This is a genomic window from Streptomyces sp. NBC_00704 (genome assembly GCF_036226605.1).
GTDB lineage: Bacteria > Actinomycetota > Actinomycetes > Streptomycetales > Streptomycetaceae > Streptomyces.
Genome location: NZ_CP109000.1, coordinates 6,730,959 through 6,958,152, shown reverse-complemented (window position 1 = coordinate 6,958,152; position 227,194 = coordinate 6,730,959). Strand labels below are relative to the sequence as shown.

Here is a 227,194-nt window from a genome sequence, read left to right as displayed (position 1 = left end):
CGTGCTGTGGCTCGGGGCCCTCGCGGACGCCGACGACTCCCCCGTGCTGCCCGACATGTTCCCCGTGCTGAAGGCCGCCCTCGCGCACGAGCCGCGCGTGCTGCTGGCCGTCCGCCGCGCCGACGACGAGAGCCCCGACCCCCGCACCGCGGGGCTGCGCGGACTGTTCCGGACGGTGGCGCGGGAGTATCCGCAGACCGTGGCCCGGCTGGTCGAACTCGCCGACGCCTCGCCGCCGGCCGTCGCGGACGCCGTCGTCGCCGAGGCCGTCGCGCCGGACCGGACGCCCGTCGTGCTGCGGACGGCGGCCGGGAGGCACGGATTCGAACTGGTCGCGGCGCCGCTCGGCACGCTCGGCGCCACGGGCGCGGGACCGGCCGGGGAGGGCGCCGCGGAGGCGGCCGCGCTCGGCCTGGACCGGGACTCGGTGGTGCTGCTCGCGGGCGGGGCGCGCGGCATCACGGCGCAGTTCGCCGCCGCGCTCGCCCGCGCCGCCCGCTGCCGGCTGGAACTGCTCGGCCGCACCCCCGCCCCCGACGGCCCGGAGGCCGCGGACACCGCGTCCGCCCGCACCCCCGCCGCGCTGCGGGCGGCGCTCGCCGCACGCGGCGGTCTGCGGCCGGCCGAGATCAACCGGGCCGCCGAACTGCTGCTGGCCCAGCGGGAGATCACGGCCACCCTCGCCGAACTCGGCGCCCTGGGCAGCCGGGCCCGCTACCGCTCGGTCGACTTCCGTGAACCGGAGGCGGTGCTCCAGGCGGTCAAGGAGATCCACGCCGAGCACGGCCGGCTCGACGGCGTGGTGCACGCGGCCGGCGTGATCGAGGACCGGCTCCTCGCGGAGAAGAGCCCCGAGTCCTTCCGCCGTGTGTACGGCACCAAGGCGACCGGCGCGCACGCCCTGCTCACCGCGTTGGAGGAGCTGCCGGCGGCGCCCGCGTTCACCGTGCTGTTCGGGTCGGTGTCGGCCGTGCTGGGCAACCGCGGCCAGGTCGACTACGCGGCCGCCAACGACGCGCTGGAGACCCTCGGAGCGGCCTTCGCCGCCCGCACCGGCCGGCGTGCGGTGACCGTGCACTGGGGACCCTGGGCGCCCTCGGCCGGGCACGCGGGCATGGTCGGGGCGGAGCTGGCCCGCGAGTACGCCCGGCGCGGCATCCGGCTGATCGACCCCGAGGAGGGGACGGCCGCGCTGCTGCGGGAGCTGGCCTGGGGCGACGAGTCCGCGACCGCCGTCGTCTACACCGCCTCGGGCTGGTGACCGGCGCGGTGCGAGCGCCCGGACACGGCGAAGAGGGCACGGTTTTGACGGCGCGTCAGGTTCCGGTCGCCATCGTCGGGATGTCGGTGCTGCTGCCGGGCGCCCCCGGCCTGGACGCCTACTGGCGCAACCTGCGCGACGGCGTGGACGCGATCGGCGAGGCGCCGGAGGGGCGCTGGGACGCCGGGTTCTACCGGCCGGGCACCGCCTCCGCCCCGGCCGTCGCGGACCGGGTCTACGCCCGCCGGGGCGGATTCGTGGACGGGCTCGCGCAGGTGGAGGTCACCCGGTTCGGGATCATGCCGAACTCGGTGGCCGGTACCGAGCCCGACCAGCTGATCGCGCTGCACGTGGCCTCGGCCGCCCTCGACGACGCGGGCGGCGCGGACCGTCTGCCCGACCGGGGGCGGGTCGGCGTGATCCTGGGCCGGGGCGGCTATCTCACGCCCGGTCTGGTCCGGCTCGACCAGCGGGTGCGCACCGCCGGGCAACTGGTGCGCACCCTGGGCGAGTTGCTGCCCGACCTGACGGGTGACCAACTCGACCGGGTGCGTGCCGCGTTCACCGAGCGGCTCGGCCCGGACAGTCCCGAGTCGGCGATCGGCCTGGTGCCCAACCTCGCCGCCTCCCGGGTCGCCAACCGGCTCGACCTGCGCGGCCCCGCCTACACGGTGGACGCCGCCTGCGCCTCGTCGCTGATCGCCGTGGACCAGGCGGTGGGCGAACTCGCCTCCGGGCGCTGCGACATGATGCTCGCCGGGGGCGTCCACCACTGCCACGACATCACGCTGTGGAGCGTCTTCTCCCAGCTGCGCGCCCTCTCGCCCAGCCAGCGCATCCGCCCCTTCCACCGGGACGCCGACGGCATCCTGATCGGCGAGGGGACGGGGGTGGTCGTCCTCAAGAGGCTGGCCGACGCCGAGCGGGCCGGCGACCGGATCTACGCCGTGATCCGGGGCACCGGCGTGGCCGGCGACGGCCGGGCGGCCGGACTCGTGAACCCCGATCCGGGCGGCCAGGCGCGGGCGGTGCGGCAGGCCTGGCGGGCGGCCGGACTCGACCCCGCCGCACCCGGCTCGATCGGCCTGCTGGAGGCGCACGGCACCGCGACCCCGGCCGGTGACGGCGCCGAACTCACCACGCTGGCCGACGTGTTCGGTCCCGGTGACGCGGACGCCGTGCTGGGGTCGGTGAAGTCGATGATCGGGCACGCGATGCCGGCCGCCGGGGTCGCCGGGCTGGTCAAGGCCGCGCTCGCCGTCCACCACCGCACGCTGCTGCCCACCCTGCACTGCGACGACCCGCACCCCGCCCTGGCCCGCACCCGGTTCCGCACCCTGGAGAAGGCGGCCGACTGGGAGACCACCGGGCGCCGGCCCGTGCGCCGTGCCGCCGTCAACGCGTTCGGGTTCGGCGGGATCAACGCGCACGTCGTGCTGGAGGAGGCGCCGGGCGCCCGCGCGAGACGTACGGACGTGCAGGCCCGCCCGGCCCTTCGGGTCGCCGAACCCGAGCGGGTGCTGCTGCTGGCCGCCGACTCACCGGCCCGTCTGGCCACCCTCCTCGACGCCGACGACTCCGCCGTACGGGCCGCCGGACTCGACGCGGACCGGCCGCACCCGCAGGCGGGGCCCGCCCGGCTCGGCGTCGTCGACCCGACCGCCAAGCGGCTCGCCCTGGCCCGTCGCGCGGTGACCCGCGAGCGGCCCTGGCACGGCCGCAGCGACGTCTGGTTCCGGCCCGGCCCCCTGCTGGGCGCCGGGCACGACGGGCCGGCGTTCCTCTTCCCCGGCCTGGAGGGCGACTTCACCCCGCAGATCGACGACGTGGCCGCCCACTTCGGCCTGCCCGCGCTCACGCTCGACGCGGGCCGGGCGGACGACGTGGGCCGGCACGGCTTCGGCGTCGTCGCCGTCGGCCGCCTCCTCGACGCGGCGCTGCGCCGCGCCGGGATCGTGCCGGGCGCGGTCGCCGGGCACAGCGTCGGCGAGTGGACGGCGATGACCGCGGCCGGGCTGTACTCGGGGGACGAGGTCGACGCGTTCATGAGCGCCTTCGACCCGGACTCGGTGACGGTGCCCGGCCTGGCCTTCGGGGCGATCGGGGCGTCGGCCGAGAGCGTCCTGGCCGCCCTGCGCGACGAGGACGGGGACCGGGCGGGCCTGGTCCTGTCCCACGACAACGCGCCCGGCCAGTCGATGGTGTGCGGTCCGCAGGCCGCGGTGGAGGCGTTCGTGCGGGCGCGGCGCGCCCAGGGCGTCCTCAGCCAGGTGCTGCCGTTCCGGTCGGGCTTCCACACCCCGATGCTGCGCCCCCATCTGGCGCCCATCGAGGAGGCCGCCCGCCGGTTCCGGCTGCATCCGCCGCACACCCCGCTCTGGTCGGGCACGACCGCCGCGCCGTTCCCCGCCGACGAGGCGGGCGTGCGGGCCCTGTTCGTGCGCCACCTGCTGGAACCGGTGCGGTTCCGGCAGCTGACCGAGGCCCTGCACACCGCGGGACACCGGGTGTTCGTGCAGGTCGGGCCGGGTCAGCTCGGTTCCCTCGTGGGGGACACGCTGGGCGCTCGCGACCATCTGGTGGTCGCCGCGAACTCGCCCCACCGCGGCGGACTCGCGCAGTTGCGCCGGGTGGCCACCGCGCTGTGGACGGCGGGCGCGGCGGTGTCGCCGTCCCTGCGCCGCGCCGGGACGGCGGCCGGGGGCCGGCGCCCGCCGGTGCGGCTGGACCTGGGCGGCGCGCTGGTCTCCCTGGCCCCCGGACGGCTCGCCGAACTGCGGGCCGAACTGCGCGTAGGACCGCGCGGCGAGTCCTACCGGGATCCGGGTGCGTCCGCCCCCGCGCCGGGCCCGGGCGGCCCGTCGCCGCTGGACGCGCTCGCGAACGGCTCCCCGATGGCCGCCGAACTGAGCGCCCTGCTGCGCGAGACCGCGGACACGGCCGCCGCCCTCATGTCCGCGCGGACGACGGGTCCGACGGGCCCGGCGCGGACGGCGGGGACGGCGGGGACGCCGGGGACGCCGGGGACGCCGGGGACGCCGGGGACGTCGGGGACGTCGGGCCCCGCGCGGACGTCGGGGACGCCGGGGACGTCGGGCCCCGCGCGGACGTCGGGGACGCCGGGGACGCCGGGGACGTCGGGCCCCGCGCGGACGTCGGGGACGCCGGGGACGCCGGGGACGTCGGCGCCCGCCGCCTCGCCGTCGCGGGGGCCGCGGCGCACGACCGTCCGCGTCTCCCCCGACACGATGCCGTACCTGCTGGACCACTGCTTCTTCCCCCAGCGGCCCGGCTGGCCCGAGACGGCCGACCGCTGGCCGGTCGTCCCGGCGACGACGATCGTGCAGCACATCGTGGACGCGGCCCTGGAGACGGCCCCCGGCGCGGTGGCAGCCGCCGTGCACGGCGCGCGCTTCGAGGAGTGGCTCACCGCCACCCCGGCCGTCGACGTGCCGGTCACCGTGACGCCCGAGGAGCCGGGCCGCCTCGCCGTCTCCTTCGGTCCGCGCGCCCGCGCCACGGTGGAACTCGCCGCCGCCCATCCCGCGCCGCCGCCCGCGCCCTGGCCGGTCGACCCGCGCGACGAGCGCACCCCGGACCACACCGCCGCCCAGCTGTACGCCGAGCGCTGGATGTTCCACGGACCGGCGTTCCAGGGGGTCGCCGAGCTGACCGCGATCGGCGAACGCCATGTCCGCGGACGTCTGCGCACCCCTGCCGCTCCGGGCGCCCTGCTGGACAACGTCGGACAGATCCTCGGCTACTGGATCATGGCGACCCGGGCCGAGCGGACCGTGGTGTTCCCGGTGGGGATGCGGGAGATGCGCTTCTACGGGCCGCATCCGGCGCCGGGCACGGAGGTGGGCTGCCTGGTGCGGATCGCCTCGCTCACCGACACGCTCCTGGAGGCGGACGTCCAGCTGACGGCCGGGGGGACGGTGTGGGCGGAGCTGTACGGCTGGCAGGACCGCCGCTTCGACAACGACCCGCAGACCCGGCCCGTCGAGCGGTTCCCGGAGCGCCACACCCTGTCCGAGGCCCGGCCGGGCGGCTGGATGCTGCTGCACGAGCGGTGGCCGGACCTGGCGTCCCGCGAGCTGATCATGCGCAACTCCCTGGGCGGCGCGGAGCGCGCCGAATACGCCCGGCACGCGCCGCGCGGTCGCCGGCAGTGGCTGCTGGGCCGGATCGCCGCCAAGGACGCGGTGCGCCGGTGGCTGTGGGACCAGGGCGAGGGCCCGGTCTTCCCGGCGGAGCTGCGGGTGCACAACGACGACGCGGGCCGCCCGTACGTCACCGGGGTGCACGGCCGGGCCCTGCCCGCGCTGGACGTCTCGCTGGCGCACTGCGCGGAGGCGGCCGTGGCGATCGTGCGGCCGCACCGGCCCGGCCCCGGACCGGGGATCGACGTCGAGGAGGTCGTCGAGCGCGCCCCGCAGGCCATGGCTGCCGCCCTCGGCGACGGCGAACTGCGGCTGCTGCGCCGCCTGTCGGAACAGACGGGCGACGGCGAGGCCCTGTGGTTCACCCGGTTCTGGGCGGCGAAGGAGGCCGTCGCCAAGTCCGAGGGCTCCGGATTCGGCGGCCGGCCACGGGACTTCGCCGTGCTCGACGCGACACCGGCCGGCGACCGGCTGACCGTCGCGGGCCGCCTCGCACGCGCCTGCACGGTGCACTGCGCTCCGGCCGCCAACCCGCCCCGGCTGCCGGAGCGCGCCTACGCCGTGGCATGGACGACGGGACAACCGACCGCTGAGGAGTACGACGCCCGATGACAACCCCCGCCCCCCGCACCCCCGTCACCCCCGACGAGGCGTCCGTCCTCGCCGACCTCACCGCCATGCTGGCGCGCCTCCTGGAGGACGAGTACGGCCTCGACGACGTCGAGATCGGCATGGCGACGACCTTCAACCGCGACCTGGAGCTGGAGAGCATCGACCTGGTCACCCTTGCCGGCCTGCTCCAGGAACGCTACGGCGAGCGCGTCAACTTCGCCGAGTTCCTGGCGGACATGGAGTTCGACGAGATCATCGAGCTGACCGTCGGACGGCTGGTCGAGTACGTCGTGACCAGCCTGAAGGCGACGGAGGCGAGCTGAGCCATGGCGATGGTCGACACCGGCGCCGTCCGGTTGCACGTCCAGCGGATCGGCCCCCGGGCGGGCCGGCCGGCCACCGCCACCGTGGTGCTGGTGCACGGTCTGCTCACCGACAGCCTGGCGAGCTACTACTTCACCGTCGCGCCCGCGTTCGCCGCCGCCGGGCTCGACGTCGTCATGTACGACCTGCGCGGGCACGGGCGCAGCGAGCGCCCGGCGCGGGGGTACACGCTGGACGACAACATCGACGACCTGGAGGCCCTGCTGGACCGGCTGGCGGTGACCGGCCGCGTGCATCTGGTCGGCAACTCCTACGGCGGCACGATCGCGTTCGGTTTCGCGGCCCGGCGGCCGGAGCGGGCGGCGAGCGTCAGCCTGATCGAGTCGGAACCGGCCACCGCGGCCTGGGCCGTGAAGCTCGGCGGCATCCTGGACCGGGTCGTCACCCAGCTCGCCCACAACGAGCCCGACGCGATCCGCTGGATCTCCGCGCACCGCGGGCACAACACCGCCCGGCTGGCCAAGGGCGCGGCCCGGCTGGCCCGCGACACCAGCCTCGGCCGGGACATCCCCGCGAGCCGGGTGCTGACGCGGGGGCAGATCGCGGCGGTGCGCTGCCCGGTGCTCGGGGTGTACGGCGGCGACTCCGACCTCGCCGCCCTGGCGTCCGAGCTGGAGGCGGCGCTGCCCGACTGCCGGACCGTGGTGATCCCGGGCCACGAGCACTCGGTGCTGGTGGAGGCGTCCGGGACGGTCGGCGGGCACGTCCTCGGGCTCGTCGAGGAGGCCGGGCGCCCGTCCGGACGGGTGGCGGCGGAGGCGGCCGGATGAGCCGCTTCCTGTTCGTGGTGCCGCCGTTGACGGGGCACGTCAACCCGGCCGTCGGCGTCGCCGCCGAACTCGCCGCACGCGGCCACCGGGTGGCCTGGGCCTGCCCCGACCCGGCGCTGGTCGCCCGGCTGGCGGGCCCGGCGGCCGGAGAGGTCATGGCCTGCTCCGGAGCGCCGCGGGGCGAGCGGCCGGCCGAACTGCGCGGGCCGGAGGCGCTGAAGTTCCTGTGGGAGTGGTATCTGCTGCCGCTGGCCGAGGCGATGGCCCCGGGGGTCCGGGCCGCGGTGGAGGCGTTCCGGCCGGACGTCGTCGTCGCCGACCAGCAGGCCTTCGCCGGCGCGCTGGTCGCGGAGCGGCTGGGCGTGCCGTGGGCGACCTCGGCGACCACATCGGCGGAGTTCACCGACCCGCTCGCCGGACTGCCCAAGGTCGCCGCATGGCTGCGGGAGCGGCTGGCCGCGCTGCGCGAGTCGGTCGGCGATCCGGCCGCGAGCACCGACCCGCGTTTCTCCCCGCACCTCGTCCTCGCCTTCAGCACCCCGGAGCTGGCGGGCGGCTCGCATGACGGGGTCTGCTGGGTGGGGCCGTCGATCACGTCCCGGCCGGCCGCGGCGGGCTTTCCCTGGGAGTGGCTCGACCCCGGCCGCGGCACCGTCCTGGTCACTCTGGGCACCGCGAACGCCGACGTCGGCGGCCGGTTCCTCGACGTGTGCCGCACCGCGTCGCGGGAGCGGGCCGACCGCGTGCAGACGGTGATCGCCGATCCCGGCGGCACCCTGGCCTCGCCCGGCGGGGCACACGGCGGGGCACAGGGCGACAAGGACGTGCTGATCGTCCCGTCCGTGCCCCAGCTCGCCCTGCTGGAGCGGGGAGTCGACGCGATGGTGTGCCACGGCGGGCACAACAGCGTGTGCGAGGCCCTGTGGCATGCGACACCGCTGGTGGTGGCCCCCATCCGGGACGACCAGCCGGTCGTGGCCGGGCAGGTCGTGGCCGCGGGGGCCGGGGTGCGGGTGCGGTTCGGCCGGGTCGCGCCCCGGCAGCTCGGCGCGGCCCTCGACGCTGTCCTCGACGACCCCGCGCACCGCGCCGCGGCCGGCAGGATCGGCACGGCGTTCCGCGCCGCGGGCGGCGCCCCGGCCGCCGCGGCCCGACTCGACGAACTGGCCAGGGAGTCCCGATGAGCGACAAGAGCGAGCGCACCGCGCGGATCGCCGCACTGCGGCCCGGCTACCAGGCGGACCTCGCCGCCGGAGCGGACCGCTTCTTCGAGCCCCGCCGCACCGACTGCCCCTGGTGCGGCTCACCGCAGCTGGCCACCCGGCTGCGCACCACCGACCTGCTCCAGCACAAGCCGGGCCGGTTCGTCCTCGACCGCTGCGGGGACTGCGGGCACACCTTCCAGAACCCCCGGCTGAACGAACAGGGCCTGGAGTTCTACTACCGGGACTTCTACGACGGGCTCGGCGAGAAGAAGCTCGGCGACACCTTCGGGGGCCGCACGGCGATGTACCGGGGGCGGGCGGAGTCGATGCTGCCGCACGATCCCGCGCCGAAGACATGGCTGGACGTCGGCACCGGGCACGGCCACTTCTGCGCGGCCGCGCGCGAGGTGCTGCCCGGCACCGCCTTCGACGGGCTCGACTTCACCGACGGCGTCGAACTCGCCGAGCGGGAGGGCCGCGTGGAGCGCGGCTACCGGGGCGACTTCCCCGGCCTCGCGCCCGAACTCGCGGGCCGCTACGACGTGGTGAGCATGTTCCACTACCTCGAGCACAGCACCGACCCCGACCGCGAGCTGCGCGCCGCGCACACGGCGGTACGGCCCGGCGGACACCTGCTCATCGAGGTGCCCGACCCCGAGAGCCGTTACGCGCGCCTGCTGGGCCGCTGGTGGCTGCCCTGGCTGCAACCGCAGCATCTGCACTTCGTGCCGGTGGCCAACCTGCGCGCACGGCTGCGGGAACTGGGCTTCACGGTGGTGGCCGAGCAGCACGCCGAGCCGCACGACCCGGTGGACCTGCTGGCCGCCGTCTGGCTGGCGCTGGACCACGCGGCCCCGCGCGACGACGCGCCCTGGCTGCCCGCCCCGCCGAACGCGGCACGGCGCACGCTGCGCGCGGCGCTGCTGCTCGCGGGCGTCCCGGCGCTGGTGGCGGGCACCCTGCTCGACCGGTTCGCGGTACGGCCGCTGTCCCGACGGCTGGGACTGTCGAACGCGTACCGCCTCGTGGCCCGACGCGAGTGAGGGCCGGGGGCCGGTGAGGGCCGGGCCGGCGAGGGCCGGGTGCCGGTGAGGGCCGGGTGCCGGCGAGGGGCCGGGCCCGGTGACGGGCCGGGCGACGGTGACGGGCCGGGCCCGGTGACGGGCCGGGCCCGGTGACGGGCCGGGCGACGGTGACGGGCCGGGCGGCGGTGAGCGGCCAGATCCCGGCGAGCGGCCAGGCGACGGCAGCGGCCAGGCGACAGCAAGCGGCCAGATCCCGGCGAGCGGCCAGGCGACAGCAAGCGGCCAGATCCCGGCGAGCGGCCAGGCGACAGCAAGCGGCCAGATCCCGGCGAGCGGCCAGGCGACGGCAAGCGGCCAGATGCCGGCGAGCGGCCAGATCCCGGCAAGCGGCCAGGCGACGGCGAGCGGCCGGATCCCGGCGAGCGGCCGGGCGACGGCGAGCGGCCGGGCGCCGGTGAGCCGCGGATGCCGGTCGGGGTGACGGGTGGGGGCGCGGGGCCGCCCGCCGGGCACCTCTGCACCTCGGCGCCTGTGGGCGACGGACTGCCGTCCTCGGAGCGTCCGGACCACACACGGTGTCCACTCCGCGGCGGCGGGTCGGGTCGTTAGGGTCGCCGCATGACTCACAGCTTCGCTCTGCACGTCCCCGACGCCGACCTCGAACCCGAGCCGCTCGACCCGGGGCAGATCGTCTCCGGCGCTCCCGAGGTCAGCGGGAAGGTGGTGTGGGAGTCCGCGGACGGGCGGCAGCTCCGGGGGATCTGGCAGATCACGCCCGGCGTGGTCACCGACACCGAGGCGGACGAGCTGTTCGTCGTGATCAGCGGGTCGGCGACGATCGAGGTCGAGGGCGGGCCCGTGCTGACGGTGGGCCCCGGTGACATGGCCGTGCTGCGCGAGGGCGACCGCACGACGTGGACGGTCCACGAGACGCTGCGCAAGGCCTACGCGATCAACCGGTGAGCGGCGCGGCCGCCGGAGCCGTCGTCCCGCGGATCTCCAGCTGCGGGGCGGCCAGTCGGACCCGCCCCGCGCCGCCCCCGCCCCCCTCGATCCGGTCGAGGAGGCAGCGCGCCGCGCGCCGTCCCACCTCGTGACCGGCGTTGTCCACGGTGGTCAGCCACAGGTGGCGCAGCCGCGACGTGCTCGTGTTGTCGTAGCCGACGACGGAGAGGTCGCCGGGCACGCTCAGGCCCAGGTCCTCGGCGGCCGACAGCGCGCCCACGCAGGCGATGTCGTTGACGGCGAACACGGCGGTCGGCCGGTCCGCGCGGGCCAGCAGCCGCACGGCGGCGCGGTGCCCGCCCTCCTCGGTCATGTCGCTGGGCTCGACCACGGCCGTCCCCGCCCCGTGGGCCCGCATGGCGGCCTCGAAACTGCGCCGGCGCAGCTCGCCCACCGCGCCGTAGCCCGCGATGTGGGCGATCCGGCGGTGGCCGAGCGCGAGAAGGTGCTCGGTGGCCAGCCGCGCGCCCTGTTCGTCGTCCCCGGCGACGACGTCGACGCCCGGCGGGACGGGTTCGCGGGCGCCCGCGACGACGACCGGGATCCGGGCGGCGACCGCGTCCAGCGCCGCCGGGTCGGGCAGGGTGCCGACGACCACCAGCCCGTCCGCCCCCAGGTCCAGGAAAGAGCCGGCCGGGTCCTGGCCGACGCGGCGGTTCAGACGGGCGTCGGCGAGCAGCATGTGCAGGCCGCTCGCGTGCAGCACGGAGTTGAGGCCGTCCACGAGGTCGACGTACCAGGGGTTGCGCAGGTCGTGCAGGAGGACGCCGACGAGGGGCGTCCCCGTCCGGGCGCCGGGACGCGGACGGGCGGAGGGGAGGTCGCGCCTCTCGGCCACGGCTCGGGTTGCGGCGGGGGCACGGGTCTCGCCGACGGCCAGGGCCTCGGCAGGGGCGCGCGTCTCGCTGAGGGCGCGCGCCGCCGCGTTGGGACGGTAGCCGAGTTCCCGTACGGCGCGCAGCACGGCCTCCCGCTTCTCCGCGCGCACCTGCCCGGAGCCGCGCAGCACGAGGGAGACCAGTGATTTGGACACGCCCGCGCGTGCGGCGACGTCGCGGATGGTCGGTGGCCTCATGGCTTGGACCGTTCCATGCGGTTGACCGGTTGTCAAACGGGGGTACGGCCCTTGACACCCTGTTCGGAGCGGCTTCAGGGTGGGGCGGTCAGGACATGGACAGAGCAGGACAGAACGTGGACCGGTCTAATACGCCGCTCCGGGCTGAGAGGAGCCGTCATGGTGGACGCGCTCGGTGTCGCCGTCGTCGGGTTCGGCTGGATGGGCCGGGTGCACACCCAGGCCTATGCCCGGGTCCGGCACCACTACCCGGAGCTGGCCCTGCGTCCGGAGCTGGTCGTCGTCGCCGAGGAGGTGCCCGGCCGGGCCGAGGAGGCGGCCGAGCGGTTCGGCTTCACCGCCACCACCCGCAACTGGCGGGAGGTGGCCGCCGACCCGCGCGTGGGAGCGGTCAGCGTCACCGCGCCGAACTTCCTGCACCGTGAGATCGGCGTCGCGATGGCCGGGGCCGGCAAGCACATCTGGATCGAGAAGCCCGTGGGCCTCACGGTCGACGACGCCCGCGCGGTGGCCGACGCGGTCGCCGCGGCGGGCGTGCGGGGCGCGGTCGGCTTCAACTACCGCAACGCCCCGGCCGTCGAGGCGGCCCGCGACCTGATCGCGTCCGGCGAGCTGGGCGCGGTCACCCATGTCCGCGTCCGGCTCCTCAGCGACTACGCGGCCCATCCGGACGGCGCTCTGACCTGGCGGTACGAACGCGAGCGGGGCGGCAGCGGGGTGCTGGGCGACCTGGCCTCGCACGGCGCGGACCTGGCCCGCTTCCTGCTCGGCGAGATCACCGCGCTGACGGCCGACACGGCGGTGTTCGTGCCCGAGCGGGCCCGCCCCACGGCCGCGACGGCGGGCCACGCCCGGGCCTCCGGCGGCGCGCTCGGCCCGGTCGAGAACGAGGACTACGTCAGCTGCCTGCTGCGCTTCGCGTCCGGCGCACGGGGCGTGCTGGAGGCGTGCCGGGTCTCCGTCGGCGAGCAGAACAACTACGGCTTCGAGGTGCACGGCACGAAGGGTGCGGTGTTCTGGGACTTCCGGCGGATGAACGAGCTGGGCGTCAGCCGCGGCACGTCCTACCAGGACCAGCCCGTCAGCACGGTGTACGTCGGCCCGGGCGACGGCGAGTTCGGGGCGTTCCAGCCGGGCGCCGCGAACGCCATGGGCTACGACGACCTCAAGGTCGTCGAGGCGTACCGGTTCCTGCGCTCGGTCGCCGAGGGCGTCCCGCACGGGGCGACGCTCGCCGACGCCGTGCACAGCGCGCGCGTGCTGGACGCGATGACGCGCTCCGCGCACAGCGGCGGCTGGGCGGACGTGCACCCCGACGGGTGTCCTTAGCACCACCCCGGATCCGGTCCCCAGGCCCAGGGACGGCGGACCCCGCGGAACGGCACGCTTCAGGGGCCGGCGAGCACACGGACGCCGGCGCCGGAACCGCCACACCGAGACCTCGGGGAAATCCCATGACCGAAGCACTCGCCCGCCGCACGACCGGCCTCGCGGCCCTCGTCGCCGCGATCGCCCTGATCGTGGAGGTGCCGCTCTACTTCGTCTACTCCGGCCCGCCGCCGGACGCGAACGTCCTGTCCCGGCTGCTGCTGGGGATCGTCGCGCTGGCCGGCCTGGTCGTGTTCTTCACCGCGTTCCGCGAACTCGTCGCCCGGGTCGCCCCGGAACACGGGTGGCTCGGCTCGATGGTGTTCTCCACCGGCCTGGTCTACGCCACCGTCACCCTGGTCTCGATGGGGCTGGAGGCCGGCGCGGTCATCGCCGTGGACCACCCGATCGACCCGACGATCGACGTCAGCGGCACCTACATCCTGTACGGGACGATCTCCCGCCTCATGATGGGCCTGTGGCTGGCGGCGTTCGGCCGCGCGGTCACCCGCAGCGGTGTGCTGCCCCGCTGGACCGGCCGCTGCGCCTACGTCCTGGCGGGCGTCAGCCTCCTGTTCGTGCCGTCGCTGTTCTTCGGCAACGACCCGGCGTTCTTCTACGCGGCGAACGGCTGGGCCACGACGGCGATGGTGGGGGCGTTCCTCAGCTACTGGCTGCTGGCCGTGGGCGTCGCGGCGGTCCGCCGCTCGGCCCGGGTCGCCGCCCCGGCGGCCGCGTCCCCGGCGCTGCACCACTGAGGAGCCCTGCCCGTCCACCCGGCGCCGGGACCGGACGCCGTACCGAGAGCCCCCGCCGCGGGGGCGGCCGCGTCAGCCGGCCGCCTCCCGCGGCGGCATGTTGTACGGGGTGACCACCTGGATCGCCGACGGCAGCCGGGGTCCGGCCGGGGGCAGCGCGCCGTGCGCCCGCATCACGGTGTGGCAGGCCTCGCGCACGTCGTGCCGCAGGTCGTGGTGGAGGACGGCGGACAGCCGGTGCTCGCGCAGCAGCCCGGTGTTGTCCTGGTCGAGGTCGTGGGCCACGAACACGTCGCACGCGCGCCCGAGGTCGGCGAAGGCCCGCAGGGTGGCGATGTTCCCGCCGCCGATGGAGTACACGGCGCGGATCGCCGGATCGCGTTCCAGCGCGGCCCGCACGAGGTCGTACTGGGTGGCGTCCAGGCCCTGTCCCCCGGCGATCTCGACGAGCGAGCGCCGCGGACGGCGGGCCCGCATCAGGCTGCGGAACCCCATCTCGCGCTCCTCCTCGTTGCGGAAGGAGCCGCTGCTCAGGCTGGTGAGCACGTTCCCGGGGCGGTCGCCGAGCCACTGGCCCATGAGGTAGGCGGCGGTGGCGCCGGCGGCGCGGTCGTCGATGCCGACGTAGGCGAGGCGGGCGCTCGCGGGCAGGTCCGTGACCAGGGTCACGACCGGGATGCCGGCGGCCACCAGCCGGCCCACGGCGGCCGTGACCTCGGGGACGTCCGGCGCCTTGAGGATGACGCCCTGCGAGCCGCGCCGGGCCGTCCGGTCCAGGATCTCCACCAGCTCCCGCACCGGCCCGGTCTCGCGGAAGTGGAAGCGGGAGCGCAGCACGGCCGGGTGCAGCGACGGCAGCTCCGCCTCCAGCGCGGACCGGACGGCCGTGGTGAAACGTTCCGGCGCCTGCATCACGATGTCGACCATGAAGGTGCGGCCGACCAGTCTGACCTGGGTGCGCTGCCGGTCGAGGTCCGCGATGGCCCGGCGCACCTCCTGCGCGGTGGAGTCCCGCACCCCGCCCCTGCCGTTGAGGACCCGGTCCACCGTGGCCTCGCTGAGACCGGCCTGACGTGCGATCTCCCGCAGCGGGAAGGGGTGGCCCACGGAGGCTCCTGGAAGGTCGGCTTGAGGGGTTTTTGACGGCCGCGTGCTGGTTGTTCGACGGGTTTGTACTGACAAGAATGACAGCACCGAGCCGCCGCTGTCACCGAGCTGTCATCGAAGGGACGACGATGTCCTTCACCTCCACCCGAGACCGTGCCTGGCCGGCCGGCCGGCACTGCGACATCGACGACCTGCGCGCCCTCGTCGAGCGCGGCACCGACCTCGCGGACTACCCGCACGCCGCCTCCGTCGAGGACGGCGTCCTCGTCTACGACAGCGAGCGCCTGCGCGCGGCGGACGCCGGGGCGGACCGGGCCGTCCGCGCCGAGCTGGTGCGCGCCTTCGCCGACGGTCCCGGCGTCGTCGTCTTCCGCAACGCCTTCCCCGACCCGGCGGTCGTCGACCGCGCCACCGCCGTCTTCGAGGCGCTGATCGCCGAGCAGCGCGCCTCGGGCGCGGCCGCCGGCGACCACTTCGCCGCGCCCGGCGCCAACGACCGCGTCTGGAACGCCCTGGAGAAGACCGCCCTGTACGACCCGGAGACGTTCGCGGACTACTACGCCAACGACGTCCTCGCGCTCGCCTCGCGGGCCTGGCTGGGCCCGGGCTATCAGGTGACGGCGCAGGTCAACGTGGTCAACCCCGGCGGTGCGGCCCAGCGCGCCCACCGCGACTACCACCTGGGGTTCCTCTCCGAGGAGACGGCCGCCGCCTATCCGGCGCACGTCCACCGGCTCTCCCCGGTGCTCACGCTCCAGGGCGCGGTCGCGCACTGCGACATGCCGGTGGAGACCGGCCCCACCCTGTACCTGCCGTACTCGCAGACCTACGAGCCGGGCTATCTGGCCTGGCGGCTGCCGGAGTTCCAGGCCTACTTCGACGCCCACCGCGTGCAGATCCCGCTGGCCAAGGGCGACGCCGTGTTCTTCAACCCGGCCGTGCTGCACGCGGCGGGCCGCAACCGCACCGCCGACGTGCGCCGCACGGCCAACCTGCTCCAGGTGTCCTCGGCCTTCGGGCGGGCGATGGAGACGGTGGACCGTGAGGCGGTGGCGGGTGCGGTCTTCCCCGTCCTGCTGCGACGCCGGGCGCAGGGCGCGGACGAGGACTGGCTGGAGCGGGTCGTCGCCGCGAGCGCGGAGGGCTACCCCTTCCCCACCAACCTCGACGCCGACCCTCCCCTCGACGGTCTCGCACCGCCCTCGCAGGCCGACCTCGTGCGCCGGGCGCTGCACGAGGAGTGGACCCCGCGCACCCTGCGGGACGCGTTGCGGACGGCCGCCCAGCGCCGCACCAGCTGAGGGAAGGGGGCGGGCATGGGACTTCCCCACGACGACATCGTCCGCGCCGGCCACGGCAGCCGACGCGCGGGCCCGGTGCGGCCGGGCCGGCATCGCCGACGCGTGGTCGGGACGGTCCCGGCCCGGCCGGGCCATCACCACCGGCCCCACGCCTGCGCTCCCCCACCCCCACGTTCCTCCCTCCCGCCCGCCCCCTTCCGGCCCGTCTCCCTGCCGCCCGTCCCCGTCCGGCCCGCCCTTCCCCGGCTCGCCTCCCTACCGCCCGTCCCCCTCCGACCGGTCCTTCTCCGGCCCGCCTCCCTACCGCCCGTCCCCCTCCCGTAAGACCCTCAAGGAGCTGCACGTCCCATGCGCATCGGAATCCTCGGCCTCGGCCGCATCGGCGCCTTCCACGCCGAGACCCTCTTCGGACTCGACGCCGTCGAGTCGCTCGTCGTGGCCGACCCGTACGCGGAGGCCGCCAAGACCGCCGCCGAGCGGTTCGGCGCCGACGTCGCGGACTCCCCCGAGGCCGTGCTGGCCGCCGGGGTGGACGGCGTCGTGATCGCGGCGGCGACGGACGCCCATCCGGGGCTGATCCGCTCCGCCGTCGAGTCGGGCGTCCCCGTCTTCTGCGAGAAGCCCGTCGCCAGGACGATGACCGAGGGCGTCGCGGTGCTCGACGCCGTGCGGGGCAGCGCCGTGCCGATCCAGATCGGCTACAACCGCCGCTTCGACGCGGGCTTCGCCGCCGCGCGGGCCGCCGTGCGGGCTGGCGAGCTGGGCAAGCTGCACACCGTCCGCTCGACGACCCTGGACCCGGCCCCGCCGCCGGCCGCCTACGTCGCCGCGTCCGGCGGCATCTTCCGGGACTGCTCCGTGCACGACTTCGACATCATCCGCTGGGTGACCGGCCGCGAGGTGACGGAGGTGTACGCCGTCGGCGGCAACCGGGGCGCCGACTACATCCGGGAGGCGGGCGACGCCGACACCACCGGGGCGGTCCTCACCCTCGACGACGGCACGATCGCGGTGGTCTCCAACTCCCGCCACAACGCCAGGGGTTACGACGTCCGCATGGAGCTGCACGGCTTCACCGACTCCATCGCGGTCGGTCTGGAGGACAAGCTGCCGCTGCGCTCGGTGGAGCCCGGCGTCACCTTCCCGGCCGGTGTCCCGCACGACTTCTTCATGGACCGCTTCACCGCCGCCTACCGCGCCGAGCTGACCGCGTTCACCGAGGTCGTGGCGGGCTCCCGGCCCTCGCCCTGCACGATCGAGGACGCCCTGGAGGCGGGCTGGATCGCGGAGGCGTGCACGCTGTCCCTGCACGAGCACCGGCCGGTGACGATCGCCGAGGTGCGGTCCTCCTGAGACGACGGGCCCGCCCGACGGGGGCGGCCGGGGAGAAGTGCTTCCCCGGCCGCCCCCGTCGGCTCACAGGCCGTACCGGATCGCGAACTCGTCCGGGTCGTAGGCGTCCCGCGCCGGGTCTCTGGGCATCGCCGGACGCTCCTCCACCAGGTCCTGCGGGCGCACCCGCTCGGGCAACGCGCCGAACCGGGCCCGACGGCCCGCCTCCACGGCGTCGTCCACCCCAGCGCCTTCCTCCGCAGCGCTTTCTACGGCAGCGCCCTCCGGCGGCACGCCGTCCTCCGCGACACGGCCCTCCACCGCGGCGACTTCCCGCTCCTGCTCCTGCTCCGGCTCCTGCTTGCGCATCTCACCCTCCCCGTGCACGGACCGACTCGGCCCGGACCGTCGGACACCCCGCACCCCGCGGACGTCCGACACCCCGCACCCGTTCCAACGTCCCGCTCTCGCCGTGGGTTCCGCCGCAGGCCGGGAAGCCGAAAGAAGGACGCCGTGAGCGCGGCACCCACGGGGTGCCGCGCTCATGGTTCGCCGGACTCGGGGCGGGGCGCCCTCAGGGCCGTGTCAGGACTTCTCCTCGGCCGGGGCCGCCGCCACCGGGGCGGTGAGGTCCTTCTCCTCCGGGAGACGGTCCACGTCCACCCCGCGCACCTGGGACAACTCGTGCTTCAGGGCCGCGAGTTCGGTGCCGCCGGCCATGTGGTTGGTGAGTTCCTCGAGGCTGACCTGGTCGCGGGAGGCGGTGAGCTCCATGGTGCCCAGGCGCAGGACGCTGAAGTGGTCGCCGACCATGTAGGCGTGGTGCGGGTTGTGGGTGATGAAGATGACGCCGAGGCCGCGGTCGCGGGCGGCGGCGATGTACTTCAGCACGACGCCGGACTGCTTGACGCCGAGGGCCGCGGTGGGCTCGTCCAGGATGAGGACGCGGGCGCCGAAGTAGACGGCGCGGGCGATCGCCACGCACTGGCGCTGGCCGCCGGAGAGCGTGCCGATGGGCTGCTCCAGGTCGTCCAGGACGATGCCCATGTTGCGCAGTTCCTCGTCGGCGGTCCTCTTCATGCCGGCGATGTCGAGGCGGCGCAGCGGCCCGGAGCCCTTGGTCATCTCCGAGCCGAGGAAGAAGTTCCGCCACACCGGCATCAGGGGCACGGTGGCCAGGTCCTGGTAGACGGTGGCGATGCCGCGGTCGAGGGCCTCGCGCGGGGAGCCGAAGCGCACGGGGACGCCGTCGACGAGGAACTCGCCCTCGGTGTGCTGGTGCAGCCCGGAGACGATCTTGATGAGGGTGGACTTGCCGGCGCCGTTGTCGCCCAGGACGCAGGTCACCCGGCCGGGGTGGACGGTCAGGCTGACGCCGTGCAGAGCCCGGATGTTGCCGTAGGACTTGCCCGCGTTCCGCAGTTCGACGATCGCCCCCTCGGCGCCCTCGGCGGCGGCGTCCGCGATGACGGCCCCGTGGGCGCCGTGGTGGTTGCTGGATGTCATGGGGGTCACCTCCGGGTCGCCGTGCGGCTGACCCACAGATTGATCAGGACGGCGCCGAGGAGCATCACGCCGAGGAAGGCCTTGAACCAGTCGGGGTTCCAGCCCGCGTAGACGATGCCCTGCTGGACCATGCCGAACATGAACGCGCCGAAGACCGGGCCGATCGCCGAGCCGGCGCCGCCGGTCAGCAGACAGCCGCCGATCACGGCCGCGGAGATGTAGATCAGCTCCTGGCCGACGCCCTCGCCGGACTGCACGGTGTTGAAGGTGAACAGCTGGTGCATGCCGACGAACCAGGCGCCGAGGCCGACCAGCATGAACAGCGAGATCTTGGTGAAGGTCACCGGCACGCCGACCGCCCGCGCCGACTCCTTGTTGCCGCCGACCGCGAAGATCCAGTTGCCGTACCGGGTGCGCAGCAGCACCCAGGTGGCCAGGGCCGCGAACACCAGCCAGTACACGATCGTGATCTTCACCTGGACGCCGCCGACCTCGAACGACGAGGCGAAGACCTTCTTCGCCTGGTCGAAGCCGTCCATGTCGCTGATGTCGTCGGTGGCCACGTTGTCGGTGACCAGCTTGGTGACGGCCAGGTTCACGCCCTGGAGGATCAGGAACGTGCCCAGCGTGATCAGGAAGCTGGGCAGGCCGGTCCGGACGACCATCCAGCCGTTGAAGAAGCCGACGCCCAGGGAGACGAGGAGCGCGACGACCACGCCCACCCAGACGTTCATGGTGAGCTGGTAGCTGAGCATGCTCGCGGTGAGCGCCGAGGTGATCACCGCGACGCCGGCCGACAGGTCGAACTCGCCGCCGATCATCAGCAGCGCGACGGGCAGCGCCATGATCCCGATGGTCGACGACTGGTAGAGGATGTTCGCCATCGCGCTGCCCTCGCGCACCGGCGGCGCCGAGATCAGGAAGAAGACGTACACCGCGACCGCGCCCAGGAAGACGCCCACCTCGGGGCGGGCCAGCAGGCGCAGTGCCAGGGGGCGTTGCGCGGTCCGGCCGTCGCTCTCTCTGGGGCCGGGGGCCGGCGGTGTTCCCACCGCCGGCTCGGCGTGGCGAGTCATGCTCATCACCGGGTGCCCTTCGCGGCGTAGGCGGCCACCGCGTCGACGTTGGACTTGTCCACGAAGGCGGGCCCGGTCAGCACCGGCTGCTCCCCGCCGCCCATGTAGTTGCCGTTGTTCTTGTAGAGCCACAGCGAGTCGATCGCCAGGTAGCCCTGGAGGTAGGGCTGCTGGTCGACCGCCAGCTCGACGGTGCCCTTGCTGATGGCCCCGGTCAGGTCCTTGTTGAGGTCGAAGGTGGCGATCTTGGCCTTGCTGCCTGCGTCGGCGACGGACTGCGCCGCGGTCAGCGCGATGGGGGCGCCGAGCGTGACGACGTGGTCGACGCCCTTGTCCTGGCTGAGCTTGGCGGTGATCGTCGACTTCACGGACGGCATGTCGGTGCCGTTGACGTAGAGGTTCTCCACGGATCCGGAGAACGTCTTCTTCACGCCGTCGCAGCGCTGGGTCAGGCCGATGTTGCCCTGCTCCTGGATGACGCAGACGACCTTCTTGGAGCCCAGCGAGTTCAGCTTGTTGCCGAGGGCCTCGCCGGCGACCGTCTCGTCCTGGCCGAAGAACTCCAGCAGGCCGAGCTTCTTCCACTCGCTGACGCCGGAGTTGAGGCCCACCACGGGTATCTTCGCGGCCGTCGCCTTGGCGATGACGGCCTTGAGGGCGTCGGGCTTGGCGAGGGTGACCGCGATGCCGTCGACCTTCTGGTCGATCGCGTTCTGGATCAGGTTGGCCTGTCCGCCGGCGCTCGGGTCGGCGGAGTACACCAGTTTGACGTTGTCCTTGTCGGCGGCGGCCTGGGCGCCCTTGCGGACGATGTCCCAGAAGGTGTCGCCGGGCGACTGGTGGGTCACCAGGGCGACGGTCATCTGCGGAGTGCTCGCCTTGCCCGCGGAAGCGCCGTCCGCGCTCTCCTCGGACTTCTTTCCGCCGGAGCTGCTGGAGCAGCCCGCGAGGGTCAGGGCCACCGCCGCGGCCATGGCCACGACCGGGGCGATTCTGCGCGAGCGGGAGGGAGAAGAGCTGTCCATCTTTCCTGCACCTCACTGTGCTACGGGGAAAACGACGAGGAAGGGGGGAGTGCGATCGCGAGGATCAGGGGGCCCGTTTCTCCTCAGATTGGGGCCATGGGGCCGAGTCCGCGACTGTTCAGGTGTCCCGGACCCGGCCCGTGCGCTGCTGGGACGGGATCCAATCCCGTGCCGGGCCGCCTGTCAATACTTTGTTAAGACATCATTTCACGATCAGGTCCGAATGTTAGAACAAACTATTGACACCGGGGGTCCCACGGACCTACACCTGGGGGACGCCGGGCCCCCCGGCCACCGTGAGGAGCGGGTCGTACGACCGTACCTGTCCGGCCACGGCGTTCGATCACGAGGGGGCGCATCAAGATCGATCCCTACCCCCCGGCGCGGGCGCGTACCCCTGGGACGCGCGCCCACCGAACCGAGGAGGCGCTCCGATGGCGAAGACCGGCGAACGCGTCCGTGCGGTGTCCGGCTCCGCGCTCGACGCGCTGCACTTCGCGCTGGACCGCTCGAGCCCGGTACCGCTCTACCACCAGCTCGCCCAGCAGCTGGAGGCGGCGATCGAGCACGGGGCCCTGGCCCCCGGCAACCTGCTGGGCAACGAGATCGACCTGTCGACCCGCCTCGGCCTGTCCCGCCCGACCGTCCGCCAGGCGATCCAGTCGCTCGTCGACAAGGGACTGCTGGTGCGCCGCCGCGGAGTGGGCACGCAGGTGGTGCACAGCCAGGTCAGACGGCCGCTGGAACTGAGCAGCCTCTACGACGATCTGGAGGCGGCCGGGCAGGGCCCCACCACCGCCGTCCTGCGCAACGAACGCGTGCCGGCGAGCGCCGAGGTGGCGGTCGCGCTGGGCATCGGGGAGGGCGGCGAGGTGACCCTGCTGGAGCGGCTGCGCGCCACGCACGGGCAGCCGGTGGCGTTCCTGCGCAACTACCTGCCCCCGGCGGTGGCGGACCTCGACACCGGACGCCTGGAGGCGACCGGCCTGTACCGGCTGCTGCGCTCGGCGGGCATCACCCTGCACAGCGCCCACCAGAGCGTGGGGGCCCGCTCGGCCACCGCGGAGGAGGCCGCCCTGCTCGCGGAACGCGAGGGAGCGGCCCTGCTGACCATGCGGCGCACGGCGTACGACGACACCGGCCGGCCGGTGGAGTACGGGACGCACGTCTACCGCGCGTCCCGGTACTCCTTCGACTTCCAGCTGCTGGTCAGACCCTAGGCGTACCGGGCCGCAGGCCCGGAGATGCTGCCCGGGAGCTACCTGGGGGCCATCCGCAGGGCGCCGTCCATCCGGATGGTCTCGCCGTTGAGGTAGTCGTGGTCGACGATCGACAGGGCGAGCTGCGCGTACTCCTCGGGGCGGGCCAGCCGGCGCGGGAAGGGCACCCCGGCCGCGAGTCCGGCCCGGAACTCCTCCGACACCGTCGCCAGCATCGGCGTCTCCACGATGCCCGGGGCGATGGTGCACACCCGGATGCCGTACTGCGCGAGGTCGCGCGCGGCGGGCAGCGTCAGGCCGACGACCCCGCCCTTGGAGGACGCGTAGGCCGCCTGGCCGATCTGGCCGTCGTACGCGGCGATGGACGCGGTGTTGACGATGACGCCCCGCTGGCCGTCCCCGTCCGTCTCGGTCTCGGCGATGGCCTCGGAGGCGAGGGCGAGCACGTTGAACGTGCCGACCAGGTTGATCTGGATCACCTTGGCGTACAGGCCCAGGTCGTGCGGGCCCTTCTTGCCGAGGATCCGCGCCGACGGGCCGATGCCCGCGCAGTTGACCACCGTCCGCAGCGGGACGCCGGACCCGGCCGCGGTCTCCACGGCGGCGCGCACCTGCTCGGGGTCGGTGACGTCGGCGGGGACGTAGGTGACGCCGTCGACCGCGGGCGCCTTGTCGACGCCGTCCTTGAGGTCGAGGGCGAAGACCCGGGCGCCCCGGCCGGCGAGGGCCTTCGCGGTGGCCGCGCCGAGGCCGGACGCACCGCCGGTGACGAGGGCGGCGGTGTTCTCGAGCTGCATCATCACTCCTTGCCGAGGACGGTGAGCACACCGCCCTCGTCGCGGTCCAGCGCACGGGAGATGATCATGCGCTGGATCTGGTTGGTTCCTTCGAAGATCTGCATGACCTTGGCCTCGCGCATGAAGCGCTCCACCGGGAAGTCACGGGTGTATCCGTACCCCCCGAGGACCTGCACGGCGTCCGTGGTCACCTTCATGGCATTGTCCGTGGCCACGAGTTTGGCGATGGACGCCTCCCGTGTGAAGGGCAGGCCGATGTCCTTCAGGCGGGCGGCGGACAGCGCGGCGGCCCGCGCCGACTCGATCGCGGCGCTCATGTCGGCGAGGACGAACGCCAAGCCCTGGTGCTCGATGATCGGCTTGCCGAACGTCTCCCGCTCGCGGGCGTAGCGCACCGCGTGGTCCAGGGCGCCCTGGGCGAGGCCGGTGGCGACGGCCGAGATGCCGAGCCGGCCGCAGTCGAGGGAGGCGAGCGCGATCTTCAGGCCCTGGCCCTCCTCGCCGATCCGGCGCTCCACGGGCACCCGGACGCCGTCGAGCCGCATGGTGGCGGTCGCCGAGCCCGTCAGGCCCATCTTGCGCTCGGGCGGGTCGGCGCTCAGTCCGGGGGCGTCGGCCGGGACCAGGAAGCAGGAGACGCCGTGGGTGCGGTCGTCGGAGGTGCGGGCCATCACGGTGTAGAAGTCGGCGTAACCGCCGTGCGTGGTCCAGGCCTTGGAGCCGTTCAGCACGTAGGAGTCGCCGTCGCGGACCGCGCGGGTGAGCATGGCCGCCGGGTCGGAGCCGGCGTGCGGCTCGGACAGGCAGTACGCGCCGAGCAGCTCGCCGCCCAGCATGTCCGGCAGCCATGTGCGCCGCTGCTCGTCGGTGCCGAAGCGGGCCAGCGGGAAGCAGGACAGGGCGTGCACGGAGATGCCCACGGCGACGCTCGACCAGACGGCGGCCACCTCCTCCAGCACCTGGAGGTAGACCTCGTACGGCTGGTCCGCCCCGCCGAACTCCTCGGGGAAGGGCAGCCCGAGCAGGCCGCTGCGCCCGAGGGTGCGGAACACGTCCCGGGGGAACGACCCGTCGGCCTCCGCGTCGGCGACCCGGGGTGCGAGTTCCTTGGCGGCGAGGGTGCGCGTGAGCTGGATGAGCTCGACGGCCTCCTCGGTCGGCAGGGCGCGAGTGGCAGGCATGGTGACCTCCACGTAGAAGTGCTGTCAGTACCGAGAATGATACTGACGTGTGTACGAACGTATCATCCACGGTACTCCACCTGGCTGCTCCACGGCACCCCGCGCAGGGCGTCGAGCAGGGTGAAATCCGGAAAACGCAGCGGAATGTCAGGCAAGAGGGAGACGGGCGGACCGCCGGGCGTCAGGACGGGCCGGCGTGCACGATCAGGACGACACGGCGTGCACGATCAGCGAGGCGAGCTGCTCGTAGGCCTCGGCGTCGGTGAGCCCGGTGCGCGCCTTCAGCTCGCCCTGCTGGATCTGGCGCATGGTCGCGGCGGCGACCTCGCCGACGAACGCGGTGTGCACCTCGCGGAAGGCGCCGTCCGAGACGCCCTCGGCGATCAGCCGGCGCACCCGCTCCGCGGCCATCCGGGTGTTGGCCTCGTACACCTCGCGGGCGGGCGGGAAGTCCGCGACGTCCTCGAGGAACCGGCGCGAGAGCGGCCGCAGCTGCTCGGCGACGGCGCTGAGGTAGACGCGGACCCGGTCCGAGGGGTCCACGGTCTGCCCCACCCGCTTCTCGACGGCCTCGGTGGCCCCGCGGAAATAGTGCTTGACGGCCTCCACGACCAGCCCCTGCTTGCTGCGGGCCAGCTGGTAGAGGGTCGTCTTCGAGCAGCGCAGCCGCTCGGCGAGGTCGTCCAGGGTGAAGTCCGAGAACCCCTCCGCCGTCAGCAGCGCGACAAGTCGTTCCAGCAGCTCGGACTGTCGGGCGGTACGACGGGGGGACGGCATGATCCCAGCCTAGCCTCCCCGGTTACCGCCCGGTCACCCCCCGGACCCGGTGCGCGGCGTCCGGCCGGGAGCGCCGCCGCCCGGTCGGCTCCGGGCCGGCGGCTGCGGGGTTCCGCGTCGGCCGCGGCGTCGATGCCGGCGCGAAGTGCGCCCGCGCGCAAGGGTCCTGGCGGGACCGGCGGGAGTGCTGCCACGGCCGCGAACGGGCCCGGACGCACCGAAGCCGCCTTCTCTGTGTGAGAAAGCGGCTTCCGACCTGCCGTGAAGCTGGTCGGGACGACAGGATTTGAACCTGCGACCCCTTGACCCCCAGTCAAGTGCGCTACCAAGCTGCGCCACGTCCCGGTGCGCTCTCCACGGTTGTTCGCCGTGTTGATCGCGCGAACAGCACTTTACCCCACGCCGGGCGCTGCGCCGAAAGCGGGCCGGGCGCGGGACAATCGCCGTATGGAACACAGGGTCGGCACAGGAGGCACGAGCGGCGGCCGGGGCGCCGCCGGGCGGGACCGGGACGGCGAGGGGCGGGCGCGCAACGCCCGGCCGCGCGACGGGCTGGGGCGGCCCCTGCCGTACGGCGCGGAGGGGGTGGAACGGCAGCCCGAGGGCGTCGTGCGCACCCCTCCGGACACGGTCGCCGAGGCCCAGGCCCTGCTGGACGCCGGGAAGCCCTTCCACGCGCACGAGGTCTTCGAGGACGCCTGGAAGTCGGGCCCCGACGGCGAGCGCGCCCTGTGGCGCGGCCTCGCCCAGCTCGCGGTGGGCCTCACGCACGCCGCCCGGGGCAACCTCGCGGGCGGGGCGCGGCTGCTGCGGCGCGGCGCGGCGGCCGTGTCGCAGTGGGCCGGGGGCAGTGGCGAGGACCGGCCGTACGGACTGGACCTCACCGGACTGGCCCGCTGGGCGCGGGAGCTGGCGGAGACGGTGGAGCGCACCGGCACGGCCGTGGACGCGGCGGCCGTGGCGCCGCGGCTGCGCTGACCCGGCGCGTCCGCCGCGAGAGGGGTACGGCAGACTCGTCGCGTGCGAAGCATTCATGTCATCGGCATCGGCGCGGGCGACCCCGACCAGCTGACCCTGCAGGCCGTGCGGGCGATGCGCGACACGGACGTGTTCTTCGTCCTGGACAAGGGCGAGGTGAAGAGCGACCTGACGCGGCTGCGTCACGACATGCTCGACGCCCATCTGCCCGGGGGCGGCTACCGGGTCGTCGAGGCGCGGGATCCGGAGCGCGACCGCCGGGCCGGCGGCGCGGACTACTCCCCCGCCGTCGGCGACTGGCGCAGCGCCCGCGCCGACATCTACGAGCGGCTGATCGCCGAGGAGCTGGGCGAGGACGAGCGCGGCGCGTTCCTGGTGTGGGGCGACCCCGCGCTGTACGACAGCACGCTGGCCGTCCTCCAGGAGGTCCTGGCGAGGGGCTCGGTGGACTTCGCGTACGACGTGGTGCCCGGCATCAGCAGTGTCTCCGCGCTCGTCGCCCGGCACCGCACGGGGCTGAACCGGGTCGGGCGGCCGGTGCAGATCACGACCGGCCGGCGGCTCGCCGAGGGCTTCCCCGAGGGGGTCGACGACGTCGTGGTGATGCTCGACGCCCACCAGGCCTTCCGGCAGTACGCCGGGGACGACGTCGACATCTACTGGGGGGCCTACATCGGCACCCCGGACGAGATCCTCGTCGCGGGCCCGATCGCCGAGGCCGGGCCCCGCATCGAGCGGCTGCGCGCCGAGGCCCGCGAGCGCAAGGGCTGGATCATGGACACCTATCTGCTGCGCCGCGCCCCGGACCGGGAGTAGCGTCCGGCGCCTCCGTCCGCCCTGGGCCGTCGTGCCCGTCCCGTCCGGCGGTCCCGGGCCGCGCCGGCGCCCTTCGCCGCTCAGGGCGATACCCCTAGGTCTCCCTAGGTCAGCAGCAGTTGGACGCCGCCCACGATCGTGGCCGCGATCACCAGCTGCTCGAACAGCCGCTGGTTGATGCGGTGCACCGCCCACTTGCCGAGCAGCGCGCCCGGGACGACGAACGCGACGAGTGCGAGGTCCAGGAGCAGCGAGTGGCCGTCGATCAGGCCGAGGCCCGCGCTGAACGGCACCTTGACCAGGTTCACGATCAGATAGAAGAAGGCGGAGGTGCCGAGGAAGCCGAGCTTGCGGAAGCCGGCCGAGAGCAGGTACAGCGACATCACCGGGCCGCCCGCGTTGGCGACCATCGTGGTGAAGCCGCCGAGGACACCGTAGGAGCGGGCCTTGATGCGGCCCGAGCGGGTGGCGACGGCTTCGGGTTCGTCCGTCGCCGCGGTCGTGCGGCGCCGCCACAGCGTGACGCCGGCCATCAGCAGCAGGATCGCGCCGATGGACGTGCGCACGACGCCGTCGCCGGCCCACAGCAGGAACAGCGTGCCGAGGACGAGGCCGACCGCGACCGCCGGGAAGAGCCGCCACAGCGTGGGCCAGTGGGCGTGGCGCCGGTAGGTGAGGACGGCCAGGACGTCGCCCGCGATCAGGAGCGGCACCAGGACGCCGGTGGAGGCCCTGGCGGGCAGGACCGCCGCGAAGATCGCGAGGCTGACCGTGTTGGCGCCGCTGACGGCCGTCTTGGAGAAGCCGACCATCAGGGTCGCCAGGGCGAGCGCGGCGAACCCCCAGCCGGTGATGTGCCACAACGTCATCATGTTCATGCGGAGGTCGATGCTACGCACATCCGTTCCGCGCCCCCTGCCCGTCTCGCCTGGTGACCGGCCGGGCCGCGCGGCCCGGTTCCGCCCGATGACCGCTCGGGCCCGCGGGCCCGGCCCGGTTCCGCCGGGCCGGGCGGGACCGGGTCCGTCAGTGTCGTTCGACCAGGACCGCGCTGCCCTGGCCGACGCCCACGCACATGGTGGCGAGTCCGCGCTCCGCTCCGGTGCGGCGCATGCGGTGCAGCAGGGTGGTGAGGATGCGGGCGCCCGAGCAGCCGAGCGGATGGCCCAGGGCGATCGCGCCGCCGCTGGGGTTGATCCGGTCGGCGTCGATGCCGAGCCGGTCGACGCAGGCGAGCACCTGCGCGGCGAACGCCTCGTTGAACTCGGCCTCCTGGACGTCGTCGACGCTCCACTCGGCACGGGCCAGCGCCTTGCGGGTGGCCGGGACGGGGCCGATGCCCATCACGTCGGGGTGCACGCCGGCGGAGGCGCCGGCGACGTAGCGGCCGAGGGATTCCAGCCCCAGCTCGTTGAGCGCCTCCTCGCTCACGAGGAGCAGGCCGGCGGCGCCGTCGTTCATCGGGGAGGCGTTGCCCGCGGTGACGGTGCCGCCCTCCCGGAAGACGGGCCTGAGCCCGGCGAGCTTCTCGGGGGAGGTGTCCTCGCGGATGCCCTCGTCGGCGTCGACGACGACGCCGTCCGCCCGCGTCACGGGCAGCAGTTCGTCGTCGAAGTGGCCCTCCTTGCGGGCCAGCGCGGCCAGCCGGTGGCTGCGCAGCGCGAACGCGTCCTGGCGTTCGCGCGTGATGCCGTACCGGGCGGCGACCTCCTCGGCCGTCTCCCCCATCGCGAGCAGCCCGTGCAGGTCCTTCATCGCGGGGTTGACCAGCCGCCAGCCGAGCCGGGTGTCGACGGTCTCCACGCGGTGCGGGAGCGCCTCGTCCGGGCGGGCCAGCACGAAGGGAGCGCGGCTCATCGACTCCGAGCCGCCCGCGAGCACGATGTCGGCCTCGCCCGCGGCGATGGCGCGGGCCGCGGTCGTGACGGCCTCCAGGCCCGAGGCGCACAGCCGGTTCACCGTGGCGCCGGGAACGGTCTCGGGCAGCCCGGCGAGGAGGGCGGCCATGCGGGCGACGTTGCGGTTGTCCTCGCCCGCCTGGTTGGCGGCGCCCCAGTAGACGTCGTCGACGCGGGCCGGGTCGAGGGCGGGCACGTCGGCGACCAGACCGCGGATGACGGTGGCGGCGAGGTCGTCGGGCCGGACGGAGGACAGGGCCCCGCGCAGTCTTCCGACGGGGGTGCGGCGGGCGGCCGCGAAGTGGACGGGACGCACGAGCGGACTCCTTGATTAGCACTGCTAGTTTTCGACTATAGACCCCGGCCCGACCCCCTGGGAAGATCCCCGCAGACTTCGCCGACACCGCTGGAGACACGATGCCCCGACACGTCCTCGCCGGGACCCGCGGCGCGATCGCCGTGCTGGAGCGGTCCGGCCCGCACCCGCGGTACACGGCCCTCCTGGCGCACGGCTACGGCGAGCACGGCGGCCGCTACGCCGAGGTCGCCGGCGTTCTCGCCGCGCACCACGCGGCCGTGTACGCCCCCGACCACGCGGGACACGGCCGGTCGGCGGGCGAGCGGGTGCTCGTCGAGGACTTCGAGGACGTCGTCGACGACCTGCACCGCGTCGCCGAACTGGCCCGCCGCGCCCGGCCCGGCCTTCCCCTCGTCGTCGTCGGGCACTCGATGGGCGGCCTGATCGCGGCCCGGTACGCCCAGCGCCACGGCGACCGGCTCGCCGCGCTCGTGCTGTCCGGCCCGGTGATCGGCGCGTGGGAGCTGCCCGGCCGCCTGCTCGCGCACGACGAGATCCCCGACGTCCCCGTCAGCCCCGCCGCCCTCTCCCGCGACCCGGCGGTCTGCGCGGCCTACGCGGCGGACCCGCTGGTGTGGCACGGGCCGATGAAACGGCCGACGCTGGAGGCCTTCGCGCGGACCCTGGACACCGTCGCCGGGGGCGGCGACGTCCGCCCGCTGCCCGTGCTGTGGCTGCACGGCGCCGACGACCGGCTGGTCCCGCAGGCCGGCAGCCGCGTCGGAGTGCTGCGGCTGACCGCGGGCACGCACACCGAGCGGATCTACCCGGGCGCGCGGCACGAGGTCTTCCAGGAGACGAACCGGGCGGAGGTGTTCGCGGACGTCACGAGGTTCCTGGACGACGTCGTCCCGTCCTGAACCGGACTGCCCGTCCTGAGCCGCACTGCCCGTCCTGAGCCGCACTGCCCGCCCTGAGCCGCACTGCCCGTCCTGAACCTGACCGCGGGCGCATGCCGGGCGGGTCCGGGCGGGACGGCCGCCGAGCTGCGGCGGATCTCGGGCGGACCGGCGGCGGAAACGGCGGACGTCCTGTTTGCGGCGGTGCGCCCGGGGCACCCGCGCCCCCATGGAGTGGTTGCGCGCTGCCGCCTGTGTGGGCGAGGACCCGGAGTTGTTCTTCCCCGTGGGCACGACCGGGCCGGCGCTGCGGGAGGCCGCCGAGGCCAAACGCGTGTGCGCCCGGTGCCCGGTCGGCGCCGACTGCCTGTCCTACGCCCTGGACACCGCACAGACGTCGGGGGTGTGGGGCGGCGTGGACGAGGCCGAGCGCGCGGAACTGCTCCGAGCAGCCAGGAATGACGCGAAGAGGAGGACTCCCGTATGACTGTCGTGAAGAGCCCGCTCCCCGAACCCGCCCGCCAGGTCACCTTCGACGCGTTGCAGAACACCCTCGTGGACCTTCTGGGCCTCTCCCTGATCGGGAAGCAGGCGCACTGGAACATCGTGGGCCCGCGCTTCCGCTCGATCCACCTCCAGCTGGACGAGGTCGTCACCACGGCCCGCGGCTTCGCCGACACGGTGGCCGAGCGCGCCGCCGCGCTGGGACTGCCGCCGGACGGCCGCCCCGAGACGATCGCCTCGGCGTTCACCCTGCCCTCCCCCAAGGACGGCTGGCTGCGCGACGAGGACGTCGTCACGGTGATCGCCGAGACCCTGGGCGCGGCCATCGCGCGACTGCGCGAACGCATCACGGCGACCGACGAGGCCGACCCGGTCACGCAGGACCTGCTGATCGCCATCACCGCCGAGCTGGAGAAGCAGCGCTGGATGTTCGAGGCGGAGAACTGGCCGCAGGACAAGTGACGCGGACGCACCGGCCGGGAGGGAGGCCCGCATGACCGACGCACTGGAGATGGACGCGCTGTGGGAGGACTTCCACCGCGCCGTGAACATGACCTCGCAGGAACTGGCCGCCTGGCTGCGGGTGCGCGACGCCGACGAGAACGCGGAGCCGCTGCCCGAGCAGGCGGGGAGCCCGACCGGGCAGCATGTCCTCGCGATCCTGCAGAAACGCCGCACCGACCTGACCGACGACGACGTCGAGGTCATGTACCGGGTCGTGGACGCCGTCGCCGAGCAGGCGGACTCCGGGAACGAGCCCGAGGCGGACGAGACCCGCCGGCGCCACCGCCTGATGACGATCGGCCACGACCCGCTCAGGCCGTGACCCCGGCGGCGGGCCGGGCACAGCGGTAGGCGGTGGCCCCGACGGTGGACGGTGGCCCCAGGCTGTGGATTCCGGGCTCCCGGAGGGCGGTCAGGCCGCTCCGGGGGCCCGGTTCTGGCGTTCGGACCGGCGTGCGGGTCAGAGGCCGGACACCGGCAGGTCGAGCAGGCGGACGACGGTGCGCAGGACGCCGTTGTCGTTGTTGGAGGGGGCGAGGTGACGGGCCCGGCGGACGACCTCGGGGTGGGCGCCCGTCATGGCGAAGGACCACTCGGCGGCGTCCAGCATCTCCAGGTCGTTGAGGTAGTCGCCGAAGGCCATGGTCTGCGCGGGGGTGATGCCCAGCTCCCGCTGGAGCCGGCGCAGGGCCGCGCCCTTGTGGGCGGTGCGGTTCATCACGTCGACCCAGTGCTCGCCGGAGACCACGACCTGGTGGGTGTCGGCGAAGGCCGCCAGCGCCGGGGCGGTGCTCTCCTCGGCGGAGCCGAAGTCGAACAGGGCGACCTTGACGATCTCGTCGTCGACGGCGGCGACGTCCTCGACGACCTGGTGGCGGACGTAGTACCTGGCCGCCTCCGCCAGGAAGGGTTCGTCGGACCGTTCGAGGTAGGCGGACCGCTTCCCGCAGACGACGACGCCCATGTCGACGCCGTCGGCCGCGAGGCGCCGCGCCGCCGCCACGACCCGCGCGACGACGTCCGGGTCCAGCGGGTCGGAACTGACCTCCTCGCCGTCGCGCACGACGTAGGCGCCGTTCTCCGCGATGAACACCATGCCGTCGGCCACGCCGGCGAACTCGCGGGCCAGGGACGCGTACTGGCGTCCGCTCGCCGGGCTGAACAGCACCCCGCGCTCGCGCAGCCGCTCGAGCACCTCCCACAGTCCCGCCGGGATCCGCTTGTCGTCGTCGAGCAGGGTGCCGTCCATGTCGGTGACGACCAGGCGTATGTCGGCGGGACCGGCCGACGGCTCACAGGCGGCCGGACCGGGGGCATGGGTGTAGGGCATCTCGTGCTTCCTGTACGGGATCGGCGGTTTTTCAGCCTACCGGGGACAGCGGTGATCATCCGGCGGCACAATGACGGCCTGGGGCCCGCGACACGGGCCGGGACGCGGGAAGGGGCGGTCACGTGAGCGGGCCGGCACGGCTGGACACCAGCGTCGCGCACAACGCGCGGGTGTGGAACTACTGGATCGGCGGCAAGGACAACTACGAGGTCGACCGCGGGGTCGGCGAGCACGTCGCCGGGATGTTCCCGCTCATCCGGGAGATCGCCCGCGCCGACCGCTGGTTCCTCGGGCAGGCGGTCCGCCACCTCGCCGAGGAGCGCGGGGTGCGGCAGTTCCTGGACATCGGCACCGGGCTGCCGACGGCCGACAACACCCACGAGATCGCGCAGCGCGTCGCGCCCGACGCGCGGATCGTGTACGTCGACAACGACCCCATCGTGCTGGCGCACGCCCGCACCCTGCTGACCGGCACCGCCGAGGGCGTCACCGACTACATCGACGCCGACGTGCGCGATCCGGCCGCCATCCTCGAACGGGCCGCGGACACCCTGGACTTCACGCGCCCGGTCGCGGTGATGATGCTGGGCATCCTGAACTTCGTCCTGGACGAGGAGGCGGCGCGGGGCATCGTCCGCGAGGTCATGGCCGACGTCCCCTCGGGGAGCTTCCTGGTCCTGACGCACCCCACCCACGACAGCGAGGTGGGCGGCGAGGGCCAGATCCCGGCCATGAAGTTCTGGAACGAGAACGCCAAGCCGCCGATCACCGCCCGCAGCGGCGCGGAGATCGCCGCGTTCTTCGACGGCCTGGAGCTGCTGGAGCCGGGCCTGGTGTCGTGTTCGCGCTGGCGCGGAGAGGCGGACTCCCTCGTGGTGGTGCCGCAGTACGGCGCGGTCGCCGTGAAACCCTGAGGAACGTCCGGCACGCCCCCCGCCCCGCCCCGGTCCGTGACGGTCCGGCCGGTCCCGGGGCGCTCCGATCGCACCGCTGTGGAGGACGTATGACCACCCTCGCCGATCCCGTCCCGGGCGGGCGTCCCGGAGACGTCGAGCGGGCGGGCGCGCTGTCCGGGGAGCTGAGCGGCAGAGGCGTCCACGGGATCGTCCTGGCCTACGTCGACACGGCGGGCGTCGGCAGGGTGAAGGCGGTCCCGACGGCGGCCCTGGCCTCGGCGGCGGCGTGGGGCGTCGGCATGTCGCCGGTGTTCGACACGTTCCTCGCGCACGACGGCGTCGTCGCCACGGACGTGCTGGGCTCCCCGGACGGCGACCTGCGCCTCTACCCCGACCTGGACCGGCTCGTCGTCCTGGCGGGCCAGCCGGGCTGGGCGTGGGCGCCGGTCGACCGGATCGCCCAGGACGGCGGACGGCATCCCGGATGCTCCCGCACCTTCCTGCGGCGCGTCGTCGCGGACGCGGCCCGCGAGCACGGGCTCGGCTTCAGGGCGGCCATCGAGATCGAGTGGACGGTCGGCCTGGACTCCGCGCCCGCCGGGGAGTTCGTCCCGGCGGCCACGGGGCCGGCGTACGGCGCGACCCGGCAGATCGAGCTGAGCGCCTTCACCGCCGAGCTGCTGGCCGCGTGCGCGGCGCAGGGCGTCGACGTCGACCAGATCCATCCCGAGTACGCGCCCGGCCAGTTCGAGATCTCGGTGGGCGCCCTGGACCCGGTGGCGGCGGCCGACCGCAGCGTGCTCGTCCGCCACACGATCCGCGCGGTGGCCCGGCGGCACGGCCTGCGGGTCTCCTTCTCCCCCGCGGTCCTCGCGCGGGGCGTCGGCAACGGCGGACACGTCCATCTGTCGGCCTGGCGCGAGGGCGTGAACCTGCACGCCGGCGGCGGGCGCCGGCACGGCATGACCGCCGACGCGGAGGCCTTCACGGCGGGCGTCCTGGCCCGGCTGCCGGCGCTCACCGCGGTGACCGCGCCCAGCCCGGCGAGCTATCTGCGCCTCAAGCCGTCCCAGTGGGCCGGGGTGTTCACCGCCTGGGGGCTGGAGACCCGCGAGTGCGCGCTGCGCGTGGTGCGGGGCACCGCGGGCCGGCGCGCCGAGCAGGCGAACCTGGAGGTCAAACCGGTCGACCTGGCCGCCAACCCCTATCTCGCCCTCGGCTGCCTCATCTCCGCCGGGCTGGCCGGGATCGCCACGGGCGCCGTCCTGCCGGAGGAGACGCGGGGGGACCCGGTGCGGCTGGACGCCGGGACGGCCGCCGCCCGGGGCGTACGGCGGCTGCCGACGTCGCTCGCCGAGGCCGTCGCCGCCTTCCGCGCGGACGAGGTGCTGCGGAACGCGCTCGGCCCGGTCCTCGCCGACGCGGTGGCCGCCGTGCGGCGGGGCGAGATCGACGCCGTCGACGGCCTGGACGACGAGCGGGTCGCGGCGGCCTACCGCTGGACGTACTGACATGGCCGGCGGAGCGGTCCACGAGGAGCTGGCCGGGCTGGACCTGGTGGACCACCACTGCCACGGCGTCGTCGCCGGCCCCCTGGACCGGCCCGGGTTCGAGGCCCTGCTCACCGAGGGCGGCCGCCTGCCCGGCATCTCGGCGTTCGACACCCCGGTGGGTGTGGCCGTGCGCCGGCACTGCGCGCCGCTGCTCGATCTGGAGCGGCACGCGCCCGCCGACGTCTATCTGGCGCGACGGGCCGAGCTGGGCCCCGCAGAGGTGAACCGGCGGTTCCTGACGGACGCCCGCACCGGCGTGTTCTGCGTCGACACCGGGTTCGCGCCGCCCCGCTCCACCACGGCGGCCGGACTGGCCGAGGCCGCGGGCGGGGCCGTCGCCCACGAGGTCGTCCGGCTCGAAGCGGTCGCCGAGGCCGTGGCCGCCCGGGGCGTCGACGCGGGCGGCTACGCCGACGCGTTCCGGTCGGCCGCGCTGGACGCGGTCAGGCGGCCGGGGGTGGTCGCGGTGAAGTCGGTGGCCGCCTACCGCACGGGCTTCGCGCTCGACCCGGCCCGCCCCCCGGACGAGGAGGTCGCCCGGGGCGCGCGGCGCTGGCTGGCGCGCGGCGGACGGCTGGACGAGCCGGTGCTGGTCCGGCACCTGCTGTGGACCGCCGTCGACCTGGGTCTGCCCCTGCAACTGCACACCGGCTTCGGCGACTCGGACATCCGCCTGCACCAGGCGGATCCCACGCATCTCACGGACTGGCTGCACCTCACGGCGGGCACGATCCCCGTGCTGCTCCTGCACTGCTGGCCCTACCAGCGGCAGGCCGGTTTCCTGGCCGCGGTGTTCGAGCAGGTGTACCTGGACGTGGGGCTGACCCTGCACCACGTCGGTCCCGTGCGAGCGCGGGCGGTCCTGGAGGAGGCGCTGGAGATCACACCGTTCCGCAAACTGCTGTACAGCTCCGACGCCTGCGGTCTGGCCGAGTTCTACTCCCTCGGCGCGCTGGCCTTCCGCAGGGGACTGGGCGAGCTGCTCCAGGACCGCGTGGACGGCGACGAGCTGAGCCCGGCCGACGCGCTGCGCCTGGCACGCTGGGCCGCTGCCGACAACGCCCGCCGGGTCTACCGGCTTCCCGACGGACACTGAAAGTATGATCGAACAATGTCTGACTTGACCGAAACCACTCCGGGTTGGCTGAGCGCCGACGAGCTGGAGATGGCGCGCGCCCGTATGCCGATCCTCTACGTCGAGGCCGTGCCCGTGCGCGTCGACGACAGCGGCGAGGTCACCAGCGTCGGCCTGCTGCTGCGGATGGGCCCGGACGGCAACGTCAACCGGACCCTCGTCTCCGGCCGGGTCCTGCACCACGAACGCGTGCGGGACGCCCTGCTGCGCCACCTGGAGAAGGATCTCGGACCGGTGGCCCTGCCCCGCGTGCCGACCTCGCTCCAGCCGTTCACGGTGGCCGAGTACTTCCCCACGCAGGGCATCACGCCGTACCACGACCCCCGCCAGCACGCCGTGTCGCTGGCCTACATCGTGCCGGTGACGGGCGACTGCCGGCCCCGGCAGGACGCGCTGGACCTGGTGTGGTTCAGCCCGCGGGAGGCCGCCTCGCTCGCCGTGCAGAGCGAGATGCCCGGCGGGCACGGCTTCCTGCTGCGCCAGGCCCTGGCCCACGTGGGCCTCTCGGCCTCCTGACCGGCCCGGGCGGCCGGCGGACCGGCCGGCGCGACGAACGCGCCGCGCTGCCGTCGCCGCGCACGGCGGGCGTGCGGGCGGCGATCGGGGCGACCGCCCGCCGGCCGTGCACGCCGGTCGTGTGCCGGAGCGGCTGCCGCGGCGGGGCCCGTATGCGCCCCCGGCTTCGGCCACGCCCGGCAGCCGAAGCGGCTGCGCGCGGCCGCGTCGGCGTCGGACGGCGGCTCCCAAGCCCGCCGCGAGAGGGCCGCGTCCGCCGCCGGCAATGACGCCCGCCGGCGCGCCGCAGCCGCCCGGCCCTCGTCCCCGCCCGGTCCCGGACGCCGGTCAACCTCAGCTGCTCGCACCGGAGTTCGGTGATCCGATCTCCATGGCATAGGTTGGCCGGATGGGGGCCACGACACAACCGCAGACCGGGGAACGCACGACCAGCAAGGGCGGGGCGGCCCGTTCCTCGGCGCTGATGGCGCTGGGCACGGTCGCGTCCCGGGCGACCGGGCTGATACGTCAGGTGCTCCAGGCCGCCGCCCTCGGCACCGGCCTGCTGGCCACCACGTACAACACGGCCAACACCGTGCCCACCAGCCTGTACACGCTGCTGATCGGCGGCGCGCTCAACGCCGTCCTCGTACCGCAGCTGGTGCGGGCCAGGACCTCGCACCCGGACGGCGGCCGGGCGTACGAGCAGCGGCTCGTGACCCTCGTCGTGTCCGTCCTCGCCGTGGGGACCGCGCTGGCGGTGTGGGCGGCCCCGCTGATCGTCTCGCTGTACATGCGCGACACCCCGCAGACCCACGAGGCGTTCCGGCTCACCGTGGTCTTCGCCTGGTTCCTGCTCCCGCAGATCTTCTTCTACGGCCTGTTCAACATCTACGGCCAAGTGCTCAACGCCCGTGAGCGGTTCGGCGCGATGATGTGGACGCCGGTCCTCAACAACGTCGTCCTGCTGGGCATGTTCGGCGCGTACCTGGCGCTGACGACCGTGCCGGAGACGGTGCAGGACATCACCGCCGCCCAGGTCAGGCTGCTGGGCGTCGCCACGACGGTCGGCATCGCGGTGCAGGCCCTCGCGCTGGTCCCGTTCGCGCGGGCCGCCGGTTTCCGGCTGCGGCCGCGCTTCGACTGGCGCGGCTCCGGCCTGGGATCCGGCGTCCACGCGGCCAAGTGGACCCTGCTGCTGGTGCTGACCAACCTGGTCTCGCTCACGGTGGTCACCAACTACGCCAACGCGGTCGACCAGAGGCTGCCGCACGCCGGCGCGGGCTACACGGCGTACACCTACGCGCAGACCATCTGGATGCTGCCGCAGTCGGTCGTCACGGTGTCGCTGGTGACCGCGCTGCTGCCCCGGATGAGCCGGGCCGTGGCGCAGGGGAGGATCGCCGACGTGCGGGCGGACCTGTCGCGCGGCCTGCGGGTGAGCGGGGTCGTCATCGTCCCGGCCGCGTTCCTCTTCCTCGCCCTCGGCCCGCGCATCGCCGTCCTGCTCTTCGCGCACGGCGCGGCCGACGCGGCCTCGGCGCAGCCGACCGGGCACATGCTCCAGGCGTTCGGCCTCGGCCTGATCCCGTTCTCCGCGCAGTACCTGCTGCTGCGCGGCTTCTACGCGTTCGAGGACACCCGCACGCCGTTCCTCATGGCGGTCTGGACCGCGGCGGTGAACATCGCCCTGGCCACCGCGTGCCACCTGCTGCTGCCCGCCCGCTGGTCGGTGACCGGCATGGCCGGGGCCTACACCGTGTCCTACCTGGCGGGCCTCGCCCTCACCGCCCGGGTGCTGCGCAGGCGGACCGGGGGCCCGCTGGACGCGGGCGCGCTGCGCCGCACGTACGGCAGGCTGCTGGCGGCGGGGGGTCTGGCCGCCGCCGCCGGCTGGGCGGCCGACCGTGCCTGTGCCGCGTGGACCGGGACCGGCACGCTCCCGAACGCCGTGGCGCTCACCGCCGGCGTGCTCACCCTGTGCGCGGTCTACGTCGCCGTGGCACGGCTGGCGAAGGTGGGAGAACTGCGCGAGCTGCGCAGGCTGCGCTGACCGGCCCCGGGGGCTCGCGCGCGCCTGTGCGACGTGCGCGAGGGGGCTCACCGTCATGTGCGTGGCGGGATCGCCAGGATCACCGGACGCGACGGACCGCGAACACGACGAAGGCCGTTTCCCCATTGCTGTGGAAACGGCCCTCCGACCTGCGGTGAAGCTGGTCGGGACGACAGGATTTGAACCTGCGACCCCTTGACCCCCAGTCAAGTGCGCTACCAAGCTGCGCCACGTCCCGGTGCCCGTCTGACCTGGGGTTTCCCCTGGCCGAACGCGCATGGAAACAATACCGCACTCGGGTCCATGGTCGCGCACCCGTTTCTTCCCGACGGCGCGCGCCGGGACGCCTCACTCCCCCGCGGGCCGCCCCAGTTCCGGGTGGGCCTCCAGCAGGTGCGGCGGGGCCGCCTGCCGCCAGGAGTCGGCCAGGATGGCGCGCAGTTCGTCCTCGTCCTCCAGGGCGGAGAGCCGGGCCCGCACCCAGGCGAACTGGGCCTCGTGGCCGGCGATCCAGAACTTGGCGGGCTCGGCGAGCGCCAGTTCGTCGCGTTCCTCCTTGGGGCAGCGCACGGCCAGGGAGGTCTCCTCCTCGGGCAGGGTGGCGAACATCTTCCCCGCGACCCGGAAGGTGGGCATGCTCCAGGCGGTCTTCTCCGTCGTGTCCGGCAGGGACAGGGCGATACGGCGTACGTCTTCGGCGTCCGGCATGCTCCGCACGGTAGCGGCTGCCGGTGACAGTCACCCCGCGGCGAGACGCCGGTAGTAGAGGGTGGTCGGACGGAGCGTGCCGGCCGGGTCGGCCGCGTAGTCGGGGATCACGCCGGCCCGGGTCCAGCCGGCGGTGCGGTAGAGGTGCTCGGCGGGGCTGCCGGTCTCGGTGTCCAGGTGCAGCAGGGTGACGCCCCCGGCCGCGGCGGCCCGCTCGGCCGTGGTGAGCAGGGCGCGGCCGAGGCCCCGCCCGCGGGCGTCCCGGTGGACCATCAGCTTGACGAGTTCGGCGCGATGGCGGCTGTTGGGCTTGTCGGGGAAGGCCAGGGCGACGCTGCCCACGACCCGGTGGCCGTCGAGGGCCGCCCAGACGGCGCGCTGTCCGGCGGCCGCCTCCGCGGCGCGCTCGCGCCACCAGGCGAGGGCCTCGGCCCGGTCGAGCGGCGCGAGGAAGCCGACCGACGCGCCGCCGTGCACCGTGTCGAGCAGCAGGTCGGCCAACTCCTCGGCGTGGGCGAGCAGTCCGGGGGCGTCCAGGCGGATCGTCGTCACGGCAGCACCACCGCCAGCACGTACCGCGCCGGCACGTCGCCCGCGCAGCGGAACCGGGTCGGCCCCCAGACGCGCAGCCGCAGGCAGTCCCCCGCTTCGAGGCGTCGCCCGACGTCGTCGGCCGTCACGTCGAGGGCGCCCTCCAGCACCCAGATGTGCTGCTCCAGGCCCGCCACGGGCGGCCGGTCGTAGGCGATGTCGGCGCCCACGGCGAGACGCCCCTCGACCAGTTCGCCGCGCAGCGCGGGGTGCGGGGGTGACACCGAGCGGCGGACGAACCCGGAGGCGCGGTCCTGCCAGACGGACTGCTCGGCGGCGCGCACCAGCGGCGCCGGCTCCGCCTCGACCTCGCCCAGCAGCCGGGACATGGTCCGCCCGTAGGCGTGGCACAGGCGGTTGAGGAGGGAGGCCGTGGGGCTGATCTCCGCGCGCTCGGCACGTGACAGGGTGGACCGGCTGATGCCGGTGCGCTCGGCCAACTCCCCCAGCGACCAGCCGTGTTGGGCCCGCAGGTCGGCGAGGCGGGCGGCCAGCCGTACGTCGACGTCGTCCGGCGGCGCGGCCGGCTCCGATGGGCGTCTCATATCCGGGAAGATATCCCGGACATGAGACGGCGCGGTTACGGGAGCCTCACACCCGGGCGGCCTCGCCGAGCGCCCGGAGCACCGGCCGGATCAGCGGATGCTCCTCCGCGCCCCGGCGGACGGCGGCGAAGACGCGCCGGGTGGGCGCCACGCCGTCGACGGGGCGCACCACCACGCCCGCGAGGTCCATGCCGCGCAGCGCGGAACGCGGCACGAGCGCCACGCCCGCGTCCGCCGAGGCGAGGGCGACGACCGCGCGGAAGTCGTCCGAGGAGTGCTCCAGCCGGGGCTGGAAGCCGGCGGACTCGCAGGCCAGGACGACCACGTCGTGGCAGGGGTTGCCGGGGTAGGGGCCGATCCAGCTGTCCTTGGCCAGCTCGGCGAGGGGGACCTCGGGGGCGTCGGCGAGCCGGTGCCTGACGGGCACCACGGCGTCGAAGGGCTCGGCGTACAGGGGGACGTGCGCCAGGCGCGGGTCGTCGGCGGCCGGGGCGCCGCGGTATTCGACCGCCACGGCGACGTCGACCTGCCGGTCGAGCACCATCGGCAGGCTGGCGTCGCCCTCGGCGTCCTGGACGCGGATCCTTATCCCCGGGGCGGTGCGGGCGAGGCGGGTCACCGCGGGCGCCACGACCAGGGCGATGCCGGTCGCGAAGGCGGCCACCGTGACCGTGCCGGCCGCGCCCGAGCTGTAGGCGGCCAGCTCGGCCTCGGCCCGCTCCAGCTGGGCGAGGACGGCGTGAGTGTGCGCGAGCAGGATCTCCCCGGCCGGGGTGAGCCGTACGCCCTTGGCGCCGCGTTCGACGAGCCGGTGGCCGGTCTCCTGCTCCAGCGCCGTCAGCTGCTGGGAGACCGCGGACGGCGTGAGGTACAGCGCGGCGGCAGCCGCCGTCACGGTGCGGTGGTCGGCCACCGCACGCAGGATGTGGAGCCGCCGCGCTTCGATCATGGGACCGATTATCGCAATATGTCCGGGCTGCTCGGACCGCCGCGGTTCAGACCGCGGCGGCCTCGGTCCCGGCCACCTCCGCGCGGGCCTCGACGAAGGCGTCCACGGCCCGGTTCACGTCGTCCGTGGAGTGCGCGGCGGACAGCTGGACGCGGATGCGGGCCTGGCCCTGCGGGACGACCGGGTACGAGAACCCGATCACGTAGACACCGCGCTCCAGCAGCAGCTCGGCCATCGCGCCCGCCTCCGCGGCGTCGCCGATCATCACCGGGGCGATGGCGTGGTCGCCGGGCAGGACGTCGAAGCCCTCGTCGGTCATCCGGCGGCGGAACAGGGCGGTGTTCTCACGGAGCCGCACACGCAGGTCGTCGGCCGACTCCAGCAGGTCGAGGACCTTGAGCGAGGCGGCGGCGATGACCGGGGCGAGGGTGTTGGAGAACAGGTACGGGCGCGAGCGCTGGCGCAGCAGGGCGACGATCTCCGCGCGCGCGGCGACGTAGCCGCCTGACGCGCCGCCGAGCGCCTTGCCCAGGGTGCCGGTGATGATGTCGACGCGGTCCATCACGCCGTGCAGTTCGGGCGTGCCGCGGCCGCCGGGGCCGACGAAGCCGACCGCGTGCGAGTCGTCGACCATGACCATCGCGTCGTAGCGCTCGGCGAGGTCGCAGATCTCGGCGAGCGGCGCCACGTAGCCGTCCATGGAGAACACGCCGTCGGTGACGACGAGTCGGCGGCGCGCGTCGGACGCGTCCTTCAACTGCCGTTCCAGATCGGCCAGATCACGGTTGGCGTAGCGGAAGCGGCGGGCCTTGGACAGCCGGATGCCGTCGATGATGGAGGCGTGGTTGAGGGCGTCGGAGATGACCGCGTCCTCGGGGCCCAGGAGGGTCTCGAAGACTCCTCCGTTGGCGTCGAAGCAGGAGGAGTACAGGATCGTGTCCTCCTGGCCGAGGAACGCCGACAGCCGCGCCTCCAGCTCCTTGTGCACCTCCTGCGTCCCGCAGATGAAGCGCACCGACGCCATGCCGTAGCCCCAGCGGTCCAGGGCCTCGTGGGCCGCGGCCACGACCTCGGGGTGGTCGGCGAGGCCGAGGTAGTTGTTGGCGCAGAAGTTGAGCACCTCGCCCGGCCGGCCGCCGGCGGTGACGGCGACGGTGGCCGACTGCGGGCTGCCGATGACGCGCTCGGGCTTGTGCAGGCCGGCGGCGCGGATCTCGTCGAGGGTGGTGCGCAGATCGTCGCGCACGGAGTCGAACATCAGGAGGCTCCTAGGGAATGCGGGTGCTTACGCGGTCCAGTCGAGGATGACCTTGCCGCCGCGGCCGCTCGCCGCGTCGGCGAAGGCCGCCTCGAAGTCGCGGTAGCCGTAGCGGCCGGTGATCACGGGGGCGAGGTCGAGGCCGCCCTCCAGCAGCACCGACATCGCGTACCAGGTCTCGAACATCTCCCGGCCGTAGATGCCCTTGATCGTGATCATCGAGGTGACGATCCGGGACCAGTCGACGGGGAACTCCTCGGCGGGCAGCCCCAGCATGGCGATCCGTCCGCCGTGCGTCATGTTGGCGATCATGTCGCGCATCGCCTCCGGCCTGCCCGACATCTCCAGGCCGACGTCGAAGCCCTCGCGCAGCCCCAGTTCCCGCTGCCCGTCGGCGACGGACGCCTGCGAGACGTTCAGCGCGAGGCTCGCACCGATCTTGCGGGCCAGCTCCAGGCGCTCCTCGCTGACGTCGGTGACCATGACGTTGCGGGCGCCGGCGTGCCGGGCCACGGCGGCCGCCATCAGGCCGATCGGTCCCGCGCCGGTGATCAGGACGTCCTCGCCGACGAGCGGGAAGGACAACGCGGTGTGCACGGCGTTGCCGAACGGATCGAAGATCGCCGCCACGTCGAGGTCCACCGGCACCCGGTGCACCCACACGTTGGACGCGGGCAGGGCGACGTACTCGGCGAACGCGCCGTCGCGTCCGACGCCGAGGCCGACGGTGGCGCGGCACAGGTGGCGGCGCCCGGCGAGACAGTTGCGGCACTTGCCGCACACGAGGTGCCCCTCGCCGCTGACCCGGTCCCCCACGGCGATGTCCGTGACGTCCCGGCCGGTGCCGACGACCTCGCCGACGAACTCGTGGCCGAGCACCAGCGGCGTGCTGATGGTCTGGCGCGCCCAGCCGTCCCAGGACCGGATGTGCAGGTCGGTGCCGCAGATGCCGGTGCGCAGCACCCTGATCAGCACGTCGCCGGGACCGACGGCGGGCTCCGGGACGTCCGCGAGCCACAGCCCGGGCTCCGCCTTCTCCTTGACGAGCGCCTTCAACGCAACGGCTCCTGTGGTGAGGGCCCGGGCGCGAGCAGGCCGAAGGGCCCCGCATCCGGGAAGACGGGTGGATTCGCCGAGCAATCTGCCGCACTGGGCCCGGCCGGGTCCATCGAGCTTTTCTTAAGCGCCGCCACAGCTCTGCTTCACACGAGCCGCCACAGCTCTGCTTCACACGGGCGACCCCGCCGGCCGGACGGGCTTCTCGCACACCACGGTGGGCCGTGCCACCCTTGACCGCAACCCGCACCGGGCCGACCGGCTGAGCGCCGGGCCCGCCGGAGCGACCTCGCTGCGACCTGCGGCCGACCGATGGGGAGCCCCCGATGACGACAGCACGGGATCTGATGATCGTCGCGTTGGACGTGCCGCCCGTGCGCGACGTCGGGCAGGGCGACCTGTCGCTCGCCCTCGCGGGCGCGGAGGCCGTCGACCTGGTCCGGGCGGGGTCGTTCGTCCTCGACGGCGACCTCGTCGTGCCCGGCCCGCCGACGCCGCCGCAGGACCCGCTGCTGGCCGCCGCCGAGGCCTCGTTCGTGCGGACGGAGCCCTACGAGTCGCTGGAGGACTGGCTGTGGCGCCGGGGCCGCGACCTGGCGGCCGCCTACGCCGCCCGGCTGGCGGCGGACGGACTCGTCGCCCGCGGGCGCGGCCGGCTGCTCGCCGCCCGGTCCGCGCCGCTGCCGGTCGACTCTCCGGCGCGGCGGCGCGCGGCCGCGCGCTGGGCGTCGGACGAGCCGGTCCTCGCCACGCTGGCCACGGCCGTCGGCCTGCGCGAGGAGCCCGCCGAAGGGTTCCCGGGGCCGCTGGAGGAGGCGGTCGTGACCGTGCTGGCGTCCGCCGGCGAGGCGCTGGCCGAACTGGAGGCCGTACGGCGGCGGCGGTCCGTCGAGGACGCGGGCTTCGACAACATGTGGCGGGCCCTCTGACGCCTCCCGGTCCGCCCGCAGGCCCTCACGGCGCGGCCCTCTCGCGCTCCCGGCGCTGAAGCTGTCCCGCGAGGTCGGCGGCCGTCGCCTTGATGGTCTCCAGGCCCGCCCGGCCCCAGGGCCGGGGGGTGAGGTCGGCGACGCACACCGTGCCCAGCGCCATGCCGGTCGAGTCGATCAGCGGGGCGCCCAGGTAGCTGCGGATGCCGTACTCGTCGACGACCGGGTTGCCCGCGAAGCGCGGGTAGTCGGCCACGTCCTCCAGGACCAGCGCCTTGCGCCGCACCACGACATGCGGGCAGTAGCCGTACTGGCGGGGCAGCCGGCGGCCCATCTCGGGCTTGCCGCCCCGGGCGGCCCGGCCGCCCTGCGGGGTGTGCAGCCCGGCGAAGAACTGCCGCTCCTCGTCGAGGAAGTTGACCATGGCGTAGGGCGCTCCGGTCACCTCGGCGAGACGGTCGGCGAAGGCGTCCAGGGCGGCCTCCGGCCATTCCCCGAGGCCGAGTCTGCGCAGCCGGCGCGCCCGGGCGGGAGCCTCCTTGTCCTCCGGCGTGAGCAGCAGACGACCTGCCGGACGCGGCGGGTCGTAGCTCATGGCCGGGCTCCGTCGCTGTGGACGTACGTCATTTGCGGCTCCGGGGGCGTGGGGTGCGGGCGTCACATGTGGGCGCCGCGGCTCGGCTGGGGTGCGGCCGGCGCGTGGGCGATGAGGTGCTTGACGAGGGTGAGCAGGGTCTGGACGCCGGAGGCGGAGATCCGCGCGTCGCAGCGCACGACGGGGACGGACGGGTCCAGGTCGATGGCGGCGCGCACCTCCTCGGGGTCGTAGCGGTGGGATCCGTCGAACTCGTTGACGGCGATGATGAAGGCGAGTCCGCGCTCCTCGAAGAAGTCGACGGCGGCGAAGCACTCCTCCAGCCGGCGGGTGTCCGCGAGGATGACCGCGCCGAGCGCGCCCTCGGACAGCTCGTCCCACATGAACCAGAACCGTTCCTGGCCGGGGGTGCCGAACAGGTAGAGGACGTGCCGGGGGTCGAGGGTGATGCGGCCGAAGTCCATGGCGACGGTCGTCTCGACCTTGTTCTCGATGCCGTCGAGGTTGTCGGTGGCGGCGCTGACGGTGGTGAGCAGCTCCTCCGTGCTGAGCGGCGCGATCTCGCTCACGGCGCCGACGAAGGTCGTCTTGCCCACCCCGAAGCCGCCCGCGACCAGGATCTTCAGGGCGGTGGGGAACGGGTCGGGTCCGGTGTCGTCGGGGCCTCCGTAGGCGCGGCTGTCGCCGTACCTGTCGTATGCGTCGCGGTCAGAGCTGTCGTCGTAGTCCATCGAGCACTGCCTCCAGTAGGGCCCGGTCGGTGGGGGTGTGGTGGTACTCGGGGGGCTTGGTGGTCAGCGCCCCGCAGTCGAGGAGGTCGGACAGCAGCACCTTGGTGACCGCCGCCGGCAGCCTCAGATGGGCCGCGATCTCGGCGACCGACACGGGCGCGCGGGTCAGGTCGAGCGCCTGCGCGTGCTCGGGGCCGAGATAGCCGAGGGGGGTCGCCCCTGTGGCCCTCACCTGCGACATGAGATCGAGGGCGACGCTGGGCCTGGTCCGGCCGTTGCTGACCGTGAACGGGCGCACCAGCCGTCCGGCCGCGTCGTCGAGCCAGGGCCCGTCGCCGGCCGCCGCCACGCTCAAGGTCCCGTCACCGACGGTTCGGCGTGCTGCCGGGGTGCGGTCATCAGATACGGCCGGACGCTCTTGACCAGCATCGACATCTCGTAGCCGAGCACGGCGGCGTCGGCCTCGCGCCCGGCGAGCACCGCGAGGCACGTGCCGGACCCGGCAGTGGTGACGAACAGCAGCGTCGAGTCCAGTTCGACGACGACCTGCCGCACGTCCCCGCCGTCGCCGAACCGGACGCCGGCGCTGCGGCCGAGGGAGTACAGGCCGGAGGCCAGCGCGGCCATGTGGTCGGCGCTGTCGGGGTCCAGGCCGTGGACCGACTTCACGAGTCCGTCGCAGGAGAGCAGCACCGCGCTCGAGGTGTGCGGTACGCGCTGCACGAGGCCGCTCATCAGCCAGTCGAGATCGGATACCTGGCCGGTCGGCGCATCGCTCGCCATGGTGGATCGACTCCTTGGGGTACGAAGGTCTGCGGGAGCGCTGGGGGTGGGGGTGGGGGCGGTCATGAGAGTGGCCATGGGGGTGGTGACGCTGGCGGTGGTCATCCGGCTGGTGCGCTCCCGTCGTGCCGGGCGGTGGTCCGGCCGGGGCCGGGCTGGTCCGGTGCCTCGCGGGAGCCGTACGCCTCGGAGGGCGCGGCCGGGTGCGCGGGGCGTGGGGCGGATATCCCGGCCGGGTGCGACGGCGGCCCGGCGTCGGCCCGGGTCGGCAGCGGGCGCAGCGGCGGCAGGGGCGCCGGCGGCCGTGCGCCCTCCGGAACGGCCGCGCCGGCGTCGTCCCCGCCCGCGAGGCCGGGCTGCGACGGACCTGACGGTGCCGAGTGCTGGGAGTACTCCGAGGGGGCCGAGGGGGCCGAGGCGGCCGAGGGCTCGGACGGGAAGAAGGGCGCCGGGTCGAGGGACCACGAGGACGACGGCGACGTCGGCTGTGAGTGTGACTGCGACTGCGACTGCGACTGCGACTGCGACTGCGACGAGGTGAACGAGGCCGGGGCCGGGGCCGGGGCCGGGAAGGAGGGGGACGGCGGTCGCACCGGGTCCTGCGGGTCGTCGGTGACGGGGTGCGGGGACGCCTCCACGACGTCCGCCTCCAGGCTCTGCTGGGCCTCGGCCAGGCCGAAGCCCCGCTGGAAGGCCGCCATCAGGCCGGGGTCGTGACCGGCGGGCTGTTCGGTGTCCGGGCGCGGGACGGGGCCGCCGCGCAGCTGGGGCACGAGGTGTTCCTGGGCCCGGCGGCGGGGCAGCTGGGGCTTGCCCATGGTGCCCCGCACCGGGCCGACGCGCGGGGTGGGCGCGAGACCCGCGTGTTCCTCGACGACTGGCCGGTCGTCCTTCCGGATGCCGGGGGCGGCCTCGGCCGGGTTGGGCCGGGTCTCGCGCGCGCCGCGCACGGGCAGCGGCGCGGGCCGGCCGCCGGGCTCGGCGGGGCCGGGACCGCCCTGTGCCCGCGAGGGCAGGGGCGGCGGCGCTCCGCCGGCGGAGGCGCCGGGTCCCTGCGGCGGGAGGGAGGGGCGGGCGGACGAGGAAGCCGACGACGCGGCCGCGGAGGGGGAGGCTGCGTCGGAGGCGGACGGGAGGCGGGGGCCGGCGGTGTCGCGGGGGTGCGGCGGTCCGGCGGAGGGGCCGGGCGGAACGGCCGGCGGCAACTGCCCGGCGGCGTACGGGCGGCCGGCGCCGTCGCTGGCGTCCCGGGCCCGCGCCGGCGTCGCCTCCGCGCTCGTCGCGGCCTGGGGCAGGCCCGCGCCGTCGGTGTCCCCGGCCCGCCGGCGGGCGCCCGGTGCGGGCAGGTCGCCCGGGGCCCGGTGTGCCGGGGCCTCGTGGCGGCCCGCGCCGGCGTGCCTGGGGAGGGACCGGCGCGCCGGGTCGGGGGTGCGGGCCCCGCCGACCGTCACGGGCGACCCGGCGCCGGGCGCCGAGTGGCGCGGGGCCGGCGGCAGGGTGGGCCGGCCGGGGGCGGCGGCGAGGGGGCTCGGGGCGGGCACGAGGGGCCGGCCGGCGCCGTCGCTGTCCGGGCCCCGGGAGACGGAGCCGGGGAGGCCCGGCCCGGAGCCCAGCAGCGCCTGCGGGACGACGAGGACGGCCTGGACGCCGCCGTAGATGTTGCACTGCAACCGGACCCGGATGCCGTGCCGCCGGGCGAGCTGGGAGACGACGAACAGCCCGATCCGGCCGTCGGCGAGCAGGCGGCCGACGTTGACCTGGTCGGGGTCGGCGAGCAGGGCGTTCATCCGGCTCGCCTCCTCGGCGGGCATGCCGAGGCCGCGGTCCTCGACCTCGACGGCCAGCCCCGAGGTGACGAGGTTGGCCCGCAGCAGCACCTGGGTGTGCGGGGCGGAGAACACCGTGGCGTTCTCGACGAGTTCGGCGAGCAGGTGGATGACGTCGGCGACGGCGTGGCCGCGCAGTTCGCCGTCGACGGGGGGCACGAGCTTGACCCGCGAGTACTGCTCGACCTCGGCGATCGCGGAGCGCAGCACCTCGGTCATCGAGACCGGGTGGCTCCACTGCCGGCGCGAGACGGCCCCGCCGAGGACGGCGAGGTTCTCCGCGTGGCGGCGGATCCGGGTGGCGAGATGGTCGACGTGGAAGAGGCCCTTGAGCAGGTCGGGGTCCTCGATCTCGTTCTCCAGCTCGTCGAGGATCGAGATCTCGCGGTGCACCAGGGACTGGAGGCGTCGCGCGAGGTTGACGAACACCTCCAGTTTCTGTTCGCTGCCGGTCTGGCTGGACAGCTGGGCGGCCTGCACGACGGCGGCGACGGCCCCGTCGTGGGCGCGGGACAGATCGGCGGCGAGCAGCTCGAAGTCGTCGGCGTCGCCGGGCGGTCCGCCGCGCGTCCTGCGCGGCGGCGGGGCCTCGCCGCGACGCAGCGTTTCGACGACGCCGAGCAGTTCGGCCTCGCCGCGCGCGCTGCTGCGGCGCAGCGCCGCGACGCGGTCGGCGACGGAGCGGGCGGCGCGGTCCGCCGCCACGGCGGCGATCACGAGGCCGACGCCGGTCACCGCGACCCCGCCGGCGAGGACCGCCCACAGGACCGGTCCGGGCCGGACGCCGGAGGAGCGCACGGTGAACAGGACGACCGCGCAGGCGCTGAGGGCGACCGCGGTCGGGGGGAGCACGGCGAGCCGCAGCAGCTGGGGCCGTATGGGTGTCTCGGCCGGCGCCGGTGCGGTGCGGGGGGCCGGCCGCCCGTGCCGCCCGCCCTCACGGCGGTCTGCTCGTGCGGCGGGTGCGCGGAGGTGAGACATCGGTGTCCTCGTACTGGTCCGTCGAGCCGGGTCGTCGGTCGGAAGAGCCGTCGGTCGCGAGCGCCGGGGAATACGGCCCGGTATGCGCGACGGCGACTCACAGTAGTTGGCAACCCATCATGTGCGGTGGGCAGTTGACGAAGTCCCGCACACAGCGTCCCGCTCTGGTATGAGGCTTCGCACGGCAGACCGATAAACCCGCGGGGTCACGGGCACAACGAGGAACGAATCCGATCAGGGCTGGTCAGGGACGGTCACAAACGACCGTGCGGGCCGGGGAGCTGCTCGCTCCCCGGCCCGCACGGTTTCCGGTGCCGAACGTCCGCCTGTCCCGGGTCAGCCGGCCGGGACCGCCTCCGGCGCTTCACCGCCCTCGACGGCGCCCTTCGGTTCGTCACTGTCGGTATCGGCTTTGGCCTCGGCCGTCGTCTCGTCCAGCGACCGCCAACCGCCGACCGGCGCACGGGCGGCGCCACGCCACCAGGGCTCGTCCGGAACAGCCTCGCCGCCGGGCTCGAACGGCTCGCCCGGGCGCGGCAGGGCGACCCTCGCCCCCACGGCCCGGCCGGCGGCCAGCGTGCCCTCCCCCGGGTCGGTCCACGCGTGGGTGGCGAGATTGAAGGTGGCCCAGTGGATGGGCAGCATCACCCCGCCGGGCCCGCCCTGCAGATCGAGATGGGCCCGCATGCTCTCCTCGGGCGTCATGTGGATGTCGGGCCAGAAGTCCGAGTAGGCGCCGATCTGGATCATCGTCGCGTCGAACGGGCCGTGGGCGGCCCCGATCTCCCGGAAGCCGTCGAAGTAGCCGGTGTCGCCGCTGTGGAAGACCCGGTGCTCCTCGCCCGCGACAACCCAGGATGCCCACAGGGTGTGCTGGGTGTTGCGCAGGCCGCGGCCGCAGAAGTGGCGGGCCGGAGTGGCCGTCAGGGTGAGACCGCCGACCTTCGTCTCCTCGTGCCAGTCCAGCTCGCGCAGCCGGTCGGCGGACACCCCCCAGTGCTCCAGATGGGCGCCGACGCCCAGCGGCACGGCGAACAGGGTGTCCGTGCCGGCCAGCGCCTTGATCGTGGGCAGGTCCAGATGGTCGTAGTGGTCGTGCGAGATGACGACGACGTCGACCGGGCCCAGCGCCGCGAGCGGAAGCGGGGCCGGATGCAGGCGCCTGGGACCGGCGAACGGGAACGGCGAGCAGCGCTCCCCCCAGACCGGGTCGAACAGCACGCGCTGCCCGTCGATCTCCGCCAGCACGCTGGAGTGGCCCATCCAGGTCACCCTGAGCCCGGTGGCGGGCGGCTTGGCGAGGTCGGCCAGGGTGGTGGCGTGCACGGGCACGGTGCCCGCCGGGGAGCGGCGGGGGCGCTGCTCCTTGTCGAAGAAGACCTTGGCGAAGTCGAGGGCCGAGCCCGAGGGGCGGGTCCGCGCCGGGCCGCCGGGGTTCACGAAGACCCCGTCCTTGTAGTGCGGCGATCTGCGGATGCGCGCGAGGCGCTCACCGCGGGGATCCGCACCGAAGGCCTCGGGCTGCAGAGCGCGGAGCCCGGAGCTCAGGGAACGGAAACCGGACACGGTACCTCCAGGTGGAGTCGCTGAGGCGTTCCATTATGGTCGCCCCCCGCGACAGCGCGTTGACAGGCCTCGCCACCGCTCCCGATACTGACCCACCGTTCAGTTGACGCCCCGGTCGAGGAGCCCGAGTGACCTCCCCCTTCCTGTCCCTCACCTGGACCGACCACCTCACCGGCCGCCGGGGCTTCCTGGTCGTCGACCGGCTCGTGCGCGGCGTCTGCAGCGGCGGCCTGCGCATGCGGGCGGGCTGCACCCTGGACGAGGTCGCCGGACTCGCCCGCGGCATGAGCCTCAAGGAGGCCCTGCACTACGACCCCGCGGCGCGCTACGTCCCGCTGGGCGGCGCCAAGGGCGGCATCGACTGCGACCCCCGCGACCCGGAGGCCTACGGGCTGCTGGTGCGCTACCTGCGGGCGATGCGGCCGTACGTGGAGAGCTGCTGGACCACCGGTGAGGACCTGGGACTGAGCCAGGACCTGGTGGACCGTGCCGTCGCGGAGGTGGGGCTGGTGTCCTGCGTGCAGGCGGTGCACCCGCTGCTCGACGACGAGGACGCCGCCCGGGCCCGGCTGGCGGCCGCCTTCGCCGTCGAGGTCGACGGCATCGGCCTGGACGAGCTGGTCGGCGGCTGCGGGGTCGCCGAGTCCGTGCTGACCGCCCTGGACAGGGCCGGGGCGGCCCACACCGGCGCCCGCGTCGCGCTCCAGGGCTTCGGCACCATGGGCGGCGCCACCGCCCGCTTCCTCACGCGCGCGGGCCTGACCGTGGTGGCCGTCGCCGACGTCAAGGGCACCGTCGCCAACCCGGCGGGGCTCGACGTCGAGGCGCTGCTCGCCGCACGGGACGCCCACGGCGCCGTGGACCGTGGCGCCCTGCGGCCCGGCGACCGCGAACTGCCGGACGACGCCTGGCTGTCGGCGGAGGCCGAGGTGCTCGTCCCGGCCGCCGTGTCGAACGCGATCGGGGTCGAGGAGCAGGAGCGGATCGGCGCCTGTGTGCGGTGGATCGCCGAGGCGGCCAACATGCCCGTCACCCCGCAGGCGGAGAAACTGCTGCACGCGCGCGGGGTGAGCGTGCTGCCGGACGTCGTCGTCAACTCCGGCACCAACGCCTGGTGGTGGTGGACGCTCTTCGGCGACATCGGCGCGGACGCGCAGGAGGCCTTCGCGCACACCCGCCGTTCCCTGCGCGCCCTGGTGGAACTGGTGCTCACGCGCGCGGAGGCCGACGGGACGACGCCACGCGCCGCCGCGCACGCGATCGCCGAGCAACGCCTGCCGGTCATCACACACCGCTTCGGCACGTACCACTCCGGCACGTACCACTCCGGCACGTACCACTCCGGCACGTACGGCTCCGGCACGTACCACTCCGGCACCTACGGCTCCGGCACGTACGGCTCCGGTGCACGGCGCCGGGACTGAGACGGCCGCGCGCGTCGGGTTCCGCGTCACCGGTCCCCGCCACGGGGAGTTCGCGTGCGGCGTGCGGCTGCGGCGTCACTATGCCGCGAAGCCGCCTCCCTCCCGTCCGGGGCCACGGACTAGGGTGTCCGGGTGGCGAGGGTCCGGTTGAGTGTGGCCGAGCGGCGCGAGGAGCTGCTGCGGGCGGCCATCGAGCAGATCGAGGCGCGGGGCGTGGCGGCGGTCAGGATCGCCGACGTCGCCGCGGCGCTCGGTGTGAGCAACGCCCTGGTGCTCTACCACTTCTCGACCAAGGAGCGGCTCGTCGCCGAGGCGTTCGCCCATGCCGCCCAGGACGACCTGGCGCAGCTGCGCAGGCTGGTCGGCCGGCGGACGACGGCGCTGCGCCGGCTGCGCGCGGCCGTGCGCTGGTACGCGCCGACGGGGCAGGCCAAGGGCTGGCGGCTGTGGATCGAGGGCTGGGCCGTGTCGCTGCGCGAACCGGCGTTGCGGGAGGTGGCCCGGGGGCTGGACCAGGAGTGGAAGGCCGCCCTCGTCGAGGTGATCGCCGAGGGCGTGGCGGCGGGCGAGTTCCCGTGCCCGGACCCGGCGGGCTCGGCCCTGCGCCTGACGGCCCTGCTGGACGGGCTCGCCGTGCAGGTGACGTCCTACGACGGCGCGGTGTCCCGCGCGCGGGCGCAGGAGTGGGTCGACGAGGCGCTCGACCGTGAACTGGGCCTGCCCCCGGGGGCGTCGGACGTCTCGACGCGCTGAGCGGCCGGTCAGTCGAGGGCGTAGACCGCCGTCACCGTGGCCCCGGCCCGGATCTCACCGGGTGCGACCGGCACGGCGCCGGTGCCGGCGCCGGAGGTCTCCCCGGACGGCGGCACGGGGCGCGGGTAGCTCGAGGCGTCCTCGCTGAGGGAGACCAGCGCGCCCAGGTGGCGGCCGCTGAGGCGGGCGTACTGCTCCGCCTTGGCGTGGGCGTCGGCGTGCGCGGCCTCTCGGGCGCGGGCCTGTAGCGGAGCGGGGTCGGAGACGTCGAAGACGACGGAGTCGACGCGGGCCGCGGCGCCGGCCGCGTCGGTGACTGCCTGAAGGACCGCGCCGGTCCGCACCACCTCGCGGACCGTCACCGTGAAGGACTGGGCCGCCTGATAGCCCGTCAACCGGGGGGCGCCGTCCGTGTAGTCGTGCAGGGGGGTGAGGGTGACGCTCCGCGTGTGGATGTCCCGCTCGGCGACGCCCTGGGCGCGGACGGCTGCCAGCAGCGCGGCGGCGGCCTGGTTCTGCGCGTCCAGGGCGGACTGCGAGGTCTTGGCGGAGGTCTCGACCCCGGCCCCGACGACCGCGAGGTCGGGCGGCGCGCTCGCGCTGCCCTCCCCGGTCACCGTCACGGTCGCGGGCGCGGGCACGGAGGAAGCGGGATCCGGCGCGGGAACAGGAGTGGGCTCGGGGGCCGGAGCGGACTCGGGGGCCGGAGCGGACTCGGGGGCCGGAGCGGACTCGGGGGCCGGAGCGGACTCGGGGGCCGGAGCGGGCTCGGGGACGGGCGTGGGCTCGGCTTGCGCGGGCCGGGGTGCGGCCGCCGGGCGGGCGGGCAGCGCGAGCACCGGCGCCGCGCCGAGCGCCGGGACGCCGACGGCGAGCAGACAGACGACGGCCGCGGCGACGGAGCGACGGGAAAGAGGCATGCGGGACCGGTCCTCGGGGGTGTCGGACGTCAGCAGGGAGGCGGGTGCGGTCATCCCAGCACCCGCCCCTCCGCGCGCGGGGACGCCACTCCCGTCCGGTCACCTCACTGGTGGAGCGGCCGGCCGCCTGAGGCCGGCGGCCCGCCGCACCCGCTCGGACCACACCGGTTCGGGCCCACCCGCTCGGGCCGCACCGGCTCGGCGCGTGCCCGCCGGGTGGGGCCGGCCCCTCCGCCCGCGCCCGTCAGGCGACGGCGGAGATCCGCATCCTGATGTCGTCCGGCTTCAGCGCGCCCTTGGCGACCACGTGGTCGCCGGAGGACTCCCCGCGCAGCCGGCGGCCGATCCACGGCACGAGGTACTCGCGCGCCCAGTGGACGTCGTCGCGCCGCACCTCGAGGGTGCCGCGCGGCGGGAGCACCGGCCAGGGCTGCTCCGGGTCGGCCGGCACCTCCAGGCCCAGGACCTGGCCGGCGCGCAGCGCCACGCGCGTGTGCCCCTCCGGGGAGAGGTGCAGCCGGTCGCCGTCCCAGGCCCTGCGGTCCTGCACGGACTTCAGGGACCACAGGTCGAGCACCGGACAGCCGTAGCGGTCGGCGACGGCGCGCACATGTCCGTTGTACGTGGCGATCTTGCCGCGCAGGTGCTTGAGCACGGGGACGCCACGGGTGTCGAAGCCGGTGGTCACCATGACGGTGCCGGCGACGGCGCTCAGGGCCGAGATCGCGCGCTCGAAGCGCTCGGCGACCTCGTCCGGGTCGGTGCCGGGACGGAGGATGTCGTTGCCGCCCGCGCAGAAGGAGACCAGGTCCGGGGCGAGTTCCACGGCCCTGGGGAGCTGGTCCTCCATGATCTGGTCGAGCAGCTTCCCGCGGACCGCGAGGTTGGTGTAGTCGAAGTCGCCCTCGGGCCGCCGGTCCGCGAGGAGGACCGCGAACCGGTCCGCCCAGCCGACGAAGGCCCCGTCCGGGCCCGGGTCGCCTACGCCCTCGGTGAAGCTGTCCCCCACCGCCACGTACGACCCGATCACTGATCTGTTGTCACTCTTCGAATCGTCTGCCACAGCAGTTCATGATTCACCTTCGAATGTGACTTACGCGACCGTAGGCAGGGGTTGACGGTCGGTGAGATAAGCCACTCCTAAAGAGTTTGCCAATCAGGGAATAAGCGATCACGCCGGGACGTCGTTGGTCCGCAGACGGCTCCGTGCGGTGCGGGACCGGTGGCGTGCGGACAGCCCGAAGGCCGGGCCCCGGATCCTTCGATCGGTGGGGGCCCGGCCTTCGGCTGCGTGTCAGGCGGGGTGGCCGGGGGGTCAGCCGACGGAGACGCCGTGCGCGCGCAGGTAGGCGATCGGGTCCACGTCGGAGCCGTAGTCCGGCGTGGTGCGGATCTCGAAGTGCAGGTGCGGACCGGTGACGTTGCCGGTCGCCCCGGAGAGGCCGACCTGCTGGCCCGCGGTCACGGTCTGGCCGGCCGAGACCGAGAGCTGGGAGAGGTGGGCGTACTGGGCGTAGTAGCCGTCGGCGAGCCTGATGACGACCTGGTTGCCGTACGCGCCGCCCCAGCCCGCGGACACGACGGTGCCCGCGCCCACGGCCTTCAGGGTGGTGCCGGTGGGGACGACGAAGTCCGCACCCGTGTGGTAGCCGCTGGACCACATGCTGCCCGACTGGTGGTACGGGGTGCCGATGGCGGCCCCGGACACCGGCAGGACGTAACCGCCGGCGCTGCTCTCGGCGGCCTGGGTCGTCTTCGGGGAGGAGGCCGACGTCTTCGACGCGGAGGACTGCGAAGCCTTCGACGAACCCGACGCGGACGGCGACTTGGGGGACGCGGACCGGGAGGACGACGAGCCGGACGGCTGGTGGGCGCCGGAGGCGGCCTTCTTGCCGATCGACAGCCGGAGGCCGGGGTGGATCAGCGACGGGTCGTCGCCGACGACCGCGCGGTTGTCGCGGTAGAGCCGCTGCCAGCCGCCGCTGACGTTCTGCTCGTCCGCGATCTTCGAGAGGTAGTCGCCGGACCGCACGGTGTACGTCTTCGCGGTGGCGGTCTTGCGGGTCGTCCCGGCGGCCTGGACGGCCTGGACGGCCTTTTCCGGGGCCGTCTGCGTGACGGACTGCGCGGACGTCTGGGCGACCGACCCGGGGGTGGCCGCGTGAGCGCCGGAGGCGCCCATCAGCGGCAGGGCGAGTGCGGCTCCGCCCGTTCCGGCGACGGCTATGGAGCGGGTGAGACGCTGGGCCTTGGGACGGCGGTGCTTACCCTTCGCGGGCATGACGAATTCCTCTCCGGCGCCTGCGAGGTGAGCTGTCGGGTGCGGGCTGGAGATGCCCGGCCGCGCCGAGGCGCGACTTGACCCCTAGCCTGTTCCGGGAACCGGAACAGGCGGTTGTGCCTGTGGGTCCCCCGCTCCTGCCATGCACGGGTGAGTGTGCGGGATCCGGGCGGTGGCAGGATTCGGCGTCCGTCCGGATTGGGGTGGAACGTAAGCGACCCGGACGCACGGAGACAAGCGAAGGTTGCACCGTTCACGCGTTTCTCTTGATCCCCGCCGGGGATCCCCCGTCACCCTGCGTGAAACACGTGCCTCTCCCACCCTCAAGGCACAGGAGAACCACGCGAATTACGTGAACATGACGCGCGACGTACGGTCACGGATATGACGCTGCTCACGTGACGGTTCTCCAGTCCCCCCTATTTCCCGGCGAGTTGGAACGAAGGCTTCAATTCGGACAGAAAGCTCAGATGCGACGCAGTCGGATAACCGTCGCATCGAGGTCACCGCGCAGGCCGACCCGGAGTCCGTGGTGCAGCAGCACCGCACCCCGGTGCACTTCGCCCGTTTCGCGGCATTCGTACGACGCCGTCGGGTCGAGTCCGCGCAGCCGCAGGGCGGGAACGGGCTCGCCGTACCGCTGGGCCTGAAGCCAGGCGAGGACGACGCTCTCGTCGCCGCGCACGTACTGCACGGCGCTCAGCCCGCCCGCCGGAGGGCGCAGCCGGTAGAGGTCGCCCTGCTGCACGAGCGGCCGGATGTCCTTGTAGAGGTCCACCCAGCGACGCGCCTCGGCGAGTTCGTCCTCGCTCCACTCGGAGAGGTCGCCGCCGACGCCGAGGACCCCCGCCATGGCGCTGACGAACCGGAAGCGCAGCGAACTCACCCGGCCGTTGAGCTGGGCGTTGGGGCTGTCGGTGACCCATGCGGCCATGACGCGCGCGGGATGGATCTGACTGAAGCCGTGCTGGATGTCGAGCCGGTCGAGCGGGTCGGTGTTGTCGGAGGTCCACACCTGGTCGGTGCGGCTCATGATGCCGAGGTCGACGCGCCCGCCGCCGCCCGAACAGGACTCGAAGGCGACGCCGGGGTGGGCCTCCCGCAGCCGGTCCAGCAGGCGGTACAGGGCCCGCACGTGGTCGACCCACAGGCGCTGCGGGTAGGCGTCGTCCGGCCAGCCGGCGTCGGTGAAGCAGCGGTTGAAGTCCCACTTGACGTAGTCGATCGGGGCGCTGGAGAGCAGCCCGTGGAGCTGCTCCCAGAGGTACTCCTGGACGTCCTCGCGCGCGAGGTTCAGCATGAGCTGATTGCGGAACTCCGTCCGCTTTCGTCCCGGTTGGAACTGCACCCAGTCGGGGTGCGCCCGGTAGAGGTCGCTGTCCGGGTTGACCATCTCGGGCTCGACCCAGATGCCGAACCGCATGCCCAGGTCGTGCACCTGGTCCGCGAGGGGCTTGAGCCCGTGAGGGAAGCGGTCGGGGTTGGCGTGCCAGTCGCCCAGTCCGGCGTGGTCGCCGGTGCGCGCCCCGAACCAGCCGTCGTCGACGACGAAGAGCTCGACGCCGATCGCCGCGGCCCGCCGCGCGAGGGCCGCCTGCTGCTCCTCGGAGATGTCGAAGTAGGTCGCCTCCCAGGAGTTGAACAGCACCGGCCGGTCCTGCTCGGCGTCCGGGACGACGTGCGCGCGCTGGTAGGCGTGCCAGGCGCGGCTCGCCCCGCCGAAGCCGGCGTCGCTCCACAGGCCCGCGAAGACGGGCGTGGTGAAGGCCTCACCCGCGGCCAGGCGCAGCAGGCCCGAGTCGTCGTATCCGGCCCCGCCGGTGATCTGCACGCGCGCGTCGGGGAGTTGGGCGACGGCGATCCGCCAGGAGCCGGACCAGGCCAGCGCGCAGCCGTAGACCTCGCCGCGCTCCTCGGTGGCGTCGGTGTCGAGGGCGACCCAGGGCAGGTGCTGGTGTCCGGTGTGGCCGCGGCGGCTGCCGATGACCTTCTCGCCGTAGGTGAGCGGGGACCGCGTCAGCCGCGACTCGGCGGCCCAGCGGCCGTGCAGCTGGGACAGCCGCCATGCGTCGCGCAGCGGCAGGGTCCAGGTGGCCGAGTCGGCGCGCAGCAGCTCCAGGGGCGGTTCGCCCTCGTTGCGCACGGTGGCCCACCGCTCGACGACGTCGCCGCGCATCCGATAGTGCAGGGTGAGCGCGAGGCCGGCGTCGCGGAAGCGCAGCCGCAGCTCGTCGCCGTCGCTCTCGTGGGCCTCGAAGGTCCACTCGGTGCCGCGCCGCTCCTCGGTTCGCACGGACAGGGCGGGCCGCACGAAGCGGGGGCCGCCCTCGACCGGGTACTCCTCGTGCCCGTCGAGCGGGGCCTCGAAGGAGGCGCCGCGCTCCTGCGGCGCGAGCGCGGCGAGCGCCTCGGCGTCCGCGAGCGCGATGCGCGGGCCCCAGTGCAGATGGACCAGCTCGGCGGCCTCGGTGAGATGGAGGGCATAGCTGCTCGTGGGCCCCGAAAGGAGCCACGTACGGCCGTTGTCGGCGATCTCGGGCATCAAGCCCCCACTTTCGAACAGGTGCGATCAAACACCGACATCATCGAGTGCGGTCGGCCCGTCGGGCAACCCTCGGCGACCCGACTCCCACCTGGGCGGACGTCCTGTGGACAACCCGTTGCCCCGGGTACCCATGTCGTATGGTCGGGGAGATGTCCCGTCGGCCACCAGGAGCCGCGCCGACGGTGACCGACAGGGAGGGAGCCCCAGTGACGCAGCAGATCCCGTCGACCGAGCCCGAGCTGGCCGGCGTGCGCAACTTCCGGGACGTGGGCGGTCTGCCGACCGTGGACGGCCGGCGCGTGCGTCACGGCGTGCTCTTCCGCAGCGGTCACCTCGCGCACGCGACCGACGAGGACGCCGCGTTCCTGTCCGGCCTCGGCCTGCACACGATCTTCGACTTCCGCAACGCCGCGGACCAGAGGCTGGAGGGCCCGGACGTCGAACTGCCGGGCGTGCGCAACGTCAACCTGCCCCTGTCGGACCCGGCGGACGGCGCCGAGTTCTGGCAGATGGTCCGTGACGGCGACGTCGACCAGCTGCGCGGCATCCTCGGCGACGGCAAGGCCGCGAACCGGATGACCGCCTCCTACCGCTCGATGGTCAGGGAGCGGACGGCCGAGCACGCGCGGGTGCTGCACTCGCTGGCCGAGGACAGCCTCCCGGCCCTCATGCACTGCGCGGCGGGCAAGGACCGCGCGGGCCTGTCCGTGGCGGTGACGCTGCTGGCCGTGGGCGTGGAGCGGGACGCGATCCTCGGGGACTACCTGGAGTCCAACGCCCTGCACCGCCGCTACAAGGTGCGCCGCAGTTCCGCCTCGGGCGAGGCCTACTCCCCCGAGATCATGGAGCTGCTGAGCCCCCTCTTCGACGCCCGCGAGGAGTACCTGGCGGCGGCGTTCGAGACCGTGGAGGAGATCTGGGGCGGGTCCGACGCCTATCTGGAGCAGGGTCTCGGGCTCTCCCCCGAGACCCGCGAGCGGCTGCGCGACCGACTCCTCGACTGACGGCGCCCGCGGGCCCCGCTCCCCTCTACTGGCTGGCGCCCACCTCGAACAGCAGCCACAGGAACGCGGCGAAGACGTGTCCGACGGCGATGTAGATGATCAGCCGGATCCAGAGCGTGCGGGGGAACTTCTCCTCGTAGTCGCTCATGACGTGACTCCGTTCTCGGACGGGTTCGGCCCCAGGCACAGCGTGGCGGCAGGGCTCTGCAACAAGGTGTGGACGAAGAGGAGCTCGACGCCGTCGGGGTCCTGGGCGGCGATGCGGTGCGGGGTCAGCGAGTCGAAGTGCGCGCTGTCCCCGGGGCCCAGCAGGTCCGTGGTGTCGCCGAGGCGCAGGCGCAGCCGGCCCTTCAGGACGTGCAGCCACTCCTCCCCCGGATGCACGCGCACGATGTCGCCCTGGGAGCCGTGCGGGACCTGTACGCGCAGGGCCTGCATCCCGCGGCCGGACGCGCCGGCCTGCCAGTAGGTCCAGCCGCCGGCGCGGGTGGGCTCCATGGCGGCGGCGCGGACGACGGCGTCCCGGTCGGCGACCGTCTCGCCGAGCAGATCCGAGACGGTCGTACCATAGACCCGCGCGAGCGTGAGCAGCATCGGCAGCGACGGCTGGCGCTGTCCGGTCTCCAGTCGGGAGAGGTGCGCGGGCGACAGCCCGGCGGCGCGGGCCGCGGCCTCCAGGGTGAGGGCGGCCCGGCGGCGCAGGGCGCGCAGCTGGGGGGCGACGGCGGGCAGAGCGGCCTCGGCCTGCTGGGCCGAGGGCTCCGGCACGGGCGGGTTCATGACTTCATTGGACGCCGGATTTGCCTCTGTGGCAAATTCCTTGCCTCAGAGGCAAACCGGCTGGATCCCACGGCCGAGGGAACCGACCGCCCCCTCGCTCAGCGGTTGGCGACCGCCTGCTTCACCAGCGTCTTGCTGAAGTCCCACATCAGCCCGCCGCCGCTGTGCGCCTCGTCCATCACGGCGGTGAAGGCGTCGACGAACCGGTCCACCTCCGCCTCGCCGATGACCAGCGGCGGGATCAGCTTGATCACCTCCAGGTGGTCGCCGGAGACCTGGGTGAGGATCCGGTGGCGCTGGAGCAGCGGCACCACCACCATCTGCGCGAACAGCCCCTTGCGCGCCGCCTGGAGCATGGCCCAGCGGCTGCGCAGCTTCAGCGAGCGAGGCCTGCCGAACTCGATGCCGATCATCAGCCCGCGGCCCCGGACGTCGGCCAGCAGCTCGTACCGGTCGGTCAGCGCCGCGAGCCGGGACTTCAGGAGGTCACCCGTCAGCCTTGCGTTCGCGACGGTCTGCTCGTTCTCCATGACGGCCAGCACGGCCAGCCCCGCCGCCATGGCCTGGGCGTTGGAGCCGAAGCTCGCCGAGTGCACCAGCACCCGGTCCATCGACGAGTAGACCTTCTTGAAGATCCAGTCCCGGCCCAGCGTCGCGCCCACCGGGACGTACCCGCCGGACAGCGCCTTGGCCACGCACACCAGATCCGGTTCGACGCCGTCCTCGTGCTGGTAGGCGTAGAAGTCGCCGGTCCGGCCGAGTCCGGTCTGCACCTCGTCCACGACGAGCAGCGCCCTGTGCCGGTGCAGCAGCTCCTGGGCGGCGCGCAGATAGCCGGGCGGCGCCTCGTGCACCCCCTTGCCCTGGATCGGCTCGACGATCAGGGCGGCGACGTCCCCCTTCGCCAGCTCCGCGGCCAGCGCGTCGAGATCGCCGAGCGGGACGGGGGTGTCGGGCAGCAGGGGCGCGAACCCGTCCCGGAAGCCCGACTCGCCGTTCACCGACAGCGAGCCCGTGGTGAGCCCGTGGAAGGCGTGGTCGCAGTACAGGACCCTGGGCCGGCCCGTGGCGTAGCGGGCGAACTTCAGCGCGGTCTCCACCGCCTCGGTGCCGCTGTTGCCGAAGAACACCCGGTCCAGGTGCGGGCTGTGCGCGAGCAGCTTCTCGGCCAGCAGGCCGGGCAGCGGCTGGCAGTCGAAGCGGGTGAGGTCGGCGAGCCGGGCGTCGAGGACGTCGTGCAGCGCCTTGCGGACGACGGGGTGGTGGCGGCCCAGGCCCATCACCCCGAACCCGGCGAGCATGTCGAGGTAGTCGTTGCCGTCCGCGTCCCAGAAGTACGCGCCCTCGCCGCGCTCGTAGACCTTGTCGAAGCCGATGGTGTGCAGCATGCGCGGCAGCTGGTGGTTGAGGTACTTGCCGTGCAGCTCGTAGCGCTCGGCTCCGCGCTCGGCCAGCAGGGCGCCGAGGTCGAACTCCGTGGTCATTCCGCCTTCTCCTTGACTGGCTCCTCGACCGGACCGGCTGCCGCGCCGGCCACGGCCCCGGCGTCCCCGACGGCCAGGCTCGCGCCGATCCGGCCGGCGATCTCGACGGGCGTGAGCCCGATGTCGGCGAGCACCTCGCCGCGTTTGGCGTGCGCGAGGAACTGCTCCGGGATCCCGAACCTGCGCACGGGCACGTCGACCTCGGCGTCGCCCAGCGCCAGCGCCACCGCCGATCCGACGCCGGCGGCACGGCTGTTGTCCTCGACGACGGCCACCAGCCGGTGCCCGGCGGCGAGCCCGGGCAGGGCCGCGTCGACGGGCTTGACCCACCGGGGGTCCACCACCGTGCAGCCGACGCCGCGGGCCGCGAGCAGCCCGGCGGCCTGGAGGCACACCGGCGCCATCACGCCGACGGCCACCAGCAGCACGTCCGCCCGCTCGCCCCGGTGCAGCACGTCCATGCCGCCCACCCGGTCGACGGCCGGCACGTCCGGTCCGACCGACTCCTTGGGGAAGCGGACCAGCGTCGGAGCGTCGTCCACCGCGACCGCCTCGCGCAACTGTGCGCGCAGCTGACGTGCGTCGCGGGGGGCCGCGATGCGCAGTCCCGGCACGACCTGGAGCACGGACATGTCCCACATGCCGTTGTGGGACGCCCCGTCGACGCCGGTCACCCCGGCGCGGTCCAGGACGAACGTGACGCCGCAGCGGTGCAGGGCCACGTCCATCAGCAGCTGGTCGAAGGCCCGGTTGAGGAAGGTGGCGTAGACGGCGACGACCGGGTGCAGCCCGCCCGTCGCCAGGCCCGCGGCGCTGACGGTCGCGTGCTGCTCGGCTATGCCGACGTCCCAGACCCGGTCGGGGAAGCGCTCGGCGAACCTGCCGAGGCCCACCGGGTGCAGCATCGCCGCGGTGATCGCCACGACGTCGTCGCGCTCCTCGCCGATCGCCACGATCTCGTCGCCGAAGACGGACGTCCACGACGGCCCGGCGGCCGGCGCGAGCGGGGCGCAGGTGAGGGGGTCCATCACGCCGACGGTGTGGAAGCGGTCCTCCTCGTGCGCGAGGGCCGGTTCGAAACCGCGCCCCTTCTCGGTCAGGCAGTGCACCAGCACCGGACCGTGGAAGCGCTTGGCCCGCCGCAGCGCGGACTCGACGGCCCCCAGGTCGTGGCCGTCGATCGGACCGACGTACTTCAGGCCGAGGTCCTCGAACATGCCCTGCGGCGCGAAGGCGTCCTTGAAGCCCTTCTTCGCGCCGTGCAGCGACTCGTAGACCGTGTTCCCGACGACCGGGGTGCGCAGCAGCACGTCCTTGCCCCAGGCCAGCACCTTCTCGTAGCCGTCGGTGGTGCGCAGGGCGGCGAGGTGGTTGGCGAGCCCGCCGATGGTCGGCGCGTAGGAGCGCTCGTTGTCGTTGACGACGATGATGAGCGGCCGGTCCTTGGCCGCCGCGATGTTGTTGAGCGCCTCCCAGGCCATGCCGCCGGTGAGCGCGCCGTCGCCGATGACCGCGACCACGTGCCCCGACCCGCCCTGCACCTGGCGGGCCTTGGCGAGGCCGTCGGCCCAGCCGAGCGCGGTGGAGGCGTGGCTGTTCTCGATGACGTCGTGCTCGGACTCCTCGCGGGAGGGGTAGCCGGACAGGCCGCCCTTGCCGCGCAGCTTGGAGAAGTCCTGACGTCCCGTCAGCAGCTTGTGCACATAGCTCTGGTGACCGGTGTCCCACAGGATGCGGTCGGCCGGCGACTCGAAGACCCGGTGCAGGGCGATGGTCAGCTCCACCACGCCCAGGTTGGGTCCGAGGTGGCCGCCGGTCCTGGCGACCGCGTGCACCAGGAACTCCCTGATCTCTTCGGACAGTTCACCGAGTTCCGCCTCGGACAGCGCCTTCAGGTCGCGTGGTTGCCGGATGGTCTCCAGGATCGTCACGTCGGGCCCCCTCTCGGTCCGTGCCTTGCCTCAACTCACCGTCACGGCCGGTTTTCCCGTGCCGGCGGGGACGCCGGAAGCGACGCCTTCGCCCTCCATCTGCTCGGCCAGCTTCATGGCCTCCTCGATGAGGGTCTCCACGATCTTCGACTCCGGGACGGTCTTGATGACCTCGCCCTTGACGAAGATCTGGCCCTTGCCGTTGCCGGAGGCGACGCCGAGGTCGGCCTCGCGGGCCTCACCGGGACCGTTGACGACACAGCCCATCACCGCGACCCGCAGCGGGACCTCCATACCGGTCAGACCGGCCGTGACCTCCTCCGCCAGCTTGTACACGTCGACCTGGGCACGGCCGCAGGACGGACACGAGACGATCTCCAGGCCCCGCTGCCTGAGATTGAGCGACTCCAGGATCTGGTTGCCGACCTTGACCTCCTCCACCGGCGGCGCCGACAGAGAGACCCGGATGGTGTCGCCGATGCCCTGCGAGAGCAGCGCGCCGAAGGCGACCGCCGACTTGATCGTGCCCTGGAACGCCGGACCCGCCTCCGTGACACCGAGGTGCAGGGGGTAGTCGCACTGCGCGGCGAGCTGCCGGTAGGCCTCGATCATCACGACCGGGTCGTTGTGCTTGACCGAGATCTTGATGTCGCGGAAGTCGTGCTCCTCGAACAGCGACGCCTCCCACAGCGCCGACTCCACCAGCGCCTCAGGCGTCGCCTTGCCGTACTTCTGCAGCAGACGACGGTCCAGCGAGCCCGCGTTCACCCCGATCCGGATCGGCGTGCCGTGCTCCTTCGCCGCCTTCGCGATCTCCCGCACCTTGTCGTCGAACTGCTTGATGTTGCCCGGGTTGACCCGCACCGCCGCACACCCCGCCTCGATCGCGGCGAACACGTACTTCGGCTGGAAGTGAATGTCCGCGATCACCGGGATCTGCGACTTGCGCGCGATCGTCGCCAACGCGTCCGCGTCGTCCTGCGTCGGACACGCCACCCGCACGATCTGACACCCCGACGCCGTCAGCTCCGCGATCTGCTGCAACGTCGCACCGATGTCCGACGTACGCGTCGTCGTCATCGACTGCACCGACACCGGGGCGCCGCCCCCGACCGCCACCGGGCCGACCTGGATCCGCCGCGACTCGCGCCGCGGGGCCACCGGCCGGACCGGCGTCCCGGGAAGGCCCAGGGAGACGGCGCTCACGCCGTCACTCCCGGTTCCCGTTGACGGTCTCGCGCAGGGCGCGCAGGGACTCCTTGAGCGACCCCATCGTGGCCAGGACGGCGGTGGGCTCGTAGCCGCAGTGCGCCATGCAGTTGGCGCAGCGCGGGTCCTTGCCCCGGCCGTACTTGTCCCAGTCGGTGTCCTCGATCAGCTCGCGGTAGGTCGGCACGTACCCGTCGCTCATCAGGTAGCAGGGGCGCTGCCAGCCGAAGAGCGAGTAGTTCGGGATGGCCCACGCCGTGCACGGGAAGTCGGCCTTGCCCTCCAGGAAGTCCAGGAACAGGGGCGAGTGATTGAGCCGCCAGCGGCGCCGGTTGCCGCCCGAGAAGGCCTTCTTGAACAGCTCGCGGGTCTGCTCGACGCCCAGGAAGTGCTCCTGGTCGGGGGCCTTCTCGTAGGCGTAGGCGGGCGAGATCATCATCTCGTCGACCTTGAGGTCGTCGTTGAGGTAGTTGAGGACCTCGACGACGGTCTGCGGGGTGTCGGTGTTGAAGAAGGTCGAGTTGGTGGTGACCCGGAAGCCGTGCCGCTTGGCCTCCTTGATGGCCGCCACGGCCTCGTCGAACACGCCCTCCTTGGCCACGGACTCGTCGTGGCGTTCGCGCAGGCCGTCGATGTGCACGGCGAACGCGAAGTAGGGGGAAGGGGTGAACTTCTCCAGCTTCTTGCGCAGCAGCATCGCGTTGGTGCAGAGGAAGACGTACTTCCGCTTGGCGACCAACTGCCGCACGATCTCGTCGATCTGAGGATGCATCAGGGGCTCGCCGCCGGCGATGGACACCATCGGCGCACCGGACTCCAGCACCGCGCCCACGGCCTGGGCGACCGGCATGCGCTGTTTGAGCACTCCCGCCGGGTGCTGGATCTTGCCGCAGCCCTCGCACTTCAGGTTGCAGGCGAAGAGCGGTTCCAGCTCGACGATGAGCGGGAACTTGTCCCGCTTGCGAAGCTTCTGTTCAGCCAGGTATGTAGCGACCTTGATGGACTGGCGCAGCGGCATGGCCATGTGGCTCACCTCCGGGGGAGCAGAACATTACGGTGCCATTCGAAAAAAGCAGGCAGGACGGAGCGAAGAACGCGGAAAGCCGATATTCCACCGCGTACCGTGCCGATCCGGACGAGTTCATGTTCCGGAGCGTCCACGACCACCCGGACGGCCGCAACCGGGCGCGGCTCGGCGCGCACGGCGCTCAGGAGCGTGGCCGCCGATTCCATGTCGACCGCGATCGCGCCGGTCGCGAGCAGGTCGGCCCGCTCGTGACCGCGGACCACGTGGTCGGAGCCGGTGAGCGGGCCGGTGTGGACGGTCCGTCCGGGCAGGGTGCGCACCAGTTCCTTGACGAGCAGCTCGGTGCCCTCGCAGGGCACGCGGCCGCGCGGGTCCCGGGTCTCGTCGGCGACGACCAGGTCGCCGGGGTGCATGCCGGGGGCGAGTCCGGCGCAGAAGCCCGTGGCCAGCACGGCCGCCCCGCCCAGCACCGGGTCGGCCAGGACGCGGGTGACCGAGCGCTCGGCCGCCCGGGGCCCCATGCCCGTGCGCAGCACGGTGACCGGCCCGTCGGCGCCGCCGCGGTCGCCCATGCGCAGGGCGAGGTGCTCGATGCCGAGCGCGCAGGCGATCAGCAGCGGCGCCGGGACGGGCTGTGCGCTCATCAGCTCCCCTTGCCCTCGGCGGACGCCGTGTGCGGGACGGGCCGCTTACTGAAGGGCTCTCCGTTCACATAGCGGCCGAGCGCGGTCAGCGGGAAGACCTGCCGGTAGAGGTGGTAGTTGATCGAGAAGTCCCAGGGGAAGCCGGTGCCGGTGAAGTACGGCTCGTCCCAGGAGCCGTCCTCCCGCTGGGTCCGGGCCAGCCAGGCCACGCCCCGTTCGACGGCCGGGGAGTCCTTCTCCCCCGCCGCCAGCAGGGCCATCAGCGCCCAGGCCGTCTGGGAGGCCGTCGACGCCCCGCGGGCGCTCCAGCGCGCGGGGTCCTGGTAGGAGCGCAGGTCCTCGCCCCAGCCGCCGTCGTCGTTCTGCACCCGCTCCAGCCAGCCGACCGCCGCGCGGATCGCCGGATGCCGCACCGACAGGCCCGCGGCGGTGAGCGCCGGCACCACGGACCCGGTGCCGTAGACGTAGTTGACGCCCCAGCGTCCGAACCAGGAGCCGTCCGGCTCCTGTTCGGCGAGCAGCCACTCGATCCCGCGCCGGGTGCGCGGGTCGTGCGAGAGGCCCTCGATCGCCAGCATCTCGACGACGTGCGCGGTGACGTCCGCGGACGGCGGGTCGATCACCTCGCCGAAGTCGCAGAACGGCAGCCGGTTGGGGAACGGGCTGGTGTTGTCGACGTCGAAGGCGCCCCAGGCGCCGTTGCGGGACTGCATCCCGAGGTTCCAGCGCACGCCGCGCGCGATGGCCCGGTCCATGCGCTCGGGGTCGTGGTGGCGGACCCGGCGCAGTGCGAGGACGACCTCGGCGGTGTCGTCGATGTCGGGGTAGTTGTCGTTGTGGAACTCGAACGCCCAGCCACCGGGCGGGAGTTGGGGCCTGCGCACCGACCAGTCCCCGGGGCGCACCACCTGTTCGCCGAGCATCCAGTCGGCGGCCTTGACCAGTTGGGGATGGTCGGCGGGCAGTCCGGCGTCGGCGAGAGCGATGGTGGCCAGGCAGGTGTCCCACACGGGCGACTGGCAGGCCTCGATCATCCGGGCGCCGTCCTCGCGCCACACGGTGTAGCGGTCCAGGGACTCCAGCCCGGCCCGCATGACCGGGTGTTCGAGGTCGTAGCCGAGCAGGTGCAGGGCGATGACCGAGTACACGGCGGGCGGCTGGATCCCGCCCCAGCAGCCGTCGTTCTCCTGGCGCTCGATGATCCAGCGCGCGGCGGAGTTCAGGGCCGCCCGGCGCAGTCTGCGCACCGCGACCGACCGGTAGCCGCGCACCACCTTGTCGAGGCGCTGGAAGAGTCCGTCCCAGCTGTTGACCGGGGCAAGGGGCTTGGGCGGGTTGGGGTTCGCGGGGTCGGTGTGCAGCTCGTCGAGCGGGAACGGCGCCGGACGCACCGGGCGCTTGGCGGAGACGACGGTCAGGGGCACGATCGTCTGCCGGGCCCAGCAGCCGAAGTTGTAGATGCTCAGCGGGAACCATTTAGGGAAGAACAAGAGCTCGGGCGGCAGTTCGGGCAGGTCCTCCCACTTCCACCAGCCGAACAGGGCCAGCCAGATCCGGGTGAAGACCCGGGCGGCTGCGATGCCTCCCTGGTCGCGGACCCAGGCGGAGGCGCGGGCCATGTGCGGGGCGTCGGGGGCGTCGCCGGCCAGCCTCAGCGCGACATACGCCTCGACGGTGGCGGACAGGTCGGGCGGGCCGCCGTAGAAGGTGGCCCAGGTGCCGTCCTCGCGCTGCTCGCCGCGCACGAAGAGGGCGGCGGCGCGGGTGGTCGGCTCGTCGCGGATGCCCAGGAACTGGCGCAGCAGCAGATCCTCGGCGTCCATGGTGACGTTGGTCTCCAGGTCGCCCTTCCACCAGCCCTCGGCGTCCTGCCGGGCGAGCAGGAAGTCCGTGGCGAGCCGCATCGCGCGTGCGGCGGCTTCTTGTACCCCGGCCGCCACGGGGATGGTGATGTCGGTTTCGCTGGCCGCGGCAGCGCGGGGCGGCAGGGCCCCGGTGCTTCCGTCGGTCGTCGCTGTCATGGCTTCCCCTTCGTGCAGTGTGCATGTCGTTGCGTCTGCTGTGGGTCCGCCGTCGGCCGGTGTCCTCTCCTCGCACACCGGCCGGCGACTACGCGAGGGCTATTCGACCGATAGTGATCATCTCTTTCGTACGACGACGAAGTCCGCGAGCGCCGTGAACCGGTCCCGGACCTGTTCGGGCATGTCGACGGAGTTCAGGGCCTCGATGGCGACGGTGTGCTGACGGCGTGCCTCCCCGGCGGTCCAGTCGCGGCCGCCCGCCTCCTCGATCAGGGCCGCGCGGGCCGCGAACTCCTCCTCGGAGAAGTTCTCGAAGTCGTTGCTCTTGGCGTCGGCGGCGAGCATCTCGCCGAGCCGCTCGGAGGCCGGGCCCCCGGCCGCGAGGGCGGCCACCACCGGCAGGGACTTCTTGCGCTGGCGCAGGTCGCTCCAGGTCTGCTTGCCCGTGGCCTCCGGGTCGCCCCAGATGCCGAGGAGGTCGTCGACGGCCTGGAAGGCGAGGCCGAGGTGGTAGCCGTACCTCTCCAGCGTGTCGGCGGTGCGGTCGTCCGCGCCGCCGAGCACCGCGCCGATGGAGGAGGCGCAGGCGAGCAGCGCGCCGGTCTTGTTGCCCTCCATCTCCAGGCACTCCTCGACGCTGACGCGGTCGCGGTGCTCGTAGGAGATGTCCTGGGCCTGGCCGTCGATGAGGGCGCGGGTGGCCGTCGTCAGACGGCGGGTGGCGCGGCCGGCCTCCACCGTGCCGAGTTCCAGCAGGACTTCGTTGGCGAGGGCGAACAGCGCGTCGCCGACCAGGATGGCCTGGGCGGGACCGTGGACCTTCCAGACGGTGTCGCGGTGGCGGCGCTGCTCGTCGCCGTCCATCAGGTCGTCGTGCAGGAGGGAGAAGTTGTGGACCAGTTCCACGGCGACCGCGCCGGGGACGCCGGCCTCGGGCGCGGCTCCCGCCACCTCGGCGGAGAGCACGGCGAGCGCCGGGCGCACGGCCTTGCCGCCGTCGCCGTCGGTGGGGTTGCCCTGGGCGTCGATCCAGCCGAAGTGGTAGGCGGCGACCGTGTCCATGGGCGGGGCGAGTCGGTCGACGGCCGCCCGCAGCACCGGTGTGGCCAGGGTGCGGCCGCGCTCCAGGAGCGCGGTCACGTCCACCGCGGTCCGCCGAGCGGCCGGTGAGGCCTGGGGCACAGTGGGCACATTTTCTCCTCTTGTCGCGGTGCCGGAGGGGGTGCGGGGGTGTGCCGGGCCGTGCTGATCGAACTTCACCGGGCGCCCCCTCGCAGGGGAACGCCGGTTCCCTCCGGCTCCCGGCCGGAGGCTCGGGGGGTGTCCCCCGCGACGATGCAGTGGGCCGTCTCCTCGGAGTCGAAGCGACGGCGGGGTCGGGGCCGGCCGAGGGCGCTCAGCGCGGCGTCCGCCGCGTTCACGCCGCTGCGGACCGCACTCTCCATGGTCGCGGGCCACCCGGTGGCGGTCCACGCACCGGCCAGGTACAGGCCGGGGGCTTCGGTGCGGGCGCCGGGCCGCAGGCGGCCGACGCCGGGGGTGGGGGCGAACGTCGCCGTGCGCTCCCGGGTGACGAAGAAGTCCCGCACCCCGGCGCGGCGCGCGCCCGGCAGCAGCCTGCGCAGTTCGGGCAGGTAGCGCTCGCGCAGGGCGGCGACGGGCAGGTCGATGTCGTCCTGCGCGGCGGACTGCGACAGGGCGAGGTACTGGCCGTCGCGCAGTCCGGAGGCGTGGGTGCGGTCGAAGACCCACTGCACGGGGGTGCCGAGCGCGGCGAGGAAGGGCGCGTCGAGGACCTTGCGGTCGTAGACGACGTGGACGTTGAGGATCGGCGCGGTGCCGATCTCCAGCAGCCGTCCGGCGTCGGCGAGCGCGCCCTCGGGCAGCAGGTCGTGCGCCTCGCGCTGGGGGACGGCGAGGACGACCGTGTCCGCCGTGAGCGTCTCCTGCGGGATCCGCACGCTCCATGTCCCGTCCTGCGCGCGGGAGAGGGCGGTGACGCGGGCTCTGACCTCGGTGCGCACACCCGCGGCGTCCAGCGCCCTGCGGGCGAGCCCGTCGTGCAGTTCGCCCAGCGGGACGCGCGCCCAGCCGATGTCGGCGGCGCCCGGGGCGGAGAGCAGGCCGGTCTTGAACACCATCGCGGCCAGCCCGAGCGAGCACTGGCCGGCGACCGCGTTGAGGGTGGCGACGCCGACCAGGTCCCACAGGGCCTCGACGGCGCGCGGGGACTGGCCGTGCGCGGTCAGCCAGCTCCCGAAGTCCTGTGCGTCCAGGGCGGGATCGGCGAGGTCGAGCCCTTTGAGGGCGAGCGCCGCCCGGCCCACGGCGACGCGCTCGGCGAGGGAGAGATGCGGGTACGCGGCGAGGCTGCGACCCAGGTGCAGCGGCACGGGCAGCGCGTCGCGCCGCAGTCTGCCCAGGCGCCGGCCCTCGGGCTTGGCGACGTCGACGACGGGCACGTCGAGACGGTCCTGCAGCGGAGCCAGGGCGCTGCCCCCGACGCGGTCCAGGAACCAGCGGTAGGCGGTGCAGCAACGCAGGTACACGTGCTGGCCGTTGTCGACGGTCAGCTCGCCGCGCCGGAAGGAGAAGGCCAGGCCGCCGAGCCGGGGGCGGCCTTCGAGCAGGGTGACGCGCACGCCCGCGTCGGCGAGCGCGAGCGCGGCGGTGACGCCGGCGATCCCGCCCCCGACGACGACGGCGGTGCGCCCCGGGGAGGCGGGCGCCCGCGTCGCGTCCGCCTGCTGCTCGTCGTTCATCGTGCACCCTCCCGTGCGGGCCGGCCGTGGTGCCTGAACTCTGCACGGCAGGCCGTCGCAGTCAGGGACGCCGCGCCGCGTCGGAGGGTTGCGCGCCGCTTTTCCGCGGCGTCGCCGCCCTGGCCCTGCCCGTCGCCCGCCGCGTCCATCAGGTGTGCCTCCTGACGGCGCGCCGCGACACGTGCCGGGCGTCCAGGCCCGACAGCCCGCGCACGGCGACGAAGGCCTTCTCCCGGCCGGGCAGCGAGACACGGCCGCGCAGCACGGCCTCGGGGTCGCGCTCGATGCGGTCCAGGAGACGGCGGTAGATGCCGGCCATGGCGGCGACGCAGGCGCCGCTGCGCCGGTCGAGCAGGGGCAGCAGCCGGTATCCCTCGGCGAAGAGGGTGCGGGCCCGGCGCACCTCGAAGTGCACGAGACCGGCGAAGTCGGAGCCCTCCGGCGGCTTCGGGCCGTCGAACCCGGCCGAGCAGCCGAACTTGGCGAGGTCGTCGGCGGGCAGATAGGTGCGGCCGCCCTCGGCGTCCTCGCGGACGTCGCGCAGGATGTTGGTGAGCTGGAGCGCGAGACCGAGCGTGTCCGCGTACTCCGGTGCGCGCTCGGCGCCGCGCGCCCCCGGCTCGGTGCCGAACACGCCGAGCGAGAGCCGCCCGATGGCGCCCGCCACGCAGCGGCAGTACGTCTTCAGGTCGTCCCAGGTCTCGTAGGTCTCGCCGCGCACGTCCATCAGGACGCCGTCGATCAGCTCGTCCAGGCCGCCCAGCGGGACCGGGAAGGCCCGGGCCGTGTGCGCGAGGGCGACGGCCACGGGGTCGGTGTCGTCCTCGTCGACCTCGCCGGCCCGGACCCGGGTCAGCAGCGCCCGGGTGTCCTCCAGCCTGGCGGCCTTGACGTCGTCGTCCAGCGCGCCGTCGCCGATGTCGTCGACGCGGCGCGAGAACGCGTACAGCGCGGACATCGCGCGGCGCTTCGGTGTGGGCAGCAGCCTGATGCCGTACGCGAAGTTCCGGGCCTGCTGCCCGGTGACGGTCTCGCAGTAGCTGTAGGCGGCGAGTACCGGTGCGGACGCGTGCGGTGACGACTCCACGCTCCGGATCACCCCTCTCCTCGCAGAGTCACGCCCGCCTCGCGCAGCAACTGGAGCTTGCCGGGCTTGGGCGGGCCGGGAAGTACGTCGTGATCGGCGGCGGCGATCGCTCGGATCGCCGCCCGCCCCCCCGCCACGAAGCCCGCGAGCAGCAGTCTCAGCCTGCCGTGGACGCTACCCACCAGGGGGGCGCCTTCATTCAGGAGATCGCTCGCGCGTTGCGCCTCGAACGCGACCAGCGCGCGCACCGAGGCGTTCGAGGTGCGCGCGGCGAGGTCCGCCTCCTGGACGTGGAAGCGCTTCATGTCGGCGGCGGGCAGGTAGACGCGGTCGCGGCCGAGGTCCTCGGCCACGTCCTGCAGGTGTTCGACGATCTGCAGTGCGGTGCAGATCGCGTCGGAGCGCCGGATCCGCTCGGGGGTCGCGGCGCCGGTGACGGCGAGGACGAGACGGCCGACGGGGTTGGCGGACAGTTCGCAGTAGGCGACGAGATCGTCGTAGGTCTCGTAGCGGGCGACGAGCTGGTCCTGGCGGTTGGCCGCGATCAGGCCGAGGAAGGGCTCCGGGGTGAGCGAGCGGCGGCGCACGGTCGGCTGGAGGCGGCGCAGCAGGGGGTGGCGGGGCGGGCCGTCGGAACCGCCGAAGACCCGGCGCAGGTCGGCCTCGAAGGCGTCCAGCAGCGCGAGGCGGTCCCCGGCCCCGGCGGCCGGCACGCCGAGGAGGCGGGCGTCCTCGCCGCCGGGGGCCAGGTCGCCGTCGCCGATGTCGTCCACGAGCCGGGCGTAGCCGTACACGGCCATGAGGTCCTCGCGCCAGACTCGGGGGAGGAAGAACGGGGCCACGGGGAAGTTCTCGTGCGCCGCTTTGGCGAGGGTGCTCCGTTCGGGGTCGCCGGTGTGCGGCGCCGTGGCCGCCGTCACCGTCGTCCGCCCGTGGCCGGGACGGCGCGGCCTGCGTCGAGCTGGGGAGTTTCCGTAGCCATTGCCGTCACATCTCCCGTTCTACACTGCCGACCCAATAGGCACTATTTCGGACACGCCGCCCGGCCGTCCGCGCGGCGACCCCGACCAGGGGCGCCGCGTAGTATCGCCCCACTTGCCGCGTTTCGGGACCGGTCCAGCTTACGTTGTACAACGCGGCAGGGATCTCGGGGGTGTCCCGGACATCACAAGAACACACCGATTGGCGTCAAGATTCCTTGGGGAAGCACGAGTTGACGCTTCTTTTGCAGACGCGGGGCCCCGCCGGACAGTTCCGGCGGGGCCCTGGCCGAAACGCCCTACTTGCCGGTGAACTTCTCGTACGCCTTGAGGACCTCTTCGGTCGGGCCGTCCAGGCGCAGTTCGCCCCGTTCCAGCCACAGGACCCGGTCGCAGGTGTCGCGGATGGACTGGTTGCTGTGGCTGACCAGGAACACGGTGCCGGCGTGCTCGCGCAACTCCCGCACCCGTGCCTCGGACCGCCGGCGGAACTTGGCGTCGCCGGTGGCCAGCGCCTCGTCGATCATCAGCACGTCGTGGTCCTTCGCCGCGGCGATGGAGAACCGCAGCCGGGCCTGCATGCCGGAGGAGTAGGTGCGCATCGGCAGGCTGATGAAGTCGCCCTTCTCGTTGATGCCGGAGAAGTCGACGATCTCCTGGTAGCGCTCCTTGATCTGCTCGCGGGACATGCCCATGGCCAGGCCGCCGAGCGTCACGTTGCGTTCGCCGGTGAGGTCGTTCATCAGGGCCGCGTTGACGCCGAGCAGCGAGGGCTGGCCGTCGGTGTAGACCTTGCCGCGCTCGGGCGGCAGCAGCCCCGCGATGGCGCGCAGCAGCGTGGACTTGCCCGAGCCGTTGGAGCCGATCAGCCCGATGGCCTCGCCGCGGTGGGCGACGAAGGACACGCCCCGCACCGCGTGCACCTTGCGCACCCCGCGCTGTGCGTCGTCGGAGCCCCGCTTGACGATGCGGCTCAGCGCGGCGGTGGCGCTGCCCTTGCCGGACCTGACGCCGTTGACGCGGTAGACGATGTGGACGTCGTCGGCGATGACGGTCGGCACGCGCCCGCCCGTGCGCTGCGCCGGGAGCGACTCAACCACGGCCGTACCTCTCCTCGGCCTTCCAGAAGTACACGAAGCCGCCGACGGCGACCACCACGGCCCAGCCGGCCGCGACCGCCCAGACGTGGTCGGGGAGGTTCGCGGCGTCGTACTCCTCGATGAGCGCGAAGCGCATCAGGTCCATGTAGATGGCGGCCGGGTTCCACTGCAGGATGTTCGCCGCCCACTGCGGCTTGTCCGCGAGGAAGACCGGGATGGAGAACATCACGCCGGAGGCGTACATCCACGTCCGCATCACGAACGGCATCAGCTGCGCCAGGTCCGGGGTGTGCGCGCCGGCCCGGGCGAAGATCAGCGCCAGGCCGGTGTTGAAGCAGAACTGCAGGGCGAGGACGGGGACGATCAGCGCCCAGGACAGGTCCGGGTAGCTGCCCATGCCGATCACCACGAGGAACAGCACGAGCATGGAGTACAGCAGTTGCTGGAGCTGTTGCAGGGCGAAGGAGATGGGCAGCGAGGCGCGCGGGAAGTGCAGGGCGCGGACCAGTCCGAGGTTGCCGGAGATGGCGCGCACGCCGCTCATCACGGAGGTCTGCGTGAAGGTGAACACGAAGACGCCGGTGACGAGGAAGGGGATGTAGACGTTCTTGGGCATCCCCCGGCCCGCGCCGAGGAGCAGGCCGAAGATCATGAAGTAGACGGCCGCGTTCAGCAGCGGCGTGGCCACCTGCCAGACCTGGCCGAGCTTGGCCTGGCTGTACTGCGCGGCCAGCTTCGCCCGGGAGAACGCCAGGATGAAGTGGCGGCGGCCCCACAGCTGGCGGACGTACTCCGTCAGCCGGGGGCGGGCGCCGCTCACGGCCAGCCCGTACTTGGCGGCCAGCTGCGCCGCCGTGAGGCCCTCGTCGGGCGACGGAGGCGCGCTCACGGCGACTCCGACGTCATGCGTTGTCTCACTCACAAGTAGGAACTTTCGTCTTCGGGATGCGCAGCCTTGACCGGGCCGGCGGGAGCCGGGAGACCCGTGGTGGGGCCCGGGGGTGTCCTCGGGGACGAGCTTGTCAGACGACCGGGGGCCGGCCCAGCCGGGTGAGCCGCCACACCGTACGCCACTTCATGGGCCGGCGGGGCCCGCACGACGTGGTCCATCCCTCCCGGAACCCGCCGAACCACGCCTTGAGCGCGGCCCCCGAGGGGCGGCGGGCGAGGGTCAGCAGCAGCCACACGCCGAGGTAGACGGGGACCAGGGGGGCGGGCAGGTTGCGGCGGGCCAGCCAGACGCGGTTGCGGGCCACCATGCGGTGGTACACCGCGTGCCGCGAGGGCGCGGTCGTGGGGTGGTGGAGCACCATGTCGGACCGGTAGTCGATCATCCAGCCCGCGTCGAGGGCCCGCCAGGCGAGGTCGGTCTCCTCATGGGCGTAGAAGAACGCGTCCGGGAGGCCGCCCACCTGCGCGAAGACCTTGGTGCGCACGGCGTTGGCGCCGCCGAGGAAGGTGGTGACCCGGGAGGAGCGCATCGGGTCCGAGGCGCGCAGCCGGGGCACGTGACGGCGCTGGGTGACGCCCGTGTCCGGATCGGCGATCCGAAAGCCGACGATGCCGAGCCTCGGGTCGGCCGCGAAGGCCCTACGGCACAGCTCCGCCGTGTCGCGCCGCGCGAGGAGGCCGTCGTCGTCGAGGAACAGCAGGACGTCGACGTCGCGGCCGCTGGGTCCGAAGGCCTCGATGCCCACGTTGCGGCCGCCGGGGATGCCGAGGTTCTCGGGCAGTTCGACCGTGCGGACGCCCTCGGGGACGGCCGGGACGGGCGCGCCGTTGCCGACGACGACCACCTCGACGCGGTCGCCGTCCTGCCCGGCTATCGAGTCGAGCAGGGCGCGCAGCTCGTCGGGGCGGTCGCCCATGGTGATGACGACCGCGCCGACCTTGAGTGCGGCGCTCACTTCAGCCTGCTCGACACGAGGATGGACACCAGGTGCAGCAGCGTCTGCAACAGCGCGATCCCGGCGAGGACGGCGACGCCGAGCCGGGAGTAGAACAGGTCGCCGTGCACCTGGTCGAGGACGGCCAGCACCAGGATGAGCAGGGACGCCTCGATGCCGAGGATCAGCCGGTGGAACTTGAGCGCCGCGGCCGCCCGGCGGGCCAGCGCCATGCCGGAGGAGCGCGGCTCGGACGCCGCCTCCTTGACCGGCGGCAGGCCGCCCTGGTGACGGGCGACGCCGACGAGGTCCGTCTCGGCCTTGATCAGGATCGCGCCCAGCGCGGCCAGGGTGCCGAGGAAGGCCCACAGCCAGTCGATCCGCCCGCTGCCCCACAGGTCGGCGGCGCGCAGACCGAAGCCGACGAGCACCGCCGCGTCGGTCAGGTACGCGCCGACCCGGTCCAGGTAGACCCCGGCCAGCGAGTACTGCTTCTTCCAGCGGGCGACCTCGCCGTCGACGCAGTCCAGCAGCAGGTACATCTGGACGCAGACCACGCCGAGCACCGCGCCCCAGATCCCCGGCACCAGCAGGGCCGGGGCCGCGAGCACGCCGAAGACGGTCATCAGGTACGTGAGCTGGTTGGGCGTGACCCTGGTGGTCACCAGGTAGCGGTCCACCCGCAGGGACACCTCGCGCATGTAGAGGCGTCCCATCCAGTGCTCACCGCTGCGCCGGTCCTTCACCCCCGGAGGGTGCACGACCGGTCTGAGTTCAGCTACCGATGGCCTTGACATAGTCGGCGTAGACGTCCTTGATCTGTTCGGTCTTGAGGTCGAGGTGTTCGAGGATCGTGTAGCGGCCGGGCCGGGTCTCGGGGGCGAACTCCACGGCCCGGACGAACTCGTCCACCGTGAAGCCGATGTCCTCGGGCAGGACCGGCAGTCCGTGGCGGCGCAGCACCTGCGCCATGTAGGCCGACTCCTCGTGCGCCCCGCGCAGGTACATCGCGAAGGCCGCGCCGAGGCCGCACTGCTCGCCGTGGGCGGCGGCCCGCTTGGGGAAGAGCAGGTCGAAGGCGTGGTTGATCTCGTGGCAGGCCCCGGAGGAGGGGCGGGAGTCGCCCGACACCGACATGGCGATCCCGCTGAGCACCAGCGCCTCGGCCAGGACCTGGAGGAACCCGGTGTCCTGGATGCCGCCCGGGTGCCGGAGCACGGCCTCGCCGGCCTGGCGGGCGATCGCGGCGGCCAGGCCGTCGATCTTCTCGCCCTTGACCCGGTTGGCCAGCTCCCAGTCCGCGATGGCCGAGATGTTCGACACCGCGTCGCCGATGCCGGCGCGCACGAACCGCACCGGGGCCTCGCGGATGACGTCCAGGTCGATCACGACGGCGATCGGGTTCGGCACGCCGTAGGAGCCGCGCCCCGCGTCGTTGTCGAGGGTGGCGACCGGCGAGCACAGTCCGTCGTGCGCGAGGTTGGTGGGCACGGCGACGAGCGGGAGGCCGACGCGGGCGGCCGCGAACTTGGCGCAGTCGATGATCTTGCCGCCGCCCAGTCCCACGACGGCGTCGAAGTGGCCGGCCTTTATGTCGCCGGCCAGCCGGACGGCGTCGTCGAGGGTGCCGCCGCCCACCTCGTACCAGGTGGCGCCGGGCAGCGCCGGGGTGAGGCGTTCGCGCAGCCGGGCGCCCGAGCCGCCGCTGACGGCGATCGCGAGCTTGCCCGAGTGCGAGATGCGCTCGTCGGCGAGGACCCCGACCAGGTCGTCGAGGGCGCCGGGGCGGATGTCGACGACGACGGGCGAGGGGATCAGCCGGGTCAGTACTGGCACGCGATCTCCCGTCCCCGGGCGAGGTCGTCGTGGTTGTCGATCTCGACCCACGCGACGTCGCCGATCGGCGCCACGTCGATGCGGAAGCCGCGGTTCACCAGCTCCTGGTAGCCGTGCTCGTAGAACTGCTGCGGGTCGGTCTCCCACACGGTCTTGAGCGCGTCGGCCAGTTCCGGGGCGGCGTCGCCCTCGATGAGGGTGACGCCGATGTACTCGCCGGTCGCCTCGGCCGGGTCCATCAGCTTGGTGATCCTCGTCATGCCCTTGCCGGGGTCGACGACGACCTTCATCTCCTCGTCGGCGAGGGACTTCACGGTGTCCGTCGCGAGGATGATCCGCCTGCCCTCACCGCGCGCGGCGAGCAGCGTCCGCTCCACGGAGACCGGGTGCACGGTGTCGCCGTTGGCGAGGATCACGCCGTCCTTGAGGGCGTCGCGGCCGCACCACAGGGAGTAGGCGTTGTTCCACTCCTCGGCCTTGTCGTTGTCGATCAGGGTCAGCTTGAGGCCGTACTTGGCCTCCAGCGCCGCCTTGCGCTCGTACACGGCCTCCTTGCGGTAGCCGACGATCACCGCGGCCTCGGTCAGACCGATCTCGGCGAAGTTGCCGAGCGTCAGGTCCAGCACCGTGGGCTCGCCCTCTATGCCGGCCGGTCCCACCGGCACCAGCGCCTTGGGCAGGCTGTCGGTGTAGGGACGCAGACGCCGTCCGGCGCCGGCCGCCAGCACGAGGCCGATCATGCGGGTTCTCCTTCATCGTGTACGGCGGGGGCCCCTGCGGACACCCAGAAGCGGATGCTCTCGGCGAGCACCACCAGGGCGACGGCCACGGCGAGCACCGTGAGCGCGACCTCGAACTGCGAGGCGGTGAGCAGCGCGGCCAGCACGGCCACGAGCAGCGTCCGCCCTTCCTGCCCCCCGACGGCGCGCACCAGCCAGGCCGGCGGCGCTCCGGCGTTGCCGCGGATGCGGTACACCGTGTCGTAGTGATGGTAGGCGACGGCGGCCACCAGGCCGAAAGCCGCGGGAAGCGCCGCACCGCCCCCGGACTTCGCCGCGAGGATGAGGACCGTGCCGTATTCGGCGGCCCGGAAGAACGGCGGGATCAGCCAGTCCAGGGCGCCCTTGAGGGGGTGGGAGAGCGCCTCGGCGGACAGCGCGACGTAGACCAGCGCCGCCAGGACGAGCCACCAGCTCGCTCCCCACGCCCACGCGGCGCCGGTCACCAGGACGGCGCCGACGGCGGCGGCGAGGGGGGCGGTGCGCCGGGGCCCGCCCGGCGCGAAGCGGATCAGCGGTTCGGCGAGCGGGCCGGTGTCGGCGAGGTCGGCCAGCGCCCGGGCCGCGCGGTCGGTGCGCCGGGCCTTGCGGGTCAGGGAGCGCAGCACCCGTCCCGCGGTGGTGTAGGTCGCCGCGAAGGCGCAGCCGATCAGCAGCGCGACGAGGGTGATGCGCGGAGTCGTCAGGGCGGTGAGTACGGCGATCATGGCCCATCGTTCGCCGATGGGCAGCACTATCATCCGCCGCACCCAGACCGTCCAGCCGACGCTGTCGAGCTTGTCGGAGAGGGCGGCGGTGGGGCTGGTGTTGGCGGTGGCGTCGTGGTTGGCCTCGGTGAAGGAGAAGTCCACGACGTGCCGGCAGGTCTGCAGGATCATCGCGCCCAGCGCGAGCGCCCATACGTCGTCGGTGCCGCCGCCGCGAGACGCGCCGAGCGCGAGGCCGGCGTAGTAGGCGTACTCCTTGGCCCGGTCGAAGGTGGCGTCGAGCCACGCGCCGAGCGTGGAGTACTGCAACGAGTAGCGGGCGAGCTGTCCGTCGGTGCAGTCGAGCACGAAGGACGCGATGAGCAGGACGCCGGCCGCGACGAACCCGGCGCGCGTGCCCGTGGCCGCGCAGCCCGCCGCGATCAGCGCGGTGATCAGCGAGGCGGTGGTGACCTGGTTCGGGGTGAGGCCGCGGCGGGCGCACCAGCGGGCGAGATAGCGCGAGTACGGGCTGATGAAGTGGGTGGTGAAGAAGCCGTCGCGGGCCTTGACGGCCGACTTCAGCCGGACGGCCTCGTCGTCCACGGCGGCCACGGCCTGGCGTGCCTCGTTGCGGGCCTGCGGGTCGGCGGGGACCTCGGCGACGAGGCTGCCCAGCTCCGGGCGGTGCACGTCGACGCCGTCGGCGTCGAGGGAGGCGACGATGCGGTCGGCGAGGCTGTCGACGTCCTCCACGCTCGACGTGGTCCGCGCGAGGGCGCCGGCCGTGGCGCTCCCCGCGGAGGCGGAGTTCTCGCGGGCCATCGCACGGGTCAGGGCCTGGCGGCCGGCCGGCTGCGCGGTCACCGCGCCCGGGATCGCGGCGAGCGGGAAGCGGGGGTCGGTGAGGCCGAGGCGCAGCGCGTGCCCGTGGCCCACGAAGCGGGCGTCCACGACGGCGACGCGTTCGTCGCCCGGGACGGCGGCGAGGAGGGTCTCGGCGTCACCGGCGTCGGCGGCGGTGCGGACGTCGAAGCCGAGGGACCGCAGATCGCCCTCGATCGACGATCCGGGGACCGGCGAGCCGGTGAGGATGGCGGTCGACAACCGAACTCACTCCCTGGTCCGGCGCGCACGCCGGTCATGTACACAACGGGGGGCGGCCCCTTGGCCGCACCGGCGTCTCACCGGTGGCCGCGCCAGGCGGGCGGCATGTCGGCTGAGGCTATCGGATGCCGACGGGGCCGTGTTCACCGCCCGTTCGGGCCCGATCGGCCCCGGTCCGGCGGACCGGCCCGCACCCCTGCCCGGACCCGGTTCGGCCCCGGCTTGAACCGGCCTTTGCCGAGATCATCATCGGTGATCGGCGGCCCGTCGGACAAACCGTGCCGCACAGAGCCGACATCGCCGACAAAGCCCGCCCCGCCGCGGCCGGCACGCGTCGGCATAGGGTTTCAGGCATGACGTGGCTGATCACCGGCGGAGCCGGATACATTGGGGCGCATACGGCACGGTCGATGACCGGGGCCGGCGAGCGCGTCGTCGTGGTGGACGATCTGTCCACGGGCTCGGCCGTGCGGCTCGGCGCGGACGTCACCCTCGTGCGGGGCTCGGCCCTCGACACCGGCCTGATCGAGCGGGTCCTCGCCGAGCACTCCGTGACGGGCGTGGTGCATCTGGCCGCGCACAAGCAGGTCGGCGAATCGGTGGCGCGGCCCACCCGCTACTACCGGGACAACGTCGGCGGCCTGGCCGCCCTGCTCGAGGTGGTCGCCGCGGCCGGTGTGCGGCGGTTCCTGTTCTCCTCCTCCGCGGCCGTCTACGGCAACCCCGATGTGGACCTCATCACGGAGGACACCCCGTGCGCGCCGGTGAACCCCTACGGCGAGACCAAGCTCGCCGGCGAATGGCTGGTGCGGGCGGCCGGACAGGCGCACGGCATCGCGACGACGTGCCTGCGCTACTTCAACGTGGCCGGGGCCATGGCGCCCGAACTCGCCGACACCGGCGTCTTCAACATCGTCCCCATGGTGTTCGACCGGCTCACCCGCGACGAGGCCCCGCGGATCTTCGGCGCCGACTACGACACCCCGGACGGGACCTGCGTCCGCGACTACATCCACGTCGCCGATCTGGCCGAGGCGCACCTCGCGGCGGCCCGGCGGCTGTCCGCGCCGGACGCGGCGGGCGACCTCACGGTGAACATCGGCCGCGGCGAGGGCGTGTCCGTGCGCGAGCTGGTCACGCTCATCGGCGAGGTCACCGGCGACGACCGGCCCGCGGTCGTCGAGGGCCGCAGGCCCGGGGACGCCCCGCGCGCGGTGGCCTCGGCGGAGCTGGCGGCCCGGGAACTGGGGTGGAAGGCCCGGCGGGGCATGCGCGAGATGGTCGACTCGGCCTGGCGCGGCTGGCAGCTCCATCACGCCTGAGGCCCGGCGGCGCGCACCGTCCCGCGACGCCCTGACCTGGGCATCGTTTCCGCAGGTCAGGGCAGATGACAACGGTATTCGGTACCGCGTTGCCCGATACCCCCCACCCGTAGTTCACTGGGGTCCCGGGCGGCACACGACCGATCACGAAGGGGCGGCTTCCATGGGGGCTGGGCACGACCACGGCCACACCCACGCGCACGCGCCGGCCACCGGCACGGCCGCTGCGGCGTACCAAGGCAGGCTGCGGGTCGCCCTGTCGATCACGATCGGCGTCATGGTGGTCGAGATCGTCGGCGGGCTGGTTGCCGACTCCCTCGCGCTGGTCGCGGACGCCGCGCACATGGCGACGGACGCGCTGGGCCTCGGGATGGCGCTGCTCGCCATCCACTTCGCCAACCGGCCGCCGAGCACCCACCGCACCTTCGGGCTGGCCCGCGCGGAGATCCTCGCCGCCCTCGCCAACTGCCTGCTGCTGCTCGGGGTGGGCGGCTACGTCCTGTACGAGGCGGTGCAGCGGTTCCTCACCCCGGCGCCCACCGAGGCCGGGCTGATGATCTGGTTCGGCGCGATCGGCCTCGTCGCGAACATGGTGTCCCTCACCCTGCTGATGCGCGGCCAGGCGGAGAGCCTGAACGTGCGCGGGGCGTTCCTGGAGGTGGTCGCCGACGCGCTCGGCTCGGTGGCGGTGATCATCTCGGCGGTGGTGATCCTCACCACCGGCTGGCGGGCCGCGGACCCGGTCGCCTCGCTCGTCATCGGCCTGATGATCGTGCCGAGGACGGTGAAGCTGCTGCGCGAGACGCTCGACGTGCTGCTGGAGTCGGCCCCCAAGGACGTCGACATGGCCGACGTGCGGTCCCACATCCTGGCCCTGGACGGGGTGCGGGACGTCCACGACCTGCACGCCTGGACGATCACCTCGGGGATGCCGGTGCTGTCGGCGCACGTGGTGGTGGCCTCGGACGCGCTCGACGCGATCGGCCACGAGAAGATGCTGCACGAGCTCCAGGGCTGCCTCGGCGACCACTTCGACGTGGAACACTGCACCTTCCAGCTGGAGCCCGTCGGACACGCGCAGCACGAGGCCCGGCTCTGTCACTGAGCGTGCCCGCGCGGCGCGCACGCGTACCCGCACAGGCGTTCTTGGCGGTTCCCCGGCCGTGCGGGCGGGCAAGATCAGCTACCGGGTCTCCTGCCGCGCGCGGGACATGCGCGCTCTTCGCGCGAAGTGCCGGGAGTGCCGGGCGCGTACGGCAGACTGGGGACGCGAGGACCGATGCTTAAGGATGGGTATGCCGATCACACCTGCCACCGCGACACACAACTCGTCGAACGGCACCGCTGACGCGATCTTGCTGGAGCTGGTCGACGAGGACGGCGTCACGATCGGCACCGCGGAGAAGCTCGCCGCCCACCAGCCGCCGGGACAACTGCACCGCGCCTTCTCGGTGTTCCTCTTCGACGAACGCGGCAGGCTGCTGCTCCAGCAGCGGGCGCTCGGCAAGTACCACTCCCCCGGCGTGTGGTCGAACACCTGCTGCGGTCATCCCTATCCCGGCGAGGCGCCGTTCGCGGCGGCGGCGCGGCGCACGTTCGAGGAGCTGGGCGTCTCCCCGTCGCTGCTCGCCGAGGCCGGCACCGTCCGCTACAACCACCCCGACCCGGACTCCGGGCTGGTGGAGCAGGAGTACAACCACCTGTTCGTCGGGCTGGTGCAGGCGCCGCTGCGGCCGGACGCCCGGGAGGTCGGCGACACGGCCTTCGTCACGGCCGCCGAACTGGCCGAGCGGCACGCCGAGGCCCCGTTCTCCTCCTGGTTCATGACCGTGCTGGACGCCGCGCGGCCGGCCGTCCGGGAGCTGACCGGCCCCTCGGCCGGCTGGTGACGGTCAGGGCAGCCGCACCGGCCTGAGCGGCAGGGCGGCCCAGATCACCTTGCCGCCGCTCGCCGTGTGCTCGACGTCGCAGGCCCCGCCCGCCTCCCTGGTGATCTCCCGCACGAGGAGCAGTCCGCGGCCGCCCGTGCGGCCGTGGTCGGTCTCCAGGGCCGTCGGACGGTAGGGGTGGCTGTCCTCGACGGAGACCCGGACCCACTCGGCTCCGACGGCGATCTCCACCGCCAGCGTGGGCGACAGCACCGCCGCGTGCCGCACGGCGTTGGTCACCAGTTCGGAGACGATCAGCAGCACCCCCTGGGCCAGGTCGTCGGTGATCGGCACGCCCTGGCGGTGCAGCAGGTCGCGCACGGCGTGCCGCGCCTGGGGGACGGAGGCGTCCACGGCGGCCGCGGTGAAACGCCACACGCCCTCGTAGGGCAGCGGTCGCGGTTCGGCCTCCTTGGGAAGTCCGGTAGGTGCGGCCGGTCCGCCCGCTGGGCGTGGGTCGGGCCCGCGCCCGTGATCGTCCATCGTCCGGTCGCCGCCCTCGCGCTCGATTGTCGCCACACGTCGAGTGTGGGAACGAGACGCCCGCCGCCGCAGGACTGAACAGAAGTCAGCGATTAATGAGCGTTTCCGACCCCATCAGAAGGACACCGTCGGGCGCAGGACCGTTTCTGTCCCCTCCGCGCCGCCTTCGCGCACTCTTCGGGTTGTACGGGTTCGACGACGCCGCTCCTCCCTTTCGGCCGCTTCGCCCCCGGCTTCGCCCGGCCCGCGCCGACGGCCCGGCGCGGACCGCCTCGACCCGGCGGGAGGGCGGGTGGTTAGCATCCCGGACATGGAGCCCGAACTGCTGCACGGCGTCACCGACCAGGTCGCCACCGTCGTCCTGCACCATCCCGCGAAACGCAACGCCATGACGGCCGCGATGTGGGCGGCGCTGCCCCCGCTCCTGGACACCCTGGCCGCCGACCCCGGCGTACGGGCGCTGGTGCTGACCGGCGCGGGCGGCACCTTCTGCGCCGGCGCCGACATCAGCACGCTCCAGGGCTCGCCGCAGGAGGCCCAGACGCTGGCCGTGCGCGCCGAGGACGCCCTCGCCGCGTTCCCCAAGCCGACGCTCGCGGCCGTCCGCGGGCACTGCGTCGGCGGCGGCGCCCAGCTGGCCGCCGCGTGCGACCTGCGGTTCGCCGAACAGGACGCGCTGTTCGGGGTGACGCCCGCGAAGCTCGGGATCGTCTACCCGTCCTCCGCCACCCGGCGGCTGGTGTCCCTGGTGGGACCGGCCACCGCCAAGTACCTCCTGTTCTCCGGCGAGTTGATCGACGCGGAGCGGGCGTTGCGCACCGGACTGGTCGACGAGGTGCTGCCCGCCGACGAACTCGACGACCGCGTCGCGGAGTTCACGCGCGTGCTGGTGTCGCGCTCGCAGCTGACGCAGGCCGCCGCCAAGGAGTTCGCCGACGGACGCACCGACCGGGACGCCCACTGGAGCGCCCAGGCCCGCGGCAACGGCGACACCGCGGAGGGCGTCGCCGCGTTCCTGGAGCGCCGGGAGCCGCGCTTCGCCTGGTCCCCGACGGGCTGAACCGGCCCGCCGGAGCGCGGCCGCCGCGTGGGCGGACCCCCGACCCGGCGGCCGCGCCCTGATCCCCGGATGTCGGCGCCACCTGCCACAATTGCCGCGCAACCTCAGTGGAGAAGGCGGTACGGGATCGTGACGACACCCGGGTCCATCGAATCAGGGTCCATCGAAAGCAGGATCGCCGAAGAACTCGGCGTACGGGAACGGCAGGTCAAGGCCGCCGTGGAGCTGCTCGACGGCGGCTCGACGGTGCCCTTCATCGCCCGCTACCGCAAGGAAGCGACCGAGATGCTCGACGACGCGCAGCTGCGCGCGCTCGAGGAGCGGCTGCGCTATCTGCGCGAACTGGAGGAGCGGCGGTCGGCGATCCTGGAGTCGGTGCGCGAGCAGGGCAAGCTCACCGACGCGCTGGAGGCGCAGATCCGGGGCGCCGAGACCAAGGCGCGCCTGGAGGACGTCTACCTGCCGTACAAGCCCAAGCGGCGCACCAAGGCGCAGATCGCGCGGGAGGCGGGCCTCGAACCGCTCGCGCAGGGCCTGCTCGGCGACCCTGCGGTCGATCCGCTCGCGGCGGCCGCCGCGTTCGTCGACGCCGGCAAGGGCGTCGCCGACGCGCAGGCGGCGCTGGACGGCGCGCGGGCGATCCTGACCGAGCGGTTCTCGGAGGACGCCGACCTGATCGGCGAGCTGCGCGAGCGCATGTGGACCCGCGGGCGGCTGGCCGCCAAGGTCCGCGAGGGCAAGGAGGAGGCGGGCGCGAAGTTCGCCGACTACTTCGACTTCGCCGAGCCGTTCACCGCCCTGCCCTCCCACCGGGTCCTGGCCATGCTGCGCGGCGAGAAGGAGGAGGTCCTCGACCTCGTCCTGGAGCCGGAGGAGCCCTCCGAGCAGCCCGGCCCGTCCTCCTACGAGGGCATCGTCGCCGCCCGGTTCGGCATCGCCGACCGCGGCCGCCCGGGCGACAAGTGGCTCACCGACACCGTGCGCTGGGCCTGGCGCACCCGCATCCTCGTGCACCTCGGCCTCGACGTGCGGCTGCGGCTGCGGACGGCCGCCGAGGACGAGGCAGTGAACGTCTTCGCCGCCAACCTGCGCGACCTGCTGCTCGCCGCCCCGGCCGGCACGCGCGCGACGCTGGGCCTGGACCCCGGCTTCCGCACGGGCGTGAAGGTCGCCGTCGTCGACGCGACCGGCAAGGTCGTCGCCACCGACGTGATCCATCCGCACGTCCCGGCGAACAGGTGGGACGAGGCGATCGCCAAGCTGGCGCGGCTGGCGAAGGAGCACGCGGTCGACCTGGTCGCCATCGGCAACGGCACCGCGTCCCGCGAGACCGACCGGCTCGCCGCCGAGCTGATCGCCAGGCACCCGGACCTGCGGCTCACCAAGGTGATGGTGTCGGAGGCCGGCGCCTCCGTGTACTCGGCCTCCGCGTTCGCCTCGCAGGAGCTGCCGGACATGGACGTCTCGCTGCGCGGCGCCGTCTCGATCGCGCGCCGGCTCCAGGACCCGCTGGCCGAGCTGGTGAAGATCGACCCGAAGTCGATCGGCGTCGGCCAGTACCAGCACGACCTGTCCGAGGTGAAGCTGTCGCGTTCGCTGGACGCGGTGGTGGAGGACTGCGTGAACGGCGTGGGCGTCGACGTCAACACGGCCTCCGCGCCGCTGCTCGCCCGGGTCTCCGGCATCACCTCCGGGCTCGCGGAGAACATCGTGGCGCACCGGGACGCCAACGGGCCGTTCACGTCCCGCACGGAGCTGAAGAAGGTGCCGCGGCTCGGCCCCAAGGCCTACGAGCAGTGCGCGGGCTTCCTGCGCATCCGCGGCGGCTCCGACCCGCTGGACGCCTCCAGCGTGCACCCGGAGGCCTACCCGGTGGTGCGCCGCATGGTGAAGACGGCCGGGCAGGAGGTGGCGTCGCTGGTGGGCAACACGGCGGTGCTGCGCTCGCTGCGGCCGACGGACTTCGTCGACGAGACGTTCGGTCTGCCGACCGTCACCGACATCCTCAAGGAGCTGGAGAAGCCCGGACGCGACCCGCGGCCGGCGTTCAAGACCGCGGTCTTCAAGGACGGCGTGGAGAAGATCTCCGACCTGGCCCCCGGGATGGTGCTGGAGGGCGTCGTCACCAACGTGGCGGCCTTCGGCGCGTTCATCGACGTCGGCGTCCACCAGGACGGCCTGGCGCACGTCTCCGCCCTGTCGAAGACGTTCGTCAAGGATCCGCGCGAGGTCGTCAAGCCGGGTGACATCGTCAAGGTGAAGGTCCTCGACGTGGACATCCCGCGCAAGCGGATCTCCCTGACGCTCCGCCTGGACGACGAGGCGGCCGCCCCCGGCGAGCAGGGCCGGGCCTCCGGCGGCGGACGGCAGCAGCGCGAAGGCGGCGGGGGCCGTCCGCCCCAGCAGCGCCGGCGGCCGCAGCAGGCCGGCGGACAGCGCGGCGGCGGACAGCAGGGCGGCGGACAGCAGGCCGGCGGACAGCGCGGCGGCGGCTCACGGCAGGCCGCCGCGCCGCCGGCGAACAGCGCGATGGCCGACGCCCTGCGCAAGGCGGGCCTGCTCGACCCGAAGAAGGGCCGCGGCTGAGCACGCGATGACAGGACGGCCCGGCCCCCCGGCGCACACGCCGGGGGGCCGGGCCGCTCGTACAGTGACGGTATGCGAGCTTCGCGGGTCCTCAGTTGGAGCGTGTCGGCGAGCGGCGGGTACGAGACCGCGTGGAGCGAGACGGACGACGGCGCGCTGCGGGCGCGCGGGCGGGCCGTCGGCACGACGCCGCGGCCGTACTGGGTGTCCTACGAACTCGACACCGCGGACGGCTTCGTGACGCGCCGTCTGCGGGTCACCGTCGAGACGGCCGAACGCACCCGCTCCCTCGACCTGCGCCGCGACGGACGGGGCGGCTGGAGCGCCGACGGGGAGCGTCTGCCCGGCTTCGGGGCGGCCGTCGACTGCGATCTCGGCCTGTGCCCGCTCACCAACACCATGCCGGTGCTGCGGCACGGGCTGCACCGGCGTCCGGGCGAACGCCGGTTCCTGATGGCCTGGGTGTCGGTGCCCGCGCTGACCGTGCGGCCGTCCTGGCAGACGTACACGCACCTCGGCGCGCACGCGCGGGGCGGTGCCCTGGTGCGCTTCGCGTCCGGCGGCTTCCGCAGCGACATCGCCTTCGACCCGGACGGATACGTCCTCGACTACCCCGGCCTGGCGACCCGGCTCCTCCCCCGCGAGCCGGGGGAGAATCCCTAGCGCTCGGTGACCGTGCCGCCGGCGACCTCCAGCCGGCGCGTGACGTGGACGGCGTCCAGCATCCGCCGGTCGTGGGTGACCAGCAGCAGCGTGCCCTCGTAGGCGTCGAGGGCGGACTCCAGCTGTTCGATGGCCGGCAGGTCGAGATGGTTCGTCGGCTCGTCGAGGACGAGGAGGTTGACGCCCCGGCCCTGGAGCAGCGCGAGGGCGGCGCGGGTGCGTTCGCCGGGCGACAGGGTGACCGCCGGGCGCATGACGTGCTCCGACTTCAGGCCGAACTTGGCCAGCAGGGTGCGCACCTCGGCCGGCTCGGTGTCGGGGACGGCGGCGCGGAACGCGTCCAGCAGCGCCTCCGGGCCGTGGAACGAGCGCCGCGCCTGGTCGACCTCGCCGACCAGGACGCCCGAGCCCACGGCCGCGTGTCCGGCGTCCAGCGGGATCCGGCCGAGGAGCGCGCCGAGCAGGGTCGACTTGCCCGCGCCGTTCGCGCCGGTCACCGCGACCCGGTCGGCCCAGTCGATCTGGAGCGTCACCGGCCCGAACCGGAAGTCGCCGCGCCGCACCTGCGCGTCGCGCAGGGTGGCCACGACCGCGCCGGAGCGCGGAGCGGCCGCGATCTCCATGCGCAGCTCCCACTCCTTGCGCGGCTCGTCGACGACCTCCAGGCGCTCGATCATGCGCTGCGTCTGCCGGGCCTTCGCCGCCTGCTTCTCGCTGGCCTCGCTGCGGAACTTGCGGCCGATCTTGTCGTTGTCGTTGGACGCCTTGCGGCGCGCGTTCTTGACGCCCTTGTCCATCCAGGAGCGCTGGGTCTGCGCGCGCTCCTGCAACGAGGTCTTCTTGTCGGCGTACTCCTCGTAGTCCTCGCGGGCGTGCCTGCGGGCCACGTCGCGCTCCTCCAGGTAGGCGTCGTAGCCGCCGCCGTAGAGGTTGATCTGCTGTTGGGCGAGGTCGAGTTCGAGGACCTTGGTGACCGTGCGGGTGAGGAACTCGCGGTCGTGGCTGACGACGACCGTGCCGGCGCGCAGGCCGGTCACGAAGCGTTCGAGGCGCTCCAGTCCGTCGAGGTCGAGGTCGTTGGTCGGCTCGTCGAGGAGGAAGACGTCGTAGCGGGACAGCAGGAGGGAGGCCAGGCCCGCGCGGGCGGCCTGACCGCCGGACAGCGAGGTCATCGGCTGGTCGAGGTCCACGCCCAGGCCGAGCGAGTCCGCCACCTCCTCGGCCCGCTCGTCGAGGTCGGCGCCGCCGAGGCCGAGCCAGCGCTCCAGGCTCGTCGCGTAGGCGTCGTCGGCGCCGGGAGCGCCGTCGACCAGGGCCTGGGTGGCCTCGTCCATCGTGCGCTGGGCGTCGGCGACGCCGGTGCGGCGCGCGAGGAACTCCCGCACGCTCTCGCCGGGCCGGCGTTCGGGCTCCTGCGGCAGATGGCCGACGGACGCGGTCGGCGGGGACAGGCGCAGCTCGCCCTCCTCCGGCGCGGTGAGACCGGCGAGCAGCGAGAGCAGGGTGGACTTGCCCGCGCCGTTGGCTCCGACCAGCCCGATCACGTCTCCGGGGGCGACGACGAGGTCGAGCCCGGAGAAGAGGGAGCGGTCGCCGTGCCCGGCGGCGAGGTTCTTGGCGACGAGGGTGGCAGTCATCAGACGGTAGATCCTAGTCGGCGTGCGCCGCCCCCGGCCTCCGGGGCTTCCCCCGGCCGCCGCGGCCCGGGGCCGGGCCGGTTACCGTCGCCGCGTGGACATTCAGGAGAACGGGATCGTCGTCGTCGGGAGCGGGGTCGTCGGGCTGGCCACGGCCGTCGTCCTGGCCGAGCGCGGGCTGCGGGTGCGGGTGTGGACGCGGGACCCCGCCGAGCGGACCACGTCCGCCGTCGCGGGCGCGCTGTGGTGGCCGTACCACATTGAACCCAAGACGGCGGCCCGCGCGTGGGCGCTGCGGTCGCTGGAGGTGTACCGGGAGCTGGCCGAGCGGCCCGGTGAGACCGGGGTGCGGCTGGTCGAGGGAGCCATGGGCGGCACGGACCCGGCGGCCGTCGAGGGCTGGGCGGCCGGCCGGCTGCCCGGGCTGCGCCGGGCCACCGCCCTGGAGCACCCGGCCCGCGACGCCGTGTGGGCGCGGCTGCCGCTGATCGACATGGCGGTCCATCTGCCGTGGCTGCGGGCGCGGCTGCTGCGGGCGGGCGGCACGGTCGAGGAGCGCACCGTGCGGGATCTGGCGGCGGTGGACGCGGCGGTCGTCGTCAACTGCACCGGGCTCGGCGCCCGCGAGCTGGTCGGCGACACGTCACTGCGGCCGGTGCGCGGACAGCTCGTCGTGGTGGAGAACCCGGGGGTGGACACCTGGCTCGTGTCGGCCACCGCGGCCGGGGAGCCGACCTACCTCTTCCCGCAGCCGGGACGGCTCCTGCTGGGCGGCACGTCCGAGGACGGCGTCGGCTCCCTGGAACCGGATCCCGCCCGGGCGGAGGCGATCGTGCGGCGGTGCGCGGAGCTGCGGCCCGAAGTGGCGGGGGCGCGGATCCTGGAGCACCGGGTGGGTCTGCGGCCGGTCCGGCCCGCCGTACGGCTGGAGCGGGAGGCTCTCGCGGACGGGCGCACGGTCGTCCACCACTACGGGCACGGCGGAGCCGGGGTGACCGTCGCCTGGGGCTGCGCCGAGGAGGCGGCCGCGCTGGCAGCCGCCTCCTGCTGACCCGTCACGGGCGCGGGTCCCGCCGCGGGGCGCCGCGGGCAGGGGCACTCGGCCCGGCGGTCATCGCCCCGGTCCGCCATCAGCCCGGCCGGCATCGGCCCGGCCGGATCGGGGCCGCCCGTCAGGGGATGCGTAGCCCGTGCTTCGGGGCGCCTCCGCCCGCCGGTGGGGCGGGGTGCGAGGGGGCGGTGGTCGGGTGTGTGCCGGTGGTCGCGGCGGCGAACGCCTTCGCGCCGCCGACGAACGGGACCCGGGCCGAGGTGCGGGACAGGTCCACGGTGAGCGTCGGGGTGTCGGCGGGCGGGTCGATGAGGTCCTTGTCGGTGCCCGCCACGATCAGCGCGAGGCGGTGGCCGGCCGGGACGACGTGGTCGGTGGCCGCGAGGCCGAGGGTGATCGTGTACGCCCGTCCCGGGGTGAGCGGCACGCCCCTGCCGGGGTCGGCGTAGGTGCCGAGGTCGGCCCAGCCCCGGCTGACGACGGTGGCGCCCACGTCGGCCGTCCTGGCCTTCGTCTCCTTGAAGCAGGCGCTGTCGCCCTCGGTGCTCTCGCCCCAGCAGGTGCGGTCGGTGAGCGTCGTGATGCCCTCACCGCTCGCCGCGTAGTCCCGGACGGTGTCGGGGCCGAGGTCGACGAGGACGGCGCTCAGGTGGGCCGTCGCCGTGGTGGGCGTGGCGGTGACGGTGACCTCGGAGGAGCCGGCCAGCCGCAGCGGGCGGGTGAGGGCGCCGGTGACGAAGCCGGCCTTGTCCGGGGTCGGCGTGTCGATCCGTGCGGCCCAGTCGGTCTCGTCGTGCCGCGGGTCGTCGGTGAAGGCCGCGCTGCCCGTGCCCGCGCGCAGGCCGAGGGTTCCCACGCCGGGCAGTTCACCGGCGGCCGGGCGCAGGGTCGCGGTCCGGGTGCCGTGCGGCGGCCACGCCGTCGAGGTGACCCACTGGTCGGGGTGGCGTTCCACGTCGGCCATGGGCTCGCGGTCGACGCCGTTGTCGTAGCCGAGGAGTTCGTGGTCGAACCAGCGGTGCAGGGTGTCGACCCAGGCGGCGCGGCGGAAGTCGAAGGGGTCGACGTGGCCCGTCTGGGAGAGCCAGATCTTGCGGTGCACGCCGTTCTTCGCGAGGGCGTCCCACCACCGTCCGACGTGCTTGGTGCGGACGTTGAGGTCCTGCATCCCGTGGACGAGGAAGACGCTGGCCCTCACCTTGCGCGCGTCCTTGACGTAGTCGCGCTCGGTCCACAGCGGCGTCCGGTCGCCGGTGCGCGGGGCTTCGTCGACGAGGCGGCGCTGCACGGCTGCGCACCGGGTGCGCGCGCCGGCGGAGGTGACGTAGTCGGCGAGGGCGTCGGGGCCGGAGTCGTACAGCGGCGCGCCCTGGGAGAAGTAGTAGTCGTACCAGGAGGAGATGGCGCTGATCGGGACGATCGTGCGCAGGCCCCGGACGCCGGTGGCGGCGACGGCGTTGGCGATGGTGCCGTCCCAGCTCTTGCCGATCATGCCGGTCGCCCCGTCGGTCCAGCTCGCCCTGACGGCCTTGCCCCCGGTGCGGGCGGTGTAGGCCCTGGCACGTCCGTTGAGCCAGTCGACGACGGCCTTGGCGGACCGCACCTCGAAGCGGCCTCCCACGTCCTCGCAGCCGTCGGAGCGGCCGGTGCCGGCCAGGTCGACGCCGACGACGGCGTAGCCGCGCGGGACGAAGTAGTTGTCGTAGAACAGCGGCATCCGGACGATGTTCCCGGCCGCGTCGTACGTCTTGAGCTGCCCCTCGTTGCCCCGCCCGCAGCAGGAGTAGTAGGGGCTCGCGTCCATGATGACGGGCACCTTGCGGCCCCGCGCGGCGGGTTCGCGGGGGCGGACGATGTCCGCGGCGACCCGGTCCGTGCGGCCGTCGCCGTCGGCGTCGAGCCCGGTGTCGACCCAGACGGCTTCGCGTACGGCGTTCGCGTAGGAGTAGACGGGCCGGCTCTCGCGTGGGGAGCCGTGGGCCGCCGCCGGGGTGAGGAAGGCGGCCACCAGGAGGGTGATGACGGCGGTCGCGAGCGGTCTCCAGGTCGTGAAGCGCATGCGTGTCGGCATGCGCGGGACGGTACTCGCGTCAACTCCCGTGCAGAAGGGGGCACATGACGCCCGTCGAGGGCCGGGGGGACCGGGGTGGCCGGAACCCGTCCGTGCGGGCCGGTTCCCGTGTGACGGCCGAATGGCAATCGTGTGACGGGGGTGGCGATGGGCAGGTCCTGGGGCACGGGAGTTCCTAGGCTCCCGGAAGACCTCCCGCCCCCACGACTTGGAGCTTTCGTGCAGCGCAGCATCCTCGCGCCCGGCGCACTGGCCGCCGCGTCCCTCCTGCTGGCGATCCCGGCGTCGGCCGCGGACTCCTCCCCCGGCGCCCCCGGCATCGGCGACCCCTACTACCCGGCCTACGGCAACGGCGGCTACGACGTCTCCCACTACGACCTGCGGCTGAAGTACCAGCCCGCCACGGACGAGTTGGAGGGGACGGCGACCCTCCTCGCGACGACCACGCAGGATCTGTCGCGCTTCGACCTGGACTTCCTGCTCGACGTCAGCGAGGTGCGGGTCGACGGCGTGCGGGCGGAGTTCGCCACGTCGGGCGAGCACGAGCTGCAGATCACGCCGAGGAAGGCCCTGCCCAAGGGCGCCGCGATGACCGTCGTGGTGCGCTACAAGGGCATCCCCTCGTCGAAGCAGGCGTACGGCTTCACCAGCTGGCACCGCACCCCGGACGGCGGGGTCGGCGCGAACGAGCCCGAGTCGGCCTGGTGGTGGTTCCCCGGCAACGACCACCCGCTCGACAAGGCCACCTTCGACGTGTCGGTCCAGGTGCCGGACGGCACCCAGGCCGTCTCCAACGGCACACTCCGGTCCACGAGTTCACGGGCCGGCTGGACCCGCTACAACTGGCGCTCGGCCAAGCCGCAGGCCACCTATCTCGCCACGCTCGCGGTCGGCCGGTTCGACATCACGACCGGCACGACCGAGAGCGGCATCCCGGTCGTCAACGCCTACAGCACGGCTCTGGGCGACGACGCGGGCGCGGCGCGGGCGAGCGTCGAGCGGACCGGGGAGATCGCCGACTGGCTCAGCGGCTTCTTCGGTCCGTACCCCTTCGAGGCGCTCGGCGGATACGTGCCGGACACGACCACCGGCTACGCGCTGGAGACGCAGACCCGGCCCTACTACAGCCCGCGGCAGTTCGCGTCCGGCTCGAACACCTCCGTGGTGGTGCACGAGCTGGCCCACCAGTGGTACGGGGACTTCGTGTCCGTGGCGGGCTGGAAGGACATCTGGCTGAACGAGGGCTTCGCGCGGTACGCGCAGTGGCTGTGGTCCGAGCACGAGGACGAGGGCACCGCGCAGGAGCTGGCCGACTACGTCTACGCCTCGCACCCGGCCGGCGACGCGTTCTGGACGGTGCGGCCGGGCGATCCGGGCCCGGAGAACCAGTTCGACGCCGCCGTGTACGACCGGGGCGCGCTGGCCGTGCAGGCGCTGCGCAACGCGATCGGCGACGACGCCTTCTTCACCGTCCTCAAGGGCTGGCCCCGGCAGCACGCGTACGGCAACGCGACCGTCGCCGACTTCCGGCAGTACGCCGAGCGGGTCTCCGGCAAGCGGCTGGACGCGCTGTTCGACGCCTGGCTCTTCCAGCCGGTCAAGCCCCAGGCGCCCGCGGCGCGCACCGCGTCGACCGCGCTGCCTGCGGCCGTGCCCGCGGCGCCGAGGTCCTGGAAGAAGATCGCCGCGACGAACGGCGTCCACACCCGCTGAGCCCGGCCCTCCGACCCGGCCGTTCCCCTTAGGCGGCGGCCGCCGCCAGGAGTGCGGATCGCGACAGGGCGGTGCTCTGCGTGGCCGGGACCGTGCAGGCGTACGCCCCCGCCAGGGCGCCGAACTCGGCGCACCGGCGGGGCGGTTCGCCGCTGAGACGGCCGAAGAGGAAGGCGGACGCGAAGGCGTCGCCCGCGCCGTTGGAGTCGACCACCGGCGCGGGCGGGGTGACGGCGGGTATGTGGGTCAGCTCGCCGTCGGCCAGCAGATACGCCCCCTCCGCGCCGGCCGTGGCGACGACCGCCTCGGCCCGGCCGCGCTCGGCGATCGCGCGCATGGTCGCGTGCGGGTCGCGCAGCGCGGTGACGGAGACGAAGACGACGTCCGCCGCGTGGGCGAAGGGCTCGTGGTAGGGGTTCTCGCCGTCCCAGTTGTGCAGGTCGGTGGAGATGCCCACGCCCGCCTCGCGGAGCACGGGGAGGGCGTCGGCGCAGGGATGGGTGATGGACACGTGCGCGTGGCGGCTCACCGCGGCCAGGGCGCGCAGCGTGGCCTCGGGGAAGCGGTCGTCCGGGCGGCCGCGGCTGTTGTCGTACAGGGAGAGCCGCCGCCCGTCCGGGCTCACCAGGTTGACCGCCCGCTTGGTGCCGGCGGGCTGCGGGAGCGCGGTGAGGGCGATGCCCCGGTCCCGGTGGAGGGCGCGCACGAGGTCGCCCTCGGGGTCGTCGCCGAGGAAGTCAAGGTGGTGGGTGCGCAGGCCGAGGGCGGACAGGCCCAGGGCGACGAAGTCACCGGTCTGCCCGGCGCGGGCGCGGATACCGCTGTCGATCATGTAGCTGTCGGCGTAGGGCAGCGGCAGCTCCGGCACGTACACGATGGTGTCCACGCCGGCCCCGCCCAGGACCAGGACGTCGACGTCCTTCTCGGCGTCCCCGTCGATCTCCGCGCGCATGTGCGTCATCCCTCCCCGTGGTCGTACACCGTCACCGCGACGCCCCGCGCCGCGAGCCGCCCGGTGACGAGCGGCTCGACCCGGCACCACTCGCCCCCGGCCAGGCCGCAGCCTATCCGTGGCATGTGCACCGACGCGTGCAGGTCCAGGGCATGGTGGGCGAGGGACTGTCGTTTGGATCGGCGTGCAGAGTGTCGGCGGGGCTTGTCGATGCCGGTGAGCGGGGGCTGGTGCGCGCGGTTGCAAGGCGGAGGAGGGCGTCGACGCGGAGCGTCGGCAACCGACGACAACGCCGCAGACGTGCGTGCCGGCCCTCGCGTCTGCGCGGTGATCCGAACGACAGGCCCTGAACGTGCCAGGGCCGCGTCGATGGCGTCGTAGCGCACGGGGACGCCGTTGCCTCCCCTGCGGACCCCGTGCTGGCCGACCATGTTGGCGACCCACACGTCCCGCTCCACCTGGACGGTCTGGAGCGCGCCCAGGCCGAAGTCGTTGGACGCGCGGCCCCGGTGCCAGGCGCGGTAGGCCGCCTCGGGTTCGGGCCAGCGCCTCGACAGGGCCAGGACGAACCCCTTGCCCCAGCCCCCGCTGTCGTTGCAGACGTGGGCGATCACCTTGACGCCCTTCACCGTCGCAACGGTGGCGTCACCCCGGACCTACGCGATCTCCGACATGACGCCACCGTAGGCGGTGCCACTGACATCGCCTCGGTGGCCCGGAACTACTTCGTCAGGTCGGTGAGTTCGGCGTCCGTCGCCCTGGACACGCGGTCGCGGACCGCGAACCAGCCGGCGACGAGCGCGGCCGCGACGAGCGGGATCAGCAGCAGCGTCCTGCGGCCGACCTCGGGGTCGTTCCACATCAGGCCGAGGACGGCGACCAGGAAGACGATCGTGACGCTCTCCGTGACCGGGCTGCCCGGCAGGCGGAAGGAGGGCCGCCGCACCAGCCCGGCCCGCGCGCGGCGGACGAAGACGAGGTGGCAGACCATGATGATCACCCAGGTGCTGATGATGCCGAGGGAGGCGATGTTCAGCACGATCTCGAAGGCCTGGCTGGGCACGAGGAAGTTCAGGGCGACGCCGAGGACGCACACCGCGCAGGTCAGCAGGATGCCGCCGTAGGGGACCTGGCTGCGGTTCATGCGGGCGGTGAACCGGGGCGCCGAGCCCGCCATGGCCATGGAGCGCAGGATGCGGCCGGTGGAGTACAGGCCGGAGTTCAGGGAGGACATGGCGGCCGTCAGGACCACGAGGTTCATCACGTCGCCCGCACCGGAGACGCCGACCTTCGACAGGACGGTGACGAAGGGGCTCTCGTCGGCCGAGTAGAGCGAGCCGGGCAGCAGCAGGGCGAGCAGGACGACCGAGCCCACGTAGAACAGGCCGACGCGCCACATGATGGAGTTCACCGCGCGCGGGACCACCTTCTCCGGCTCGGCGGTCTCGCCCGCGGCGACGCCGACCAGTTCCAGCGCCGCGTAGGCGAAGATCACGCCCTGCATGACGAGGACGACGGGCATGGCGCCGTGCGGGAGGAGGCCGCCGTGGTCCGTGATCACGCCGGGGCCGGGCGTCTGGCCGCCCACCTCGTGCCTGGTGGCGAGCAGGAAGATGCCGACGCACATGAAGGCGACGAGGGTGGCGACCTTGACGATCGCGAACCAGAACTCCATCTCGCCGAAGATCTTCACCGAGATCAGGTTCACCGCCAGCACCACCGTGAGCGCGACGAGCGCGAGCACCCACTGGGGGATGCTCGTGAACATGCTCCAGTAGTGCGTGTACAGCGCGATCGCGGTGATGTCGGCGATGCCGGTCGTGGACCAGTTCAGGAAGTACATCCAGCCGGCGACGTACGCCCCCTTCTCGCCGAGGAACTCGCGCGCGTACGACACGAAGGAGCCCGAGGAGGGCCGGTACAGGACCAGCTCGCCGAGGGCGCGGACCACGAAGAAGGCGAAGACGCCGCAGACCAGATAGGCGAGCGCGAGAGCCGGGCCCGCGCTGTGCAGGCGTCCTCCCGCGCCCAGGAAGAGGCCGGTGCCGATGGCGCCGCCGATGGCGATCATGTTGACGTGGCGGTGCTTGAGGTCCTTGCTGTAGCCGGCGTCGCCCGCGTCCGCGGGTGTCGCGGCCGCCCCGGGGCGGGTGGCGACGTCGGCCGTGCGCACGCTGTCCTTGCTCACGGGTGGTTCCACTCTCTGGTGCGCCCGGGCCTGGTACGCCCGGGTTTCCGTACGGTCGTGGCCCGCGGCCCCCGGACAGGGGCACAGACCAGCACCGCACCTTCCCAGGACGCCGGGCGACCATGCGGTGGCCGACGTCACACGGCGTCGCTTCTCACAGGACCCTCACCGCTGCTCCGCACTCCCCCGCCCCGGGTTTCACAGCACCGGTGTCACAGCGATACTGCTGCACATGACGATCGAGACCGAGGAGCCGGCCCTCACGGTCGACGAGCTGGCCGCGCGGGCGGGGGTCACGGTGCGGACCGTGCGCTTCTACTCCACCAAGGGGCTGCTGCCGCCGCCGGTCATCGGCGCGCGCCGGGTGGGCCGCTACGGCTCCGGGCATCTCGCCCGTCTCGCGCTGATCGAGGAGTTGCGCGAGCAGGGACTGACCCTGGCGGCGATCGAGCGGTACCTGGACCGGCTGCCGCCCGGTCTCGACGCCCGTGACCTCGCCGTGCACCGGGCCGTGGTGGCGTCCTGGGCGCCGGACGCGGTGGAGACGGTGTCACGGCAGGAGCTGGAGCGCAGGGCGGGGCGTGCGCTCGCCGAGGAGGACGTGGACCGCCTCGTCGCGATGAACGTCGTACGCCGCGAGGAGGACGGGTACGGGGTCGACCCCGGCCTGCTGCGCCTCGGCGTGCGGCTCCTGGACGTGCCGCTGTCGCAGGAGTCGATCCGCGCCGCGCGCACCGTCCTCCTCGACCACGCGCGCGCGGCGGCCCACGAGCTGTCGCGGCTGCTGCGCGAGGAGGTGCCCGAGCGCGACGCGCGGGCGGTGCGCTCACTGTCGGCGCACATGCAGCCCCTGGTCGTGCAGGCCCTGCTGACGGCGTTCCAGCGCTCGCTCACCGAGGAGCTGCGGGAGTGGCTCGGGGAGCCGCCGTCCGACGGCTCCCCCTGACACTGCCGGTGGTTCAGCGCGCGTCGATGAACGTCTCACCGTTCTCCGCCTTGGCCACCAGCAGCGCGGGCGGGGTGAAGCGGTCGCCGTAGCGCTCGGCGAGTTCCCGCGCGCGTGCCACGAAGCCGGGGAGCCCGCCCTCGTAGCCGTTGACGTACTGGAGGACGCCGCCGGTCCAGCCGGGGAAGCCGATGCCGAACAGGGAGCCGATGTTGGCGTCGGCGACCGAGGTCAGGACGCCTTCCTCCAAGAGCCTGACGGTGTCGAGGGCCTCGGAGAACAGCATGCGCTCCTGCATGTCCTCGAACGGGATCGCGGCGTCCGCGCGCGTGAAGTGCTCGCGCAGCCCCGGCCACAGTCCGGCCCTCTTGCCGTCCTCGGTGTACTCGTAGAAGCCCGCTCCCCCGCTGCGTCCGGGGCGCCCGAACTCGTCGACCATGCGGTCGACGACGGCCTCGGCGGGGTGCGCGACCCAGGTCCCGCCGGCCTCCTCGACGGCCCGCCTCGACTCCCGGCGGATCTTCTGCGGCAGGGTGAGTGTCAACTCGTCCATCAGGGAGAGCACCTTGGCCGGGTAGCCGGCCTGCGCGGCCGCCTGTTCCACGGAGGCGGGCTCGATGCCCTCGCCGACCATGGCGACGCCCTCGTTGATGAAGTGGCCGATCACCCGGGAGGTGAAGAAGCCGCGCGAGTCGTTGACGACGATCGGGGTCTTTTTGATCTGCCGGACCAGGTCGAAGGCGCGCGCGAGCGCCTCGTCGCCGGTGCGGGCGCCCTTGATGATCTCGACGAGGGGCATCTTGTCGACGGGCGAGAAGAAGTGCAGGCCGACGAAGTCGCCCTGACGCTCGACGCCCTCGGCCAGCGCGGTGATGGGCAGCGTGGAGGTGTTGGAGCACAGCAGGGCGTCGGGGGCCACGACGTGCTCGATCTCCTGGAAGACCTTGTGCTTGAGGGCGGTGTCCTCGAAGACGGCCTCGATGACCGCGTCGCAGCCGGCCAGGTCGGCGGGGTCCGCGGTGGGAGTGATGCGGGCGAGCAGCGCCTCGGCCTTCTCGCGGGTGGTGCGGCCCCGGGCGACGGCCTTGTCGCAGAGCTTCTCGGAGTAGCCCTTGCCCTTGACGGCGGCCTCCAGGGAGACGTCCTTCAGGACGACGTCGATGCCGGCGCGGGCGCACGCGTAGGCGATGCCCGCGCCCATCATGCCGGCGCCCAGGACTGCGGCCCTGCGGACCGTGCGGGGCTCGACGCCCTTGGGGCGGCTCACGCCGGAGTTGACGGACTGGAGGTCGAAGAAGAACGCCTGGATCATGTTCTTCGACGTCTGTCCGGCGGCCAGCTCGACGAAGTAGCGGGCCTCGATGACCTGCGCGGTGTCGAAGTCGACCTGGGCGCCCTCGACGGCCGCGGCGAGGATGGCGCGCGGCGCCGGGTAGGGGGCGCCGTTGGTCTCCTTGCGCAGACTGGCCGGGAAGGCGGGCAGGTTGGCGGCGAAGCGCGGGTTCGACGGGGTGCCGCCGGGGATGCGGTGGCCCGGCTCGTCCCAGGGCTGCCGCGACTCGGGGTGGGCGTCGACGAACGCGCGGGCCTTGGCGAGCATGTCCTCGTGCGTCGCGGCGACCTCGTGGATGAGGCCGTTCTCCAGGGCCTGGCGGGGGCTGTACTGGTTGCCCTTGAGGAGGACCTTGAGCAGGGCGTCGGTGATGCCCAGCAGGCGCACGGTGCGCACGACGCCGCCGCCTCCGGGCAGGAGGCCCAGGGTGACCTCGGGGCAGCCGATCTTCGAGCCGGGGGCGTCCAGGGCGACCCGGTGGTGGCAGGCGAGGGCGAGCTCGAAGCCACCGCCGAGGGCCGCGCCGTTCAGGGCGGCGACGACGGGCTTGCCGAGGGTCTCGATGCGGCGGAGGTGGCGCTTGATCTCCAGTCCGCCCTCGAAGAGCTCGCGGGCGGTGTCGGGGGTGACGCGGATCAGGTCGCGCAGGTCGCCGCCGGCGAAGAAGGTCTTCTTGGCGGAGGTGAGGATGACGCCCCGGACGGAGTCCTTCTCGGCCTCCAGCCGGTCGGCGACGGCGGCGAGGGAGGCGCGGAAGGCCGCGTTCATGGTGTTCGCGGACTGGTCGGGGTCGTCGAGGACGAGGGTGACGAGGCCGGTGCGGTCCTGTTCCCAGCGGATGGCGGTGCTCTGTGTCATGAGGGGGTCTCCGGAGAAGTCGGCGGGGTTGCGCTGGGATGGTCAGAGGCGTTCGACGACGGTGGCGATGCCCATGCCGCCGCCGACGCAGAGGGTGGCCAGGCCGTAGCGCTTGTCCTGGCGTTCCAGCTCGTCGACGAGGGTGCCGAGGATCATCGCGCCGGTGGCGCCGAGGGGGTGGCCCAGCGCGATCGCCCCGCCGTTGACGTTCACCTTGTCCAGGGAGAGGCCCATGTCCCTGACGAAGCGCAGGACGACGGCCGCGAACGCCTCGTTGATCTCGACGAGGTCGATGTCGTCGATGGTCAGGCCCCCCTTCGCCAGGGCCTTGCGGGTGGCGGGCGCGGGACCGGTGAGCATGATCGTCGGCTCGGAGCCGGAGACGGCCGCGGAGACGATCCGCGCGCGGGGGGTGAGCCCGTAACGCTCGCCGACCTCCTTGCTGCCGACGGCGACCAGGGACGCGCCGTCGACGATGCCGGAGGAGTTGCCCGCGTGGTGGACGTGGTCGATCTTCTCCACCCAGTGGTACTTCTGGAGCGCCACCGCGTCGAAGCCGCCCAGTTCGCCGATGTCGGCGAAGGACGGCTTGAGCTTGCCGAGGGAGTCGGCGGTGGTGCCGGGGCGCGGGTGCTCGTCGTGGTCGAGGACGACCAGGCCGGCGCGGTCCTTCACCGGGACGACCGAGCGGTCGAAGCGCCCTTCCTTCCAGGCCGTCGCCGCCCGCTCCTGCGACAGGGCCGCGTACTCGTCGACGTCCCGGCGGGAGAAGCCCTCGATGGTGGCGATGAGGTCGGCGCCGATGCCCTGCGGCACGAAGTTCACGGCCAGGTTGGTCATGGGGTCGTTGAACCAGGCGCCGCCGTCCGAGGCCATCGGCACCCGGGACATCGACTCCACGCCGCCCGCGAGGACCAGGTCCTCCCAGCCCGAACGGACCTTCATCGCGGCCAGGTTGACCGCTTCCAGGCCCGAGGCGCAGAAGCGGTTCTCCTGCACGCCCGCCACGGTGTCCGGCAGGCCGGCCGCGAGGGCGGCGATGCGCGCGATGTCGGAGCCCTGGTCGCCCACGGGTCCGACCACGCCGAGCACGATGTCGTCGACGGCGGCCGGGTCGAGGCCGGGGAAGCGGTCGCGGAGCTCGTGGATGAGGCCGACGACGAGGTCGATGGGCTTCGTGCCGTGCAGGGCGCCGTTCGCCTTGCCGCGTCCGCGCGGGGTGCGGATCGCGTCGTACACGTACGCTTCGGTGCTCACAGGTCAGGCCTTTCGGGAGGGTGGGCCGGCCGGGCGGGGTCGGCCGCCCGGGGACGCGGTGTTCGGGGACGCGGTGTTCGGGAAGGGCTGCTCGGGGTCCGTCACGAGCCCCGGGGCGTCCCAGTCGCGGGCGATCTCGCGGGTGTGGGCGCCGGGCAGGGCCGGCCCGGTGCGGACGGCCGTGGGCGTCGCGGAGAACCGGGGCGCGGGGGCCGGCTGGGTGATGCCGCCGTGGTCGGTGAAGGTGCCCCGGGCCGCGAGGTGCGGGTGGTGCGGGGCCTCGCGCAGCGACAGCACGGGCGCCACGCAGGCGTCGGAGCCGTCGAAGACGGCCGTCCACTCGTCGCGGGTGCGGGCCCGGAAACGGGCGGCGACGGCCTCGCGCAGCTCGCCCCAGCGCGTCCAGTCCCTGCGGGCGTCGCGGACGTCCCCGAGACCCAGCAGGCCGACGAACTCGTCGTAGAACTGCGGCTCCAGCGCGCCGACCGCCATGTGGCCGCCGTCGGCGGTCTCGTACGTCCCGTAGTACGGGCAGCCGCCGTCGAGGAGGTTGGCGCCGCGCCGGTCCTGCCAGCCGCCGGCCGCGAGCATGCCGTGGATCATCGCGGAGAGGTGGGCGACGCCGTCGACGATGGCCGCGTCGACGACCTGGCCGGCGCCGCTCTCGCGCGCGTGGTGCAGGGCCGCGAGGACGCCGACCACGAGGTACAGGGAGCCGCCCGCGTAGTCGCCGAGCAGGTTGGCGGGAACGGGCGGCGGCTGGCCGGGGGCGCCGATCATGCCGAGGGCGCCGGTGAGGGCGATGTAGGACACGTCGTGGCCCGCGCGCTGGGCGAGCGGGCCCTGCTGGCCCCAGCCGGTCATCCGGCCGTAGACCAGTCGGGGGTTGCGGGCGTGGCAGTCGGCGGGTCCGACGCCCAGGCGCTCGGCCACGCCCGGCCGGTTGCCCTCGATGAGGACGTCGGCGCGGGAGGCGAGGTCCAGGACGCGCGCGGGGCCGTCCGGCGCCTTCAGGTCGACGATCACCGAGCGCTTGTTGCGGTTGGTGACGTCCAGGGCCGGGTCGATGGCGAGGGAGGCTCCGCCGGGGCGGTCCACGCGGACGACGTCGGCGCCCAGGTCGGCCAGCAGCATGCCGGCGAAGGGGCCGGGGCCGATCCCGGCGAGCTCCACCACGCGCACGCCCGTCAGCGGGCCCTGCCCGGCCGTCCGTGCCGTCGTCATCCAGCCCCCTTGCTGTGACACAACCGATGTAACACCAGTGATGCTATGAACGCGGCGGAGCGGACACAAGAGCAGACCGAGCAAGCGCTTGGACACTTTGGGGACACCTGCCGTCGGGCTCCGCACTCCTCACGCTAGCCTCAGCCACCGACAGCGGCGCGGGCTGCACGGCAAAGGGGTGTCATGAGCAGGCTGAAAAGGTCGGACCGTCCGTACGACATCGTGCTCTTCGGGGCCACCGGCTTCGTCGGGACGCTCACCGCGGAGTACCTCGCCGCGCACGCGCCCTCCGACGTCCGCTGGGCGGTCGCCGGACGGGACGAGACGAAACTGCGGCGGCTGCGCGAACGGCTCGGCGTGGACGTCGGGGTGCTGCGGGCGGACGTCTCGGACCCGGCGTCACTGCGCGCCCTCGCGGAACACGCGCGCGTGGTGGCCACGACCGTGGGCCCCTACGTGCGCTACGGCGAGGAACTGGTGGCCGCCTGCGCGGACACCGGCGCCGACTACCTCGACCTCACCGGCGAGCCGGAGTTCGTGGACCTGATGTACGTGCGGCACGACGCACGCGCGCGGGAGACCGGAGCCCGGCTGCTCCACGCGTGCGGCTTCGACTCGGTCCCGCACGACCTCGGCGCGTACTTCACCGTTCGCCAGCTGCCCGAGGGCGTGCCGCTGACGGTGGACGGCTTCGTGACCGCCGACGCCTCCTTCTCGGGCGGCACCTTCGCCTCCGCGCTCGGCCAGTTCGCGCGCGGCCGGCAGATGGCGGCCGCCGCACGGGACCGGCGACGCCACGAACCGCGGCTGGTGGGCCGGCGGGCCACCGCACCGGTGGGCGCGCCCCGGTTCGCCCCCGAGGTCGGCGCCTGGGCCCTGCCGCTGCCGACCGTCGACCCGCAGATCGTGCTCCGGTCGGCGCGGGCGCTCCCGCGCTACGGCCCCGACTTCCGCTACCGCCACTACGCGGCGGTGCGACGGCTCCCGGTCGCCGTGGGCGGCGTCGCGGCCGTGGGCGCGCTGGCCGCCGCGGCCCAGCTGCCGCCGGCCCGGCGCTGGCTGTCCGGCCGGCTCAAGCCGGGCGAGGGGCCGAGCGCGCAGAAGCGGGCGCGCAGCTGGTTCTCGGTCCGCTTCGTCGGCGAGGGCGGGGGCCGCCGGGTGTACACCGAGGTCGCGGGCGGCGACCCCGGCTACGACGAGACGGCGAAGATGTTCGCCGAGGCCGCGCTGGCCCTGGCCTGCGACGCCCTCCCGCCGACCGCGGGACAGATCACCACCGCGGTGGCGATGGGCGACGCGCTGACCGAGCGGCTGACCCGGGCGGGCATCCGCTTCCGCGTCGTCGCACGCCGCTGAGAGGCCCCGCGCCCACCGCGCTCCCGGCGCCTCCCCGGCGCCCTCGTCGCTCGCTTCGTGGGCGTCTCAGAGCGGCCACTGGACGAGGGTGTAGATCATGCCGCCGATCCAGCCGAGCCCGGCCAGGACGGCGAGGACGAGAGCGGCGTTCACGGCACGCTCGACCGGTCGGGCCGGGTCGGCGAAGGGCTTCGGGGCGCGATGCGTGGTCATGCGGCCCAGCCTGCCGATCGCACGGGCGTGCGGGCATCCGTACGGGTACTCAGACGCCGTACTCAGATGCCGCACGCCGCGTGCGGACGGCTCGGACGAGGGCTCTGCCGCATCTCTGACGAATCTCTGACGAGGGCTCGGATCCACGGGCCGTTCGGCGTCCGGGCGTCCGGTGTCCGGCGTCCGTGGGATTTCTGCCGGACGGCGCCGCGGCACAGTCCGGCACTGCTCCCCTGTCGTGCGTCGGCGGCCCCTCGCCCTCATCCCCCGTTTGAGACTTCTTCCGCGTCACGTCCGGCGAACCCGCCTCGAAGTCCCCACAAGCACTTCAATGAAACGATTGAAGCAGCCGACCACGGCGACCGGGCGACCGGAGGAGAAGCCAGAGGCGAGAAGGGGAGCAGCATGAAGTTCGTTCTCGAAGTCAGCGTCGACGAGGGCGCGTTGGCCCAGGACCCGGTGGGCGAGCTGGGGCGCGTCCTGCGGTACTGGGGCGGCAACCTGAAGCACTACGCCCTGGAGGCCGGGGACGGCTCGGCCGTCTACGACTCCGCGGGCGCCGAGGTGGGCCGGTGGCGGATCGTCGCCTCCTGAAGCGCCTCGCGGCACAGGGAGTCCGCTCTGCGGGTGGTCTCCGGGAGGCGGAAGCGCGGGGTGAGGGCCAGGGTGTGGGCGCAGGCGCCGGCCAGGCCGACGCGGTGGCCCACGGACACGAACACGGGCTTCACTCCCGCGCGGGTGCGCAGCGCCCGCCCCACCTCCTCGTCGCCGGCCAGCAGCGGGGACGCCGATCCGCGCGGCGCGCCGGGGTCGTCGTAGGTGAAGGCGAAGGGGTTCTTGGCGACGCCGATCGTGGGCAGGCCGGTGAGGACCCCGAGATGGCTGGCGAGCCCGAAGCGGCGCGGGTGGGCGATCCCGTAGCCGTCGCAGACGACCAGGCCGGGCGGGCAGGGCAGCGCCTCCAGCGCGGCGAGCACCGTGGGGATCTCGCGGAACGCGAGCAGGCCGGGGACGTACGGGAAGGAGATCCGCCCGACGGCGGTCGCCTCGGCGACGACGTCGAGGCTCGCCGCGTCCAGGACGACGGCGGCCGCCGCGACGAGGTCCCGCTCGTCGTCGTAGGCGACGTCGACCCCGGTCACGTGTCCCGTCCCGGGGGGCGGTCCCGGCTGGTCGAGCACCACTTCGGCCCGCAGCTCGTCCTGGACGGCGCGGGCCTCCTCCTCGGTCGCGGGCCAGCCCGCGGGAATGCTTACGGTCGTCATGGTGGTGACGAGCGTACGGCTCCCGCGGACGGGCCCGCGATCGTGTTTTCCCCGGTGTCAGCTCCGGCCGTCGAACGATCGCACGTGGGCCCCTGAGAGCCCTTGCCGGATCGCCGGCCGCCGCGCTTGCCGGACGGCAAGTCTTTCGCGTTCGCGCCCTCCGGCTGCCCGGAGAACGGCTCACCTCTCCAGGCGCGCGACCCGCCCCTGTTCGCCCGCGGCCCAGCATGCGCGGGGGCCGGCGCAGTCCACGGTGTCGTACGAGCCGGTGTCGACGGTGCGCCAGGTGCGGCCCGCGTCGACGGTCAGGTCGGTTCCGGTGGGGCCGACCGCGAGGGCCGCGGTACGGCTGCCCGGGATCCAGGCGACGCCGGAGCGGTAGGCGGGCGGCGGCGCGGCGGCGGGCCGCCAGGAGCGGCCGCCGTCCCCGGTGGTGGCCGCGGCCCGTGGGGACGGCTGGTCGGGGCGGTAGTCACCGCCGACGGCGAGACCGTGGGCCCGGTCGCGGAAGGCGACGGCGAAGACCCCGCGCGCGGGGTCTCCCGCCGGGACGGGCGCGTCGGCGGCCTTCCACGTCCGCCCACGGTCGGAGGAGTGCAGCACCCGCGCGCGTGCGGCGCCGCCGGTCGCCAGCCAGACGTCCCCGCGCCCGGCGGCGACCAGGCACTGGCCGCTCGCGGCGAAGCCCGCCTCGCCGTCCTGGGCGGCCGGCATCCCGCGGTCGGGCAGCACCTTCCAGGAGCGGCCGCCGTCGCTGGTCGACAGGATGCGGAACCGGCCGTCCACCGGGTCGCTCACGGCGAGGCCGTGACGGCGGTCGAAGAAGGTCATGCAGTCGTAGAACGCGCGGGCGTCGGTGTTGCGGAAGGACTCCGTCCAGGTCGCGCCGCCGTCCTGGGTGCGGTAGACGCGCGACGCCTCGCCCTCGCCGATGGCCAGGACCACCGCGTGACGGGCGTCGAACGCCTCGACGTCGCGGAACTGCAGGTCGTCGGCGCCGGCCGGCGAGACGTCGTGCCAGCTCGCGCCGCCGTCGACGGTGCGCAGGACCGTGCCCGCGGTGCCGGCCGCCCACGCGGTGTCGCGGTCGACCGCCGCGAGTCCGCGCAAGCGCACGGCGTCGGCGCCGGTGTCCTTGAGGGCCCAGTGCGGCGGCGCCGGGGGCCGGGTGTGCGCCTGGGCCGGAGTTGCGGCCAGGACCGCCAGCACCGCCCCGCAGGCCGCGGCCGCCGCCCGCGCGCCCGCATGTGCCGTCCGAATCGTGCGTCGCGTCTTCCCCAAGGGCCTCATGGCGGGCGAAGCTAGCCCACGGCTTTCACCGGCGTCCAGATGCCGAGATCGCCTCAGCCGCCCCGCAGGGCGCGGAAGAGTGGTGCGTCACTCCCGCGCATGAAGGCGGTGACCGAGGTCACTAGGAATGCGTGTGCACGGATCGGCCGGTTCCGGCGTCTCTTCCAGTGTCCGGACGCACCGCCCGGAGATTCGTCCCGCCGTCACGAGGGAGCAAGGCGTTGTCCACCGTCATCGAGCAGCCCGTCGAGGCCCGCCTGGTCGCGGCCGCGCCGCGCATGCAGAGCATCCCCGCCACCTTGCACTACGACCGTCAGGATCCCTTCGCCGTCCGGATGACGTTCCCCGCGCCGGCCACCCTGGAGGGCGTCGAGGTCTGCTGGACCTTCGCCCGCGAACTCCTCTCGGCCGGTCTCCAGGACGCCGAGGGCCACGGCGACGTCCGGGTGCGCCCCTACGGGTACGACCGCACGGTGCTGGAGTTCCACGCGCCCGAGGGCACCGCCGTGGTGCACGTGCACTCGGCCGACATCCGCCGCTTCCTCCAGGCCGCCGGCGAGCTGGTGCCCGCCGGGACCGAACACCGGCAGCTCGACCTCGACCACGACCTGGCGGAGCTGATGCGGGACGCCTGCTGACCCTTCCTCAATCCTTTTTAATCCTTTGACAGCTCTCGCGAGCCCTCCTACGGTGTGAACGGTTCTGTTGCCGCCGATCGGAGAAGGACGTTGCTCGTCTGAGGTCATGAGACACCCGCGCCACACGTCTTGCGTGTGAGCGCCGCGTGCGACCTCGGCCTGTGAGCCGTCCCTGCGGAGCGGGACCCTTTCGCTGTCCTCCCGCGCTCCCCCGCCCCGGCGGTGGTCGCCGCCTTCCGGTGTCTCGACACGTGTCGCCCTGACCGCACACGCAACCGCGAGGCCCGTTTTGAGTCAATCCATCACCTGCACCTCCCTCGACTTCGCCTGGCCCGACGGCACCCCCGTCTTCGAGGGGCTCGACGTCGCCTTCGGCCCCGGCCGCACCGGACTGGTCGGCGTCAACGGCTCCGGCAAGTCGACCCTGCTGAAGCTGATCGCCGGAGAACTCGCCCCCGCCGACGGCACGGTCCGCGTGGCCGGCGAGATCGGCCATCTCCCGCAGAACGTCACCCTGGACACCGCCCTGAGGGTGGACGCCGCGCTCGGCATCGCCGCCCGGCGGGCCGCCCTGCACGCCATCGAGGCCGGTGACGTGTCCGAGGAGCACTTCGAGACCGTCGGCGACGACTGGGACGTCGAGGAACGCGCCCTGGCCACGCTCGGCGAGCTGGGGCTCGGCCATGTCGGCCTCGACCGCACCGTGGGCGAGGTGTCCGGCGGCGAGTCGGTCCTGCTGCGGCTGGCCGCCCTGCTGCTGCGCCGGCCGGACGTCCTGCTGCTGGACGAGCCGACCAACAACCTCGACCTGTACGCGAGACGGCGGCTGTACGCGGCCGTCGAGGCCTGGCCGGGCGTCCTGGTCGTGGTCAGCCACGACCGTGAGCTGCTCGACCTCGTCGACCAGATCGCCGACCTGCGCTCGGGGGAGATCACCTGGTACGGCGGCAACTTCTCGGCGTACGAGGAGGCCCTGGCCACCGAACAGGACGCGGCCGAGCGCATGGTGCGGGTCGCGGAGGCCGACCTGCGCCGCCAGAAGCGCGAACTGGCCGACGCCCAGGTCAAGCTGGCCCGCCGCAAGCGGTACGGGCAGAAGATGTACGAGCAGAAGCGCGAGCCGAAGATCGTCATGGGGGCGCGCAAGCGAGCGGCCCAGGAGTCCGCGGGCAAGCACCGCACCATGCACGAGGAGAAGCTCGCCGAGGCCAGGGAGCGGCTCGACGACGCCGCCGAGGCCGTACGCGACGACGACGAGATCCGCGTCGACCTGCCCCACACGGCCGTGCCGCCGGGGCGCGAGGTCCTCACCCTGACGGACCTGCGGCTCGCGTACGGCGCGCGCGTGCGGGGCGGTTTCGACCTGCGCGGGCCCGAGCGGATCGCGCTCGTCGGGCGCAACGGCGCGGGCAAGACGACGCTGCTGCGCACGATCGCCGGGGAACTGGCGCCGGAGGCGGGCGAGGCGCACGCGCGCGTGCCGCTGCGTTTCCTGCCGCAGCGTCTCGACGTCCTGGACGGCGAGCTGACCGTCGCCGAGAACGTGGCCCGGTTCGCGCCGGGAGCCACCGACAACCGGGTGCGGGCCCGGCTGGCCCGCTTCCTGTTCAGGGGCGCCCGCGCCGACCGGAAGGCGGCGACGCTGTCCGGCGGGGAGCGCTTCCGGGCGACCCTGGCGGCCCTGATGCTGGCCGAGCCCGCGCCGCAGCTGCTGATGCTGGACGAGCCGACCAACAACCTCGACATGGCCAGTGTGCGTCAGCTCACCACGGCCCTGGAGTCGTACGAGGGGGCGTTGATCGTGGCCGGTCACGACCTGCCCTTCCTGGAGTCCATCGGCATCACCCGGTGGCTGCTGCTGGACGGGGAGTTGCGGGAGACGACGGCGGAGGAGGTGGCGCGCCCGGTGTAGGAATCCGCGCGCGGCCCTCGCGGGCCGCGCCCCCCTTCCGCGGGTCTCAGGAGGGGCACATTGTTACTGCGGGGTTTCGTGGTGGCGGCCCCGCGCTGCATGATGGCTGACCGGCGCCGCGTCAGAGGCGCCGGTCGTGCCACCCGATTCGGAGAACCTGGACGTGCCCAGCAAGAAGGCCCTCATCCGCCGCCCCAGCCCGCGCCTCGCCGAAGGCCTGGTCACGCACGTCGAGCGGGAGAAGGTCGACGTGGAGCTCGCCCTGGAACAGTGGGAGGCCTACGCCGAGGCGCTGCGCACGCACGGCTGGGAGACCGTCGAGGTCGACCCCGCCGACGAGTGCCCGGACTCCGTGTTCGTCGAGGACACGGTGGTCATGTACCGGAACGTCGCCCTGATCGCCCGCTCCGGGGCCGAGTCCCGGCGCGACGAGACGCTCGGCGTCGAGGAGGCCGTGGCCCGCCTGGGCTGCTCGGTGAACTGGATCTGGGAGCCGGGCACCCTGGACGGCGGCGACGTCCTCAAGGTGGGCGACACGATCTACGTCGGCCGGGGCGGACGGACCAACGCGGCCGGCGTCCAGCAGGTGCGGGCCGCCTTCGAACCGCTGGGGGCGCGGGTCGTGGCCGTGCCGGTGAGCAAGGTGCTGCATCTGAAATCGGCGGTCACGGCGCTGCCGGACGGCACGGTGATCGGCCACACCCCGCACGTGGACCGCCCGTCGCTGTTCCCGCGCTTCCTGTCGGTGCCCGAGGAGTCCGGCTCGCACGTGGTGCTCCTCGGCGGCCCGCGGCTCCTCATGGCGGCGAGCGCGCCGAAGACGGCCGAACTGCTCGCCGACCTCGGGCACGAGCCCGTCGTGGTCGACATCAGCGAGTTCGAGAAGCTCGAGGGCTGTGTGACGTGCCTCTCGGTACGGTTGCGTGATCTGTACGCCTGACCGGGTGAACCGATCACCCTTTCGGCCCCAGGACCTGCGGTTCCGGGGGCCGCTCGGACGGGACCGGAACACTGGACGCGACACTCCTGATCAGCGAGGCTTACGCCGCACTTAACCTACGGTTTCGTAACCTACGGATACGTAGCCTACGATTCCGTAAGTTCCGGCCTCGCTCGCCGGAGTGTTCCGCTCCGCTTCACGTCCCCCTGGAGTTCTCGTGACGATCGCTTCCCCTCACCTCGGCAGCCCCGCCGTCTGGACCGACGCCAAGCTGCTGTACGCGCTGGAGGAAGTGGTCGAGACCGAACTCAACCGGCACCTGAAGGTCACCAAGGACTGGATGCCCCACGAGTACGTGCCGTGGAGCGACGGCCGCAACTTCCCCGGCTTCTTCGAGGACGGCGAGGCGTGGGACAAGGAGCAGTCCAAGGTCACCGAGATCGGCCGGATCGCGCTGGTCGTGAACCTGCTGACCGAGGACAACCTGCCCAGCTACCACCACGAGATCGCCTCGCTCTTCGGCCGCGACGGCGCGTGGGGCACCTGGGTGCACCGCTGGACGGCGGAAGAGGGCCGGCACGGCATCGTCATGCGTGACTACCTGCTCGCCTCGCGCGCGGTGGACCCGGACAAGCTGGAGCACTTCCGCATGTCCCACATGAGCGAGGGCTTCGAGTCCGACAACCGGCACTCGATGCTCCACTCGGTCGCCTACGTCGCCTTCCAGGAGCTGGCGACCCGCGTCTCGCACCGCAACACCGGCCACCAGTCCGGCGACCCGGTCTGCGACCGCATGCTGGCGCGCATCGCGACCGACGAGAACCTGCACATGGTCTTCTACCGCAACCTCCTCAAGGCCGCGTTCGACCTCGCCCCCGACATGACCATGCAGGCCGTGCGGGACGTGCTGGTCAACTTCCGCATGCCCGGCCACGGCATGCCCGGCTTCGAGCGGTTCGCCGCGCAGATGGCCATCGGCGAGGTCTACAACCTGCGCATCCACCACGACGACGTCATCCAGCCCGTGCTGCGCTTCCTGAAGATCATGGAGATCGACGGCCTCGGCCCGGAGGGGCAGAAGGCGCAGGAGGAGATCGGCCTGTACATGGGCGGACTGGACGCCGAGGCGCTGAAGTTCGACGAGAAGCTGGCCATCCGCAAGGCCCGCATGGCGGCTCGCGCGGCGGGCTGACCCACTCGGCCCCCGCCGCCTCGACGCACGTCGAGGGCCCGCACTTCGACGGCCCGCACAGGGAGAACGCTTCCCGGTGCGGGCCGTCCGGCGTCGGCGGGGACACCGGTCCGCCCCCGCCTCCCGCGTCTCCGTCCCCGCGACGCCCCGCCCCGCCCCGCACCGGAATTCCCGACCGCACCCCCGCGACGCGGTCGCCCGGAACCCCTGGATCTCCCCGGCCTCCCGGTCGGCCCGGTCAGTGCGCCGTGCGCCTGATCTCCAGCCGCTCCTTCTCGGAGAGGCCGCCCCAGACGCCGAAGCGTTCGTCGTTGGCCAGGGCGTAGTCGAGGCAGGCCGGGCGCATCTCGCACATGCCGCAGATGCGCTTCGCCTCCCGTACCGAACTGCCGGGCTCGGGGAAGAAGAACTCCGCCCCGGTCTGTGCGCACAGCGCTTCCCGCTGCCAGGTGAGATCGGGTGTGGGAATCGTGTCGGTGTACATGGCGAGGATCGTGCCCGGCGGCGCAAAACGTTCGATCAACGCCCGATATACGCGCGCCTCGGACGGCCCGGACCCGGTCCCTCCGGATGTCCGGGCCCCGAGGCCGCAAGCCCCCGCCGCCCCGATGATGACCGGACGACCGCGACGGCGCACGGCGGCGCGCGCGGACCGACCTCCGCGGCCGCGGGGGCGGCTCCCGTTGCGGCGGCTGCGGTGGCTCCCGTTGCGACTGCGGTGGCGACTGCGAGGGCGGTGGCGGTCGCCTCCGCGGCCGCGGCACGGGCCCGCTCCGCGTACCGCGGGTCCCCGAGGATCTCGCGGCAGCCGGCGACCCGCGCTCGATCGCCGACGACCCGCGGGGCGCACTCCGGCGGCGGTTGTCAGTGGTCGGTGCCAGACTCGGCAGTGCATGGACGGGACCCCTGCGAGGAGGGCGATGATGCTCACCACCCGTTTCGTCGACGGCGCTCCGAACTGGATCGACGTCGGCACGACCGACATCGACGGCGCCACCGCGTTCTACGGCGCGCTCTTCGGCTGGACCTTCCGGTCGGCGGGACCGGACGCGGGCGGCTACGGCTTCTTCCAGCTGGACGGGAGGACCGTGGCGGGCGGCATGCAGACCACTCCCGAGCAGGGCCCGCCGTCCTGGACGGTGTACTTCGCGACGGCGGACGCCCGGGCCACGGCCAAGGCCGCCGAACAGGCCCACGGCGCGGTGGCGGTGGCGCCGATGGACGTGATGGGCGAGGGCCACATGGCGGTCCTGACCGACCAGGCGGGGGTCCCCTTCGGCCTCTGGCAGCCCGGCCGCACCAAGGGCGTGGACGTGGCGAACGAACCGGGCTCGCTGTGCTGGGTGGAGCTCTACACGCCGGACATCGCCGCGGCGGCCGCCTTCTACCACGCGACGCTGGGCCTGGAGACGTACGCCGTCCCCTTCCCCGGCGGCACCTACACCTGCGTCAACCCGGCCGGCGCCGACGAGGACGCGATGTTCGGCGGCATCGTCCCGCTGTCCGACGATCCCACCGAGGCGGGGTCGCCGGCGCACTGGCTGCCGTACTTCGAGGCCACCGACGTGGACGCGGTGGTCGCCAGAGCCCGGGAACTCGGCGGCGCCGTGCGGATGCCCGCCACGGACGTCGAGGGCGTCGGCCGCATCGCCCGGCTCGCCGACCCCTACGGCGCGCGCTTCGCGGTGATCAGGAACGCACCCCGCGAGCAGTGAGCCGCCACGGCCCCGGCCCACGAGCGCGGGCGAGAGCCCCGGCGCGCGCGACGGGGGCGGCGTCTACGCCGAGGCCCGGCGCACCAGCGTGGTGGGCAGGACGACGCCGCCGCCCGCTTCCTCGTCGGCGCCTCGCCGGTCGAGCCGGCGCAGCAGGACACGGGCCATGATCCGGCCCATCTCCTCGATGTCCTGACGGACCGTCGTCAGCGGCGGGTCGGTCTGTTCCGCGACGGCGAGCATGTCGTCGAAGCCCACGACGGCGACGTCCTGCGGCACGCGCCGTCCGCGTTCGCGCAGCACCCGCAGGACGCCCGAGGCCATCAGGTCGTTGGCGGCGAACACGGCGTCGATGTCCGGGCAGCGGTCCAGGAGTTCGCGCATGGCGCGCTCGCCGCCGGCGGGAGTGAAGTCGCTCTCCACCACGAGCAGCGGCTCGGCGTCGCCCACGACCTGCCGGTATCCGTCGAGCCGGTCCGCGGCCGAGGTCTGGTCGAGGGGACCGCTGATGTGGGCGACACGGGTGCGCCCGAGGCCCATGAGGAGGCGCACGGCGTCGCGGGCGCCGCCCCGGTTGTCGCTGTCCACGTAGACGACGTCCCGCGTGCCGTCGCTCCAGCCGGGCCGCCCGCCGAACACGGTCGGCACGGCGACGTCCTGGATCAGGCGGGGCAGCGGGTCGTCGAGGTGCAGCGAGAAGACCAGCGCCCCGTCGACATGGCCGCCGGCGAGGTAACGGGCCACGCGGGCGTGGTCGTCGCGGCCCTCGGTGAGCAGCAGCACCAGCTGGTTGTCGTGGGCCGTCAGCTCCTTGCTGATGCCGCGCAGCTGGAGAGCGAAGAACGGGTCGGCGAAGACCCGCGTCTCCGGTTCGGCGATGATGACGGCGACCGCGTCGTGCCGCCTGGTGACCAGGCTGCGCGCCGCCTGGTTGGGCACGTAGCCGAGCTCGTCCACGGCCTGCCGCACCCGTTCGACGAGCGGCTCCCGCACGCCGTCCCCGCCGTTGACCACCCGCGACGCGGTCGCCCGGGAGACCCCGGCCCGCGCTGCCACGGCCTCCAGCGTGGGACGCGGCGCTGTCTCGCTCACTTCAGGGCTCCTCCTGGCCGGGTGCTGATCAGGATAGCTCCGCGCAAGGCCAACACGGCGAGAGCGCTCTCACAACCGGCACGGAGACGCCGTGGCGACGGCGGCCCCGCGCACCTCGACGGCGACCCCGCCTCGATCCTCGACGCGGGTCCCGTCAGCGGGCCGGCTCCTGCCCGCCCGGGGTGTCCTCGTGCCGTGCCCGGCTCGGCTGCACCCGTTTGGGCTCCCCCGGCATCTTCGGGTACTCCGGCGGATAGGGCAGGTCGCCCAGACCGTGCTCGTGCTCGTCGCGCCGGGCGAGGTCGAGAAGGGCGTCGAGGGAGAAGGCGTGGTCGTCCATGTCGGCGTGCACGTCGCCGAGTTCGGCGTAGCGGGCCGGCATGGTCGCGATGTCGAAGTCACGGGGGTGCGCCGTGCCGACCTCGTCCCAGCGCAGCGGCGCCGAGACGGGGGCGTGCGGGCGGGGGCGCACGGAGTACGCGGAGGCGATGGTGCGGTCGCGGGCGGTCTGGTTGTAGTCGAGGAAGATGCGCTCGCCGCGCTCCTCCTTCCACCACTTGATCGTCACCTGCTCCGGCATCCGGCGCTCCATCTCCCGGCCGACGGCGATGGCGGCGCGCCGGACCTGCGTGAAGGTCCAGCAGGGCTCGATCGGCACGAAGACGTGCAGGCCGCGGCCGCCGGAGGTCTTGGGCCAGCCCCGCAGTCCACCGAACTCGTCGAGCACGGCGCGCAGCTCGTGCGCGGCGCGGACCGCGTCGTCGAAGTCGGTGCCGGGCTGCGGGTCGAGGTCGATGCGCAGCTCGTCGGGGTGGTCGACGTCGGCGCGGCGCACCGGCCAGGGGTGGAAGGTCAAGGTGCCGAACTGGGCGGCCCACAGGACGGCCGCCTCCTCCGTCGGGCACATCTCGTCGGCGCTGCGGCCGCTGGGGAACGTGATGTGCGCGGTCGGGATCCAGTCGGGCATGTTCTTCGGCGCCCGCTTCTGGAAGAAGGACTCGCCGGTCACTCCGTCGGGGTAGCGCTCCAGGGTGGTGGGGCGGTCGCGCAGAGCGCGCAGGATGCCGGGGGCGACGGCCTGGTAGTAGCGGGCGAGGTCCAGCTTGGTGAAGCCGCGCTCCGGGAAGAAGACCTTGTCCGGGCTGGACAGCCGTACCGTCCGCCCGGCCAGTTCCAGTTCCACCGCATCGCCCATGCGAGCCACGGTAGGCACACCGCCGTCACCTCGCATCACCACACGAACCGGCAGCAGTGACCCATGAGGGTGCATACCGGGCGATCCGGGCGGACCTCGCGCAGAATCGGGGGCATGGACCTGCCGGTGATGCCGCCCGTGAAGCCGATGCTCGCCAAGTCGGTGGCGGCCATCCCGCCGGGCATGCAGTACGAGGCGAAGTGGGACGGCTTCCGGGCGATCGTGTTCCGCGACGGGGACGAGATCGAGCTGGGCAGCCGTACCGGAAAGCCTCTGACCAGGTACTTTCCCGAGCTGGTGGAGGCGCTGCGGGAGCGGGTGCCGGCGCGGTGCGTGCTGGACGGGGAGATCGTGATCGCCCGGGAGGGGCGGCTCGACTTCGACGCCCTGACGGAGCGCATCCACCCCGCGGCCTCGCGGGTGCGCACGCTCGCCGAGCGGACCCCGGCCTCGTTCGTGGCCTTCGACCTCCTTGCGCTCACCGACACCTCGCTGCTGGACGTGCCGCTGACCGACCGGCGGGAGCTGCTGAGCCGGGCGCTGGCCGGGGTGACGGCCCCCGTGCATCTGGCGCCGGCGACGACCGACGTCGAGGTGGCCCGGCAGTGGTTCGAGGAGTACGAGGGCGCGGGCCTCGACGGGGTGATCGCCAAGCCCCTCACCCTGCGCTACCTCCAGGACGAGCGCGCCATGTTCAAGGTGAAGCACGAACGCACCGCCGACGTCGTCGTCGCCGGGTACCGCCTGCACAAGAGCGGGCCGGTGGTGGGCTCCCTGCTGCTGGGCCTCTACGACGACCGGGGCATGCTGCAACATGTCGGCGTGTCCGCCGCCTTCACCATGAAGCGCCGGGCGGAGCTGGTCGAGGAGCTGGAGCCGCTGCGTCTGGCGGACGCTGCCGAACACCCGTGGGCGGCCTGGTCGGAGGAGGCCGCGCACGAGACGGCTCGGCTGCCGGGCGCGCCGAGCCGCTGGTCCGGCAAGAAGGACCTCTCCTGGGTTCCGCTGCGGCCCGAGCGCGTGGCCGAGGTGGCCTACGACCACATGGAGAACGGGGCGCGCTTCCGGCACACGGCCCGCTTCCGCCGCTGGCGCCCGGACCGCACCGCGTCCAGCTGCACCTACGCGCAGCTGGAGGAGCCGGTCCGCTACGACCTGGCGGAGATCCTGGGCGCACCGCCCAGGACCTGAACGCCGGCGGCCGGACGCGGGGGGTGAACCGCGGACTGTCAGGTGCGCAGGCCGCCAGGTGCGCGGACTGTCAGGTGCGCAGGCTTTCAGGTGCGCGGACCGCCGGAGGCGCAGAACGCCGGGGGCGCGGACCACCAGGGGGCGGAGAAATCAGCGCGCCGCACTACCTCCGGCCGACGGCCCGCGCGGCGAACGCATCGCCCGCACGGGCGGGGACGGGGCCAGGGCAGGTGGCAGACGTGGCGGGCGGGGGCCGGCGGGGCGGTGCGCGGCCGGGCCGGACGGTCGCGCCGCGCCTCCCGGACGCGCGGGCCGGGCGGCGCGGCCGCCGCTCACGGTGTCATCAGGACCTTGACCGCGCCGTCCTGCTTGCGCTGGAACATCTCGTACGCGTGCGGGGCGTCCGAGAGCGGCACGCGGTGGGTGGCGAAGTCGTCGACGCCGAGAGGGTCCTCGTCGGTGAGGTACGGCATGATCTCGTCGCTCCAGCGGCGGACGTTGGCCTGTCCCATGCGGATCTGGAGCTGCTTGTCGAACATCGTGAGCATCGGCAGCGGGTCGGCCATGCCGCCGTAGACGCCGACCAGCGAGAGGGTTCCGCCGCGGCGCACCAGTTCGATGGCGGTGTGCAGGGCGGCGAGACGGTCGACGCTGAACCGTTCCGCGAGCGGGCCGCTGATCTTGCGCGGCAGCAGGGCGGAGGCGTTCTGGATCATGCGGGCGGCCGCGCTGCCGTGGGCCTCGGTGCCGACGGCGTCGATCACGGCGTCGGGGCCGCGGCCGTCGGTCTGATCCCGGATCGCGTCGACGAGCTCCTTCTCGCTGTCGAAGCTGCGCAGGTCGAACGCCTCGACGCCGCGCGCGCGGGCCCGGCGCAGCCGGTCGCCCACCAGGTCCACGCCGAAGACCCGGCCGGCGCCGCGCACCTGGGCGATCCGGCAGGCCATGTCGCCGATGGGACCGAGGCCGAGCACGGCGACGCTGCCGCCCTCGGGGATGTCCGCGTAGGCGACCGCCTGCCAGGCCGTGGGCAGGACGTCGGAGAGGTACACGAACCGGTCGTCGGGCGGCCCCTCGGGTACCTTGATGGGGCCGAACTGGGCCTGCGGCACCCGCAGGTACTCGGCCTGCGCACCGGGCACCGCGCCGTACAGCCGGGTGTAGCCGAACAGGGCGGCGCCCATGCCCTCACCGGAGACCTGGGTGGTCTCGCACTGGGTGGGCAGGCCGTTCAGGCACATCCAGCAGCTGCCGCAGGCGATCTGGAACGGCACCACCACGCGGTCGCCGACCCGCAGGTCGGGCACTCCGGCGCCGACCTCCTCGACGATGCCCATCGGCTCGTGGCCGAGGATGTCGCCCGGCGTCATGAACGGGGTGAGCACTTCGTAGAGATGCAGGTCCGAGCCGCACAGTCCGCTGGACGTGACGCGGATGACGGCGTCCGTGGGCTCCTGGATGGTCGGATCGGGCACGGTGTCCACCCGTACGTCGCGCTTGCCCTGCCAGGTCACTGCCTTCATCGTGCCGCGCTCCTTCCGCCGTCCGGGCGGGACCCCGGCAGGTCCGGGGGCCCGGATCGTGGCTGCGCCCCGGGTACCCGAGCGCCCCGCCCCGAACCGCCGGCCGCGCGGCGGTCGCCGTCGCCAACCGCGCCGGACCACTCCGGGGCCGCAACCGGACCGCCTCCGGCGCCTCACCGACCGGTCCCGGCCACTCCCGGCCGCTCCCGGCCGCTCCCGTTCACGCCCAGTGACGCGGAGCCGGTGCGAAACGGCCGTCCGACCTCCGCCGGGCCGTTGCCGGGCTTCCGCCGGGCCGTCGTCGGGTCGCCTCCGAGTCCGCCTCCGGGCCTCAGATGGCCACTTTCGAACGCGCGAGCGCACAATCGAGTCACGGGACGGGGGTGCCCATGAAGGACACGAATCGTTCGAGACGCGGGGCGCGCACAGGGCGCGCCCGGCCTCCCTCCACGGCGGCGACGGCGGTGTCGGCGGCGGCCGTCGCGCTGGCGCTCTCGCTCGCCGCCGCGGCCTGCACGTCCGGCGGATCCTCCCCGCCCGACGGCGGGCGCAGCCCGTCGCGGAGCCCCAGCCCGACCGTGACCGCCACCGGTGCGGGCGTCGGTCCGGTGCTCGCCGTGAAGGTCGACAACGCGCCGGACGCCCGCCCGCAGACGGGCCTCGACGCGGCGGACGTCGTGTACGCCGAGCAGGTCGAGGGCGGGCTGAGCCGTCTGATGGCGGTGTACGCGACCAGGCTGCCGAAGGCCGTGGGGCCGGTGCGCAGCGCCCGGGAGTCCGACCTGGAGCTGTTGCGGCAGTTCGAGCGGCCGGTGCTGGCGTTCTCCGGCGCGCAGGGCAGGCTGCTGCCGCTGATCGACCGGGCGCCGCTGGACGCCGTCACGCCCGAGAAGAAGTCCGACGCCTACTTCCGGGGCGGCGAGCGGGCCGCGCCGCACAACCTGTACGTGCGTCCGAGCCGTCTGCTGCCCGTCGCGCCGGGCAGGGAGGCGCTGACCACGGGCTTCCGGTTCGGCGCGGCGCCCGCCGGGGGCAGGCCCGAGACCTCGCGGACCGTGCGCTATCCGGCGGCCTCGTTCACGTTCACCTGGTCCGCCGGCCGGTCCCGCTGGCTGGTCTCGACGGACGGCAGGCCCGCCGTGGCGGCGGACGGACAGCGGTCGGCCCCGGCCACGGTGGTCGTGCAGTACGTGCGGGTGCGCGCTTCGGGGTTCCACGACTTCCTCGGCAACAACACGCCGTACACGCAGACGGTGGGCTCGGGGAAGGCGGAGGTGCTGCGCGACGGCTGGGCCTACGACGTCCGCTGGAAGCGCGCGAAGGCGGAGGACGGCACGGAGTTCACCGCGTCCGACGGCAGTCCCGTCGCGTTCGCCGCGGGGCAGGTGTGGGTGGTCTTCGCGAAGGCGCCGTGAGCGCCGCCGCCGTCGGGGCGCCGGCCGCGTCATGAGCGGGTTCCGTCGGCGCAGGCGGGTGCCCGCCGCCGGGCCGGCGGACCTGTCACCGGGCCGGGTCGGCCGCCGCGGGCCGGCCGCGCCGGGGCCGCCGGCGTCGGTCAGCCGGACCGCTCCCCGTTCCGGCTGCGGTCCTGTCCTGTCGGCGGTCCCGGTGTCCCGGGCCGGTCCGCGGTCCTGTCGGCGGTCTCGGTCTCCGGCTCGGTCCGCGGTCAGGCCGGGCCGGCCGCCAGGGGTTCGGCCGGGTTGCGCAGTCCCTCGGCCGCGTCCGAGACGCGCTGGATCAGCCGGAGGAACAGGGCCTGTTCCTCGGCCGACAGCGGGGACAGGAAGACCTGGTTCATCCGGGCGGTGCGCACGGTCAGCCTGCGGTGGGTGCGCAGCCCGTCCTCGGTGAGCCGCAGCAGGAAGCGGCGGCCGTCCTGCGGGTCGCGGACCTTGTCGAGGAGGGACCGCCGGGTGAGCCTGCTGATCACCTCGGCGACGGTGGAGCGGTCGAGGCCGACCCGCTCCCCCACCGTGCGCTGGTCGAGGCCCGGTTCGGCCACGAGCGCGTTGAGGACCGCGAACTGCGGCGAGGTGATCTCCTCGGAGACCATCGTGTTCCACAGCAGGTAGTGCGCCTGCTGGAGCCGCCGGGCCAGGTGCCCGGGATGGCTGGTGAGGTCCACCGCGGCCATGAGCGCTCCTCCGCTGGAATTGATCGGTGTACTGAACGATAGCGCTCGACGGCGGACACGTCGCGCCTCCCGGCAGCCCGTATCCACATTGCAGCCCTGGGCCTTGACGGGTCCGGGCGGCGATGGAAGCGTGTGGGAGGTCTCGACGAGGTACTCAGTGCGCTGACTATCGCGCTGTCGCGCTGAGTGTCCCGGTCCGCTTCAGCAGGTTCGAGAGATGGGCTTCACGGATGGACAAGGTGGTCGCCACAGCCCTGGAGGCGGTGGCCGACGTGCCCGACGGCGCGTCGCTGGCAGTGGGCGGTTTCGGCCTGAGCGGCGTGCCCGGCGTCCTCATCGGGGCCCTGTACGAGCGGGGCGTCAGCGCACTGTCGGTCGTCTCCAACAACTGCGGGGCGATGGAGTCGGGCCTCGCGGTGCTGCTCGCCGCCGGGCGGATCGGCCGGGTGACCGGCTCCTACATCGGCGCGAACAAGGAGTTCGCCCGTCAGTACCTGGCCGGGGAACTGGAGGTCGAGCTGATCCCGCAGGGCACGCTGGCCGAGCGGCTGCGGTCCGGCGGTGCCGGCATCCCCGCCTTCTACACGCCCGCCGGGGTGGGCACGCAGGTCGCCGAGGGCGGACTGCCGTGGCGCTACGACGGTGCGGGCGGCGTCGCGCTGGCGTCGCCGCCGAAGGAGGTCAGGGAGTTCGACGGGGTGGAGTACGTGCTGGAGCACGGCATCCGCACCGACTTCGCGCTGGTGCGGGCCGCCCGCGGCGACCGGCACGGCAACCTCGTCTTCAACAAGGCCGCCCGCAACTTCAACCCGCTCGCCGCGATGGCCGGACGCGTCACGATCGCGGAGGTCGAGCAGCTCGTGGAGCCCGGTGAGATCGACCCGGACGCGGTGCACGTGCCGGGCGTCTTCGTGCAGCGCGTGGTCGCCCTGACCCCGGAGCAGGCCTGCGACAAGAAGATCGAGCGGCGGACGGTGAGCGGCTGATGGCCTGGACACGCGAGCAGATGGCCGCCCGCGCCGCGCGCGAGCTGAGGGACGGCCAGTACGTCAACCTCGGCATCGGCCTGCCCACGCTCATCCCCAACCACCTACCGCCGGGCGTCGAGGTCGTGCTGGAGAGCGAGAACGGCATCCTCGGCACCGGCCCCTACCCCGCCGAGGACGCGGTCGACCCGGACCTGATCAACGCGGGCAAGGAGACCGTGACGGTGCTGCCGGGCGCGTCCTTCTTCGACTCGGCCCTGTCGTTCGGCATGATCCGCGGCGGCCACATCGACGTGGCCGTGCTGGGCGCGATGCAGGTCTCCGAACACGGCGACCTGGCGAACTGGGCCGTTCCGGGCAAGATGATCACCGGTATCGGCGGGGCGATGGACCTGGTGCACGGGGCCCGCACGGTCATCGTCGTCATGACCCACACCGCGAAGGACGGCAGCCCCAAGATCCTGGCCGACTGCGCGCTGCCGCTGACCGGGAGGCGCTGCGTCGACCGGATCGTCACCGACCTCGGCGTCCTCGACGTCACGGCGGAGGGCCTGGCGCTGGTGGAGACCGCGCCGGGGGTCGGCGTCGGGGAGATCGTGGCGAAGACCGCCGCCGTGGTCCGGGTGGGCGGGCGCACGGAGGCCCCGTCATAAGCGGCGGCCCGAGGACCGTCCACGTCGTCGACGCCGTCCGCACCCCGTCCGGCCGCCACGGCGGCGCCCCGGCCCCGGTGCGCCAGGCGTTCGCCGCGCACGTCCTCGGCCGCGTCGCCGGGCGGCTGGAGTCCGGCCCGGCGGTCCCCGACCCGCAGGGCGGCGCCACCGCCCTCGTCCCCGCCCTCGTCCCCGAACGACAGGAACCCCGGGAACTCCCATGACTCTCACGCAAGCCGACATCGACCAGGAGATCGCGGCCGAGCACGCCGCCTACCGGAAGCGGCTCGCCGGCGGCGCGCCCGTCGAGCACCAGCCGCGCCGCGACTACGCGCCCTACCGCTCGTCCGTCCTGCGCCACCCGAAGCAGCCGCCGGTCGCCATCGACGTCAGCGGGGATCCGGAGCTGGTGGAGCTGGGCTCCCCCGCCTTCGGCGTGCGGGACGTCACCGAGACCGACAACGACCTGACCCGCCAGCACCACGGCGAGCCGATCGGCGAGCGCATCACCGTCTCGGGCCGGCTGCTGGACCGCGACGGGCGTCCGGTGCGCGGTCAGCTGGTCGAGATCTGGCAGGCCAACTCGGCCGGACGCTACGCCCACCGGCGTGAGCAGCACGACGCGCCGCTGGACCCGAACTTCACCGGCGTCGGCCGCACCCTGACCGACGACAGCGGCTTCTACCGCTTCACCACCGTCCAGCCGGGCCCCTACCCGTGGCGTCAGCACCTCAACGCCTGGCGGCCGGCCCACATCCACTTCTCGCTGTTCGGCACGGCCTTCACCCAGCGGCTCGTGACGCAGATGTACTTCCCCGGCGACCCGCTCCTCCCCTACGACCCGGTCATCCAGTCGGTGACGGACGACGCGGCCCGGCAGCGACTGGTCGCCGCCTACGACCACAGCCTGTCCGTGCCCGAGTTCTCGATGGGCTACCACTGGGACATCGTGCTCGACGGACCGCGGGCCACCTGGATCGAAGAAGGACGCTGAGCCGCCATGACGAAGACCGACCCGAGCCGTCCGGAGACCGTGCTGCCCACCCCGTCGCACACGGTCGGCCCCTTCTACGGGCACGCCCTGCCGTTCCCCGGCGGCGGCGACATCGCCCCGACCGGCCACCCGGACGCCGTCGCCCTGCGGGGATACGTGTACGACGGCGCGGGCGTGGCCGTGCCGGACGCGTTGCTGGAACTGTGGGGCGCGGACCCGGAGGGCGGGCTGCCGCGCGTCGACGGGTCGATGCGCCGCGATCCGGCGTCCGGCGGGTTCCTGGGCCGCAACGGCGTGGAGTTCACCGGCTGGGGCCGGGTCCAGACCGACGCCGACGGGCACTGGTCCGCACGGACGCTGCGGCCCGGCGCGCGCGGCGGCAGCGCCCCCCACCTGAGCCTGTGCGTGTTCGCGCGCGGGCTCCTGGTGCACCTGTTCACCCGGATCTACCTGCCCGGCGACGACGCGGCGCTCGCCGCCGACCCGCTGCTGCGGCGGGTGGACCCGGCGCGGCGCGACACGCTGGTCGCGACGCGGGAAGCGTCGGGGACATACCGTTTCGACATCCGCCTTCAGGGCGAAGGCGAGACGGTCTTCCTGGAGTTCCAGTGACAACTGCTGCCCGGTCCGGATCCGCTCTGCTCGCCCCGGGGTGGACCGGCTCCCCCGCCGCCCGCACGACGGACGACGACTCCTACCTGCGGGCGCTGCTGGACGCGGAGGCCGCGCTGACCCGCGCCCAGGAGGCGCTGGGCGCGGTCCCGGAGGGGGCGGGGGCGGCGGTCACCGCGGCCGCGAGCGGCGCGTTCGACGCGCGCTCCCTCGCCGAGCGCGCCCGCGGCGGCGGCAACCCGGTGATCCCGCTGGTCGCCGACCTCACCGAGGCGACGGGTCCCGAGTACGGCCCGTACGTGCACCGGGGCGCGACCAGCCAGGACATCATGGACACGGCGACGATGCTGGTCGCGGCGCGGACCCTGGACCCGGTGCTGGCCGACCTCGACCGCGTCCAGGGGGCGCTGGCCGGGCTCGCCGCCCGGCACCGGGACACGGCGATGGCCGCGCGCACCCTCACCCAGCACGCGGTGCCGACCACCTTCGGGCTGAAGGCCGCCGGCTGGCGCTCCCTGGTGCTGGACGCCCGCGACCGGATCACGGCCGTACGGGACGCGCTGCCCGCCCAACTCGGCGGCGCGGCGGGGACGGCGGCCGCCTTCACGGCGTACGGCGTGCCGGACACGAGCGCGCTCACCGCCGCGTACGCCCGCGAAACCGGCCTGGCCGCACCGCTGTTGCCGTGGCACACGCTGCGCACGCCCGTCGCCGACCTCGCCGCCTGCCTGGCGTTCACGGCGGGGGCGCTGGGCAAGCTCGCGGAGGACGTCCTCGTCCTGGGCCGCACCGAGATCGGCGAACTCGCCGAAGGCGGCGCGGGCGGCTCCTCGGCCATGCCGCACAAGGCGAACCCGGTGCGCTCGACGCTGATCGCCGCGGCCGCGCGACGGGCCCCGCAGCTCGCCGCCACGCTGTACGGCTCCCTGGCCGCCCAGGACGAACGCCCGGCCGGGGCCTGGCACGCCGAGTGGGAGCCGCTCAGGGACCTGCTGCGGCTGGTCGGCGGGGCCGCCCGGGACGCGGCGGAGCTGGCGGAGGGCCTGCGGGTGGACGCGGACGCGATGCGCGCGAACCTCGGCCTCACCCACGGGCTCGTCGTCTCCGAGCGGCTGTCCGCCGAGCTGTCGGGACGGCTCGGCCGCGCCCGCGCCCGGGAACTCCTCACCGAACTGGCGCGGCGGGCCTGTGCCGGGAACCGGCCGCTCGTCGAACTCCTCGCCCTGGAGCCCGGACTCAAGGACGTCGACCTCGGCGAACTCACCGATCCCGCCCGCTACACCGGCTCCGCCGGATCCCTCACCGACCGTGCTCTGGAGCGACGTTGACCGGGAAGCTGCTCAACCACCGTGCCGAGGGGCCGACTTCCGCGCCCGCGCTGCTGCTCGGACCCTCGCTGGGCACGTCGTACGCGCTGTGGGACGAGGTCGCGCCCGAACTGTCCCTCACCCGCCGGGTGATCCGCTGGGACCTGCCGGGACACGGCGGTTCGGCCGCCGACCTGATCGGTCCCGGCGCCACCGTGGGCGATCTGGCCGGCCTGGTCCTGGCCCTCGCCGACTCCCTCGGCCTGGAGAGGTTCGCCTACGCGGGCGTGTCCCTGGGCGGCGCGGTGGGGCTGTACCTCGCGCTGCACCACCGCGAACGGGTGTCCTCGCTGGCCGTGATCTGCTCCTCCGCCCACTTCGACGGGCCCGGGCCGTGGCAGGAGCGGGCCGCGCGGGTCCGCCGCGAGGGGCTGGCGGACCTCGCGCGGACCGCGAACGGCCGCTGGTTCACGCCCGGGTTCACCGCGCCGAGGCTGATCGCCGACCACCGCGCCGCCGACCCGGAGGCGTACGCCGCGTGCTGCGACGCGCTCGCCGCGTTCGACGTGCGCGAGCGGCTCCCGGAAATGGCCGTGCGAACCCTGCTGATCGCCGGCCGGCAGGACCCGGCGACGCCGCCCGCGCATCTGCGGGAGATCGCGGACGCCGTGCCGGACGCCACCCTGGTCGAACTCGCGGACGCCTCGCATCTCGCGCCCGCCGAATGCCCCGAGGCCGTGCTGACCGCGCTGCGGGCCCACCTCGACGGCGGAGCCCCGCGGGGCATGGCGGTCCGGCGCGAGGTCCTCGGGGACGCGCACGTGGACCGGGCCCAGGCACGGCAGACCGCGTTCACCGCCCGCTACCAGGACTTCATCTCCCGCTACGCCTGGGGCGAGATCTGGACGGACCCGACGCTCGACCGCCGCGAGCGCAGCATGATCACCCTGACCGCGCTGGTGGCACGCGGCCACTACGAGGAACTCGCCATGCACGTGCGGGCCGCCCGGCGCAACGGCCTGACCCCGGACGAGATCGGGGCCGTCCTCCTCCAGACGGCCGTCTACTGCGGAGTCCCGGCCGCGAACTCGGCGTTCGCCACGGCCCAGCGGGTGCTCGCCGAGGAAACCGTCCCGGACACCCCGCAGTCCGCCGCGGAACCTGCCGGGGACGACACCGACTGAGGGGACGACACCGACCGAGCCGGACCGGGCGACCGGCCTGCCTCGGACCGGCACGGCGGCCAGGAGCCGACGGGCTTCGGGCTTACGGACCAACGGGCTTCGGGCTTACGGGCCGACCGGGCGGATCCCGTCCGCAGGGACGGGCTGACGGGCCGACCGGGCAGGCCCCCGGCCGCAGAAACGGACCGCCAGACCTACCGGGCAGGCCCCGACCGCAGAAACGGACCGCCAGGCCGACCGGGCAGGCCCCGGCCGGCGGGACGGGCTGACGGCTTCGTGCCGGCTAGCGCCGGGTCTGGCCGGGTACCAGGCCCGCCTGGGGTGCGCCCAGGCTTTGCAGGGCCTGCTGCGCCTTGTCGGTCAGGGCGTCCGCGCCGCAGGAACGCGCCAGCGTGAGGCCCCGGCTCAGTTCGGAGACCGAGCGGGAGAGGATGCCGTACTCGACGCGGGCGGCCGCGTGTTCGTACTGGCAGGGCGAGGACTCCAGATAGGTGACCGCCTGCTGGGCGAGCCGGACCGCGCGCTGGCCGGTCTCCAGGGCGGCGGCGCAGCGCAGGGCCTCGCCGATCGCGGTGTCGGTGCCGAAGCGCTCGGCCTGGCGGCGCGCCTCGGTGGCGAGCCGGGCCGCGCGGGCCGGGTCCTCGTGGGCCAGGGCGCGGGCGAGGTCGACGGCCCAGGGGACCATCACCGGGTTGCAGTGGCCGCGCACGGCGGCCGCCTTCTCGGCCTGCTCCAGTTCGTTGACGCCGTCCTTGACGCGACCGACGGCGAGCAGCAGCCGGCCGCGCACCGAGCGGGGGTCGGGCAGCACGATCGTGGACGGGTAGGGCGGGGCGAAGCCGTACTGCTCGGCGATCTCCCAGGCCTCCCCGACATGGCCGCGGACGAGCAGCGTGTCGACCAGGTTGCAGATCGCCGACCAGTACAGGGGCAGGCCACGGCCGACGCGCTCGGCGAGGCGCAACGACTCCCGCAGTGACTCCTCCGCCTCCTTCAAGCGGCCCCGGCGGCGCAGCCCCAGCCCGAGGTAGGCGTGGGCCAGGGCGAGGTGGCCGCCGCTCCAGCCGGCGGAGACGTAGGCGCGCAGGGCCTCGTTGAAGAGGGCGTCGGCGCGGTCGAGCCGGTCGGTGTAGGCGTAGGAGCTGGCCAGCATCATCAGCAGTTCGATGCCCCACTCCTGGTCGGTCCAGCCGAGGCCGGGGGCGAGGCGGCCGTTGACCAGGGCGCGGTCGCAGAACTCGACGACCTCCTCGGCGTTCTCGCCGTGGGTCATGGCGTCGAAGCCGCGCAGGACGAGCAGGGCGCGCTCGGCGTTGTCCCGGCCGGTGCAGGTCGCGGCGAGCGCGGCGAGCTTCTCGGAATGGTGCGGCGAGGTCGGGGCGCCGGCGTTCACGCCCTCCCACATGAACTGCACGGCCTGGAGCCGCATCCGCGCGGGCCCGGGCGCCAGCCGGGCGGCCTCCGCCTCGACCGTGCGGACGGCCTCGTCCATCTGGTCGTTGTGCAGCAGGGCCTGGGAGAGGCGGTAGACGGCGTCGACGCGTTCGCCGCCGTCGAGGCCCGGCAGGGACAGGGCCGTGCGCAGGTGCTCGATGGTCTTGGCGGGTGCGGTGAGGAGGCTGGCGCAGCCCAGTTCGTAGAGCAGGTGGGCGTGGACGTCGGGGACGGGCGGCTCGCGCAGGGCGCGCTCCAGACAGCGGCGGGCCGCGTCGGGGGCGCCGACGGCCAGGTGTTCGCGGGCGGCTTCGCGCAGTTGCTCGACGAGTTCCTCGTCGCCCTCCGCGTGCACCTGGAGCAGATGCCGGGAGGCGGCCGCGAGCCCTTTGCCGGCGTCGGTGACGACCTGGGCGGCGATGCCGTGCATCGCGGTGCGCAGGCCGCCGGGGATCGATTCGTAGACGGCGGTGGCGATCAGCGGGTGGACGAACTCGAGGTCGCCGTCGTCCGCGGGGACGGCGCCGGGGTCGGGCTCGGTGAGAATGCGGGCGTTGCGCAGCAGTTCGGCGCAGCGCACCGCCTCCTCGCGGCCGAGGCCGGCGAGCCGGGCGGCCTGGGCGACGGAGATGTCGGCGCCGAGGATCGCGGCCGCCATGGCGAACTTGGTGGCGTCGACGCCGAGTTTCTCGAGGCGGTCGACGAGTCCGCCGCCCCGGGCCGCGCGGTTGAGGGGGCGCAGTTCGGTCGCCGAGGACTCGCTGGGCGCCAGTTCGCTGTCGCGGACCTTGGCGAGGAGTTCGACGGTCTCGTACGGGTTGCCGTCGGTGACCGCCCACACCTCGCGGCAGAACGCGGCGTCGGCGTGCGCTCCGAGGGTGGCGCGGGTGAGGCCCGCGACCGCGGCCGGGGTGAGGGCGCTGAGGCTGGCGACGGAGCGGCCGGCGGCCTCGTCGACGGCGCCGAGGAGGCGGGCGGCGTCGCCCTTGATCTCGCCGGGCCTGCGGGCCACGACGACCAGGACGCAGAGTTCGTCGAGCCGTTCGACGAACGCGGCGAGCCAGCGCAGGCTCTCCTGGTCGGCCCAGTGGGCGTCGTCGATCAGCAGGACGAGCGGGTAGTCCCCGCGGGCCAGTCTGGTGACGGCGGCGACGAGGCCGTCGCACACGCCCTGCGGGTCGGCGTGGCCCTCGCCGGGCTCCGCGATGCCGAGGGCGGGGCCGGCGATGTCGTACCAGTCGCCGAGGTACTCGCGGGCCTCCTCCGGGTGCAGCGTCAGCAGCGCGGGCTGCAACAGCTGCCGGACCACGTTGAAGGGGACGGACCGCAGGGTCTCGCCGCCGCGGGCCGACCACACCGCGCAGCCGCGGGCCTCGGCGATGCGACGGGTCTCGGCCAGCAACGCGGTCTTGCCGAATCCTGCCTCGCCCCGGAGCACCAGCAGGTGGCCCGAGGAGGACCGGTCGGCGCGGAGCCTGTCCACCGCCCGCGCGATGGCGGCGACTTCCTCGTCGCGCTCCCAGAGGGGAGCCGAGGGGGCCGTCGTCGGCCTGACCTCCGTCATCCCGCTACCTCCCCATGTCGCCCGAACGACGTACCGACGTCGAGCGTAGCCCGCCGCGGGTCCGTGTGGAGGGTGGTCCGCGCAGGTCCCGCGCAACGGGTGACGGGTGACGGCCGCGGAGGCACCGGCGGGCCTGCACGAGAGCCTCCCCGGCGTCAACAGGGAGCGACGCGCACCGAATTGACGGCCGGATCGCGCCACCCCGGCCACCGGGCGCGCCGGGTGGATCCGGAGCGGGGGGCCGCCCTCTCATCCGGCTTTCACCGACGCCTCATACGGTGGGGGTATGACGCAGGTGACTCCTCCCGGGTGGTATCCCGACCCGGGGCAGACGAATGACGGTCCGGCCACCGAACGCTGGTGGGACGGCAAGGCGTGGACGGACCGGACCCGCCCCGCGGGCCAGGCCGCCGCATGGGGTCCGCCGGCGCAGGGCCCGGCCGACGCGACGCAACCGGCGCACCCGACCCAGCCGGACCACCCCGGATACGCGGCCCCGCCGGGGCAGCCCGGCTACGCGGCCCCGCCCGGGCAGCCCGGCTACCCGGGGTACCCCGGTTATCCGGGATATCCGGGACACCCCGGGTATCCCGCGGCATCGCAGGGTCCGGGCGGGCGGCGCGGGCTGCGCACGGGCATAGCCGTGGCCGTTGCCGTCGCCGTCCTGACCAGCATCGGGGTGGGCGTGTACGCGCTGGCCCGGGACGACGGGTCGGGCGGCGGCGGCACGGCCCAGGGGCCGGGCGGCGCCGGCGGCCAGGACGGCGGCCCCTTCGGCGGCCCGGGCGGATCCGGTGGATCCGGCGGATCCGGCGGGCCCGGCGGATCCGGCGGGTCCGGCGGGGGCTCCCCCTCGCCCGGGGAGTCCGAGGCGCCGAAGATCAGGAGCGGCTCGGTGACCGACGCGCTGAACGGCATCAGCATCCCCGTCCCGGCCGGCTGGGCGGGCCAGGAGATGAACGTGGGCGCGCAGGTGAACTCCGAGTCCACCTACAAGTGCCCGGGCGACACCTCCAAGACCTGCACGAAGGGAGGCGTGTACTCCGCGCCCGCCGAGGCGCTGAAGGCCACAGGCGGCACCGCCGAGGCGGTCGCCAAGGCGGACATCGCGGCCAACGCCGAGGAGTCCTACGGCGGCACGACGTACGGCGCGATCACCTCGCACCAGGTGCTCGCCTCGAAGGCGGTCACGGTGGCCGGGCAGAAGGGCTACCTGGTGCGCTGGAAGGCGGTCACCAGCAAGGGCGCGGACGGCTACGTGCAGTCGGTGGCCTTCCCGGCCCCGGCCGACTCCAAGCGGCTGGTGGTGCTGCGCTTCGGCCTCGACGCCGACCAGAGCCCGTCCGTCATCGACACGATCGTGCAGGGCATCAAGGTGTCGACGGGGAGCGGTTCCGGACAGCACGTCTGAGCGCGCCCGGCCCGGCCCCGGAACACGGCCGGCCGGGCGGGGCGCCCTCCGCTCAAGGGCGCCCGGCCCGGCCCGGGGGTGCGCGCCGCCCCCGTCCCCACGGTGCGGCGCGGTACAGGTCGCCGTCCGGTCATCCCGTGGACGGCGGCCTGAGTCCTAGGTGAGGCCGAGTGCCGGGAGCACGGCGGCCTCCACGAAGCGGACCAGGTAGTCCTGGTCCGCGTATTCGCCGTCCACGACGGGACGGGCCCGGATCACCCCGAACATCTGCGCCGGGACGTACTCGAGCGCCGGATGGTCGCGGGGGACCTCGCCGCGCTCGACGCCGCGCCGCAGGATCTCGCGCAGGGCGGCGATCTCGGGGTCGATGAGCGCCTCCCGCAGCGCCTTCGCGAGTTCCTCGTCGCCGGTGACGGCATGCCCGAGGGCCTGGAGCAGCTTGGAGTCGTTGGTCGACCAGCGGCCGGTGGCGCGGGCCGCCTCGCGCAGGTCCTCGGCCAGCGACCCCGTGTCGATCCCGGCGAGCCGGGCCCGGCGGCGCGAGCGCAGGGCGGCCACCACGAACTGTGGCTTGGTCTTCCACTGGCGGTAGAGCGTGGACTTGCTGCACCGGGTGCTGGCGGCGACGCCCTCCATGGTGACGGCCTCGTAACCGCACTCGCGGACCTGGTCGAGGACGGCGTCGAAGAACTCCTGCTCACGCTCGGGCGTGATCTTGGAGCGGCGCGTGGCGGCGGCCGACTCCGGGCCCTCCGCGTCCTGCGACGTCATCTGCTCTTCCTCCTGGTCCGCTTCGGCTCGGGCCGGTCGCTCCGGCCGGTGCGCCGGGGGTCCGGGGGGTCCGGATGAGCCCGGTCTCCAGTGTGGCGCACATCAATCGATACGCCAGTGTACCGGTACGCCTTCGTATCGGTACACTGGCGTATCGGTACGACATCGTATCGATGGTGCATGCACGAGTCACGAGCCCGGCGGCACCGCCCACCGCACCACACCGTCAGCGAAGGGGCCGGGGGATGAATGCCCGCACCGAGCCTGCAGAAGCGGGGCCGGCCACACCGGCCAGGCCGCCCGTAGTCCGCGAACTCCTGCTTGTCGCGGGGCTCTTCCTCGTCTACAAGCTGGGGCGGCAGCTCGTCGCCGGCCACACCGGCGAGGCCTTCCGCGACGCCCATGACGTGTGGCGCCTCGAACGGTGGCTGCGGCTGCCCGACGAAGGCACGGTGCAGTCGCTGCTGCTGCACGGGGACGGCCTGGCACAGGTCGCGAACACCTACTACGCCACCGTGCACTTCCCCGCCACGCTGGCGTTCCTGGTCTGGCTCTACCTGCGCCGTCCGGCGCACTACCTCTGGGCGCGCCGGGCGCTGACGGCGGTCACCGCCGCCGCCCTGGCCCTGCACCTGGCGTTCCCGCTGGCCCCGCCGCGGATGCTGGCGGCGACCGGACTGGTCGACACCGCGCGGGTCTACGGACCGTCGGTGTACGGCCCGCCACAGACGGACCAGCTGTCCAACCAGTTCGCGGCGATGCCGTCGCTGCACTTCGGCTGGGCCCTGATGGTCGCGATCGGCCTGATAGCCGCCACCCGGTCGCGCCGGCGCTGGCTGTGGCTGCTGCATCCGCTGCTGACCCTGCTGGTGATCGTGGGCACCGCGAACCACTACTGGCTCGACGCGGTCGCGGCGGGCGTCCTGCTCGGCGCGGCGCTCGCCCTGATCCGCGCCCCCCGGCGCACGGCCGCCGGCGTCGGACGCGGGGCGCCCGCCCCCGTCCCGGCCGACGCGACGCCGGTCCTGGTCGGAGCGGGCCGGTGAACGCCACGCTGGTCGCCGTCGTCCTGTCCCTCTTCTCGGCCGTCGCCTACGCGGCCGCCGCCGTCGCCCAGGAGCGGCTGGCGTCCCGGCATCCCGGCACGGGCCTGCTGCGGCTGCTCGGCAACGGGGCGTGGTGGTGGTCGGTGGGGCTGAACGCCGGCGCCGCGCTGCTGCACGTCGTCGCCCTCAAGTACGGCCCCCTGACGGTGGTGCAGCCGCTGGGCGCGCTCACGCTGGTCGCGGCGGTCCCGATGGGCGCACGGATGGCCGGGCGGCGGGTGAGCACCGCCGAGTGGCGGGGCACCGCCCTCACGCTGGCCGGTCTGGCCGCGATCCTGGTCACGGCCTCCGGCCCGGCCCCCGAGGACGTGCTGAGCCTGCCCGAGGCCGTCGCGGTGGCGGGAGCGACGGCCGCGCTGATCGGGGCGCTGGCCCGGCGCGGCGCCAGGCCCGGACTGCGGCACGCGACCGCCTCCGGCTTCGCCTCGGGCGTCGCCTCGGCGCTCACCCAGACCGTGACGGTGGCCGCCACGGATCCCTCGGGCTCGCCGCTGAGCCCGCGGGTGATCGGGGTGACGCTGCTGGTCGCGGCCTTCGCCACGGGCGGACTGCTGCTGTCGCAGACCGCCTACCGCGACGGCCTCGGCGCCCCCCTGGCGATGGTCACCCTCGCCAACCCGGTGGCCGCCGCCGCGATAGGACTCGCGCTGCTGGGCGAGCGGCTCCAGGGCGGACCGGCCGGAATACTGCTCGCGCTGACGGGCGCGGGGCTGGCGGGCCGGGGCGTGGTGCTGCTGTCGCGGGCCGCTCCGCACCCGGCGGCCGCCGACCACGAGGACCGTCCGGTCGTCGACCACGAGGACCGTCCGGCCATGGACGACGAGGACCATCCGGTCGCGGCGGTGCTGGCCCTGAGGCCGGAGACCGCCTCGGCCGAACCCGCCCTGCTGCCGCGGCCCGCGAACGGTCCCGAGCACCTGACCCCGTTGTAGGGCACGCACGCAGGGGCCGCCCTCCCGGAGGAGGACGGCCCCTGCGCCGCACGGCGCGGCGCGAGGCCGCTGCGTGCGCCCCGGACCGGGCGGGGCGGGTCAGCCCAGGCCGCGCGCGTCCTGCTTGAGCGCGGTGTCCACGGTCAGGGCCGTGGCGACGACCAGGCTCAACAGGGGCTCGGGCAGCTGGTAGTGGATCTGAAGCACGTAGTTGTCCGCGGTGGTGAACATCGTCTTGGCGAGGCCTTCCCAGGTCTTGGTGATCCGGGCGACCTCGTTGTCCGCGTGGTCGACGATCGCGAAGTTCCAGGCCCGCCAGTTCTCCGCCTTGATCGCGCCGACCTGCCGGCCGTCCGCGTTGATCGCGAAGTTGATCTTCCCGAACACGTTCTGCTGGACGATCTCGCCGACCGGCTGTCCGTCCGGGCGGGTGACGATCACCCTGGACTTGAATATCTTCGCCGGCCGGGTCAGCAGCAGCACGGGGTGGCCGTGGGCGTCCCGGATCTCCAGACGCTGCGTCAGGTACTGGTCGATGCTGGCAAGGAAGCGGACGATCTTGCGCAGCATGCTCTGGCCGACCTGGACCACCGAGCCGAGCTGGTTGCCCTGCTGGTCCATGACCTTGTACTCGTTGGTCAGCTCGATCAGCTTGGCCTTCTGGTTCACCACCAGCACCGGCTCGCTGAAGAGCGTGCCGCCGCCGGGGCCGCTCGGCGCGACCCCGGCCTGCTGCTGCACCTGGCTCTGCACCCGGTGGTCCGGCCCCGGCTGCGGCGGCACCTGCGGCGCGCCCTCCCCCGGGCCCTCGGCGCGGGTCTGCTCGGTCCACTGGACGCCGTCCCAGTAGCGCATGGTCCGGGAGGCCCCGTGCGGGTCCGGGTACCAGCCTGAAGGTGTGTTCGAATGCGTGGTCACCGGGGCACACTATCCCGCGCCCGCCCGACGCCCGACCGCCCCCACCCGTCAGCGGGCCTCCCCTCCCGAGCAGAGACGCTTCCGCCTGACAGAAGCCGTCTTGCGCGCCGGCCGCGGCCGTCAGGAACCTGAGTCCGACCACGGCACGCGGGGCAAGGACGCCCCGCCGACAGGGACGGGAACCGCCATGCCGCACACCACCGCATTCGCCAGGAACCAGTGGTACGTCGCCGCCTACAGTCAGGAGGTCGGACGCGAGGAGCTGCTCGGCCGGACGGTGCTCGGTGAGCCGCTCGTCCTCTACCGCACGGAGGAGGACGGCACGCCCGTGGTGCTGCACGACCGGTGTGTGCACCGCAGGTTCCCGCTCTCCGAGAGCCGCCTCGACGGCGACCGCGTCGTCTGCGGCTACCACGGCTTCACGTACGACTCCACCGGCGCCTGTGTGTACGTGCCGGGCCAGAAGCGCGTCCCGCGCACCGCGCGGGTGGCCGCCTATCCGGTCGTCGAACAGGACTCCCTGGTGTGGGTCTGGATCGGCGACCCCGCCCTCGCCGACCCGGGGACCGTCCCGCGCGCCCGGCACCTCGACTCCCCCGGCTGGACGACCGTGCGCGGCATGGAGCCCGTCGACGCCGACTACGGGCTGCTCGTCGACAACCTCCTCGACCTCTCCCACGAGACGTATCTGCACGGCGGGTACATCGGCACCCCGGAGGTCGCCGAGACGCCGATCACCACCGAGGTCGACGAGGGCGCGGGCATCGTGCGGGTCAGCCGGCACATGGACGACGCCGAGTGCCCGCCGTTCTACGCCCGCTCCACCGGCATCCAGGGGCGGATCACCCGCTGGCAGGACATCGAGTACCACGCCCCCTGCCTGTACCTGCTGCACAGCCGCATCGCACCGGTGGGCGTCCTGCCCGAGGCAGACGGCAGCGACCCGAACGGCTTCCACACCGAGATCACCTACGCCATCACGCCGTCCGCCGACGGCAGGGTCTACGACTTCTGGATGGTCTCGCGGGACTGGGCGACGGACGACGAGGAGGTCACCGAGTTCCTCCGGGGCAACAACCACACCGTGGTCATGCAGGACGTCGACGCGCTCAACCTCCTTCAGCGCACGCTCGGTTCGGAGCGTGCCGGGTACCAGGAGCTGAGCATCAACATCGACACCGGCGGCCTGGCCGCCCGCCGCATCCTCGCCCGGCTCGTGGAGGAGGGCGACAAGCCGGTGGAGAAGGTCTCGTGAGCAGCGGCGACACCGGCGAGGTCTACCGCGTCGACTGGCTGCCGGGCACGGACGTCCTGCACGGCACCTGCCACTGCGGCGCCGAGCACGCCTCGCAGGACCCGGTCGAGATGTGGGAGTGGATGCTCGGCCACCCCGACGGACACCCGCCGCGGGGGAACGCCTCATGAGCGAGATGTACGCCAGCGGGGTCGAACTGGTCGTCGAGCGGCGGGAGTTCGCGGCCGAGGGGGTGCTCGCCCTCACCCTGCGCCATCCTCTGGTCGAGCCGCTGCCCGTCTGGGAGCCCGGCGCGCACGTCGACGTCGTCCTCGGGCCGGGACTGGAACGGCAGTACTCGCTGTGCGGCGACCCGGCCGACCGCACCGCCTGGCGGATCGCGGTGCTGCGCGAGACGGACGGGCGGGGCGGGTCCGCCCATGTGCACGAGCAGGTGAGGCAGGGCGACAAGGTCGCGGTGCGCGGCCCGCGCAACCACTTCGCCCTGCGCCCGGCGCCCCGGTACCGCTTCATCGCGGGCGGCATCGGGATCACTCCCCTGCTGCCGATGGTGGCGGCCGCCGAGGCGGCGGGCGCCGACTGGAGCCTGCTCTACGGCGGCCGCACCCGCGCCTCCATGGCCTTCACCGCGGAGCTCGCGGTCCACGGCGACCGGGTCACCGTGGCCCCGCAGGACGAGACGGGGCTGCTCGACCTCGGGCCGGTGCTCGACGCACTGCCCGGGGACGCCCTGGTCTACTGCTGCGGCCCCGGCCCGCTGCTGGACGCGGTGCAGAAGCGGTGCCCGGCCGACGTGCTCCGGATCGAGCGGTTCCAGGCCCAGGAGCAACCGGCCTCCTCCGACGGCGGGTTCCAGGTCGAGCTGGCGCGCAGCGGCCGTACTCTCACCGTCGCGCCGGGCGTCTCCGTGCTGGACGCGGTGCGGGCGGCGGGCGTCCAGGTGCTCTACTCCTGCACCGAGGGAACCTGCGGCACCTGTGAGACCGACGTGCTGGACGGCACTCCGGAGCACCGGGACAGCGTGCTCAGCGACGAGGAGCGGGAGGCCGGGGAGACGATGATGATCTGTGTGTCCCGGTGCCGGGGGAAGCGGCTCGTGCTGGACCTGTGACTGCGGGACGGCCCGCCCACCCCGGCCCGCCCACCCCGGCGCGCACGCGGGCGCACGACCGAGCGGTCCCGGGCAGGCGCGAGCCGCGCGCCTCCCGGCCGGCCCCGCCTTCGGGCGGAGGTCCGGACGGTGCGGCGCGCGGCCCCTACGGGACGGCGCGGCGCGGGGCGCCCGCGGGCCGGCTCACGGTGTCGTGTAGGCCTCCACCTCGCTGAACTGCCCGGCCGGCCAGCCGGTGTTGGCGGTCACCTGGAGCCGCAGGAAGCGCAGGTTCGTGCTGGCGGGCAGCGGCACGGTGACGGTGTTGCCGGTCGCCGGGTCGAACCGGTGGCCCTGCGAGGGGACCACCGTCGTGTACGCGGAGCCGTCCGTGCTGCCCAGCACGCTCAGCGTCTGGGTGCGCGCGCCCCAGGCGGGCGAGGGCGGCAGCTTCAGCACCAGCCGGCGCAGTGCCCGTGCCTGGCCGAGGTCGACCGTCCAGGCCTGCGGGAAGGCGTTGTTGGCGGACTCCCAGTAGGTGCCCGCGTCGCCGTCCACGGCCTTGCCGGGGGTGTGGACGTCCTGCGAGCCGGTGGCCGTGGCGGGCCGGCCCGCGGCCAGGTTGCGGTCCGGGCCGGGGTCGGGGTTGCCCTGGCCGGGCTGCGGCCAGGTGGAGCAGTCGGCCCAGACGGTGCCCCAGCCGGAGTTGCCGCCGCCGTCGGTGAGGGTGAAGACGCCCGAGCCGGCCGGGTAGGGGCAGTTGTAGACGCCGGCCGCCCCCACGCCGGTCGCGGTGACGTTCCGCAGGACGGCCGCCCCCGGGGCCTCGGCCTGCACGACGACCGTCCCGGTGCCGCGCACCGTTGCGTCCGTGACGTGGACGTTCCTGACGGGGCGGCCCTGGCCGCCGCCGGAGACGAACTCGAACGCGCTGTAGGGGCTGTCGGTGACGGTGGTGCCGGTGATGTTCACCGTGGCGTCGATCGGGCTGTCGTAGGAGTCGACGCGCAGCGCGCCCATGGGGTGCTTCCAGTTCGGGTTCATCGCACCGGTGCGCACGAGGGTGTTGCCGTCGACGGTGATCGTGCCGGCCAGCGGGGAGAAGGGGTCGAGGAACTTCTGGTTGGAGATGGCGATGCCGCTGCCGAGGGCGTTGGTGTCGAGGACGAGGTTGTTCCGGACGGTGAGGTCGGTCCCGCCGTAGACGGCGATGCCGTTGGCCAGGTTGGGCTGGGTGACGGTGTTGTTCTCGAAGCTGCTGTCGGTGTCCGGGGCGTGGAGCGACCACATGGCGAGGGAGTCGTCGCCCTGGTTGCGCAGGAAGTTGTCGCGGACGCGGACTCCCCGGGCGTTGCCGTTGAGGTTGATCCCGTCGGCGGTGGTGTCGAGGATGCGGTTGTCCTCGACGACGAGGCCGTCGTTGTTCCCCGTCAGCCAGAGTCCGACCTTGAGGTGCTGGAGCCACATCCCGGACACCGAACTGCCGGGCCCGAGGGAGCCGTTGACGAAGTTGTCCGGGTTGGAGTCGACGCGTTCGGTGACCTCGCCGATGACGGCGAAGTCCTTGATGTGCACTCCGCCGGACGAGTTCGGCTGGTCGATGAAGCGTGAGGCGTGGACCACGGAGTGCCAGCCGCCCGCGCCCTGGAGCGTCACGTTCTCGACGCCGCCGAGGGAGGAGGTCAGGCGGTAGTCGCCGGGCGGGATCCACACGACCTTGCCCTGGGCGGCGGCTGTCGCGTCGCGGAAGGCCTGGGTGGAGTCGCCCTGTCCGCTCGGGTCGGCGCCCTTGTCGACCACCGAGACCGAGCCGGCCGGGCGGGAGGCGGGCGCGGCGACCTGCTCGAAGTCGGCGACGTCCACGGTGACCTCGACGTCGGTCGCCTCGAACGCCACCGTGTCGCCCGCGTGCACGTCCTGGCCGAGCAGCAGCCGTGCCTCGTCGAAGAAGTGGTGGGTCTTCGCGCCGGGGATCCAGCCCGTGTCCACGTAGGAGTACGTCGACGTCACCGGGAGCGTCCGGGCGAGCCGGACGCCGTTGACGTAGACGGCGAGGGTGCCGGACCGGCCGTCGGGGACGCTGTACACGAGGTTCACGGCGTTGGCCGGGCCCGGTGCGGTGAACTCGACGCGGCGGCCCGCGGCGAGCCGTACCGCCCGGCGGCCCGAGGCCTCGGAGGCGAGGGTGCCCTGGGTGTGGTCGGGGCCGATCCTCGTCCCGTCGGTGGTGGCCGTCTCCGCCTCCACCGAGGTGAAGGGCAGGGTGGCCCCGGCGGCCGCGTGCGCGGCGGGCGCGGTCGCTCCGAGCAGGCCGGCGGCGAGCGCCACGGCCAGCAGGGCGGGCACGCCCCTGACGGCACGGGGGACGGCTCGGTCTGTGGCGTTGATGTTCATCTGTGCTGGTCCCTTCGTGGTGGGGGTGCGGGGACAGCGGCACGCGGTCTCAGAGGCGCAGCCAGACCGCGGTGTCCTGGGGCAGCCGCCCCTCGTCGTCCAGCGGACCGCTGGCGAGGAGGAGTTCGGCGGCGGCGGGGGGTGCGTAGGGGGCGTCGGCGAGGTTGACGGCGCAGACCACGCCGTCGGCCCGGCTGAAGGCCAGCACTCCGTCGGGGGCGGGCAGCCAGGTGAGGGGCGCGTCGCCGCCGAAGACGGGGCGCAGCCGGATCGCCGCACGGTAGAGGGCGAGCATCGAGCCGGGGTCGTCCTGCTGCCGGTCGACGGCGTACGAGGCCCAGCCGGCCGGCTGCGGCAGCCAGGGCTCCCGGCCCGGGCCGAACCCGGCGTGGGGCGCCCCGGCCGTCCACGGCAGCGGGATGCGGCAGCCGTCGCGGCCGGGGTCGGCCCCGTCGGAGCGGAAGTGCATGGGGTCGACGATGCGCTCGACCGGCACGTCGGCCTCGGGCAGCCCGAGTTCCTCGCCCTGGTACACGTAGACGGCTCCGGGCAGGGCCAGCGACAGCAGGGCCGCGGCCCGGGCCCGGCGGGCGCCGAGAGCGAGGTCGGTCGGGGTGCCGAAGGCCTTCGCGGCGAAGTCGAACGCCGTGTCGGCGCGTCCGTACCGGGTGACCGTGCGCGTGACGTCGTGGTTGCACAGCACCCAGGTGGCGGGGGCGCCGACGGGCGCGTGCTCGGCGAGCGTCTCGTCGACGCAGGCGCGCAGCCGGTCCGCCTGCCAGGGGCAGGTCATGAAGGCGAAGTTGAAGGCGGTGTGCAGTTCGTCGGGGCGCAGGTAGCGGGCGAAGCGCTCGCTGTCGGGCAGCCAGACCTCGCCCACGAAGACCGCGTCGTACTCGTCGGCGACGGCCCGCCAGGAGCGGTAGACGTCGTGCAGTTCGTCGCGGTCCACGTAGGGGTGCGGGTCGCGGCCCTCGACGAAGTCAGGCAGCCGGGGGTCCTTGGCGGGCAGGGCGGCCGAGTCGATGCGGACGCCGGCGACGCCCCGCTCGAACCAGAAGCGCAGGACGTCCTCGTGCTCCCGGCGCACAGCGGGGTGGGCCCAGTTGAGGTCGGGCTGCTCGGGCGCGAACAGGTGCAGGTACCAGTCGCCGTCGGGGAGCCGGGTCCAGGCGGGCCCGCCGAACTCCGACCGCCAGTCGTTGGGCGGGAGTTCGCCGTGCGCGCCCCGTCCCGGCCGGAAGTGGAACAGCTCGCGCTCCGGGCCGCCGGCGCGTGCGGCGCGGAACCAGGGGTGCTGGTCGGAGACGTGGTTGGGCACGATGTCGACGATCGTGCGGATGCCCAGTCCACGGGCCTCGGCGATCAGCTTCTCCGCGTCGGCGAGCGTGCCGAAGGCCGGGTCGACGGCGCGGTAGTCGGCCACGTCGTAGCCGCCGTCCTTCATCGGAGACCGGTACCAGGGGGTGAACCAGAGGGCGTCGACGCCGAGTTCGGCCAGGTAGGGCAGTCGGGCGCGGACGCCCGCGAGGTCGCCGGTGCCGTCGCCGTCGCCGTCCGCGAAGCTGCGCACGTACACCTGGTAGATGACGGCCCGGCGCCACCAGTCGTGGTCCCGCGCGGCGCGGGCGGTGCGGGCGGTGCGGGCGGTCCCGGTGGTCGGGGTGGACTTGAAGGGCCGGGTGGGCCGGACGGGCCGGGTGGGCTGTCCCACGGTGCCTGCCTTTCTGTCTAGGGGGCGGTGTCAGCCCTTCGTGCCGCCCGCGCTGATCCCGGCGACGATGTGCCGCTGGAAGAGCAGGAACAGGGCGACCATGGGGATGCTGGCGATGACCATCGCGGCGAGGAGCACGGTCAGCTGGATGTTCTGCGACAGCTGGACGAGCGCCACGCTGACCGGCTGCTCGTCGGTGTCGGAGAAGACCATCAGCGGCCAGAGGAAGTCCTGCCACACGGCGACCAGCGCGAAGATCGACACCACGCCGAGCACCGGCCGCGACATGGGCAGCACGACGGACCACAGGGTGCGCAGCCGGCCCGCTCCGTCGATCTCGGCGGCCTCCAGCACCTCGCGCGGGAGCTGGTCGAAGAACCGCTTCAGCAGATACAGGTTGAAGGCGTTGGCGGCCGCGGGCAGCCAGATCGCCAGGGGGTCGTTGAGCAGACTGGTGTGGATCAGCGGCAGGTCGGCGACGGTCAGGTACTTCGGCACGACGAGGGCCTGGGCCGGCACCATCAGGGTGGCGAGGATCCCGCCCAGGATCAGCCTGCCGAACGCGGGCCGCAGCCGGGACAGGGCGTAGGCGGCGGCCGTGCACAGGACCAGCTGGCACAGCCAGGCCCCTGCCGCCTGGACGACCGTGTTCCACAGGTGCTCGGGGAGGTCCATGAGGCGCCAGGCGTCGGTGTAGCCGCTGAGCCGCCACTGGCGCGGGGCGAGGGTGGGAGGGGTGCGCGCCACCTCGTCGGGCGACTTCATCGCGCCGGTCGCCATCCAGTACACGGGGAACAGGAACGCCAGCACGAAGAGCAGCACGACGCCGCAGAAGACGCTCCAGTAGACGGCCCGGCCGCGGGGGCGGGCGAGCGTGGCGGGCGAGACGAGGGTGCGGACGGCGCTCACGCGTCCTCCCCGGAGCCGGTGAGCCGCAGGTACAGGGCGGAGAAGACGGCGAGCAGCGCCAGCAGCATGACGCTGAGCGCGCAGGCCCCGCCGAAGTCGTTGTAGAGGAAGGCGTACTTGTAGATGAGGTAGAGGACGGTGACCGTGGCGTCCTCCGGGCCGCCACCGGTGATCACGAAGGGTTCGGTGAACACCTGCATGGTGGCGATGATCTGAAGGAGCATCAGCATCAGGATGACGAACCTGGTCTGGGGGATCGTGACGTGCCGGACGCGCTGCCAGAGGCCGGCGCCGTCCAGCTCGGCCGCCTCGTAGAGTTCGCCGGGGATGGACTGAAGCGCGGCCAGGTAGATCAGGACGGTGCCGCCCAGGTTGGCCCAGGTCGTCACCAGGACGAGGGAGACGAGCGCGGTGTCGGCGCCGTTGGTCCAGTTCGAGGTGGGCAGGTGCGCGAAGCGCAGCGCCTCGTTGGCGAGTCCGGCGCCGGGATCGTAGAACCACTTCCACAGCAGGGCGCTGACCACCGGCGGGATCATCACGGGCAGATAGACCACGACCCTGAAGAACGCCCTGGCGTGCCGGAGTTCGTTCAGGACGAGGGCGAGCGCGAAGGGGACCGCGAAGCCGATCAGCAGGGCGAGCAGCGTGAAGGCGAGCGTGTTGCGCCAGGCGGCGGCGAACTCCGGATCGTGCAGGACGCGGGTGAAGTTGGCGGTGCCGACCCACTCGGGCGCGGATCCCGGCGTGTACTTCTGGAAGGCGATCACCACCGCGCGGATCGCCGGGTACCAGGAGAACAGGGCGAAGCAGATCAGTCCGCCGAGGAGGAAGGCGTAGGCGCGGGCCTGCTCGGCGAGGCGGCGCCGCCCCCTGCCCCCTGCCGGGGGCGGCGCCTGCACCTGGTGGACCGGCACCGCCTCGACGGGCCGGGGGGTCGCGGTCTCGGTCATCGGTTCAGCCCCGGGCCAGGATGCCGTCGATCTTGGCCGAGGCGTCCTTGAGGAGCCGGTCGATGTCGGCGTCCTTCTTGGTGAGGACGGCGGAGACGGCGCCGTCGAGGACGGAGTAGATCTGCTGGGCGTGCGGCGGCTCGATCCTCATCCGCAGGCGCCGGCTGCCGTCGAGGAAGGCCTGGTAGTTCTCCACGGGCACGTTGGCGTTGGCCTTCTTGACCTGCTGGTCCCTGGCGTCGGCGGCGCCGGTGAACAGTCGCGGCTCCGGCAGGCCGACCGGGGCGTCCGCCTTCTCGGCGCGGGCGTAGTCGCCGAGGAAACCGTCGCCGGGGGTGAGGAACATGTGGTCGAGCCACTTCAGGCCGGCGCGGATCTGCTCGGGAGTGTCGCTCTTGCGGAACATGTAGCCGTCGCCGCCGATGAGGGTGCCCTTGCCGCCGGGCATCGGCGCGAGGGCGAGGTCCTTGTAGTCGCCGCCCTTCTCCTTGACCAGGATCGGGATGTTGTCGGGGGCGGAGAGGTACATGCCGAGCTTGCCCGAGCCCATCAGCTGCTGGACGTCGTTGATGACGAGGAGCTGCTTGCTGCCCATGGAGTCGTCGCTCCAGCGCATGTCGTGCAGGGTGCGCAGCACGGCGTGGCCCGCGGGCGTGTCGACGGCGGCCCTGCGGCCGTCGGCGCTCACCACGTCCCCGCCCTGCGCGTACATCTCGGCGGTGAAGTGCCAGCCTCCCTGGTTCTGGGCGCTGTAGTCGGCGTAGCCGACCGTGCCGTCGCCGAGCGCGGCGATCCGCCTGGCGTCCGCGCGCAGTTCCGCCCAGGTGGCCGGTGGTCTGTCGGGGTCGAGGCCGGCCTTCTCGAAGAGCGCGCGGTTGTAGATCAGCCCCATGGAGTAGCCGGTGCGCGGAACGCCGTAGACCTTGCCGTCGACGGTGTAGATGTCGCGCAGCTGCTTCTGGACGGCGCCGTAGCCCTTCGACTCCTTGAGGTACGGCGTGAGGTCGGCGGCCTGTTCGATGTCGACGACGTGCCGGGCGTCGGTGAAGTACGTGTAGAAGACGTCCTCCATCTGGCCGCCGGCGAGTTTGGCGTCGAAGGTCTTGGGGTCCTGGCAGGGGAACGCGTCGTGGGGTACGACGTCGATGTCCGGGTTCTGCTTCTCGAAGGCCGCGACGTCCTCCTCGAAGAACCGGCGGTCGACCGCGGCGCTCTTGGGGGGCATGCAGTTGACCGTGATGCGGGTCTTCCCGCTCGCGCTGTCGTCGTTCGACCCGCAGGCGGTGAGGACGAGGCAGCCGACGCCGAGCGCGGCGACGGTACGACGGAACCCGGTGCTTGTCATCGGTGGACCCCTCTGGGCAGGAGCAAGGAAGGCCCCACGGCGACGGGTCGAGGCCGCCGCCGTGCTGGCGCGGCACACTCAAGCACCGGCGACAGGCGTCCGCAAGATGTCGCGCAGAATCTGTAATTATTCGACAGGCGGCCGCAGATCAGTCGCGGGGCGCCTGCCCGGTGGAGCCCCGGACCACCAGCTCGGGCTCGAAGAGCAGCTCGTCGGCGGCTACGACGCCCCCGGCGACCTGCGCGTTCAGCAACTCGACGGCCGCCCTGCCCATGGCCTCGATGGGCTGGCGCACGGTGGTGAGCGGCGGCTCGGTGCAGTTCATCAGCGCGGAGTCGTCGTAGCCGACCACCGAGACCCGGCCGGGCACGTCGAGGCCCTTGCGGCGGGCGGCGCGGACAGCGCCGAGGGCCAGCGGGTCGCTGGCGCAGATGAAGCCGGTGACTCCCCGGTCGATGAGCCGGGCGGCGGCCGCGTGACCGCCCTCGATGGAGAACATGGCCCGGGCGACGCGTTCGTCGGGGAGGTCGCCGAGCGCCCGCGCGGCGGCCAGTTTGCGCGCGGAGGGCACGTGGTCGCCCGGTCCGAGCAGCAGGCCGATGCGCTCGTGCCCGAGCGAGGCCAGGTGCCGCCAGGCCTGCTCGACCGCCACGGCGTCGTCGCAGGAGACGCCGGGGAAGCCGAGGTCGTCGATGGACGCGTTGACCAGCACGACCGGGATGTTGCGGTCGGCGAGCCGCCGGTAATGGTCGTGCGGGGCGTCGGCCTGGGCGTAGAGACCGCCGGCGAAGACGACGCCGGACACCTGCTGCTGGAGCAGCAGGTCGACGTAGTCGGCCTCGGAGACCCCGCCCTTGGTCTGTGTGCACAGCACCGGCGTGAGGCCGAGCTGAGCAAGCGCGCCCCCGATGACCTCGGCGAACGCCGGGAAGATGGGGTTCTGCAACTCGGGCAGCACCAGCCCGACGAGCCGGGCGCGCTCCCCGCGCAGCTGGGTCGGCCGCTCGTAGCCGAGGACGTCCAGGGCGGACAGCACCGCCTGCCGGGTGGCCTCGGACACCCCGGGCCTGCCGTTGAGCACCCGGCTGACCGTGGCCTCGCTGACCCCGACCTTCTTGGCCACTTCCGCAAGTCGTCGCGTCATGCGCGCAAGAATAGCGCAAGAAATGCAAGCAGCTTGCGTAAATCCGGAGGGGCGGACGAGGGGGTGAACGACAAGCCCGGCCCGCCCGTCGGCGACGCCGCGCGCGGGAGACACGGGAGGGAGACGAGAGGGAGCGAGGGAGCCGGACGGCCCGGGCGCCGTCGGCGACCTGAACGCCGGCGGTGCCCGGCCGGGCCGGGACGCGGCCCCGGAGCCGGTCCCGACGGCGACTCCGCGGCGGCCGCTGCCGCTGCCGCGAAAGTCCGGGGAACCGGGCGGGAGCCGCTCGGAGGACGAAGTCCACGAGCCGCGGAGGAACCGAACGGCCGCGTACGGACGGGCCGGCGCCGCTCGCGCCGGGACCGGTCGCCCGCCGCCCCGCGCGCGCCCGAGGGGGCCAGCGCCTCGGACGGGCGGAACCGAGGAGATCGACGACATGGAGGGGCGGGGATCGAGGGAAGCGTGGTGTCGCGGGTATCGCGGCATCTCGGGAAGCGGGGAGATCCGGAGGGCTACGGGCACGGCGGGCGGAACCGGGGCCGGGCGCGTCGGAGCCGGGCGTCGGGGGCGGCGGCTGCGTTTCGAGGGTGGGGCGGCCCCGATGGCGGTCAACCCGCCGGGAGCGGGGCCCCGGTGGCGGTCAGCCCGCCGGAGGCGGGACCCCGGTGGCGGTCAGCCCGCCGGTGGCGGTCAGCCCGCCGGAGGCGGGACCACGCTGAGATGGCTCGCGCCGCGGCGGACGCCGCGCGCTCTGCCGGTCGCGGCGGCCGGACGGGCCTCGCGCAGCACCATGGTCAGCCGCGTGTACCCCATGTCCCGCAGGGTCCTCGGGGTCTCGGTAACGATGCGGCACTCCGTGGCGCCCCGGCGCGGGTCGGGGTGCAGCAGCGAGCGGACCGCCCCGTCGTGCTCGACGGCGCCCTCGCCGACCGCGCGGACCCAGTGCGGCAGCCCGTGCCGGTAGGCGGCCTCCATGATGGGGTCCTGGCCGATCTCGCGGCGGATCGCCTGAAGGACGTGGTCGTGCGCGTGGCGTTCCACGGCCGCGGAGAAGCCCGCGAGCATCGGCAGGCACCAGCCGGTCTCGTGGTCGCCGAGAACCGCGGACGCGTCGGGATGGAACAGGACGAACCGCAGGAAGTTGTCGGTCGGGTGGGCCGTCGGATGCGGGCTCACGTCGCGGAAAAGTGACGCGAATGCGGCGTTGGACAGCACCACGTCCCAGCGGTGGTCGAGCACGACGGACGGGAAGGGGACGGCGTCCAGGTAGACGCCGTAGTCCTGCAGATAGGCCTGGGCCTCGGGACTCTCGGGGACGGGCCGCGGCGCGGACCGCTGCCCTCCTGCCTGATATGCCATCGGGAGGTCACCCCTCTTGCCTATGCGGCCTTCACGCGGTCCCCGATCCTGCTGCCCGGACGCGAGGCATGTCAACTATCGTGGCATTCCACGGTCGTTGACGGCTGAAATTGGCCACAGTTGTGGCGAGGCCTGGATGTGAGTTCGAAAGACCCGCTACTCTCCACGCAGTTCACGGCGACCGTCCGTGTCGGCGATCGTGTGCCTGTGAGAGGGACGTGAGAGACCTAGGAGACCTGTCGGTGGCGGAGGATGGCTTCGAGGTTCCGGGCGCCGCGGCGACGGTGCTGCTGTCGGCCGTCGTCGCCCGTGTCGCCGCGCTCGCCGACCGGCTGGGCGTGCCGCACGCGGAGGTCTTCGCCACGGGGCGGCTGTCCGTCGCCTCCGGGGTCCCGGAGTCCGTGGTCAAGGCCCTGCTGAGCGGCCGGCCCGCCGGGGAGCCCGACGTCCAGGCACGCTTCCTGCAACGTCTCGACCTGCTGCGCCGTACGCGGCTCAAGCCCAACGGCCGCAAGTACACCCAGCAGGAGATCGCCGACGGCGCCGGCATGTCGCGCCAGCAGGCGGGCGCCCTCATCAACGGCGACCGGCGTCCGACGATGGAGCACTGCGACGCCCTCCAGCGGTTCTTCCGCGTGCACGCGGGGTTCCTCACGGCCGAGGACCCGGAGGCGCTCGCGGGCGCCCTCCAGCACACCGAGCAGGAGTTGCTGCAGAAACTCGCCGCGCGCGAGGCGGCCGCGGCCGCCTCGGACCCGCTGGAGCGCCTGCTCCAGGACCACGGCGTGCGCGGGATCGCGTGGCGGGCGGCCCAGCTGCCCACCGACCAGCACCGCGACAAGGTCGCCGAGTGGCTGGACATGCTCCTGGAGAGCGTGAAGCGGCCCGAGTCGTGATCCGGGGGAGAAGCGTGAACATCGCCAAGGAAATGCGCCGCCTGAGCGGCGAACTGGTCGCGGAGCTGGCCCTTCCGGCCCCCTCGGCGCCGGCGGACCTGTACACCGCCCTGTGCGACGGGATGAGCAGACGGCGCGGCCGCCCGGTCCATTTCCGCATGGCTTCCTTCCCCGCCGACACGGCGAGCGGACTGTGGCTCGACATGGCCGACCAGGATCTGGTCGTCATCGAGGAACGCACCGCCCCCGACCACCAGTTGGTGATCCTCGGGCACGAGCTGTGGCACATGAAGGCGGGCCACTGCGGCCATCACGTCGAGGGCGCGACGGTCGCGGCCCGTTTACTCAGCGACGGAGCGGACCTCCAGGCGACCGTGCGCAGCGTCGCCGCGCGCACCCGCTTCGATCTGGCCGACGAACGGCAGGCCGAGACGTTCGGCCTGCTGCTGGCCAGCAAGTGCCGGGCCTGGCTGCCGGGTTCGGCGCCGCGCGGCCGCGGCCAGCGCGATCATCTGGCGGGCCGGATCGAGGCGTCGCTGGGATACCTCGGCCCGCAGAGCTGACCGGCCCGCTCCCCGGCACGACCGGGCGGACCGACGGACGGCCGGAGGAACGGACAGACGGACGGGCGGACGGGCGGACGGGCGGACGGGCGCCGCATGTTCACCCACGATGACGACGACCGAGCGGGCGCGAGTGCGGGCGCGGGCGCCGTTGCGCGGGCACAGGCGCGGCTCCGTGCTCCCCGGAAGCCCTCGCAGCGGCGAGGATCCGTCTCCTGAAAGGGCCGGGACGGGCCTTGGAGGCGGCGGGGAGGGGAGCCGGGAGGGATCGCGGGCGGGTTTCCGCCTGCGCTGAGCGGGCGAACCGACGCGCTGCGCGGCCGGATTGTCAGTGGTGGGCGGCAAGCTGGGTGGTGCGCCGCCGCACGGGGGCGTACGCGCCGTCGGGGCGCGTGGGAGACGACGCCGACACGGGGAGAGCCGACCGATGCCCACAGCCGTACTGACCGACCGCGAGCGCACCGCCGTGCAGGCCTACCTGAGGCTGCTGCACACCGTACGGGCCGCCTTCGGCGACGAGGGGGGCCGGGAGGGCGCCCACCTGTCCGGCGCACGCCGCTCCGGCGCATCGCAGGACCGGCTGCCGCCCGTGGTGCCGCCCTCCGTGCTGGCCGAGGCGGAGCGGGCCCTGGCGGACGCCGGGCTCACGGGCAACGAGGAGGAGTTCTTCCGGCTGCTGCACAGCTGGTGCCCCGGCGCGTGAGCGCCGGGCCGCGGCCTCAGCCGTGCCGGACCGTCACGGCCGTGGCCACCAGGCCGCGCCGGACGGTCCAGCGGCCCTCGAAGTGCCCGAGCCGCCGGCCGCCCACCAGCGGCCCGGGCACGAGCAGGCGGGCCCGGAACGTCCCCTGCGGGTCCGCGCCGGGGCCCGCGGCGGCCGTGAGGTCGATGTCGGCCTCGCTGAAGTCCAGCCACTGGCGGGTGAGGGGGAACCACGCCTTGTAGACGGACTCCTTGGCGCTGAACAGCAGCCGGTCCCAGTGCACCTCGGGCCGCTCCCGGACCAGGCGTGCGTGCCGGGCCGCCTCGGCGGGCAGGGCCACGGTGGCCAGCACGCCGTCGGGTAGGGGGGCGTGCGGTTCGGCGTCGATGCCCAGGGAGGCGAGGTCGTCGGCGCGGACCAGCGCGGCGGCGCCGTAGCCGTCGCAGTGGGTCATGCTGCCCGTCAGTCCTGCGGGCCACTGCGGCGCGCCGCGCTCGCCGGGCAGCACGGGCTGCGGGGGCACGCCGAGCTTCTCCATGGCCCGCCGGGCGCAGGCGCGCACGACGGTGAACTCGCGACGGCGTTTGTCCACCGCCCGGGTCAGCAGCGCCTCCTCCTGCGGGAACAGCGGCATGTCCGCGAACTCGCTCTCACCGTCCTCGCCGAAGGCCTCGACCGCCACCACCGGTCCGGGCAGCAGTCCGCCGATCACCGGGCCTCCCCCGGCTCTCCGGGCCCCGCGGGCTTCCCGGACGGGTTCGCGGGCCGTCCGGTCCCGCCGGGCGGTGCGGGCAGGACGCGTCGCAGCCGGCCCGGCGGCTGGGGGCGTCCCCGCCACTCGCGGGGGTAGCCCACCGACACCTCCTCGAAGCGGACGCCGTCCTGCCAGGTGGTCCGCGGAATGTGGAGATGGCCGTAGACCATGGCGGCGAGGCGGAAACGGCGGTGCCAGTCGGCGGTCAGCTCGGTGCCGCACCACATGGCGAACTCCGGATGCCACAGCACGTCCATGGGATGCCGGTGCAGCGGATAGTGGTTGACGGGGACGACGGGCAGGCCGTCCGGGATCTGTGCGAGCCGGCGTTCGGTCTCGGCGACCCGGGCCCGGCACCAGGCCTCACGGGACGGATACGGGTCGGGGTGCAGCAGGTACTCGTCGTTGCAGACGATGCCGGTGTTCTGCGCGTAGGCCAGCCCCTCCGCCTTGGTCGTGCAGCCGGCCGGGAGGAACGAGTAGTCGTACAGGAGGAACAGCGGCGCGACGACCACCGGGCCGCCGGGGCCCTCCCACACCGGGTAGGGGTCCTCGGGCGTGGTCACGCCCAGGTCGCGGCAGACCTCCACCAGGTGCTCGTAGCGGGCCACCCCGCGCAGGGAGACCGGGTCGCCGGGGTGCGACCACAGCTCGTGGTTGCCGGGCGCCCACACGACCTTGCGGAAGCGGCTCGCGAGGGTCTTCAGGGCCCAGCGGATGTCGGCCACGTTCTCCGAGACGTCGCCCGCGACCAGCAGCCAGTCCTCGTCCGTCTCCGGGGCCATCGCCTCGACCAGAGCCCGGTTCTCCGGATAGCCGATGTGCAGATCGCTGATGGCCAGCAGTCGTCCGGCGCCACCGGCCGTCGTCGTCACCTCGAGCCCCCGCTCACTAGAGCACGCTCCGCGTTCCCGCGAACACACACGTGCTTCCCAAGAGAACACGTTCCCGACCCGTGGGACAAGGTCGAATCCGGTCGTCCGCGCGGCCGCACCCACCCTCACCTGCGCCGCAGCGCGCCCTTACCCGATCGGGCCGCGTACGGGAACAAGATCGGAAAATCCGTGACACGCGCGTTGCACGCGGCACCCCCGGGACCCCGTATGATCGCCCCAACACCACCGCCATGGACGTCCCTTACGCAGGGCGGTTTGGTGACCCACCATTTCCCCTGCCCGGGCCGGGCCTGCTTCGCCCTGCCCGCACACCGTGAAAGGCGGCCTCGCATGGTCTCTCGCGTACGCGTCTGGCTCAACCGCACGTACGCGGAGAACGTGTTCTTCACGGATCAGCTGCGACGAAATCCCAGCGACCGGGCCGTCGAGATCCATGCCACGCACGGTGACGCCGACTCCCCCGTGCTGGCCGCCGCCGACACCGCCGAGCTCGAGCCGGAGGGCCTGTCCCCGGCCGCGTACGTCGAGTACGCGCTCGCCCAGTGCCGGCGTCGCGGCATCGACGTGTTCGTCCCGCGCCTGCACCAGTCGGCCGTGGTGGCGCACCGCGCCGACTTCGAGGCGGTCGGCACGGCGCTGCTCGCACCGCCGCCGGAGGCGGTCGCCGTCTTCCACGACAAGGTGGTCGCCTACGAGGCCGTGCAGGCGATCGGGGTGCCGGTGCCGCCGTGGCACCGGGTCCGTTCCGCCGACCAACTCGTCGCGGCTGTCGAGGCGTTGGAGGACGCGGGGCATCGCGCCTGCTTCAAGCCGGCGTCCGGCGCGGGCGGGGTGGGCTTCCGGGTGATCACCCGCAAGCCGTTCTCGCTGGAGCACCTCACCGGGTTCCCCAGCCCCTCCGTCCAACTCGACCTGGTGGTCGAGGCGTTGCGGCGGGCCGAGGAGCAGGGCGAGGACCGGGTCGACTGGCTGGTCATGCCCCGGCTCGGGCAGCCGGAGGTGTCCGTGGACTGCCTCACCGGCCCGGACAACGTCCTGCGGATGTCCGTGGGCCGCACGAAGAACGGCCGCCGCCGCGGCTTCACCCTGCACGAGCAGTGGCTGGAACCCGCGCGTCTCATCGCCGAGGGCTTCGGGCTGCACTACCTGTCCAACATCCAGTTCCGCATGTTCGGTGACCGGCCGGTCCTGATGGACGTCAACACCCGTCCGGCCGGCGGCCTGCACCAGCTGGCGCTGTGCGGCGTCAACGCGCCCTGGGCGGCGGTGCAGCTGGCGCTCGGCGAGGACCCGGGCAGGATCGTGCCGCCGTTCCTGGGCCAGGACTACACCGTCGTGTCGGGCCCCCGCCCGCTCCGCGCGGTCGCCCTGCCGCACCAGCGGCTGGACGAGGCCGAGCCGCTGCTGCCGGCCGTGCCGACGCCCGCCGGGTCCCCCGAGCCGACCACGCAGGCCGCCCCGGCCGCCGCGTCGGCGTCCGCGGCGACGCCCGCGGACGCGGCGCAGGCCCTGCCGCTGTAACCGGCCGGCCCGGGCGTCCCGGTCCCGCCCGGGCCCACAGGTCACGGCTCGCGACCCCCGACTCCCGGCCCCCCGCTCGCGGCTCGCCCGGATCACCGGATCACCGGATCACCGGATCACCGGATCACCGGATCCTCAACTGGTATGGACCAATCCCGTCACTCTCCTTGACAGCCGGATTGGTCCATACCAAATTTGTTGCGCACCCCCTTGCACAGCTCTGCACTCCCCTTGCACTCCCGAACACCCCCATTCCTTCAGGGAGATCGCGTGCGCACCAGATCCCTCGGACGCCCATGGCGTCGTTTCCTCGCCCTGACCGGCACCGCCGGTCTCGCCCTGGCCGGAGCCGTGGCCCTGCCCGGCACCGCCCAGGCGGCCAACGTCCTCACCAACCCCGGTTTCGAGTCGGGCTCCGTCTCGCCCTGGTCCTGTACGGGCAACCTCGGCTCCGTCGTCTCCTCGCCCGTCCACAGCGGGTCCAAGGCCCTCTCGGGGGCGGTGAGCGCGAGCGACATCGCCAAGTGCGGCCAGACCGTCTCCGTCCAGCCCAACACCACGTACGCGCTGTCCGGTTGGGTGCGCGGCTCCTACGTCTACCTCGGCGTCGACGGCGGGGCCTCCACCTGGACGTCGTCGCCGTCGGCGTACAGCAAGCTCTCGGTCTCCTTCACCACCGGCGCCTCGCAGACCAGCGCCACGATCTACGTCCACGGCTGGTACGCCCAGGGCGCCTACCAGGCCGACGACATCAGCCTGGACGGGCCGGGCGGCGGGGGCGGCTCCGACACCCAGGCCCCGACCGCGCCCGGCGGGCTGACCTCGACCGGCAAGACGTCCTCCAGCGTGTCGCTGTCCTGGAACGCCGCCTCCGACAACGTCGGCGTCACGGGTTACGACGTCTACAGCGGGTCGTCGAAGGTGCTCACCGTCTCCGGGACCTCGGCCACGGTCGGCGGGCTGTCCCCGAGCACGTCCTACTCCTTCAGCGTGCGGGCGCGCGACGCCGCCGGGAACACCTCCGGCGCCTCGAACACCGTGAGCGTCACGACCAGCGCGGGCGGGGGTGGCGGGACCGGCTTCAAGCAGGCCGCGCCCTACCTCTTCGAGGGCTGGGGCGATCCCCCGAACGTGACCACGGTGATGAACGCGACCGGCGTCAAGTGGTTCACGATGGCCTTCGTGCTCGACGGCGGCGGCTGCAACCCGATGTGGGACGGCAACCGGGCGCTGGCCGGCGGGGTCGACCAGAGCGTGATCAACCAGGTCCGCTCGGCCGGCGGGGACATCGTGCCCTCCTTCGGCGGCTGGCAGGGCAGCAAGCTCGGCGCCAACTGCTCCTCGGCGAGCGCGCTGGCGGGCGCCCTGCAGAAGGTGATCGACGCCTACTCGCTCAAGGCGATCGACATGGACATCGAGAACACGGACGAGTTCGAGAACGAGGCCGTGCAGGCGCGGATCCTCACCGCGCTGAAGACCGTGAAGGCGAACAACCCCGGCCTGAAGACCATCGTCACCTTCGGGACGACGACGACCGGACCGACCTACTACGGCAACCGGCTCATCGAGCAGGCCAAGTCGCTCGGCGCCGACATCGACGTCTTCACCATCATGCCGTTCGACTTCGGCGGCGGCTCGGACATGTACGGCAACACCGTGAACGCGACGGAGGGGCTGAAGAACAAGCTGAAGTCCACCTTCGGCTGGGACGACGCCACCGCCTACGCCCACATCGGCATCTCCGGCATGAACGGCCTCTCCGACCAGCAGGAGAACACCACCCCCGCGATCTGGACGTCCATCCGCGACTGGGCCAACTCCCACCACATCGCGCGGCTCGCCTACTGGGCCGTCAACCGTGACCGGCCGTGCCCGGGCGGCGGCGTGGTGAGCAACTGCTCCGGCATCAGCCAGAGCACCTGGCAGTTCACCTCCATCACCGCGGGCTTCACCGGCTGACCTCCCCGGACGTCGTCGGACGTCCCCAGAATCCCCCGGGCCGCGGTCCGGGGGATTTTTTTTCCGCGCAGGGTGTATCAGGGGCCGGATCGCGCGCTCCTAAGGGTGCAGGACCCCGCGGGGGGAGCCGGGGGGAACACCGGGGTCTCGGGGGGAAGCACGGGGATCCACGGGGGAAGAACGGGAATCGACGGGGGATTCCCGGGGGAACGGGGGATCGGGTCGGTCGGCCGCTGTCACGGGGAGCGACCGGCCGGCCCGAGCGCTTGCCGCCCGCCGCCGTACAGGCCGGGGGAACCGGGGCGGGCGGGACTCGACGTCCCGCCCGCCCCCGCGCGCGCCGCTTGCGCGGCCCACACGCCGGGTCAGTGGCCGGCGGCGCGTTCCAGACGCAGCGTCAGGATCTGGAAGGGGCGCAGGCGGACGGCGACCGCGCCGTCCTCGGTGAGCGCGGCAGGCTCCAGCGGCCGCTCCAGCAGATCGGTGATCCGGGCGCCGGCCAGCGGGAAGCCCGCGCGCAGGACGCCCGTCGCCCGGCCGCCGCTCGACTCGTAGAGCCGCACGACGACGTCGCCTGACGTGTCGTCGGCGAGCTTGACCGCCTCCACGGTGATGCCGTCGCCCTCCACGGAGACGACCGGCCCGGGTGCGCCGGCCGCGTCCGCCACGCGCAGCGGGAGGTTGAGGGCGTAGCCCTCGGCGACCGCGTCCTCGATGCTCGCGCCGGGCAGCAGCGCGTAGGTGAAGCGGTGCCGGCCCTGGTCGGCCCCGGGGTCCGGGATGCGCGGCGCGCGGAGCAGGCTGAGGCGGACGGTGGTCGTGGTGCCGCCGTCCTCGCGGACGGTGCGGGAGACGTCGTGGCCGTAGGTGGAGTCGTTGAGGACGGCGACGCCGTAGCCGGGCTCGCCGATGTGCACCCAGCGGTGGCCGGAGACCTCGAACCGGGCCGCCTCCCAGCTGGTGTTGGTGTGGGTGGGGCGCTGGATGTGGCCGAACTGGATCTCGGCGGAGGAGTGCGGAGCGCGGACGTCCACCGGGAAGGCCGCCTTGAGGATCTTCTCCGCCTCGTGCCAGTCGACGTCGGTCTCGAAGTCGACGCGCGGGCTGCCGGCCCGCAGCGTGATCGTCTGGGTGAGCGTGGAGCCCGTGCCGAAGGAGCGGTTGACCCGGATCGCCCCGGCCAGCGGATCGTCCTCGACGACCGTGACCGCGTCCGGCTCCAGCAGGTCGGTGTAGCGGTTCCGATAGTGCTTGTCGATGTCCCAGGCGTCCCAGCAGTTGGGGAGGTCGGTGTGCAGGCGCAGCAGGTTGCCCGCGTCGGCGAGGACCTCGCGGCCGGCCCGCAGGTCGTACACGGAGGACAGGGTGCCGTCCTCGGCGACCTCCACCCGGACCAGGCCGTTGTCGAGCACCCGGCCGGAGACCGTCACCGGGTGCGGCGGCCGCGCCCCGTGGAGGGGCGCGCTGCCGTTCGCGGGCGCCTGGACGAACACGGGCCGGCCCTGCGGCGTCCGCATCACCTCGGCGCGGGCGTACGGGCTGGTGTTGAACACCCGCGGCGACGCGTCCGGCTGCGGCTCGCCCGGCCGGCCGGGGCCCAGCGCGGCGACCGCCTCGGCGGTCAGCGTCTCCAGTTCCTCGGCGACGCGGGCGTACTCGGCCTCGGCCTCCCGGTGCACCCAGGCGATGGAGGAGCCGGGCAGGATGTCGTGGAACTGGTGCAGCAGCACCGTCTTCCACAGCCGGTCCAGCCTCTCGTACGGGTAGGCGTAGCCCGGTGCGTGCAGTGCGGCCGTCGTCGCCCACAACTCGGCCTCGCGCAGCTTGTGTTCGCTGCGCCGGTTGCCCTGCTTGGTGCGGGCCTGGCTGGTGTAGGTGGCGCGGTGCAGCTCCAGGTACAGCTCGCCGACCCAGACGGGTGCGTCCGGGTACTCGGCGCGGGCCTTGGCGAAGAACGCGTCGGGGTGCTCGACGACGACCTTCGGCGAGCCCTCCAGGTCGGCCAGCCGGCGCGCCCGTTCCATGATCTCGCGGGTGGGGCCGCCGCCGCCGTCGCCCCAGCCGAAGGGGGCCAGCGAGCGGGTGCCGCCGCCCTTCTCGGAGTAGTTGCGGACCGCGCGGGCCATCTCCTCGCCGCTGAAGCGGGCGTTGTAGGTGTCGATGGGCGGGAAGTGCGTGAAGATGCGGGTGCCGTCGATGCCCTCCCACCAGAAGGTGTGGTGGGGGAACGTGTTGGTCTGGTTCCAGGAGATCTTCTGGGTGAGGAACCACTCGTTGCCGGCGAGCTTGGCGAGTTGCGGGTAGGCCGCGTTGTAGCCGAAGGAGTCGGGCAGCCAGACGCCCTTGGTCTCGATGCCGAAGTGCTCGATGAAGAACCGCTTGCCGTGGACGAGTTGCCGGGCGATGGCCTCGCCGCCGGGCAGGTTGCCGTCGGACTCGACCCACATGCCGCCGACGGGCGCCCACTGCCCCTTCTTCACCGACTCCTGGATCCGCGCCCACACCTGCGGGTAGTTGTCGCGTACCCACTCGTACTGCTGGGCCTGCGAGCAGGCGAAGACGAAGTCGTCGTACTCGTCGGCGAGCGCGGTGACGTTGGAGAAGGTGCGCGAGGTCTTGCGCTTGGTCTCACGGATCGGCCACAGCCAGGCGGAGTCGATGTGCGCGTGGCCGACGCCGGAGACGGTGTGGGCGCTGGCGTGCGCGGGGCGGGCCAGGGCGGGGGCGAGCACCTCGCGCACGGCGGCGGCGCTGCTGGAGACGTCGTCCAGGTCGAGGGCGTCCATGGCCCGGTCCAGGGTGTGCATGATCTCGTGGCGGCGCGGCTCGTGCTCGCCGAGCTGGACCATCAGCTCGCGCAGCACCTGGAGGTCGAGGTCGAGGTGCCAGACCTGCTCGTCGAGGACGGCGATGTCGGCGCGGCGGAACGTGTAGAGGGGGCGGTCGCCCGCGGTCAGCACGTCGCCCAGCGGGGTCGGGGCCGCGAAGCCGCCCGCCAGGATGTCGGGGTTGGAGGCGGCCTCGACGAGGTAGTCGATCCGCTCCCCGCCCTGCGCCGGGTTGCCGATCGGCACGTACTGGTTGAGCGGGTTGACGGCCTTGAGCGGTGTCCCGTCGGTGCGGTGGACGAGGGCCTCGGCCTGGTTGCCGGGCCAGTCGGCGGTGAAGCCGAGGTCGATGACGGCCTCGACGCGCCGGCCGGCCCACTCGGCGGGCACCCGTCCGCGCATCCGGAACCAGGTGGTGCCCCAGGGCGGGCCCCACGGGGTGTCCGTCGCGAAGGGCGTGTAGGCGGCGGCCGCGGCCTCCGCGAACGGCACGGGCTCCCCCGGCGCCTGCCAGGCCTCCACCTCGAAGGGGACGGCGGCCGCGTAGATCGCGGGCTTGACGCGCTGGTGGTGGACGCGCTCGACGCGCTCCTCGATGCGGCGGCGTTCGTCATGCATGGGGAATCTCCAGTGAGGGACCACGAGGGGCAAAAAGGCCCGGGAGCCGCGCCGGGCGGGCCGGGGCCGGCATGCCTGGCGAACCGGGCGGAAAGCGCTTTCCCTCCCGGTGTCTACCTAAGGTACGCCAGCCCCGGATGGACGGCGGTGTAGCCCTCGACCAGCCTGCGGGCCACGTTCACCGAGTCGACCAGGGGGTGCAGCGCGAACGCCTTCACGGCCGTCGCGCGCGAGCCGGACGCGGCGGCGGCGAGCACCTCGCGCTCGACGCCCTTGACCGTGCAGACGAGTCCGGTGGCGTGCCCGGGCAGCGGGTCCACGGAGACCGGGTGCGCGCCGTTGGCGTCGGCCAGGCAGGGCGCCTCGATGACGGCGTCGGCGTCGAGCGCGGCGAGGGTGCCCCGGTTGCGCACGTTGAGGATCAGCGTGGTGCGCTCGTCGCGGGCGATGGCCCGCATCAGGGCGAGGGCGACCTTCTCGTAGCCGCCGGAGAGGTCGTCGGCGTCGCGTTCGCCCGCGCCGGCGCTCTCGCGGTTCTCGGCCATGTAGGTGGCCTCGCGTTCGGCGCGGGTGCGGTCCCAGGCGGTCAGGGCCGCCGCGCCGGGGCGTTTCATCTCCTCGTAGAAGCGGGCCTGCTGCTCGGCGAGGAAGGCGCCGCGGGTCTTCTCGGCCTCCTGGTAGGCGCGTACGGTCTCGCGGTTGAAGTAGTAGTAGTGCAGGTACTCGTTGGGGACGGCGCCGAGGGACCGCAACCAGTCCGCGCCGAACAGCTTGCCCTCCTCGAAGGAGCCGAGCAGGCCGGGGTCGGCGAGCAGCCGCGGCAGCTCGTCGCGGCCGGCGACCCGCAGGCCGCGCACCCAGCCGAGGTGGTTGAGGCCGACGTAGTCGATCCACGCCTCCTTCGGGTCCGCGCCGAGCACGCGGGCGATGCGCCGGCCGAGCCCGACCGGGGAGTCGCAGATGCCGATCACCCGGTCGCCCAGGTGGCGGGACATGGCCTCGGTGACGAGGCCGGCCGGGTTGGTGAAGTTGATGACCCAGGCGTCGGGGGCCAGCCGGGCCACCCGCCGGGCGATGTCGACGGCGACGGGCACGGTCCGCAGGCCGTAGGCGATGCCGCCCGCGCCGACCGTCTCCTGGCCGAGGACGCCTTCGGCGAGGGCCACCCGCTCGTCGTCCGCGCGGCCTCGGAGGCCGCCGACACGGATCGCGGAGAACACGAAGTCGGCGCCGCGCAGGGCCTCGTCGAGATCGGTGGTGGCCGTGACCGCGGGGGCGTCGGGGACGGCGGCCGCCTGTTCGGCCAGCACGCGGGCGACGGCGTTCAGCCGGCCGTCGTCCAGGTCGTGCAGGACGACGCGGGTGACCCGGCCCTCGCCGCGGTCCGCCAGGAGCGCTCCGTACACGAGCGGCACCCGGAATCCGCCGCCGCCGAGGATCGTCAGTTTCACGCCCGCACCTTTCCTGCCACGGCCGCCTCGACGTCCGCCTCCGGGAAGGAGGAGCGGGTCGCCGGGTCGCCGGGCGTGTCCGTCACCACCACGTCCAGGCCCTCGGGACCGCGGACCTTCGCCGTCCCGGCGCCCGGGAACCTCGCCGGGCCGGGGGGCAGGACCACCCTGCCACCGTCCTCGACCACGGCCCGTTCCACCGACGCCTCGACGACCGTCGTGTCCCTCACCCGGCCGCCCGGCCGCAGGGACCGCAGGGACCGCAAGGACCGCAGGGTGAGGTGACGTCGTCGTTCTGCCGGCACGCCGTGAACACTACTGGCGCCCGGGGCTCAGGCGTAGAAGCGCGACAGGCTCTGAAGAACCGCCGCGGGCTTGGCTCCGCCCTCGATCTCGACCGACCCGTCGACGGTGATCTGCACCCCGCCCGGCACGTCCTCGACCTCGGCCAGCCGGGCGACCAGGCGGATGCGGGAGCCCACCTTGACCGGCGCGGGGAAACGGACCTTGTTCAGGCCGTAGTTCACCTTGGTGGTGACGCCCTGGACGTCCAGCAGCTCGGTGAACAGCGGGATGAACAGGGACAGCGTCAGGTAGCCGTGGGCGATCGGCGCGCCGAAGGGGCCCTTGGCGGCCCGTCGCGGGTCGACGTGGATCCACTGGTGGTCGCCGGTCGCGTCGGCGAAGGTGTCGATGCGTTCCTGGGTGACCTCGATCCACTCACTGGCGCCCAGCTCGCCGCCGGCCAGCTTCTTCAGCTCGTCGAGTCCGTTGACGGTGATGCTCATATTCCGTTCCTCACAGGGGAGTTGAGAAGGGTTCAGGAGTCCGCGCCGTACCGGGAGCGCACCCGGGACTTCAGCAGCTTTCCGGAGGCGGTGCGCGGGAGGGCGTCCGCCACCACCACCGACTTGGGGATCTTGTACTTGGCGAGGCGTCCGGCCAGCGAGGCCAGGACGGCGTCCGGATCGAGCGAGGCGCCCTCGCGGGGCACGACCACCGCGCGCGGCACCTCGCCCCACCGGTCGTCGGCCACGCCGATGACCGCGCACTCGGCGATGTCGGGGTGGGTGAGGAGGAGGTCCTCGATCTCGGCGGGGTAGATGTTCTCGCCCCCGGAGATGATCATGTCCTTGATGCGGTCGACGATGTGCACGTATCCGTCCTCGTCGACCCGGGCGGCGTCGCCGCTGCGGAACCAGCCGTCGACGAACGAGGCGGCCGTCTCCTCGGGCAGCCCCCAGTAGCCGGGCATGACGTGCGGTCCGCGGACGACGACCTCGCCGGTCTCGTCCACGTCGGCCGGGGTGAGATCGGGCCGCAGCACGCGCACGTCGCTGAAGAAGTGCGGGACGCCGGCCGAGCCCGCCTTGCTGACCGCGTGCTCGGCGTCCAGGAACAGCGTGCCGGGCGACGCCTCGGTCATGCCGTAGCCCTGGAGGAAGGTGAGCCCGCGTGCCTGGTAGGCGGCGATCAGCGGGGTCGGCACCGGGGAGCCGCCGCAGGTCAGGATGCGCAGGGAGGACAGGTCGGCGCCGGGCCAGCGCGGGTGCCGCGCCACCTGCTCGAACATCGTCGGCACCCCGAACATGAAGGTGATCCGGTGCCGTTCGATCAGGTCGAGGGTGTCCGCCGGGTCGAAGGCCTCGACCAGGAAGCAGCAGCCGCCCTTGAGGAGCACCGGCAGCGTCAGCATGTTGAGGCCGGCCGTGTGGAACAGCGGGGCGGAGACGAGGGCGCGTTCGTCGGCGACCAGGTCGGTGTCGACGAGCACGTTGACCGCGTTCCAGGTGAGGTTGGCGTGCGTGAGCATGGCGCCCTTGGGGCGGCCGGTCGTGCCCGAGGTGTACATGATGATGCAGGTGTCGTCGGGGGCGACCGGGGTGTCGATCGGCTCACTGGAGGCCGCGCCGAGCGCCTCCTCGTACTCGGCGCCGACCTCGACGTACGTGCGGACGTCGGTGTGTCCGGGGAGTCCGGCGACCAGGCCCGAGTGGGAGGGCGCGTGGACGAGCGCCTTGGCCCCGGAGTCGGCCAGCTGGTAGGCGATCTCGGGTCCGGCGAGACGGGTGTTGAGCGGGACGAACACCGCGCCGAGCGTGCCGGCGGCGAACAGGGTCTCCAGGTAGGCGGGGTGGTTGGGGCCGAGGTAGGCGATGCGGTCGCCGCGCCGTACGCCCCGTTCGCGCAGCACGTGCGCGAGGCGCGTGGTGCGGGCGTGCAGCGTGCGGTAGTCCGTCGATCTCCCCGCGTGGACCAGGGCGGTGCGGTGCGGGGTCTTGCGGGCCCGGCGTGCGGGCCAGGACCCCAGTCCCTCGTTGCGCATTGTCCACGCCCCTTACGGTGTGGTCAGCCCGAGCAGCCGGGCGGCGTTCTCCTTGAGGATCCTCGGCCTCACCTCGTCCTTGATCGGCAGCTTGTCGAAGTCGGCGAGCCAGCGGTCGGGGGTGAGGACGGGGAAGTCGGAGCCGAACAGCACCTTGTCCTTGAGGAGCGTGTTCGCATACTGCACGAGCTGCGGCGGGAAGTACTTCGGCGACCAGCCGGACAGGTCGATGTGCACGCCGGGCTTGTGCGTGGCGACGGCGAGTGCCTCGTCCTGCCAGGGGAACGACGGATGCGCCAGGATGATCTTGAGGTGGGGGAAGTCGGCCGCCACGTCGTCCACGTGCAGCGGGTTGGAGTACTTGAGCCGGATCCCGCCGCCGCCCGGGACGCCCGCGCCGATGCCGGTCTGACCGGTGTGGAACAGGGCGATGGTCCCCGTCTCCTCGATCACCTCGTACAGGCCGTACGCGACCGAGCGGTCGTCGGGGAAGAAACCCTGGATGCTGGGGTGGAACTTGAAGCCCTTCACCCCGTACTCCTCGACCAGGCGGCGGGCCTGCCTGACGCCCGCCTTGCCCCGGAAGGGGTCGATGGACGCGAAGGGGATGAGGACGTCGGCGTTGGCGGCCGCCGCCTCGGCGACCTCCTCGTTGGGGACCGGTGCGGTGCCGGTCGCGGACTCGGCGTCCACCGTGAAGATCACGGCCGCCATCCGGCGCTCCCGGTAGTAGCGGGCCGTCTCCTCCAGAGTGGGCTTCCGCTTCCCCTCGACCTTGAAGTAGGCGGAGGAGGCGTCGTGCAGGTCGTCGTCCAGCGAGGAGTGACCCTTGGAGGACACCTCCGCGTGGGTGTGGACGTCGATCGCGACGAGGTCGGCGACGTTCATCGGGGCGCCCCCGGAGGGCGCCGCGGCGGGGGTCGTGCCGGGGGTCGTGCCGGGGTTCATCACGCCTCCGGGAACGTGGGGGCCGGGATGCCGACCGTCTGGAGCTCGGCGCCGACCGAGGCGGGGAAGACGTCGGCCAGGCTCTCCGGCGTCCAGCCGCCGTCGGCGTAGGCGGCCCGGATCTCCTGCGGATGCGACCAGAGTGCCACCTTGTCGCCGCCGATGCCGATGGCCTGGCCGGTGATGCCGCGGGCGGCGTCGGAGGCCAGGAACGGCACGAGGGCCGCGCAGTCCTCGGGGGTGCCGAACCCCTCGCCCTTGCGCAGGAAGTCCGGGAACGGCTCGCCGTTCTTCAGGGCCTCGACGTACGGGGCGAAGGCGGGGATCGTCTCGGTCATGGCGGTGGCGGCCACCGGGACGATCGCGTTGACGGTGATGCCGGCGCGGCCCAGCTCCATCGACCAGGTGCGGGCGAAGGCGGCGATGCCCGCCTTGGCGGCCGCGTAGTTCGTCTGGCCGAAGTTGCCGCGCTGGCCGGCGGGCGAGCCGACGAGGATCAGCGTGCCGCCCTCGCCCTGCTCCCGCATCCGCACGGCGGCGGCGCGGGCGCAGGTGAAGGTGCCCCTGAGGTGGGTGGTGAGCACGGCGTCGAAGTCGTCGTCGGTCATCTTCCACAGCACCCTGTCGCGCAGGATGCCCGCGTTGGCGACCAGGACGTCGAGCCGGCCGAACTCCGCCACGGCCCGGTTCACCAACCGCTCGGCGGCCTCGGCCGTCCCGACCGGCACCACCTCGGCGACGGCCCTGCCGCCGGCCTCTACGAGGGACTTCACGGCCTGTTCGGCGACCGCCTCGTCGACGTCGTTGAGGACCACGGCGGCGCCGCGGGCGGCCAGGGCGTGGGCGTAGGCGAGGCCGAGGCCCCGGCCGCCGCCGGTGACGACGGCGACCTTGCCGGTGAGATCGATGCTGGGCACGACGGTGTCCCTTCACATGGGGGTCACGGCTGCCGGTCGGAGCGCGGCGCCGAGATCGAAGCTAAGAGCAATAATTGTCGTCGTCAATAGTTGTGGTCGACCTCGGGGTGCGCCATGCTGCAATCTGTAGGGAGAAACCACCCCCGCCGGGGGACCGAGCCCAGGGAGCCCGCCATCGCCCGCCAGGACAACGCCGTGAACGCCGCGCCCATCGACGTGGACGAGCCGTGGATGCGCGAACTGCACGCGGACACCGGCTATCTGCTCTACCGCCTGGGGCTGCGCTCGGGTCAGTTGTTCAACACGTTCCTCCAGGAGTCGGGGCTGCGGCTGCGCCACTACGCGGTGCTGCGGTTCCTGGCCACGTCCGAGGGCGCGCTCCAGCGCGAGCTGAGCGCACGGCTCGGGTACGACCCCAGCGCGATCGTCGGCCTGGTGGACGACCTGGAACGGCAGGGCTTCGCCGAACGCCGGCCCGCCCCGGACGACCGGCGCAGCCGGATCGTCGCCCTCACCGAACAGGGCCGCGCGTTCCTGCGCGGCACCGACGAGGCGGGCCGACGCGTGACGAACGAGCTGCTCGACCCCCTCGACGCGGCCGGACGCGAGACGCTGCACGCGCTGCTGCTGCGGATCGCCGGGGACGGACTGGCCTGACGCCGTCAGGAGGACGTGGCCGTGAGGAGAACGTGATGGACCGGGGCGTCCTCGCCGCACACTCCCGTTCCGCGTCCGAGCGGCTGCTGTCGGTGCTGGCCGCGTTCGACCACACGCATGCCGCGCTCTCCCTGAGCGACATCAGCCGTCGCGCCGGGCTCACCCTCACCACCGCGCACCGGCTGGTGGGCGCGCTGACCGAGTGGGGCGCCCTGGAGCGGGACCCGGCCGGCGTCTACCACGTGGGGCTGCGGCTGTGGGAGGTCGCGGCGCTCGCGCCGCGCGGCCTGGCGCTGCGCCAGGTGGCGCTGCCCTTCCTGGAGGACCTGTACGAAGCCACGCACGAGAACGTCCAGTTGGCGGTTCGGGACGGGTCCGAGGTCGTCTACACCGAGTGGCTGTCGGGGCGTTCGGCCGTCGGCGTGCACATCCGGGTGGGCGCCCGCTGGCCCCTGCACGTCACCGGTGTGGGGCTGGCGCTGCTGGCGCACTGCGACTCCGCGCTGCAAGAGGCCTACTGCGCAGGGCCGTTGGCCGCGTACACCTCCCACACCATCACCGACCCGGCACGGCTGCGCCGGGTGCTGGCCGAGGTGCGGCGCGGCGGGGTGGCGGTGAGCAGCCGTCAGGTCACGGACGACGCCCTGTCGGTGGCCGCCCCGGTGCGCGGACCGGACGGCGCGGTGACCGCCGCCGTCTCGGTCGTCGTACCGTACGCCGACGCCCGGGTGCCGGTGCTGGCGCCGGCCGTGCGCCTCGCCGCCCGCGGCATCTCCCGCGCCCTGGGCTGGCGGCCGCGGAGCCGGGAGGACTGACTCGTCCGCGGGACGGGCGGACCGGGGTGTCCACGGGGAGAATGCGGGCCATGATCGAGATCGGTTCGCTGCGCCCGGACGACCGCGCCGCCTGGGAAGCCCTGGCCCGCGGCTACAAGAGGTTCTACCGCACGGAGGTGCCCGACGAGGGGTACGAGGAGATGTGGCGCCGCCTGCGCCGGGGCGACGAGGTGCACGCCGTCGGCGCGCGCGTGGACGGGGAGTTGGCGGGCATCGCGCACTACCTCTTCCACGCCACCTGCTGGGCGGCCGAGAGCTGTTACCTCCAGGACCTCTACGTCGCCGAGGCGGCGCGCGGCCGGGGCGCGGCCCGGGCGCTGATCGAACGGGTCGCCGAGGCGGCGCGCGAGCGGGGGGCCGCCCGCCTGTACTGGACCACCCGGGAGGACAACGTGACCGCCCGCGCCCTGTACGACAAGGTGGCGGCCTGCAACGGGTTCGTCCGCTACGACCACCCGCTCGCCCAGCGCGGCCCGGCGGCCCGCGGCCCGGCGGCCCGCGCCCGCCATCGCGTCGCCCCGCCCGACGCATGCCTGGAGGAGGGCTCCCCTGGCCGACTCGGGTGAGGACGGCGCACTTTCGCACGTTTGGGTGGTTCAAGCCATGAACTTCCGTGCCCCGGAAGCACTTTCCTTGCTTTAAGTCTTGACGGCCTCCGTGACGGGGAGCACATTGGGCCCACTTTGAGAGCGCTCTCAGGCTGTCGTGGAGCGCCCTCGAACGCACCCGCGCACCCCACCCCGTACCCGAGAGGCCCCCATGAGTGTGAGTGCAACCTCCGGCATCCCCAGAAGGCGACGCGCACTGATCGCCGTCCTCAGCACGCTCGGCTTGGCGGCCGCCGCGGCGGCGGCCGTCACGCTGCCCGCCAACGCCTCCGCGCCCACCCCGCCGACCGGGTGGTCGCAGGTCTTCCTCGACGACTTCACCGGCTCGGCCGGCACCGGCGTCAACGCCTCGAACTGGCAGTACAGCACCGGGACCTCGTATCCCGGCGGGCCGGCCAACTGGGGCACCGGCGAGGTCGAGACGATGACGGACAGCACCGCCAACGTCTCGCTCGACGGCAACGGCAACCTGCGCATCACCCCGCTGCGCGACTCGGCCGGACGCTGGACCTCGGGCCGCATCGAGACCAGGCGCACCGACTTCCAGCCCCCGTCCGGCGGCAAGCTGCGCATCGAGGCGCGGATCCAGATGCCGAACGTGACCGGCACCCCCGCCGAGGGCTACTGGCCCGCGTTCTGGGCGCTCGGCGCGCCCTACCGGGGCAACTACCAGAACTGGCCGGGCGTGGGCGAGCTGGACATCATGGAGAACGTCCAGGGCCTGAACAAGGTGTGGGCCACGATGCACTGCGGTACCAGCCCGGGCGGCCCGTGCAACGAGACCAGCGGCATCGGCAACAACGTCGCGTGCCCGAACTCCACCTGTCAGTCCGGCTTCCACACCTACGCGACGGAGTGGGACCGCTCGGTGTCCCCCGAGGCGATCCGCTTCTACGTCGACGGCGTCAACTACCACACCGTCACCGCGAACCAGGTCGACGCGACGACGTGGAACAACGCGACGAACCACGGCTACTTCGTCATCCTGAACGTCGCGATGGGCGGCGGCTTCCCGGACGCCTTCGGCGGCGGCCTGGACGGCGACACCCAGCCCGGCCACCCCATGGTGGTCGACTACGTGCAGGTCCTTCAGGCCGCGGGCGGTGGGAGCGGTACCACGACACCGACGCCTCCGCCGTCCGGCAACCGCGACGCCTACGGCACGATCCAGGCGGAGTCCTACGACAGCCAGTCGGGGACGATCACCGAGACGACGACCGACACCGGCGGCGGCCAGAACATCGGCGCCCTGACCAACGGCGACTGGGCGCTCTACAAGGGCGTGAACTTCGGTTCCTCGGCGGCCACCCAGTTCCGCGCACGGGTCGCCGGCGGGGCGGCCGGCGGGGTCAGCGGACTGGTCGAGGTGCGCCTCGACAGCCGCGGCGCCGCGCCGATCGGCAGCTTCGCCGTCGGCAACACGGGCGGCTGGCAGTCATGGCGGACGATTCCCGCGAACATCGGCGCGGTCACCGGCACCCACGACGTGTATCTGACGTTCACCAGCGGTCAGCCGGCGGACTTCGTCAACGTCAACTGGTTCTCCTTCGGCCACTGACGGACCGCTCCCCTCCCTGTCCCCTCCCTCTCCGCCACCCTCGGCGTCCGTTCCCCCTCCCCCGGTCCCCCGGCGAAGGGCGCCGCGCACACGGGACGCACCCCGGCCGGTCTCAGCGCAGTTCCGCGCGGAAGGCCACCGGGGTGTGTCCCGTGTGCAGTTGGAAGAACTTGGAGAAGTTCGCCGCGTCGGGGAAGCCCACCGCCGCGCCCACCCGGCCGATCGGCAGGTCCGTGTGGGCCAGCAGCCGCTTCGCCTCCAGGACGACCCGCTTGTCGATGAACCCCTTCGGCGTCTCGCCGGTGGCCGCACGGACCGCGCGCACGAGGGTGCGGCGGGAGTAGCCGAGCGCGTCGGCGTAGGCGCTGACGCTGTGGTTGTCCGCGAAGTCCCGCTCCACGGCGTCCCGGAAGAGCGTGAAGGTGGTGTCGGCCTGCCGGCGCGCCGCCTCCTCGCCGCTGGCCGCGAGGTGCGCCAGCCGCAGCAGGAAGGCGCTCAACGCGTGCCGCAGCACCGCCGTGTGCTGTGCCGGGGGCAGGGACCGGTCGTCGTACTCCCCGCGCAGGTACGCCAGGGCCGCGCGCAGGCCCCCCAGCTGCGCCGCGTCGGGGCGCAGGCGCGGCGGCAGGTCGTAGCGGTACAGGGCGGCGGCCTCGACGGTGGCGCGGGGCAGGAAGCCGGGCTGCATGGTCAGGACGGTTCCGCGGTACTCGCTCGACGGGGAGAAGCGGTGGACCTGGCCCGGGCGGATCCACAGCAGGTCCCCGGCCGCCGCCTCGTGCTCGGCGAAATCGATCATGTGGCGGACCGGACCGTCGTCGAAGAGCATCACGATGTGGAAGTCGATGCGGTGGACCCGGTCCAGCGGGGCATCCGTGTGCCAGGTGCGTCCGGCGTCCAGCGGCCCGATCCGCATGCCGACGCCGCCGACGCTGTGCTCGACGGGGAAAGGAAAGGTCCTGATGGCCTCACCGGCGCCGTCTTGGGTACGTGTGTCCACCATGTCCGTCTCGTGTCGCCCACCTGCCGACCGGCACCGCTCACATGGTGCGCGCCGGTGTCCCACATTCACCACAGGCTGACACAGGAAGACCTACCACCGTAAAAGTCAGACTTTTAAGTTTGAACACGCCAGACCAGCTGACCCGCTCCGATCGAGGATTTCTTGAAGATGAGCACGCAGACCCCGAACAGCTTCGAGTGGACCGACATCGACCGGCGTGCCGTCGACACGGCGCGTCTCCTGGCTGCGGACGCCGTGCAGCAGGTGGGCAACGGTCACCCCGGGACCGCGATGAGCCTGGCCCCGGTCGCCTACACGATCTTTCAGAAGGTGATGCGGCACGACCCCGCGGACCCGGAGTGGACCGGGCGTGACCGCTTCGTCCTGTCCCCCGGCCACACCTCGCTGACGCTCTACACGCAGCTGTACCTGTCCGGCTACGAGCTGGAGCTGGACGACCTCAAGCGCTTCCGCACCCACGGCTCGAAGACGCCCGGCCATCCCGAGTACGGGCACACCGCGGGCGTGGAGACGACCACCGGCCCGCTCGGCCAGGGCGTCGCCAACGCCGTGGGCATGGCGATGGCGGCCCGGTTCGAGCGCGGCCTGTTCGACCCCGGAACCCCGGCGGGCGAGTCGCCGTTCGACCACACCGTCTGGGGGATCGTCTCGGACGGCGATCTCCAGGAGGGCGTCTCGGCCGAGGCCTCCTCGCTGGCGGGCCATCAGAAGCTCGGCAACCTGGTCCTCGTCTACGACGACAACCACATCTCCATCGAGGGCGACACCGCGACCGCGTTCTCCGAGGACGTGCTGGGGCGGTACGCCGCCTACGGCTGGCACACCCAGCGCGTCGAGCCCGCCGCAAACGGCGACGTCGACGTCCCGGCCCTGTACGCGGCCCTGACGGCGGCCCGGGCCGAGACCGGGCGGCCGTCGATCATCTCGCTGCGCACGGTCATCGCCTGGCCCGCACCCACCGCGCAGGGCACCGGCGCCGCGCACGGCGCCGCCCTCGGCGCGGACGAGGTCGCCGCCACCAAGCGCGTCCTCGGCTTCGACCCTGAGCGCGCCTTCGAGGTGTCCGACGACGTCCTGGCCCACACCCGTGCGGCCCTCGACCGGGGCGCCGAGGCGCACGCCGCCTGGGACAAGCAGCTCGACGCGTGGCGCGGCACGGACCCCGAGCGCGCCGAGCTGTTCGACCGGGTGGTGGCCGGCCAGCTGCCCGAGGGCTGGCACGAGCAGCTCCCGGTGTTCGAGCCCGGCAAGGGCGTCGCCACCCGCGCCGCGTCCGGCAAGGTGCTCCAGGCCCTCGGCGGCGTCCTGCCCGAGCTGTGGGGCGGCTCCGCCGACCTCGCCGGCTCCAACAACACGACGATCGACAAGACGTCGTCGTTCCTGCCCGAGGGCAACCCGCTGCCCGAGGCGAGCCCGTACGGCCGCACCGTGCACTTCGGGATCCGCGAGTTCTCGATGGCCGCGGAGATGAACGGCATCGCCCTGCACGGCAACACCCGTGTCTACGGCGGCACGTTCCTGGTGTTCTCCGACTACATGCGCAACGCGGTGCGCATGTCGGCGCTGATGCAGCTGCCGGTGACGTACGTGTGGACGCACGACTCCATCGGCCTCGGCGAGGACGGCCCCACCCACCAGCCCGTCGAGCACCTCGCCTCGCTGCGCGCCATCCCCGGCCTGAACGTCGTGCGCCCGGCCGACGCCAACGAGACCGCCATCGCCTGGCGCGAGATCCTCGAGCGGCACGCGACCCGGCCGGCCCCGCACGGACTGGCCCTCACCCGGCAGGGAGTGCCGACGTACGCGCCCAACCCCGATGCGGCCAAGGGCGGTTACGTCCTGCGGGACGCCTCCTCCGGGACGCCCGACGTCGTGATCGTCGCCACCGGTTCCGAGGTGCAGCTCGCGGTGGCGGCGCGGGAGGCGCTGGAGGCCGAGGGGATCGGCACGCGGGTGGTGTCGATGCCGTCCGTGGAGTGGTTCGAGGAGCAGCCGCTCGAGTACCGCGAGCGCGTGCTGCCCCCCTCGGTGAAGGCCCGGGTGGCGGTCGAGGCGGGCATCGGCCTGACCTGGCACCGCTTCGTGGGCGACGCGGGCCGCATCGTCTCCCTGGAGCACTTCGGGGCCTCCGCCGACGCCGGGACCCTGTTCGCCGCCTACGGCTTCACCGCCGAGCACGTCGCCGCCGCGGCCAGGGAATCGCTGGCCGCCGCGCGCGGTTGATCCGACCGCAGGAAAGAAGATGATCGAAGTGACCGAAGCGACCGCGACCGCGGGAGCCCTCAAGCGCCTGTCCGACGAAGGCGTCTCCGTCTGGCTGGACGACCTGTCGCGCGAGCGGATCCGCTCGGGCGCTCTCGCCCGCCTCGTCGAGACGCGGGGCGTCGTCGGCGTGACCACCAACCCGTCCATCTTCCAGGCGGCCATCGGCTCCGGCGCGGGCTACGAGGAGCAGCTCGCCGACCTGGCGGTGCGGGGCGTCACGGTCGACGAGGCCGTGCGGATGCTGACGACCGCCGACGTGCGGGCCGCGGCCGACGTCCTGCGCCCGGTGTTCGCGGCCACGGACGGCCTCGACGGCCGGGTCTCCATCGAGGTGGACCCCCGGCTGGCCCACGACACGGCGGCCACCGTCGCCGAGGCCAGACAGCTCGCCTGGCTGGTCGACCGCCCCAACGTCATGATCAAGATTCCGGCGACCAAGGCGGGACTGCCCGCGATCACCGAGGTCGTCGGTCTCGGCATCAGCGTCAACGTCACGCTGATCTTCTCGCTGGAGCGCTACCGGGACGTCATGGACGCCTATCTGGCGGGCCTGGAGAAGGCGCGGGCCGCGGGCCTGGACCTGACGCTGATCCGGTCCGTGGCGTCCTTCTTCGTCTCCCGTGTCGACGCCGAGACCGACAAGCGGCTGACGGCCGTCGGCACCGACGAGGCCCTCGCGCTGAAGGGCCGGGCGGCGCTCGCCAACGCCCGGCTGGCCTACCAGGCGTACGAGGAGGTCTTCGGCCCGGCCGACGCCCCGGACCGCGCCGGCGCCCGCTTCGCGGCGCTGGCCGGGGCGGGCGCGAACCCGCAGCGTCCGCTGTGGGCGTCGACCGGGGTGAAGGATCCTGCCTACAAGGACACGCTGTACGTGGACGGGCTGGTCGCGCCGGGCACGGTCAACACCATGCCCGAGGCCACGCTGGACGCCGCCGCCGACCACGGCGACATCACCGGCGACACGGTCACCGGCGGTTACGCCGCGGCCCGCGCCGACCTGGCCGCGGTGGAGGCGCTCGGCGTCTCCTACGACGAGGTCGTCACCCGGTTGGAGGACGAGGGTGTCGCCAAGTTCACGGCGGCGTGGCAGGACCTTCTGGACGCGGTCACGAAGTCGCTGACGAGCAAGGGAGTTGACGCCACATGAGCACCAGCAGTCTCGGCGCGGCCTGGGAGAACCCCCTGCGGGACCCCCGCGACCGGCGCCTGCCCCGCATCGCGGGCCCCTCCGGCCTGGTGATCTTCGGGGTGACGGGCGACCTCTCCCGCAAGAAGCTGATGCCGGCCGTCTACGACCTCGCCAACCGCGGTCTGCTCCCGCCGGGCTTCTCGCTCGTCGGGTTCGCCCGCCGCGACTGGGAGGACCAGGACTTCGCGCAGGTCGTCCACGACGCGGTGCGCGAGCACTCCCGGACCCCGTTCCGCGAGGAGGTGTGGCAGCAGCTCGCCGAGGGCATGCGGTTCGTCCCCGGCGACTTCGACGACGACACCGCGTTCAAGCAGCTCAAGAACGCCGTCGAGGAGCTGGACTCCTCCCGCGGCACGGGCGGCAACTTCGCCTTCTACCTGTCCGTGCCGCCGAAGTTCTTCCCCAAGGTGGTCGAGCAGCTCAAGAAGCACGGGCTGGCCAAGGCCCGCAACGGTTCCTGGCGGCGGGCGGTCATCGAGAAGCCGTTCGGGCACGACCTGGCCAGCGCCCAGGAGCTGAACGCCGTCGTGCACGACGTGTTCGAACCCGACCAGGTCTTCCGCATCGACCACTACCTGGGCAAGGAGACCGTCCAGAACATCCTGGCGCTGCGCTTCGCCAACACCATGTTCGAGCCGATCTGGAACCGGTCCTTCGTGGACCACGTGCAGATCACCATGGCCGAGGACATCGGCATCGGCGGCCGGGCCGGCTACTACGACGGCATCGGCTCGGCCCGCGACGTCATCCAGAACCACCTGCTCCAGCTGATGGCGCTCACCGCGATGGAGGAGCCCGCCTCCTTCGACGCGGCCTCGCTGCTCACCGAGAAGCTCAAGGTGCTCAGGGCGGTGAAGCTGCCGGAGGACCTGGGCCGGCACACCGTGCGGGCGCAGTACGCGGGCGCCTGGCAGGGCGGCGCGAAGGTGAGCGGCTACCTGGAGGAGGACGGCATCGACCCGGCCTCCACGACCGACACCTTCGCGGCCGTCAAGCTGGGTGTGGACAACCGCCGCTGGGCGGGCGTCCCGTTCTACCTGCGCACCGGCAAGCGGCTCGGCCGCCGCGTCACCGAGATCGCGGTGGTCTTCCAGCGGGCCCCGCACTCCCCGTTCGACTCCACCGCCACCGAGGAGCTCGGCGCGAACGCGATCGTCATCCGCGTCCAGCCCGACGAGGGCATCACGGTGCGCTTCGGCTCCAAGGTCCCCGGCACGTCCATGGAGATCCGCGACGTCACGATGGACTTCGCCTACGGCGAGTCCTTCACCGAGTCCAGCCCGGAGGCGTACGAGCGGCTCATCCTGGACGTGCTGCTCGGCGACGCCAACCTGTTCCCGCGCCATCAGGAAGTGGAAGAGTCCTGGAGGATCCTCGACCCGATCGAGGAGTACTGGGCCCGGCACGGCCGGCCCGCGCAGTACGCCTCGGGCAGCTGGGGCCCCGAGGAAGCCGACGAGATGCTCGCACGAGACGGACGGAGCTGGCGCAGGCCATGAAGATCGACCTGACCGACACCACTGCAAGCAAGATCAACAAGGCGCTGGTGAAGGGCCGCCGCGCGATCGGCACACCGGCCGTGGGCATGGTCCTGACGATGGTCATCGTCACGGACGAGGAGAACGCCTACGACTCGATCAAGGCCGCCGAGGAGGCCTCGCACGAGCATCCCTCGCGCACCCTGGTCGTCATCAAGCGGCACGCCCGCAGCCCGCGCGACCGCACCAACTCCCACCTCGACGCCGAGGTGCGGGTGGGCGCGGACGCGGGCACCGGCGAGACCGTCGTCCTGCGCACGTACGGCGAGGTGTCCGACCACGCCGACTCGGTCGTCCTGCCGCTGCTGCTGCCGGACGCGCCCGTCGTCGTGTGGTGGCCGGTGGACGCGCCGGACAACCCGGCCAAGGACCCGCTGGGCGCGCTGGCCCAGCGCAGGATCACCGACCTGTACGCCGTCGAGAACCCGCTGGCGACCCTGGAGGCCCGGGTGCGCTCCTACGCGCCCGGCGACACCGACCTCGCCTGGACCCGGCTGACGCCGTGGCGCTCGATGCTCGCGGCGGCGCTGGACCAGGCCCGGGTGCCGATCGTCTCGGGCGCCGTGGAGGCCGAGGCCGACAACCCGGCCGCCGAGCTGCTGGCCCGCTGGCTGGAGGCCCGGCTGAAGGTGACGATCGACCGCGTCGTCACCGACGGGCCGGTCGTCACGGCCGTGCGCCTGGGCACCGCGGACGGCGAGGTCGTCATCGACCGCCCGGAGGGCCCGCTGGCCACGCTCTCCCTGCCGGGCCAGCCATCGCGCACCCTCGCGCTGAAGGTCCGCACCACCTCTGAACTCATCGCCGAGGAGCTCAGGCGCCTCGACGCGGACGAGATGTACGCCGTCGCCCTGCGGGGCGAGGCCACCAAGGAGACCGTCTCTCATGTCTGACACCCCCAAGCTCACCCGCCGGCCCGAGTGGACGGCACTGGAAGAGCACCGCGCCACGCCGTCCATGCAACGCCCGCGGCTGCGCGAGCTGTTCGACGAGGACCCCTCGCGCGCCGAGCGGTACGTCGTGCGGGTCGGCGATCTGCGCATCGACTACTCCAAGCACCTGATCACCGACGAGACCCTCGCCCTGCTGCGCGAACTCGCCGCCGCCACCGACGTGTCCGGCCTCAGGGACGCCATGTTCCGCGGCGAGAAGATCAACGTCACCGAGGACCGGGCCGTGCTGCACACCGCGCTGCGCGCCCCGCGCGACGCGGTGATCGAGGTCGACGGCGAGAACGTGGTGCCCGAGGTGCACGCGGTGCTGGACCGGATGAGCGACTTCGCGGACCGGGTGCGCTCCGGCGAGTGGACCGGGCACACCGGCAGGCGCATCCGCAACGTCGTCAACATCGGCATCGGCGGCTCCGACCTCGGCCCGGCGATGGCCTACGAGGCGCTGCGCACCTTCGCGGCGCGCGAGCTGACGCTGCGCTTCGTGTCGAACGTGGACGGCGCCGACCTGCACGAGGCCCTGCGCGACCTGGACCCGGCGGAGACGCTGTTCATCGTCGCGTCCAAGACGTTCACCACGATCGAGACCATCACCAACGCGACCTCCGCGCGCTCCTGGCTGCTCGCGGGGCTCGGCGGCGACGCCAAGGCGGTCGCGCGGCACTTCGTGGCGCTGTCCACGAACGCCGGCAAGGTGGAGGAGTTCGGCATCGACCCGGACAACATGTTCGGGTTCTGGGACTGGGTCGGCGGCCGCTACTCCTTCGACTCGGCCATCGGCCTCTCCCTGATGATCGCCATCGGCCCGGACCGCTTCCGGGAGCTGCTCGACGGGTTCCACGTCGTCGACGAGCACTTCCGCACCGCCCCGCCCGAGGACAACGCCCCGCTCGTCCTGGGCCTGCTGGGCATCTGGTACAGCAACTTCTTCGGCGCCGAGACGCACGCGGTCCTCCCGTACAGCCACTACCTGTCGAAGTTCACCGCCTATCTGCAACAGCTGGACATGGAGTCCAACGGCAAGTCGGTGGACCGCGACGGCGACCGGGTCCAGTGGTCGACCGGCCCGGTGGTCTGGGGCACGCCCGGCACCAACGGGCAGCACGCCTACTACCAGTTGATCCACCAGGGCACCCGGCTGATCCCGGCCGACCTGATCGGGTTCGCGCGTCCGGCGGCCGAGCTGAGCGAGGAACTCGCCGCCCAGCACGACCTGTTGATGGCGAACCTGTTCGCGCAGGGGCAGGCGCTCGCCTTCGGCAAGACCGCCGACGAGGTGCGCGCGGAGGGCGTGCCCGAGGAGCAGGTGCCGCACCGCACCTTCCTGGGCAACCACCCCACCACCACGATCCTGGCCCCCGAGCTGACCCCGTCGGTCCTCGGTCAGCTCATCGCCCTCTACGAGCACAAGGTGTTCGTCCAGGGTTCGGTGTGGAACATCGACTCCTTCGACCAGTGGGGCGTGGAGCTGGGCAAGGTCCTCGCCAAGCGCGTCGAGCCCGCGCTCGCCGAGGGCGCCGAGGTGCCCGGCCTCGATCCCTCCACCTCCGCCCTCGTCGCCGCCTACCGCGAACTCAGGAAGTAGAGAACTGACATGACACCGATGCAGCTGGGCCTGATCGGTCTGGGCAAGATGGGCGGCAACATGCGCGAGCGCATCCGCCGCGCCGGCCACACCGTCGTCGGCTACGACCGCAACCCCGACCTCTCCGACGTCAAGGACCTCGCCGAACTGGTCGGGCGGCTCGAGGCGCCGCGCACCGTCTGGGTGATGGTCCCGGCCGGCGCCGCCACCCAGTCGACCGTCGACGAGCTCGGCGAGCTGCTGGAGCCGGGCGACGTCGTCGTCGACGGCGGCAACTCCCGCTGGACGGACGACGAGAAGCACGCCGCGGAACTCGGCGCCAAGGGCATCGGCTTCGTCGACGCGGGCGTCTCCGGCGGCGTGTGGGGCCTCGAGAACGGCTACGCGCTGATGGTCGGCGGCGAGAAGGAGCACGTCGACCGCCTCCAGCCGGTCTTCGACGCGCTCAAGCCCGAGGGCCCCCACGGCTACGTCCACGCGGGCAAGGTCGGCGCCGGGCACTTCTCGAAGATGGTCCACAACGGCATCGAGTACGCCATGATGCAGGCCTACGCCGAGGGCTGGGAGCTGCTGGAGAAGGTCGACTCCGTGGAGAACGTCCGCGAGGTCTTCCGCTCCTGGCAGGAGGGCACGGTCATCCGGTCCTGGCTGCTGGACCTCGCCGTCAACGCCCTCGACGAGGACACCCACCTGGACAAGCTGCGCGGCTACGCCGAGGACTCCGGCGAGGGCCGGTGGACCGTCGAGGCGGCCATCGACAACGCCGTGCCGCTGCCCGCGATCACGGCCTCGCTGTTCGCCCGGTTCGCCTCCCGGCAGGACGACTCGCCGCAGATGAAGATGATCGCGGCGCTGCGCAACCAGTTCGGCGGCCACGCCGTGGAGTCGGCCCAGAAGTAGGGCGGCCCCAGAAGGTCGCCGGGGGCCTTCGCCGGTCCTCCCCCGCCGCCTCCCGTGCGCGGGAGGCCCCCGGCGGCCGGCCCGTGATCGGCGAACGGGACGTGCGGGCCCGGCCGGAGTGACCCGTGACCGGCGAACGGGACATACGGGCCGGGCCTGTTGACACCGTTCGGACGGGCCCGCCAGAGTCGCGGCTGATGGAGATCGACGATCTGACACCGGCCGAAGCGCGAGTCTGGCGGGCCTTCGCCACGGGAGCGACCACCGACTTCCGCGAGGGCGCCGCCGGCGCGCCGGACCCCGACCGCGGTCCCGAACCGGCCCTGCGGGCGGCCGTGTTGCGCGCGCTGCTCCTCAACGGGCCCCGCGAACCGGGCGAGGTGGCGGCGCTCAAGGTCATGGGAGCGCGGATCACCGGCGAGCTGGATCTGCGGTACGCGGTCGTCGACAGCGTCGTGCGCCTCAACCACTGCCGCTTCGACGCCGTGCCGCGCCTGGCCGGCGCCCAGCTGAACTACCTGAACCTGCGCGACTGCGTCCTGCCCGGTCTCGCGGCCGCGCGCAGCCGGATCGACGGCAGTCTGAGGCTGACGCGCTGCCGGATCAGCGGGCCCGTGCAGCTCGGCGGGGCGCAGATCGCCGGTGCGCTCTTCGTCGACCGGGCCGAGATCACCACCGGGGACCCCGCGCAGCCGGTGCTCGCGCTCCACCAGCTCTCCGTCGACGACGACCTGTGCGCGCGGGGACTGCGCACGCGCGGAGCGATACGGCTCGACGGCGCCGCCGTGGCCGGCTCCATCGACCTGGAGGACGCCGAGCTGAGCAACCCCGGCGGCTTCGCCCTCCAGGCCGAGGCCCTCGACGTCGGCGCCAATCTGACGGCCCGGCGCATGCGCGCCGACGGCCGTATCGACCTGCGCGGCTCGCGCGTCCCCGGCCGGGTGGACCTGCTGAACACCTCCCTGTCCAACCCGGGCGGCACCGCCCTGCGGGCGAGCAGCTGCGTCATGGGCGAGCTGTGGCTGCGGGAGGGGCCGCCGATCCGGGGCCGGCTCAACCTGCGACGCGCCGAGATCGGCCGGCTGCACCTCGCGCCCGAAAAGCTGCCCGACCAGGTGGGGCTGCTGGAACTCACATACACGTTCCTCACTCCGCACGAGCCCGCCGAGCGGCGGCTGCCGATGCTGGAGCGCGACGGCGACGCCTTCGACCCGCACTCCTACGAACAGCTCACCGCCGCCTACCGGACCGCCGGCGACGACCGGGCCGCCCGGCGGGTCCAGCTCGCCAAGCAGCGCCGCCACCGCGGCACGCTCCCCTGGTACGGGCGGCTGTGGGGCCGCCTCCAGGACGCGGCCGTGGGCTACGGGTTCCGCCCGCTGCGCGCGGCCGGCTGGCTGCTGTCCCTGCTGGCCGTCGGCTCGATCGTCTACGCCGGGCACCACCCGCCGCCCCTGAAGGCGGACGAGGCGCCCCCGTTCAGCCCGGTCTTCTACACCCTCGACCTGCTGCTCCCGGTGATCTCCTTCGGGCAGGAGAGCGCGTTCGCGCCGACCGGCTGGTACCAGACCCTGTCGTACGTCCTCATCGTCACCGGCTGGGTCCTGGCCTCCACGGTCGTCGCCGGCGTCACCCGGACCGTCAGCCGCCAGTAACCGCGCACCCGGGACACCGTCGGCCAGGCGACCCGACCTCCCTCCGCACGAACCGATGTAGACACTGTCTACTCCCGCCTGGTAGACAGTGTCTATGACAACTCCGGAGCCCGAACCCGCCCCTCAGGACGCCGGGCTGCGCACGCGACTGGTCGACGCCGGCGTGGATCTCGTGTCGCGGGAGGGCGCCGGGGCGCTGACCCTGCGCGAGATCGCACGGCGGGCGGGCGTCTCGCACGGAGCGCCCCGCCGCCACTTCCCCACCCACCTGGAACTGCTGTCGGCCATCGCGCACCGCGGCTTCACCGACCTGGCCGCGCGCGTGAACGCGCTCCGCGGCGACGGCAGCACGGACGACCCCCGCGGGCAACTCACCCGGCTCGGCGACGCCTACCTGCGCTTCGCCCTGGAGAACGCCGGGATGTACGAGCTGATGTTCCGTCACGATCTGCTGGAGAGTGGCCATCTGCGGCTGCGCGACACCAGCCTGCCGCTGTTCGGGGTGCTGGTGGAACTGGTCGGCCGCGTCCGCCCGGACGCCGACGCCCGCGCCGTCGCGGCCGCGCTGTGGGCGAACCTGCACGGCATCGCCCAGCTCTGGCGCTGGGGCAGTCTCCAACTCGTCACCGGGGCCGACGACTTCGCGCCGCTGCTGCGCACGGCACTGGACGCCCACCTGGGGCCGGAGGACGGCCGGTGAACCGTTCCCTGACGCTGGCGAGCAGTGTGGCGGGCGCGGTGATCGTCGCCCTGGACGGCACCGTGCTCACCGTCGCCCGGCCCGCCCTGCAACACGACCTGCACGCGTCGCTGACCGAGGCCCAGTGGACCGGCACCGGCTATCTCGTCGCGGTGGCCGGTCTGCTCGTGTTCGCCGGCCGGCTGGGCGACCGGCACGGGCACCGCCGCGTCTTCGCCGTCGGCATGCTCGGCTTCGGGGCCGTCTCGGCGGCCCTCGCGGTGGCGCCCGGCGTGGGCTGGGTGATCGCACTGCGCATCGTGCAGGGCGTGTTCGGGGCGCTGTTGCAGCCGGCCACGCTGGGCATGCTGCGGGCCTCGTTCCCGCCGGACCGGCTGCGCACGCCGATCGCGGTGCGCACGGCCGCCATCGGAGTGGCGGCGGCCGTCGGGCCCGTCGTCGGCGGGGCGCTGACCACCGGGTTCGGCTGGCGTGCGGTGTTCCTGGTGAACGTCGTGCCCGCGCTGCTGTTCGGGGCGCTCGCCCTCGCCTCACGGGAGGAGACCCGGCCGTCCGCCGACGCGCCGCTGGACCTGCCCGGCGCCCTGCTCCTCGCGGTGACGCTGGCCTGCCTGGTGCACACGCTGGTCACCCTGCCCGGCGTGACCTGGTCGGCCCCGGTCGCGCTCCTCGCCGCCGTCGCCTTCGTGCGGCACGAACGGCGCGCCCCGGCGCCCCTGCTGCCGTCGGCGGCGGCGCTCGGACGGACGGGGGCGGGCGACGGGGGCCCGCGCCCGGTCGGCGCCGCGCTCGCTCTGCTCGTCCTCGCGTCGGCGGCCCTGAACGGCGCGGTGTTCGCCTGCGTGTACCTCCTCCAGGACGGCCTGGGCCTCACCCCGCTGCACAGCGCGCTGCTGAGCCTTCCGCTGGCCGTGGCCCTGGTGGCCGCCGCCCCCGCCGCCGCGGTCCTGCTGCGCCGGGCCGGCGCGCGCGCCACGCTCACGGGGGCGACGGCCGTGCTCGCCGCGGGACTCGTCGTCCTCGCCGCGGCTTCGGCCCCGGCCGTCTTCTGCGCCGGATTCACGCTGGTGGGAGCCGGGTTCGGCGCGACGATGGTGGCGGCGACGCATGTCGTCGTCAAGGAGGCGCCGGCCGAGTCGGCCGGAGTGGCGGGCGGAATGCAGCAGACGGCGATGAACGTCGGGCCGGCGCTCGGCGTCGCGGCGGCGACCGTGCTCATGGACCTCGGCGCACCGCGTTCGCCCCTGTGGGCGCTGGCGTGCGCGGCCGCGGCCGCTCCGGCGCTCTGCGGGGCGCTCCCGGGGCGCGCACGCCCCGCCGCCAGCGCCCGCCCCGCTGCCCGCCCCGCCGACTGCCCCGCTGGTCACCCCGCCGAGGGAAGCGACGCAACGCACAGCGATCACGGGGCGCAAAGGGGTCCGCACGCGCGTTACCTGCGCGACGATGAGGTCGGAGGCCGTCCCGGCGGGTAGGCCCGGACCGCGCCTTGAACGAACGCACCGGAGGACGATGATGGCACTGCTGCGACAAGAGGCCGACCCGAGCGAGGCCGGGCTGGACGGGAAGGCGCTGGAGCGCCTCGACCGGCACCTCGCCCGGTACGTCGGCGAGGGGCGTCTGCCCGGGTTCCTCCTGGCGGTCTCACGCGGCGGCCGGGTCGCGCACCTCACCACGCACGGCCTCCGCGACATCGCCGCCGGACTGCCCGTGGAGGCCGACACCCTCTACCGGATCTACTCCATGACCAAGCCGGTGACCTCGGTCGGCGCGCTGATACTGATGGAGGAGGGCCGTCTCGGCCTCGACGACCCCGTGGCCGACCACCTCCCGGCCTTCGCCGACCAGCGCGTGTACACCGGCGGTTCGGGCGCGGACCTGTCCACCCGGCCGGTGGAACAGCCCGTGCTGGTACGTCATCTGATGACCCACACCGCGGGCCTGACCTTCGCGTTCTACCGCTGTCACCCGGTCGACGGCCTGTACCGCGAGGCCGGACTCGACTCGGCGGTGCTGCCGGGCTCGGACCTCGCGGGCACCGTCGAGGCCTACGCGCGCCTGCCGCTGCAATTCGAGCCGGGCACGCAGTGGAACTACTCGGTGGCCACGAACGTCCTGGGCCGGGTCGTCGAGGTGGTCTCCGGGCGGCCGCTGGACGAGTTCCTCGCCGAGCGGGTCTTCCGCCCGCTCGGCATGCCCGACGCCGGCTTCCAGGTGAACGGCGAACAGGCCGCCCGGCTGGCCGAGTTGTACGGGGACGCCGACGGCGGCGGCATCGAGCCCATCGCGGGCCTGCCCCTGTCCGGCCGCCCCCGGTTCCTGTCGGGCAGCGGCGGCATGGTCGCCACCGCCTACGACGTCCACCGGTTCAGCGAAATGCTGCGGCGGCGCGGCGAACTGGACGGCGTGCGCCTGCTCGCGCCCGAGACGGTCGACCTGATGACCCGCAACCACCTCCCCGGCGGCGCGGACCTGCGGACCTTCGGCAGCCGCCCCGCCCACGACGAGCCGGGCAACGACGGCGTCGGCTTCGGCCTCGGGGTGTCCGTGGTCGTCGACCCGAGCCGCACGCAGGCCCCCGGCGGTCTGGGGACGTACGGCTGGAGCGGCGTCGCCACCACCACCTTCTGGGTCGACCCCGCCCACGACGTCTCCGTCCAGTTCCTGACCCAGCTGCGCCCCCGGAAGTCCCTGAAGCTCTACCCCGGCCTCAAGCGACTGGTCCACGAGGCGATCACGCACTGACCCCACCGGGACCGCCAGCATCAAGGCGGAGCCGGAGGGGGGCGGTTCGATGAGCGATGGCCCCCAGGGGGACGCGGCGCCGGCCCGGCTCCGAGGCGAGTCGGGCCGGGGCTGTCGTGCGCCGGGGGCGCCGTGCGGGCGCCCGTCGGGGGGCGAGGTGCGGCGGGCTCAGGACCAGTGCGCCACCGCGTCCAGGTGGGGCAGCCGGTGATCCAGGCGCTCCCGCTTGGTGCGCAGGTAGGTGATGTTGTTCTCGCACGGTTCGATCAGCAGCGGCACCTCTTCGGCGACCCGGATGCCGTTGTCCACCAGCGCCTCGCGCTTGCGCGGGTTGTTCGACATCAGGCGGACCGACCGCACGCCCAGGTCGCGCAGGATGTCGGCGGCCACCTTGTAGTCGCGGGCGTCCACCGGGAACCCGAGGGCGACGTTGGCCTCGACGGTGTCCAGACCCTCCGCCTGGAGCGCCATCGCCCGCAGCTTGCCGAGCAGCCCTATGCCGCGGCCCTCGTGCCCGCGCAGGTAGACGACCACGCCGCGGCCCTCCGCGACCACCGACCGCAGCGCGGACTCCAGCTGGTCGCCGCACTCGCAGTGCTGGGAGCCGAACGCGTCTCCGGTCAGGCATTCCGAGTGCAGCCGGGTCAGCACGTCCTCCGCGCCGATGTCGCCGTAGACCAGGGCGACTTGTTCGTCGCCGCGGTCGTGGTCCATATAACCGATCGCCTGGAATTTGCCGTAAACGGTGGGCAGAGGGGCGTTCACCACGCGTTCCACACCGGTGCGCTGCGGGGTCTTCGTGCCGAGTACGCCAAGGTTTTCTGTCATGATCTGGTTCCTAAGCAGAGACGAAGGGCCGGGAAGAAATGAGTGGTTCGGACATACGGTCGGCGGCGTACGGAGTGATGCCGACGGACACTACCGAAGACGTGCGGGCCCGGGGAGCCGGGGTCGCGACGCAGGTTGCGGTCCTTCCCGTCGGCAGCTTCGAACAGCACGGCGCACACCTGCCGCTGGCCACCGACACGCTGGTCGCCTGCGCCATCGCGCGGGAGATCGCCGAGGCGTACCCGGTGCACCTCCTCCCGCCGGTGACCGTCGCCTGCTCGCACGAGCACGCGGCCTGGCCGGGAACCGTCAGCATCTCCTCCGTGACCCTTCACGCGGTGGTACGGGACATCGCGGCGTCGTTGCGCCGCTCGGGCGTCGAAGCCCTGGTTGTGGTCAACGGACACGGCGGGAACTACGTCCTGGGCAACGTCGTCCAGGAGTCGTCCGCCGCGGGCGAGCCGATGGCGCTGTTCCCGGCCCCGGAGGACTGGGAGACGGCGCTGGAGCGGTCCGGGGTGTCGACCTCGCTGCTCACCGACATGCACGCCGGGGAGATCGAGACGTCGATCCTGCTGCACGCCCACCCCGATGTCGTCCGGCCCGGTTACGAGTCGGCCGATTTCGTCGCGGACGACCGCCGTCATCTGCTCACGCTGGGAATGTCCGCCTATACCGATTCGGGCGTCATCGGCCGTCCTTCCCTGGGGTCCGCGGAAAAGGGAAAGGAACTTCTCGCGAGCCTCGCGGATTCCTTCGGCGCGTATTTCTCGCTGCTGACCACGCCGGCCCCGCGGACCTCCGCGGAAGGGGACGCCGCGGGTACGGCGGCGGCCGGTGACACGGCCTCCGCGTAACGCCGCTCGTCCTCGCCGGGCCGCTCGTCGGCGTTCGGAGCGGCCGGGTCCGCGGCCCGGCCGCGCGCTCCGGCGGCCCAGCGCACGACCAGCACGACCGCTCCCGGCAGCGCCGCCACGAAGCTGAGGACGCCGTAGACGACGGCGACCGACAGGCCGGTGCTCGCGCCGAGTCCGGCCGCGCCGAACGCCCAGGCGGTGACGCCCTCGCGCGGGCCCCAGCCGCCGACGTTCAGCGGCAGGCCCATCGCGAGCAGCGCGAGGACGGCGATCGGCAGCAGCGCGAGCACGGAGGCGCCGGAACCGGCGACCCGCGCGGCCACGACGAACATGGCCAGATGTCCCGCCAGCACGACGGCGGAGGACAGGGCGACGCCCGGCCCGTTGCGCCGTGACAGCAGGCTCTCGCGGGCCTCCGCCAGCGCCGCGCGCATCCGGCCCGCGCGGCGCGGGGCCGAGGAGCTCATCCGCACGGCGACGACGACGGCGCAGGCGCCCGCGCCGGCCAGCAGGACCAGCGGCGTGATCTGCCGGACGTCCTGCATGACCGGCGACGGCAGGGTCAGCAGAATCGTCACGCCCGCGACGGCCAGCACGAGCTGTCCGGCGGTGCGCTCCAGGACCACGGCCCGCACACCGCGGCCTACGTCGCCCTCGCTCTGCCCGTGCCGCACCGCGCGGTGCACGTCGCCGAGGATGCCGCCGGGCAGCGCCGCGTTGAGGAACAGGGCGCGGTAGTAGTCGGCGACGGCCGCACCGAGCGGCAGCCCGATCCGCAGCCCGCGGGCGACCAGCGCCCACCGCCACGCGCTGAACACGGTGGTGAGCGCGCCGATCGCGAGGCCGGCGAGCAGGGTCGGCGTGTCGATCCGCCGCAGCCCGTCCAGGAAGACGCCGGTGCCCAGCCGCCACAGCAGCACCGAGAGGATGACGATCCCGGCGACCGTCCCGAAGTGGGTGCGCAGGGCGCGGCTGCCGAGCAGGCGGCGTAGCCGGGACGGCCGCCCGGCGTGCGGCGCGGTCACGATGACGCCGATGCGGGCGTCCGAGACGGCGGCGTCCCCTCGGGCGGCCGACGCGGCCTGCGCGGGCCGCCGCACGACGGGCGGGGCCGTCTCGGCCCACAGCACGGGCGGCGCGCCCACCCGCGGGCCGGCCGTCCTCGCGCTCATCCGGCTCCGCCTGTGGGCCGGGCCAGCGCCAGCAGGTCGCTGTGGTGGACGGTGGCGCGCAGTTCGCCGGCGGCGCAGGCCGCGAGCCGTGCCGCGAGATAGGGCTCGGCGCGCTCGGCCAGCTCGGGGCGCTCCTCCACGGCCGCGCCGACCCAGCCGCGCAGCCACTGCGCGGTCAGACCCACGTTCTGCGGGCCGAGCTGCCAGGCGCTGGGGTGCACCTTCACGGTCGCGCCCTGGTCGGCGAACGCCTCGCAGGCCACCGTGACCGCGTCGGGGCCGAGGAGGCCGCCGCGCCGCTGGTGGTCGTTGAAGGCGGCGGCGATCTCGTCGTCCAGCGGGTCGGGGGCGCTGAGTTCGACGCGGCCGGCGACCGACAGGGTCAGCAGCGCCGGGCAGCCCGCTCCGGCGCAGGCCGCGGCGAGCGTCTCGACCTCCTCGCGGGTGAGGACGTCGAGCAGTGCGGAGGCGGTGACCAGCGACGCGCCGAGCAGGGCGTCCGGGGTGAGGCGGGCGACGTCGCCGCGCCGCGTCTCGACGGTGACCCGGCTGCCGTCGGCGGCCGCCCGCGGGGAGGCGACGGCGGCGAAGTGCAGCAGGTAGGGGTCGCGGTCGTGGAGGATCCAGTGCTGGGCGCCGTCCAGGCGGGGGGCGAGCCAGCGCCCCATGGAGCCGGTGCCGCAGCCCAGGTCGTGGATGGCCAGACCGCTGCGGCCCGGCATGTTGGCGAGCCGGATCCGCAGCGGGTCCAGCAGTTCCATCGACCGGGCGGCGGCGTCGGCGGGCTCGCGCAACTCGAGCCATTCGGGGGCGTAGCGGGGCTGCTCGTCCGGTCCGGCGTCGCGCAGCCGCACGGTGGGCCGCTCGCCGGACCTGCCGACCGGCCCGGCGCCGGCGATGACCGACTCCGGATCGGCCTCGGCGCCCGCGCCCCCGGCGTGCGGCGCGTGCGGCGCGGCCTCCGCCAGGGAGACGGAGTCGCCGCGGCCGGACTGGGCCGGGATGCCGCCCACGTGCCGTGCCACGTCGGCCGGGGTCGCCGTCGTCTTCCTCATGCCGCCCTCCGGGGCTCGCGGGGAAGCCTGCCCAGGACGCCGGCCAGGCTCTGGGCGGTCGACGCCCAGCCGTTCAGGGCGGCCCGGCGGCCGCGCGCGGCCGCCTTGAGCCGCCGTCGCACGTCCGGCTCGCCGAACCAGCCGCGCAGTTCCGCGGCGAGGGCGGCCGGGTCCTCCGGCGGGACGAGGATGCCGGGGACGCCGCCGTCGGGGGCGCGGCCGACCGCCTCGGGCAGTCCGCCGACGTCCGTCGCCAGGACCGGGATGCCGCGGGCCAGCGCCTCGGTGACGGCCATGCCGTACGTCTCCGCGTACGAGGTGAGCACCATCAGGTCGGCGGAGGCGTACGCGGCGTCCAGGTCGGCGCCGGACTTCGGGCCCGCCAGCTCCAGGCGGTCCTGCAGACCATGCCGGGCGATGAGTTCGCGCAGGTGGGCGACGTACTCCGGGTCCTGCCCGAGCCCGCCCACGCACACGCAGCTCCACGGCAGGTCCTTCGCCGCGGCCAGCGCCTCGACCAGCCGGTGCTGGCCCTTGCGGGGGGTCACGGACGCCACGCACAGCAGCCGGGAGAGGCCGTCGGTGCCGGACGCCAGGGGCGCGATGTCGGCGCCGGGGGCGGCGACGTGCACCCGCTCGGGGGCGAGGCCGTGGTGCGAGACGAGACGGCGCACCGCCCAGTCGCTGGTGGCCACGACCGCCGGCACGGCCCGCAGCACCTCGCGCTCCTTGGCGTCGAGCTGGGCGGCCACCTCGGGCGCGATGCCGCGCTCGTCGCCCAGCGGCAGGTGGACGAGCACGACGAGCCGCAGCCGCTCGGCCTCGGGGGCGATGATCTCCGGGACGCCGCAGGCGACCAGCCCGTCGATCAGGACGACCGTGCCGTCGGGGAACTCCCGCAGCGTGCGCGCCAGGTCCGCGCGGGCGTCCGCCTCCGGGCGGGGCCACGATCCGGACACCAGGTGCTTGTGGACCTGCCAGCCGAAACCGGGCAGGTCCAGGCAGAGCCGCCGGTCATAGGCGTTGCCGCCGCTCGGGTTCGCCGCGTCGTCGACGCCGCCCGGCATCACGAAGTGCACGGAGCGCAGGGACATGGGGATGATCCCACCGATCTTGGGAAGCGGCGCCTGCACGGGCACGTACGCCAGCGGAGCCTGCTGCGCGGCGGCCGGAGCGCTCTGCACGGCCGCCTTCTCCAGGGTCACGTCGGTCACAACGCACGCTCGTAACTCGCCCAGGCGACATGCGACTCGTGCAGGGTGACGGCGATGGCGGCGATGCCCCGCGCGCCCTCGCCGAGCGCGCCCTTGTGGATGCGCTCCGCGAGCCGGTCGGCCACGACCTTCGCCAGGAACTCCGTGGAGGTGTTGACCCCCGCGAAGTCGGGCTCGTTGTCGAGGTTGCGGTAGTTCAGCTCGCTGACCACCGCTCCCAGCTCCTGCGTGGCCAGTCCGATGTCGACGACGATGTTGTCGTCGTCCAGCTGCTCGCGGCGGAAGGTGGCGTCCACGAGGAACGTCGCTCCGTGCAGGCGCTGCGCGGGTCCGAAGACCTCGCCGCTGAAGCTGTGGGCGATCATGATGTGATCGCGGACGGTGACACTGAACAACGGACGACCCTCCAGGTGCGGCGCCTCTGCTCCCCCCGGCCGTTGACCGCCGGGGGATGCCGTGTAGTACGGCTCAACGGTTCCCCCTGTTCAGCCTGATCTCACTCTTTTCTCAGGTCAGGCGCTCCTGGTCGTACCTGATGCCGTGGCACAGCGCCGGGATCTCGCCCGACGCGAGTTTCGGCAGCACCTGCGGCAGCTCGTCGAAGGCGCTGTCTCCGGTGACGAGGGCGTCGAGCGCCGGATCGGCCAGCAGTTCCAGCGCGAGGGCGAGCCGGTCGGCGTAGGAGCGGGTGGAGCGCCGCGCCGGGGAGACCGTGCCGACCTGGCTGCTGCGCACGACGAGCCGCCGGGAGTGGAAGTCCTCGCCGAGCGGGAGGGAGACCTTCCGGTCGCCGTACCAACTCAGTTCGAGGACGGTGCCCTCGTCGGCGAGCAGCTCCAGCGAGCGGGCGAGACCCTGCTCGGTGGCGCTGGCGTGCACGACGAGGTCGCAGCCGCCGACGGCGTCCGCGGGCGCGGCGAAGCCGACCCCGAGCGCCTCGGCTACCTTCTCGCGCGCCGGGTCGGCGTCCACCAACTGCACGCGCACCCCGGGGAAGCGGGCCAGCAGCGCGGCCACCGAACAGCCGACCATGCCGCCGCCGACCACCGCGATCCGGTCGCCGACCAGCGGCGCCGCGTCCCAGAGCGCGTTGACGGCCGTCTCCACGGTGCCCGCGAGGACGGCCCGGCGCGCGGGCACGGAGTCCGGCACGACCGTCACCGCGGCCGCCGGGACCACGTACCGCGTCTGATGCGGGTACAGGCAGAAGACCGTCCGCCCGAGCAGCTCCGCCGGACCGCGCTCCACCACCCCGACACTGAGGTAGCCGTACTTCACGGGCGCCGGGAAGTCGCCCTCCTGGTACGGCGCCCGCATGGCCGCGTGCTGGCTCTCCGGCACCCCGCCGCGGAAGACGAGGGTCTCCGTGCCGCGGCTGACGCCGGACCACAGTGAGCGCACCAGGACCTCGCCCTCGGCCGGTTCCGCGACGACGACGTCACGGATCTCCCCCTCACCGGGCGAGGCCACCCAGAACGCACGAGCGGCGATCGACATCCACATCCTCCTGAACGATCGGGAACCTGTTCACGTACCGAGGTGTGCACAGTCCGCGCACAGTACGCGGCACTGATCATCTCTGTCATCTGGCCGGAGGAACGTGCGGTGGCCCTGAACAACACTTACGACGCGAGGCTGGTCCAGCAGGAGACCGCTGTGGGAGCGGGCGTTCAGATCCTGTTGCTGGCCCTGCTCGGCACGGCGATCGGCATGGGGCCGGCGGGCTGGGTGACCGGTCTCGTCTTCGCCGTCGCCACCTGGGCGGTGCTCTCCCGGGCGCTGCACCGCTCCAGCCTGCGCACGTTCGGCCCCGCCAACCGGGTCACCCTCGGCCGGGCCACGCTGGTCGGCGGGGTGACCGCCCTGGTCGCGGACTCCTTCGAGAGCACGCCCCCGGTGACACTGCTGGTCGGCCTGACCGCCGTCGCCCTCATCCTGGACGGCGTCGACGGAAAGGTCGCCCGCCGCACCAACACCTCGACCGCCCTGGGCGCGCGCTTCGACATGGAGGTCGACGCCTTCCTCATCCTGGTGCTCAGCGTGTACGTCTCGACGACGCTGGGCCCGTGGGTGCTGCTGATCGGCGGCATGCGCTACGCCTTCGTCGCCGCGGCCCGTGTCGCCCCCTGGCTCAACGCCCCGCTCCCCCCGAGCACCGCCCGCAAGACGGTCGCCGCGTTGCAGGGCGTCCTGCTGCTGCTGGCGGGCTCCGCCCTGCTGCCCTACGCCGCCACCTTCGCCGTGGTGCTGCTGGCGCTCGGCTCCCTGGTGTGGTCCTTCGGCCGGGATGTGCTGTGGCTGTGGCGCACGTCGCGCGCGGTGACCGAACTCCCCGCGGAAGCGGTCCTGGAACTGGTGTAGTCGCCGCCCGGCGCGAGGAAGAGCGATCCGCGCCCGTGCGGCCGCCCCGGCCCGCGGGGAGCAGGGCACTCACTCCGACCGCCCCGCCCCGGCCGCGGAAGCGGGCCGCTCGACGGGAAGACCCTCCACCGGGGTTCGCGCCGGGGTCCCTTGCGAGGTCCGCTCCGAGGTCGGCGTCGAGGGCTGCGTCGACGGAGTGCGCGTCACCGCCCGCCGCGCCGACGGAGGTTGCGCCACCGGCGCTCCCGTCCCCGGCACCCCCTCCGCACCGCCACGCCGGTGAGATCCTCCCCACCGACCCGATCGCGGTGCGCGTTCCGTCGGTCGCAGCAGGCCGGGCGCCGTCACCGCCAGGGCCCCCAGGACAGCGAGGACGCCGGCGGGGGCGAGCACGGCCCACGGAGCCCGTTCGGCGTACGGCTGGTTCTCCGCCAGGAGCAGACCCCACTCCGGGGACGGCGGCTGGGCCCCGAGACCGAGGAAGCCGAGCGAGGCCAGCGCCAGCGCCACGCCGGGCAGCCGCAGCAGGGCGTGCCGCGCGACCGGCGGCAGGACCGCCGGCAGCAGTTCCCGCCTCAGCAGATGCAGGCGGCCCGCGCCGAGAGCCCGTGTGGCGGCGAGATGGACGGTGGCCCGTTCCTGCCGCAGCAGCGCCGAGGTGTGCGCGGCGAGCGGCGCCCACGCCACCACCGCCACGGCCAGGACGGGCGTCGACGGACCGCCGCCCCGGACCGCGGCCGCCAGCAGTGCGGCGAGCACCGGCGGGACCGCGTTGACGGTGTCGACCAGCGGCCCGGACAGCCGGGACAGCGACCCGAGCAGGACCCCCACCGCCAGGGCGATCGCGCTGACGGCGAGGGCGAGGAGCAGGGTCGCGACCGCACCGTGCGCGACGCGTGCCAGGAGGTCCCGGCCGAGCGCGTCCGTGCCGAACGGATGCGCCGCCGACGGGGCTTGGAGCCGTTCGCCGGTGTCCAGGGCGAGCGGATCGCGGGGCAGCCCGAGGCCGACGACCGCGAACAGCAGCACCCCGTGGACGAGCGGCGGCGTCCGGCGGCCTCCCGGCGCCGGCCGGTGCAGCGGGTGCAGGGCCCCGTCGCGCAGGGCGGGACCGACGAGCGTCCGGGCGGCGAGCCGCGCCGCGCCCGTGGTGACGGCCGCGAGGACGACGAGCACGAGGGTTCCCGCCTGAAGGACCGGCAGATCCTGGGCGATCGCCGCCCGCAGCGTGGCCCGGCCGAGACCGGGGATGTCGAAGATCTGCTCCACCGCGACCGACCCCCCGGTCAGCCCCACAACGAACAGCCCTACGTTCGGCAGCAGTCCGGGCACGCAACGGCGCAACGCCATACGGACGACGCTCCGGCCGGGCAGCCCGCGTGCGACGGCGGCCGACGCCCAGGGCTCCGCGAACGCGGCCGGCAACCGGTCGTCCAGGAGCCGCCCGAGGACCGCCCCGGCGGGCAGGCCGAGGGCGAGCGCGGGCAGCACCGTCCACTGCGGGCCGTACCAGCCGAGGGCGGGGAGCCACCCCCACTGCACGCCGACCACCGTCGCGAGGACCGACGCGACGAGGAACTCCGGCAGCGCGGCGAGCACGGCGGAGCCCGAACCGCCGGCGGGCCGGCCCGCGAGCCGCCGCCGCGCCCCGAGGAACAGGGTGCGGGCGCACACCCCGGCCGCGACGACCAGGGCGACCGCCAGCGCCACCGCCATCAGCAGCAGCGACACGCCCAGCGCCTCCAGCACCCCCGGCGCCACGTCGGCGCCGGAGATCCAGGACCGTCCGGCGTCCCCGCGGAGCAGTCCCGCCAGCCATCTCCCCAGCAGCCGCACCGGACCGTCGTCCAGCCCGAGCCGGCCGCGGATGTCGGCGAGCACCTGCGGCGAGGGGTCGCGGTCGGCGGACCGCGCCTTCAGCACGGTGAGCGCCGGGTCGGTCCGCGACAGCCAGGGCAGCAGCCCGACCCCGCACACCAGCAGCGCGCCCAGCACGGCACGCCACAACAGCGCGCCCGTCCTGCCCCGCACGCCGTCAGCGCCGGGTCCCGGCGCCCACGAGGGTGCGCTCGTAGGGGTCCGGAGCCACCCCGCGGACGTCCGCCGCGACACCGGTGATGATGCGCTGGTGGACGAGCGGAACCACGGCGTCGGTGCCGAGGATCAGCGCCTCGGCGGCCATGGCGGCGTCCTGCCGCCGGTCGGTGTCGGCCGCCGCCTGCGCTGCCCCGACGGCCCGGTCGACGTCCGGGTCGCAGAGGCGGGAGAGGTTGTAGCCGCCGGCGCAGGTGAAGTCGCCGGCGAGGACGGAGACGGGGTCGCCGGTGTCCAGCAGGCTGTTGCGGGCGCCGACGACCGCGTCGAACCTCCCCGCCAGGGCGTCGCTCTCCAGCCGGGAGTACTCCCGCACCTCCAGCTTCACCCGGAACCCGGCCCTCTCCAGCTGCTGCTTCAACACCTGCGCGACCTCCGGAAGTTCGGGCCGGTTGTCGTAGGTGGCCAGGGTGACGGAAGCGCCGCCCGGCGCGACCGCCCTCGCCCGGCCGGAAGGCTGGACGCGCTTGCCCTGCGCCCAGGTGACGGCCGGCCCGTAGATCCCGGCGCCGGCGTCGGCATGCCCCTCGTACACGCCCTCGGCCAGGACGGAGGCGTCGACGGCGGCACGGGCCGCGGCACGCAGGGCCGGGTTCCTGAAGACGCCGGACCTCGCGTTGAGGTGGAGGCTGGTGGTGCGGGTCGTGGCGATCTCACGGCGGGTGGCGGCGTCGAGACCGGCGGCCTGGGCGACGGGTACGGCCTCGGCGACGTCCACCTCGCCGGTGCGCAGAGCGTTGGCGCGGGCTGAGCCGTCGGCGACGAACCGCACGTCGACGCCCGGGGCCTGGGCGCGGCCGCCCCAGTAGTCGTCGAAGCGGTCGAGCCGGGCGGCGGTGGTCCCGGTCAGCCGGGTGATCTCGAAGGGACCGGTGCCGGTGCCCGCCACGTCGACGGCGCCCTCCTTCCCGCCCTCGGCCGCATAGGCCTTCGGCGCGAGGACGGCGAGACTCGGACTGGACAGGCGCAGGGGCAGGACGGGGTCCGGGGCCGCGGTGGTGACGCGCACCGCGGCCCTGCCCGCCGCCTTCGCCGTGAGGGCGACGCCGGTCAGGGCGGCCGGGGCGGGCCGGGCCGCGACGGCACGGCCGAGGGAGGCGGCGACGGCGGCGGGCGTGACGTCCGTGCCGTCCTGGAAGACGGCCTCGCGCAGCGTGAACAGCCACGAGCGGTCGCCCTCACGCCGCCACGACGCGGCCAGCGCGGGCACGGCCGAGCCGTTGGCGTCGAGCGCCGTCAGCCCCTCGGTGACGCCGAGCCGGCTGAGGATCGTCGCGTCGGCCCCGTACGGAGAGAGGTTCTCGGCGGGCGGGAAGGCGAGCGCGACCCGCAGCCGGGCGCCGTCCCCGCCGGACGCCTTGCCGTCCCCGGCCCCGCCCCCGGACGAGGCGAAGCAACCGGTGAGGAACGGCGCGAGGCAGAGAAAGGCGAGAACCCGCGGCCGACGACGAGTACCGAGCGGCCGCAGCTCACGCTGCGAACTCCGCCGGCCCTGCTGGCTGCGTCGGCCGTGGCGACCGCGCGGGCTGCGGGAGCTGAGCGAACTGCGGGTATTACGGGAACTGCGAGAACTGCGGGTGAAGTACATGGAGTTACCGGCCTGTACGAGGGGGGTGGTGGGAGGGGGCGGCGGAGAGCAGGGGCCGGACCGGGGCGACACCGGCCGGGGAGCCGACGGCTGAGGCGCAGGTGCCGACGGCGCAGGCGTGGGTGCCGACGGCGGTAGCAGTGCCGGCGGGGGCGCGGAGGGGGACGTCGAAGTGCACGATGCCCTGACCGTCGTCCGCCTGCTCCCGCTCGTCGTGCACGACGGTGCCGAGCGACCGCCAGAACCCCTCGGCGCCCTCGACGGACGGGTCCGTGTGCAGATAGACGGAGCGGTAGCCGCCGTCCGCGACCGCGAAGGCGAGCAGCTCGGCCACCAGACGCCGGGCGAGGCCGCGTCGCCGGTGCTCGGGACGGACGTAGACGCGGCGCAACTGGGCGGTCGTCCCCGACGGATAGCGCTCGGCGACGTGACGCGGGTTCGGCGGGTGCGCCGGGCCGCGGGAGTCGAGCGCGGCGGTGGCGACGATCTCTCCGCCGCGCCCTTCGCCGCACCTGCCGCCGTCGGTCGCGACCAGCAGGGTGTGGCGTTCGGACGCGAGGTACGCGGCGTGGGGATCGATGATGTCGCCGTGCCAGCGGGGCACGTAACCGCTTCCGAAATCCCGGTAGACGGTGTCGAGCATGACGGCTCGGGCGCCGTCCAGGTCCTCGGGGCCCGCGACCCTGATGCAGTAGTTACGCACTTGCGAATGATATGCAACAAGCGCGAGAAGTCGATCATTGGATCGCCACTCCCGGATTTGACAGAGATCACGAAGGACCCCCCAATCAAGCCACATGACATTCATTTTCAACAAGGCGGTGTGACGCGCATCGCATGTGGGGAGGAGGGCGGCGCCGCGTGCGCCGCGTGCGCCGCAGTTCGCCCGCCGCCGTCCGGCTGGCCGCGGCCCAGCGGTCCGCCCTTTACCGCAGCCCGCTCGCGTCGAGGAGGCGGACCAGGTCTTTGCGGCCGTAGCCGAGGAGGGCGGCTCGGTGGGCGGCTGTCAGGATCAGTTGCGCCACGGTCTGTGCGCCGTAGCCGTCCTGGTCGTCGGTCAGCCATTCGTGCGGCTCGTCGATGCCGAGGCTGCTCATCACCAGGCCGTGTTCGCGGCGGATCTCCGCGACGGTGTCGGAGACGGCTGCCAGCAGGGTGGCGCCCGGGCGCTCGCACGTGAGGGCGAAGCAGCCCCGGTCGGCCGGTTCGCAGCCGCTGGGCGGGTGGGTGCGCAGGCGCTCGTACCGTTCGTCGTCGAAGCCGCCGTCGCCGAACTCGTCGTGGACCAGCACGAACCGGTGATGCCCCGGAGGCGGCGGCGAGGGCGGCGGCGTGTACTCCCAGCCCGCGTCCTCGTGCACCAGCCGCCGCACCTCCTCCTCGTCGGCCGAGGTCACCGAGAAGCCGGTGCCGGTGTTGTGCCCGGTGATCGTGCCGTCGGCGTTGCGCAGGATGTGCAGGCTCATGTCCACCCCCGTGGTCGTCGTGAGCGGGAGGATCCCGTCACCCGCACAACGGGCCGCGGCCCCGGCCCGTGCCCGCTCGACCGCACATCACTCGATCGCGTGAACGAATCCCTCGCTCAGCGCCCGCCGGCCAGGAACTGCGTCACCGCCGTCACGAAGCGCTCCGGATCGTCCCGCCACGGAAAGTGCCCCGCGCCGGGCTGCACCACGAACGCGGCCTTCGGAAACAGCTCCGCGAACTCCCGCATCACGCGCGGCGGCGCGCCCAGGTCGTGTTCGCCCGCGAGGAGGAGAACCGGGGAGGGGAAGGCCGCGAGGGACCGGCGGGTGGCGGCCGGATCGAAGGAGCCCTCGGCGGCGTAGGCGGCCGCCGCCTCCTGGTTCTTGTCCTTCTCCCCCGCCTCGTCGAAGGCCCGCGCGTCCTCGTCCCAGCGGGCGTGGAAGAAGGGGGCGACGAGCTGCCAGGAGTCGGCGCCGGCGCGGCCCGCGGTGATCGCCTCCAGGGCGGCGTATCCGGTGGCGAACCACGGCTCGCCGGCCCGCAGCCGCGCGGTGGTCAGCCGGTCCTCGGCGGTGATCTCCAGGCCCGCCGCGTACACGCTCGGGGTGATCAGCAGCAGGCTCGCCACGCGGTCGGGGTGGCGGGCCGCGTACAGGAGGGCCAGGTTGGCTCCCGCGGAGTGCGCGAGCAGGTCGATCCGGTCGAGACCGAGGTGGGCGCGCAGCGCCTCGACGTCGTCGACCTGGCGGTCGCAGCGGTAGGAGACGGTGTCCGCGGGGACCGCCGATTCTCCGGTGCCCCTGGGGTCCAGGCCGACAAGCCGCCGGTGGGCGTCGAGCCCGCCGAGGTCGCCCAGATAGGCGGCGGACTGCATGGGGCCGCCGGGCAGGCAGATCAGGGGTGGCCCGTCCCCTGCCCCGCGGTGGGCGAGGCGGGTTCCGTCGGGGGCGGTGAAAGTCGGCATGGAGGGATCCTCACAGGGCGTCCATGCGCGGACAACCGAGTTGCCGGAGAGCAGGTGTTGAGGGGGAGGCCGTGAAGGCCTCGGGCCCTCCCTCCGCACCGGGGTGGTGGGCGCGGGCTCCCGCACCCACGCCCACCGGTCCTGGGGGTGCCCCCGGCCTCGAAGGCCGCCCGTCTCAGGCCGCTCGGGCCGTTCCCTCCCGGTGTCTGCGGACGATCTCCGCGTAATGGTGTCCGGTGCCCTTGATGGTGCGGGCCTGGGTGCGGTAGTCGACGTGGACGAGGCCGAAGCGCTTGTCGTAGCCGTAGGCCCACTCGAAGTTGTCCAGCAGCGACCAGGCGTAGTAGCCGGCCAGGGGTGCGCCCTTGCGGGCGGCGGAGGCGCAGGCGGCCAGGTGCTTCACCAGGTAGTCCTGGCGTTCGGGGTCGTCCACCGTGCCGTCGGGGCGGACGACGTCCGGGAACGCGGAACCGTTCTCGGTGACGTACAGCTTGCGCGCCCCGTACTCGTCGGTGAGGCGGAGCAGCAGGTCCTCGATGCCGCTCGCGTCGACCTCCCAGTCCATCCCGGTGCGCGGGACGCCGGACCGGCGGACGGTGCGGACACGCGGGGCCGGGCCGGTCGGATCGTCGGCGACGGCCTGCGGGAAGTAGTAGTTCAGGCCCAGCCAGTCCAGCGGGGCGGCGATCGTCGTCAAGTCGCCCTGTTTTTCAGGGAGTTCGACGCCGTAGACCTCCCGCATGTCGGCCGGGAAGCCGCGGCCGTGGACGGGGTCGAGCCACCAGCGGTTGGTGTGGCCGTCCATGCGGCGGGCGGCGGCGACGTCCTCGGGGCGGTCGGTGGCGGGATGGATCGTGGAGAGGTTGTTGACGATGCCGATCTTCGCGCGGGGTGCGGCCGCCCGGATGGCCTGGACGGCGAGGCCGTGGCCGAGGAGGAGGTGGTAGGAGGCGCGGACGGCCGCGGTCAGGTCGGTGAGGCCGGGGGCCATGGTGCCTTCGAGGTGGCCGATCCAGGCGGAGCACAGGGGCTCGTTGAGGGTGGCCCAGTGGGTGACGCGGTCGCCGAGCCGTTCGGCCACGGCGGACGCGTAGGCGGCGAAGTGCTCGGCGGTCTGCCGCTCGGGCCAGCCGCCGCGGTCCTGGAGGGTCTGGGGCAGGTCCCAGTGGTAGAGGGTGACGGCGGGGGCGATGCCGGATTCCAGCAGTGCGTCGATCACCTGGTCGTAGAAGTCGAGGCCCTTGGGGTTGACGGGGCCGTCGCCGCCGGGGACGACGCGGGGCCAGGCGATGGACATCCGGTAGGCGTTCACGCCGAGGCGCCGCATGAGGGCGATGTCCTCGCGCCAGCGGTGGTAGTGGTCGCAGGCCACGTCGCCGTGGTCGTCGCCCGCGATCTTTCCGGGTGTGTGCGAGAACGTGTCCCAGATCGACGGGGATCGGCCGTCCTCCGCCACGGCTCCCTCGATCTGGTACGCCGAGGTGGCGGTCCCCCACAGGAAGTCGTGGGGCAGGGCGGCGAGGTCGATGGTCACGGAGGTCCCTTCGGGATGGGGGTGGCGGGCCGTTGCGGGGTGCCCGGGTGGTGCGGGATGCCGGGCCGTCGCGGGGTTCCGGGTCACTTCACGGCTCCGGCGGTCAGGCCGGCGACGAGGTAGCGCTGGAGCAGCAGGAAGCCGGCCACGACGGGCACGCTGACGACGAGCGAGGCGGCCATGATCTGGTTCCAGTACACGTCGTTGAGGGTGGAGTAGCCCTGGAGGCCGACGGCGAGGGTGCGGGTGGCGTCGTTGGTCATGACGGAGGCGAAGAGGACTTCGCCCCAGGCGGTCATGAAGGCGTAGACGGCGACGGCGACGATGCCGGGGATCGCGGCCGGCACGACGATCCGGAAGAGGGCGCCGAGCGGGCCGCAGCCGTCGACGAGCGCGGCTTCGTCGAGGTCGCGGGGGACCGAGTCGAAGTATCCGATCAGCATCCAGATGGAGAAGGGGAGGGAGAACGTCAGGTAGGTGAGGATCAGGCCGCCGCGCGAGCCGAACAGGGCGATGCCGGTGCTGTTGCCGATGTTGACGTAGAGCAGGAACAGCGGGAGGAGGAAGAGGATGCCGGGGAACATCTGGGTGGACAGCACGGTGACGGTGAAGGTGCGTTTGCCGCGGAAGTCGTAGCGGCTCACGGCGTAGGCGCTGAACACGGCGATGACGACGGAGCAGGCGGTCGCCGCGCCCGCCACGATCAGCGAGTTCACGAAGTAGCGGGCGAGGGGGACCGTCGACCAGATGTCGATGTAGGGGCGGATCGTCAGTCCGCTGGGCAGCCAGCGGAACTTTTCGGTGACGTCCGCGAGGGGCTTCAGGGAGCTGGAGACCATGACGTAGACGGGCACCAGGACGAAGCCGGTGAGCAGGGTGAGGAAGATCCGCCGGGACCACAGGAGCGAACTCGGCGGCGCCATGGGCGAGTCAGCGGGCACGGGAGGGCCTCCTTCCCCGGGTGGTGAGGGCCAGGTAGACGCCGGTGACGGCGAGGAGGAAGAGCAGCAGCAGGACGGACATCGCCGATCCGGTGCCGAAGTTCCAGGTGACGAAGGACGCTTGGTAGATGTGGACGGAGATGAGGTCCGCCGCCTCCGGTGCGGCGCGGCCGAAGAGGACGAAGGGGGTGTTGAAGTCGTTGAAGGTCCACAGGAACAGGACGAGGACGAGGACCTGGTTGACCGGGGCGAGGGAGGGCAGGGTGATGCGGCGGATCTGCTGCCACACCCCGGCTCCGTCGAGTGCGGCGGCTTCGTACAGTTCGCGGGGGATGTTCTGCAGGCCGGCCATGACGATGAGGAACGCGAACGGCCAGCCCTTCCACACGGAGACGGTGAGCAGCGCGTAGAAGCTGTTGTCGCCGATGAGCCAGAAGGACGGCTTGTCGGTGAGGTGCAGCTGGTCGTGGAGCACGTGGTTCACCAGGCCGTTGTCGTGCTGGAACATGAACACCCAGGTGATGACGGCCGCGTAGACGGGCAGCGCGTAGGGCACCAGGAACAGCGCCCGGAGCAGTCCGCGGCCGCGGAAGGCGTCCTGCATGAAGATCGCCGCGGCGGTGCCGATGAGCCAGCACAGGCCGACCGACAGCAGGGTGAAGCCGACGGTGACGAAGAAGGAGTGCAGCAGGGCCTGTCCGACGGGGGCGTCGAAGTCCACCGAGACGCGGTAGTTGTCGAGGCCGGACCAGGGGGCGGTGCCCCAGTCGCGGATGTAGAACTGGGTCAGCTCCTTGAAGCTCATCACGACGCCGATCACCATCGGCACCAGGTGCACGAGGAGTTCGAGGACGAGGGCGGGCAGGAGCAGCAGGTAGGGCAGTGCGGTGCGGCGGATCCGTCCGGGCCCGGGGCGTGGGGCGGGGTCGCCGTGGGGTGCGGTGGGAGGCTTCGGCGCCTCGACGGTGGTGGTCATCCGGCTCACTTCGCCGGCATCTGCTGCTGGGCCTTGGCGAGCTTGGCCTTCACGGACTCGGTTGTCACGGGGTGGCCGGCGGCGGCGTCGGCGAACAGTTCCTTGACGGCCGTGCCGACCGTCGTCTCGAACTGGGACTCGTCGGCGACCTGCGGGAGTGCGGCGGCGCTCTTGGCGAGGGTGTCCTTGAGGACCGTGTTCGCGGGGGTGGAGAAGGCGGGGTCGGCCTGGGCCGACGCGACCGGCGGGATGGTGCTGTAGGCCTTGTTGAGGATCTTCTGTTCCTCGTCGCCGGTCATGAACTTGACGAACTGGGTGGCGCCGTCGAGGTTGTCGGTGTTCTTGAAGACGGCCAGGTTGATGCCCGCGACCATCGAGTTGACCTGGGCGCCGGTGCCGGGGGCGCCGGACTGCACGGGTACGGGGGCGATGCCGTAGCGGTCCTCGCTCATGCCCTGGGACGCGAGGTTGGCGGAGGCGGACTGCCACAGGAGCATCGCGGTCCGGCCCTTGGCGAAGTCGCTGACGGACTGGTTCTGGGCGTACTCGGCGTTGCCCTGCGGGATGGCCTTGTCCTTGGCCATCAGGTCGACGTACTGCTTGACGGCGGCGACGACGCCGTCGGAGGTGAAGTCGGGCTTGCCGTCGGGGGTGAAGAAGTCGGCGTTGTGCTGCTTGGCGAAGACGAAGACGTGGTGGATGTTCTCCGCGACGTTGGCGCCCTCGGCTCCCAGCACCTGCTTGCCCTTGGCCTGGATCTTCTCGGCGTCGGCCGTGAGTTCGGCCCAGGTGGCCGGGGGCTTGGCGATGCCGGCGTCGGCGAAGATCTGCTTGTTGTAGTAGAGGGCGTACGCCATGGAGTACAGCGGCACGGCGGCGGGGTCCTTGCCCTGGGCGCCGGTCGAGCCGAGCGCGGAGGAGACGAAGCGGTCCTTGCCGCCTATCTTCGCGAGGTTCGCGTCGTTCCAGGGCAGCAGTGCGCCGGTGGCCTGGAGGGAGGCGGACCAGGTGTTGCCGATGTTGAGGACGTCGGGGCCCTGGCCGGAGGTGGTGGCGGTGAGGATCCGGTTGAGCAGGTCCGACCAGGGGACGACCTCGAGTTTCACCTTGATCCCGGTCTCCTTCTCGAACTTGTCGAGCTCCGGGCGGAGGACCTTCTTGTCCACCTCGATGCTCGCGCCCTGGTTGGAGGCCCAGTAGGTCAGGGTCTTCGGCGAGTCGTTGGAGCCCCCGCCGTCGGTCGAGCTCCCTCCGCCGCAGGCCGTGGCCGCGAGGGCGAGGGACATGACGACCGCTCCTGTGGCCGCGGCTCGGATGGTGCGCATGGGTGGCTCCCGGTGTCATCAGGGCTTAATTTAGGACGTGAGTTAAACCGGGTGAGCCGCCCGCGTCAAGAGTCCCGGCACACTCCGCGGAAGTCCGTCCCCACCACTTGACGCGCGCGTTCAAACAGTTGAAGCATTCAGCGTCGAGAGAGCGCTCTCAGGCACGTCCTCCTTCACTTCCCCAACTCGGCCGTTCTGTCGACCGGCCTGACCGAGGAGAGCCGCCCATGCCCCACACCCCACCGTCCGGCACGCCCGCCGTCCGCCGCAGATCGGTCCTCGCCGCCGCGGCGACGGCCGCCGCCGCACCCGCCGTCACCGCACTGACCTCCTCGCCGGCCTCCGCCGCACCCGACACGGCGTCCGCCTCCTCCGCCACCTCCGCCGCGTCCGCCGCCAAGCCGGGCGGACGTGCGTGCGCGCTGAAGGGCGGCGGCGACCTCGGCCCCCACGTCCTCGTCTTCGACCCCTCGACGCCGGACGTCCAGGCCCGCCTCGACGAGGTGTTCAGCCGGCAGGAGTCGGCCCAGTTCGGCACCGGGCGCTACGCGCTGCTGTTCAAGCCGGGCGTGTACCACGGTCTCAACGCCCAGCTCGGCTTCTACACCTCCATCGCGGGCCTCGGGCTCTCCCCCGATGACACCACGATCAACGGGGACGTCACGGTCGACGCCGGCTGGTTCGGCGGCAACGCCACGCAGAACTTCTGGCGTTCGGCGGAGAACCTCGCGCTCGTCCCGGTCAACGGCACCAACCGCTGGGCCGTCGCCCAGGCCGCGCCGTTCCGCCGGATGCATGTGCGCGGCGGCCTCGACCTGGCGCCCTCCGGCTACGGCTGGGCCAGCGGCGGGTACATCGCCGACAGCCGCGTCGACGGCCAGATCGGCCCGTACTCGCAGCAGCAGTGGTACACCCGCGACAGCGCGATCGGCAGCTGGCTGAACGGCGTGTGGAACATGGTGTTCTCGGGGGTCGAGGGGGCGCCCGCCCAGAGCTTCCCCGACCCGCCGTACACCACGCTCGACACCACGCCCGTCTCCCGCGAGAAGCCGTTCCTGTACGTCGACGGCGGCGGAGGCTTCCGCGTCTTCCTGCCCGCGAAGCGAACGAACGCCCGCGGCGTGACCTGGGGCAACGGCACCCCGCGCGGCTCCTCGCTGCCCCTGTCACAGTTCTACGTGGCCAGGCCCGGCGTCTCGGCGGCCACCCTCAACCAGGCGCTCGCGCAGGGCCTCCACCTGCTGCTGACGCCGGGGATCTACCACGTCGACCAGCCGATCAGGGTGACCCGCGCCGACACGGTGGTGCTGGGCCTGGGGTACGCCACCCTCATCCCCGACAACGGCGTCACCGCGCTCAAGGTCGCCGACGTCGACGGGGTCCGGCTGGCGGGCTTCCTCATCGACGCCGGACCGGTCAACTCCCCCACCCTGCTGGAGGTCGGCCCGCCCGGAGCCTCGCGCGACCACTCCGCCAACCCGACCACGGTCCAGGACGTGTTCGTGCGCATCGGCGGGGCCGGCGCCGGCAAGGCCACCACCAGCATGGTGATCAACAACCGGCACACCATCGTCGACCACACCTGGGTCTGGCGCGCGGACCACGGCGAGGGCGTCGGCTGGGACACCAACCGGGCCGACTACGGCGTGGTCGTCAACGGCCACGACGTCCTGGCGACCGGCCTGTTCGTGGAGCACTTCAACAAGTACGACGTGCAGTGGTTCGGCCAGCGCGGACGCACGATCTTCTTCCAGAACGAGAAGGCCTACGACGCCCCGAACCAGGCCGCGATCCAGAACGGCCCGGTGCGGGGCTACGCCGCCTACAAGGTGGGCGACAAGGTCACCACGCACGAGGGCTGGGGCCTGGGCAGCTACTGCTACTACAACGTCGACCCGACGATCGTCCAGCACCACGGCTTCGCCGCCCCGAACGCGCCGGGCGTCAAGTTCCACGACGTGCTGGTGGTCTCGCTCGGCGGCAACGGACAGTACGAGCACGTCATCAACGAGACGGGGGCGCCGACCTCGGGCACCTCCACGGTGCCGTCGACCGTGGTGTCGTACCCGTGATCCGCACGCGCCCGAACCCCGGACGACCCTTGGTGCGCTGAGGCACCGCCGTCGGGGCGGCTTCGAGCACGCCGCCCCGACGGTGCGCGGGTCCACCGACCGAGGTCCGTGGACCCGCGCACCTCACCTGCCCACTCGCCCCGCCCGGCGCACGGTCACCGTACGGGGGTGACCGCCGTCGACGGCGCCGGGGCGGGCGCGTATCCGGTCGGCCTGGCCGTGAAGGCTCCCCGGCCCTGGGTGCGGCTGCGCAGCCGGGTCGCGTAGCCGAACAGCTCGGCCAGCGGCACGGTGGCGGTGACCACCGCCGAACCGCCGCGCACGGTCGAGTCGGTGATCCGCCCGCGCCGGCCGGCGAGATCGCCGAGGACGCCGCCGACGGCGTCCTCCGGCACGGTGACCGTGACCTCGACGACCGGCTCCAGCAGGACCATCGCGCAGGCGCGCAGGGCCTCCCGGAGCCCGAAGCGGCCCGCCGTGCGGAAGGCCGTCTCGGAGGAGTCCTTCACGTGGGTGGCCCCGTCGACCAGGGTGACCCGCACCCCGGTGACCGGGTGCCCGCCGAGGGGACCCTCCGCCAGGGCGTCCCGGCAGCCGGCCTCGACGGCGCGCACGTACTCCTGCGGCACCCGTCCGCCGACGACGGCGGAGCGGAACGCGAACGCGGTCCCCGCGTCACCGGCCGCGTCCGGCGTGCCGGCCGCCTCCCCCGCGCCGGCCGCGCCGAGCGGTTCGACGTCGAGGACGACATGCGCGAACTGCCCCGCCCCGCCGTCCTGTTTGACGTGACGGAAGACGACGCCGGACACCCCGCGGGCGACCGTCTCGCGGTAGGTCACCCGCGGCCGCCCCACGACGACCTCGAGGCCGAGGCCGCTCCGGATCTTCTCCACCGCCACCTCCAGGTGCAGTTCGCCCATGCCCGACAGCACGGTCTGACCGGTCTCGGCGTCGGTCCTGACGACCAGCGACGGATCCTCCTCCGAGAGCCGTGCGAGCGCCGAGGCCAGCCGGTCGGCGTCGGCGTTCGTGCGGGGTTCCACCGCCACCGAGACGACCGGGTCGGGGACCCCGGGCGGTTCGAGGACGACGGGGGCCTGCGGCGCGCACAGGGTCGAGCCCGCGCGGGCCGACCTCAGCCCGACCACGGCCACGATGTCCCCGGCGACGGCCCGGTCCACCTGGGCGTGCCGGTCCGCCCGCACCCGCAGGATCCGGCCGATCCGCTCGGTGCGCCGCGTGCCCGACTCCCACACCGGGTCCCCCTTCTCGATCGTGCCCGAGTACACCCGCAGATAGGTGAGGCGTCCCGTGGCGGTGGCCGCGACCTTGAACGCGAGCGCCGCGAACGGCGCCCCCGGGTCGGCGGGACGCCGCTCACCGGCCCCGTCGGGTGCGGGGGCGGCGGCCGCGAGCCCGCCGGGCCGGGTGCCGTGCTTCGCCGCGCCGTCCCGGCTACCGCTCACCGGCGGCACGTCGAGCGGCGACGGCAGATACGCGACGACCGCGTCGAGCAGCGGCTCGATCCCCCGGTTGCGGTACGCCGACCCGCACAGCACGACCAGTGCGTCGCCCGTGCGGGTCAGGTCGCGCAGGGCTCCGGACAGGGTCCGGGCGCTGAGCGTCTCCCGGTCGCAGAACTCCTCCAGGGCGGCCGGGTGCCGCTCCGCCACGGCTTCCTCCAGCAGCCTGCGCCGGCGCAGCGACTCCGCGGCCAGTTCCCGCGGCACCTCCCCTTCGACGGCCGCTTCGCCGGCGTCGTTCCACGTCAGGGCCCGCATGCGGAGCAGGTCGACGACGCCGGTGAAGCCGTCCTCCACGCCGATCGGCAGCTGCACCGCCAGCGGGAGCGGATGCAGCCGGGTGCGGATCGACTCCACGGCGGCGTCCAGGTCGGCGCCCGCCCGGTCCAGCTTGTTGACGAACGCGATCCTGGGGACGCCGTGCCGGTCGGCCTGCCGCCACACGGACTCGCTCTGCGGCTCCACTCCGGCCACGGCGTCGAACACCGCCACCGCGCCGTCGAGGACGCGCAGGGCCCGCTCCACCTCGTCGGCGAAGTCGACGTGCCCGGGGGTGTCGATCAGGTTGACGCGGTGACCGTCCCAGTCGCAGCTGACGGCCGCGGCGAAGATCGTGATGCCGCGGTCGCGCTCCTGCGGGTCGAAGTCGGTCACGGTCGTGCCGTCGTGGACCTCGCCGCGCTTGTGCGTGGTCCCGGTGGCGTACAGGATCCGCTCGGTGACGGTGGTCTTGCCGGCGTCCACATGGGCGAGGATGCCCAGGTTGCGCACGGTGTGCAGCTGACGGTCGAGGTGGTTGCGCATGGCCCATGGCCTTTCGGGGTGTTCCGGGAGCGGGCGGCGCGATTGCCCTGACGGTCCACGGCGGGAGCCGCGAAGGCTGCCGACGGATTCCATGGCGGCTCGGAGACGGAAGCCGTCACGGCTCGGAGATGCGGAGGCCATGGCGGCTCTCCGGCGGAATCCAGGGACGATTCCTGAGCCAGTCCATGGCGGAAGCCGTGTGGAAGCCGTGTGGAAGCCGTTGCCGATCCGCGAGACGCACGGATGGGTGACGCGTCGTCAGTCGCAGTGCGCCGGCGGCTCGTCGTGAGTTCAGGCGTCCGTCAGGATCACCGGTGCGGGCCGCGCGGCGAGCACCGGTCGGACGAAGACACGAGGATCACCTCGTAGCGGGAACGGGGAGCGACGGCGGCGGTGTGGTCACGCATGGCCGGGCTCCCCTCGTTCGTCACGGCACGGCGCGCCGCCCTCGTCGTGGGCCGCGCTCGGTCCGGCGAGTGTAGGACGGAACGACCGCACCGCGCACGCGATTTGCCGCGCCGTGCGGGAGGAGCGGCGCGTTCAGCGGTAGCGGGCGAGGAAGGCCTTCACCTGCTTCCACACCGCCGGTTGCCGCTCCAGAATGTCGTTGCCGTGCGCGCTGCCGGAGACGATCACCAGCTTCTCGTCCGTGGACTTGCGGGCCAGCTTGTCCAACTCGCGGGCGTCCGAGGCGAACTGGCCGTCGTCCTGTGCGGCCACCAGGAGGACGGGCATGGTCAGTCCGGCGATCGCGGCGGTGGCGTCCATGCCGTTGTAGAGTCCGGGCCCGGAGAGGGAGACGACCGCGGCCACGGGCGGTCTCACCTTCGCCGCGGCGGCCAGGGAGGCGGTTCCGCCCTTGGACGCTCCCATCAGCAGCACCTTCCGCGCGCCTTCGTCGCGCAGTCGTCCGGCGGCGCCCTGGATCTCCGGCACCTCGGAACCGCCGCTGTCCACGGCGAGCACCCGGTAGCCGTCCTCGGCGAGTTCGTCCGCTCCCGCGACCCATGAGCAGACGTTGTTGTTCGACTGGTGCGAGAGCACCACGCCGGTCTTTCCGGAGCCGGTCTCGTAGCCGGCGACCTCGTTGCCTTCGGCGTCCTTGAAGGTGACCGACTTCGCGGTCTGCCCGCCGGTCAGGCAGCCGAAGTCGGCGGCGGTGGGCGAGGGGCCCGCGCCGTCGGTGTCGGTGTCGCCGCCGCAGCCCCCGAGCGTCAGGACCCCCGCGCTCACGAGCGCGGCGGCCGCGAGCATGCGCTGCCTCATACGTCTCCCCCGTCAAGGCGCGGAGCGCTCCTCGTGCCCCCGCGCACGAACGCGCGGAACGCTAACGGCCGTGCGAGCCGCCGTCAACGCCTCGGCGACGTGCCGCGGGCGGGGTGCGCCGTCGGGTCCCGCTCAAACGGAGGCGGCGGGCGCCGTGGCGTAGAACTCCCTGCGCACCTTGCGCAGCCAGGCGTCGGCGGCCCGGTCGTCGGGCTGTTCGGGCAGCGCGCTGCGGGTGCCGGCGAAGGCGTCCTCGAAGCGGCGCAGCAGCGGCTGCGCCGCTTCGGGGTCGGCGGCGACCTGCTCTCCGAAGCGGTGGTAGCCGTCCGGATCCTCGACGCGGACCGTCAACCGGCCGGTGGCGTACAGCTCGTAGCCCTGGGTGCACAGTCGTTTGAGGTGCCGGGCGTGCTTGGCGACACGGCGGTCGGGGACGCCGGCGGCGGGGCCTTCCCGGCGGTTCTGGAGCTTGCGGAACTGCTGGGTGGCATAGCCGAGGTAGGCGTCGCGGATCCGGCGTGCGCCGAGCAACGTCTGCCGCAGGGCTATGAGTTCGTCACCGAGCGGTGTGCGGACCTCGTACAGCTCGTCGGGCAGCCAGACGAGTTCCATGACGGTGGGGTTGCCGGAGAGGGCGAGGCGGCACCACTTGCCCGCCTCGTGCAGGGTGCGGTCGGGCGCGGTGCTGACGTGCGACTCCGGTGGGCGGTGCAGGCCGTGCAGTTCCTCGGTGGGGGTGGCGAACATGCCGAGGCGGTCGATGTCGGAGCCCTCGTGGGCGAGCCCGTAGGCGGTCGAGCCGACGATGCCGGACAGCAGGATGTTGGTGACGGTCACAGGTGCCCCCGGTCGTACCCCGACGATGGTCTCCCGGCCTCGTGGCCGTGTGCCGGGACCGCCATGATGCCCCGGCCCCGGCCGCGTCACCTCGCATTTTCCGGCTCGCTCCGGGACCCGGCCGCCGTCCGCGCCCGGCTCGGGGTCCGTTCGCCGCCTCACCCGTACGGCTCCTTGCGCTGGTCGAGCGGCCGCGCCGGTGGTGCCGTGGAGGCAGGGGCAGCCGGCCCCGTCCTCAGGAGGCATCCGTGACCACCGCCCGTCCGTCGTCCCGCCCGTCCTGCCCGCCCCGCCCGTCGGGCCCGGCCGGTCCGACCCGTCCGGTGCGTCCGGCGGGTCCGGCGCATCCGGCCCGTCCGGTCCGTGCGCTGGCCGCGGCCCTCGCCTGCGGAACCCTGCTGGCGACGGCGGCCTGTTCGAGCGGGGACGACGGCGCGTCGACCGGCTCGGACGTGGCGGCGGCGCCGGTCGCCGGGCGGACCACGGCGCCCGCCGCGCTGCCGCTCACGAACGCCCGCGCGCGGATGGCACTGATCACCGAAGGGGACCTGGAGGACGACTGGACGCAGGTCAAGACCGCGGGGAACTGGCACGACCGCCTCCTCGTCGGCAAGGTCGACGTCGCCCAGTTCCTCACGGCGAGCACGCAGGCGGCCGCGTGCCAGCAACTGCTCGACGGGCTCTACGAGAACGACCTGCTCGGCAAGCCGTCCGGCGGCTCGGCGCTCACCGGTTTCCAGCAGGGCGAGGCGCGGCTGTTCTACCAGGTGGCCGAGTACAAGAAGGCGGATCTCGACAAGTCGCTGGCCTGGCTGAAGTCGCTGCCGACGGAATGCGACCAGTTCAACGCGGTCGGCTCGCAGAACTCCACCCGCTCGGTGCAGGTCGTCGAGGCCTCCCTGCCGAAGGCGGGAGACGCCCGGCAGGGCCTCACCGTGACCGTGAAGGGCGTCTCCGGCGGTTCGCCCGTCACCCTCACCCTGGACCTCGCCGTCGTGCGGGTCGGCGACGACGCGATCACGGTCGTCAACGGCGGGACGGACGGCGTCGACCACGACAGCACCGACGACGCGGTCAGCCACGGCGTCGCCCGGCTGAAGGACGTCCGCGAAGGCCGTACGCCGGCCCCGCAACTCAGTCAGTTCGACTGAACGGGGCGGCCCTTCGGCCTTCTTCCTCCCCGCTGCGCCATGTGACATATTACCGGCGTGACCCCTCGACCCAGCGGTGACGTCGTGGTCGTCGGCGCCGGCATGGTCGGCGCCGCCTGCGCGCTGTACGCGGCCCGTGCCGGGCTGGAGGTGATCCTGGTCGACCGCGGCCCGGTGGCGGGCGGGACGACCGGCGCGGGCGAGGGCAACCTCCTCGTCTCCGACAAGGAACCCGGTCCGGAACTCCGACTGGCGCTGCTGTCCGCCCGGTTGTGGCGGGAGCTGGCGCGGGAGGGACTCGGGGAGGCCTTCGAGTACGAGGCCAAGGGCGGGCTGGTCGTGGCGTCGAGCCCGGACGCTCTCGCCTCGCTCGCGGTTCTCGCGGCCGGGCAGCGGGCGGCCGGGGTGGAGGCCGTGCCGGTCGACGGGCACCGGCTACGGGACCTGGAACCGCACCTGGCGTCCGGGCTCGCCGGCGGGGTGCTGTATCCGCAGGACGCCCAGGTGATGCCCGCGCTCGCCGCCGCCCACCTGGCGCGGGCGTCGGGCGCGCGCCTGGAGACCGGCCGCACGGTGACGCGGATCCTGCGCGGCCGGGACGGCGCGGTCCGGGGCGTGCGCACCGACCGGGGCGACCTTTCGGCGCCGGCCGTGGTGAACGCGGCCGGCACCTGGGGTGCCGACGTCGCCGCTCTGGCGGGGGTGACGCTGCCGGTGCTGCCCCGCCGTGGCTTCGTGCTGGTCACCGAGCCGCTGCCGCCACGGGTGCGGCACAAGGTGTACGCCGCCGACTATGTGGCGGACGTGGCGAGCGACTCGGCCGCGCTCCAGACCTCGCCGGTCGTGGAGGGCACCGCCGCGGGTCCGGTGCTGATCGGCGCGAGCCGTGAGCGGGTGGGATTCGACCGGTCCTTCTCCCTCCCGGCCGTGCGCGCCCTGGCGGCGGGCGCCACCCGGCTGTTCCCGTTCCTGGAGCGGGTGCGCGTGATCCGCACCTATGCCGGGTTCCGCCCCTACATGCCCGACCATCTGCCGGCCGTCGGCCCCGACCCGCGCGTGCCCGGACTGTTCCACGCCTGCGGGCACGAGGGGGCCGGCATCGGACTGGCCACGGGCACCGGCCTGCTGATAGCGCAGTGCCTGACCGGGACGCGCCCCGAGCTGAATCTCGCGCCGCTGCGCCCCGAGCGGTTCGACGACCCCGGACACCCTGACCGCCGCACCGAGGAGACCGCCCCGTGGACCCGTTGACACCGGCCCGCACCGGCCCGGACGCCCCGTTCACCGTCCTCTTCGACGGCCGGGAGATCCGGGCGCTGCCGGGGCAGAGCATCGCCGCCGCCCTGTGGTCGTCCGGAGTGACGGCCTGGCGCACCACCCGGGGCGGGGGGCGCCCGCGCGGGGTGTTCTGCGGGATCGGCGTGTGCTTCGACTGCCTGGTCACCGTGGACGGCCGTCCCAACCAGCGGGCCTGTCTGGTGCCGGCCGTGCGGGGCGCCGACGTCCGCACGCAGCGGGGGACGGGCCACGATGACCGACACGAGGACTGAGAGGACCGCGGTGCTGGCGGTGGTCGGCGCCGGTCCGGCCGGGCTGGCCGCCGCGCTGGCGGCCGCGTCCCGCGGTGTGCGCGTGCTGCTGCTCGACTCCGCCCCGGCGGCGGGCGGTCAGTTCTACCGGCAGTCCGCCACCGGGCCCGGTGGACCGGGCGGGCCCGGACCGCGCGTGCCCGCGCACCAGCGGCGCACCTGGGACCGGCTGCGGACCGCGCTGGACGCGCATCTCGCCGCCGGCCGGGTCGTGCACCTGAGTGAGCGTCATGTGTGGTGCCTGGAACGGGAGTCGGGCGGCTTCGTGGTGCACGCGCTGCTCGGTCCGGAGCAGGAGGAGTCGTCGGCGGTGCGCGCCGACGCCATGCTGCTCGCCACCGGCGGCTACGAGAAGGTCCTGCCGTTCCCGGGCTGGACGCTGCCGGGCGTGGTGACCGCGGGCGGCGCGCAGGCCCTGACGAAGGGCGGTCTCGTGCTGCCCGGCCGCACCGCGGTGGTCGCGGGCTCGGGTCCGCTGCTGCTGCCCGTGGCCGCCGGCCTCGCGGCGGCGGGCGCCCGGGTCGCCGCCCTCGTCGAGTCGGCCGGCCCCGCGGGCTTCGCCCGCCGCGCCGGGACCTGGGCGACGACGCCCGTGAAGCTCGCCGAGGGCGCCGCGTACGCGGGCCGGCTCCTGCGCGGGCGGACCACGGTGATGACCCGTCACATGGTGGTGGCCGCGCACGGCGGGGAGCGCCTGGAGGCGGTCACCGTCGCCGCGTCCGACGCCGGCGGCGGGCCGGTTCCCGGCTCCGAGCGGCGGCTGGTCTGCGACGTGCTCGCCGTCGGCCACGGACTGCTGCCGCACACCGACCTCGCGGCGGGCCTCGGCTGCCGCCTCGACGGAACGGGCGTCGAGGTGGACGACGAGCAGCGCACCGACGTCCCCGGCGTGTGGGCCGCGGGCGAGACGACGGGCGTCGGCGGCGCGGCCCTGTCGCTGGCCGAGGGGCACATCGCCGGCCGGTCGGCGGCCGCGAGACTCACGGGGAGGATTCCCGACCCGCGCGGTTGGGCGGCGGCCGCCCGGTCCCGCGCCCGGCTGCGGAGGTTCTTCGCGGCGCTGGAGGCCGCGTACGGCGACCCGCCCGCGCGGTGGCCGGAGCGGGTCGCCGACGACACGGTCGTGTGCCGCTGCGAGGAGGTCACCGCCGGCGCCGTCCGCGAGGCCGTGGGCACGCTCGGCGCGGGTGATCTGCGCACGGTGAAGCTGCTGACGCGGGCCGGGATGGGCTGGTGCCAGGGCCGGATGTGTGAACCCGGAGTGGCGGGCGTCGCGGGCTGCGCGCTCACCCCGGCGCGCCGGATGCCCGCACGGCCCGTCCCGCTCGGCGTGCTCGCCGCGCCGCCCGATCCCACGACGCCCCGGTGACCTGTCACGTTCCGTACCGCGAAGGGACTTCCGCATGACCACCCCCTGCGACCGCCCCGCCCCCGCCGGGCACCCCGTCCCCGCCCCCGGCGTCCTCGACCGCCCGGACCCGGTCCCCGCCCCCGCGCGGCGGCCCTGGCACGGCGTCCTCGTCGCGACCGCGCTCCCGCTCGACGACAGGCTGCGCGTCGACTACGACCGGTACGCCGAGCACTGCGCCTGGCTGGTGGCGAACGGCTGCGACGGCGTCGTCCCCAACGGGTCGCTGGGCGAGTACCAGGTGCTCACGCCCGAGGAGCGCGCCCGCGTGGTGGAGAGCGCCGTCGCCGCGGTCGGCGGGGACCGGGTGATGCCCGGAGTCGCCGCCTACGGCTCGGCCGAGGCCCGTCGCTGGGCGGAGCAGGCGGCCGGAGCGGGCTGCACGGCGGTGATGCTGCTCCCGCCCAACGCCTACCGCGCCGACGAGCGGGCCGTGACGGCCCACTACGCGGAGGTCGCCGCCGCGGGTCTGCCGGTCGTGGCGTACAACAACCCCGTCGACACCAAGGTCGACCTGGTGCCCGAACTGCTGGCCCGGCTGCACGGCGAGGGACTCGTCCACGCCGTCAAGGAGTTCTCCGGCGATGTCCGCCGCGCCTACCGGATCGCCGAACTGGCCCCCGGACTCGACCTGTTGATCGGTGCGGACGACGTCGCGCTGGAACTGGCCGTCGCGGGCGCCAAGGGGTGGGTGGCCGGGTACCCCAACGCGCTGCCGAAGGCGTCGGTCGCGCTGTACCGGGCGGCCGTGGCGGGCGATCTGGCGACCGCGCTCCCCCTGTACCGGCAGCTCCACCCGCTGCTGCGCTGGGACTCGCGGGTCGAGTTCGTGCAGGCGATCAAGCTGTCGATGGACGTCGTGGGCCGGTACGGCGGCGGTTGCCGGCCGCCGCGGGTCCCGCTGCCGCCCGAGCAGGAGGCCGCGGTCCGCGCGGCCACCGAGAAGGCGGTCGCCGCCGGACTGGCGTGACGCCGCGACGCGTCAGGAACCGCACAACGTACCGAACAAAGGGATCACACGAGGGGACTTCATGCGCAGCAAGCTCGTCCTGCACGCCGTCGACTCGCACACCGAGGGCATGCCCACCCGCGTGATCACCGGCGGCGTCGGCGTCGTCCCCGGCGCGACGATGAACGAACGGCGGCTGTACTTCCGCGAACACCGCGACGACGTCAAGCGGTTGCTGATGAACGAGCCGCGCGGCCACGCCGCGATGAGCGGCGCGATCCTCCAGCCGCCCACCCGGCCCGACTGCGACTGGGGGGTCGTCTTCATCGAGGTCTCCGGCTACCTGCCGATGTGCGGACACGGCACGATCGGCGTGGCCACCGTGCTCGTCGAGACGGGCATGGTCGAGGTCGTCGAACCGGTCACGACGATCCGGCTGGACACGCCCGCCGGGCTCGTCGTCGCGGAGGTGGCGGTCGAGGACGGCGCCGCCCGGGCCGTGACCCTGCGCAACGTCCCCTCGTTCGCGGTCGGCCTGGACCTCGAGGCGACGCTGCCCGACGGCCGGACGGTGACGTACGACCTGGCCTACGGCGGCAACTTCTACGCCATCCTGCCGCTGGAGGAGTTCGGGCTGCCCTTCGACCGCGCCCGCAAGGACGACATCCTGCGGGCCGGCCTGTCGCTGATGGACGCGGTCAACGCCGGGGAGGAGCCGGTCCACCCCGAGGATCCGTCCATCCGCGGCTGCCACCACGTCCACCTGTACGCGCCGGGCGCCACGGCCCGCCGTTCCCGGCACGCGATGGCCATCCACCCCGGCTGGTTCGACCGCTCGCCCTGCGGCACGGGAACGAGCGCGCGCATGGCCCAGCTGCACGCGCGCGGCGAACTGCCCCTGCACACCGAGTTCGTGAACGAGTCCTTCATCGGCACCGAGTTCACCGGCCGGCTCCTGGGCACGACGGAGGTGGCCGGCCGTCCGGCGGTCCTGCCCAGCTTCACGGGACGCGCCTGGATCACCGGGACGGCCCAGTACCTGCTGGACCCGGCGGATCCGTTCCCGGCCGGGTTCGTGCTCTGAGGCGGCCGCCCCGCGCGGCCCCGGTGGCACGTGACATGGCACAGTGCACTGGTCCGCAGTGACACGCCGCCGTTTCCCCGAGGAGAGACACCATGGCCGCCGCCCGGCGTACCAGCAGCGAGACCCCCACCGCGCCGGGCGTGCCCGCCGCACCCGCCGCCCCGACCGCGGCTCCGCCGGCGCTGCCGGTGCTCGGGGGCAGGCGCAGCAGCTACCGCGAACGGGTCGCCGACGCCCTGCGCGCGGCCCTGATCGCGGGCGAACTGCGGCCCGGCGAGGTGTACTCGGCGCCGGCGCTGGCCGCCCGCTTCGGCGTCTCGGCCACTCCGGTGCGCGAGGCGATGCTGGACCTCGCGAAGGAGGGCGTGGTCGCCGCCGTCCCCAACAAGGGGTTCCGGGTCACCGACGTCTCCGACCGGCAACTGGACGAGTACACCCAGGTCCGCGCGCTCATCGAGATCCCCACCGTGGCGGCGCTGGCCACGAGCGCCGACCCGGTGTCGCTGGAGGCGCTGCGCCCGGCCGCCCGCGAGATCGTCACCGCCGCCGTGGCGGGCGACCTCATCGCCTATGTGGAGGCCGACACGCGCTTCCATCTCGGCCTGCTCGCCCTGGCCGGCAACGCGCACCTCGTCGAGGTGGTGCGCGAACTGCGGGGCCGGGCCCGCCTGTACGGCCTCACCGCGCTCAGCGCGTCGGGGCGGCTGCTGGCCTCGGCCGAGGAGCACCTGGAGCTGCTGGACGCGCTGCTGGCCCGCGACGAGCGGGCGGTGCGCGAGGTGATGACACGGCATCTGGGGCATGTGCGGGGGCTGTGGGCGTCCGCGCCCGAGTAGCGCCCCCGGCCCACGGCCCCCGCCCCCTCCTGGCGACGGCCGCTCCTGGCGGCGGCCGCTCCGGGCTGCGGCCGCCGCCTTTTGTCCCTGTGATCCTTGTCGCTGTCGTGGGAGGCGTGGCGGGAGTGCCGATCGGGCATGCAACTGCCCGTATGCGAAAGGGCGGTGTCGAAACTGTGGGGGAACGTGTGAGCCGGTGCGTGATCGGCGCGGGTCTGTCGGGGCTGGCGACCGCGCACGCGCTGAAGTCGGCCGGGCTCGACTTCGTCTGTCTGGAGCAGGCGTCCGACGTGGGCGGTCTGTGGCGGCAGCCGGAGGCGGGCGAGCGCGGGCCCGGGTATCTGTCGCTGCACCTGAACACCAACAAACGGCTCACGGGGTACGCCGATCACCCCATGCCGGAGTCGTACCCGGTGTATCCCCGGCACAGCGAGGTCGCCGCCTATCTGCGGTCGTTCGCCGAGTGGGCCGGTCTGCTCGACCACATCGAGCTGGGGACGACGGTCGAGTCGGTGCGGCGCCGGGCCGACGGAGCGTGGACGGTGGTCAGCCGGGACGCCCACGGCACGCGCGCGGAGCGGGAGTTCGCGGAGGTGATCGTCGCCTCGGGACACAACACCGAGCCGGTCCGGCCTCCCGCACCGCCCGGCGCCGACCGGTTCCGGGGGACGATCCTGCACGCGCTGGACTACCGCGACGGAAGCGACCACGCGGGACGGCACGTCGTCGTCGTGGGGCTCGGCGCGTCGGCGGTCGACATCGCGGCCGACGTGTCGCGCCATGCCGCCCGGACGGTGCTCTCGGTGCGCCGGGGACTGCACATCCTGCCCAAGCAGGTCTTCGGCATGCCCCTCGACGACGTCGCCGAGGCCCCGTGGTGGACGGCCATGTCCCTGGAGGAGCAGCGCCGGTTCATCGAGCAGGCGCTGCTCGTCGCCCGCGGCAGGCTCTCCGACTACGGTCTGCCCGAGCCGGACCACCGGATCTTCTCCTCGGCCGTCACCATCTCGGACGAGATCCTCACGCGCATACGCCACGGCGCGGTCACCCCCAGGCCGGGCATCGCCTCCCTGGAGGAGGACCGGGTGGTCTTCACCGACGGCACGGCGGTCCGCGCCGACACGATCGTCCAGTGCACCGGGTACCGCATGGCGTACCCGTTCCTTCCGGCGGGGACTCCGATCGGCGCCCAGGGCGCGGTCGAGCTGTACAAGCGGGTGGTCGCGCCCGACCATCGCGGGCTGTACTTCATCGGTCTGGTCCGCCCGCACGGTTCCGTCACCCGTCTGGTGGAGGCGCAGGCGCGCTGGGTGGCCCGGCTGTCCGCGGGCAGGGCGGCGCTGCCGGAGCCGGAGGTCATGCGCAAGGAGATCGCCGGCCATCTGGCCGGTATCGCCGACCAGTACGGCCTGACGCAGGGCGCGTCGATCCAGGTCAACGTGGCGCCCTATCTGGAGGAACTCCGCCAGGAGTGACGTCTTCGGCGGGGGTGCGCGCCCCGCCGGGTGACGCCGTGCCTGCCGGCGGTGGGCCGAAGCGGCCGCCCGGCGGTCGGGGCGGCCGTCCGGTCACGTCCCGACGGGTCCTCGTGCCGTGGCCCGGCCCGGTGGCGGTCCGGTCACGGCACGGCGGGCTGCGGCACGGCCTGCTGCGGCACGGGCGACAGGACGGCGACGGCCGGGGAGCCCGCGTGCCGGGCGGCCGGGGCGGGAGCGGGGACGGGGCCGGGCGCGGGCGGCCTGACCTCGTACGCCTCCGAGGAGAGGTACGTCGTCACGCGCGGCGGGCGGCCGTGCTGGTGGGCCACTCCCAGGTAGGCGACGAGTCCCACGCCGTCCTCGGGCCGCCGTTCGGTGAGCGCGGCCGGGGCGCGGAGCACCGGGGCCGGGTCGAGTCCGTAGCGGCCGAGCAGGGTCGCGGCCCGCACCAGCGCCTCGCCGTCGTGCGGGGCGTGGTCCCGCACCGGGACGTACAGGGTGAAGCCGCTCGGCCGTGCGGCGCCGGTGTCGGTGAAGGCGTGGCAGGTCTGCACGGGACGGCGGACGACCCGTGGCCCTGCGCCGTCCTTCCCGGCCGGGACGCCGTGCGCGCCGGATACGGGTCCGCCCGGCGCGCTCGCGCCGTCGTGACCGGCGGCGATGCGGAAGAAGTCCTCGATCTCGGCCGGGTCCGGCCCGCCGTCCATCCGGCACAGGGCCCCGGCCTCCGTGGCCGACAGATCGTCGTGCGCGAGGTAGACCTTGGCCCGCGGCTCGGCCCAGTCGCCCAGGTCCAGGGCGAAGAACAGGTGCCGGTCGCTGTCGGGCAGCGACGCGAACGCCTGCCGGTGCCCGAGTCGCTTCAGCGCCTTGCGGACGGTCTTCGCGGCCCGTTCCGGTCCCGAGGCCGCGGGGTTGAGGTAGACCTTGACCTTGGGGACGCCGCCGGGGCGCAGTTCCAGCGCGATCCACAGTGCCAGGGGGCCGTGCGGGGACGCCGGGAAGAAGAGGTCCTCCAGTTCGTCGAGGCGCTCGGTGGTGAAGCCCCAGCGCCGGCCCATGTCGCGGAGCACGCGCAGGCCGGTGCGGCCGTTGTGCGCCAGGTCGGGCTCGCCGGCGCCGGGTTCGATCAGCACGCGCAGGCTCGGTGCCGCGCCGGGTTCGCAGGAGACGGAGAACTCCACCGGCGTGTGGTCGTCGGAGAGGAAGCTCCGGCTGGGCGCCGGCAGGGCGAGAGGGCGTGGCGCCACGGGGCCCAGGGCGTCCACGAGGATGCGTGCGTATCTCTTGGTGTCGGCGGGGGACAGTCCCACGTGCTCGCCCAGTCGCAGTAACTGGCGGGCGGCGTGTCCGCCGAGCGTGCCCGCCGGCGGGACGCCCTTGCCACCCGGTCGGAGGGCGGTCACCCGGCATCAATCCCTGCGAGGGGGGCGACAAGAAGATACCCGCCTGGGGAGGCGGGTATCAGGGGGTGTGCGGCGATGGGGCGTTGTATGAACACGGCGCCGGTGGATATGTGGTCCACGACACCTCCTCTGTCTCGTGAGCAACACGGAATGCCGTGTCCCTCACTACCCATGAGGCTGAAACGTCATGCAACGGTGGAGAGTTGACGGGTGTTGTGTGAATCACCTCGTGAGCCAGTTGAGGAACTGGCTCCACACGCCTCCGCGTTCTCCTCGGCCGCGTGCCGGGCCCTGCTCGCGCTGCGACGGCGTCTCGTCGCGGGCTTCGGGGGCGGGCCGGGCCGCGGCCCGCACGGGGGTGAACTTGGCGGGCAGGACGGTCAGTCCGCGGTTGAAGGGGCCCGGCCGCCAGGTCAGGCTCTCCGTCGGCACGGCGAGTTCGACGTCGGGCAGCTTGTTGAGCAGGTTCTCGATGGCCGTCACGGTGATCTGCCGGGCCAACTCCTTGGACGGGCAGGCGTGCGGGCCGGCGCTCCAGGCGAGGTGGGCGCGGTTGCTGCCCGCCTGGCGGGCCGCCGTCAGCGCGGGACCGGTGTTGGCCGCCGCGAAGCTGACCAGCATCAGGTCGCCGGCCTGCACCTTCTGTCCGGCAAACTCCATGTCGGACGTGGGGTAATGAGGCGCGAGGTTCTGCATGGGAGGGTTCTCCCACAGCGTGTCGTCGATCGCCTCGTCGATCAGACCGCCCTGGTTGGCGTACGCGTCGTGGGTGAGCAGCCGCTGAAGGGTGTTGCCGATGAGGTTGCGCAGGGGTTCGTTGCCCGCCACCAGCAGCAGGGCGATCTGGTGCATCAGCTCCTCGTCGGTGAGCCTGGACTGGTGCTCCATCAGCCACGAGGGGACGTCGTCGCCGGGCTTGACGCGCTTGAGCGCCACCAGCTCGCTGATGGCCCCGAACATCACCCCGACGGCCTGTTCGGCGTTGACGCCGTCGAACATGCCGGTGATGCCGAACACGACCCGGTCGCCGATGTCGGCGGTGCAGCCGAACAGTTCGTTGAACACGAACAGCGGCAGCTGCTTGGCGTAGTCGCCGAGCAGGTCGGCCGATCCGCGCGCACCGAACTGCGAGATGAGGTAGTCGGAGACCTGCGCGGTGCTCCTGCTCAGCCTGCGCGAGTCGACGCGGGCCATGCTGTCCGTGATGGCCTGACGCAGCCTCAGGTGCTCGGCGCCGTCGCTGAACATGGCGTTGGGCCGGTACGCGAGCAGGGGCGCGACCGGGCTGTCCGGGGACACCCGGCCCTCGTTGAGGTCGCGCCAGCGGCGCGCGTCCTTGCGGAAGGACCCGGAGTCCTGGAGGAGTTGGAGCGCGGTCGCGTAGTCGGTGACGAGGGTGGCCTCGACTCCCGGGGCGAGCTCCACGGGCGCGGTGGGCCCGTAGTGGCGCAGGTAGGAGTAGTAGGCCTGGGGGTCGGCCGCGAACTCCGGTCCGTGCAGCGGCACTCTGCCGCCGGGCTGGTGCGCCGGGCACCCGGGCGGGGGCACGGGTGCGGTGGGTCGGTCCATTTCTGCTCCCTAGTGGGCACGGTCCTGCAAGTGGCGGACGAGCGTGATGAGGGCCTCGGCCGACGACTTCTCGTCCCGTGCGTCGCAGGTGACGACGGGGGTGTCGTCGAGCAGGTCCAGCGCCTCGCGCAGGGCCAGCTCGTCCCGCAGCGGCGAGCCGTCGAAGTGGTTGACGGCGATCGCGTAGTCGAGTCCGTACTGCTCGATCAGGTCGATCACGGCGAAGGAGTCCGCGAGCCGCTCGGGGTCGACCAGCACCAGCGCGCCGAGCGCGCCGCGTGCCATGTCCTCCCACATCTGCACGAAACGCTGCTGGCCGGGCGTTCCGAAGAGGTAGAGCACGACGCGGTCGCTGATCGTCAGGCGTCCGAAGTCCATGGCGACCGTGGTGGTCGTCTTGCCCTGGACCCCTTTGAGGTCGTCGACGGACTCGGCCGCCCGCGTCATCGTCTCCTCGGTGGACAGCGGCTCGATCTCGGAGATCGCCCCGATGAACGTGGTCTTGCCGACCGCGAAGTGGCCCACGACCAGGATCTTCACCGCCGTCTGGGTCGCGCCGCCGCGGACGTAGGCCTGCTCATCCAAACTTGGCCCTGAGACCATTCAGCACCTCCTCCAGGATGTCCCGGTCGGCGAGGGGCGCCCGCTGCACCGGTGGCCGGGTGACGAGGTAGCCGCCTTCGGTGAGGGCGGCGAGCAGGATCTTCACCACGCCCAGGGGCAGTTGGGTGTGCCCGGCGATCTCGGCGACCGAGAGGTAGCCGGCCTCGCACAGCTCCAGCAGGTTCTGTTCCTCGGGCGACAGACGGGTGGGCCGCTGCTGGTGGTCGGCGGCCGCCGTGACCAGGGTGATGAGGGAGAGCTGCTCCTCGTCGGGCAGTCCGCGTCCCTTGGTGATGACGTACGGACGCACTAACTCCGGTGTCTGGGGCTCCAGTTCGTCGAAACCGGTCATGACCGCACGCCGAGGTTCTCGCGCGGCGGCGTGGTCAGCGCCTTGCCGAGCTGGCCGACGAGCTGCTGCATCCGGAAGGTGATGTCCGCCATGTCGACGTCGGGCGAGGCGGACACGCCGAGGTAGGCGCCCTCTCCCGCGGAGATCAGGAAGACCCAGCCGCCGTCGAACTCGACGAGGGTCTGGCGCCACTTCTGGGTGGCGTCCTCGCAGAAGAAGGCGAGCGAGCGGCTGAGCGACTGCACGCCGCTCATCGCCGCGGCCACGCGGTCCGCGTCGTCCTTGCCGAAGTCCTGCGTGCGTGCCATCAGCAGGCCGTCGGCGGATATCAGGACTGCGTGCAGGGCCCCGGGGATCTCCAGGGCGCTGTCAAGCATCCATGACAGGTCGTCGTTCACGAGAACTCATGCCCTTCGCTGCTTGCACCACGGGTGCTGCTCGACTGTTCCGCGGGATCCGTCTGCGAGGCCCGGCCGGAGCGGGTGCCGCGCTGGAACGCGCCCATGATCGCCGCCGTCTCCGCGCCGGAACGCGAGGGGCCGGGGGCGGTCGACGCGCTGCCGGGCACGATGGCCATCGGTCGCTTGCGGCGCCGCCTGGGCAGGCCGTCGGAGGTGGCGCTCGCGGTCAGCCCTGCCTCCGGGCCCCCGCCTGCGGGAGCGGCCTGGGCGGCGGGGGCGACCGGAGCCGGCTCCTTCTGCTCCGGCGCGTTGGTGAGCAGGTCGTGCGGCAGGAGGAGGACCGCCCGGACGCCTCCGTACGGGGAGGTGGAGTCCACGGACACCTCGAAGCCGAAGCGCTCGCTGAGCACGCCGATCACCGCGAAGCCGAACTGCGGCGGGTTGCCGAGGCCGGAGACGCCGGAAACGCGTTCGCTCGACAGGAGTTTCTCGGCGCGGGCGCGTTCTTCGTCGTTCATGCCCACACCGGCGTCGTCCACGACGATGCAGATGCCCTTGGGGACGGTGCGGATGTTGATCTCGACGACGGTGTCCGGGCTCGAATAGCTCGTGGCGTTGTCGAGGAGTTCCGCGAGGGCCAGCGCGACGGGTTCGACGGCTCGGCTGGTGATGCCGAAGTCGACCTGGGAGAGGATCTCCACCCGGCGGTAGTGGCGGACCCTGCCCTGCGCGCTGCGGACGACGTCGTAGACCGAGGCGACGTCACGCTGACGTCCCAGCCAGCCGTCGCAGAGCACGGCGATGGACTGGGCACGGCGACCGAACTGGGAGTTGGTGTGGTCGATTTCCAGGAGGTCCTGGAGAATCACCGACTCACCGTATTTGCTCTGCAACCGGGAAACGATCAACTGCTGTTCCGCGGCGAGGCCCTGAAGCGTCCGCATCGCGGACTTGAGGACCGTCTTCGTAGCCTCTTCGGCTCTTTCCTGAGCTGCCTCGACGGATTTCGCGTACCCGTTCTCGAGCTCGGCGTGACGAGCCCGGAGATCTGCGAACTCCTGCCTTGACGTGCGCGCCGCCCTGCGCTGACGAATGATCAGGGCGACGGCGACGACCAGGGCGACGAGGAGAGCCCAGAGTACCGGGTTCTGTATGTAATCAGTCATAAGACTCTCTTCAGGCGACTGACGGCCAGTTGCTGAATTCCCGTCAATTGCGGGTGGACCGGCGGACCGCCCGCATCGGGAGTGACCGCCCGGACTGTCCCCGTAGTCGGAGATGTCGTCTTGCACCCATCCGCCCGCTCTACAAGCGAGCGTGATCGTATCACCACAAGAAGCGGCCACAGACCGCCAATATCGGGACGGAGCTGAACATTGACGGATCGTCAGCGATTGCGGCGAGTACCGCGAAGAGGGCCGTGAACGACCGGACGGCAGCTCCCGAACGGCGTCGCGACCGGACCCGGCAACGGCACGCCGGCCGCACGGTGAACGGCCGCGGACGGCGACATGAACAAGCGGTGTGAACCATTAGGTGAACGGTGAAGTGAACGCCGACGCGAACGGCGATGTGAACGGCGATGTGAACGGCGGGACGGCACAACCGATAAACGGGCTTCCGCGACATTCGGGCGGCAATACAGACGGAAACAACAAAACCCGCACCCGGCGTGACGCCGAATGCGGGTATCCATGGATCACCGAGCGGAATCCGCTCGACACGGAGAGTGAAAAGTGTCCGAGGGGGGACTTGAACCCCCACGCCCGATAAAGGGCACTAGCACCTCAAGCTAGCGCGTCTGCCATTCCGCCACCCGGACCAGGTGTCTGCCGTCGCGAGACTTGCCCCGCGGCGACATGGACAACGATACCAAGCTTTCGGAGTGCCTTTCACCTGCATATCCGCTGGCCGGGCCGGTGCGCGCGAGCGGCGGCGGCCCCGGCGGCTGCGGCCTCCGGCGGGGGCAGGACGCAGAGGAGCCGGCCTGCCCCCTCCCCGGCCGGCTCACGGGCAGCGGACGACCTGGCCCGCGTACGACAGGTTGCCGCCGAAGCCGAAGAGCAGCACCGGGTCGCCGCTGGAGACCGCGCCCTGCTCCACGAGCTTGGAGAAGGCGAGCGGGATGCTGGCGGCGGAGGTGTTGCCCGACTCGACGACGTCGCGTGCGACGACAGCGTTCACCGCGCCGATCTTCTGGGCGAGGGGTTCGATGATGCGCAGGTTCGCCTGGTGCAGGACGACGGCCGCGAGGTCCTCGGGGGCCAGCCCCGCCCGTTCGCAGGCCTGACGGGCGAGCGGCGGCAGCTGGGTCGTGGCCCAGCGGTACACGCTCTGCCCCTCCTGGGCGAAGCGCGCCGGCTGGCCCTCGATGCGCACCGCGTGCCCCATCTCGGGCACCGAGCCCCACAGCACGGGCCCGATGCCGGGCGCGACGCCGTCGGGGCAGGCCTCGACCACGGCGGCGCCCGCTCCGTCGCCGACCAGCACACAGGTGGTGCGGTCGCTCCAGTCGGTCACCTCGGACATCTTGTCGGCGCCGATCACCAGGGCACGGGTCGCGGCGCCCGCCCGGACGGTGTGGTCCGCGGTGGCCAGGGCGTGGGTGAACCCGGCGCAGACGACGTTGACGTCCATCGCGGCCGGCCGCGGGACGCCGAGGCGGGCGGCGACGCGGGCCGCCATGTTGGGCGAGCGGTCGACGGCCGTGGAGGTGGCGACCAGGACGAAATCGATGTCGGCCGGCGTGAGGCCCGCCGACGCGAGGGCCTTGGCGGCGGCGTGCGCGGCCAGCTCGTCCACCGGCTCGTCGGGGCCGGCGATGTGGCGCGTGCGGATGCCCACCCGGCTCCTGATCCACTCGTCACTGGTGTCGACCAGGCCCGCCAGTTCCTCGTTGGTGAGCACCTTGGCGGGCTGGTAGTGGCCGACGGCGGCGATGCGCGAGCCGTTCATCTGGGGGGTCCCCTCGTTGCCTTGGGTAGCGGGATCCTCCAGTCTGATCAGTGACTCACGGGTAGGGGGGCGCGTGAAGCGACAGGAATACGGTGTCGGGGTTGTCGGCTTCCCCATAGGTCTCGGACGCCCGGACAACCGTCGCACGCACGCGCGGCGAACACGCGCCCCACGGCTTCCGCCACCCGGTGAACGGCTGCGTCGCCTTCCGTACGAGCTCGTACGGACCGCAGGCGAGCGGCGCTCCCGCCCACAGCCAGGAGAAGAGGATCAGCGGGCGCCGGTCCGGCTGCGGGCTCGGGCTGCGGCTGCCGTGTACATCTCGCCGCCCCGCACGCGGTTGCTCCGCACGCCCTGCGGGGAGCGGGCTGCGGTCCGGTGTTGCGTGTGCAGGACAATGGGGCGGTGAAGGTCACCTCGCCGCACGACGGCCCGGTGGCCCACGGCGGTCTCCGCATCGAGGGCCGTTTCGGCTGCCAGCACGTACAGAACCGGGGCTGATCACGACATGGGACGAGTCACCGAACGGCGCAGAGTGATCCGTATCAGGGACGGGGCGGTCAGCACCCGGCCCGACACCCTCGTGGCCGAGGAACCGCTGGAGATCCGTCTCAACGGCAGGCCGCTCGCCATCACCATGCGCACCCCCGGCGACGACTTCGCGCTGGCGGCCGGCTTCCTCGTCAGCGAGGGCGTGCTGGCCGAGGCGTCGGACCTGCTGAACATCGTGTACTGCGCCGGAGCGACGGCCGACGGCGTCAACACCTACAACGTGGTGGACGTGCGGACCGCCCCCGGCGTGCGGATCCCCGACATCACGCTGGAGCGCAACGTCTACACCACGTCGTCGTGCGGCCTGTGCGGCAAGGCCAGTCTGGACGCGGTCCGCACGACGGCCCGCTGGCCGATCGCCGACACTCCCCCGCTGCGGGTCGGGCCCGAGCTGCTGGCGAGTCTCCCCGACCGGCTGCGCGCGGCCCAGCGGGTGTTCGACCGGACCGGGGGGCTGCACGCGGCGGCCCTGTTCTCCGAGGACGGCGAACTGCTGGACGTGCGCGAGGACGTCGGCCGGCACAACGCGGTGGACAAACTGGTCGGCCGCGCCGTGCAGAGCGGGGACCTCCCCCTGTCCCGGACGATCCTGCTCGTCTCGGGCCGGGCCTCCTTCGAGCTGGCGCAGAAGGCCGTGATGGCGGGCATCCCGCTGCTCGCGGCGGTCTCGGCGCCCTCCTCCCTGGCCGTCGACCTGGCGGCGGAGACGGGACTGACGCTGGTGGGCTTCCTGCGGGGCGCCTCCATGAACGTGTACACGGGTGAGGACCGCATCGCCCTGCGGACCGCGGCCACCGGCTGAGGGCCGCCCACGCGGGGACGGCGGGGACGGTCCGCGTCCCGTCCGGCGCGCCGGGGCGGTGGCCTGCGCCGGGACGGGCGGTCCCGGCCGCTCACGCGGTGGCGAACCGCACCTCGGCCGCGCGCGTGACGGTCCCGAGCCGGGGGAAGTCCAGGCGCACGGACGCGTCGTGCTCGGCTCCGGTCAGGGCGGACATCGCGTCCTCGACGAAGACCAGGTCGTAGCCGAGGTCGCCGGCCGCGCGGGCGGTGGACTCGACCCCGAGATTGGTGGCGATGCCGCCGAGGACGAGGGTGCCGACGCCGCGCTCGCGCAGCCGCGCGTCGAGGTCGGTTCCCTGGAAGGCGCCGATGGTCCGCTTGACGACCACCAGGTCGCCCTCCGCGGCGAGCCCCTCGACGAGAGAGCTGCCGGGCGGCTGCTCGGCGACGCCGGGACGCTCGACCCGGACGAGGACGACGGGAGCGCCCGCCGAGCGGAACGTCACCGCCAGTTCACGGGCCGTCCGCAGCACTTCGGCGCCCTCGCGGGGCTCCAGGGGCAGGGCGACGATGCGGTCCATCAGGTCGACGAGGACGAGGGCGGTGCGCGCGGGATCGAGCGCGGGGAGTGCGGTCATGACGGAAACGCTATCCACCGTCAGCGGTCCGTGCCGGAGATCTTGGCCAACAGGGCCGTGAACCGGTCCCGTTCGCCCGCGGTGAGCGGGGCGAGCAGCGCGTCGTTCGCCTCCCGCGCGGCCCGTTCGCAGCGCTCCAGCAGCCGTTCGCCGTCCGTGGTGAGGGAGACGGCGTTCTTGCGGCGGTCGTTCGGGTCCGGCTCGCGCACGACGAGGCCCGCGGACTGCAACTCGTTGAGGACGCCGACCAGGTCCTTCGGGTCCAGCCCGACGGAGCGGCCGAGGTCGGCCTGGGCCACGGGGGCGAGGTCGCGCACGGCGCAGAGCACGACGTGGGACCACATCTTCACGCCTTCGACGGCGAGGGCGCCGGCCACCAGCGAGCGTCCCCGCGCGGCGGCCCGGCCGAGCAGCCAGCTGGGCAGGGAGCGGATCGCGGCAAGGGGCGCTTCGGACATGGCCGCACCCTACCAAATTCATTGGCCTTCCCAACGATACGTGGATATCGTTGGTGCTCCCAACGAATCGTGGAGGTGCGATGCGTCGCGTCCGGTACGAGTCCACCGGCGGCCCGCTGTTCCTGGAGGACGTACCGCTGCCCCCGCCCGGCCCGGGTGAGCTGCTGCTGCGGTGCGAGGCGGTCGGCGTGACCCTGCCCGTCGTCCGCAAGGTCGCCGAAGCGGCGCAGCCGGTCCCGCTCGGGGGCGAGGTCGCCGGGCGGGTCGCGGCCGTGGGCGGCGGGGTCGACGGGTTCCGGGTCGGCGAGCGCGTCACCGGCCTGTGCTTCGGCCACGGCTACGCCGACTTCGCACTCGTGCACCGGACGATGGCCTCGCCCGTCCCCGACGACGCGAGCGCGGTCGACGCCGTGGCCCTGGTCCGCAGCGGGCTCGTCGCGCTGGGCGCGTTGACCGCCGCGCGCCCCGAGCCCGGCGAGAGAGCCCTCGTCACCGCCGCGGCGAGCGGCGTCGGTCACCTCGCCGTGCAGCTCGCCGCGGCGCGCGGGGCGGCCCGCGTGGTGGGCGCCGTGTCCGATCCGGCGAAGGCGGCGTTCGTGCGGGGCCTGGGCGCCGACGAGGTCGTCGCCTACGACACGGACGACTGGGGCGCCCCCGCCGACTACGTCCTGGACGCGGTCGGCGGCGACCTGCTCACGCCCGCCGTCGCCGCCCTCGCGCCGGGCGGACGGCTGGTGGCGTACAGCTCGGGCGGCGGGACCGTCCGGGCGTACGACCTGCTGGTGGGCGCCAAGTCGGTGATCGGCTTCCAGATGGCCCAGGTGGCGCGCGGGAAGCCGCAGTTGTACGAGCAGTGGCGGCGGGAGCTGTGGCGGCTCTTCGCTCAGGGCGCGCTGAAGCCGTCCGTGCACGGCGAGTTCGCCCTGGAGGACGCCGCCGAAGCGCACGCGGCGATCACCTCCCGACGCAACCTGGGAAAGGTGGTCCTCGTGCCGTGACCCGCGCGGCGCACCCGCACGGCGCACGGCCGGCACCCCGTGGCCGTCAGGCCGCCGCCCGAGTCCTGTCGCCGCCGGCCTGCTCGTCCGCGCGGTCCAGGGGGTCCCGGGCGCGGCGCTTGGCGATGACCGCGCACACCATCAACTGCATCTGGTGGAAGAGCATCAGCGGCAGCACCGCGAGGGAGGCGTGCGCGCCGAACAGGACGCTCGCCATGGGCAGTCCGGACGCCAGGGACTTCTTCGAGCCCGCGAACTGGATGGCGACGCGGTCCCCGCGGCCGAAGCGCAGCGCCTTCGCGCCGTACCAGGTCAGGGCGAGCATCACCGTGAGCAGCACCGCCTCGACGACGAGCAGGCCGCCCAGCCGCACGGCGCTCACCTGGTGCCAGACGCCGCGGTTCACGCCCTCGCTGAACGCGGTGTAGACGACCAGCAGGATCGCGCCGCGGTCGACGAGTCCGAGCACCTTCCTGTGCCGGGCGACG

202 protein-coding genes, 3 tRNA genes, 4 pseudogenes and 1 riboswitch (2 of these 210 only partly in view) are annotated in these 227,194 nt (G+C 73.5%); of the genes and pseudogenes, 91 read left to right on the top strand and 118 right to left on the bottom strand.

Features of this window, described 5'->3' with window-relative positions:
- The 7 genes from OG802_RS30220 to OG802_RS30190 all read left to right on the top strand — a co-directional run.
- Positions 1–1,261: the 3' end of an SDR family oxidoreductase gene (locus tag OG802_RS30220; protein ID WP_329415579.1), read on the top strand. 5,915 nt of this gene lie to the left of the window's left edge; the window shows 1,261 of its 7,176 coding nt (coding positions 5,916–7,176); its start codon lies beyond the left edge, outside the window; its stop codon occupies positions 1,259–1,261.
- Positions 1,262–1,341: 80 nt separating this feature from the next.
- The gene (locus OG802_RS30215; RefSeq protein WP_443055467.1) at positions 1,342–6,036 is read left to right on the top strand and encodes a beta-ketoacyl synthase N-terminal-like domain-containing protein; all 4,695 of its coding nucleotides are present in this window, start codon (positions 1,342–1,344) and stop codon (positions 6,034–6,036) included.
- Complete coding sequence (locus OG802_RS30210; RefSeq protein ID WP_329415574.1) at positions 6,033–6,359, top strand: acyl carrier protein; 327 nt, start codon at positions 6,033–6,035, stop codon at positions 6,357–6,359. The genes OG802_RS30215 and OG802_RS30210 overlap by 4 nt, the downstream gene beginning before the upstream one ends.
- Positions 6,360–6,362: 3 nt before the next feature.
- The gene (locus OG802_RS30205; RefSeq protein ID WP_329415572.1) at positions 6,363–7,190 is read left to right on the top strand and encodes an alpha/beta fold hydrolase; all 828 of its coding nucleotides are present in this window, start codon (positions 6,363–6,365) and stop codon (positions 7,188–7,190) included.
- Complete coding sequence (locus OG802_RS30200; RefSeq protein ID WP_329415571.1) at positions 7,187–8,374, top strand: glycosyltransferase; 1,188 nt, start codon at positions 7,187–7,189, stop codon at positions 8,372–8,374. The genes OG802_RS30205 and OG802_RS30200 overlap by 4 nt, the downstream gene beginning before the upstream one ends.
- A complete protein-coding gene (locus OG802_RS30195) occupies positions 8,371–9,438 on the top strand; it encodes a class I SAM-dependent methyltransferase (protein ID WP_329415570.1) in 1,068 nt (355 codons plus the stop codon). The genes OG802_RS30200 and OG802_RS30195 overlap by 4 nt, the downstream gene beginning before the upstream one ends.
- A gap of 600 nt (positions 9,439–10,038) precedes the next feature.
- Complete coding sequence (locus OG802_RS30190; protein ID WP_329415569.1) at positions 10,039–10,383, top strand: cupin domain-containing protein; 345 nt, start codon at positions 10,039–10,041, stop codon at positions 10,381–10,383.
- Here OG802_RS30190 and OG802_RS30185 read toward each other — a convergent pair.
- Positions 10,373–11,500 carry a LacI family DNA-binding transcriptional regulator gene (locus tag OG802_RS30185; RefSeq protein WP_329415566.1) on the bottom strand — a complete coding sequence of 376 codons (1,128 nt, stop codon included), beginning with the start codon at positions 11,498–11,500 and terminating at the stop codon, positions 10,373–10,375. The two genes, OG802_RS30190 and OG802_RS30185, sit on opposite strands and share 11 nt — an antisense overlap.
- A gap of 159 nt (positions 11,501–11,659) precedes the next feature.
- On the opposite strand from OG802_RS30185, the gene OG802_RS30180 reads away from it, so the two are divergent.
- Positions 11,660–12,829, top strand: coding sequence for a Gfo/Idh/MocA family protein (locus tag OG802_RS30180; protein WP_329415564.1), 1,170 nt, complete (start codon positions 11,660–11,662; stop codon positions 12,827–12,829).
- A 125-nt stretch (positions 12,830–12,954) separates the two neighbouring features.
- Positions 12,955–13,626, top strand: a complete 672-nt coding sequence (locus tag OG802_RS30175) for a hypothetical protein (RefSeq protein WP_329415562.1) — start codon at positions 12,955–12,957, stop codon at positions 13,624–13,626.
- 72 nt (positions 13,627–13,698) lie between these two features.
- Here OG802_RS30175 and OG802_RS30170 read toward each other — a convergent pair whose 3' ends face one another.
- Complete coding sequence (locus tag OG802_RS30170) at positions 13,699–14,733, bottom strand: LacI family DNA-binding transcriptional regulator (protein ID WP_329415560.1); 1,035 nt, start codon at positions 14,731–14,733, stop codon at positions 13,699–13,701.
- 128 nt (positions 14,734–14,861) lie between these two features.
- Between OG802_RS30170 and OG802_RS30165 the strand changes: the two genes are divergently transcribed.
- Together OG802_RS30165 and OG802_RS30160 are read left to right on the top strand one after the other, a co-directional pair.
- Positions 14,862–16,034 (top strand): phytanoyl-CoA dioxygenase family protein, encoded by a 1,173-nt coding sequence (locus OG802_RS30165; RefSeq protein ID WP_329415556.1) that lies wholly within the window; start codon positions 14,862–14,864, stop codon positions 16,032–16,034.
- A 348-nt stretch (positions 16,035–16,382) separates the two neighbouring features.
- Entirely contained in the window at positions 16,383–17,387 is a 1,005-nt protein-coding gene (locus OG802_RS30160) for a Gfo/Idh/MocA family protein (protein WP_329415554.1), read from the top strand.
- A 63-nt stretch (positions 17,388–17,450) separates the two neighbouring features.
- Here OG802_RS30160 and OG802_RS30155 read toward each other — a convergent pair whose 3' ends face one another.
- From OG802_RS30155 to OG802_RS30140, 4 genes are all read right to left on the bottom strand, one after another.
- Positions 17,451–17,735 carry a hypothetical protein gene (locus OG802_RS30155; protein WP_329417667.1) on the bottom strand — a complete coding sequence of 95 codons (285 nt, stop codon included), beginning with the start codon at positions 17,733–17,735 and terminating at the stop codon, positions 17,451–17,453.
- Positions 17,736–17,951: 216 nt separating this feature from the next.
- Positions 17,952–18,872, bottom strand: coding sequence for an ATP-binding cassette domain-containing protein (locus OG802_RS30150; RefSeq protein WP_329415553.1), 921 nt, complete (start codon positions 18,870–18,872; stop codon positions 17,952–17,954).
- Between the two features lie 5 nt (positions 18,873–18,877).
- Positions 18,878–19,954, bottom strand: a complete 1,077-nt coding sequence (locus OG802_RS30145; RefSeq protein ID WP_329415550.1) for an ABC transporter permease — start codon at positions 19,952–19,954, stop codon at positions 18,878–18,880.
- On the bottom strand, positions 19,954–20,973 hold the full coding sequence (locus OG802_RS30140; protein WP_329415547.1) for a substrate-binding domain-containing protein: 1,020 nt from the start codon (positions 20,971–20,973) through the stop codon (positions 19,954–19,956). The genes OG802_RS30145 and OG802_RS30140 overlap by 1 nt, the downstream gene beginning before the upstream one ends.
- 434 nt (positions 20,974–21,407) lie before the next feature.
- Between OG802_RS30140 and OG802_RS30135 the strand changes: the two genes are divergently transcribed.
- The gene (locus OG802_RS30135; protein WP_329415544.1) at positions 21,408–22,193 is read left to right on the top strand and encodes a GntR family transcriptional regulator; all 786 of its coding nucleotides are present in this window, start codon (positions 21,408–21,410) and stop codon (positions 22,191–22,193) included.
- A 38-nt stretch (positions 22,194–22,231) separates the two neighbouring features.
- On the opposite strand, the gene OG802_RS30130 is transcribed toward OG802_RS30135, so the two are convergent.
- From OG802_RS30130 to OG802_RS30115, 4 genes are all read right to left on the bottom strand, one after another.
- On the bottom strand, positions 22,232–22,990 hold the full coding sequence (locus tag OG802_RS30130; protein ID WP_329417528.1) for an SDR family NAD(P)-dependent oxidoreductase: 759 nt from the start codon (positions 22,988–22,990) through the stop codon (positions 22,232–22,234).
- 2 nt (positions 22,991–22,992) lie between these two features.
- Complete coding sequence (locus tag OG802_RS30125) at positions 22,993–24,171, bottom strand: acyl-CoA dehydrogenase family protein (RefSeq protein WP_329415542.1); 1,179 nt, start codon at positions 24,169–24,171, stop codon at positions 22,993–22,995.
- A 204-nt stretch (positions 24,172–24,375) separates the two neighbouring features.
- On the bottom strand, positions 24,376–24,948 hold the full coding sequence (locus OG802_RS30120; protein ID WP_256907768.1) for a TetR/AcrR family transcriptional regulator: 573 nt from the start codon (positions 24,946–24,948) through the stop codon (positions 24,376–24,378).
- 268 nt (positions 24,949–25,216) lie between these two features.
- Positions 25,217–25,293, bottom strand: a tRNA-Pro gene (locus OG802_RS30115).
- A 102-nt stretch (positions 25,294–25,395) separates the two neighbouring features.
- On the opposite strand from OG802_RS30115, the gene OG802_RS30110 reads away from it, so the two are divergent.
- Both OG802_RS30110 and cobF read left to right on the top strand, forming a co-directional pair.
- On the top strand, positions 25,396–25,926 hold the full coding sequence (locus OG802_RS30110) for a DUF309 domain-containing protein (RefSeq protein WP_329415538.1): 531 nt from the start codon (positions 25,396–25,398) through the stop codon (positions 25,924–25,926).
- A 42-nt stretch (positions 25,927–25,968) separates the two neighbouring features.
- Entirely contained in the window at positions 25,969–26,742 is a 774-nt protein-coding gene (gene cobF / locus OG802_RS30105; protein WP_329415535.1) for a precorrin-6A synthase (deacetylating), read from the top strand.
- Positions 26,743–26,846: 104 nt separating this feature from the next.
- On the opposite strand, the gene OG802_RS30100 is transcribed toward cobF, so the two are convergent.
- Positions 26,847–27,620 carry a sulfite exporter TauE/SafE family protein gene (locus OG802_RS30100; RefSeq protein WP_329415533.1) on the bottom strand — a complete coding sequence of 258 codons (774 nt, stop codon included), beginning with the start codon at positions 27,618–27,620 and terminating at the stop codon, positions 26,847–26,849.
- A 148-nt stretch (positions 27,621–27,768) separates the two neighbouring features.
- Entirely contained in the window at positions 27,769–28,956 is a 1,188-nt protein-coding gene (locus OG802_RS30095) for a thiolase family protein (protein WP_329415531.1), read from the bottom strand.
- A 101-nt stretch (positions 28,957–29,057) separates the two neighbouring features.
- Here OG802_RS30095 and OG802_RS30090 point away from each other — a divergent pair, with 101 nt between their 5' ends.
- The 4 genes from OG802_RS30090 (at position 29,058) to OG802_RS30075 (ending at position 31,167) form a co-directional block, all read left to right on the top strand.
- Positions 29,058–29,858 (top strand): alpha/beta hydrolase, encoded by an 801-nt coding sequence (locus OG802_RS30090; protein ID WP_329415529.1) that lies wholly within the window; start codon positions 29,058–29,060, stop codon positions 29,856–29,858.
- 208 nt (positions 29,859–30,066) lie between these two features.
- Entirely contained in the window at positions 30,067–30,324 is a 258-nt protein-coding gene (locus tag OG802_RS30085; protein WP_329415527.1) for a WhiB family transcriptional regulator, read from the top strand.
- Positions 30,321–30,803 (top strand): Dps family protein, encoded by a 483-nt coding sequence (locus tag OG802_RS30080; protein ID WP_329415525.1) that lies wholly within the window; start codon positions 30,321–30,323, stop codon positions 30,801–30,803. Before OG802_RS30085 ends, OG802_RS30080 begins: the two co-directional genes overlap by 4 nt.
- A 31-nt stretch (positions 30,804–30,834) precedes the next feature.
- The gene (locus OG802_RS30075) at positions 30,835–31,167 is read left to right on the top strand and encodes a DUF3140 domain-containing protein (RefSeq protein ID WP_329415522.1); all 333 of its coding nucleotides are present in this window, start codon (positions 30,835–30,837) and stop codon (positions 31,165–31,167) included.
- A 138-nt stretch (positions 31,168–31,305) separates the two neighbouring features.
- Here OG802_RS30075 and OG802_RS30070 read toward each other — a convergent pair whose 3' ends face one another.
- A complete protein-coding gene (locus OG802_RS30070; protein ID WP_329415520.1) occupies positions 31,306–32,175 on the bottom strand; it encodes a Cof-type HAD-IIB family hydrolase in 870 nt (289 codons plus the stop codon).
- Positions 32,176–32,297: 122 nt separating this feature from the next.
- Here OG802_RS30070 and OG802_RS30065 point away from each other — a divergent pair, with 122 nt between their 5' ends.
- From OG802_RS30065 to murJ, 5 genes are all read left to right on the top strand, one after another.
- Positions 32,298–33,089, top strand: coding sequence for an SAM-dependent methyltransferase (locus OG802_RS30065; protein ID WP_329415519.1), 792 nt, complete (start codon positions 32,298–32,300; stop codon positions 33,087–33,089).
- A gap of 89 nt (positions 33,090–33,178) precedes the next feature.
- The gene (locus tag OG802_RS30060; RefSeq protein WP_329415517.1) at positions 33,179–34,582 is read left to right on the top strand and encodes a glutamine synthetase family protein; all 1,404 of its coding nucleotides are present in this window, start codon (positions 33,179–33,181) and stop codon (positions 34,580–34,582) included.
- 1 nt (position 34,583) lies between these two features.
- Positions 34,584–35,720 carry an amidohydrolase family protein gene (locus OG802_RS30055; protein WP_329415516.1) on the top strand — a complete coding sequence of 379 codons (1,137 nt, stop codon included), beginning with the start codon at positions 34,584–34,586 and terminating at the stop codon, positions 35,718–35,720.
- 15 nt (positions 35,721–35,735) lie between these two features.
- Positions 35,736–36,275 carry an NUDIX hydrolase family protein gene (locus OG802_RS30050; RefSeq protein ID WP_329415515.1) on the top strand — a complete coding sequence of 180 codons (540 nt, stop codon included), beginning with the start codon at positions 35,736–35,738 and terminating at the stop codon, positions 36,273–36,275.
- A 388-nt stretch (positions 36,276–36,663) separates the two neighbouring features.
- The gene (gene murJ / locus OG802_RS30045; RefSeq protein WP_329415514.1) at positions 36,664–38,307 is read left to right on the top strand and encodes a murein biosynthesis integral membrane protein MurJ; all 1,644 of its coding nucleotides are present in this window, start codon (positions 36,664–36,666) and stop codon (positions 38,305–38,307) included.
- A gap of 161 nt (positions 38,308–38,468) precedes the next feature.
- Here murJ and OG802_RS30040 read toward each other — a convergent pair.
- From OG802_RS30040 to tdh, 7 genes are all read right to left on the bottom strand, one after another.
- Positions 38,469–38,545 (bottom strand) — tRNA-Pro (locus OG802_RS30040).
- 110 nt (positions 38,546–38,655) lie between these two features.
- On the bottom strand, positions 38,656–39,015 hold the full coding sequence (locus OG802_RS30035) for an MmcQ/YjbR family DNA-binding protein (RefSeq protein WP_329415513.1): 360 nt from the start codon (positions 39,013–39,015) through the stop codon (positions 38,656–38,658).
- Positions 39,016–39,045: 30 nt separating this feature from the next.
- A complete protein-coding gene (locus tag OG802_RS30030; RefSeq protein ID WP_329415512.1) occupies positions 39,046–39,567 on the bottom strand; it encodes a GNAT family N-acetyltransferase in 522 nt (173 codons plus the stop codon).
- Positions 39,564–40,151, bottom strand: a complete 588-nt coding sequence (locus OG802_RS30025; protein ID WP_329415511.1) for a helix-turn-helix domain-containing protein — start codon at positions 40,149–40,151, stop codon at positions 39,564–39,566. The genes OG802_RS30030 and OG802_RS30025 overlap by 4 nt, the downstream gene beginning before the upstream one ends.
- A 46-nt stretch (positions 40,152–40,197) precedes the next feature.
- Positions 40,198–41,100 carry a LysR family transcriptional regulator gene (locus tag OG802_RS30020; protein WP_329415510.1) on the bottom strand — a complete coding sequence of 301 codons (903 nt, stop codon included), beginning with the start codon at positions 41,098–41,100 and terminating at the stop codon, positions 40,198–40,200.
- Between the two features lie 46 nt (positions 41,101–41,146).
- Positions 41,147–42,358, bottom strand: coding sequence for a glycine C-acetyltransferase (locus OG802_RS30015; RefSeq protein ID WP_329415508.1), 1,212 nt, complete (start codon positions 42,356–42,358; stop codon positions 41,147–41,149).
- A 27-nt stretch (positions 42,359–42,385) separates the two neighbouring features.
- Complete coding sequence (gene tdh, locus OG802_RS30010; protein WP_329415507.1) at positions 42,386–43,414, bottom strand: L-threonine 3-dehydrogenase; 1,029 nt, start codon at positions 43,412–43,414, stop codon at positions 42,386–42,388.
- A 326-nt stretch (positions 43,415–43,740) separates the two neighbouring features.
- On the opposite strand from tdh, the gene OG802_RS30005 reads away from it, so the two are divergent.
- Positions 43,741–44,343 (top strand): GPP34 family phosphoprotein, encoded by a 603-nt coding sequence (locus tag OG802_RS30005; RefSeq protein WP_329415505.1) that lies wholly within the window; start codon positions 43,741–43,743, stop codon positions 44,341–44,343.
- A gap of 25 nt (positions 44,344–44,368) precedes the next feature.
- Here OG802_RS30005 and OG802_RS30000 read toward each other — a convergent pair whose 3' ends face one another.
- The 6 genes from OG802_RS30000 to OG802_RS29975 all read right to left on the bottom strand — a co-directional run bounded on the left by OG802_RS30000 (position 44,369) and on the right by OG802_RS29975 (position 50,825).
- The gene (locus OG802_RS30000; protein ID WP_329415503.1) at positions 44,369–44,938 is read right to left on the bottom strand and encodes a GAF domain-containing protein; all 570 of its coding nucleotides are present in this window, start codon (positions 44,936–44,938) and stop codon (positions 44,369–44,371) included.
- Between the two features lie 62 nt (positions 44,939–45,000).
- Positions 45,001–45,669, bottom strand: a complete 669-nt coding sequence (locus OG802_RS29995) for a GTP-binding protein (protein ID WP_329415501.1) — start codon at positions 45,667–45,669, stop codon at positions 45,001–45,003.
- Complete coding sequence (locus tag OG802_RS29990; RefSeq protein ID WP_256915420.1) at positions 45,647–46,018, bottom strand: DUF742 domain-containing protein; 372 nt, start codon at positions 46,016–46,018, stop codon at positions 45,647–45,649. Before OG802_RS29990 ends, OG802_RS29995 begins: the two co-directional genes overlap by 23 nt.
- Positions 46,019–46,020: 2 nt before the next feature.
- Positions 46,021–46,452 carry a roadblock/LC7 domain-containing protein gene (locus OG802_RS29985; RefSeq protein WP_329415498.1) on the bottom strand — a complete coding sequence of 144 codons (432 nt, stop codon included), beginning with the start codon at positions 46,450–46,452 and terminating at the stop codon, positions 46,021–46,023.
- Between the two features lie 101 nt (positions 46,453–46,553).
- Complete coding sequence (locus OG802_RS29980; protein WP_443055400.1) at positions 46,554–49,130, bottom strand: ATP-binding protein; 2,577 nt, start codon at positions 49,128–49,130, stop codon at positions 46,554–46,556.
- 465 nt (positions 49,131–49,595) lie between these two features.
- Positions 49,596–50,825 carry an MBL fold metallo-hydrolase gene (locus OG802_RS29975; RefSeq protein ID WP_329415494.1) on the bottom strand — a complete coding sequence of 410 codons (1,230 nt, stop codon included), beginning with the start codon at positions 50,823–50,825 and terminating at the stop codon, positions 49,596–49,598.
- 128 nt (positions 50,826–50,953) lie between these two features.
- Between OG802_RS29975 and OG802_RS29970 the strand changes: the two genes are divergently transcribed.
- Positions 50,954–52,249 (top strand): Glu/Leu/Phe/Val dehydrogenase dimerization domain-containing protein, encoded by a 1,296-nt coding sequence (locus OG802_RS29970; RefSeq protein ID WP_329415493.1) that lies wholly within the window; start codon positions 50,954–50,956, stop codon positions 52,247–52,249.
- 132 nt (positions 52,250–52,381) lie between these two features.
- Positions 52,382–53,002 carry a TetR/AcrR family transcriptional regulator gene (locus tag OG802_RS29965; RefSeq protein WP_329415491.1) on the top strand — a complete coding sequence of 207 codons (621 nt, stop codon included), beginning with the start codon at positions 52,382–52,384 and terminating at the stop codon, positions 53,000–53,002.
- 8 nt (positions 53,003–53,010) lie between these two features.
- Here OG802_RS29965 and OG802_RS29960 read toward each other — a convergent pair whose 3' ends face one another.
- The 4 genes from OG802_RS29960 to OG802_RS29945 all read right to left on the bottom strand — a co-directional run bounded on the left by OG802_RS29960 (position 53,011) and on the right by OG802_RS29945 (position 58,745).
- Positions 53,011–53,976: an SIMPL domain-containing protein gene (locus OG802_RS29960; RefSeq protein ID WP_329415489.1), complete on the bottom strand. Its 966-nt coding sequence runs from the start codon at positions 53,974–53,976 to the stop codon at positions 53,011–53,013.
- Between the two features lie 190 nt (positions 53,977–54,166).
- Positions 54,167–54,952: an SGNH/GDSL hydrolase family protein gene (locus tag OG802_RS29955; protein ID WP_329415487.1), complete on the bottom strand. Its 786-nt coding sequence runs from the start codon at positions 54,950–54,952 to the stop codon at positions 54,167–54,169.
- A gap of 285 nt (positions 54,953–55,237) precedes the next feature.
- Positions 55,238–56,203 carry a M23 family metallopeptidase gene (locus OG802_RS29950; protein WP_329415484.1) on the bottom strand — a complete coding sequence of 322 codons (966 nt, stop codon included), beginning with the start codon at positions 56,201–56,203 and terminating at the stop codon, positions 55,238–55,240.
- Positions 56,204–56,207: 4 nt separating this feature from the next.
- A riboswitch (cyclic di-AMP (ydaO/yuaA leader) is annotated at positions 56,208–56,385 on the bottom strand.
- A 284-nt stretch (positions 56,386–56,669) separates the two neighbouring features.
- On the bottom strand, positions 56,670–58,745 hold the full coding sequence (locus tag OG802_RS29945; protein WP_329415482.1) for an alpha-galactosidase: 2,076 nt from the start codon (positions 58,743–58,745) through the stop codon (positions 56,670–56,672).
- A 209-nt stretch (positions 58,746–58,954) separates the two neighbouring features.
- Between OG802_RS29945 and OG802_RS29940 the strand changes: the two genes are divergently transcribed.
- Positions 58,955–59,752, top strand: a complete 798-nt coding sequence (locus OG802_RS29940) for a tyrosine-protein phosphatase (RefSeq protein ID WP_329415480.1) — start codon at positions 58,955–58,957, stop codon at positions 59,750–59,752.
- Between the two features lie 25 nt (positions 59,753–59,777).
- Here OG802_RS29940 and OG802_RS29935 read toward each other — a convergent pair whose 3' ends face one another.
- The 20 genes from OG802_RS29935 to OG802_RS29845 all read right to left on the bottom strand — a co-directional run bounded on the left by OG802_RS29935 (position 59,778) and on the right by OG802_RS29845 (position 81,071).
- Complete coding sequence (locus tag OG802_RS29935) at positions 59,778–59,900, bottom strand: DUF6126 family protein (protein WP_329415478.1); 123 nt, start codon at positions 59,898–59,900, stop codon at positions 59,778–59,780.
- A complete protein-coding gene (locus OG802_RS29930) occupies positions 59,897–60,532 on the bottom strand; it encodes a helix-turn-helix domain-containing protein (RefSeq protein WP_329415477.1) in 636 nt (211 codons plus the stop codon). The genes OG802_RS29935 and OG802_RS29930 overlap by 4 nt, the downstream gene beginning before the upstream one ends.
- Positions 60,533–60,630: 98 nt before the next feature.
- Entirely contained in the window at positions 60,631–62,016 is a 1,386-nt protein-coding gene (locus tag OG802_RS29925) for an aspartate aminotransferase family protein (protein WP_329415475.1), read from the bottom strand.
- Entirely contained in the window at positions 62,013–63,947 is a 1,935-nt protein-coding gene (dxs, locus tag OG802_RS29920; protein ID WP_329415474.1) for a 1-deoxy-D-xylulose-5-phosphate synthase, read from the bottom strand. The genes OG802_RS29925 and dxs overlap by 4 nt, the downstream gene beginning before the upstream one ends.
- A 30-nt stretch (positions 63,948–63,977) precedes the next feature.
- Entirely contained in the window at positions 63,978–65,153 is a 1,176-nt protein-coding gene (ispG, locus tag OG802_RS29915) for a flavodoxin-dependent (E)-4-hydroxy-3-methylbut-2-enyl-diphosphate synthase (protein ID WP_329415471.1), read from the bottom strand.
- 4 nt (positions 65,154–65,157) lie between these two features.
- Entirely contained in the window at positions 65,158–66,180 is a 1,023-nt protein-coding gene (gene hpnH, locus OG802_RS29910) for an adenosyl-hopene transferase HpnH (RefSeq protein WP_329415469.1), read from the bottom strand.
- Between the two features lie 5 nt (positions 66,181–66,185).
- On the bottom strand, positions 66,186–66,827 hold the full coding sequence (locus OG802_RS29905; protein ID WP_329415468.1) for a phosphorylase family protein: 642 nt from the start codon (positions 66,825–66,827) through the stop codon (positions 66,186–66,188).
- Positions 66,827–68,848 carry a squalene--hopene cyclase gene (gene shc, locus OG802_RS29900; protein WP_329415466.1) on the bottom strand — a complete coding sequence of 674 codons (2,022 nt, stop codon included), beginning with the start codon at positions 68,846–68,848 and terminating at the stop codon, positions 66,827–66,829. The genes OG802_RS29905 and shc overlap by 1 nt, the downstream gene beginning before the upstream one ends.
- 117 nt (positions 68,849–68,965) lie before the next feature.
- Positions 68,966–70,108, bottom strand: a complete 1,143-nt coding sequence (locus OG802_RS29895) for a polyprenyl synthetase family protein (RefSeq protein WP_329415463.1) — start codon at positions 70,106–70,108, stop codon at positions 68,966–68,968.
- Positions 70,105–71,610, bottom strand: coding sequence for a hydroxysqualene dehydroxylase HpnE (gene hpnE, locus OG802_RS29890; protein ID WP_329415461.1), 1,506 nt, complete (start codon positions 71,608–71,610; stop codon positions 70,105–70,107). Before hpnE ends, OG802_RS29895 begins: the two co-directional genes overlap by 4 nt.
- Entirely contained in the window at positions 71,607–71,759 is a 153-nt protein-coding gene (locus tag OG802_RS36025) for a DUF6380 family protein (RefSeq protein ID WP_443055399.1), read from the bottom strand. The genes hpnE and OG802_RS36025 overlap by 4 nt, the downstream gene beginning before the upstream one ends.
- Positions 71,759–72,709, bottom strand: coding sequence for a presqualene diphosphate synthase HpnD (gene hpnD, locus OG802_RS29885; RefSeq protein ID WP_329415459.1), 951 nt, complete (start codon positions 72,707–72,709; stop codon positions 71,759–71,761). Before hpnD ends, OG802_RS36025 begins: the two co-directional genes overlap by 1 nt.
- Positions 72,706–73,617: a squalene synthase HpnC gene (gene hpnC, locus OG802_RS29880; protein WP_329415457.1), complete on the bottom strand. Its 912-nt coding sequence runs from the start codon at positions 73,615–73,617 to the stop codon at positions 72,706–72,708. The genes hpnD and hpnC overlap by 4 nt, the downstream gene beginning before the upstream one ends.
- 359 nt (positions 73,618–73,976) lie before the next feature.
- Positions 73,977–74,777 (bottom strand): ABC transporter ATP-binding protein, encoded by an 801-nt coding sequence (locus OG802_RS29875; protein WP_329415454.1) that lies wholly within the window; start codon positions 74,775–74,777, stop codon positions 73,977–73,979.
- On the bottom strand, positions 74,770–75,699 hold the full coding sequence (locus OG802_RS29870; protein WP_329415452.1) for an ABC transporter permease: 930 nt from the start codon (positions 75,697–75,699) through the stop codon (positions 74,770–74,772). Before OG802_RS29870 ends, OG802_RS29875 begins: the two co-directional genes overlap by 8 nt.
- Before the next feature lie 100 nt (positions 75,700–75,799).
- Entirely contained in the window at positions 75,800–76,684 is an 885-nt protein-coding gene (locus OG802_RS29865) for a glycosyltransferase family 2 protein (RefSeq protein WP_329415450.1), read from the bottom strand.
- The gene (locus tag OG802_RS29860) at positions 76,681–77,460 is read right to left on the bottom strand and encodes a CDP-alcohol phosphatidyltransferase family protein (protein WP_329415447.1); all 780 of its coding nucleotides are present in this window, start codon (positions 77,458–77,460) and stop codon (positions 76,681–76,683) included. The genes OG802_RS29865 and OG802_RS29860 overlap by 4 nt, the downstream gene beginning before the upstream one ends.
- A complete protein-coding gene (locus OG802_RS29855) occupies positions 77,438–78,499 on the bottom strand; it encodes an iron-containing alcohol dehydrogenase family protein (RefSeq protein ID WP_329415446.1) in 1,062 nt (353 codons plus the stop codon). The genes OG802_RS29860 and OG802_RS29855 overlap by 23 nt, the downstream gene beginning before the upstream one ends.
- Entirely contained in the window at positions 78,487–79,239 is a 753-nt protein-coding gene (locus OG802_RS29850) for a phosphocholine cytidylyltransferase family protein (RefSeq protein ID WP_329415443.1), read from the bottom strand. Before OG802_RS29850 ends, OG802_RS29855 begins: the two co-directional genes overlap by 13 nt.
- Positions 79,236–81,071: a DUF5941 domain-containing protein gene (locus tag OG802_RS29845; RefSeq protein WP_329415441.1), complete on the bottom strand. Its 1,836-nt coding sequence runs from the start codon at positions 81,069–81,071 to the stop codon at positions 79,236–79,238. Before OG802_RS29845 ends, OG802_RS29850 begins: the two co-directional genes overlap by 4 nt.
- Before the next feature lie 353 nt (positions 81,072–81,424).
- Between OG802_RS29845 and galE the strand changes: the two genes are divergently transcribed.
- The 3 genes from galE (at position 81,425) to idi (ending at position 84,282) form a co-directional block, all read left to right on the top strand.
- Positions 81,425–82,393 (top strand): UDP-glucose 4-epimerase GalE, encoded by a 969-nt coding sequence (gene galE, locus OG802_RS29840; RefSeq protein WP_329415437.1) that lies wholly within the window; start codon positions 81,425–81,427, stop codon positions 82,391–82,393.
- A 163-nt stretch (positions 82,394–82,556) separates the two neighbouring features.
- A complete protein-coding gene (locus OG802_RS29835) occupies positions 82,557–83,498 on the top strand; it encodes a cation diffusion facilitator family transporter (protein WP_329415435.1) in 942 nt (313 codons plus the stop codon).
- A gap of 190 nt (positions 83,499–83,688) precedes the next feature.
- Positions 83,689–84,282 (top strand): isopentenyl-diphosphate Delta-isomerase, encoded by a 594-nt coding sequence (idi, locus tag OG802_RS29830; protein ID WP_329415433.1) that lies wholly within the window; start codon positions 83,689–83,691, stop codon positions 84,280–84,282.
- 3 nt (positions 84,283–84,285) lie between these two features.
- Here the strand turns inward: idi and OG802_RS29825 are convergent, their stop codons facing one another.
- Positions 84,286–84,804 (bottom strand): ATP-binding protein, encoded by a 519-nt coding sequence (locus OG802_RS29825; RefSeq protein ID WP_329417522.1) that lies wholly within the window; start codon positions 84,802–84,804, stop codon positions 84,286–84,288.
- Positions 84,805–85,114: 310 nt separating this feature from the next.
- Here OG802_RS29825 and OG802_RS29820 point away from each other — a divergent pair, with 310 nt between their 5' ends.
- The 3 genes from OG802_RS29820 to OG802_RS29810 all read left to right on the top strand — a co-directional run bounded on the left by OG802_RS29820 (position 85,115) and on the right by OG802_RS29810 (position 89,113).
- Positions 85,115–85,864, top strand: coding sequence for an enoyl-CoA hydratase/isomerase family protein (locus OG802_RS29820; protein WP_329415431.1), 750 nt, complete (start codon positions 85,115–85,117; stop codon positions 85,862–85,864).
- Positions 85,865–85,993: 129 nt separating this feature from the next.
- Positions 85,994–88,450, top strand: coding sequence for a Tex family protein (locus OG802_RS29815; protein WP_329415429.1), 2,457 nt, complete (start codon positions 85,994–85,996; stop codon positions 88,448–88,450).
- 72 nt (positions 88,451–88,522) lie between these two features.
- The gene (locus OG802_RS29810) at positions 88,523–89,113 is read left to right on the top strand and encodes a putative glycolipid-binding domain-containing protein (protein ID WP_329415427.1); all 591 of its coding nucleotides are present in this window, start codon (positions 88,523–88,525) and stop codon (positions 89,111–89,113) included.
- Here OG802_RS29810 and OG802_RS29805 read toward each other — a convergent pair.
- Complete coding sequence (locus OG802_RS29805; protein ID WP_329415426.1) at positions 89,110–90,750, bottom strand: ABC-F family ATP-binding cassette domain-containing protein; 1,641 nt, start codon at positions 90,748–90,750, stop codon at positions 89,110–89,112. The genes OG802_RS29810 and OG802_RS29805 overlap by 4 nt on opposite strands.
- Positions 90,751–90,844: 94 nt before the next feature.
- On the opposite strand from OG802_RS29805, the gene OG802_RS29800 reads away from it, so the two are divergent.
- Positions 90,845–91,801, top strand: a complete 957-nt coding sequence (locus tag OG802_RS29800) for an FAD-dependent oxidoreductase (RefSeq protein ID WP_329415424.1) — start codon at positions 90,845–90,847, stop codon at positions 91,799–91,801.
- Between the two features lie 121 nt (positions 91,802–91,922).
- Here OG802_RS29800 and OG802_RS29795 read toward each other — a convergent pair whose 3' ends face one another.
- Positions 91,923–93,872, bottom strand: coding sequence for a Xaa-Pro dipeptidyl-peptidase (locus OG802_RS29795; RefSeq protein ID WP_329415422.1), 1,950 nt, complete (start codon positions 93,870–93,872; stop codon positions 91,923–91,925).
- Between the two features lie 219 nt (positions 93,873–94,091).
- On the opposite strand from OG802_RS29795, the gene OG802_RS29790 reads away from it, so the two are divergent.
- Positions 94,092–95,585: a M1 family metallopeptidase gene (locus OG802_RS29790; protein ID WP_329415421.1), complete on the top strand. Its 1,494-nt coding sequence runs from the start codon at positions 94,092–94,094 to the stop codon at positions 95,583–95,585.
- Positions 95,586–95,613: 28 nt separating this feature from the next.
- Here OG802_RS29790 and OG802_RS29785 read toward each other — a convergent pair whose 3' ends face one another.
- From OG802_RS29785 to OG802_RS29775, 3 genes are all read right to left on the bottom strand, one after another.
- On the bottom strand, positions 95,614–96,537 hold the full coding sequence (locus tag OG802_RS29785) for an adenosine kinase (protein WP_329415420.1): 924 nt from the start codon (positions 96,535–96,537) through the stop codon (positions 95,614–95,616).
- A gap of 5 nt (positions 96,538–96,542) precedes the next feature.
- Entirely contained in the window at positions 96,543–97,166 is a 624-nt protein-coding gene (locus tag OG802_RS29780; protein WP_329415417.1) for a hypothetical protein, read from the bottom strand.
- Between the two features lie 92 nt (positions 97,167–97,258).
- Positions 97,259–98,725: an amino acid permease gene (locus OG802_RS29775; RefSeq protein ID WP_329415416.1), complete on the bottom strand. Its 1,467-nt coding sequence runs from the start codon at positions 98,723–98,725 to the stop codon at positions 97,259–97,261.
- Between the two features lie 232 nt (positions 98,726–98,957).
- On the opposite strand from OG802_RS29775, the gene OG802_RS29770 reads away from it, so the two are divergent.
- On the top strand, positions 98,958–99,671 hold the full coding sequence (locus OG802_RS29770; RefSeq protein ID WP_329415414.1) for a MerR family transcriptional regulator: 714 nt from the start codon (positions 98,958–98,960) through the stop codon (positions 99,669–99,671).
- 13 nt (positions 99,672–99,684) lie between these two features.
- On the opposite strand, the gene OG802_RS29765 is transcribed toward OG802_RS29770, so the two are convergent.
- Genes OG802_RS29765 through OG802_RS29755 form a run of 3 tightly spaced genes read right to left on the bottom strand, consistent with a single transcriptional unit; the run spans position 99,685 to position 104,343 of the window.
- Entirely contained in the window at positions 99,685–101,862 is a 2,178-nt protein-coding gene (locus OG802_RS29765; protein WP_329415411.1) for a 3-hydroxyacyl-CoA dehydrogenase NAD-binding domain-containing protein, read from the bottom strand.
- A 42-nt stretch (positions 101,863–101,904) separates the two neighbouring features.
- Entirely contained in the window at positions 101,905–103,119 is a 1,215-nt protein-coding gene (locus OG802_RS29760) for an acetyl-CoA C-acetyltransferase (protein ID WP_329415410.1), read from the bottom strand.
- 3 nt (positions 103,120–103,122) lie between these two features.
- On the bottom strand, positions 103,123–104,343 hold the full coding sequence (locus OG802_RS29755) for a CaiB/BaiF CoA transferase family protein (protein ID WP_329415409.1): 1,221 nt from the start codon (positions 104,341–104,343) through the stop codon (positions 103,123–103,125).
- Between the two features lie 183 nt (positions 104,344–104,526).
- On the opposite strand from OG802_RS29755, the gene OG802_RS29750 reads away from it, so the two are divergent.
- Positions 104,527–105,699, top strand: a complete 1,173-nt coding sequence (locus tag OG802_RS29750) for a saccharopine dehydrogenase family protein (protein WP_329415407.1) — start codon at positions 104,527–104,529, stop codon at positions 105,697–105,699.
- 66 nt (positions 105,700–105,765) lie between these two features.
- Here the strand turns inward: OG802_RS29750 and mmpA are convergent, their stop codons facing one another.
- A complete protein-coding gene (gene mmpA, locus OG802_RS29745; protein ID WP_329415405.1) occupies positions 105,766–105,912 on the bottom strand; it encodes a morphogenic membrane protein MmpA in 147 nt (48 codons plus the stop codon).
- Positions 105,913–106,317: 405 nt separating this feature from the next.
- On the opposite strand from mmpA, the gene OG802_RS29740 reads away from it, so the two are divergent.
- The gene (locus OG802_RS29740; protein WP_329415403.1) at positions 106,318–106,506 is read left to right on the top strand and encodes a hypothetical protein; all 189 of its coding nucleotides are present in this window, start codon (positions 106,318–106,320) and stop codon (positions 106,504–106,506) included.
- Here the strand turns inward: OG802_RS29740 and OG802_RS29735 are convergent.
- Together OG802_RS29735 and OG802_RS29730 are read right to left on the bottom strand one after the other, a co-directional pair.
- Entirely contained in the window at positions 106,455–107,177 is a 723-nt protein-coding gene (locus OG802_RS29735; RefSeq protein ID WP_329415401.1) for an endonuclease V, read from the bottom strand. The two genes, OG802_RS29740 and OG802_RS29735, sit on opposite strands and share 52 nt — an antisense overlap.
- Positions 107,178–107,357: 180 nt before the next feature.
- On the bottom strand, positions 107,358–108,467 hold the full coding sequence (locus tag OG802_RS29730) for a WD40/YVTN/BNR-like repeat-containing protein (protein ID WP_329415399.1): 1,110 nt from the start codon (positions 108,465–108,467) through the stop codon (positions 107,358–107,360).
- A gap of 221 nt (positions 108,468–108,688) precedes the next feature.
- On the opposite strand from OG802_RS29730, the gene OG802_RS29725 reads away from it, so the two are divergent.
- From OG802_RS29725 to OG802_RS29710, 4 genes are all read left to right on the top strand, one after another.
- Positions 108,689–109,105, top strand: a complete 417-nt coding sequence (locus tag OG802_RS29725) for an SsgA family sporulation/cell division regulator (protein WP_329415397.1) — start codon at positions 108,689–108,691, stop codon at positions 109,103–109,105.
- A gap of 289 nt (positions 109,106–109,394) precedes the next feature.
- Entirely contained in the window at positions 109,395–111,017 is a 1,623-nt protein-coding gene (locus OG802_RS29720; RefSeq protein ID WP_329415396.1) for an ABC-F family ATP-binding cassette domain-containing protein, read from the top strand.
- 163 nt (positions 111,018–111,180) lie between these two features.
- Positions 111,181–111,957: a dimethylargininase gene (ddaH, locus tag OG802_RS29715; RefSeq protein ID WP_329417520.1), complete on the top strand. Its 777-nt coding sequence runs from the start codon at positions 111,181–111,183 to the stop codon at positions 111,955–111,957.
- A gap of 217 nt (positions 111,958–112,174) precedes the next feature.
- Complete coding sequence (locus OG802_RS29710) at positions 112,175–113,149, top strand: acyl-ACP desaturase (RefSeq protein WP_329415395.1); 975 nt, start codon at positions 112,175–112,177, stop codon at positions 113,147–113,149.
- Positions 113,150–113,387: 238 nt separating this feature from the next.
- Here OG802_RS29710 and OG802_RS29705 read toward each other — a convergent pair whose 3' ends face one another.
- Positions 113,388–113,633, bottom strand: coding sequence for a WhiB family transcriptional regulator (locus OG802_RS29705; RefSeq protein WP_329415393.1), 246 nt, complete (start codon positions 113,631–113,633; stop codon positions 113,388–113,390).
- Between the two features lie 439 nt (positions 113,634–114,072).
- On the opposite strand from OG802_RS29705, the gene OG802_RS29700 reads away from it, so the two are divergent.
- Positions 114,073–114,864 (top strand): VOC family protein, encoded by a 792-nt coding sequence (locus OG802_RS29700; RefSeq protein ID WP_329415391.1) that lies wholly within the window; start codon positions 114,073–114,075, stop codon positions 114,862–114,864.
- 63 nt (positions 114,865–114,927) lie between these two features.
- On the opposite strand, the gene OG802_RS29695 is transcribed toward OG802_RS29700, so the two are convergent.
- Positions 114,928–115,956, bottom strand: coding sequence for a LacI family DNA-binding transcriptional regulator (locus OG802_RS29695; protein WP_329415389.1), 1,029 nt, complete (start codon positions 115,954–115,956; stop codon positions 114,928–114,930).
- Between the two features lie 154 nt (positions 115,957–116,110).
- Complete coding sequence (gene ligD / locus OG802_RS29690) at positions 116,111–117,151, bottom strand: non-homologous end-joining DNA ligase (protein WP_329415387.1); 1,041 nt, start codon at positions 117,149–117,151, stop codon at positions 116,111–116,113.
- 114 nt (positions 117,152–117,265) lie between these two features.
- Between ligD and OG802_RS29685 the strand changes: the two genes are divergently transcribed.
- Positions 117,266–118,342, top strand: coding sequence for an ATP-dependent DNA ligase (locus OG802_RS29685; RefSeq protein ID WP_329415385.1), 1,077 nt, complete (start codon positions 117,266–117,268; stop codon positions 118,340–118,342).
- Between the two features lie 332 nt (positions 118,343–118,674).
- Here OG802_RS29685 and OG802_RS29680 read toward each other — a convergent pair whose 3' ends face one another.
- Together OG802_RS29680 and OG802_RS29675 are read right to left on the bottom strand one after the other, a co-directional pair.
- Positions 118,675–119,865, bottom strand: coding sequence for a zinc-dependent alcohol dehydrogenase (locus OG802_RS29680; protein ID WP_329415382.1), 1,191 nt, complete (start codon positions 119,863–119,865; stop codon positions 118,675–118,677).
- A 370-nt stretch (positions 119,866–120,235) separates the two neighbouring features.
- Entirely contained in the window at positions 120,236–120,454 is a 219-nt protein-coding gene (locus OG802_RS29675) for a hypothetical protein (protein WP_329417664.1), read from the bottom strand.
- Here OG802_RS29675 and OG802_RS29670 point away from each other — a divergent pair.
- The gene (locus OG802_RS29670; protein ID WP_443055397.1) at positions 120,444–121,280 is read left to right on the top strand and encodes a DUF3048 domain-containing protein; all 837 of its coding nucleotides are present in this window, start codon (positions 120,444–120,446) and stop codon (positions 121,278–121,280) included. The genes OG802_RS29675 and OG802_RS29670 overlap by 11 nt on opposite strands.
- A gap of 251 nt (positions 121,281–121,531) precedes the next feature.
- On the opposite strand, the gene OG802_RS29665 is transcribed toward OG802_RS29670, so the two are convergent.
- Positions 121,532–121,999, bottom strand: coding sequence for a MarR family winged helix-turn-helix transcriptional regulator (locus tag OG802_RS29665; RefSeq protein WP_329415380.1), 468 nt, complete (start codon positions 121,997–121,999; stop codon positions 121,532–121,534).
- A gap of 230 nt (positions 122,000–122,229) precedes the next feature.
- On the opposite strand from OG802_RS29665, the gene OG802_RS29660 reads away from it, so the two are divergent.
- From OG802_RS29660 to pcaDC, 7 genes are all read left to right on the top strand, one after another.
- Positions 122,230–122,985 (top strand): CoA transferase subunit A, encoded by a 756-nt coding sequence (locus OG802_RS29660; protein WP_329415377.1) that lies wholly within the window; start codon positions 122,230–122,232, stop codon positions 122,983–122,985.
- Positions 122,985–123,638, top strand: coding sequence for a CoA transferase subunit B (locus OG802_RS29655; RefSeq protein ID WP_329415376.1), 654 nt, complete (start codon positions 122,985–122,987; stop codon positions 123,636–123,638). Before OG802_RS29660 ends, OG802_RS29655 begins: the two co-directional genes overlap by 1 nt.
- A gap of 77 nt (positions 123,639–123,715) precedes the next feature.
- On the top strand, positions 123,716–123,862 hold the full coding sequence (locus OG802_RS29650; RefSeq protein ID WP_329415375.1) for a hypothetical protein: 147 nt from the start codon (positions 123,716–123,718) through the stop codon (positions 123,860–123,862).
- Positions 123,859–124,632 carry a protocatechuate 3,4-dioxygenase subunit beta gene (gene pcaH / locus OG802_RS29645; protein ID WP_329415373.1) on the top strand — a complete coding sequence of 258 codons (774 nt, stop codon included), beginning with the start codon at positions 123,859–123,861 and terminating at the stop codon, positions 124,630–124,632. Before OG802_RS29650 ends, pcaH begins: the two co-directional genes overlap by 4 nt.
- Positions 124,633–124,638: 6 nt before the next feature.
- Positions 124,639–125,244, top strand: coding sequence for a protocatechuate 3,4-dioxygenase subunit alpha (gene pcaG / locus OG802_RS29640; protein ID WP_329415371.1), 606 nt, complete (start codon positions 124,639–124,641; stop codon positions 125,242–125,244).
- A complete protein-coding gene (gene pcaB / locus OG802_RS29635; RefSeq protein WP_329415370.1) occupies positions 125,241–126,572 on the top strand; it encodes a 3-carboxy-cis,cis-muconate cycloisomerase in 1,332 nt (443 codons plus the stop codon). The genes pcaG and pcaB overlap by 4 nt, the downstream gene beginning before the upstream one ends.
- The gene (gene pcaDC / locus OG802_RS29630; protein ID WP_329415368.1) at positions 126,569–127,735 is read left to right on the top strand and encodes a bifunctional 3-oxoadipate enol-lactonase/4-carboxymuconolactone decarboxylase PcaDC; all 1,167 of its coding nucleotides are present in this window, start codon (positions 126,569–126,571) and stop codon (positions 127,733–127,735) included. The genes pcaB and pcaDC overlap by 4 nt, the downstream gene beginning before the upstream one ends.
- Before the next feature lie 283 nt (positions 127,736–128,018).
- Here the strand turns inward: pcaDC and OG802_RS29625 are convergent, their stop codons facing one another.
- The gene (locus tag OG802_RS29625; protein ID WP_329415366.1) at positions 128,019–130,733 is read right to left on the bottom strand and encodes an ATP-binding protein; all 2,715 of its coding nucleotides are present in this window, start codon (positions 130,731–130,733) and stop codon (positions 128,019–128,021) included.
- 286 nt (positions 130,734–131,019) lie between these two features.
- Between OG802_RS29625 and OG802_RS29620 the strand changes: the two genes are divergently transcribed.
- Complete coding sequence (locus OG802_RS29620; protein WP_329415365.1) at positions 131,020–132,144, top strand: DUF2510 domain-containing protein; 1,125 nt, start codon at positions 131,020–131,022, stop codon at positions 132,142–132,144.
- Between the two features lie 156 nt (positions 132,145–132,300).
- On the opposite strand, the gene OG802_RS29615 is transcribed toward OG802_RS29620, so the two are convergent.
- A complete protein-coding gene (locus tag OG802_RS29615; RefSeq protein WP_329415363.1) occupies positions 132,301–132,915 on the bottom strand; it encodes a TetR-like C-terminal domain-containing protein in 615 nt (204 codons plus the stop codon).
- Between the two features lie 245 nt (positions 132,916–133,160).
- Between OG802_RS29615 and OG802_RS29610 the strand changes: the two genes are divergently transcribed.
- Entirely contained in the window at positions 133,161–133,961 is an 801-nt protein-coding gene (locus tag OG802_RS29610; RefSeq protein WP_329415362.1) for a phosphatase PAP2 family protein, read from the top strand.
- Positions 133,958–134,953 carry a hypothetical protein gene (locus OG802_RS29605; RefSeq protein WP_329415360.1) on the top strand — a complete coding sequence of 332 codons (996 nt, stop codon included), beginning with the start codon at positions 133,958–133,960 and terminating at the stop codon, positions 134,951–134,953. The genes OG802_RS29610 and OG802_RS29605 overlap by 4 nt, the downstream gene beginning before the upstream one ends.
- Positions 134,954–135,052: 99 nt before the next feature.
- On the opposite strand, the gene OG802_RS29600 is transcribed toward OG802_RS29605, so the two are convergent.
- Entirely contained in the window at positions 135,053–135,871 is an 819-nt protein-coding gene (locus tag OG802_RS29600; protein ID WP_329415357.1) for a phospholipid scramblase-related protein, read from the bottom strand.
- 187 nt (positions 135,872–136,058) lie between these two features.
- Here OG802_RS29600 and OG802_RS29595 point away from each other — a divergent pair, with 187 nt between their 5' ends.
- Genes OG802_RS29595 through OG802_RS29585 form a run of 3 tightly spaced genes read left to right on the top strand, consistent with a single transcriptional unit; the run spans position 136,059 to position 138,237 of the window.
- Complete coding sequence (locus OG802_RS29595) at positions 136,059–137,126, top strand: aromatic ring-hydroxylating dioxygenase subunit alpha (RefSeq protein WP_329415355.1); 1,068 nt, start codon at positions 136,059–136,061, stop codon at positions 137,124–137,126.
- A complete protein-coding gene (locus OG802_RS29590) occupies positions 137,123–137,296 on the top strand; it encodes a hypothetical protein (RefSeq protein ID WP_329415354.1) in 174 nt (57 codons plus the stop codon). Before OG802_RS29595 ends, OG802_RS29590 begins: the two co-directional genes overlap by 4 nt.
- Positions 137,297–137,301: 5 nt before the next feature.
- Entirely contained in the window at positions 137,302–138,237 is a 936-nt protein-coding gene (locus OG802_RS29585) for a PDR/VanB family oxidoreductase (RefSeq protein ID WP_443055466.1), read from the top strand.
- Positions 138,238–138,420: 183 nt separating this feature from the next.
- Here OG802_RS29585 and OG802_RS29580 read toward each other — a convergent pair whose 3' ends face one another.
- The 7 genes from OG802_RS29580 to OG802_RS29550 all read right to left on the bottom strand — a co-directional run bounded on the left by OG802_RS29580 (position 138,421) and on the right by OG802_RS29550 (position 148,031).
- Positions 138,421–140,610, bottom strand: a complete 2,190-nt coding sequence (locus OG802_RS29580) for a discoidin domain-containing protein (RefSeq protein ID WP_329415350.1) — start codon at positions 140,608–140,610, stop codon at positions 138,421–138,423.
- 49 nt (positions 140,611–140,659) lie between these two features.
- The gene (locus OG802_RS29575) at positions 140,660–142,189 is read right to left on the bottom strand and encodes a glycoside hydrolase family 13 protein (RefSeq protein WP_329417515.1); all 1,530 of its coding nucleotides are present in this window, start codon (positions 142,187–142,189) and stop codon (positions 140,660–140,662) included.
- Positions 142,190–142,354: 165 nt separating this feature from the next.
- The gene (locus tag OG802_RS29570) at positions 142,355–143,233 is read right to left on the bottom strand and encodes a carbohydrate ABC transporter permease (protein ID WP_329415347.1); all 879 of its coding nucleotides are present in this window, start codon (positions 143,231–143,233) and stop codon (positions 142,355–142,357) included.
- Positions 143,230–144,183 carry a carbohydrate ABC transporter permease gene (locus OG802_RS29565; protein WP_329415345.1) on the bottom strand — a complete coding sequence of 318 codons (954 nt, stop codon included), beginning with the start codon at positions 144,181–144,183 and terminating at the stop codon, positions 143,230–143,232. Before OG802_RS29565 ends, OG802_RS29570 begins: the two co-directional genes overlap by 4 nt.
- 4 nt (positions 144,184–144,187) lie before the next feature.
- On the bottom strand, positions 144,188–145,528 hold the full coding sequence (locus OG802_RS29560) for an ABC transporter substrate-binding protein (RefSeq protein WP_329415344.1): 1,341 nt from the start codon (positions 145,526–145,528) through the stop codon (positions 144,188–144,190).
- 148 nt (positions 145,529–145,676) lie between these two features.
- Complete coding sequence (locus OG802_RS29555; protein ID WP_329415343.1) at positions 145,677–146,672, bottom strand: LacI family DNA-binding transcriptional regulator; 996 nt, start codon at positions 146,670–146,672, stop codon at positions 145,677–145,679.
- A gap of 690 nt (positions 146,673–147,362) precedes the next feature.
- Positions 147,363–148,031 carry an MmyB family transcriptional regulator gene (locus tag OG802_RS29550; protein ID WP_329415341.1) on the bottom strand — a complete coding sequence of 223 codons (669 nt, stop codon included), beginning with the start codon at positions 148,029–148,031 and terminating at the stop codon, positions 147,363–147,365.
- 242 nt (positions 148,032–148,273) lie between these two features.
- Here OG802_RS29550 and OG802_RS29545 point away from each other — a divergent pair, with 242 nt between their 5' ends.
- The 3 genes from OG802_RS29545 (at position 148,274) to OG802_RS29535 (ending at position 150,193) form a co-directional block, all read left to right on the top strand.
- Positions 148,274–148,927, top strand: coding sequence for a helix-turn-helix domain-containing protein (locus OG802_RS29545; protein WP_329415339.1), 654 nt, complete (start codon positions 148,274–148,276; stop codon positions 148,925–148,927).
- 32 nt (positions 148,928–148,959) lie between these two features.
- Complete coding sequence (locus tag OG802_RS29540) at positions 148,960–149,490, top strand: toxin-antitoxin system, toxin component (RefSeq protein WP_329417512.1); 531 nt, start codon at positions 148,960–148,962, stop codon at positions 149,488–149,490.
- Positions 149,491–149,917: 427 nt separating this feature from the next.
- The gene (locus OG802_RS29535) at positions 149,918–150,193 is read left to right on the top strand and encodes a hypothetical protein (protein ID WP_329415338.1); all 276 of its coding nucleotides are present in this window, start codon (positions 149,918–149,920) and stop codon (positions 150,191–150,193) included.
- 16 nt (positions 150,194–150,209) lie between these two features.
- Here OG802_RS29535 and OG802_RS29530 read toward each other — a convergent pair whose 3' ends face one another.
- Positions 150,210–150,905, bottom strand: coding sequence for a 4'-phosphopantetheinyl transferase family protein (locus tag OG802_RS29530; RefSeq protein WP_329415337.1), 696 nt, complete (start codon positions 150,903–150,905; stop codon positions 150,210–150,212).
- Positions 150,902–151,822 (bottom strand): metallophosphoesterase family protein, encoded by a 921-nt coding sequence (locus OG802_RS29525; RefSeq protein ID WP_329415336.1) that lies wholly within the window; start codon positions 151,820–151,822, stop codon positions 150,902–150,904. Before OG802_RS29525 ends, OG802_RS29530 begins: the two co-directional genes overlap by 4 nt.
- 351 nt (positions 151,823–152,173) lie before the next feature.
- Between OG802_RS29525 and OG802_RS29520 the strand changes: the two genes are divergently transcribed.
- Positions 152,174–153,364 carry an ATP-grasp domain-containing protein gene (locus tag OG802_RS29520; RefSeq protein ID WP_329415334.1) on the top strand — a complete coding sequence of 397 codons (1,191 nt, stop codon included), beginning with the start codon at positions 152,174–152,176 and terminating at the stop codon, positions 153,362–153,364.
- A 270-nt stretch (positions 153,365–153,634) separates the two neighbouring features.
- Positions 153,635–155,323 carry a carbohydrate binding domain-containing protein gene (locus OG802_RS29515; protein WP_329415332.1) on the top strand — a complete coding sequence of 563 codons (1,689 nt, stop codon included), beginning with the start codon at positions 153,635–153,637 and terminating at the stop codon, positions 155,321–155,323.
- A gap of 365 nt (positions 155,324–155,688) precedes the next feature.
- Here the strand turns inward: OG802_RS29515 and OG802_RS29510 are convergent, their stop codons facing one another.
- From OG802_RS29510 to OG802_RS29480, 7 genes are all read right to left on the bottom strand, one after another.
- On the bottom strand, positions 155,689–158,769 hold the full coding sequence (locus OG802_RS29510) for an alpha-mannosidase (RefSeq protein ID WP_329415329.1): 3,081 nt from the start codon (positions 158,767–158,769) through the stop codon (positions 155,689–155,691).
- 113 nt (positions 158,770–158,882) lie between these two features.
- Complete coding sequence (locus tag OG802_RS29505; RefSeq protein ID WP_329415327.1) at positions 158,883–160,220, bottom strand: 6-phospho-beta-glucosidase; 1,338 nt, start codon at positions 160,218–160,220, stop codon at positions 158,883–158,885.
- Positions 160,217–160,486, bottom strand: a complete 270-nt coding sequence (locus tag OG802_RS29500) for a hypothetical protein (RefSeq protein WP_329415326.1) — start codon at positions 160,484–160,486, stop codon at positions 160,217–160,219. The genes OG802_RS29505 and OG802_RS29500 overlap by 4 nt, the downstream gene beginning before the upstream one ends.
- A gap of 66 nt (positions 160,487–160,552) precedes the next feature.
- Entirely contained in the window at positions 160,553–161,008 is a 456-nt protein-coding gene (locus OG802_RS29495) for a MaoC family dehydratase (protein ID WP_329415324.1), read from the bottom strand.
- Between the two features lie 32 nt (positions 161,009–161,040).
- A complete protein-coding gene (locus OG802_RS29490) occupies positions 161,041–162,546 on the bottom strand; it encodes an acyl-CoA synthetase (protein WP_329415321.1) in 1,506 nt (501 codons plus the stop codon).
- A gap of 12 nt (positions 162,547–162,558) precedes the next feature.
- The gene (locus tag OG802_RS29485; RefSeq protein WP_329417510.1) at positions 162,559–163,434 is read right to left on the bottom strand and encodes an amidohydrolase family protein; all 876 of its coding nucleotides are present in this window, start codon (positions 163,432–163,434) and stop codon (positions 162,559–162,561) included.
- Positions 163,435–163,493: 59 nt separating this feature from the next.
- Entirely contained in the window at positions 163,494–164,411 is a 918-nt protein-coding gene (locus tag OG802_RS29480; protein ID WP_329415319.1) for an SDR family NAD(P)-dependent oxidoreductase, read from the bottom strand.
- A 231-nt stretch (positions 164,412–164,642) separates the two neighbouring features.
- Between OG802_RS29480 and OG802_RS29475 the strand changes: the two genes are divergently transcribed.
- The 4 genes from OG802_RS29475 to OG802_RS29460 all read left to right on the top strand — a co-directional run bounded on the left by OG802_RS29475 (position 164,643) and on the right by OG802_RS29460 (position 168,070).
- Positions 164,643–165,068, top strand: coding sequence for a MarR family winged helix-turn-helix transcriptional regulator (locus OG802_RS29475; protein ID WP_329417508.1), 426 nt, complete (start codon positions 164,643–164,645; stop codon positions 165,066–165,068).
- 35 nt (positions 165,069–165,103) lie between these two features.
- On the top strand, positions 165,104–165,883 hold the full coding sequence (locus tag OG802_RS29470) for an IclR family transcriptional regulator (RefSeq protein ID WP_329415317.1): 780 nt from the start codon (positions 165,104–165,106) through the stop codon (positions 165,881–165,883).
- A gap of 50 nt (positions 165,884–165,933) precedes the next feature.
- On the top strand, positions 165,934–166,470 hold the full coding sequence (locus tag OG802_RS29465; protein WP_329415314.1) for a GNAT family N-acetyltransferase: 537 nt from the start codon (positions 165,934–165,936) through the stop codon (positions 166,468–166,470).
- 199 nt (positions 166,471–166,669) lie between these two features.
- The gene (locus OG802_RS29460; protein ID WP_329417506.1) at positions 166,670–168,070 is read left to right on the top strand and encodes a glycoside hydrolase family 16 protein; all 1,401 of its coding nucleotides are present in this window, start codon (positions 166,670–166,672) and stop codon (positions 168,068–168,070) included.
- A 112-nt stretch (positions 168,071–168,182) separates the two neighbouring features.
- Here the strand turns inward: OG802_RS29460 and OG802_RS29455 are convergent, their stop codons facing one another.
- Positions 168,183–169,073, bottom strand: coding sequence for a helix-turn-helix domain-containing protein (locus OG802_RS29455; protein WP_329415311.1), 891 nt, complete (start codon positions 169,071–169,073; stop codon positions 168,183–168,185).
- Between the two features lie 168 nt (positions 169,074–169,241).
- On the opposite strand from OG802_RS29455, the gene tkt reads away from it, so the two are divergent.
- From tkt to OG802_RS29405, 10 genes are all read left to right on the top strand, one after another.
- Positions 169,242–171,317: a transketolase gene (gene tkt / locus OG802_RS29450; RefSeq protein WP_329415308.1), complete on the top strand. Its 2,076-nt coding sequence runs from the start codon at positions 169,242–169,244 to the stop codon at positions 171,315–171,317.
- Positions 171,318–171,336: 19 nt separating this feature from the next.
- The gene (gene tal / locus OG802_RS29445; RefSeq protein WP_329415305.1) at positions 171,337–172,506 is read left to right on the top strand and encodes a transaldolase; all 1,170 of its coding nucleotides are present in this window, start codon (positions 171,337–171,339) and stop codon (positions 172,504–172,506) included.
- Positions 172,503–174,047, top strand: coding sequence for a glucose-6-phosphate dehydrogenase (zwf, locus tag OG802_RS29440; RefSeq protein WP_329415303.1), 1,545 nt, complete (start codon positions 172,503–172,505; stop codon positions 174,045–174,047). The genes tal and zwf overlap by 4 nt, the downstream gene beginning before the upstream one ends.
- Complete coding sequence (gene opcA / locus OG802_RS29435) at positions 174,044–174,979, top strand: glucose-6-phosphate dehydrogenase assembly protein OpcA (RefSeq protein WP_329415301.1); 936 nt, start codon at positions 174,044–174,046, stop codon at positions 174,977–174,979. Before zwf ends, opcA begins: the two co-directional genes overlap by 4 nt.
- Positions 174,972–176,621 carry a glucose-6-phosphate isomerase gene (pgi, locus tag OG802_RS29430; protein ID WP_329415298.1) on the top strand — a complete coding sequence of 550 codons (1,650 nt, stop codon included), beginning with the start codon at positions 174,972–174,974 and terminating at the stop codon, positions 176,619–176,621. The genes opcA and pgi overlap by 8 nt, the downstream gene beginning before the upstream one ends.
- Before the next feature lie 18 nt (positions 176,622–176,639).
- Positions 176,640–177,521: a phosphogluconate dehydrogenase (NAD(+)-dependent, decarboxylating) gene (gene gnd / locus OG802_RS29425; RefSeq protein ID WP_329417504.1), complete on the top strand. Its 882-nt coding sequence runs from the start codon at positions 176,640–176,642 to the stop codon at positions 177,519–177,521.
- Positions 177,522–177,718: 197 nt separating this feature from the next.
- On the top strand, positions 177,719–179,176 hold the full coding sequence (locus OG802_RS29420; RefSeq protein WP_329415296.1) for a membrane-associated oxidoreductase: 1,458 nt from the start codon (positions 177,719–177,721) through the stop codon (positions 179,174–179,176).
- Positions 179,177–179,270: 94 nt separating this feature from the next.
- Positions 179,271–179,876: a TetR/AcrR family transcriptional regulator gene (locus OG802_RS29415; RefSeq protein WP_329415295.1), complete on the top strand. Its 606-nt coding sequence runs from the start codon at positions 179,271–179,273 to the stop codon at positions 179,874–179,876.
- On the top strand, positions 179,873–181,348 hold the full coding sequence (locus tag OG802_RS29410; RefSeq protein WP_329415293.1) for an MFS transporter: 1,476 nt from the start codon (positions 179,873–179,875) through the stop codon (positions 181,346–181,348). Before OG802_RS29415 ends, OG802_RS29410 begins: the two co-directional genes overlap by 4 nt.
- Positions 181,349–181,388: 40 nt before the next feature.
- A complete protein-coding gene (locus OG802_RS29405) occupies positions 181,389–182,618 on the top strand; it encodes a serine hydrolase domain-containing protein (RefSeq protein ID WP_329415291.1) in 1,230 nt (409 codons plus the stop codon).
- 168 nt (positions 182,619–182,786) lie between these two features.
- On the opposite strand, the gene ribA is transcribed toward OG802_RS29405, so the two are convergent.
- Complete coding sequence (gene ribA, locus OG802_RS29400; protein ID WP_329415288.1) at positions 182,787–183,446, bottom strand: GTP cyclohydrolase II; 660 nt, start codon at positions 183,444–183,446, stop codon at positions 182,787–182,789.
- 38 nt (positions 183,447–183,484) lie between these two features.
- Here ribA and OG802_RS29395 point away from each other — a divergent pair, with 38 nt between their 5' ends.
- Positions 183,485–184,303, top strand: coding sequence for a creatininase family protein (locus tag OG802_RS29395; RefSeq protein WP_329415285.1), 819 nt, complete (start codon positions 183,485–183,487; stop codon positions 184,301–184,303).
- A 161-nt stretch (positions 184,304–184,464) separates the two neighbouring features.
- Here OG802_RS29395 and OG802_RS29390 read toward each other — a convergent pair.
- The 5 genes and pseudogenes from OG802_RS29390 to OG802_RS29370 form a co-directional block, all read right to left on the bottom strand.
- A pseudogene (locus OG802_RS29390) lies at positions 184,465–185,475 on the bottom strand (lysylphosphatidylglycerol synthase transmembrane domain-containing protein); the annotation flags it as partial.
- Positions 185,472–186,530 carry a trans-aconitate methyltransferase gene (locus tag OG802_RS29385; protein ID WP_329415283.1) on the bottom strand — a complete coding sequence of 353 codons (1,059 nt, stop codon included), beginning with the start codon at positions 186,528–186,530 and terminating at the stop codon, positions 185,472–185,474. The pseudogene OG802_RS29390 and the gene OG802_RS29385, both read right to left, overlap by 4 nt.
- On the bottom strand, positions 186,527–187,744 hold the full coding sequence (locus OG802_RS29380; protein WP_329415281.1) for a glycosyltransferase family 4 protein: 1,218 nt from the start codon (positions 187,742–187,744) through the stop codon (positions 186,527–186,529). The genes OG802_RS29385 and OG802_RS29380 overlap by 4 nt, the downstream gene beginning before the upstream one ends.
- A complete protein-coding gene (locus OG802_RS29375; RefSeq protein WP_329415280.1) occupies positions 187,741–188,139 on the bottom strand; it encodes a 6-pyruvoyl trahydropterin synthase family protein in 399 nt (132 codons plus the stop codon). Before OG802_RS29375 ends, OG802_RS29380 begins: the two co-directional genes overlap by 4 nt.
- 112 nt (positions 188,140–188,251) lie before the next feature.
- The gene (locus tag OG802_RS29370) at positions 188,252–189,241 is read right to left on the bottom strand and encodes a zinc-dependent alcohol dehydrogenase (RefSeq protein ID WP_329415278.1); all 990 of its coding nucleotides are present in this window, start codon (positions 189,239–189,241) and stop codon (positions 188,252–188,254) included.
- A gap of 108 nt (positions 189,242–189,349) precedes the next feature.
- Here OG802_RS29370 and OG802_RS29365 point away from each other — a divergent pair, with 108 nt between their 5' ends.
- Complete coding sequence (locus OG802_RS29365; protein WP_329415276.1) at positions 189,350–190,105, top strand: CDP-alcohol phosphatidyltransferase family protein; 756 nt, start codon at positions 189,350–189,352, stop codon at positions 190,103–190,105.
- A 69-nt stretch (positions 190,106–190,174) separates the two neighbouring features.
- Here OG802_RS29365 and OG802_RS29360 read toward each other — a convergent pair whose 3' ends face one another.
- From OG802_RS29360 to OG802_RS29320, 9 genes and pseudogenes are all read right to left on the bottom strand, one after another.
- Positions 190,175–192,136, bottom strand: coding sequence for an ABC transporter permease subunit (locus tag OG802_RS29360; RefSeq protein WP_329415274.1), 1,962 nt, complete (start codon positions 192,134–192,136; stop codon positions 190,175–190,177).
- Between the two features lie 4 nt (positions 192,137–192,140).
- Positions 192,141–193,787 carry an ABC transporter substrate-binding protein gene (locus OG802_RS29355; RefSeq protein WP_329415273.1) on the bottom strand — a complete coding sequence of 549 codons (1,647 nt, stop codon included), beginning with the start codon at positions 193,785–193,787 and terminating at the stop codon, positions 192,141–192,143.
- A gap of 157 nt (positions 193,788–193,944) precedes the next feature.
- Positions 193,945–194,490: pseudogene (locus OG802_RS29350) on the bottom strand (GNAT family N-acetyltransferase); the annotation flags it as partial.
- A 223-nt stretch (positions 194,491–194,713) separates the two neighbouring features.
- A complete protein-coding gene (locus OG802_RS29345) occupies positions 194,714–195,253 on the bottom strand; it encodes a hypothetical protein (protein WP_329415271.1) in 540 nt (179 codons plus the stop codon).
- Positions 195,254–195,369: 116 nt separating this feature from the next.
- Positions 195,370–196,218 carry an alpha/beta fold hydrolase gene (locus OG802_RS29340; RefSeq protein WP_329415270.1) on the bottom strand — a complete coding sequence of 283 codons (849 nt, stop codon included), beginning with the start codon at positions 196,216–196,218 and terminating at the stop codon, positions 195,370–195,372.
- A gap of 175 nt (positions 196,219–196,393) precedes the next feature.
- Positions 196,394–197,752 (bottom strand): GH1 family beta-glucosidase, encoded by a 1,359-nt coding sequence (locus tag OG802_RS29335; RefSeq protein ID WP_329415269.1) that lies wholly within the window; start codon positions 197,750–197,752, stop codon positions 196,394–196,396.
- Between the two features lie 83 nt (positions 197,753–197,835).
- Positions 197,836–198,675, bottom strand: a complete 840-nt coding sequence (locus OG802_RS29330; RefSeq protein WP_329417501.1) for a carbohydrate ABC transporter permease — start codon at positions 198,673–198,675, stop codon at positions 197,836–197,838.
- 7 nt (positions 198,676–198,682) lie between these two features.
- Positions 198,683–199,669, bottom strand: a complete 987-nt coding sequence (locus OG802_RS29325) for a carbohydrate ABC transporter permease (protein ID WP_329415268.1) — start codon at positions 199,667–199,669, stop codon at positions 198,683–198,685.
- Positions 199,670–199,674: 5 nt separating this feature from the next.
- Positions 199,675–200,994, bottom strand: coding sequence for an ABC transporter substrate-binding protein (locus OG802_RS29320; RefSeq protein WP_329415267.1), 1,320 nt, complete (start codon positions 200,992–200,994; stop codon positions 199,675–199,677).
- A gap of 227 nt (positions 200,995–201,221) precedes the next feature.
- On the opposite strand from OG802_RS29320, the gene OG802_RS29315 reads away from it, so the two are divergent.
- Positions 201,222–203,066, top strand: a complete 1,845-nt coding sequence (locus OG802_RS29315; protein WP_329415266.1) for a coagulation factor 5/8 type domain-containing protein — start codon at positions 201,222–201,224, stop codon at positions 203,064–203,066.
- A gap of 155 nt (positions 203,067–203,221) precedes the next feature.
- On the opposite strand, the gene fusA is transcribed toward OG802_RS29315, so the two are convergent.
- The 3 genes from fusA to OG802_RS29300 form a co-directional block, all read right to left on the bottom strand.
- Entirely contained in the window at positions 203,222–205,393 is a 2,172-nt protein-coding gene (gene fusA / locus OG802_RS29310) for an elongation factor G (RefSeq protein WP_329415265.1), read from the bottom strand.
- Positions 205,394–205,933: 540 nt separating this feature from the next.
- A complete protein-coding gene (locus OG802_RS29305; RefSeq protein ID WP_329415264.1) occupies positions 205,934–206,659 on the bottom strand; it encodes an alpha/beta hydrolase in 726 nt (241 codons plus the stop codon).
- Between the two features lie 132 nt (positions 206,660–206,791).
- Positions 206,792–207,496, bottom strand: a complete 705-nt coding sequence (locus OG802_RS29300) for a nucleotidyltransferase domain-containing protein (protein WP_329415263.1) — start codon at positions 207,494–207,496, stop codon at positions 206,792–206,794.
- A 323-nt stretch (positions 207,497–207,819) separates the two neighbouring features.
- Here OG802_RS29300 and OG802_RS29295 point away from each other — a divergent pair, with 323 nt between their 5' ends.
- From OG802_RS29295 to OG802_RS29260, 8 genes are all read left to right on the top strand, one after another.
- On the top strand, positions 207,820–208,647 hold the full coding sequence (locus tag OG802_RS29295) for a hypothetical protein (protein ID WP_329417499.1): 828 nt from the start codon (positions 207,820–207,822) through the stop codon (positions 208,645–208,647).
- Between the two features lie 57 nt (positions 208,648–208,704).
- Entirely contained in the window at positions 208,705–209,898 is a 1,194-nt protein-coding gene (locus OG802_RS29290; RefSeq protein ID WP_329415262.1) for an NAD(P)/FAD-dependent oxidoreductase, read from the top strand.
- Positions 209,886–210,197 carry a (2Fe-2S)-binding protein gene (locus OG802_RS29285; protein WP_329415260.1) on the top strand — a complete coding sequence of 104 codons (312 nt, stop codon included), beginning with the start codon at positions 209,886–209,888 and terminating at the stop codon, positions 210,195–210,197. The genes OG802_RS29290 and OG802_RS29285 overlap by 13 nt, the downstream gene beginning before the upstream one ends.
- On the top strand, positions 210,178–211,605 hold the full coding sequence (locus OG802_RS29280; protein WP_329415257.1) for an NAD(P)/FAD-dependent oxidoreductase: 1,428 nt from the start codon (positions 210,178–210,180) through the stop codon (positions 211,603–211,605). Before OG802_RS29285 ends, OG802_RS29280 begins: the two co-directional genes overlap by 20 nt.
- A 34-nt stretch (positions 211,606–211,639) precedes the next feature.
- Positions 211,640–212,614 carry a dihydrodipicolinate synthase family protein gene (locus OG802_RS29275; protein ID WP_329415256.1) on the top strand — a complete coding sequence of 325 codons (975 nt, stop codon included), beginning with the start codon at positions 211,640–211,642 and terminating at the stop codon, positions 212,612–212,614.
- Between the two features lie 61 nt (positions 212,615–212,675).
- A complete protein-coding gene (locus tag OG802_RS29270) occupies positions 212,676–213,677 on the top strand; it encodes a proline racemase family protein (protein WP_329415254.1) in 1,002 nt (333 codons plus the stop codon).
- Between the two features lie 92 nt (positions 213,678–213,769).
- Positions 213,770–214,513: a GntR family transcriptional regulator gene (locus tag OG802_RS29265; RefSeq protein ID WP_329415253.1), complete on the top strand. Its 744-nt coding sequence runs from the start codon at positions 213,770–213,772 to the stop codon at positions 214,511–214,513.
- 188 nt (positions 214,514–214,701) lie between these two features.
- Positions 214,702–215,988: a flavin-containing monooxygenase gene (locus OG802_RS29260; protein WP_329415252.1), complete on the top strand. Its 1,287-nt coding sequence runs from the start codon at positions 214,702–214,704 to the stop codon at positions 215,986–215,988.
- A 143-nt stretch (positions 215,989–216,131) separates the two neighbouring features.
- Here the strand turns inward: OG802_RS29260 and OG802_RS29255 are convergent, their stop codons facing one another.
- The 9 genes and pseudogenes from OG802_RS29255 to OG802_RS36020 all read right to left on the bottom strand — a co-directional run.
- The gene (locus tag OG802_RS29255; RefSeq protein ID WP_329415250.1) at positions 216,132–217,397 is read right to left on the bottom strand and encodes a tryptophan dimethylallyltransferase family protein; all 1,266 of its coding nucleotides are present in this window, start codon (positions 217,395–217,397) and stop codon (positions 216,132–216,134) included.
- A 222-nt stretch (positions 217,398–217,619) separates the two neighbouring features.
- Entirely contained in the window at positions 217,620–218,966 is a 1,347-nt protein-coding gene (locus tag OG802_RS29250) for a cytochrome P450 (protein ID WP_329415248.1), read from the bottom strand.
- A 9-nt stretch (positions 218,967–218,975) separates the two neighbouring features.
- Positions 218,976–219,569, bottom strand: coding sequence for a GTP-binding protein (locus OG802_RS29245; RefSeq protein WP_190153081.1), 594 nt, complete (start codon positions 219,567–219,569; stop codon positions 218,976–218,978).
- Positions 219,544–219,921 carry a DUF742 domain-containing protein gene (locus OG802_RS29240; protein WP_329415243.1) on the bottom strand — a complete coding sequence of 126 codons (378 nt, stop codon included), beginning with the start codon at positions 219,919–219,921 and terminating at the stop codon, positions 219,544–219,546. The genes OG802_RS29245 and OG802_RS29240 overlap by 26 nt, the downstream gene beginning before the upstream one ends.
- The gene (locus tag OG802_RS29235; RefSeq protein ID WP_329415240.1) at positions 219,918–220,319 is read right to left on the bottom strand and encodes a roadblock/LC7 domain-containing protein; all 402 of its coding nucleotides are present in this window, start codon (positions 220,317–220,319) and stop codon (positions 219,918–219,920) included. The genes OG802_RS29240 and OG802_RS29235 overlap by 4 nt, the downstream gene beginning before the upstream one ends.
- Positions 220,316–221,488: an ATP-binding protein gene (locus OG802_RS29230; RefSeq protein ID WP_329415237.1), complete on the bottom strand. Its 1,173-nt coding sequence runs from the start codon at positions 221,486–221,488 to the stop codon at positions 220,316–220,318. Before OG802_RS29230 ends, OG802_RS29235 begins: the two co-directional genes overlap by 4 nt.
- A 571-nt stretch (positions 221,489–222,059) precedes the next feature.
- A tRNA-Leu gene (locus OG802_RS29225) sits at positions 222,060–222,144 on the bottom strand.
- 185 nt (positions 222,145–222,329) lie between these two features.
- Positions 222,330–223,277 (bottom strand): beta-ketoacyl-ACP synthase III, encoded by a 948-nt coding sequence (locus OG802_RS29220; protein WP_329415235.1) that lies wholly within the window; start codon positions 223,275–223,277, stop codon positions 222,330–222,332.
- A 184-nt stretch (positions 223,278–223,461) separates the two neighbouring features.
- A pseudogene (locus tag OG802_RS36020) lies at positions 223,462–223,581 on the bottom strand (MFS transporter small subunit); the annotation flags it as partial.
- A gap of 56 nt (positions 223,582–223,637) precedes the next feature.
- Between OG802_RS36020 and OG802_RS29215 the strand changes: the two are divergent.
- Positions 223,638–223,778 (top strand): annotated as a pseudogene (locus OG802_RS29215) (2Fe-2S iron-sulfur cluster-binding protein); the annotation flags it as partial.
- Positions 223,779–223,785: 7 nt separating this feature from the next.
- The gene (gene fdhD, locus OG802_RS29210; protein ID WP_329415234.1) at positions 223,786–224,631 is read left to right on the top strand and encodes a formate dehydrogenase accessory sulfurtransferase FdhD; all 846 of its coding nucleotides are present in this window, start codon (positions 223,786–223,788) and stop codon (positions 224,629–224,631) included.
- Positions 224,632–224,722: 91 nt separating this feature from the next.
- Here fdhD and OG802_RS29205 read toward each other — a convergent pair whose 3' ends face one another.
- Entirely contained in the window at positions 224,723–225,250 is a 528-nt protein-coding gene (locus OG802_RS29205; RefSeq protein ID WP_329415231.1) for an isochorismatase family protein, read from the bottom strand.
- Between the two features lie 20 nt (positions 225,251–225,270).
- A complete protein-coding gene (locus OG802_RS29200; protein ID WP_329415228.1) occupies positions 225,271–225,708 on the bottom strand; it encodes a MarR family winged helix-turn-helix transcriptional regulator in 438 nt (145 codons plus the stop codon).
- An 80-nt stretch (positions 225,709–225,788) separates the two neighbouring features.
- Here OG802_RS29200 and OG802_RS29195 point away from each other — a divergent pair, with 80 nt between their 5' ends.
- Positions 225,789–226,706, top strand: a complete 918-nt coding sequence (locus OG802_RS29195; RefSeq protein ID WP_329415225.1) for a quinone oxidoreductase family protein — start codon at positions 225,789–225,791, stop codon at positions 226,704–226,706.
- 46 nt (positions 226,707–226,752) lie between these two features.
- Here OG802_RS29195 and OG802_RS29190 read toward each other — a convergent pair whose 3' ends face one another.
- Positions 226,753–227,194, bottom strand: the end of a protein-coding gene (locus OG802_RS29190) for a bile acid:sodium symporter family protein (RefSeq protein WP_329415223.1). The gene runs 578 nt beyond the window's last position; only the last 442 of its 1,020 coding nucleotides appear in the window; the start codon falls outside the window, past its right edge; it ends in the stop codon at positions 226,753–226,755.

What these genes read in the sequence shown, in the direction of transcription:
- OG802_RS30020 (WP_329415510.1), bottom strand. Translation starts at nt 41,100, where the DNA reads ATGATCGAAGCGCGGCGGCTCCACATCCTGCGTGCGGTGGCCGACCAC.
- OG802_RS29735 (WP_329415401.1), bottom strand. Translation starts at nt 107,177, where the DNA reads ATGACGACCGTAAGCATTCCCGCGGGCTGGCCCGCGACCGAGGAGGAG.
- OG802_RS29835 (WP_329415435.1), top strand. Translation starts at nt 82,557, where the DNA reads ATGGGGGCTGGGCACGACCACGGCCACACCCACGCGCACGCGCCGGCC.
- ligD (WP_329415387.1), bottom strand. Translation starts at nt 117,151, where the DNA reads ATGGGCGATGCGGTGGAACTGGAACTGGCCGGGCGGACGGTACGGCTG.
- OG802_RS30150 (WP_329415553.1), bottom strand. Translation starts at nt 18,872, where the DNA reads ATGACATCCAGCAACCACCACGGCGCCCACGGGGCCGTCATCGCGGAC.
- OG802_RS30025 (WP_329415511.1), bottom strand. Translation starts at nt 40,151, where the DNA reads ATGAGACGCCCATCGGAGCCGGCCGCGCCGCCGGACGACGTCGACGTA.
- OG802_RS30110 (WP_329415538.1), top strand. Translation starts at nt 25,396, where the DNA reads ATGGAACACAGGGTCGGCACAGGAGGCACGAGCGGCGGCCGGGGCGCC.
- OG802_RS30190 (WP_329415569.1), top strand. Translation starts at nt 10,039, where the DNA reads ATGACTCACAGCTTCGCTCTGCACGTCCCCGACGCCGACCTCGAACCC.
- OG802_RS29340 (WP_329415270.1), bottom strand. Translation starts at nt 196,218, where the DNA reads ATGCCGACTTTCACCGCCCCCGACGGAACCCGCCTCGCCCACCGCGGG.
- mmpA (WP_329415405.1), bottom strand. Translation starts at nt 105,912, where the DNA reads ATGACCACGCATCGCGCCCCGAAGCCCTTCGCCGACCCGGCCCGACCG.
- OG802_RS29470 (WP_329415317.1), top strand. Translation starts at nt 165,104, where the DNA reads ATGGACCGGGGCGTCCTCGCCGCACACTCCCGTTCCGCGTCCGAGCGG.
- OG802_RS29420 (WP_329415296.1), top strand. Translation starts at nt 177,719, where the DNA reads ATGGAGATCGACGATCTGACACCGGCCGAAGCGCGAGTCTGGCGGGCC.
- OG802_RS29270 (WP_329415254.1), top strand. Translation starts at nt 212,676, where the DNA reads ATGCGCAGCAAGCTCGTCCTGCACGCCGTCGACTCGCACACCGAGGGC.
- OG802_RS29540 (WP_329417512.1), top strand. Translation starts at nt 148,960, where the DNA reads ATGCGCCGCCTGAGCGGCGAACTGGTCGCGGAGCTGGCCCTTCCGGCC.
- OG802_RS29750 (WP_329415407.1), top strand. Translation starts at nt 104,527, where the DNA reads ATGAGCAGGCTGAAAAGGTCGGACCGTCCGTACGACATCGTGCTCTTC.
- OG802_RS29950 (WP_329415484.1), bottom strand. Translation starts at nt 56,203, where the DNA reads ATGCCCGCGAAGGGTAAGCACCGCCGTCCCAAGGCCCAGCGTCTCACC.
- OG802_RS29395 (WP_329415285.1), top strand. Translation starts at nt 183,485, where the DNA reads ATGAGTGGTTCGGACATACGGTCGGCGGCGTACGGAGTGATGCCGACG.
- OG802_RS30185 (WP_329415566.1), bottom strand. Translation starts at nt 11,500, where the DNA reads ATGAGGCCACCGACCATCCGCGACGTCGCCGCACGCGCGGGCGTGTCC.
- OG802_RS29495 (WP_329415324.1), bottom strand. Translation starts at nt 161,008, where the DNA reads ATGAGCATCACCGTCAACGGACTCGACGAGCTGAAGAAGCTGGCCGGC.
- OG802_RS29655 (WP_329415376.1), top strand. Translation starts at nt 122,985, where the DNA reads ATGGCCTGGACACGCGAGCAGATGGCCGCCCGCGCCGCGCGCGAGCTG.
- OG802_RS29615 (WP_329415363.1), bottom strand. Translation starts at nt 132,915, where the DNA reads ATGACGTCGCAGGACGCGGAGGGCCCGGAGTCGGCCGCCGCCACGCGC.
- OG802_RS29700 (WP_329415391.1), top strand. Translation starts at nt 114,073, where the DNA reads ATGCTCACCACCCGTTTCGTCGACGGCGCTCCGAACTGGATCGACGTC.
- OG802_RS30015 (WP_329415508.1), bottom strand. Translation starts at nt 42,358, where the DNA reads ATGTTCGACTCCGTGCGCGACGATCTGCGCACCACCCTCGACGAGATC.
- OG802_RS30205 (WP_329415572.1), top strand. Translation starts at nt 6,363, where the DNA reads ATGGCGATGGTCGACACCGGCGCCGTCCGGTTGCACGTCCAGCGGATC.
- OG802_RS29485 (WP_329417510.1), bottom strand. Translation starts at nt 163,434, where the DNA reads ATGAACGTCGCCGACCTCGTCGCGATCGACGTCCACACCCACGCGGAG.
- OG802_RS29930 (WP_329415477.1), bottom strand. Translation starts at nt 60,532, where the DNA reads ATGAACCCGCCCGTGCCGGAGCCCTCGGCCCAGCAGGCCGAGGCCGCT.
- OG802_RS29245 (WP_190153081.1), bottom strand. Translation starts at nt 219,569, where the DNA reads ATGGTCTCAGGGCCAAGTTTGGATGAGCAGGCCTACGTCCGCGGCGGC.
- OG802_RS29825 (WP_329417522.1), bottom strand. Translation starts at nt 84,804, where the DNA reads ATGGACGATCACGGGCGCGGGCCCGACCCACGCCCAGCGGGCGGACCG.
- OG802_RS36025 (WP_443055399.1), bottom strand. Translation starts at nt 71,759, where the DNA reads ATGGACGCGGCGGGCGACGGGCAGGGCCAGGGCGGCGACGCCGCGGAA.
- OG802_RS29820 (WP_329415431.1), top strand. Translation starts at nt 85,115, where the DNA reads ATGGAGCCCGAACTGCTGCACGGCGTCACCGACCAGGTCGCCACCGTC.
- fusA (WP_329415265.1), bottom strand. Translation starts at nt 205,393, where the DNA reads ATGCGCAACCACCTCGACCGTCAGCTGCACACCGTGCGCAACCTGGGC.
- OG802_RS30070 (WP_329415520.1), bottom strand. Translation starts at nt 32,175, where the DNA reads ATGCCCTACACCCATGCCCCCGGTCCGGCCGCCTGTGAGCCGTCGGCC.
- OG802_RS30135 (WP_329415544.1), top strand. Translation starts at nt 21,408, where the DNA reads ATGGCGAAGACCGGCGAACGCGTCCGTGCGGTGTCCGGCTCCGCGCTC.
- OG802_RS29685 (WP_329415385.1), top strand. Translation starts at nt 117,266, where the DNA reads ATGGACCTGCCGGTGATGCCGCCCGTGAAGCCGATGCTCGCCAAGTCG.
- hpnE (WP_329415461.1), bottom strand. Translation starts at nt 71,610, where the DNA reads ATGAACGACGAGCAGCAGGCGGACGCGACGCGGGCGCCCGCCTCCCCG.
- OG802_RS29465 (WP_329415314.1), top strand. Translation starts at nt 165,934, where the DNA reads ATGATCGAGATCGGTTCGCTGCGCCCGGACGACCGCGCCGCCTGGGAA.
- OG802_RS29850 (WP_329415443.1), bottom strand. Translation starts at nt 79,239, where the DNA reads ATGATCGGCCTCGTGCTGGCGGCCGGCGCCGGACGGCGTCTGCGTCCC.
- pcaG (WP_329415371.1), top strand. Translation starts at nt 124,639, where the DNA reads ATGACGAAGACCGACCCGAGCCGTCCGGAGACCGTGCTGCCCACCCCG.
- OG802_RS29475 (WP_329417508.1), top strand. Translation starts at nt 164,643, where the DNA reads ATGCGCGAACTGCACGCGGACACCGGCTATCTGCTCTACCGCCTGGGG.
- OG802_RS29810 (WP_329415427.1), top strand. Translation starts at nt 88,523, where the DNA reads ATGCGAGCTTCGCGGGTCCTCAGTTGGAGCGTGTCGGCGAGCGGCGGG.
- OG802_RS29535 (WP_329415338.1), top strand. Translation starts at nt 149,918, where the DNA reads ATGCCCACAGCCGTACTGACCGACCGCGAGCGCACCGCCGTGCAGGCC.
- OG802_RS30090 (WP_329415529.1), top strand. Translation starts at nt 29,058, where the DNA reads ATGCCCCGACACGTCCTCGCCGGGACCCGCGGCGCGATCGCCGTGCTG.
- OG802_RS30140 (WP_329415547.1), bottom strand. Translation starts at nt 20,973, where the DNA reads ATGGACAGCTCTTCTCCCTCCCGCTCGCGCAGAATCGCCCCGGTCGTG.
- OG802_RS29620 (WP_329415365.1), top strand. Translation starts at nt 131,020, where the DNA reads ATGACGCAGGTGACTCCTCCCGGGTGGTATCCCGACCCGGGGCAGACG.
- OG802_RS29680 (WP_329415382.1), bottom strand. Translation starts at nt 119,865, where the DNA reads ATGAAGGCAGTGACCTGGCAGGGCAAGCGCGACGTACGGGTGGACACC.
- OG802_RS29560 (WP_329415344.1), bottom strand. Translation starts at nt 145,528, where the DNA reads ATGACAAGCACCGGGTTCCGTCGTACCGTCGCCGCGCTCGGCGTCGGC.
- OG802_RS30180 (WP_329415564.1), top strand. Translation starts at nt 11,660, where the DNA reads ATGGTGGACGCGCTCGGTGTCGCCGTCGTCGGGTTCGGCTGGATGGGC.
- OG802_RS29315 (WP_329415266.1), top strand. Translation starts at nt 201,222, where the DNA reads ATGCCCCACACCCCACCGTCCGGCACGCCCGCCGTCCGCCGCAGATCG.
- OG802_RS29580 (WP_329415350.1), bottom strand. Translation starts at nt 140,610, where the DNA reads ATGAACATCAACGCCACAGACCGAGCCGTCCCCCGTGCCGTCAGGGGC.
- OG802_RS29770 (WP_329415414.1), top strand. Translation starts at nt 98,958, where the DNA reads ATGACGATCGAGACCGAGGAGCCGGCCCTCACGGTCGACGAGCTGGCC.
- OG802_RS29240 (WP_329415243.1), bottom strand. Translation starts at nt 219,921, where the DNA reads ATGACCGGTTTCGACGAACTGGAGCCCCAGACACCGGAGTTAGTGCGT.
- OG802_RS30195 (WP_329415570.1), top strand. Translation starts at nt 8,371, where the DNA reads ATGAGCGACAAGAGCGAGCGCACCGCGCGGATCGCCGCACTGCGGCCC.
- OG802_RS29275 (WP_329415256.1), top strand. Translation starts at nt 211,640, where the DNA reads ATGACCACCCCCTGCGACCGCCCCGCCCCCGCCGGGCACCCCGTCCCC.
- OG802_RS30145 (WP_329415550.1), bottom strand. Translation starts at nt 19,954, where the DNA reads ATGAGCATGACTCGCCACGCCGAGCCGGCGGTGGGAACACCGCCGGCC.
- OG802_RS29555 (WP_329415343.1), bottom strand. Translation starts at nt 146,672, where the DNA reads ATGACGCGACGACTTGCGGAAGTGGCCAAGAAGGTCGGGGTCAGCGAG.
- pcaH (WP_329415373.1), top strand. Translation starts at nt 123,859, where the DNA reads ATGACTCTCACGCAAGCCGACATCGACCAGGAGATCGCGGCCGAGCAC.
- OG802_RS29755 (WP_329415409.1), bottom strand. Translation starts at nt 104,343, where the DNA reads ATGACGACGGCACGGACGGCCGGGCAGGGCCCGCTGACGGGCGTGCGC.
- OG802_RS29325 (WP_329415268.1), bottom strand. Translation starts at nt 199,669, where the DNA reads ATGACCACCACCGTCGAGGCGCCGAAGCCTCCCACCGCACCCCACGGC.
- OG802_RS29200 (WP_329415228.1), bottom strand. Translation starts at nt 225,708, where the DNA reads ATGTCCGAAGCGCCCCTTGCCGCGATCCGCTCCCTGCCCAGCTGGCTG.
- OG802_RS29860 (WP_329415447.1), bottom strand. Translation starts at nt 77,460, where the DNA reads ATGTCAAGGCCATCGGTAGCTGAACTCAGACCGGTCGTGCACCCTCCG.
- OG802_RS29795 (WP_329415422.1), bottom strand. Translation starts at nt 93,872, where the DNA reads ATGCCGACACGCATGCGCTTCACGACCTGGAGACCGCTCGCGACCGCC.
- OG802_RS30165 (WP_329415556.1), top strand. Translation starts at nt 14,862, where the DNA reads ATGTCCTTCACCTCCACCCGAGACCGTGCCTGGCCGGCCGGCCGGCAC.
- shc (WP_329415466.1), bottom strand. Translation starts at nt 68,848, where the DNA reads ATGACAGCGACGACCGACGGAAGCACCGGGGCCCTGCCGCCCCGCGCT.
- OG802_RS29490 (WP_329415321.1), bottom strand. Translation starts at nt 162,546, where the DNA reads ATGCGCAACGAGGGACTGGGGTCCTGGCCCGCACGCCGGGCCCGCAAG.
- OG802_RS30085 (WP_329415527.1), top strand. Translation starts at nt 30,067, where the DNA reads ATGGAGTGGTTGCGCGCTGCCGCCTGTGTGGGCGAGGACCCGGAGTTG.
- opcA (WP_329415301.1), top strand. Translation starts at nt 174,044, where the DNA reads ATGAAGATCGACCTGACCGACACCACTGCAAGCAAGATCAACAAGGCG.
- OG802_RS30060 (WP_329415517.1), top strand. Translation starts at nt 33,179, where the DNA reads ATGACCACCCTCGCCGATCCCGTCCCGGGCGGGCGTCCCGGAGACGTC.
- OG802_RS29665 (WP_329415380.1), bottom strand. Translation starts at nt 121,999, where the DNA reads ATGGCCGCGGTGGACCTCACCAGCCATCCCGGGCACCTGGCCCGGCGG.
- OG802_RS30160 (WP_329415554.1), top strand. Translation starts at nt 16,383, where the DNA reads ATGCGCATCGGAATCCTCGGCCTCGGCCGCATCGGCGCCTTCCACGCC.
- galE (WP_329415437.1), top strand. Translation starts at nt 81,425, where the DNA reads ATGACGTGGCTGATCACCGGCGGAGCCGGATACATTGGGGCGCATACG.
- ribA (WP_329415288.1), bottom strand. Translation starts at nt 183,446, where the DNA reads ATGACAGAAAACCTTGGCGTACTCGGCACGAAGACCCCGCAGCGCACC.
- OG802_RS29705 (WP_329415393.1), bottom strand. Translation starts at nt 113,633, where the DNA reads ATGTACACCGACACGATTCCCACACCCGATCTCACCTGGCAGCGGGAA.
- tkt (WP_329415308.1), top strand. Translation starts at nt 169,242, where the DNA reads ATGAGCACGCAGACCCCGAACAGCTTCGAGTGGACCGACATCGACCGG.
- OG802_RS29585 (WP_443055466.1), top strand. Translation starts at nt 137,302, where the DNA reads ATGTACGCCAGCGGGGTCGAACTGGTCGTCGAGCGGCGGGAGTTCGCG.
- OG802_RS29995 (WP_329415501.1), bottom strand. Translation starts at nt 45,669, where the DNA reads ATGGACTACGACGACAGCTCTGACCGCGACGCATACGACAGGTACGGC.
- OG802_RS30050 (WP_329415515.1), top strand. Translation starts at nt 35,736, where the DNA reads ATGTCTGACTTGACCGAAACCACTCCGGGTTGGCTGAGCGCCGACGAG.
- pgi (WP_329415298.1), top strand. Translation starts at nt 174,972, where the DNA reads ATGTCTGACACCCCCAAGCTCACCCGCCGGCCCGAGTGGACGGCACTG.
- OG802_RS29935 (WP_329415478.1), bottom strand. Translation starts at nt 59,900, where the DNA reads ATGAGCGACTACGAGGAGAAGTTCCCCCGCACGCTCTGGATCCGGCTG.
- OG802_RS30130 (WP_329417528.1), bottom strand. Translation starts at nt 22,990, where the DNA reads ATGCAGCTCGAGAACACCGCCGCCCTCGTCACCGGCGGTGCGTCCGGC.
- OG802_RS29230 (WP_329415237.1), bottom strand. Translation starts at nt 221,488, where the DNA reads ATGACTGATTACATACAGAACCCGGTACTCTGGGCTCTCCTCGTCGCC.
- OG802_RS30000 (WP_329415503.1), bottom strand. Translation starts at nt 44,938, where the DNA reads ATGAGCTACGACCCGCCGCGTCCGGCAGGTCGTCTGCTGCTCACGCCG.
- OG802_RS29905 (WP_329415468.1), bottom strand. Translation starts at nt 66,827, where the DNA reads ATGAGCGCACAGCCCGTCCCGGCGCCGCTGCTGATCGCCTGCGCGCTC.
- OG802_RS29985 (WP_329415498.1), bottom strand. Translation starts at nt 46,452, where the DNA reads ATGGCGAGCGATGCGCCGACCGGCCAGGTATCCGATCTCGACTGGCTG.
- zwf (WP_329415303.1), top strand. Translation starts at nt 172,503, where the DNA reads ATGAGCACCAGCAGTCTCGGCGCGGCCTGGGAGAACCCCCTGCGGGAC.
- OG802_RS29785 (WP_329415420.1), bottom strand. Translation starts at nt 96,537, where the DNA reads ATGCGCGCGGAGATCGACGGGGACGCCGAGAAGGACGTCGACGTCCTG.
- OG802_RS30035 (WP_329415513.1), bottom strand. Translation starts at nt 39,015, where the DNA reads ATGCCGGACGCCGAAGACGTACGCCGTATCGCCCTGTCCCTGCCGGAC.
- OG802_RS29330 (WP_329417501.1), bottom strand. Translation starts at nt 198,675, where the DNA reads ATGGCGCCGCCGAGTTCGCTCCTGTGGTCCCGGCGGATCTTCCTCACC.
- murJ (WP_329415514.1), top strand. Translation starts at nt 36,664, where the DNA reads ATGGGGGCCACGACACAACCGCAGACCGGGGAACGCACGACCAGCAAG.
- OG802_RS29385 (WP_329415283.1), bottom strand. Translation starts at nt 186,530, where the DNA reads ATGAGGAAGACGACGGCGACCCCGGCCGACGTGGCACGGCACGTGGGC.
- OG802_RS29730 (WP_329415399.1), bottom strand. Translation starts at nt 108,467, where the DNA reads ATGAGGCCCTTGGGGAAGACGCGACGCACGATTCGGACGGCACATGCG.
- OG802_RS30100 (WP_329415533.1), bottom strand. Translation starts at nt 27,620, where the DNA reads ATGAACATGATGACGTTGTGGCACATCACCGGCTGGGGGTTCGCCGCG.
- OG802_RS29205 (WP_329415231.1), bottom strand. Translation starts at nt 225,250, where the DNA reads ATGACCGCACTCCCCGCGCTCGATCCCGCGCGCACCGCCCTCGTCCTC.
- OG802_RS29625 (WP_329415366.1), bottom strand. Translation starts at nt 130,733, where the DNA reads ATGACGGAGGTCAGGCCGACGACGGCCCCCTCGGCTCCCCTCTGGGAG.
- OG802_RS29265 (WP_329415253.1), top strand. Translation starts at nt 213,770, where the DNA reads ATGGCCGCCGCCCGGCGTACCAGCAGCGAGACCCCCACCGCGCCGGGC.
- OG802_RS29925 (WP_329415475.1), bottom strand. Translation starts at nt 62,016, where the DNA reads ATGACCACGGAGTTCGACCTCGGCGCCCTGCTGGCCGAGCGCGGAGCC.
- fdhD (WP_329415234.1), top strand. Translation starts at nt 223,786, where the DNA reads ATGGGACGAGTCACCGAACGGCGCAGAGTGATCCGTATCAGGGACGGG.
- OG802_RS30075 (WP_329415522.1), top strand. Translation starts at nt 30,835, where the DNA reads ATGACCGACGCACTGGAGATGGACGCGCTGTGGGAGGACTTCCACCGC.
- idi (WP_329415433.1), top strand. Translation starts at nt 83,689, where the DNA reads ATGCCGATCACACCTGCCACCGCGACACACAACTCGTCGAACGGCACC.
- OG802_RS29595 (WP_329415355.1), top strand. Translation starts at nt 136,059, where the DNA reads ATGCCGCACACCACCGCATTCGCCAGGAACCAGTGGTACGTCGCCGCC.
- hpnH (WP_329415469.1), bottom strand. Translation starts at nt 66,180, where the DNA reads ATGGCCATGCCGCTGCGCCAGTCCATCAAGGTCGCTACATACCTGGCT.
- OG802_RS30055 (WP_329415516.1), top strand. Translation starts at nt 34,584, where the DNA reads ATGGCCGGCGGAGCGGTCCACGAGGAGCTGGCCGGGCTGGACCTGGTG.
- OG802_RS29610 (WP_329415362.1), top strand. Translation starts at nt 133,161, where the DNA reads ATGAATGCCCGCACCGAGCCTGCAGAAGCGGGGCCGGCCACACCGGCC.
- OG802_RS29510 (WP_329415329.1), bottom strand. Translation starts at nt 158,769, where the DNA reads ATGCATGACGAACGCCGCCGCATCGAGGAGCGCGTCGAGCGCGTCCAC.
- OG802_RS29250 (WP_329415248.1), bottom strand. Translation starts at nt 218,966, where the DNA reads ATGGACCGACCCACCGCACCCGTGCCCCCGCCCGGGTGCCCGGCGCAC.
- OG802_RS29520 (WP_329415334.1), top strand. Translation starts at nt 152,174, where the DNA reads ATGGTCTCTCGCGTACGCGTCTGGCTCAACCGCACGTACGCGGAGAAC.
- OG802_RS30200 (WP_329415571.1), top strand. Translation starts at nt 7,187, where the DNA reads ATGAGCCGCTTCCTGTTCGTGGTGCCGCCGTTGACGGGGCACGTCAAC.
- tal (WP_329415305.1), top strand. Translation starts at nt 171,337, where the DNA reads ATGATCGAAGTGACCGAAGCGACCGCGACCGCGGGAGCCCTCAAGCGC.
- OG802_RS29305 (WP_329415264.1), bottom strand. Translation starts at nt 206,659, where the DNA reads ATGAGGCAGCGCATGCTCGCGGCCGCCGCGCTCGTGAGCGCGGGGGTC.
- OG802_RS30120 (WP_256907768.1), bottom strand. Translation starts at nt 24,948, where the DNA reads ATGCCGTCCCCCCGTCGTACCGCCCGACAGTCCGAGCTGCTGGAACGA.
- OG802_RS30215 (WP_443055467.1), top strand. Translation starts at nt 1,342, where the DNA reads ATGTCGGTGCTGCTGCCGGGCGCCCCCGGCCTGGACGCCTACTGGCGC.
- OG802_RS29455 (WP_329415311.1), bottom strand. Translation starts at nt 169,073, where the DNA reads ATGGTGGACACACGTACCCAAGACGGCGCCGGTGAGGCCATCAGGACC.
- OG802_RS29220 (WP_329415235.1), bottom strand. Translation starts at nt 223,277, where the DNA reads ATGAACGGCTCGCGCATCGCCGCCGTCGGCCACTACCAGCCCGCCAAG.
- OG802_RS29405 (WP_329415291.1), top strand. Translation starts at nt 181,389, where the DNA reads ATGGCACTGCTGCGACAAGAGGCCGACCCGAGCGAGGCCGGGCTGGAC.
- OG802_RS29805 (WP_329415426.1), bottom strand. Translation starts at nt 90,750, where the DNA reads ATGACTGCCACCCTCGTCGCCAAGAACCTCGCCGCCGGGCACGGCGAC.
- OG802_RS29370 (WP_329415278.1), bottom strand. Translation starts at nt 189,241, where the DNA reads ATGTCGATCGCCGCTCGTGCGTTCTGGGTGGCCTCGCCCGGTGAGGGG.
- gnd (WP_329417504.1), top strand. Translation starts at nt 176,640, where the DNA reads ATGCAGCTGGGCCTGATCGGTCTGGGCAAGATGGGCGGCAACATGCGC.
- OG802_RS29355 (WP_329415273.1), bottom strand. Translation starts at nt 193,787, where the DNA reads ATGTACTTCACCCGCAGTTCTCGCAGTTCCCGTAATACCCGCAGTTCG.
- OG802_RS29765 (WP_329415411.1), bottom strand. Translation starts at nt 101,862, where the DNA reads ATGACACAGAGCACCGCCATCCGCTGGGAACAGGACCGCACCGGCCTC.
- OG802_RS30005 (WP_329415505.1), top strand. Translation starts at nt 43,741, where the DNA reads ATGACGACAGCACGGGATCTGATGATCGTCGCGTTGGACGTGCCGCCC.
- OG802_RS30125 (WP_329415542.1), bottom strand. Translation starts at nt 24,171, where the DNA reads ATGCCTGCCACTCGCGCCCTGCCGACCGAGGAGGCCGTCGAGCTCATC.
- OG802_RS29960 (WP_329415489.1), bottom strand. Translation starts at nt 53,976, where the DNA reads ATGACCGCACCCGCCTCCCTGCTGACGTCCGACACCCCCGAGGACCGG.
- OG802_RS30210 (WP_329415574.1), top strand. Translation starts at nt 6,033, where the DNA reads ATGACAACCCCCGCCCCCCGCACCCCCGTCACCCCCGACGAGGCGTCC.
- OG802_RS29345 (WP_329415271.1), bottom strand. Translation starts at nt 195,253, where the DNA reads ATGAGCCTGCACATCCTGCGCAACGCCGACGGCACGATCACCGGGCAC.
- OG802_RS29945 (WP_329415482.1), bottom strand. Translation starts at nt 58,745, where the DNA reads ATGCCCGAGATCGCCGACAACGGCCGTACGTGGCTCCTTTCGGGGCCC.
- OG802_RS29280 (WP_329415257.1), top strand. Translation starts at nt 210,178, where the DNA reads ATGACCGACACGAGGACTGAGAGGACCGCGGTGCTGGCGGTGGTCGGC.
- OG802_RS30155 (WP_329417667.1), bottom strand. Translation starts at nt 17,735, where the DNA reads ATGCGCAAGCAGGAGCCGGAGCAGGAGCAGGAGCGGGAAGTCGCCGCG.
- OG802_RS30080 (WP_329415525.1), top strand. Translation starts at nt 30,321, where the DNA reads ATGACTGTCGTGAAGAGCCCGCTCCCCGAACCCGCCCGCCAGGTCACC.
- OG802_RS29740 (WP_329415403.1), top strand. Translation starts at nt 106,318, where the DNA reads ATGAAGTTCGTTCTCGAAGTCAGCGTCGACGAGGGCGCGTTGGCCCAG.
- OG802_RS29550 (WP_329415341.1), bottom strand. Translation starts at nt 148,031, where the DNA reads ATGGCATATCAGGCAGGAGGGCAGCGGTCCGCGCCGCGGCCCGTCCCC.
- OG802_RS29415 (WP_329415295.1), top strand. Translation starts at nt 179,271, where the DNA reads ATGACAACTCCGGAGCCCGAACCCGCCCCTCAGGACGCCGGGCTGCGC.
- OG802_RS29320 (WP_329415267.1), bottom strand. Translation starts at nt 200,994, where the DNA reads ATGCGCACCATCCGAGCCGCGGCCACAGGAGCGGTCGTCATGTCCCTC.
- OG802_RS29565 (WP_329415345.1), bottom strand. Translation starts at nt 144,183, where the DNA reads ATGACCGAGACCGCGACCCCCCGGCCCGTCGAGGCGGTGCCGGTCCAC.
- OG802_RS29660 (WP_329415377.1), top strand. Translation starts at nt 122,230, where the DNA reads ATGGACAAGGTGGTCGCCACAGCCCTGGAGGCGGTGGCCGACGTGCCC.
- OG802_RS29195 (WP_329415225.1), top strand. Translation starts at nt 225,789, where the DNA reads ATGCGTCGCGTCCGGTACGAGTCCACCGGCGGCCCGCTGTTCCTGGAG.
- OG802_RS30175 (WP_329415562.1), top strand. Translation starts at nt 12,955, where the DNA reads ATGACCGAAGCACTCGCCCGCCGCACGACCGGCCTCGCGGCCCTCGTC.